Source organism: Bacillus sp. FSL K6-0069 (genome assembly GCF_038007785.1).
GTDB lineage: Bacteria > Bacillota > Bacilli > Bacillales > Bacillaceae_G > Bacillus_A > Bacillus_A mobilis.
This window is the reverse complement of sequence record NZ_JBBOXN010000002.1, coordinates 1-230686: the sequence shown is the minus strand read 5'-3', so window position 1 is coordinate 230686 and position 230686 is coordinate 1. Positions and strand designations below refer to the sequence as shown.

Genomic DNA, 230686 nt, shown 5'->3' with positions numbered 1-230686 from the left:
TCCTTGTGCAATTGATATTTTACTCAAATGTAAGTAACGAGATACAATACCATTTCCATGGTCTACATAAACACCTAGACCTCCACCATTTACATTACCTGCTTGGACTACAATACCTGCTTCCATTGACCACACGGGGTCTCCAGCTTTTCCAGCGGTCATAGCTCCAATATCTACAGCATTATGTTGCTTTCCACCACGAACTGCATCAAATGTATCTGTAATACGCCCTGATTTCGTTGGCCATTTCCAACCTTTATCGGAAATCCATTCTCCATCTCCAGATTCTACACAACCTAAATCTTTATAATATTTCAAAACTTTGGAAACGTAAGTGTAATCTCCATAACACGCTCCAACTTTGGTTCGGAAGTTATTAGGATCAGAACAACCTGCTGGATTTTCACCAGCATGCTCCCTAGAAAACGCAATAGCTGTTTCTTCTGAATATCCACCTTTTGCTAATGCATAACTAATGAATCCAGGACCGTAATTATAACTCTGTAAGGCAAGTGCTATATCTCCATTTGCCTTCGCTAAAACATCTTTAAATTCTTGTACGCCTGCTTCAATAGAAATATTGGGGTCTTTAATACACCCTATACGAGCACTTCCTTTTAGACCTATACAAGATGAACTTAAGTCTCCATAATGCCCTTCTGCAGCTTGCATCGGGTCACTTCCCTCTCCTTGTGATTCCTGCATCATTTGGGCAGCCAAAACACCAACATATTGAGCTACACCATGTTTTTCTGCCATTTCTTTAATTTTAGGAAGGTATCCTGTAACTTTTGCATTAAGGTTAACAGGTTCTCCGCCAGGGCTCACATTACCTACACACATACCACCAACAAAATTACTAGAAGGTGCCAGATGTCCATACATTCCTTCTAACATTCCTGCTGCTAATATCTCACGCGCACGATCTTTTTGACTCTCACTAAATTTTGCAAGCTCCATCGCTTTTTCTAATCCATGAGAAGAAACTGTTACTTTTTTACTACCACTTGCATTAATTTCATCTATTTTTTTCTTAAAATCTGTATCTCCCAATATCTTTTTTACATCTGGTCCGGAATAACTTTCAGATTTGGTTTTTTGCATCTCCTTTTTCTTTTTTTCACAAGGACCATTCGGCCCTGCCTCACATACCTCTTTTTCCGTATATTCTTCATATTGGATATCCAAGAAATATGATATAGCATCATGCGGATCTTTTCCAGTCAAATCATTATCATACCGAGCCATGTCAAAAGCGACGACCTCTTTCCAGTCTACGTTTAGTGCCATTGAAATTTCCATATACTTTTTGACTTGCTCTTCTGTTTTACTCTCATCATCGGTAAATGGTACAAAAGATGCTAGAATCACACATACAGTAATAATAAGAGCCATAATGAGAGCAACAGGCAATCCTACTGCTCCCACGATAGCTCCGACAATTTTCACTATACCAGCTCTTAGCAGTTTGGCAGCAGCTTTCGCTGCCGCTCTTCCTGCTTTTCCTGCCATTTTTGCCATTTTCCCGCTTGCCTGCATCCCTTTTTTCTTAATAAAGTGAGATGTCGCATCTTTTAAAGGGTTACTTTTCTTCTGGTTATTTGGATCGTTAGGATTTTGACTCATAGACTTGTCACTCCATACTTTCCATTTTCATTATTTCTACTTCTTCGCTGTGCTAAGCGAGGGTTTGGCGCAAATGGAATCAGGTTTTGTGGGTCATGTTCTGATAAATTCAAATGTGTCTCTGTACGTACAACTTCGTCCTGTGTATGAGTTACTAGGATTTCTTCTCTCGGTTTAATACTGCTATCTTTCACTTCACAAACCCTTTCAATTCTTTGGTTTGCTTGTAATCGTGTATCTCCTTTTCCGAACGGAGAAATACGTGACACTGTACCGTCTGTAGTTGTCGCAACCATATAACTACGATCTCTTTCTACCACCATTTGCACATTCTGGTATCCCCCCTGGTCTAAATCAGACATATAGAAGTGACCATTGTCTACCTTATGACTTACTGTAAGTGGCGGTTCACTAAATACTGGTTTTTGTTGTAAAGGTCTTTGATTTTGATTTCCTACTAATTGGTTTGGATTAATATTGATAGAACGATTGATACTAATTTTCCCACCACTAGAATCTTGAATATATGCTGGTGTTGCTTTCATACCATTACGGTACTGCGTTAATTGTCCATCCGAAATATTTAAGTCTTGATATACAACTTGTCCCGAACGAATGCTACTATCACCACTACCATAACGAGATACAACTTGTGTCATTCCACTGGAATCTTTCGCTTCAATCCATGATTTATTATTTGTCGTAACAAGACGTACTGCACCTTGAGCAACTGATTGTCTTCCAGTCGCATCTGTTATTGTTGGTACCATTCCCTTAATCTCTTGAATTTCTTTTGCTTCTGTTTGAACTGCTTTATTATATGGATTATGTTTACTTACCATACGTGCAGTAGCTTGGTAAGCACCTGCACCACCAATTACACCTGCTGCATAGCTTAATCCTTTTGTCACATTGTAATGGCGTTCTGCTGCATTACCTCCTAATGAAGTATGAACGGCAGCTGCAGTTCCACTCATCACTCTTTGTACTGCATTTCCACCAGCCTGCTGAACAGCACTAGATGCATTAAAGTATGCTTGTGATATATTTTCCATACCTTTTGTATGCACGAGATGTTTGGCACCTTCCATCATACTTACACCAATCATCTTACTTTGCTGTGTCATACGTCCCACTGCTGAAGTTGGAATCGTCATTTTCCCAGCACTTTGCGAAATATTTGCTACACTAGCTGATGCATCCGCATACGAGCGCTCAATTTCAGAAACAGACAGATTTCCAGCACGTGCCATACTCGCTTGCGTTTGCGTAGCTGCAAACACAGCTTTATTGATTGCACCACCTGTCGCAACACCGTGTGAACGAACACTTTGAATCGCACTAGTAATTCCAGAACCTACTTGTTGACTCACTGTTCCAAGACTAGCATGACTTTGTAAACCTTTCGTCAATTGCGAAGCAAAGGCATCTTTATTAATATACGATTGATTATGTAGACTCTTACCACTCGTATCTTTTGCCTGTACGGGCATCGCACCCGCTTGTACCGCTGCTTGCTGAGCGACTGCTTTAAATTCATTCCCTTTATCATTCAAGTGAGACTGCCAAGCTTCTACTTTTTGCGCTTGAGACATAGTTGGAGACAAGTTTTTCATAAAGTTTGCTTTGTTCTCTGCTGCATATCCTTGTTTAAAGGATTCTGTAGATGCTTGTACTAAATTCCCAACATTACTTACACCTTTTTGTTTCTGGTTTCCATATCCATTTGCTAAACTATGTGTTTTTACACCATTTACCGCTTTTTGAATGCCAGATACACTAGATACACCCATTGCATTTATATTTGGATTGTTTTGTAATTGTTGCGATAGCTGAGAAGCAAAAGCTTCCTTATTAGCATAGCTAGTCCCATCTTTTTGTTGCACAATCCCTGCTTGTTCTGCAGCTTTCTGTGCATGATTTTTAAATCCTTGCACTTTTTGACTCAAGTGTTTGTTCCATGCAGCCTCTTTTTCTTGTTGTGGTACATCTGCAGGGAATTGCTTCATGAATCCAGCCTTATGATCTGCTGTATATGCCTTTTTAAATGCAGCAGTGGACGCACCCACAAGTGAGTCTACTTGTCCCATATTTTGATGGCCACTCTCTAGTGTTTCTCCCTTTACTCCTTCAACCGCTTTCCCAACTTTTCCAAGTGCAAGTTGAGAAGCAAAGGCATCTTTATTTACATAAGACTTATCAAACAGGTTGTTGCCTTGCTTATCTTTCGCATCAACTGGCATTGCTCCAGCTTTTATTGCCGCTTGTTCTGCATGATTTCTAAATCCCTGAACTTTTGAGTTTAGATGGTCATTCCATTTTTTCTCTTTCTCTTCCGCTGACATGTTTTCTGGTAATTGACTCATAAACGCATCTTTATGGTCTGCCTCATATCCTTTTTGGAATGCGTTAGTTGCAGCGTTAACTAAATCTCTAGCGTTTCCATATGGTGTAGCATTTTTCTTCATATTTTGTAAATCTTGTTTTCGCTGATTTTTGAAATGAGACATTTGATCACTATTTGTTTTTGCTACTTTTTTTGCAATCTCTGCATCAGATGCACCAGGGAATGCTTGTTTTAAACGGCTCGCAACTGCAGAATCAGGATTATCAGCTTTCCAATTTTCAAAATCTTTCGTAGCTAAGTCTTGTGCAATATCTTCATCTGTTAACTCTGGATATTGTTCTCCATTTAACCCTTTATACGTATCTAGACCTTTCTTCACACTAGAACCAATATGCTTCCCAGCACTAGTAACTCCTTCAAGTCCAGCTGCCAATGTTCTTCCTGTTACTGCACCAGGAACTCCACCTGCTTTACTTCCAGCAAATGTTCCTACTGCCATTCCTTCTGGTCCAAGTCCTGCACCCATTGCTAACCCCGCGAGTCCGCCCGTTGCTTTTCCAACCATGCTTCCAATTTGACCTGCTTTTAACATACGAGCTGCACGAGATGTTGTACCTACATCTGTCCCTAAATTGGCTCCCAACGCGTTTTTAGGGTTATCAGCATCTTCTTTTTTATCTTCCTCACCTTCTTTTCTAGCTTTTGTCTTCTCTTTATTACTACGATGGTCATCACGTATCCCTTTAACGATACCTGCCATACTTGCTAAGGCTCCCATTCCAAGCATCGTACCTGCTCTATTTACCGCTCCCGCCGTATTTGTACTTAAACCAATGAACCCTTTTACAATTTCACCTATAGGAATAAACATAGCAAATAAGATTAATTTAATAATGGTATTATCTGATTTGCCTACTAGTACAAAAATCAACCATATAGTAATCGCATGGATACCTTGGATGAGTACTGTACCAACAAATTCACGCATCCAATATAGAGTTTGTTGTTTCTTTTGAGGAAATAACCACATACCAACCATAATCGGTCCCATTAACATCAAAATATATAGAGATACCGCTCGCATTAAATAGAAGAAGTTTGCCCAAAGTGACAATCCAACTTCAATCAACATCGCAAAAATTTGAAATAAATAATCATCCTTATTTTTATCCATAGACAATTCGGCAATTGTCTGACCTGGTTTAAAAACATCTAGCGATTGTTCTCCTATTGCTCTTTTAAACTCCGATGCTACCCAAGTATTCATATCAAATATAATGTTATAGAAGAAATCTAGATGCCATATACAAATAGAAACGATCATTAAATCCTTCGCATATTCAATGATATATGTTCGATTTGTTGGATTAATAGCAGCAGCTGAATACTTTGCACCAGCAATTACAGCACTGACTAAGACTAAAAAGGCTGCAAATTTAAACATGACTGGTAATCCCGTATTTAATACACTCCCAGCTGTGTCGTCTTTAAATAAAAAATTTAATTTTGCACTATCCCCACCAAAAATTAAATCGGGGATAGTATCAATTAATTTATAGATTGGAGAAAGAAAGGTCTTGACCATAGAAACAATTAAGCCGCCGACCCATCCTATTATCTTATCAAGCATAATTTCACCTTCCTTTTCAAAGGTACGCTATTATCCTGCGTACCCTTGTACTTTCTTCATGTTATTTAAAAGCTCTTGCAGTACGGCTTCATTGGATTCAATGAACATCATTTCTTTATCTGATGGATCTGTTTGAATCCAAACTGAACTATCTCCTATGCGGAAAATCCCTTCACCTTTCCCTGGATTGTTGAGAATAATGTCAAGCTCCCCAGCAGTTAAGTTAAAGTTCTCTTGGATTTTTTTCTTATCAATCTTATTTTGCTCTAAGAAGAAATAAGAGAAAGTAGATTGCAAGATACCACGCGCTTTCACATTTTCCAAAATACGAACAAAGTCCTGACTTGCCCAACACATACCGGCATTTCTTTTACGTGAACGACGTGCTACTTTTTCTAAGAAGTTAACAGTTTGTTCATAATCGATAAACTGCCACATCTCATCCACATATAACACTTTTCGTTTGATAGCGTGTTCTGGACTCTTAATCCAATGCTCCCAAATATAGTTCAAGATAACGTGGAAGGCGATCGGTTTTAAGAAGCCCTCTTCTAAATGACTAATATTAAAGTTAACAACACGTGATTCATTTAACTGTGTTTCTACACCGCGTCCAAAATTACTTTGTCCATCAAATAATGGTTTTGAGCCATCACGTAAAAACGGACGAATCGCAGCAATTAACTCTTCTGCTTTCACATCGTCTCCATGGTTTTCTACTATTACATCATAAATTTCTTTTAACTCTGGCTCCGGCTTTCTCACTTGAGACTGAATTAATTGTCCATCCACCTTCTTCACTTCATCTGTATATAAAGATGAGGGATGAGAAGTAATACCATGTTTATCGAATACTTCACGAATTGCATCTTCTAACATTGTGCGCTGGAATACATTTAATCCTGGTTGATCAAAATCTTGTCCGCGAATAATAATGTCAAAGAATCCTAGTATTTCATTGATTTTCTCTAAAATAGGCACAAATCTTACATACTTCACGCCATCACGCTCTACGAGTTCTTTCTTGTCATATTGTTCAAGCGCTTCTAGCTCTTCATCTTTATCCGTAATCTGAAGTTCTGTTACTGCAATTGCACAAGGATTAATAATGATATTACTTTCTGGTGAAATATTTAAGTTAATACCACCTAATCGTTTGGTGATTTTTACGAATTATGATGATAGGTAAGGCTTTGATGTAATCTCCACCTTTTCCCCCACCTCACACCGTACGTGCTAGTTTCCTAGCATACGGCGTTCCATCGTTTCCAACTGACTTTAAAATCAAATTATGTTACTATCGGTTCATTTCCAGCTTTAGTTCTTAGCACATTCAGTTTATCCATTTGTTTCTTGTTAAGTTTAAAAGACCGAAGGTAATGTGTAATCTTATTAAGATTCGTCATGTGAATCAGTTTGTGTATAAACCAATCTACAATTACCAAGTTGTTGTACTTGTCATCCCCACCTTGTTTAATGGGAACAATGTGATGACAATGAACACGTTCAATACCAATTTCCTCACCAGTTACATAACACTTACCATATTGAGCAACGTATTTTGATATCCTATTATCGTTGTACTCAATACTTTTATTCTTCGAATAAGTCCTCATAACTTGGTTGAGAACATCCTTAGGTATTGCCTTAAGATTACTATGTACTTTATTACGCCCCGTTTCCGTATAGTTACAGATAACCTGCGAAAAATTCCACGGGTTTTTATGATGTATTCCTGTAACTGGTAAGAGTGGAGTGTTCTGTACAACGTAAATCTTAGTGTTAGGTTGTATTCCTTTGGTCTTCCTTTTAAAATTCACAGATGTTTCACAGAACTTCATGTGCTTCATATTGTTTCTAAGTCTGGTTCTTATGACTCTTCGCAGAGAGTAATTTACCTCCGTTAAATCCATGTAAATTGTAACCGCATATTTAAAGTAATTTTGTATACCAAGAAGGGTTGAATTAAATTGAGTAACTTTCTCTGAAGTGGGCTCCTTTTGAATTCCTTTGATTCGTTCTTTTAGTTGTCTTTTAGCTTTTGTAATAGCTTTGTCGGACATACTGGTTTTTGCAATATATCCAAATTTAGCTTTACCTTGTTTAACCACTTTGATTTTGAATCCAAGGAAAACTGACGAGTTTTTCTTGAGATTAACCACTTTGGACTTTTTGGGGTTAATTTCTAATCCCAAGCGGGATTTGAGAAAATCAACTGTCGCATGATAAAAGCGTTGTGCTTCATCATAAGTCCGACACATTATTTTGAAGTCATCCGCGTATCTCACTACATAACCACATTTTAGATTCGTGTACTTCCTAGCATATTGTCGAAACCCTAAATGCCGAGTAGAGATTCTGTGAGGTTTGTAGGTTTCCCATTGGCTACTTATCCACCAATCAAGTTCATTTAGAACAATGTTGGAAAGTAAAGGAGAAATAATTCCTCCTTGCGGAGTACCCTTATTGGGAATACCCTCTCCTTCTATCTCAGATTTAAGGATTTTTGAAATAACACATAGAAGTGATTTGTCTCTTATTCCCAGAGTCCACATTTGCCTTAATAGCTTTTTGTGGCATACATTATCAAAGAACCCCTTAATGTCAATATCAACACAGTAGTGTTGGTGACCTATGTTAATAAGACTTACAACTCTACTTAGTGCATGGTGTGTACTTCTGTTCGGTCTAAATCCATAACTATGGTTATGAAACTTAGCTTCACAAATAGGTTCCAATACTTGGAGGATAGATTGTTGTACTAATCTGTCCCAAATTGTTGGAATCCCCAGGGGTCGCTTCTTATCACTGCCCTCTTTTGGGATAAGGACTCTTTTAACTGCTTGTGGTTGATAGTTATTTAATCGTTTCCTAACTTCATGAATAATCTTTGTATCGTTTAGGTGCCAAATATCTTTAATGGTTAAATTGTCAACTCCAGCCGTGTTACTCCCCTTATTAGTTTTGATGTTGCGGTATGCTAATCTAATATTTTCTTCCGAACCGATAATATCAATTAATTTATAGAAATTGTTACCATTAAGGCTATTAGAATATAACTCATCATACTTTCTTTGCATGTCGTAATATTCACTGTGCCTTAGTTTAGTTTTCTTTAACATGGGCTGTAACCTCCCCTTATTTACTGGAGGTTTACATCTCTTTAGTCTTACTCGAAACCATGTCAACCATAAGTAACAGTCAGTTTTCAATCGACTAGTGGCTATCCCTCCACGTTCATTACACGTTTCATAGGTACTGTGCCACCACTTTCACTGTCATAAACCTAGGTTATACAATTTACAATTGTTTTCCCTAGAACCACTTCATCGGAAGCAAGCCCTCAGTGTTGACAGCTTACCACGTTCCGTCATTCCTATCTGTGCATATACCGTTAGGTTTCTCCTATGAGCCTGCTACCTTGATATTGCCTGTAACAATATATGGACTTTCATAAAGGCGAGTTTTACTCATCCACAGTAGCGACACTAATTGTGTCAGTAAGCCTTTCGACTTACTTCCGATATAGACCCGTACCATCAGAGATTCGTCCGCACATACCATACTCTATTGGTTCATAGTGCATACTAACCATAGGTAATTTATAGACTTCCGGTTTATAGGTTACACCACCCACCTCTGAGTGACTTTCGTATCCTATAGGATTACGGTAACTCTCAACCGACTTCACCGAGCTTCATACAGTTCAGTTCTTGCTAACTTCACTGCATGTCGGAGTATTAAAGGAAGCCCTTCAAGGCGTTACCCTATCATTTGACTTCTTGGAATGACAGTTCACTGTTGAACTGTAAGTTCGACAATGCCTAAGCTTTTCACTTAGGAACGTGTCGCACCACCCTCGGGATCTATGATCATCGCATGTGTATCTGCAAGTGATGTTTCACGAGCTAGCTTCATTTTTAAGAGTAAACTTTTACCGGAACCTGAAATCCCTGTCACACCAATGTTATAGTTTGGTGGACGATAATCTGCGTTACCAAATGAATTTAAAAATTCTACTTGGCCAGTAATTTTGTTCTTTCCTATTGGTATACCACCGTTAAATCTTCCGGAACCTGATACAAAGGGAGCAAATGTACATAGAGCACGTCTATCGATATTGCGATATGTATCTTGCAGAGTATTTGGTGCACCTAGTGGCATAACTGCTTTCAAGCCACTCTTCACACGATTCCAAGTACTCGCTATTTTAAAGTGAGATGCTTGCATTTCATCTTCGATATACTCACATAAAACATCTAATTCTTTCTTTGAGTCAGCATACGCAACCGCCATGGTACTTACCATATAAGAGTCATTCTCATTAAATTGAATTTCATCCATTAAATTGTTTGTATCCTGAATTTTTGCATCTAAATCTTTTTCTTGGTCAATATTTCCACGTGTACGTTGGAAAGAAAGGTTCGAACGTAACATCGTCAGCTGCATATCTAACGAACGCATCGCTTTTGCTTTTGGCTCTTTATGAATATCAATCATGACATCAACCTCTCCAGCTGAAGTTAACATGTTCAGCCAATTGGTCTGCATCATACGAGGGTATCCATCACGTGGAATATAAAATGGACGGAAGAAAGTATTACTTCCCAAAGACTGCTTAATTACCCCATAGTCTTCTGAATCAATTTTCATTCCTTCTGGGGCAATGACATCAAACACAGTTGTTTGATTTTCTAATTGAGGCGGAACTTCTTCTTGTTCGTACGCTTCCTCCTCTAGTTCCAATTCGTCATTCTTTTCAGCTTCTAACTTCTTTTTTTCTTTTTTCTTCTTTCCAAACAATTTCATACTTATGCCACCCCATTATTTGATTTTTCAGCTTTTTCTTCCGCTAGCACTTTCTTCATTAACTCTAGTTTTCTCTCATTTGTTTCACCAGTTGAATAGAGAGAGAAGTTCTCATTTTCAATTAAATCTTGGAAACGTGCTTTCACCGCTTTACGACGGTTAAACGCTACATATTGGAGTTCTATTAATTTATCTTTTGTTAACATTTCTACACTAATTTTTGCTTTCGATAGTAGATTTCGGGAAGCATTATAGCGACGATATAATTCGTTAAACGCTTTATCTACAATCTTTTCTTCCAATTCATCCTCTGTATCAGCTGTAATCGTACTAATATCCACTTTGTATGGATAAATTAAATATCGCTTTTGTTCATATCGAGGCTGCGAACGTTGCCAGTACTCTAAGTTGTCGATAACTTCTTGCCCATAAAGTACTGTCTCTGGTGTAAGGTCCTTCGCACCTTTCATTGTTTCTGTCATTTTTCGTACAGGATCTGTTAAATCTACAAACTTACTTTGGATATATACCTTCGTATTAAACTCTAATGTGGTTAACCATGATTCAATTTTGATATCAATCGCTTCTTGTTCCGCATTGGAAAGTAAATAATAGTTTACTGGGTGTGCCTCCGCGATTAGGATAAACGTGTCATCATGATAACGAATCATATGATTTTCAACTTCCTTAATGTCTTCTATAAAAGCACGAAAGAAATCAACATTATCCTCATCAATTTCCGATTCAGCAGGCGTATTCTTTTTATTTTTCTTTCCATTTTTTTCAGCAGTACGTTTCTCTAACCCGCCCTGGCTTTTCCCCTTTTTCTTAGAACCAAACATCGGTTTTCCATTCATTTTCCGATAAAAGAAAAACCCTACAATGGCTACCAACGCAAAATATATCATTTCTAACATCTATAAATTCTCCTTTACCCATGTAATTGGCTCGTATCCTTTTCTCCACTTGCCTTTTTCAGAACGGCTACGCATTTTGATAAGTAAATATTTATCTAGATACATGTGTTGTTTTTCTTTATAAATAAAAGCAAACGTTATTACAACTACTACTGTTGGTATTGCTAAAATTAAGCAAATAAAAAATGCTACCGCCGCATTAAAAGGTGCAAATAACCGCCATAAGAATGGCACATATAAATAAAGGGATGCTCCGCCACCCAATAGATAAATCAATTGGCGTTTGCTCAGCACACCTAACAGTGTTTTTTGTTCCGAAGTCATATCAACAGGAACGGTTACTTTTCTCATTTTGTTTCCTCCCTTATATAAGAGAAGCTCTCCCCAAATAGAGGAGAGCTTTTACAAACTCTTATGTTAAATTTTTGTAACCCAAGAAGCGATGTCGTATGCTTTGATCATGACAAAGCCTCCAATTGCTGCACACGCTAAACCAATCATGGCTTGTGTACGGTTTTCAGGGTTTTTACCTTGTGCACCAGATAGTTTAATAGCTGCAAATACAACGCAAGCTGCTACCCAAATACCACCAAAACCAATTAGTGTTGTTACAAGGGTATTCATGCTTTTTTGTACAGTGGTAGCATCTGCACCACTGGTGTGCCCAGTAAGCCCCCCCTCAAAACTTTTTTTTGCCAGTAGAAAATCTCCTACTGATGTTGTCATAAGTTTTGCAGACAACCAATTCAACATAATTCCTGCACCTCCGGGTGTTTTTGCTCGCAAAACGCAAAAAGACCCCAATACACGCACACGTCCCCTAAGGACATGGCGCATATTGAGGTCTTCTCTTATATGCGAACTGATTAATTTTTTATTTTATTGTTAAATCTTATTACGTTTATATTATAGCAATACGATTTTAAAAAAACAAGCCTTATTTACGCCTAAAAAGTAAAATTGGACTTTTCGTGTTCCGTTTTATTTCATTTCTTTTTATCCTCTTTGTTTGGATCGTACCATACCATTTGAATTTGAAAAATATCACTGTCCTTAAGACCCAAAACATTCATTTCCTCTTTCAATGAGCGCCATGGTTCTATTTTTATAGATTTTATACTTTTGTCTCTAAGCGTATACACATGTACATAATATGCTTCTTTTTTCTTTTTCATAATACAAATAACTTCCCCTTATATTCTTTATATTTTTTTAATAACAGAATAATTGAGTATGTAAAAATTACACACTTCAAATAGCATTTCCTCTTGTTACTTTCATAACTATTCCCCCTTCCTTCACATCTATTCACTTACTTTCATTAAATCAAAAAAACAGGTAATCGTGTGTACCCACAATTACCTGTTTTTTTATCATTTATATCTACCTTTTATTTCTTATAATTTCATTAACCTCTTCAACACTTAATTCTGCAACTTTTGCAATTTTTTCTATAGGTAATCCTATTTTAAACATATTTTCAATCATCTCTATCTTAGTTGCAATTTTAGTTTCTTCTGTAGCTATTTCTGCAGCTTTTTTCGCAGCTCTTTCTTCTGCTGTCTCTATTTCTGATATTCTATCTTTTATTGCTTTTTCTCTAGCCTCATATAAGCGTAAAAAATCCTTATCGCTACTTAAACGCTCCCAATCCTCTATTGCTTTTTTCAAAACTGGATCTTTTTCCATTGCTATCGCCTCCAGGATTGTTGTTAATCTCTCATCCTCATGCGCAGGAAATAATAGTAACCAACGCGCTAAAGAATCTTCCCACGGATCCATTCGTTTTCCTTGCCATTCTTGAATCACTTTTGGAATTTCAAGAAAATGCAACTGCATATTTTCGGTAATGATACGTTTAGATTTTTTGTTCATCACTGTATTAATACTATGAAACTCCTGCTCTTCTGGAAATAGAATGAAATCCACTATATTAATACAAATGGTTGGTCTTAATTCTGTATATTTCATCCCTTGAGTCATTTGAGAATAATACATACCTGACCAATAGAACAAAGAACGTTCTATCATATCTTTTTTGTCTCGAACTTGAATCTCTATATTAATTTTTATACCACTATTTAGCGTAGCTCGCAAATCTAAAATAGACAATTTATCATCCTTCTGCTCTCTTGGAAGATGCGGATCATCTAAGTGCAAAGATGTAATTTCTTCATCAATAGATGATTGTAGTACCGCGTTAAGAAACCCAATTAATATATCTTCATTTCCTTCTACTCCAAACAAACGCTTAAAAGCATAATCAACTCGTAAATTTACTAGATTCTTTTTTACATATACACTCATGTTTTCCCTCTACCTTTCTCGTTTTAAAATTGTATTTAAGAGCATAAAAAAAGATAGAATTATATTCTATCTTTTTCTCCTCTATTCATCTCATCAAATATGGCTACTAGTTACTTACTATATAAGAAATATCCTCTTCACACATATTTGTCGCATTTGCAATTGTCGTGATAGAAACTCCCTCATTATAAAATCGTTGAATGAGTTCCATTCTTTCTTGTTCCCTAGCTTTTTTATCTACGTCCATTAATTGTTGCATAATATCCATAATACTTAATACACACCTTTCTTTTATATAAAGTCCTCTAGCTAAACTGTTAAGTGTTTTGTTAAAAGAAAGTTTTACACTAATACTTCTACTTTGTTGTAAAATGTACGACTTTCTTTTAACGTGTACAATTTTGTTTTAACTTCACAATTATGTGTTTAATTACAACAAACCCTTTTACTAATATGCTTTTAAACCATTATATTTAAGGCCCTTAAGAGAAAATAATTACAAGAAAGTTGAACACTAATGTATTTCCTTTAGGAATGCATACTATCTTAATTATTACAAGAAAGTTATGGACTATCCTACTAAAATAAATTATTAAAAATTTATACACTCCCACTCAATACTTGAGCATAAATAAAGAGTGTGTTCTGAAAAGGATCAAAACACACTCTTTATATTTTTTCTTGTAAAACAAAAGTTCAGAACAAAATGGGTTAACTTTCTATCTATATCCCCTTGTTTGTTTATACATTCGATATTAATTTTCTTCTTCTCTTATTTATTCATCATACTCACTATATCTCAATAAAAAAACCGAAATCATAGAAAGATTTCGGTTTATCCTTTTTATAAAAGAGTTATATTTATTTTAAACTCACGAATGAATTTTTTTGTTTTAAAAACGATGATTTATAATCCTTAGCCCATACTATCTTTTAGTTTGTTTGATTATGAGCTTTGATCAATTTTTCAACGTATTCTTTTATATCCCCTTCGCCTTCCCTTACAGCCACCTTTATACTTGCAGCCTCTTTTATTTTAGATAAAGTAACTACTTTATCTTTGAATTTTGTATTTAATAAATATCGAACTCTTCTTTTTTGAAAATCTTGTAAAGATTCTTCAACTGTGACAATGTAACTTTGTAATAAAGAATGATTTTTCTTTTTTTGACATTTCTGGTATACACCTAATATTTTCGTAACAGCTGCATACGTTTTTCTAATTAACTTACCTCTGTTTTTTTCATATTCATCCCAGTTATCAACTATTTTTTTTGCTTCTTCGATTAATATTAAATCTTCTCTATTGTAGCTTTCTACACTCTTTTTTTTTGAATGCTTCCCCAAAACCTTAAGTGGTGAATGTTCCTCTAACCACGCTCTCTCATAATTGCTTAGCCACGCATATGCAGCTCTATTTAAACCACTTAATTTCGCTCTCGTATACGCTGGATATTTATTTCGTAATTGTATCCATTTATGCTTGTACTGAGCTGTTTTCTTTTCTCGAGCGACCTTCAAACTGTCTTCTCTCGATTTTTTAATTGGGACATTTTTACGATCCTTCAATATTTTTCGTATAGTCGGTGGTGTAAAACCCGTTTTCATAGCTATTTCTTTTTGTGTTAATCCACTAGATAAAAGTTTGCTAAACTCCACTTCCCATACGTGGCCTTTTTGAATAATCCTATTATTAAAGAATGCAACTTCTAGGGGGTTTTGCTCCCATTCCCTAAGTCTATATATATAACCACAATCACACTCAAAATCCCCTTGAATTTCTCGATTCAATCCGTGAACACTGATTTCCACCTTATCTACACATTTTTGTAAATAATGATTCGATAGGGAATTCATGCATAACCATGGACCTTTTCCAAAGGGTTCATACAAATATTCATTTTCAAAAAAATTTTTTACTGAGCCACACAAACATCGCATAATCAATATATGCCTAATGGGATGACAAAATTGTATACTACCTTTCCCCAGAATATAATTTACCCATGATAATCTTTCATCTATTTTAAATGAGGATTCTAACATCCTTAATAGGGTTTGCGAATAATGATCTTGAAGTAACTCCCTTAAGCGCTGATGTCTTTTTAAAGTGGGGTATCCAATCCCTTTAACCTTCAAAAGTGTCTCATATTTCTCAACATAATAATCTTTTGAAAAAGACGAAAAATTTTTATCTAGCAAATATTTTACATCTTCTGCAATTCCTATTAATTCATCCACAAGTTCACTTTCCATGAATATCTCATTGCTGTTACTATCCTTTAGATTTGGATAGATAAAATTATGAGACCGAAAAGTCATAATATTAACCGGATGTTTCTTTAGAGGTAATTGATGTTTAATGCATACAAAAACTCCTGGAACCTGATGTACTCTATTCCAATACCCTTCACCATAAAGTTGATATTGTTCCTTTACGCATACAGAGCAATAATATAAATGCTCTTTTGACTTTATATTCCCTTTTTTCAAACTAAATAAACTCTGATAAACTTTTGAAGAGATTCCTATGCTTAATTGTTCGTACCATTCTTTTGTTTTAAATGGTCTTATAAGTGGAATCAGTGAATGCCTTTCTATAAAATACTTTTCAGTAAACACATCTGAAAACACTTGTAAATTATCAACTAAATATTTTAATTCACCAATGGATTCAATCCCGAAGAAACAGCCACTTTTATTAAACAACTTCTTCATAGTATGCTTTTTTGATAAATCTGGACTTCGAATATGATATCTAGAGACTATACTATAAAACAATTCATCCTCATACGGTACAGGAAAATAATCAAGCATTTTACATCACCTTGATTCTTTATAATTAAATTCTTTTAAAGGGTCCTTAATATATCCTTCACCATTGAGAGCCTCATACGCAGACTGTCTATTCTTTTTACCTTCATCAATGATACACTTTAATTTATTTTTATCCTCTACTACAACTTTTTTCTTTTTGCTTCCTTTGTCCTTAATATATTGTAAAGCTTCTTTCATCAACTCACTAATTTTAGAGTTAGGTGATTTATTTAATACATATTTTGTTGCTCTTTCTGCATCCTTTTCGTTTATATCTAAGTTTATAAGGGAAATAATCAATTTCTCTACCTTTGTTGGTTCTATTTTCTGACGCTCTTGTGCGATTTTTTCTTTTTTATCTTGGAGTTTGGCTCTCATATCAATTACTGGAAGTTTATTAAATATATAATCTTGTATATCTAACGATACAAGATCTTCATACTTTGCAATTTCTGTTTCACAACCAGATTTAAGAGCTTGAAGCATAGGTTGAACAAGTCTTAAATCTTCTTTACCCACTTTTCTGATTAATTCTGATGAAATTTTTTCTATGCCCGTTTCAATCGCTCGCCCCTGTGCTAGTAAAAACAACTTTATAGCTATATCAGTAATACCCTCGCTTTCCTCGTAAATAACATCTAATAAATCTTGATTTAGTTCCACATGTTGCTTTGTCCACTGATAATCCCACATACTTGTAATTAAAACTTCCCAATCTTCTTTATTGCTCATTTGTTGCCAGACCATATCACCTTGTCCACTACCACGACGTGCTTGTCTAAAATCTTTTTGTAAAAGGCTCCTAGCCCTCATGGTTCCAATTATCATTACCGGAATACCAATTTCATTAATAAGGGTAACAAAAAAATTCATCATTTTCTCAGAGGCATCCCCTGTCGCTGCCAACAGATGTTGAATTTCATCTATGATCAATGCACCAACACAATGTAGTCTAGAAATTTGCCCCATCCTAGTTACCATTGAACTTATAGAATTAGAGGATTTCCCATAACTTTCGAGATAGTTTGTGCCAATTAATTGATCTATCTTTTCAAAGAAGTTTTGACATAATGACTTTAACGACCCATCATGTGGGCAATTTAATTTTAACCAAACAATTTGAAGCGTATTGAGGGGATCTCTATGAATAATAAGTTGAGGATATAATGAAAGTATTCGTTCTATAGCTGTTGATTTTCCAATGCCAGAGAAACCCATTAATGTAAAACTAGATGCAGTAGCCCGTATATCCGCCGGCAGACTTAAATTATTTCTTTCTACTAATTGATGATGTAATTCATTTAATACTTGAACGTGTTGCTTTTGAAGAGGATTCCGATTCACATATCCATAGCGTAAAAATCTTGAAAAACGTCTTTCCAAGTCTAATGTTTGAGAAATTGGTTGAAAAAAACGAGTTAAACGTAATAAGGCATGAAATCGATGATGATCTGATAAATTTCTTTCTTTTTCATGATAATTGGGTAGGAAGCTAAGTTGATCAAAAGCTTCTTCATATGACAATATGCCAGGTAAAGCTTCTATCAGCGGATTCCCCTGATAATCAACTAATTGCTGTTGCTGATATTGAGCTAGAAAAGCGTATGTCCCATTATCTAACTGTATTTCTCTTAGAGTGTCACTCATGCTTATGCCTCCTCCTTTTATTAAATAATTCTTTAACTGAGCGACGCTTGAATTCATCTTCTTGTTGTTTATCCAAATGAATAACCTCTGGTAGAGCCTCTTCTTCATTGTTATCAAGTTGAAATACTTCCTCAGTTCTTCGCATTTTCCTCTCCAATTGGGTATGATGCTTGATGTCTTTAATTTTCTTTCTCTTTATTACATGCTTTGTTTGTTTTTTGCTTGCTTCCTTAACAGCTTCTTTAACAATCGATTGAATATTATCAAAAAAGTTAATTTCATTTTGTAGTAATATATGTTCTTCTTCTTTGTAACCTTTACTTTCTAAGCTATTTAACTGTCTAACCTCCTCTAAGGCTTTATCTTGATATCGCTCTTGATGTTTTAATAAATAGCAGTTTTCAAATATCTTTTCATCCTTTGTATGAATATAAATATTATTCATATTTCGAGGATCATAAGAAGCATCCACTTTCCAACTTTTCTTTGTTCTTGCTGTAGCAAACCATGATTGTTGTATTGCCGTGTCACAGCTATACAACATTTTTTCAAATCTGATTCCTTTTGCAGTGATTCTAGCAACACCTCTCGGCATTAAATAAAATTTCATGATATCAGGATGAACGACTCGTAATTTCCCAGAGCGATTTTTTATTCCCCATTTCCACAATTCAATTGGTGTTGGTTTTACATTATCAACTATCATATCTTTGTCCCGTATATAATTCTTCATATAGAAATTTTTATTGTAATGCAGAATAAAATTGATAATAATTTTTGTATATTGTTCTATATTGAGTTTCGCCTCTAAACGTGGATCTTTTGCCCCTCTTTCACCCCAATCTTTTAAAACATATCCAGGTAAAAAGGGGCGTATTGTTTCTTGAGATGTATCAAATAATTTTTCTACAATGCCTTTCCAGTCTGGACGAAAGGATGGATTATTTTCCACTGTAATATTAAGCCCTTGTATCAAATGATTTACATTATATCCTTCTAACTCTCCGCGATCTCCTAAAATAATCTCTGGTAGATGTGCTGCTGGCCAACAATTATCTGTAATATTAATACCATAATCCGCACAAAAGTCCTTTTTATAAACTGTAGAATTCAAAAGTGCCATCATCATTCCAGTCCATGAGGGGCCTTCAAGCCCAATATAAAAACCAGTAATTAAATGGGTAAAGACATCCGTTACATAGTATATAGTTGGTCTCTTCAATACCCAATCAGAATTATAACGAGAAACTATATATACGTTAGCGATTGTCGCATCAATTTGATATCTGGATCCCGGTCCAAAAACTTCAAAAGAAGACGAACCTAAAACAGCCCTATGATCTCTTTCGAATTTCTTTCTCCCATGCTTAGCTGACGTAATTTCTTCAACTCCATATTCTTTATGAAACCAATAATAGAACTGTCGAAAAGTAGGAATGGTATCTGCGTCTTCAATCACAATATACTTTGTTCCATCTTGATAACGAATGCTTGCCTGAAAAGCATCCCTAATCATCATTTTGTATGTATATGTCAGTGTATTTTCTGGACTTGTAAAATAATAATTTTGTATAGCTTTCTTGAATATTCCTTTTAATTCCGATGTAATATTGATTCCCGTGCTATTAGTCATTCTCGGTCTACCCGTCTTATTTCCGCTCCAATTCTTCGACTTCCCCTTATTACCGCAATTTTTAAAATCAGGAAGTAGGCTATCTCTGACCTTTCCTCTTTGCCAATACCGCTTTAAATATTTGTAAATCGTTTGTTTTGAGCACCCAAAATTCCCTCTCGTTTGTCTAATTAACGTACCTCTTTTATCTCTTTTATAAATGTTAGGTTCTTGAATTATTAAATCTTGTATAATATTCCATGCCTTATCTCTCATAAGTATATCTTTTTCTGTCAATTCTTGATGATTTACAACTGGAAATACTTCATCATTGCTTACTTTCATATACTGTCCATTCGAAAAGCCTTCTTGAAGACTTTTCAGTGTATCTACAAAAGGCATAGCTTTTTCATCATATACATCGATTAAATATGTAATAACATTACTTTCATCTATCCAGAGTAATCTGTATATCTTTGAATCATCAATTGACTTAAATATTTCATTAACTGATAGCGTAATCAAAATTCTCATCGCCCCTTTCACTAAAAGCTAGTTCGCTTATATGTAAACCTCGCATATTTAATTTTTGCGTATTGATATCTACAGAAATTAACTTTCTAGCTACTAAATATTTAAAATAATTAATTGACGAACCTTGTTCCAAATTATACTGTTCTTCAAACTCATTGCAGATTTCTATAAAGCTCTTATCCACATTTTGAAACGTCATTAAGTAACTAAAAAAGAATTTCACAAAAGTTTCATCCTCAATTTCTTCGAGATAATAATGGTTATGAATCCACGAAATATTCTGACTCATCGTATCGGGAATATCCTTTTCTGTTACAACTCCCCAATCGATTCCTTTCCTTTCCCAATATTCTCTTTCTATCTCAAACTTTTCAATTACCCTTTCATTTTCTAATTCACTACTAGGCTTTATAGTCCTAGCAATATATTTAATTTCTTTTCCGTCTCGAACCGTCAGGAAAAAATCTGTTGTCAGAACTATTAACGTTTCAGTTCCTTTACAAATAGGATGATGTATCCCTTTTTCTTCAGCAATTTTATATGTCAATTCTCGATTTAATGGAAATTGTTCACGAATATCAATAACTTCTTCTATCCATTCTAATATAAAAAAGTAATCCCTCTCTAAATCCGACAGAAACTCATGTCTCCTATTAGTTTTCCACCCCATTATACGAGAGCTATTCCCCGTTGAAGATACATTTTGTATCGTTAACCAGGGTTTATAGTTATTTAACTCCCCTTGTCCTCTGCCTTCTTTTATATACTTCTCTATTTTCTTTTCCGTCCAATCATTTTTACGCTTTGCCATTTACATATCCCCTCTTAAAAAATTTTTATCATTTCCATTATCGGATATTTTTATGCGTACAATACATATTCTTGTTTATAAAAAAACGGATATTTTATAAAAAATATCCGTTTCACTCTTAGTGTTGATATAGGTTTTGTAATACTTGTTTTAACTCTGGTTTAATTGCAATAATAGAACGAACTGTTTTTACTTGTTGTTCTGCATCTTCTACATTAGAAGCATGACCTAATTCTAATAATAATCCTGTAGCAACCGTACCAGTACGATTTCGTCCACCAGAGCAATGGAAAAATACTTTTTCTCCTCGTTCTACAGCTTCTTTAACGGCTCCAATTGCACTTTTAACAGATTCATCTTGCCCTTCTACACCCTCTACAATTGGATAAGCATGTCGCTTAGCTTCACCTGGAAATCCTTCTGGCTCTTCTCCTCCAGCACGTAAATCAAACACCTCTGTAATCCCATGCTTTTTTACTGCGTCTTGTATAGCGTCTACTCCACCAATATATACTTTTCCTTTTACAAGTTCGTGATAGTTCGTCATGTTTGTTAGTCTCCTTTTATTTATACTTTAGCAGCAGTTAGATCCGCCACTAATAACAAGGCCTGCACCTTGTTGATCTTCTACATAGTCTAGTGTCAATGTATTTACAATTTCAACAACCTTTGGATCCATTGCAACTTGAATACCGTTTACTGTTTCTGTGACATCATTTTCTTGTGCTTCGCCTAGATTAATACCGTAGCTAGGACCACAGCAGCCAGCACCATCAAATGTAAAACGTAATGTTGTAACACCATTTTCTTTCATAGCAGTTTCAATAAACTCTTTTGCTTTATCTGTAATATTCATTTTAACTTCCCCCGTTTTATAAAGATTGACTCCAATCATGCACAGCATGATTTTCTAAGAAGCGTTCGGAATCCAATGCAGCCATACAACCAGTTCCTGCAGCCGTAATTGCTTGACGATACTTATGGTCTTGCACATCTCCACATGCAAATACTCCTGGTATATTTGTCTCTGTCGTTCCTGGTTTTACAACAATATAACCAGCTTCATCTATCTTAACTTGACCATTTAAAAACTCTGTATTTGGACGATGGCCAATCGCAATGAAAATACCGTCAGTTTCAATAATTTCTTCCTCACCAGTTTCGTTATCTTTCACTTTTAGACCTGTAACTTTTCCATCTGCTATTACTTCTATCGGTGTTTTATTTAATCCCCAAGTAATTTTCTCGTTTGCTTTTGCACGATCTTGCATGATTTTAGATGCACGTAGTTCATCTCTACGATGTACAATATGAACTTCTGTTGCAAACTTTGTTAGGAAGTTTGCTTCTTCCATTGCAGAGTCTCCACCACCAACTACAATGACTTTTTTACCACGATAGAAGAATCCATCACATGTTGCACAAGTTCCTACTCCACGACCCATATTTTCCTTCTCTCCTGGAATCCCGAGTAATTTAGCAGAAGCACCTGTAGAAACAATAATGGATTCAGCTTCTATCTCTTCCATTCCAGTTACAGTGATTTTAAATGGTCGCTTAGATACATCCACTTTTTCTACCCAACCATTTTTAAACTCTGCACCAAATCGTTCTGCTTGTTTCCTCATATTGTCCATTAGCTCTGGTCCCATAATACCATCAGGGAAACCTGGAAAGTTCTCTACATCCGTTGTCGTAGTTAATTGTCCACCCGGCTGAGTTCCTTCAATAATAAGTGGATTCATATTCGCACGTGCTAAGTAGATAGCTGCTGTTAATCCGGCTGGTCCTGTTCCTAAAATAACGACTTTATGCATTGTGAATGCCTCCTAATGAACAATTATTGAACTGTCAATTCTTTTAGTTTTTCATATCCAATAACATCTTCTGATTGCCAAGGAATAATCACACTATTATGTTTTGATTCTTTTTGAACTTCTTGAATCCATTGCACTTCAGATTGTGATCGTCCCTTTAATACTGGGTCTATTGTATGCGTTGCATAAAAGCTTTGATTAATTACCCACCATTTCGGATAAATTTCTGCACGTTTTAAATCCTCTTGTAGACGACTTGCTTCATGAACTGGTGTCGCTTCTGCTAACGTTACAATTACAACACTTGTTTCCTCTGGATTACGAAGACGTGGTAGTAAGTTTTTCACAGACTGCGGTACTTCACCTGAAGATCTTGCGATTTCTTTATGATACGTTTGCGCCGCATCTAGTAACAATAATGTGTGACCTGTTGGTGCGGTATCAATTACCACGATTTCATCATTTGCTTTTTCAACAATATCAGCTAAAGCACGGAATACCGCAATCTCCTCTGTACAAGGAGAACGTAAATCTTCTTCTAAATACGCTAACCCTTCTTCATCTACTGTATCTTTCGCCTGCTCAATAACTTCCTTACGGTAATTTTCTACTTCTAGTTTTGGATCAATACGGCTTATCGTAATATTCCCTTGTTCGCCATGCATAACATAATCAATATGTGCCGCTGGATCCGTTGTAGTTAAATGTACATGATGTCCTTTTTCAGCAAGCCCAACTGCAATTGCTGAAGCTACAGTTGTTTTTCCTACTCCACCTTTTCCCATTGTAAAAATAACTCTTTTTCCTGTCTTAGATAGGTCTGTAATCAAGTTTTGAAGAGGTGGTATAGAAACATTGTGTTGTTCTTCATCTGAAATTGAAAGATTTTCTATTGGTTGAACCAACTTTCTCATATTCTCTATGCCAGTAACATTAAACGGCACTAATGGAATTTCATAAGCTGGAAGATCTTTCAGTTCTTCTGTCATGTTTTCTAACGCACGTACTTGTCTTGTAAACAATGCTTTAGAAACACTATCATTTTGCACATAGTTCGTTAAAACACCATTTACTAGCAAATATTGATTACTAACTCCAATTTCTTTTAACTCTTTGGCTGCACGTTCTGCTTCTTGCAACGGGGAACTATCAGGACGTGTCACAAGCATTAACGATGTTTGCTTTGGATTAGATAACGCTTCAACAGTTTGACTATATAATTCTTTTTTATCTCCAAGTCCCGCTAACGGTCCTAGACAAGAAGCTCCATGTGTACTTTCTTCTAGGAATCCGCTCCAAGCTGTTGGAAGTTGAAGAAGACGGAGCGTATGTCCTGTTGGCGCTGTATCGAAAATAATGTGATCGAATTTCGATGTTAATTCTTTATTTGTAAGTAACGTAGAAAACTCATCAAAAGCTGCAATTTCTACTGTACACGCTCCGGATAATTGCTCTTCCATTGTCGCAATAACCGTATCAGGTAGCTTTCCACGATATGGACCAACAACACGCTCTTTATATTCATGAGCAGCTGTTTCAGGATCTAAGTTAGCTACATGTAGATTCGGAACATTAGGAATGACTTTTGGTTTATTGGTTAGTTCGATTTCAAATACGTCTTGCAAATTTGAAGCGGGATCAGTACTAATTAACAAAACACGTTTCCCCATATCAGCTAACGTTATGGCTGTTGCACATGCGGTTGATGTTTTACCTACGCCACCTTTACCAGTAAAGAATAGAAATGGTGTAAATGTCATTGTGCTTGGATTAAATAGGTTTGTCATTGCCTTTCACTTCTTTCTCTATTTTTTTACGTTTACATTTAAACGTATCTTTGGCTTCTGACTTAACTCTTCTTCCGTCATATTCGTTAATTGTGCTAATTCTTCATTTGTTAAATGAACTCTTTCTTTTACTATCTTTCCATCTACTATAGTTACAGGTAACACATCTGGTCCTTTATCCATTAATAACTGACTAATAACACTGTTATTAGCAAAAGCATCTGGTTCACTCGCAAGATTATAACGAGTTACATCAATTCCTTTATTTTTCAAATTGTTAACAGCAACTGATATACGAATTAATTCTGAATCAACACTTGGGCCGCAAACTCCGGTAGAGCAACACATTGCAGGATCAAAAATTTCAATCTTTTTCATCTCTGATTTCTCCCCTTCTTTATAAAATAAGCCGAGAAAAAATTCTCGGCTTATTTTGTTTTCAATTATTCTCCTGTTTCAGCAAACTTTTTAATACGTTCACCAATTTCATCACGAACTTTTTGGAATACAGACCACTCTTGACCAGCTGGATCATCAAAGCCCCAGTGAACTCGTTTTACATGTGGTGGCGTTGTTGGACATACATCATTTGCATGGCCACAAAGCGTTACAACAAGATCCGCTTTGTCTAAAATGTCGCGATCAATAATATCAGATGTTTGATCCGTGATATCGATGTCTACTTCATTCAGTGCTTTAATCGCATTTGGATTTACTCCGTGTGCCTCAATACCAGCAGAAAGTACATTCCATTTGTCACCTAAATATTTTTTGCCCCAAGCTTCTGCCATTTGGCTACGACAAGAGTTTCCTGTGCATAAGAAGTAAATTGTTTTTTTGTTTTCCATGATAATTCCACCTTTATTATAATTAGTTATTTTGGTTGTGTTTGAAAGTATTTACGTTGGAACCAAAGTGCTACATTTACAAGCGCTATCATAACTGGCACCTCGACTAAAGGTCCGATAACTGCCGCAAACGCTGCACCAGACTGGATTCCAAATACACCTACAGCTACAGCGATTGCTAATTCAAAGTTGTTACTTCCAGCTGTAAATGCTAATGTTGTTGATACTCCATAACTTGCACCAATTTTCTTACCCATATAGAAAGAGATAAAGAACATTAATACAAAATAAATCAGTAATGGGATTGCAATACGTACAACATCGAATGGTACGCTAATAATAGCTTCACCTTGTAATGAGAACATCACAATAATTGTAAATAATAATGCGATTAATGTAATTGGGCTGATTTTGGGAATGAATACTTTTTCGTACCACTCTCGCCCTTTTGTTTTTACAAAAATAAAACGTGTTAACATTCCTGCGATGAACGGAATTCCTAAATAAATAAAGACTGATTTTGCAACCTCTGCCATTGTAATATCTACAACAGCTCCTTCAATTCCTAACCATTCTGGAATGACTGTTACAAACACATAAGCGTATACTGAGAAAAATAACATTTGGAATACAGAGTTAAAAGCAACTAATCCTGCCGCATACTCCGTATCACCTTTCGCTAAGTCATTCCATACGATAACCATCGCAATACAACGAGCTAAACCAATCATGATTAAGCCCACCATGTATTCTGGCTTATCCTGTAAAAATATAATTGCCAAGGCAAACATAAGAATAGGACCAATAATCCAGTTTTGTACAAGTGATAATACCAATACTTTTACATCTTTAAAAACGCGCCCCATCTCTTCATAACGAACTTTTGCTAATGGAGGATACATCATTAAAATTAACCCAATCGCAAGTGGTATAGAGGTTGTTCCTACTTGTAAGCTATTCATGCCCTCAACAAATCCAGGGGATATATAGCCAACTCCAATTCCTACTGCCATTGCAAGAAAAATCCAAAGGGTTAGATATCGATCTAGGAAAGACAGACGTTTTTTCCCCGTGTTGCTCATCCTTCTCACTTCCCTTTCTAACTATTTATTAACAACCACACTGGAGTGTAGGATTGCTCTTCTCAATTTGTTTAATTTTCTCTGTTTGGTCTGGTACATGCGCTAAAATATCTTCTAAAAGTGCGTATAAATCACTTGTTTGATTTAAAGAATAATAAATCCACTGACCTCTACGCTCTTCTTGCACCAAGCCTAAATCCTTTAACTTTCGAAGATGTTGACTGATTGAAGGTTGACTCATGTCAAACACTTCAAGAAGTTCACAGACACAACATTCACGTTGTTTGAGAATTGATACTATTGTTAGTCTTGTTTTGTCTCCTAGTAGCTTTAGTAACTGTGACACTCTTGTTAATTCTATAACCGTTTTTTCCATATCCACACCTCCTATTTATAAATACATAAGCATACACTTATATATTGAGCGAAAATTAAACATAATATTCATTAAATAGATTCTTTTTTAATTTTCTCTCCTTCTTGAAATAAGTATATAATTAACTACTTATATAATCAACCGAAAAGCTCATTCTTTACAAAACCTTTACAATACTTCTTTACAACGTATTCTTACAGACCTTTGTATCTCTTGCCACATAACAGATATAAAAGAAAACCGAATGGACCTGTTAAAAAAACAGCAACTAACCATACTACAAAATACTGTTTACTCATTTTATGCTGTCGATACTCTAATGTGATATATGTACACATAAAAATGATTAGTAGGTAAATCCCCACAATAAATAATTGATCAATCAAATAGATCTCCCCTTTTAATAAATTTTTCATCCCTTTTGTAAAGATTTGTTAGAAATTCTTTTCTATAACAATAACATAAGTATATAGTTATATACTTAATAATTCACTTTTTTCTATTTTTTAGTTGTTACTACATACTGTAAACATACTGTACCTAGATAAAATAAAAAGAGCCTTTTACAAAGGCCCTTAATGTGATTTAATTTTCTAAATATCTATATAAAGTAGATTTACTGATTCCAGTTTCTTCTCGTATTTCAGCTAAACTATAGTTACCACTTTGATACATTACAATAGCACGCTTTACATTCTCATCAGGTTTTCTTGGGCGTCCTGCTGTAACTCCCTTTTGTTTCCCTTCATACAAGCCTTTCTTCGTTTTTTCACTAATTACATCACTTTGAAAATCAACAAGATGTTTTATAATATCTCCAAAATGATACCCATTTGCATGACTCGTATCAATATCTTCTTGAACAAAGTAAATGTAAGCACCTTTATTATCAATGACTTGTAATAACTCAACAAGATGACGTGTTGAATCAGCTAATGTGAACAGTTTTGTAACAACAATTTTATCATCTTGCTTTAGGTTATCTATCATATTTTTAAGTTGTACTCTTTTTTTGCCGATGAATGTTCCTCTGAGATAATCATCGTACAATTACATTTCTCTAAGCTTTTGAGTTGTTCTTCACATTTCAAGTCATCTTGGGGTTCAGCCGGGATACGTGTAAAAATGGGTCATAGACTGGATTTCATTTCCATGACATAACCTTTTTCTACTTTTATAGATACATGACGGGGTCCCGCCAACCAAATGACATAAAAACCACTCTAAGACTCTAATTTCCAATTTAAAAACTGTTTTTCTATATATTAAGTAATTTCGGTTATTATACTTCCAACATACTCATGCATCGTTTTCCCCAAAAACACAGGTATGGTTGAAATAAGTTCAAAAAAACAGAAAGACCTCGTTCAAGAATATTTATCATGAATGAGGTCTTTTTATTATAAAAGTTGTTTCATTTCTACCTTAAAAATGTTGTATATTCATTGACTTTAAACAATTAAACTAGTTCTGTTGCATGAAAATCGCATTTATATCTTTTTAACAAATTCAGATTTTAATTTCATCGCTCCAAAACCATCAATTTTGCAATCAATATCATGGTCTCCATCCACTAAACGAATACTTTTTACTTTTGTACCGATTTTTACAACAGATGAAGTTCCTTTTACTTTAAGATCTTTAATGACTGTTACAGAATCACCATCGTTTAGTACATTTCCATTTGCATCTTTAATTACCTTTGTATCTTCACTATTTTCAGTTTCTGATTCTAAAGTCCACTCATGGGCACATTCTGGGCAAACAAAAAGATTTCCATCTTCGTAAGTGTACTCTGAATTACATTTTGGGCAATTAGGTAAATTAGACATATTTTTATTTCCTCCACTTGTAGTCATTCATTATATATAGCTTTTTAAAACTTCCCTTTTATAATTTCATAAGACTAACAATTCTAAAGTTGAAATTTAAGAAGTTGCCCTTATCTATGTTTCAAGAACCTATTTTTATCGCAGATCCTTCAGTTTCTTAATGATCATGTTCGGTGTTGCCCATTCATCACGGTCAAAGTCAGAAATAGACACTTCAATGTTTAAACGTTCTTGAAATTCTACTAATAAAGATACTGTAGCAAAAGAATCTAGAATTCCTTCTTCGAATAATTGCACATCTGGGTTCTCTTTTACGATATCATTTTCACATACGTCTTCTAACACATTTAATACTTGCTCTTTAAATTGAGACATTATTTATTCTCCTCTATATCCATGATTTATAATGAATTTCTTCATAGTATTCTATTTTTTAACACATCATTTAAAAGAATTTGCCCCATCATCATTACAAAGTTATCCCTGGTCTTTGTATAATAGTTATTAAGGCTTAACAGATAGTTGTTCCCTGGAACATATGTGATTACAAATCCATTGTTTGTTTCTTTAGGAAAAGGAATATATATGTTTTTAACATCCGGGTTTATGGCAGAAAAATCTTTTGGAAATAAACAATTTAGATTACTTAAGAACTCTTTTCCATTAGAGATAGGTTGGATTTTTTTAGCTATGTTCACACCATCTTTATTTTTACTCGAAGCTACTCCCCATATAATTACACCACCAGAAACATGAGAAAAAAACGAGACATTTTTTTCATAATTATTTTTATCCTCTTTTGAAAAGATACTGTTTGTATAATCCGTTTTTCGTTTAAATGTAAGGAAGATATTCTCTTCTTGCTGTTTCATGATCATATGTTGGATGTATGAAAAACCTTCTTGTTCACACCTTGCAAAAATCTTTTCCGCATTCTCCAAAGCAAACTTTCTCCTTCTCTATTTTTTAATAAAAGGATTAAAAGAGTAGATCTAATCAAACAAACTTTGTATGTGAAGTAAATTTTTTAAAAATCTAATGCATTTGCCTTATTCTTTATTGTATTCACTTCCTGAGATTGTTGAGAAAGCTCGGTACATTCATGAAAAGCGAAATGCTTACACCCTATACATTTCTTTGTATTCAAATGTCCTAAAGCACAGTTAATGGCTTCCCCGGTATGATCAAAAAAGTTTTCTTCCCCAATCTCAGCATACAATCCATTCTTATCTAGAGTTGCTTTTAGCTCTGATTGAATTCCTGAAATGAGAAGTACGCCACCTTGTTTTTTAAAATGCTGAACAATATTCCTAAAGTAAGACTCTCCTGTTGTATCAATAAAAGGAACTTTTCCCATACGTAAAATTAAAACTTTGGGTTTATAATGAATGGTTGCTAAAATATTTTGTTCAAATGTTTGAGCAGCCCCAAAGAATAATGGCCCTTCTATTGTGTAAATACCAATTTGCGGGCAATCATGAGCTTTATTTACCACATGGGGTAACAATTTTTCATTCTTTTTTGTATGATCAGGAAGCACTTTAGATATGACAAGCATATTACTCATACGTTTTGTAAACAAAATAACCGCTAAAATAAGACCGATTTCTACAGCTGTTGTCAAACTTGTAAATACAGTAAGCAAAAATGTTACAAGCAAGACAAGGGAATCCCCCGTCTTCATTTTAAGTATGTGAACAAAATGTTTTTGTTCACTCATATTCCAAGCTACCACCATTAAAATGGGAGCCATACTGGCAAGTGGAATATGTGAAGCATATGGAGCCAATAGTAGAAGTGTGAATAACACAAATACCCCGTGAAAAACACCTGACATCGCAGATGTAGCTCCGCTCTTAATATTAGTTGCTGTTCGAGCGATCGCTCCAGTTGCTGGAATTCCTCCAAATAACGGTGTAACAATATTGGCAATTCCTTGACCAATCAGTTCTTTGTTACTGTTGTGTTTACTATTTGTCATACCATCTGCCACGACAGCGGATAAAAGAGATTCAATACCACCCAACATAGCAATAACAAATGCAGGACCGATTAACTGTTTTATACGCTCTAATGTGATTTCGGGTATACCAAATTGAGGAAGTGTGTTTGGAATCGTACCATATGCTGTACCAATAGTAGGTACATGACCTGAGAAAAATATAGTTGCAATTAAAGTTGATATAACAACACCTACTAATGAACCTGGCACTTTTGGCAAAATCTTTGGTGTTATGAGTATAACAAAAAGGCAAATCAAAGCAGTTATAACACTGTAAAAATTGATCGTACCGATATGAGTGAAGATTTCCTTCAGGTTTGCTATAAATTCCTCATGCTTTTTTATACCTGTTAGACCTAAAAAACTAGCAATTTGTCCCGTAAAGATAATGACAGCAATACCTGATGTAAAGCCAATTGTTACAGGTCGTGGAATAAACTTAATTAAAGAGCCTAGTTTAAAAATTCCCATAAGACATAAGATAATTCCAGCTAATAAACCAGCAAGTAGTAAATTTTCATACCCATAGGTAATAACAATTCCTAAAAGAATCGGAACAAAAGCACCTGTAGGTCCTCCAATTTGATACTTTGAACCACCAAATAGCGAAATGAGTATCCCGGCAATACATGTTGTATAAATCCCATACTCTGGCTTAACACCAGAGGCTATAGCAAAAGACATAGCAAGTGGAATCGCAACAACTCCAACAATTATTCCTGAAAGAAGATCCTTTTGAAAATGTCCCAATGAATATCCTGCAAACCTTCCCGTAAATAACCCTCTCATTACAAACCCTTCTTTTCTATTTTTAATAAATCTTACTTCCTCCGAAAGAATATTATCTTTTATTGAATTTGAATTGCAAATTCATTTCTTATACTCTTACACTTTTTCCTTATTTAAAAGAGAGCATCATCCTAATATTGGTTATATGTTTTGCTTAAATGACGCTCTAGTTTGCTGATATCTCCACCTTGTTGTACGTAGAATTTCAATCTTTCCGCTAGAAGCTCTCCGGCTCGACTATCTAGCTTCTTCGTATCTATAAACGAGGTAATTCTTACCTTATCTGGAGTAATATCTCTACGAAACATTTGTCCTGGAATTTCAATCCAGAAACGATTCCATTCATCCAATAACCCTATTTGGTCAAATAAAAAGCTCTGAATCCCGCATAACCAAGCTGTACAAGCAGTATTTCTTTTTTGACATCCAACTCCATCCTGTAAATGTTGACATGAAAAACAACAAGAATTTCCACTTTTAATACAAACATTACAAACGTGATGAGCTCCTATTGAGCGAAATATGTCCATTCCATGTTGAATGATATCTTCTTTCTTAACTTCAATGCTCAACCTAACCCTCCTTACCTATCGTTTCAAGTTCTGTTTCATCTAGTTCTTCTAACATTGAAATCGTATCGATTAAATGGTTGTTAAAAATTTTTCGTGCAACTACCAGTAAATCCACAATCATAGGGTCTCGTAGAGAATATAAAACTCGTTTTCCATCTTTAGTACCAACAACAATGTTTTTTGAACGTAGTACACTTAATTGTTGAGAAACAGCTGAACCTTCCTTGTTAAGGATGGTTTGAATTTCATTTACACTTCTTTCACCCTCTGACAATAGTTCTAGAATACCTATTCGCAAAGGATGTGATAAGGCTTTAAAAAAATCAGCTTTAAATTGTTGCATTTCGGTTCCCATTAAAACACCTCTAGTATTTATTTTTAATTATAACCCCAAAAGTATCATATACATCTTCAAATGTTTGAATATGTATATGATACTTCTAGAACTTAAAATTTTCAATATAAACATTTAAACCAACATGATGAAATTTTTAACATGATTTATATAAAATAAAAAAACAAACGATTCTTTAGAGAAAGAATCGTTTGTTTTTTATTAGTGAGTAACTACTTTTCTACACAATTTTTGTAGGTTAAATTAGGTTCTATGCCAAGTATAATTACTATTTAATTTTCTAGATACCTGTATAGCGTGGATTTGCTAATCCCTGTTTCATCTTTTATTTGAACGAGACTATACTCTCCACTTTGATACATGACTATCGCACGTTTTACATTTTTGTCAGGTTTTCTGGGTCGTCCAGGAGTGATTCCTTTTTGTTTTGCTTCATATAAACCTTTTTTTGTTTTTTCACTTATCACGTCACTTTGAAAATTAACAAGATGATTTACAATATAGCCGAATGGATATCCAGCTGTATTGCTTGTATCAATTCCCTCAGTAAGAGATTGAAAATAAGCACCTTTCCTATCAATGTTTTCTATTAACTCCACTAGATGGCGTGTTGAATCAGCTAATGTAAAAAGTTTTGTAACGACTATTTTATCACCTGGGTTCAGGTTACTTATCATACTTTTAAGTTGTGTTCTTTTTTTGGCTGATGAATGTTCCTCTGAAACGATTGTTGTACAATTTACTTTTTCTAATTTTTTTAGTTGTTCTTCGCATTTCAGATCATCTTGATACGGTCTCATATATCCGATTAACATACATGCTCTCCTAACAGTTAAGACGTTTCTTTTATCATACCATAACTTGGACGAGTAAAATAAGTATCAAAAAGGTTCCTTTTTGGGACGATAAGTGTTAGACTGTTTTTATCGTAATGTGAACACGGCTTTTATGAGACTTAAAAGCCAAAAAATAAATGATATGAGGTGTATAAAACAGTGGTAGAAAAATTAAAAACAGAATGGTTTTCAAATGTTAGAGCGGATATCCTTGCGGGGATTGTTGTTGCACTAGCATTAATTCCAGAGGCAATTGCATTTTCAATTATTGCAGGTGTAGATCCGATGGTGGGATTATATGCATCCTTTTGTATTGCAGTTATTATTGCCTTTGTAGGTGGTCGTCCTGGAATGATTTCAGCGGCAACAGGTGCAATGGCATTACTTATGGTTCCTTTAGTAAAAGAGCACGGGCTAAATTATTTATTAGCCGCAACAATTTTAACAGGTGTTATACAAATTATTTTTGGTGTATGTAAAGTAGCACGATTAATGAAATTTATCCCACGTGCTGTCATGATTGGGTTTGTTAATGCTTTAGCAATTTTAATTTTTATGGCTCAAGTACCACATTTTATTGGTATTTCCAATCTGACATATGTATTTGTTGCAATTACATTAGCAATTGTCTATATTGTACCGCGATTTATTAAATCAATTCCAGCTCCATTAATAGCGATTGTATTATTAACAGCGATTGCGATTTATATGCATTTGGACTTACGAACTGTCGGTGATTTAGGAGCGATTACAAAATCATTACCATCGTTCTTTATTCCAGACGTTCCATTCACATTTGAAACATTAAGCATTATTTTTCCATATTCCATTGCTTTAGCGATTGTTGGACTATTGGAATCTTTACTAACAGCGTCTATTGTAGATGACATGACTGGAACAGAAAGTAATAAAAATCAAGAGTCCCGAGGTCAAGGAATCGCTAATATTGTTACGGGTTTCTTTGGTGGTATGGCAGGTTGTGCAATGATTGGGCAATCTGTAATCAACGTAAAATCAGGCGGACGTGGTAGACTGTCTACTCTAATCGCAGGACTATTTTTAATGTTTCTCATCATTGTATTAGGAGATTTAGTTGTACAAATTCCAATGCCTGTTCTAGTAGGTATTATGATTATGGTTTCCATTGGTACATTTGATTGGTCTTCGTTCTCATATTTAGTAAAAGCGCCAAGAAGTGATGCAGCAGTTATGTTAGTGACAGTTATTATCGTAGTTGCAACGCATGATTTATCTAAAGGTGTAATTGCTGGTGTATTACTAAGTGCTATATTCTTTGTTGCTAAAATTTCAAAGATAAAAGTTACAAAACGACAAGATGGTTCAAATATGATATTTGATGTAGATGGTCAATTGTTCTTTGCATCTGTAGAAGGATTCGTAGAATCATTTGATTTTAATGTTAAAAATAGAAGCATTGTCATTGATTTCTCAAACACGCATGTTTGGGATGATTCGGCAGTTGGAGCTATCGACAAAGTTGTTATTAAGTACCAAGAAAATCAAAATATTGTTACCATTACAAACTTAAATTCTTCTAGTAAGAAACTCGTAGAAAAATTAGCTGTATATAATAACCCAAATAGAAAAGCTTCTTCACATTAATTCATGATTAGGAGTGAAAATTATGTATAAAAAAATCCTATTGGCTGTAGATGGTTCTGAACATTCCTTACGTGCTACACAAGAAGCAATAAAAATTGCATCCTTAGCTAACGAATGTACAGTTGAGATTGTATTTGTAGTTGATTATGCAAAAGCAAAGAATGAAGTTATTCACGCACAAGGGAAAGAAGAATTAGAGTTATCCCGTCGTAAGAGACTTTTACCTATTGAAGAAAAATTAAAAGAAAATCGTATTTCTTATGAAGTTAAAATATTACATGGTGAACCAGGGCTAACCATTGTAGAGCATGCGAATAAAGGTCATTTTGAATTAGTGGTACTTGGTAGTCGTGGACTCAATGCGTTGCAAGAAATGGTACTAGGAAGTGTGAGCCATAAAGTAGCTAAAAGGGTTCAATGTCCAGTACTGATTGTAAAATAATATATTTTTTGTATGATTCCTGATTTTGAAAATTCTTATTCAAAATCAGGAATTTTTATAATAAAGGAAACTTGAAATATTTTAATATGTAAGGAGTTGGCACATGAAAACACTACAAAGTGGAAAAACAAAGATTTTTGCTTTAGGTGGCCTTGGAGAAATTGGAAAGAATATGTATGTCATTGAGTATGAAGATGAAATCATCATTGTAGATGCCGGATTTAAATTTCCTGACTCTGAACTATTAGGTATTGATTATGTTATACCCGATTATACGTATCTAGAAAGAAATAAAGATAAAATAAAAGGATTATTCATCACACACGGACATGAAGATCATATTGGCGGGGTTCCCTTTCTATTTAAATGCATACAAGTACCGATATATGCTGGGAAGCTAGCTGCAGCATTAATTAAAAGTAAATTTGAAGAACATAATATCCGCCATGTTGAAATAAGAAATATATTGGATGAAACAGAAGTTAAATTTCAACACACGAAAGTACGTTTTTACCGAACAACACATAGTATTCCTGACGCATTTGGTATAGTAGTCACCACTCCAAATGGAAATGTTGTACATACTGGTGATTTCAAATTCGATTTTACACCCGCTGGTACTGAGGCGAACCTACACAAAATTGCTGAAATCGGAAAAGAAGGTGTATTGTGTTTACTATCCGACAGTACAAATAGTGAAGTTCCTGGCTTTTCAATGTCAGAAAAAAAGGTTGGGCAGTCTGTAAAGGAAATCTTTTCAGAGGCTCAGGGACGTATCTTATTTGCCACTTTTGCATCTAACGTTCACAGATTGCAACAGGTTGTAGAGGCTTCTATTTTGTATAATCGTAAAGTTGTAGTTGTAGGAAGAAGTATGGAAAAAACAATTCAAATCGGAAGAGACTTAGGATACATCCAAGCTCCAAAGGACATATTCGTTGGCGTACATGAAATCAATCATATTCCAAGTCACCAAGTAACTATTATATGTACGGGAAGTCAAGGGGAACCAATGGCAGCTTTATCAAGAATTGCATATAATAATCACCGACAAATTCAAATTATTCCTGGAGATACAGTTGTTCTTTCTTCCTCCCCGATTCCAGGGAATGTGTTAAGTGTTAACAGAACGATTAATCAACTATATCGAGTAGGTGCAAATGTAATTCATCATAAAATAAGTGATATTCATACATCTGGTCATGGAGCACAAGAAGAACAAAAATTGATGCTCTCCCTTTTAAAGCCGAAATATTTCATGCCTATTCACGGAGAATATCGTATGTTAAAAAAGCATGTAGAATTAGCTGTAGAATGTGGTGTCCCTTTAGAAAATTGTTTTGTTATGGATAATGGGCAAGTATTAGAAATCTCCAAAGGAGAGGCTAGAATTAGTAGTAAAACCATATCTTCTCAGGCTGTGTATGTTGACGGGAGTGGTATAGGTGATATTGGAAACATTGTTTTACGTGACCGTAGAATTTTATCTGAAGAAGGAATCATTATTATAAGCCTAAATTTAGATTGTAAACAAAAGCGATTAGTATCTCAGCCGGCGATTGTTACAAGAGGCTTTGTATATATGCGTGGATCAGAAGAACTCATGAAGAAAATAGAAGATATTGTAGAAGATTGTATATGTAATTTACTAAATGAAGGGATCATAAATTGGGCACAAATAAAACAAACACTTGTAGAAGTATTAAGTCCATTCTTATATTCCAAAACCGGACGTCGGCCAATGCTTCTTCCAATCATTATGGAAGTTTAAAAAGAAAAACATTCATAATATTTATACCTTATTTTATGTATTCCAATACGTCAGGTTCCAAACTATTAAGGTACTAGATTAATAAAAAGCAAAAACCAGTGATGCCACCAATCACTGGTTTTTGCTTTTGGATTTGAAATCATTACAATATTAGCCTAATAATTTTTCCATAATCATAACATCGACATGCTCGCCGTCCATGATTCCCTGTTTTTCAAATACCCCTACTTCTCGATAGCCCATTTTACGATATAACCCTTGGCCAAGATTATTAAAAGAAAAAGTGAATAAAACAAATTTATAGAATTCATTTTGTTGTCCATTTTTTTCTAGTGCTAAAAGTAAATTCTGTCCCAAACCTTTTCCTCTATATTCTCTTTTTATGTATATAGATAATTCTCCTACTCCACGATAGGCGCATCGATGACTGTATGGATTAATGGAAGCCCAGCCAACGATATGAGAATTTTCTTCCATGACAATTACTGAATATCTTTTTTCTCGTTGAAATAGCCATTCCATTACATATTTATCTGTTCTTATTTCTGTCTCTAAAGTTGCAATACGATCTTCGATACCCTCATTATAAATAGTCGTAATTTCTTGTACATCTTGTTCAGTTGCTTTTCTAATCTCCATACTTATTTCCCCCTAATCTCCCTTACCTTTACATTACTTTTGATTTTTGACTTAAGTTGTGCAATTTAAGGACGTAACCAAATCCCCACCAAGTCATAGGGTTAATATCATTATCTAAAATATTCATTTTTCAAATAGCTTATTAGCTTTCTCACAACAAATTTAGCATCCGATCCAACTCCCCTTAATGTCGCAGAAGAAAACGAACGTTGACCTTCCAAGCCAACATAATACACCCCTTGGACCTCTGTACTTACACCAGCTATTTGTAAAGGTCTTCCTTCTGAGTCCAGTGCTCCAATAGCATTGAAGTAAGAGAGATTAGGGTGATAGCCCGTTGCAAAAATGACCGTATCGATTGGCTCCTTCTTCCCATCAGGCCAAACTACACCATCAGTGTAAAAAGATGTAAACATAGACCTTTGATCTGGATTCCCCCTAGCTAATCGTTCCTTGTAATCACCTAAATCGATGACTCCTCCTGAACTCGGTGCTGTTTTTCCAAATCGCCAAAACGGAAAGGTATCTACACCTAATACCTTAAGCCAAAAATGTAAATCCTTCCCCCACACTTTTTGTTTCATGAGTTGAACAGGCTTTCGTACAGCTAAAGATACTTTACTTACATCGGCCAGTTCAAGTGCAATTTGGACAGCTGAATTTCTCCGCCCCACCACCACTACTCTTTGATTAATATACTGATTCGGACTCCGATACATAGCGGAATGTATAATATTCCCCTTGAATTCCTCTTGATCCTTTATTATCGGATTAAACGGACTGTGGAAAGAACCAGTTGCATTTATAATAGTTCTAGTCAAAAATGTCTTTCCAGAGACTGTTTGAACTTTAAATATTCCATCTTCTTTTTCTATAGATTCTACTCGCTGATTTAACATAACTGGTAGCTGAAAATTGTCCACATAATTTTGCAAGTAATCAATCACTTCGTTCCTCGTGGGATAATCATCAGGATGCCCTGGGAATTGCATTCCAGGTAACGATGAAAAACGTGCGGGAGAAAACAATTTCAGACTTTCATAATAGTAAGGCCAAGACCCAGCTGTTCGCTCACTCGCTTCTAATATTAAAAACTGTAATCCTTTTTTTTGAAGGTGATAACCAGACGCAAGACCAGCTTGCCCTCCTCCAATTACAATGGAATCTAATATTTCTTTCATCATTATCCCACCTTTGATTTACTTATTTAATTAGATTCTTTTAATTCTCGATACGCTTCAAGGAAACTCTGATAAGTTTTCTTTCCTAAACTGTTTTTTTCGAGTCTGAACATACTTTGAAAAACATAATCCTTTGCATTTTCAACATTACATTGGTGGGCATTCATTATTAATCTTATATAGGATACAAAATAGTCTTTCTTTAAATTACCCGCATGATTAATAACCATTTCATTGTGTTCTCCTTTCAAACTTAATTCTTCTGTAAGGAGGCGTAATATAAATTACTACTCCTTACAGTCAGTCTCCTTAACAACAAGATTCTGTACCACAACATGAATCATCTACTTTATTAGGCTTTACATTCACACTACAAACACCAGTCTCTGGCAAATCAAGTTCTACTTTTTCAGCTGCCTCATAATCACCAGTAAGGTAAGCAACTATAGATCTAACTTGTTCATATCCTGTCGCCATAAGGAAAGTAGGCGCTCTTCCATAACTTTTTGAACCTACAATATAGAAACCTTTCTCTGGGTGTCGAAGCTCTTTTTCACCATGGGGGCGAACAGTGCCACAACTATGAAGGTTAGGATCGATTAGTGGTGCTAAAGCCCCTACACTTTCAGTAGCAGTATCAATAGAAGTACGTATTTCACTTATCATAGATAAATTAGGACGATTCCCTGTATTTACAATCATCTCTTGGATATCAGTAATTTTTATTTCTTTCTCATCTTGATGACCTACAATGTCCATTCCATTTTTTGTACTAACTACGTATTGAATTTTATATGGTGTCATTACTTCCACGATTCCTTCATCAACCAATTGATGAATGTGGCTACCTAAGGTTCCGCGCGCTTCAAGAGCATCTTTTTCCTCTCCCCCGTATGCTTCTTCCACACGTTGCTTTCTCATAATCCATACAATCTTAGTCCCTGGATAGGACTCCTTTAATTTTGCCAACTCCAATAAAGCATTGATTGCAGAATGACCACTTCCAACGACAGCTACATGCTTATTGGCATATCGCTTTTGTTCGTTTCCTAATATATCTGGAATACCATAAAAAATATGCTCGTTAAGGGATTGCTCTTCTTTCAACCAGATACCATTAGAATTTGCCGGATTTGGATTTCCCCACGTACCGGAAGCATCTAATATCGCTCTAGCTTCATAAACTTGAAGTACACCTTCTTTTTCTGTATAGATCATAAATGGCATTTTTTCACGATTCGTTGTTTTCATTTTATCTGTATCCTTCTTACCTATAGATAGTACTTTAGTATTCAAATGGATAAATGGTTTAATTTCCGGAAGATTCGCAAGCGGTTGTAAGTATTGTTCTACAATTTCTCTTCCTGTTGGTAATGCTTTTATGTCTGGTGATTCCCAGCCATGTTGTTCAAGAAGAGCTAGAGCTGCTTTATCTATGTTATATTGCCAAGGTGAGAATAACCGCACATGGCCCCATGTAAGGATGTTTGAACCTATATTTGCCCCAGCTTCTAATAAGATAAATGATTCACCATGTTTTGCTAAATGTGCAGCTGCAGCTAAACCTACAGGACCTCCCCCAATAATGGCAACTGGTAACTGTTTTAATCCTTGCATATCGATATTGCTTTGTAATGTTTGATTGTCTGTTCCACAACAATCTTGTACTTTGAATGAAAGTTGAATAGGTTTCATAAAAAAACCTCCTAATTTTCTTTAAATTTGTAAGTGTAAAATATAAATTTAATTATTTAAATCAAAAAAAGTTGATTTAAATACCAGAATGATTATTCGAGTTTAATCATTTATAAAAAGCTGTATTGATCAAAAAAAATTGATTAATAATATATTAAAATGCTATTTCGCCCCAACCAAAATTATGACATAGGACGAAATATACAGCATAATTGCTCAGATAATAGTGCATCTACTTCTTCTTTATTAATGTTATAGTAACTCCATGTCCCTTTTGTTTCTTTTGTAATAAGATTTGCATCAAGTAAAAGTTTTAAATGATACGAAAGTTTTGATTGTGGTAATTCAAGAACACCCGTTAAATCGCATACACAAGTTTCTCCACGTTGGCACAATTCATACAAGATGTGTAACCTTTTTTGATCTGCCAATGCTTTGAACTTTTTTTCATATTTTTCAAAGGATTGAGGAGTTGATTGATTGTATAATTTTATTTCTTTCATGGTAATTTCCTTTCATCAATTTTTTTTGATATTTATAATATATATGCCTTTCATTACTTTTGCAACTAATAAATCAAAAAAAATTGATTTATTAGTTGCAAAAGTAATTATTAATTAAAAAGACATTTACTAATATCATCCGTAAATGTCTTTTTAATATTAACGTAAACCACTGACTTTTTAAGAAATCCAACTGCTCACTAGATTTACAAATTGACCAATCTTAATAGCAAGTTGAGATCCCCCTTCCACCGTTGAATTAATTTCCGTCAAAGCATTTGTTGTTCTTCTAAGAAGAGACGGCTTCGGTTCATGACCTTCCTCGATATTTTGTACTACCTCTCCAACAAAATCTATAGCATCTTCTTGAACATCTTTATTTTCCATAGATGCCCCTCTTAGGAGTTCCATTAGTTCTTGAGCTATTTTTTTAAGCTCCTTCCCCTCATCTTGGTTATTTATTTGATTAGCTTCAATATTCCCTTGTTCTGCATAATTAAATTGTCCTACATTACCTTGAATTAATACTTTTGCATTCGGTTTTTCATCAATTCCCAATTCAATTGCCATCTCCTCTAAATAATCTGTAATATGATTTACTAAAAGTCTTACAACTTGATAATTAAATTCTCGTACTTGATCTGAAAATTTTGCTCCTTTATAGAAAGCATATCCAAATGTTAATTCATGATAATCATTTAAGTGCACTGTTGCATATTTTAAAAGTTGATAAATAAAGCTGATTTCTTCATTATTATCAATAGGAATATCATACTTTGAACCATATGTCTTTAGTCCTATCATTTCCTCTAAATTATAGTCTTGTGTATGACATTTACGTATAAAGTCATAAATAATAGGTTCACTTTCAATATATGTAACAAACTTTTTAGCCAATCTCATGGTCTCATGTATATCACTTGAATTCAACAAATCTCCAGAGACTCTCCTAAAATTTTTAGAGAGAATTTTAAATTTTTTAATAGGAATAAGAACTGAAGCTTCCAACTAATTCACCCCACAGTATGGACAAAATGGAGAATGACCTGCTTTAGTTAATATAGTTAATTTAGCTTTTCTATCACAACATAAAAACATCACTTCATCTAAATCATCTTTTTCATATAATACTCTTGGTTGTTTTGTTGTCATAAGTTTCCCAGCTTTAAATTTCATGCCCTTACTTCTTTTCAAAGACTTTTCTAATCCTTTAAATAGATCATTTACCGCTTTTGCCATTTCATTCTCTGCTAATATCATAGCATTTTCCTTAATATCCTCAGTGTAGTATGTAGAAACTGGACAAGGAATACCACAACTAGGACAAAATAACTCCATAACATCATCTTCTTGTACTTCATCGGCTCTTAATTTAAATTCTTCTCCACAAAATGAGCACTTAAAAGATGAAAATCCAGCCATGTCGCTTTGTTTAGAAATTATAAATTTTTTTGGCATTACTATAGCTCCCTTTATTATGTCTTAACTAAAAAGTTAGATATATATATGCATGTATGTAAAACCGACTTCTTAAATTAATAATTAGTATAATTCTTCAAATTTCTATTTAATATATACCTCAATAAAAACAATAATTTTGTCAATACAGAATCCTAACCATTATTAATTCTTTAAAACCTCCTAAAATTCCTTTTTTGACCTATAAAAAAAAGCATGACGTACAATTGTCATGCTTTTCCTCATATAATCTAATAATATTTTAAGTCTACATCTTTCATGTATCATGTATAACTTTGTTGTAGAATAAACAACTTTCTTGTATAATCCACGACTTTGTTGTAATTACACATTATGATTTTTTATATTGTGCGAAAAACTGGTTTGAAAGCAGCTTGCATTGCATCATCCAGACCTTTCCCTTGTGCTGGGTTCCATGCCGCAATAATTACGTTATAGCCCTCTTTCTTTAACTCTGTCGCAAAAGCAATTAAGGCAGCTCTTACTTTTTCATTCTCTACTAAGTCAGCATCAAATGCTAAGTATACATTTTCTACTCCCATATCTTTTAATACTGGCATAACGATTCTCCATGCATTTACACCTGGAATCGCAAGAACTGTTGTCCCTACTTTAGCTATTTCTTCTTTATTTAGTCTTTGAGGAAGTAAATCGGCAATCAAATCCGCCTTCATCGGCCCTTCTGTAATCATTACTGATTTTGTTTTGTGCAGCATACCAGACTTCCAATGTTTCAAATGTGAGCTTGGTACCGCTACATGTACAGGAAGTGGATTTTCACTACCTCCCGCACCGGTTCCTTCATTTTTATTTGCTGAAGAGATCCATAAGTATTTTTGACCTTTATGTATCTTTACAACAACCTTTTCCCCGTCGATTAATAATTCTTTATTTTTCCCTATTTCTAGTTTTCCTTCATAGATACAATCCTCGTTTTTCGTTATTTTCACAACATTAGGCTGTTGGACTAGTTCGGCTTGTATACCTGTAGGCCCAGATTTCACATGAACAGAGTTCTTTACTTCATCTACACGTACTTGCCAACCAACAATTTGATTATATTGGTTTCGGAATGGAATCATAATTCCTGGAAAACCTGCCATTAAACGAAGAGAAGTTTGTCCTTTCTTCATTTCATAAAATCCAGGTATTCCCTTCCAACAATCTTTTTTGCCAATTTGTTTAAATAACTTTTCCCAAATAGTTGTGTACGTATTATCATCTTCCAACACAATTTGTTGCTTTAAAAACGAACGATATTGACGTACCTGTACTTCTTCTTCAGTCATTTTTCTATCTTGCAGTAAATGTATATGATGCTTCTCCTCTAACGGCAAAAATCCGATTAAATTACGATTAAATACATCTAATTCTTCCTTACTTCGCTTACTATGCCCCTTTACTACATCTACCTCTGGTAATTGGTATTGCTTCTTACCATTTAGATAATGGATATAACTTGGATTACTTGAATTTTTACCGTATACCCACTTACTTTCCACACGGGTACATGCTACTTTCTCCTGTGAAACATGCAGCATACAGTTTCCAATACCATTACAGATTGGGCATGGAACACGATAAAATTCCCACCAACTTCCTCTTGGATGTGCAGTTGTTAAACGAAATTGTCCTTTTTGTATGTTATAATTCATCATTTCCCACTCCTTGTATACTATTTATTATATATGGAACAGCTACTTCCATTAAACTCTTTATACTTCTATTTAGATGTTCTCTTTGTTCTCCTAACGGATAGACAAAAGAATATGTATCACAAACTAAATAATCGTTTCTATGTTCTTGATCTAGCAAAGCTGATTCTACATATGCTTCAAATGCTCTAGCAAACATCTCATGATTTGTAGACCAATACTTTTTGGTTCTCTTCTTATCTAACTTAATGGCTGTATCAAAGTATATAGACCCTTTCACTTGATAGGATATTTCAACAAGTTTTTCGCCAGTTTTTTTATAATGATATGCAGCTAACATTTGTGCGGTTTTCTCGAATTCTTTTTCAATTTTACGCTCCATACGCGTTTTTGTAGCTCCTGATAAAGTATCAAGCTTCCTACACAAACTAGCATGATGTGATTCTAAAATATTTGAAAGATTTCCTTTAAACACATCATAACTATCGATAACACCACCATAGAAATACCACTTTCTACTGTAGGCATTTTCCACGTTGATTACTCTGGCAACTTTTCCTTGTTTACAAGCCTCTAACACAGCTTGCATCTTTTCCTTGATAATAGCAGGCAAGATATTCCCAATACTCTTCCCGCTTGATAAGAAAGCAAGACTACCATTTTGAAAATCGTGACTACAATCATATAAGAAATGATCCAATGCATGTCCCCATTCATGACACAATGCCCCGACTCCATTATCACGAGTTAAATTAATGACTTTGGTAGAAGGTTCATAATGTGCTAATGCATTGCCGCTTCCTCTCGCACCAATAGCAAGTCCTAAGCGTCCTCCTAACCCTATATACTCAGGTGGAATTCCCAATATACGAGCTAAATCCTGCAATGCTTCGGATACATGCCCGATATGTTCTTTTGCATATTGTTCGGTGCAATAATGACCAAATTGCATCCCCTTCAACCCAAACATAGCAACTACGTCTTCAGGTTTGGTAGCAATTTCTACTTCTGGTCCTTTTCTTTGCAGAGTATCTGGCAGTTTCCTACTCCAAGCAGCTGCGGATTTCTTACGAGTCGTAACCTTTTTCGTAAGTAAATCCTTCCATGTTAGTTCATGTGATACACGAAGATACGTAGAATTAATACTTTTTGAATTTGTGCAAAGTGATATGAATTTCTTTCCTAATATTAATAACTCCATACCATCTGCATCAATAAACTCATCAAAATATTCCTCTACCATTCTTTTAAATGTGAATGTTACATTCTTATTTTTTCTAAATGCAGACCAACTATTGTTCATTTCCATTCCATAAGAGACCACAAGATCTACCCATTGTTCTGAGGTATGTACCGACTGTATATCATGCCATATTCTTCTACATGCTTGAACATATAGTTTCCTTGCAGTCGGTGTATCTACAATTGGCTTCTTATTAATTCTGCCCACTAGCAGTTGCTTTAACTTTGCAACACGTGGTGGGACATCATTTTCTTTTTCATGTTCAAAAGAGAATGGAATCAATGTATTTCGATCCAATGCATTTAGCGCCTCTACTGGAGATTCTTTTTCAATTTCAGCTAAAATTTCTAAAGAAAATGATACTAAAAATGATTCTTTTAAAGCTCGTATCTCTTTCTTTGCTCCCACTAATTTCTCACCTACATCATAACTGTATCGATTGCGAACTTGTTTATCTGTTCTCACATCTTGTACCATTACGTCTTCTCCAACCTCTAAACCAAACAGTTCAAATAAATTCATACTAAAATCCTCCTGAATAAAATAAAAGACAGAAATTCATAGTCATTTTGCACTACGGATTTCTGTCATTCCCTCTGTCTGTACACTTCCATATAGTTATGTAAATTACTCATTACGATACACTCACACCTGTTAAAGAGAATAGATCCTCTTTTGTCGGATTTAGTGCTTGTAACCAGCTATCTACCTCTAAGAAGTTTACTTTTTTTAATTGTTCGCCTTTTTCCGCACGCTTAACCACCTCTAAACCTCCATGATGATGCACAATCATTACAAGATCATCTTTCTTGAAAATACAATCTACATCTGCAGAGTTTATGTGGTGGTTACGTAGAATTGGTTTCCATTTCTTAAGTGAATACCCTTCTACATTTAAAAAACCACGGATAGCAGTAAAGCGAAAACTCGTTCCTCTAAAACATCTTTCCAATAAAAAAAGGAAATCCCGTACACATCCATTAAAATGAACATGATACAAATAGATTTCCCCTGCTTGTTTTGCTGCTCGCTGTGACAAGTTTGATGGTTTAATGGAAAACTGATAACAATCTCGTTCCCAAAATGCTCCTTCTTTTGTAACTCTCATTCGTAATGCACGTAAACTTGGAATAAGTTCATCTGGATGTGCAGAACAAAATAAAGATACTTCATAACTGATATTCATAAATAAATCCCCCTAAATAATAATTTTGCCCAGTGTAATAATGGGTTCTAACAATCAAACAGACTTGAAAACAACACAAAAAGGGCTTCTTCAAGTCGATTAAAAATGTGCATAGCAAAATAAGCTATATATACACTAATCGGCTCAAAGAAGCCCTTTCATAAGTGAAACAAGACGCAACTTGCTTCTACAACTCAACCACAACACAATAAGGTGTGGGAATAAACGGAATCAATTAAACAATAAATATAGTTATATATTATTAAATTTATTAAGTATTATCAAGTGTCGTTATATATTTATAGTATTTAGCGGTATAATACAAATATATAAAGGAGGTAGAATATTTTGCAAATAGGGTATGATTCAAATAATCCAAGATTAATTCCTTCAGTTGTATCTTTTATCGATGTATTAGGATTTTCGCAATTGGGCATGAAAGCGATTAATTCCGACGAAGGAGATGTATTTTTAAATCAGATACATACATCATTAAACAAAGCTCGACACGCTATCACCAATCAATTGTCGCTAGCAAAGGTTAAGGTTTTTACTGACAACGTGGTAATTGGATGGCCTATTTATGGAGATGGCGAGGGAGAATTAGGAACCACTTTCCTTAACCTAGCACAATATCAATTCTCTTTAGCGCTTGATGGATTCTTTATACGTGGTGGAGTAAGTGTTGGTCCTCACTTCATGGATGAAGAAACTGTTTTCGGCCCTGAATTGATTACAGCATATAAACTAGAATCTCAAGTAGCTGTTTATCCTAGAATTATTCTAGGTGAAAAAAGTATAGAACAAGTACATAAATATATGGCTTATTACCCATCACAATATGATAACCCTTTTTATTTTGAACTGCTTGAGGATATGGACGGAGAGTGGTTTTTAAATTACCTATATGTTTTATTTGAATTGTACGAGGAAGAAGCGTTTAATGGGGATTTCACACCATTCTTCCCCCATTTAGAAACACATCGTAATCAGATTTTAAGTGCATTACATACCTATGCAAATAATCATAAATTACTAAAAAAATATTCATGGATAGCAAATTATCATAATTATTTTTGTGATGAATTTGTACCTGATGCACCTGATGATCTTAAAATCGATTCTCCAATAAAAATGTCACAACCAAGAAGAATAATTACATAAATCATAAAAGCATACTATTTTTAACAATTTAGCATTTCAAATATTTTATAGTTATATCGTGCATATTCTTTTTCACTTTCTTGAAATCATGTATAATTAAAGTATCCTACACGAGATATTGAGTCATATCTCATCGTCATTTTAAAAGACCTCCATTTTATATGGAGATCTTTTTTTAGGGGATAAATAAATAACTACTAATTTTACACGGCAGGAAATTCCCCCTACACATTCTCTATTAATATCCACCCATCTTAATTACTAACATAGTCATAAACATACTAAACATGAGGCTTTTTAAGTACTTATTTTCATCTTTTGCTCTAAAAAGAGCTAAACAGCAGAATAAAGCCCATCCTAACCAAAATAGCATTCCTAAAATCATTGGTAAATCAGTCAATTAAATCTACTCCTTCGAATATTTTATCTATTACACTATTTAATATATTCATTTTGACTTCATATTTTATTTATCTTAAAGTAATCCATTCATAACTTGCCCACTCTTTTGGTTTTTTATCGTACTTAATACGACCAGTCGTACAGAAGGAAGCAATCATCCATTGTATAATGTTCATCTTGGCATATGGATCAATACAATCCTCTATTTTTTTTAATTGATAGCCTGTACTATTTTTCTGCCAAATTGTATATAAACGAAAATGTGTTGTAGTAACAAGCCTAGCTTTTGTTGTAACTTGCCATTTTGCAATTTTCGTTAAATCCTCTTTGACTTTTCTCTCATACTCTTGTTTTATCACTTTATAAGTCTTGTCTTTATTAATTAATCCATTAGAGAATGTAAAAGGCATTTGATGCACCTCATAAACTGTTCCTTCTTCATCTCCTAAAATATTTGATTCTACTAGGAATATGTTTTTTAGTTTTAACTGTTCCGTTAATTCTTTTCCGCTCCGATAAAACGGTTTTTTTATCTTCTGAAGCAAGACAACCTGTACAATTAATCCGATAAGTAACGGATACGCTAGTATAAACACCATATTAATAAACATATTGGTAATAAGTACCCCTACTAATGCGAATATCGTGAAGTAAATATACGTTTCTCTTTGATGAATGATTCTACTATTCAAGCTAAAATACCTCCGTTTTGATAAAAAGTGAAAGCAACATATACAATTGCTCCTAATAAAATAGAACAAGCCCCCGGAAAGCTCTGTATCAGCTGTATTTCTTTCTTTGGTAGCTTTGCCCCAAATATAGAAGCAGCATGCTCCAATTGGTCTTTAAACGCCCCCACAAACCCCAAAATTTTAATTAATCGATACACACTAGCAATCCAAAAGAATAGTAAATGGAAAGCTGTTAATGTAATAGCAGTAAGGATTGCTGATTCTTCCACTAAATTACTAACATATATAGCTACCACCACAAGCATTTTTGTATCACCGGGTGAAGAAAATTTAAATGTCTCTAACAACAAACCACACGCTAATGCCATAGCTAGTACAATCACAATCTCTTTCCCTGTTCTTATTCCAGCAAAATACGTGATTCCTATACCTACAATTAAGAATAGCAAATGCCATATATTTTTCGTTTTTCTATATTTCAAATCAGTAAATACATTCAGGGCCATATATCCTAGTAGTATTCCTATTACATATATACTCATAATTTTTTCTCCTTATTTTTTCCTATTTTAATGAATTATTACGGTCCACTCACTAGAGACCAGGTGACCGTAGAAGTATAAGTAGCTTGCCGATTCTTCCCTACATAAGTTGTCCCTGGATCTAACTGCAGTTGTAATCCATTTTGTCCAAAATCGACTTGATATTCTCCAATTGCTACATCTTTTGAAGCCCGTATAATAGTGTGTGCCGCCCCAGTATCAATAGGTGTACTTGGAATTTGTATGATAGGTTTCCCTGTCTCTGGACCTTTTACTTTAGTTATACTTACCTGATTTTTTAAGGATAAAGAACCCTTTGGCAATTGTTTTGCAATATTCGGCTCTGTAAATGGAGAAATTGTCATATTCAATCTCCATCCATCCGCTTGATTTCGACTATCATGTATCATGAGTTTCCCTAATGTACCAAATGAATTTTGCTTTTCTCCATTTAGTTGAATAGGAGTAAACTCTACACTTTTAGGAACAGTAAGCATGTCTACTCGTCCTTTTTGTGTTGTAGATATATGCTTCGTCGTACTTTTATTCCCAGCTTTATCTACTGTACGGATATGTACATATTGTGGTTTCGCATAATCAGTTGGAAACTGAATGCTAGTCTGATTTGTAAACTGAACACCACCCACTTTATCAAGTGAAGTGTCGGATTTATCATTCACTACATATTCATATCCCTTTACACCACTTGTTACAGTTGCAGGAACTTCCTTAGAAAAATCCGAAACGCCATTCCTGCCAACTCCACGAATTTTATAATGATAGGTACTCCCTTCATCTTTAGCAGGGGCAAACGTTACTTTAGTTTCTTTCAGTTCTCTATTTTCAAATTGGAAGCTTTCAGGTGTTGTTGGCACTGCCTGATCTTTTGCTTCTTTATCTACATAGTCAGAGAGTCTACCCTTATATATTTGCTGATTTCCCCTGTATACTTCCGCTTCCGATGCATATCCCACTTTTAACTCATCCACATAGGTAATCCCTTCTGAATAAGCAAGCATATAAAAAGTTACACCTCGTTGCTCGGTAATATAAAACGGATTATTTGCAACTTGAGTATTCATACTAAACGTAGACCATCCATTTATATCTTTATTAGAATCATTCTTTGTGATCGTACGATTATTTGGTAATTGGATAGGTGCTGCCCATTTTCTTGTTTTTAGGCGATCACCTTGTTTCATCGGGGTCACAATAGGACTATTTAATATTATCTTTCCCTTTCCAGAACCATCCTGATACGGTATTACCTTTTCAATCATAGGGGAATCTTGATACACATCTTTGTTTATATCCGAAGTTATATGTCTTCTATCCCTTGGTATGTTGGTACCCGGTTCCTTCTCTGGAAACAAAGAGATATTACTAATTTCTATTTCTTTTGAACCGCCTGGAACATCTTTCAAAACAGTAGCATTATAATAGTCAAATTCTCTCCCTGTTTCCCAGCCTCCATCACCATAGAAACTAATTCTTCCTAATCCTTGTGACTTTGCTTTAAACGTTGCTGAAATATAAGCATTATTAGGTACGTTTAATCGCTTAAAAACAGCAATGGAACTCTCTCTTACTGTATAAGGATATAAGACACGATTCCCTCCCGATTTTGTATCAAATACTTTGTATCCACTAGTATCTGTACCATTTGGATAAAAGACTTCAGATTGTAAACTTTGATTCCCGTTTCCGTAAAACTCTCCCCAACCACTCATCAAATTAACGTCTTTGGGGTTATTAAAATCAATTTTCCATAAGACGTCCTGCTCTAAGATATCAATCGCCCATTCTAGCTTCACTTCATTTTCTTTTCCACTTGCAGTGAGTGTTGGAATACCACTTTGCTGTTTTACTATTTGATCAGCTAATACAGAGTTATCTTTTGAATCACTAATTACGCACGATACACCTAAAAGTATGATCGAAGTAAGAATCTTCCCCCATTTCACTGTTTCCTCCCCCATTCCATTTTTACGCTATCTAAGCTGCCTTATTTTGCTCCTTCTGACTTGCATGTTTTTTTCTCCACCATACAAATACAAACATTGAAATAATTAATATAAAAACACCAGCGGCTATTATATATATTTGATTAGAATATCCAGGCAACACTTTTATTGCACCTGTTTGTTCCGCATACTCTGTTACATTAGAAGCAGTTATGCGTATCTGTTCTGTAAATATTTTTGGTATACCATTCTCTTTTATAGTGACTTTTAGTGTATACTTTCCATCTTTGTATTCTTTCGCTTTCCATGGGATTGCTAATCCTACCTTAGATTTTGGCGCTACATTGAACGCTGGAATATTACCATGAAATAGAACGTTATCCTGTGATAAAACTTCATAGTAAACTGCTACATCCCTTACAATATTTGCATTTGTATTTTGAATAAGTGCATGGACTTGTGGTTGTGTTGGATAAGATTCTACAGTTGTGCCATTTAGTTTAAGATGTTCTTTACTAACTGAATTTTCAGTCTCTTCATTATTCAATTGTATTGCTACCGCATATTCAATGCGATTATGTACAGAAAAGTTCAATCCGTCCTTTTCAAGCTTCTGTGCTTTAGTATCGTGGGCTAACTCAAATAATAATCCTCCTAAAAACACTCCATCTTGATTTGGTGTCGTTAAATGTACCTCTATAGTTTTCGTTTGATTCCCCTCTAAGTTAACAGCGTCAGGAGCTTGTACATACTGATCCATATAGAAATCTGTATCTGTTAATATACTTTGTGAGACTTCACGATTTGGTACATACATAATACCTCCATTTGTAGAGGTGAGAGCGTTAGCAACTTTTACATTGACTTTGATTGGAGTATTAGCTTTATTGTGTACATCCATTTTTACTGTTTGATTCTGTTTCTTTTTCACCTGTAAATTAAAATAATTTTTTATATCGCCTAGTTGATTATCCGGGACATGAATGCTTACATCAAATGGTAAACTATCTTGTTTTTCTTCTGCATAAACTACTTTAAAAGGTTTTAAGCTTATACTTAAAATGAATATAATCACAACCAAAATACTAATTAAAATTTTATATACATAGCTTTTCATTCTGCCCCTTCTTTCTATGTACAGAAGAGAATCATACATACGTGATTCCCTTCTATATAATAAATTTCTTTTAAGGTCCTGTTACAATAGAATATGTCAGTTTTGACTCATATGAGGTAGCACCAGCCTTATTCTCAACATACGTACTATGTGGATTTAACGTTAAAGCTAGAGACTTATCATTGAAACTAACATTATATTTCCCCATACCTTCATCTTTTTTCGCACTTAAAATCGTAACTTGATTATCAGTATCTATAATAAAGTTAGTCGTTTTAAACTCTGGATTGGGTGAACTTGTCCCTCCTACTTTCGTTATAGCAGCACCACCACTATTCAAAACTAAGGAACCCTTTGGAAGTGTCCGATTTGACTTTGCATCTCCACTCACTTTAAATTGATCTGCTTTCACATTGATTCTCCAACCATTCCCTGAACCAGTTGCATCTGTCACTGTTAGCACACCAGGATTTGCATGTGTCACTTGCGTTTCTCCACTTAGTGTTACCGCGTTAAAGTTACTAACTGGTGTAACAGCAATATTATGTTCCCCACCTGTTATACTTTGATTTAGTTTTGTATCAGCTGTTGTTGCTGCACTTGCAGGTGTACTAATTAATGACATGCCAAGGGCTAATGTTGCTAATGTAGGAATCATTACTTTACTGAATTTCATCATAGTACCTCCTTATATTTTAAAAGGAGGGAGCTATATAAAACACGCCCCCTCTTATTTTCAATTAAAATTTATTTTTTGTTCCAAGAATCTACATCCGCATTGCTTGATGCTTTTGTGAATCGAGCTAGAATTGTATCATAACCGCCTTGGATTGCTTTCCATACAAATGGCCCAATTACTAATACAATAATGACCGCTAAAGCAATTAACATACCGTTTTCTGATGATAGTTGTGAATCCTCATTTTTTAACCAATTCTTCATTTTTGCTAACATTACATTTCGTCTCCTTTATATATCGATTTTAAGAATTTACTAAAATAAGAACTTAATTATTTAAATCTTTTATTACTTATTCCAAGAATTTACGTCTGCATTGCTTGATGCTTTTGTGAATCGTGCCAGGATCGTATCATAACCACCTTGGATTGCTTTCCATACAAACGGCCCAATTACTAATACGATAATGACCGCCAAGGCAATTAACATACCGTTTTCTGATGATAGTTGTGAATCCTCATTTTTTAACCAATTTTTCATTTTTGCTAACATGATTGAATCTCCCTTATTCATTTATTTGAACTATATACATAATAAACATCATGAACCTAAAACTTTTATTACTTGTTCCAAGTATTCACATCTGCATTGCTTGATGCTTTTGTGAATCGAGCTAGAATTGTATCATAGCCGCCTTGGATTGCTTTCCATACAAATGGTCCAATTACTAGCACAATAATTACCGCCAAGGCGATTAACATACCATTTTCTGATGATAATTGTGAGTCTTCATTTTTTACCCAATTCTTCATTTTCGTTAGCATATATTTTGCTCCTTTACCTATTCCATTTTGAATAATGTTTTTCTATATACTTGCAAATCCTTGCATTAAGGATTGAATAAGAATGACCATCGGAGAAGTAAGCATACATCCAATAAGCGCAACGTTAAATTTATTCATTTCCATTGGCTTATTTTGAATGAGACGATTATAGTTCTCATGTTTTAACTCACGCATCATTTTAATCTGTGCATCCATAATACGTAGACTCTGTACCTTGTCCGTTTTTTGTGCTTGTTGCAATGCAATTGTAAAGGTATTTACCTCTGGACTATTTAAGGCAGCTGCAAAGTTTCTAAATGGTTGATCCGAACCCGCATACATTTCTAATTCCGCTGTAAGTGTAGATACATACGGTCGAAGATGTCTTCCAGCATATATCTGCGCCTTTTTTACTGCTTCTAATGTTGTATGTGTTTTTAACAACTGCAGCATAGGAATTAAATACTCCGGTAATTCGAACTTCCTTGCTTCTATCGCCTGCTTGATTCTTATCTTTAATAGATAATCTGGATAGAAATAAAGCAGTGGTGAAATCAAAACGCCCACTTTAAATAAGTAGTAATCGTGAAACACTGTACATATCAAGAAAACAGAGGTGAAAATGATGGGATATGCTACCTTCATTTTCAAATATTCTTCTGGTTTCGTATCCAAACCAGCTTCTTCTAATTTTTTCTGGATCAGCTCTTTCTTTTCTTCTGTCAGATACTTATGTGATAGCGACTGGAAGGGAGCGAGCATCATTTGATTTAAATTCTTTTTTTCAATTCGTTTTGCATTTTCTACATAGTTTGTAAGTAGGCTACCGCTGTCTTTTTTACTTTGTAGAAAGGTAGAGAATACCCAGTACATGACAACGAATACCACTAAAGCTAGAATCGTAGCCAATTTATTCCCCTCTTTCTGTTGGATTATAATTTGCAATCTTTTCTACACGGGTCGCTAAGAAAAATACAATGAACATATTTACCGCTAATGCAATTTTCCCCATCATAGAGCCTGCTACAAATCCATATGCTTCTTTTGACATCAACATAATCACAATCGGCATGGCAATCACGATTAAGCAATTCTGTACAAACGCACGTTGTGCTTGTGACAAACTAGAACGTAATCTTGCCAAATATAACTTTTGTTTTTCGAAATCTTCTGCAATATCTAATAAGACTTGTACTGAATTCGATCCGCCTTCTCGACTACACACTTCCAACATTTCATGGAAGAAAACCAATTCTCTAAAATTAAAAGTTTCATTGAATCCTTTAAATGCACGGTGCATTGTAGTTCCACCTTCTAATAAAAGAGAAACTTTTTCTATTTCTTCTTGAATGCTCTCATGCATCATTGGCTTTACTTGTACTAACACGCGTTTAGCGTTATTACTAATTTGAAGCGCATTCGCTACTGCCTTCATATAAATAGAAAGACGGTCAATGACAACTAAGTAGTAACGTTTTTTTCTTCGATAGAGAAGAAATTTCGGAACTAAAAATCCACATAAAGCAGAAATCAGTGTAAAAGGATCTCTTCCAAAGGAGAAGTAGAATATTGCTGCTATACTCATTCCCGAAAGAATCGTATATACCCAGTACATGCTTTTCGTCAATTTCCACTCGTACTTTTGGGCTTCTTGGATAACAGATTGTGGAAGATACATTCGTATGCCTTTAATATTCCTTAATTCCAAGCGCCTTTCTTCTTTCTCATTTTCTTGTACAAATTGGGAAAGTGCAGAACCTTTAGATTTTGCAAAAAGTAAAACAAGTAATACTACACTAATAAAGATTAATAATATACATCCATAGGCGAACAAACTATGCATACTGCACCTCCTGTTGTGATAGGAACGGTGCATAAAGAGCTGGATTTACAGAAGTAGCAGAACGGAATTTTTTCTCCATTTTAGCTGACATTTTCCCTGTAATAATGTGCTGTCCATGAATTTTTCCTATGCTTTCATTTATCTCATCCTGTTCCTGGTATGTCGGGATAAACTGAGAAAGTTCATTAAACTGTATATCACCTCGATAATCTAATAATTCAATCATCTCTGTAATATAACGATTCCCATCATCTTTCTTTTCTAAAAAGACAATCACATCGAATGTCTGTGAAATTAATTCATATAAATACTGGGCATCAATATTCGCACCACTTTGCAGACACATGAGCATTAAACGTCTGACTGCTTCTATGGCACTTCTTGCATGGACAGAGGTAAAGCCAGGGTGGCCTGTTTGGAAAAAGTTAATCATTTTTAATGCTTCTTTACCCCTCGATTCCCCTACAATTAATCGCTTTGGTCCTTGACGTAGTGCATTCGTTAACAATCTATCAAAATCAATTGCATTTTCTTCTACTTCCGATGCCCTACATTGCATCGGAACAAAGTGATGTTCTGGAAAAATTCGATGCAAATATAATTCAGGGTTATCTTCTACTACAAGAGTACGTTCTTTTTTCTTTCCTTTCGGAATATGAGAAGCAAGAAATTTCATAAACTCTGATTTCCCTGTCCCTGTTGCTCCAGCGACTAGAATATTCATTTTGGCTTTCACGGCTGCAGCCAAAAAGTCCAACATCTCTTTTGACGCTTGATTAGTAGATAACATTCGCTCTTCAGAAGCACGAAGATGATCTGCATTCTTACGAATCGTTATTGTTGTCCCGAGTCCCCCAAGTTCATCTAAAGCAATATTGATACGGATATAGGGAAACACGCAGTCCACATATGGTTTTGCTGTATTTAATGACTCTGACGTACTATTTACCATCTTATAGGCTAAAGCCTTTACCTCTTCTTCCGTCTCAAATCGGTAAGGGAATGTTAACTCTCCCTCTCCAATTTTTTCGTAAATAATTTCTTTTGTACCATTGATATAAATATCGGTTACATCCTGATCTTCTTTTAAAGGTTCTATAATTCCAAATCCCACAATATCATCACATACCATATTTAATAATTGTTCAGAAGGTACATCTGAAATGACGACTTGATTACTTAATAGAAAACTTTTAATGATTTGTTCTACAGCTGCTCTCTTTTCTTTATTCATAAAAGATTCGCTTAAAATATCACGATGGTCTTTTACTAAAAATGCACGAATTTCATCCGTGATATCTTTAATTTGTTGAGCTGTAGTTGTTCCTAACTTTCGAGCTGATTTGGAACGAATCATATAACCAAAATGATATAAATCAACTCGATTTCGCTTTAAGGCGACTTGTTTTCCCTGTAAATAGCCCCACATACTACTGCCTCCCTTTTAATTTCGTAAACCAAAGAGACCCTTTTTCATAGAGGATGTATGCTGGGTTGGAATATCAAGACCAGCTGCTTCCATAATGTGATGGACCTTTGTATTAATTTGCGGGGAACCAAACTGCATCCCCCATTCATAACTCGTACGATCCCTGTCATACGGAATTGTCACCGCAATTTTTTGGGAAGATAGCTTTTCAATATCTTCTACATAATCCTCATCTGCCATATTTAAAACATGAATCATACGAGGCAATGTTAGCTTTGCTTCTTCTAGTAGTTGTAATTCTCTTTTAATTGCTATTGCACCACGAGGGTTGCCGTTTAACACATGAATTACAAGGTCTGATTGGTATAGGATTGGATAACTCAGAACCTCAGATAATTCAGTTGGTACTGATAGAATGATAGAATCGTATTCTGTATCTACAAGTGATTCTATAAATGTCGTTACAAACAGTTCTTTGTTTTGAATCTCTGGGAATTGAGCTAAGTTATAACCTGATGGAAACACTAGAAAATCCATCTTATCGTGCAATTTTTGCATCAACCTTGGATTCATTTTTCTCTCTAATAAATCTTGCTTGGTACAAATATATTGCGAGAGATTGTATTCATTTTCTTTTCTTACAAGTTCTAAGATGTTTTTACTATCGTGGCTAAGACCAGTTCCAACCGCAAAGCTAGGTCTTACTTGGTCTGCTTCAACATAAAGCACCTTTTTCCCTAAATGAGCTAATTCATTTGCCATCGCAATACTTAATGTGCTTTTCCCTACATTTTCGTTTGTTGCATAAAAGGCAATGATTCTTGCTTGCCGCTCCATCTTAATAACCCCTTTCTTACTTAGATTCATTCAGATACTGTGCTACATACTCTTTTACATTTTTAGAAATTGGATTAGTCGAATGCTTCTCTACATAGTCTAAAATGTTCTTTTGATCAGATATTTGTGAGAATCCTTCAGCTGGTTCTAATTCTTTCCCTGTTTGCTCCACCTTTTGTCCAACTGCAACAGGAATGACATCTCCAAGTGTTTTTGCACGATTTAAGTATTGAAGTTGTTCAGGGGAAACAGCCAGTGTGTATAATCGCGTTACTTTAGGCTTTTGTTTTCCTTCTTGTTCCTCTTTTGATTCTTTCTTTTCTAGCACAAATGCATCTTCTGTATTGCTATCTTTTGCAGCCGTCACACGTACACGTTGGAACAGACCACCAAAGACAACCTTCTCATTGTCTCCTTCTTTCACAACTTGTTTGAAATACAAGTCCACATACGTGTTTGGGATAATACTATTCCCTGAACTTGTTTCTAAATCAACGAGTAACGGGAAAGCAACTTCTCCATCTTTCAAATTTAAAATAGCAGAGTCCGGTAACTCCTCTTTCTTTACTACTTTGTTTTTAAAGAGATAGCTATTTTCTGTAATGGGTTGCCCATCATTTGTCCACTTACCTACAACCTCTTTTTTATTTACACGTAATGCATTTGGGGGAATCGCATCACCAGGTAAAGTTCGTTCCACTAGCATGTCTTCTTTAATTTCTGTATGTGCAGGTATATCCTTTGCGGCTACAACAATCTTTGTTGGTTTTACAGCATTTTCTACTGCGAAATGATTGTATCCATAGATACCCGCTACTGTTGCAGCAGCTAGACCTACCGCAACAATCTGCTTCTTTTGAAACTTAGATGGCTTCAATGTTTGTATTCCTCCTTATGTAGCCTTTAAACGCAAAAAAAGGACACACCTATGGCATAATGCGCCTTAGGTGTGTCCTTTTAGCTAATCTAAAGTCTATATGAAAATGTTGGATTTGGTTTCTTTAATATTACAATTTCAATATTATGATATATAGAGTTATATGTCAATCATTTCTAAAAAAAATATTATTTTTACCATTTCAAATCTCTGATTCCAAAACTCAAAAACCCTTAAAAACATTGTCATATCAAGGTTTTTAAGCTATTAACCCACCCGTAAATATGGTATAATTAATATAACGTAACTGAATATTTCAGGGTGGTTGGTTGCTATCCTTTCTCTTTCATTTTATGGAGAAAGGAGGTGATCGCATGGAAATACTTTTCATAATAGCAATTGAAATTTTAAAAGTAATTGCTAGAGAAGTCGCTGTGTTTTTTGCAAAACGAGTAGGTAAATACCTATCAACGTCTTGGAAGAAAGCACAAAAAAAGCGACGAAAAACGAAAAGAACCACCCACAATGTGAACTGGACCCGAAAAGTTAGACATATATTTAAGCAGCTAATAAGGATTGAATTCTGTATTTTACAGGAGGCAATCCTTTTAATTTTGCCTTAATCCTTTTATTATTGTAATAATAAATATAATTCTCTAGTTCTTCCCTAAAGTGTTCCATACTTTCAAAATCTTTAAGATAAAGTAATTCAGATTTTAATAAGCCAAAGAAATTTTCAATGACTGCATTATCTAAGCAATTTCCCTTACGGGACATACTTTGAGTTATATTATTTTCTCTTAAAATATATTGATATCTATCCATTTGATAGTGCCAACCTTGATCTGAATGAAGGATAGGAGTATCTTCTTTATCCAAGCATTTTAAAGCCTTATCTAACATCCTTTCGACTAGAAGGAATGTAGGGCGTTTCTCAATATTATAGGAAATAATCTCACCATTAAACAAGTCTAGAATAGGAGATAGGTAGAGTTTTTCACCAAACAAATGAACTTCAGTAACATCTGTAACCCACTTTTCATTAGGCTTAGAGGCCTTGAAATCACGCTTCAAGACATTTGGCGCTACCTTCCCAACCTTCCCGCGATAAGAGCGGTATTTAGTGATTCTTACCAACGATTTTAACCCTAATTGATTCATTAAGCGAAGGACGGTTTTGTGGTTAATGGTATAGCCCTGATTACGTAATTCAAGTGTGATACGCCTATAGCCATATCGCCCTTGGTGTTCCTGAAAAATCTGCTTAATACTTTCTTTAACCTCGTTATATTTATCTTCACGACTCATTTGTTTCACCCAGTAATAATATGTACTACGAGCCATTTCAGCCGCTTTAATCAAGTCGATAATTTTATATTCATGCCTTAACTCATATATTATGTGTGCTTTGTCTTTTTCAGAGATTGTTGTTTTTGTTGAATTAAGGCGTGTAACTTTTTTAAATAAGCATTTTCCATGCGTAAGTATTCAATTTCTTTTTGTAAATCATTTTGAGAGTTAATATTTTGTTTTTTCTTAGGTGCAATAGCCTGTTTCTTCTTCACAGTGGAGTACCCCTTACTTGTTTTACGAAGAGCATCTATCCCCTGTGATTCTAGCATTGATCGCCACTTCCTAACGGTACGAGGAGATGGAACGTTGAACATAGCGGCCGCTTGTAGGGGCGAAGCTCCTGTATTGTTCATAAAATTCAATACTTCCATTTTAAACTGAATGTCATACCTTGTACATTTAGAGTTTAAGGACTCTATTCCTTGTTCTCTAGTACGTGCCACCCACTCTTTTAATAACGATATACTGACTTGATATTTTTTGGCAGTCACTTTAAAAGAATCATTTGTATTTAAATAATGTTCAACGGCATTTCTTTTTAATTCGAATTTATATTTTCTAGACATAATAAAACCGCACCTCCAATTGTTAGTTATTTGTCTAACAAATTGGGTGCGGTTCAAATGCCTGCAAGCGTGTGAAGGGCGGTTCTAAGAAAAAATAAACTTTTTAGCAACTAGCCACCTTGCGGTAACAGTTACATAAGGCGAGATGTTGGAGCATCTCGTCTTCTTTAGTTTATGCAAAAACTATTGTTATAATACTTCTACACTTATTATAACATCAACTATTGTACATGTCATGCAGATTTATCCGCGATAGTTGATAAAAAAGACATTATTATTAAAACGAAATCAATTTTGTTCCTGTTTCAAAATACTTTGCAGGAGCATAACTTGTCCCATTTCGATCTTGAAATTCATTTCCAACATATATTGATACTATCATTGCGATTACTCCAATAAAAATCACTCGTCTCACACGCTGCTTTTTCTTTTTATCCACTCAAAATTCCCCTTTCTATGAAAAAAGGCACACCCCATTAAGGGGTGTGCCTTTGGTTTATCCATTCAGCTACTAGTTCAAGAAGGATTATATACTTTTGTCGATTCAAGTCATTATACAATACTATTTATCTAATTTCTATTCTTCATATAGTACCAATTTGATAAATCAGTAATAATATTTTCCTTTCCAACCCAATTCCAACCTGGTGTTTGCACAGGGAATGGAAGATCCGCAAGCACCCTTCTCTTTTTAAAATCATCGTACGCAACACCTTTAATTTCCACTTCATCTGTCAGGCACAAACTCATTTCATTCACACCTGCTGGGTTTGTTTCAACATTGAACGAATATTTTCCATCTTTTGTTTTTAATGGCGCATACCATTTTCGTTGGCCATCAATAATTTTTTCCTTACCATCCCAATATAAAGACTTAGTTGGTCTTTTACTATCAAAGACATGTCCTGTTACTTCAGACAAATACATATTTTTAGGTAGGAATTTAGATGTTAAGCCATTATTAGAAACACTCTCTAAATCATAAGCTGTTTTTAGTCCTTCATCTGCAAATGGATACTGTGCCGTTGCTTTTGTAAATACACCTGGATAATTGGTATTCCAATCATTTTTGTATTTCCCATTAACTTCATAAGAAAAACCATACCCCGCATGGAGCTTAGATGGTTCTAAATTATCAATACTTCCACTTAATGTTTCATAGAACATTTCTCCCACTGTGTCCTCTTTTGACACACGTTCACTTACTGTTTCTACCACACCTTTTACACTCGTTACTCCGCACATTCCTTTTTCATGAGATGGTGAATAGATAGCTGTTTTAATAGGATTATTTTTGTATGTGGTTTCTTCTATATCTAATCGGTTACCAGCAGGGTTAATTTCTGCCTGAATTGTTCCTTTCCCCTTATGTTGCCAGCCAAGGTTCAAGGTTTTCTTTTCTCCCTCAGTTAACCTTACCTTTTGTGTTGCTACTTGTTGTCCGTTATGCTTGAGCACGACTACCGTTTCAGGATTTGCATACTTCGCTTCTAGCGCATCTAACTTTTTAATTTTATTTTTCTCTTTTTCTAACTTCTGCCTTGCTGTATCTAACCTACTTGCTGCACTATCCAATCTATTTTCTTCCCAAGAGCAGTCTCTATCGTAATAGTGATGGTTTCCTTCTGCATCTACCTCATGAATTGGATTACGACGGCAATAACTAAGACTAGATTGCGCACTATCTCTATCGGATTCAGAACTATTTACCGCTTGCTCGGACTTATTAATATTGTTATTTACCTTTGCTCTATATTGGTCACGTTCGGGTTTAAAATTATCACGTGATACATCTATTCTTGTTTTTATATTCTTTCCTTCTCTTGCTGTTTCTCCTTCAATTCGGTCAGCAGAGAAATCGATTTTATATTTAAAATCATCTTCATCACCTGGATCTGGATTAGGGGTTACTTCTGTACCACAGTTACCATTTATGGTGAAATCAACAGTTTTCTCATTTGATTCCCTTTGAACAGCATCAATGGCTTTAATTTTCGCAGTATATCGGCCACACATTTGTGGCTGCCACTTTAGTTCTTCTGACTTAAATTGCCCTGCATCACCTTCATTTGGTTTTTGATTATCTTTTTGCGGAGTTGAACGCAGATAATTTTCTTGATGATACACGGTTTCGCCATCTTTTGTAATATCTAACATCCATTTAACTCGGTTCCGTTCTCCGGCAGCTTTTTGATAAGGGTTTATTGTTGTTCCATTAGGATCTCGGTCATTGTATCCTTTATTTTTACTTACATATTCAAAACCGTTAAATGTAAATTTTACGGGTATATCTTTTTTCCCACTCGTAGCTTTAAAATCTTTTATTTGAGGTTTACTTGTGCGTACATACCACAAGCTATACCTATTCACGTCATTTACACCACCAGCCCCTGCATATCCGCCAGAAAGATAAGCAATGTCTCTAATCCAATAGAACTCTCCATAAGATTTATCTGAAAACCCATTTTTAATCCTATGTGGAATTAAGTTTCTTAAAACGAATTCAGGGTTACCCCAATATTTACTTGCAATTATATCGTTTGTAATTCTCTCTATTTCGGTTACCATTCTATCTCCCACTACAACTGAAGGGTTAATGTAGCCTTCATTTGATATACGCACATAAGGTTCTGAATGGTCTTCATTTTGGATAAGGTTTTCCCTTGAATTCCCCCAATTAAAAGAACCATTATAAACAGCAGGAAAATGTAAATCCGCTTTATAATCGAACTCTTTTGTTTTATAACCACTTCCTGGTCTAAGTAGCTTCCCATTCAATTGTAATTCAGGTGATTTTAAAGACGTGTCTTCATTCCCATTATAAAATGGAATATCCCCATTATTTGCACTTGCTACTGATGGCCATACCAACATCACTGAAACACACGTTAATAGTATATTTTTTCGCAGTCTCATAACCTCACTCCTTTTAACATAAAAAAAGGACACACCCGTACCTTGGTAGGTACGTAAGGTGTGTCCTTTACGTAAATAAATTGTATATTAGTTAATTATTATATTACATCTTTAAATGTATCAAATGTAGCTTTAAAATGCAATAATATTATACACGCACTTGAATGTACATCATATGATCAGCTGTAGAGTGCCCTACACGAACTTTATAATTTCCTTTTTCATAGTTATTAATTTCTTGAGCATCTACAGTTTCCTGAATTTCTTTATCTAGAACTAAATCTGAATTTAACATAGTAGTCCACTTTTTAGCTAACTCAATAGTTGCTTCGTTATTATCTAGGAAAATAATTTTAAAATCATTTTCACTTACCGCATCAATATAAACTTGTGCACCAATTGTACCTGCTGGTAAGTACATATTTTTATCAACCAGTCTAATTGTTCCATTTATATCTGCATACTTAAGGTTAGTACCATATTTACTATTCACACTCTTAATAAGATTTTGCGCTTCTGTAGAAATGGATTTTTGAGCAATCGGGTTTTTCATAGCGTTTGGATTATACGTAACTTCCTCTGTAACTAAACCTTTATCTATACTTGATGGTAAATTTGTATCTGGTTTTTCTTCTGGTTTTGTTTCAGGTTTTGGGTCTGGCTTCACTTCTGGTTTTTCTTCTGGTTTCGTTTCAGGTTTTGGATCTGGCTTCACTTCTGGTTTTTCTTCTGGTTTTGTTTCAGGTTTTGGGTCTGGCTTCACTTCTGGTTTTTCTTCTAGTTTCGTTTCAGGTTTTGGATCTGGCTTCACTTCTGGCTTTTCTTCTGGTTTTGTTTCAGGTTTTGGGTCTGGCTTCACTTCTGGTTTTTCTTCTGGTTTCGTTTCAGGTTTTGGATCTGGCTTCACTTCTGGCTTTTCTTCTGGTTTTGTTTCAGATTTTGGATCTGGCTTCACTTCTGGTTTAGTCTCTTTTTCTACTGCATTAATAGAGTTATATAAGAACTGGCTATATTGTTCACGAGTTACATGTGCATATGGTGAATACATTTTACCTCCTGTACCAATAGTAACGCCATTTTCTTCTAATGCACTAATTGCTTTTAATGCCCATGAGTTTTTATCAACATCAGTAAAGGAAGTTGTCTTAGTAGCTTTGAACTTGAAAGCATTTGTAAGTACTTGCGCCATTTGTTCACGAGTTAAGACATCATCTGGACCGAATTTCCCTTCACCATAACCATTTACTAGACCTGCTTTAGCAAGTGCTCTAATTTCTTTTTCAAACATGTGTCCTCTAATATCTGTAAATGGATTTTTGAAGCTAGCATCTGCATCTGCTGGTTTAACGTACATATAAATCATACGAGCAACTTGCCCACGAGTTACATTGTCACCAAAACCAAAGATATTATTTCCGTATCCTTGTACTACTTTACGATTTGTTAAATCATAAATTGCTTTTGTAGACCAGTGATTTGCTGGAACATCACTGAATTTTAATGAGTCTGTGTTATCAGCCTTAGCAGTAAATGCTCCTGCTCCTAGTAATGATGTACCCATAATTGTTAATGCTGTTGCTGTTTTTAAAAATTTGTTAGCCATTGTTTGTTCCTCCAAGTATATTAGTTTTTTAATAGATTCCTTTATTGTATCGAATTTAAATATAAAATCCAGATACTTTAACATATAAATTTATAAATTAGCGTTTTTTTATAACCGCTGTTCTATATGGAAAATATCACCATATAAAAATAGGCTTGTAAAGTATTTTTATATATTTATTTATAAATATTTATTTCTAGTAAAAAAACTACACTTTTCAGTATAGTTTTTAACTCTTTATATATATTGATATTCTCAACGGAAATAGATTTGTCCCATTCCATCTTTGTTAGCCCATATTGGTGCTTTCACACTATCAATCCCTATCATTTTAAAAATAAAGAAGTGATGTTCAGCTTTTATCTTAAAATTTAACGGCTGATTATGATCCACGCGCCCTTTAGTATATTCATATTTCCATCCATCCATATTCTGCTCTTTCATTTTCTTCTCTATATCAGGAATTAGATTTACGTTTTTTCCTTCATATGTGTACTGAAAACCACCTGTTTGTTCTGCTAACTCTACTGTACTAGAAGCAAAATCATGTGCTTTTACTAACTGCATTCCATACAGTACACCTTCTGGTATAAGAGTTATCAATAATAAAGAAAGCGTTAGAAAAAGCGCTGTTGTTACTGTATTTTGCATTTCTTACACACCTACTTTTTCTTATTTATTTCACGTTTCCTCCAGCTTTCTTGTTGTCAGAATCTGCTTCATAAATAAATATGTGTCTTGCGTTACTCTTAATGTTACCTTTCTTTTCATCAAATTGTTTCGTATAACTAGCAGCTTCCGCTTCTCCTTCAACCGCAATCATTGCAGGTTGCTCTTGTACAGCATGTACAGAAAACTCTCGTTTTGATGCAGGATCCTTAAATGTTGCATTTTGTTTATAAGACTTTTCAAATTCTTTCTTTGCGATACCTGGTTCAATAGCAATTTCTTCTTGCGCTCGTAAAACACCTACTTTTACGGCTTTATCCATTGCTGTACTTCCAGCGCGTTCTGATGCAGACTTATTATCTGTGTGTGTTGTATCTCCAATAATCATATCTGTCATTAAGAATAAACAGCCAACAAATAATAATATTGAGGCGGCCCCTATAATAAATTTTTGCATCTTTCTTCACCCCTCCTTAATTTTCAGACTTCCGAAATCGAAATCCACTTAAAATGGAACTTTTCTTTTGATTCAACAATTGGTTTGGCAGTAATAACTCTGCTATTTCCTTCATTATTCCTTCAAGCTCTTTATAATAGTTCCGACTAGATAGTAACGTACTACTTTTTAATTGAGATTCAAATACATCCTCTATCTCATATGGTGCTAAAGCAGTTAATACCTTATCGCCAAAACATTCTTCTACTACTTCATGCTTTAAAAGTGCAGTAGAAAACTTATTCCCAATAATTCTCGTTTTCTCTAAAACTAAGTAAGAAACAAGTTTTCTCTCCTTTTGTGTAAGAGGATGCGCTATCTTTAACAATTGATGCAGATCTGGTTCTGCTACAAAGAAAATAAAATCTGCCATTTCACATATTTCATGGTATAAATCTTTATCCCAATCGTACCCCGCATCAATAATAGATATAGGCGCTTCTTGGTTAGCCAATAATACCTTAATAAAATGGTCAAAGTCCTGCTCTGTTTCGTTTTTCAGCTCTTGGTCCACTATAGGATTCTTTACGATATAATTTATTCTTCCTTGCTTCCATTTTGGAATTGATAATATATCAGATTCCTTCTGTAGCATCTCCTTATATCGCTGTAACATAAATTCACTACGATAGTTTTCTGGTGCTTCTGTATATCCCTTTAATAAAGGATACGTATATCCATCATCATATAGATTCTCTATATAGTTCACATCAATCTGTAGTTCATTTAAGTAAGCAGCTAAAAGATGTGAAACAAAAGTTGCACCACTTCTTTTGTTCATGCTGGCCACAACAATTGTTCTTCTCGGAATAGCAATACCTATTTGTTTTTCATATACCGGCTCAAAAGCCAATTTATATTGTTTTTTTATAATAGGTGCTTTTTGTGACTCACCTGGAACAGACTTACGCTTTTGATTGTTTTTAAATAGTTTCTTGGAGTTAGAGGAAGCTTCATTGTTGCCACCTTCCTCTAATTCACTTGATACTTCCTCTTCTTCCTCATCAACAGGAACTTCGGGTAACTTTGTTTGTTGTGGTGCCTGACTTGCGCCTACAATTTCTGCTACATTTTTAATATCCGACTCCTGTAGCAGCTGCGGGATAACTTTATTATCAATATCAATTCTACGAGAGTTAAAAATGTCATAGATACCTAGATAAATCAGTTTCGCCAAAAACTCATCATCATTTTCACGCTCTGTAAATACCACAATACGAATATCTCGATTAAAGCGAATATCTCTTAGTTTCTGTAAGATAATCAATTCACGTTTCTCTTCATGTCCCGCATCAATATTTAATCGTTTGTCATTAATACATAGAATATCGGGCTGTTCTGTATCTAGAATTTCATCTAGATACTTGATATGCATCACATCACTATCAGCTACTTCAAATCCCGCACCAATAAAATCCTCACGTAAATATGCCGTATATACAGTATCACTAATAGCTAAAACGATTTTTTTCACCATAGTTAACCTCCTACAAAATCTAACGTTGGATTAAAATCATGTTTTCAATTGGAATTTGTGCCTCAAGATGAACCTTCCCAATAATCTCATTCAAAATATACTCAATTTCAACTTGTTCCATTGTACGTGGAGCTCCAAAATCAGAATTTAGCTTTACTCGTATTTCTAATCGATCTTGTATCTCATGTAAAGGTGTACCAAGATAAAGAATGCTGTAGTATAAAACACCATCTTCAATATTTTTTTGAATCATATCTTTTGTTTGATGAATAAACGTAACCTCAGCAAGCTCAATAAAAGGATCATTAATTGTTACTTTGCTATTCCAATTTAAATTCCAAATCTCGCAATGTTCTTCCGCATGTACAACAACTCCATTAACAGAAGGCGTAATCGCGAAAAGACGATCTACAGGAACTTTGGTTAACGAGGTACTATTACCTTTCTTTAATTCAATTCCTTTTTCCATTCGCTCATGTTCAAAAGCATATTCAGCACCAGTGAATGCAACTTCGCAAAATACTTGTTCTAACAATGGACGAATCCCTTCATATGTTCGTATAGCAAATACACTAAATTCCTGTGTTTCATCTGTACGAATGATTTCGTACAATTCATATTCAGATGCATTTGCTAAGGCAAAAGGAATATCTTTTATAAAATTCGGATCAGTATATAGATTCTCAGGAATTTGCGTTTCAGGATGATTTATAAACTCAAGGCATAATTGATATCCTTTTAAAAATGCATTTTTAACAGCTGCAGGGAATAGAGTTTCAAAACGTTTCACATTATTTTTAAACGTTTTTTCTTCAATTTCGTTATTAAATTCTCTTTCCTGTAAGATATTTGCCTTATTCCCTAGTAATAAAAAGTAGTGATTAATAATGCGACTAATATCCTCTTCAAATGCTGCATTCTCCTCACAATACTTTGTAAATCGTTCTTTACTCATGTTCACAATTTCGTTCATAGCTTCAAATTCTCCCTTTTTATTGTTATTTATACAAAAAAAAGACACACCGATGGCAGGTTATGTGCCTTCGGTGTGTCCGTTTAGCTAGAAATTAAATCTATTAATTTGTATATTTCTCTTAGTTAATTGTAGTTCACGTATAAGAATACCTCTATGAATTTTAAAAGTCAATAGATTAATTACCTCCTTGTAAACTTATATTTATTCCTTCTTTCTATTTTTCTATGTATTTAATTTAAAAAAATACAAGTAATTAAATATAAATAATCCAAGTATTTTATATAAAAACAACAAGAAATATATATAACTAAACTCAATCATTAATTATAAAGAGATTCAGCAAACACCTCTAAAGCCTTGTATTACATACGTTCCTGGATATTAAGCTAAATTCACTATCGTAATATCCCCATTACATACAAGCTCTACATCATAGAAATCACAAATTAAGAAGTTAAATACCATATTACTAAGAATTCACAAGGTTAGAATCATATTACTAAGATAACCACAAGTATTGAATCGAATTATGAACATACCGAGTCGTAACCAAACATAACGTAAATCAATTATATGCTTCCGTAAAAATGCTAATAGATATATTTTCCTAAATAAAAAAGCATGTCTTCAAATTAAAGAACATGCCAAATAACCCTTGCTTTTAAGTAACTTTTTAACAAGGGTTTCCATATATATTTTTTTAAAATCACATAAATTCCGGATAAACACCATTCTTCTTATGATAATTTATCATTGCATCGTGTTTTTTCCCTGTAGACAAGTTTTTTTCCTTAAAACCTATCCAGGACTCTCTAAACTTTACACGCATAAATGCTGGAATAGAGAATATTTCTTGCTCTTTCAAACAACTTTCCACTTGATCTAATGCATAAGTCATTGCGTAAATTAATAATTCACTTTGTTTTTGTTTCGTCGGTAAATAGATTGCGATATCAACAATTTCTTGTCTAAATGCAGTCATTATATTTTCTTTATCTTTTTTACGTAACGCCTGTCCCATATGTTTCAAACGAGACACCGCTTCTTTTCTGCACTTCGCTACTGGTCTATGTAATTCTTTTTTATCATTCTCAATTACGCAGTTTGAAGAAAATACAACGTTGAACTTCTCAATGATGATTTGTTTTACCTGTTTCCTTGCACTAGTAATTCTTGTTTCATTAGATTTCTTCTCTTTAGAATCGATTGCAGTAAATTGCACGATGGGGTTAATAATTTCTATGTAGTGTCTTACTTTCTTTGCATTACGATTTAATCTCCTTTTTAAGGAAGACATCTTTCTTGTAATCTGAAACTCCTCAATTTTATGTTTATAATGTTCCATACCTACTTTTCTTGAAAAAGTATTGATTAAATCTAAAAGGAATATAATCCCTCTATTATCACGAGCCTTTACTAGACTACTCATTATCGTTGTTTGAATTAGGTGAAATGGAATACGGAAATACGATAGCGATATGCCTGTCATCTTTGCAGTTTCTGCAGTAGTGTGGTTATACAACGCATAATCTACAATTTCATATACAGTACGATTTCCAACAGGTGTTTCTTTTACGAGTCTACGCTCCAAACAAACTTGAAACCCTGTATAAATTGTTGTGTAGGGAATCCCACTTTTCTTAGCAAGATCCATTATTTGAAATTCACGTGGTAGCATTCCTATATCATTGCATTCAAAGTGAAGCAAGATGTAAGTAGCTAAAGCTGAAGATGGTAACTCTTTTCTTTCATTTTCTAGTTTTACGATGTTTAATAGTCCATCAAAAAATTTAACCCCATGAACTTTAAAGTTCTGTTGGGAAAAAGCCATTTGCGTATGCATAATGTTGCTAACTCCTTTCGAAAGAGCAGAAAAAGGCACTGTCATACCACGGATACAAAAATACTACTCTCTTAAAAGAGTAATACTTGTATAACAACGGTAAACAATGCCTAAAATTACGCAAGAAATCCCCTTTTTAAGTTGCACAAATACATAAGATACAGTAAAATTATCTTATAATTTCATGCAAAATAAAAAGGTTTATTGGCTTTGTTTACCGCGGTCGATTGAAAATTTCTTTTGGGATTTTTGTGCGGTGTACCACAATGAAGTAGTTGGCGCTATTTCATTGGGCTGATGAACCTTTTTTTGCTTTTTTATATTTTATTTTTTATTATATAAATATTTTATTATTAATAAATTTGTATCTAAAAAAATACAAAAATATAAAGTAACTACATCATATATAGTTTTTCCCATGGTTGCAAGGTGATTTTTTCAAAAGTATGACCTTTGCTAAATGACTATGTATAAATAACCACCACTCAAACACCTCGTTGAGCGCCGCTCAATCAAAAGTCAATTCACAATAAGTAAGAACAACTTAAACAGCCTCTGATCAACCGCCTGATTGTCGCTCAATTAACAAATATCATCGATAAAGCGCATTAATGGCACATTTTTCATTATCCACACCTTAAATCACCCAACTAATCACCAGTCACTCGTGTGTAAATACTGTTATTTTCGTATGTAGGTTGAGTGGTGATTGAACGGTTGATTTCATTGCATTAAACCTAATTGTAATCAGTCAATTAATCACCGGTCAATCATATTACTATTTTAGAATGAATGATTAGCGAATGGTTGAGTGATCGAGTGAAGGTGTAAGTTTTGAATAAGAATAAACTGTTTTTTTTATGATTAATATAAAAATAGTTTCATACTACTAATTAAGTAGTATGAAACTATTGAAAGAGATGTTTTGGTCAAGAGGTTTTTGCTTACTAACTACTGGTGGTTCATCAATAGACGTAGTAAAAAAATATATTGAAAATCAAAGTGAAAAGTGAGGTGAAATGATATGACAAAGCAGAATAAAGCATATAAATTCCGTTTGTATCCAACAGGAGACCAAGCACATCTTATGCGTAAAACCTTCGGTTGTGTACGTTTCGTGTATAACAGAATGTTAGCCGAACGGAAAGAAGCGTATGAAAATCACAAAGATGATAAGGAACAACTAAAGAAACAAAAGCTTCCCACTCCTGCGAAATACAAAGCAGAATTTGAGTGGTTAAAAGAAGTTGATTCATTAGCACTGGCAAATGCTCAACTAAACTTGCAAACTGCCTATAAGAATTTCTTTCGTGGTCAAAATGACTTCCCAACATTCAAAAGCAAAAAAGACAGAAAGTCTTATACAACGAATGTAGTGAACGGAAATATTATGTTGCTTAACGGTCATATTAAATTGCCAAAACTGAAAATGGTACGTATCAAGCAGCATAGAGAAATACCACAAGACCATGTAATCAAGTCATGTACGATTTCTATGACACCTACTGGTAAATACTATGTGTCTATCTTGACTGAATACGAAAAAGAGATTGTACAAAATGAAGTAGAAACAGTTGTTGGATTAGACTTTGCGATGGATCGATTATACGTTAGTTCTGAGGATGAGAGAGCCAATTATCCTAAGTTCTATCGTGAAATGTTAGACCGATTAGCAAAGGCACAACGAGTATTATCAAGAAGAACAAAAGGTTCTATTCGTTGGAATAAACAACGTATCCGTGTAGCTAAGTTACATGAAAAAGTAGCGAACCAACGTAAGAACTTCCTTCATCATAAGTCTAAAGAGTTAGCTACTCATTTTGATGTTGTAGCTATTGAAGATCTAAATATGAAAGGCATGTCGCAAGCACTTCATTTTGGAAAAAGCGTCGCTGATAATGCTTGGGGTATGTTCACTTCTTTTTTAGCTTATAAACTACACGAACAAGGCAAACAACTTATGAAAATAGACAAATGGTTTCCTTCCACAAAAACATGTAGCAGTTGTGGAAATGTGAAAAACATGTCATTGTCTGAGCGAGTATATTCTTGTATATGTGGTGTAAATCTTGATAGAGATTATAACGCAGCTATCAATATCAAAAATGAAGCAATACGCCTATTAGCGTTGGCATAGATAGCAATAAAATAACCCTTGGAACGAGGGGGTTAGCTCGGTTGTCTTAGGACAAATTCGTTAGCTATCAAAAGTAACGACTAACCGAGAAGCCACCACTTCAAACAGTCCATTAGGACGTTAAGTGGCGGGTAGTTCACAGATTGGAAGAAATAGAATTAGAAAACTCTTTGTATAGCAAAATAAACCTAAGTTCTATGATTATTATAAGTTTAAAACAATAGCTGTGAATGAATCATATTGATAATCAATGAACTAAGCTTTTGAAATGATATTAAGAATAAGCAAAATAAAAAGGCTATCAAATGATAGCCTTTTTATTTTTTTCCAAAAAGCTTAGAGAAAAAGCCGCCTTTTTGTTCAGTATTCTCTTGTCGCTGAGCATTAGCACTTTTTTGTTCTTGAATTAATCGTATAGTACTCATTAACTTTTCGTCACGTTCCTCTAATCGCTTATTGATTCTATCGAAATTATCCTGACTTTGTTTAGCCACCGCAGCGAAAAATTCCATATTTTGTTTTGTTAATTCTTCAGTCACTTTAGCTGTAACTTCCTCAGTAATTTTTTCCGTCAAAGCTTCTATAAAGTCTGGATTGACCTGTTGTGCTTTAACTAGTGATGTTTCTTTTGGTTCACCATCACCGTCAACATCTTCAGCATAAACATTGCGAATAACCGTCGGATCCATATCTAAAAGCCCAACAATTTCGTGCTTTTTCTTTGACTCAGAATAATAATGTTTAATCTTTTTTACTGTATCAATACTATCCTCATGAACATATTTAAGTTGGCGTTCTTTTTTTATGTTCAAGTACTCATCGAAATCATTCAACCATCTACGAAGAGTACTTTCAGGAATATCAAGCATGGTTGCTACTTCAGATACGCGATAATAACCATCGCTTAACTGTTCATCAATCATTTGCTCACCACCTAACTATATGATGCCTGTCCTATAATACATTATATAAAAATTCTATAGAAACTAAAAGAACCCCTTTGTAGATTACATAAAATATCATGGACTTTTATACCTGATCACTCAATCATTCACTGCTCATTTATTTAGCTGCATACCAATAATACCTATGTTATCGAGCGGTGATTAGTCGGGTGAGCGTGATTAACACTTGATTATGTACAAAATCACCTTAAAATTCTGTGAACTGAACTAAAAATTTTACATGGATTTTCACTTATTAAAATGCATCTTTTATAATCATTACGTATTCATTACAGTGTTTATTACCGTAATAAATGCGTAACAATTAAAATATTAATTACGGTAATTATTACGGAAGTATTTAAAGTATTGATTTAATAAGATTCTTGATTATCATCCGTAGATGTATTATAGTTAGTACATACAATACTTCGGAAATATATACCGAAGTATTTACGGCTTTTATAACGGTATTAAATTCCGTATAATTATCTTGTCTTTTTGTACCTATAGATAAAATTTATTATTTATTAAAGGTGGTGTGAAATTATTGTCTAATATATCAATGAGTAGTAGTGAAATTATTGATGTGCTTTGTGAGAATTTAAATGATGGGATTTGGGCTTTACGTGTGCTATACGCCGAGGGCGCAATGAACAAAGAAAAGTTATGGGATTATATCAACCAATATCATAAAGACTATCAAATTGAGAATGAAAAAGATTATGAGGGTAAAAAAATACTTCCATCGCGATATGCTTTAGATATTATGACTGCAAGACTTGAAGGAGCAGGGTTAATATCTTTCAAAGCAATAGGACGTGTTCGAATTTATGACGTAACAGATCTAGGAAATGTTTTAATTAAGGAACTGGAAAAACGAGTTGAGAAAAACAACTAAAATATATATTTGAGGAGGATATACATATGGCAGGCAATTTTTCAGAAATCGAAAGCCAAGGAAATATTAGTTTGAAATTTGGATTCTTAGGACTAGGTATGGGTGGATGTGCAATCGCAGCAGAGTGCGCAAATAAAGAAACACAAATTAAAAATAACAAATACCCATATCGTGCGATTCTTGTTAATACAAATAGTCAAGATTTTAATAAAATTGAGATTAAAAACACAGGGAACGTCCGTAAAATACAGTTAGAAGGATATGAACAAGGTGCAGCTCGTAATCCACAGGTTGGAGAGGAAGCATTTGTAAAGCATGAAACAAAGATTTTCGAAGCGGTAAAACAGGAATTTGAAGATCGTGATTTTATTTGGATTACGTGTGGTCTAGGTGGAGGAACAGGAACTGGTGCTCTATTAAAGGCTATTGAAATGCTCTATGAACATGATTACAATTTTGGATTGTTACTGACTTTACCACGTGATGCTGAGGCTTTAAAAGTATTAGAAAACGCAACTTCACGCATTCGTAGTATTGCTATGAACCAAGAAGCTTTTGGCTCAATTGTATTAATAGATAACGCTAAACTATATAGAAAATTTGAAGAGGAAAATCCAAGTGCTTTAGCAAACGAATATACTAGCTATAGTAACAAATATATTGCTGATGCATTACATGAGATTAACCTAGTTACTTCATCATTTACACCGTTTTCAGATACACATTTTGATGCGAGTGAATTTGCTCAAGTAATTAATACACCAGGCGTTTTATCATTAGCAAAATTAGAACTAAAATCAAATCAATTAGACACTGAAAACCCGCTAGGTTACTTGACTCAATTAGGTAACGCACTAGAAAAAGGCGTTTTATACGATACAGAAAGAGAAGAGCTAGAAAGTGCTAAAAAAAGCGCGCTATCTATCGTTACATCACCGCTGCGAGCAGGGCGATTATACAACTTCTCATTCCTTAATCAAATGGAAAACTTCTTAAAAGAAAGAACTCCATATGTAGATGAACGTCCTATAGCTCCATACGTTAATAAACATACAACAAAAAAAGAAGAGGATATAGTAAAATTCTATTCAGTTGTTGCAGGACTTCCATTACCAAAACGTGTTAGTGATATTATTGATGAGATTACGAGAATTAAAGAAGAACGTGAGCAAGCTAATTCAAAGAAATCCAATGCTGTTTTAAATAAACTTTTTGCATTTGATGATTCAGTACAAGAAGAAAAACCTAAAAAGAAAAAATTAAATTTTGGTGCTGAACCTGAAGTAGAAGTTGCTGACGATTCACAACCAGCAAAGAAGAAATTATCATTCTAAACAATAGACCGACAAATATAATTTTGTCGGTCTTTTTCTATTTCAATAGCAAAAAGAAACTACAATGCACAAGTGATTAATCTATTATATTTTCTGTATGTGTAACATGTCTTTATATAATGTAATTGTTTAAATAAATTGTTAGGCCGTCCTAACGATTTTATTCCAATACTTGAACCTTTAAAAAATTGTTCGGTTAAAACATGTCTTCCGTCCGAACAATTTTAAAAGAACTGAAAGACTATATAAATCAATGTTTCTAGCTAATTTTTAGGAAGAGAAGTAATCCAAACTTCAGCGTACAAGTTTTAGTATCTAGATTAAAGCAAATTCAGCTTAAACTTTTAATAATTTACAACTAAATTTTGCTGTAATAAGATATATAGAAATGGTTGTTATTTATTGAAAATACATTCGAGTTATGGAGTTGCATATAATGAAAAGTAAAACGTATAAATATACAAGCAAAGGTACACAGAAATCTTTTCGTTTAAAAGAGGCCGATATATTTGTATTTACATTTTTATATTACAAAAGGTATCTTACTACACGACAAATTACTCAGCTTTATAGTGCATTTGAGGGTAGAGATTTTTCTGAGGATAGTGTGTTTACGAAACTTAATCGTTTTTCAAAATACGGTGCTATCCTGACTAAAAAAATTGATAAAAGAGATGATAGTATAACCAGACGTGCGACATTCTCCTTAAAAGATAGAATGGTTGATTACCTTCAAGAATTAGGAAGGATTCCTGCAGGATCTTCAAAACGTAGATATTCTTCTTCAATCTCACTACATACACTCTGCTCAAGAGAAATATTAGTACGCACACTTTTGGAAGTGTCGAAAAAGACCAATACGAATAAATTATTATGCGAGTTAGATATTCGCTCATATCATCAAAAACAAAAGAAAACAGAAATTGAAGATGCAGGGTTACTTCTAATTCCTGATGAACACATTTCATATAAAGACAAAAATATTTACATTGAAATGGATATGTGCAAAGAAACCAATGCTACCTTAGTTGAAAAGGTGGGGAAGTATATTGAATATGCACAAAAAAACACTAAAAATATAACTGTTGTTTTTGTTATGTATGACAAGTCGATGTTCCTTGCAGAAGATGCAGAACCTCCATACGTACGTATGAAGAATCTCTTATTTTCTATGCGAGAATATCATGAACATTTAATGAATCTACCAAACCTAAATATGCACATCTGCTCTTTGAAAGAAGCTGGAGATGTTATTTCAGATATTCTTCTAGGAATAGATGATAATCAAAACTTTGAACAAGATATTCTCTTACCTTTATCTAAACGTACAGTAGGAGATGCTGATTGGCGCTATGCATTTGTTGAAACAGTTCAAACATTTAAAGAGAAAATAGATGGTGGTCTTAGACGAACGTATAAGAGAGATAAAGATGTAATGCAAGATTTCTTCTTTATTTTTGGGAATGAAAATGATTACCGAATGATTGCTAGATTAGACGATGTTGTGTTTTCAAGAAGAGAAGGTGATGAAGGGGTGCCGCTTGTTGTGATTTATCCAAAGCGCAAAAAGGCTAGAGATATACTTTTAATGGACACGTATGACAACGTATTACTGCTATCCCTCCAAAATGAAGGTGTTACTATCGATGCGGATGAACAGATCATGGCACGTACTGCAAATAACATACATCCGAAAAGACGCAAGCTTGTTGAATTATATTAATCGTTAATTTTTTATATACTTTTATACAATTTTATTGATTTTTATTATTTAAGGTGATAGAATTACGTTTGAACTAAACACAAAAAACTACAATCAAATCAGAACATATGAAATTAAGGCAAGCGACACACGCTGTTTTTACAGTGGGTGTCGCTTGCCTTTTTTTATATGGAGAAAGGTGGAAAATCAAAATGGATTTACAATATGCAACTACTACTACTGGGGGAGTGCTCTCTGCTAGAGAAGCATTTAAAAACCCGGAACTAGTCCTTAATCATATTACAGAAGAGGGGGCAACGTTTAGTGTTTCTCTACAAGATATCCAAATTCCAGGGAAACCAAATTTCTATTGGTACGATGTCATAATTGAAACGGCAACGGATAAAAAGATTGAGGTAAATATCGCGGTACTTTCTCAAGAAGAATACAATCAACTCTGTGAAAGAGAGAGTATTGATTTATATTTAAAACAAACTGAAGATGCAGCAAAATTCTTTCTCGAAAAATCAAAGGAACTATTCCAACCAGAATTCAATAATCGATTCCAGTTTAAACATAAAGCTCAACTATATCTGTAAGAAGTAGGTGAGCCTATATGGAGACATTTAAACAACGATTACCGTTATTTACTACAATCGGCTTAATTAGCGGATTTATTCTTTCATTTGGATTCGGTTTAGTAAACTACATCAAGTTACTCTACTATGCATTTGAACCACCGTCTTATCCTATAGAAATTACATATGTACCGCTTATTTTAATGTTCTTTTCTTTACTATTAGGAGAGTTTAGCTTTAGGTTTTACAGCCGTATTCCAGCTTTACATATAAATAATGGGAAACTAATAATCTTGGTTGCTTCCCACTTTGCGGTTGATATTCAATTTTTATGGTTTGCAACTGCTCCGATCCATGCAAAGGTTATTCCTTATCTAGCGGATAAATCAAAACATCTTAATTTTGGTGAGTATGAAGCCTTAGGTCATGTCTTAACAGGTAATTTTCACACACTCACTATGATTTTTGTATTTTTACCAACAGTATTTATGATTTTGTTTACACTTTGGTATAGTGGGCATATTGTTCGCTACCGAGAAGAGATATTAAAGTGGGTACAAAAATACGAATATAAAAATCACAAATTACAAAAATGGTTTAATAGCCAAGAAGAACAAATATATCCTGATGTAGAAATTGGACCGCATATTGAGCATAAAGAGATGGTTCGTATTAAGGGGAAAGATAGAACGTTAAATTGTATTATTATTGGTCCTATTGGTTCTGGTAAAACATCTAGTTTAATTATTCCCATGATTAATCAAGATTTACATTGGATGGCGCGTTTTATCAATAAGTTCATAAATGTCTTTAAAAAGAAGGATTATCATACAGAAGAAGTAAAAGGAACATTTTTAAATGGTGTGACTGTTATCGAACCGAGTAATGATTTATGCCAAAAGGTTTTTAAGTTAGTGCAAGCACATAAAATACCTGAAAGTGCAGTTTACTACATTGATCCAACTAATCCTGATACCAAAAATATAAACATTCTGCGAGGACCAGTAGATAAAGTAGCAGAAGTTTTCGCAATGGTTATTCAAGGTTTGTCTGAATCTAACAATGCATTCTTTGAACAAGCGCAGCGTAACCACCTTAAACAACATATCTATTTATTAAAGCTTCACAACCCACAAAAAGATGTTACCTTCGACGATTTGATTGAGATGTATGACGATGTAGAACGTGTTCACCGAATGCATAAGCTATTAAAGGTACAGGTCGAAAAGTTATATGATTTTGTTCAAAGTGGAGCAGCTTCACGTGACCAAAAAAATGAATATAAAATTATAAAAGGTATAGACGAATGGTTTGATAATACCATTCGTGAAAAGCTGGATTTTCAAGGTGAACCAGCCGTTTATAAATCGGGAAAATACCGCGGACAACCGATGCATTATGACAGAGAAGAAGAATATGTAAAAGGTTTACGCAACATATTAAAAGATTTAGCTTCAAACGTTTTAATACGACGTGTTTTATTTGGAAAATCCGATTTTGATTTCGATGTTCATTTAGAGCAGGGTGGGATTTTGTTAGTCAATACGGCAAAAGGAGAATTAGCAGACCTTTCAAACGTATTAGGAAAATTTGTATTGTTAAGTATGCAAAATGCAGTATTCCGTAGAGATCCAAACGTCTCACCTTACCATCATATTATTGTCGATGAGTTTCCGGATTACGTTGTGCGGCCGTTTAAAGAATTCCCTGCACAATCTCGTAAATATAAAGTAATTTTAACAATCGCTAGCCAAACACTATCGCAATTAGCTCTCGACTTCACAGAGCAATACATGTTTACTTTACTAGGTTCATTCCGTAACAAAATGATATTTGGAGATGTAACACCATATGATGCAAAAATTTTCTCTGACATGTTTGGTGAGAAAGAGGAATTTAAAGAGGCAGAATCCGAACAGGGCATTTCTCCTATGCAAGAGAATCCAGTTAGTCGACTAGGATCAACCTATCAAAAAACGAAAGAAGTTGTTATGTCACCAGGAGATATCATGGCACAAGGGGCATTCATCTGTGCTGCTCGTATCGTACAAGATAATCATGTGCAACCTGTACAACAAATCACAAGTAACTTTGTACCAAAAGAAGAATTTGCCCAAGCAATTATTCAAGTAGATACAAAAACAGGTGAATATTGGGAAAATGAGCGTCTTCGCCTTATTAATGAATCTATAGAAAAAGCTAATCCTATGAAGCATGTAGATGCAGAAAACATGAAGAAAATACAACCATTACCACCTATACAAGAAGGTGAGATTGAACAGAATAACTCCATAGAAACAAACGAGGAGCATCAACACATTGTATCATTGGAGGATTATAAGGGACAAAAGTCTCAAAATGAAACCTTATCTAATGATCCTGCAGCAATGAACCAGCAGGGGAATGTTGATGATGAAGTTGAAAATAAGTTGTATGAAGATATTAAGGAATTTATTATCGAATCACAACAAGTCTCGCCATCTCTTCTGCAAAGAAAATTCAAGATTAGCTATATGAAATCTATGCAATATATTGAGAAGTTAGAACAAAATCTAGTTGTAAGTTCTTACACAGGGGATGGTCCTCGTAAAGTATTAATTTCAAATAATAGTAGTACATCAGAAGAAACAAGTGTTATTACTACTCATTCACCTGACAATACTATTTCACCGGAAGTAGCAATTCCAATTGAAGGCGAAGAAATCGAACAAGAGGAAACTAGCTCCTTTAAGGATATTCTATACGAAGATGTTTTAAGTTTTGTGAAGGAATCGGGAAGTATCTCTATATCTGTACTACAAGACACGTTTAAAATTAGTTATACACGTGCATCGAGATTAATAGATGCCTTACAACGAAATGGTGAACTGCCTGTTATAGCAGAAGAAACACATGTAGAAAGTATAAGCTCTGAAATAAAAGAACCGGCCGTGAAAGAAGATATTAAAGAAACCATAGATATAGCATTACCTCCTATGGAAGAATGCTATGAAATAAACATGGAGGTAGCAGAACTAAACAAAGAATTATCTATTACTATGTTAGAGCAAGATTGGAATAAAGATTCCATTATTCATTCCGTGATTCCTGTTGAGACCGAACCATTGTTTGAAGAATTCCCATCTGATGGACTTCCCGTTACAATGATAGGAACTGCAGAAACAAGTATAGAATCTACTTCACTTCCCGTTACAATAACAGAGCTAGAAGAAACACATGTAGAAATCAACACGGTTCCAATTGAAGAAACGCTTAATCATATCGAAGAAAACAAGCTAGATGAAGATGTAGCAAAAGTTTACGAATCTATTAGTATTACGGTACAAGAAAACTTAGAAAAAAATAGAGAAGAGCATTCGAAAAATGATGAGAAGCAACCAGAATATAAACCTATGAGTTATAAAGAACGCCAAGAGCACTTAAAATCTCATCAAAAAAATAAGAATAATACTACGCAGTCGCTGCTTAATAAAAATGAGAAACCAAAGCCCAAAACATCGAACGTAATGAGTAAGGAATTGAATAATTTCTTTGATTAATAGTTTGTAAATCTTAAATTAAATCTAGTATTGGTATAGCCAGCATTTCGGAAAAAACCACGCTAAGCCAAAAATAAAATAAGCTGCCCATATAGGCCATAGCCATCAAGTTAAGAAAATGAATAAAATTTAACTAAATGGGTCATCCTTCCATGCATACCGCATGGAAGGATGACCCATTTTATGTCTAAAATTAATGATGTTACACAAGAAGAGTTACGTTTACTAGGTGAAGAATTTAAAAGTAAATTTTCGATTCACCACTTACAACTACTAGCAGTTAAAACTGGAATGATTCGACGAAAACGAAAGTGTAGAGCACAAGACCTCGTTTCATTATGCGTGTTTCTCAGCCAAGCAATTGGGACAGAATCCCTAGTTAGTTTATGTGCGAAACTAACTAGAGCTACGGGAATCCAATTATCTAGTCAAGGTCTGAACGAACGATTTAATGCACAGACTGTACAATTCTTAAAGGAATTGTTTTTACAAGTATTTCGAAAGAAGTTTTCTCCAATGACTCCTTTATCTAACCGTTTTACACGTATCCGTATACTAGATTCAACAGCCTTTCAGCTTCCAGCTCAATATGCATCTTCTTACAAAGGGATAGGGGGTGGTGGTTCAGAAGCTGGTGTGAAAATTCAATTAGAGTATGAACTGATTTCTGGAGAATTTTTAGAAACAGCTGTAAGCGATGGAACAAGTAGCGATTGCCGTTATGGACAGGAACGTACGCAAACATTAGAGCCAGGGGAACTTTCTCTTCGTGATCTTGGTTATTTTTCTATTTATGATTTAGAAAAAATTGCGGATCGAAAAGCATTTTATGTGTCACGTATTCGCTGGAATACACAAGTCTATCAAAAAGAGAAAGGTGGAAAATGGACTCTTCTCGATTTAGAAAAATTGACGAAAGATCTATCTGAAGGACAAATACTAGAATTACCGGAAATCTATATAGGACTTCACCAAAAACATAAAACACGCCTTGTCATATATCGTCTAACACAAACTGAGTGGACGAAACGTTTGGAACATCACAAGAAAGCGAAAAAGAAGATGCCGAAATATGCAAGCCGTATCAACCTTCTTATTACGAACGTATCTAGTAAACACCTTCCGCACAATGAAGTATATGAACTGTATTCTTTACGGTGGCAAATTGAAATTATATTTAAAACATGGAAGTCTATTTTTAAAATTCATGAAGTGAAACCTGTGAAACTGGAACGATTTCAATGTCATTTATATGGGCAATTAATTGGTTTGTGTTTGGTAGCTAGCATTACATATCGAATGAGAAGACTTATATGGGAGAAAAAACAAAAAGAGGTGAGTGAGTATAAGTGTACATATATCGTCAAAATTTACTTCTCTAGTATACACGACGTGCTTTTCACAACCTTTCAACATCCTGTATCAGTGCTAACCAGGCTCTTTCAAGATCTTGTCAAAAACGGACGAAAAGCACGAAGGTATAAGTGTCGTACACCGTTCGATATCCTTAGTATCACTCAAGAATGTACGAAAAGACTTCACAAAGCCGTATAAAAAATACGAAATTCAGAGAGTCTTATTTGAGTATGTCCAAAACCGCACTCTTCTACTCTCAAGTTTTAAAAAATAAGTCCGATGCCAAAAGGCATCGGACTTATTTTTTAAACTTGATGGCTATGGCCCATATAGGCAGCTTATTTAGTCGGGTAAGCGGGGGGCATCGCTGCCCCCAACTCCCCTCAGAACCGTACGTGACAGTTTCCCATCATACGGCTCAAGCCTTCTTTTTATCCGATTTCAGTCCCTTTAGTATAGGCAAGGTAAGTGAACTAATTTTAAGTTTAAATTAGACAATATGAGGTGTTGCGGAACAGGCATGTCTTTTACGACTACCTTTTCCCCGTTTTGTAGTGGAGTTTTGCAGATAGCGCAGCGGTAACCTTGTTTTCTAGCCAGCTTCATTCTATCCATCGTGTTTTCCGTATCAAATACCTTACGGTCTCTTTTTTCCCAGTATTCTTTCAATGTTGGGTCATCAGGACTATTTTTGAATTTCACCATGTTGTGTCTCTCAATCTTAATCCATGACATATGTAAGAGTTGGATATTTGTTTTCGGGCAGGTTGGTGTCCAAGCATTTCCACCATGATGTGGATGCCTGTAATATCTTGCATATATCCATTTCCACGACTTCTTTGGATGGAGCTGTCGAAGATGTTTGCCGATTCTCCAATAGATATAGCTATCCATTGTACCAAAGATTTTCTTAGAAACGACATGTTTCCAGTATTGCCCGTATCCTCTGATAATAGGATTAAGCACTCGGATGATTTCTCCGATGGGTTGACCCCTCATGACACGTAAAGTATCTCCAATTTTCTTCTTCGCTTTCTGTCTACTGCCCTTACTTGGTTTGATGAACAGTTTATTCCCCTGTTCAGTTTGGTACTGCCGAATCAAGAATCCTAGGAACTCAAATCCTTCCTCAATATGTGTAACCTTCGTCTTTTCAGGGCTTAATTCCAATCCCCTGTCCTTTAAGTAGGGACGAAGTCTCATATATACAGAGAGTGCTTGTTCTTTTGTCTCCGTTAAGACCACAAAATCATCTGCGTAACGGATAAGGGTAAATTTGCAAGCAGGATTCATAATATAACTATCATTAGCTTTATAGTTTTTCTTGTAAGTAATTCCCAAGGTTTCTTCCATTCCATGAAGGGCAATGTTAGCGAGAAGTGGCGAGATAATTCCTCCTTGCGGAGTACCTTCTTGCGTTTCCGCGAAAAAGCTTTGCTCCATGTATCCCATCTTGAGCCATCGCTTCAATAGTTTTCTTCCTGGGAAGTAAGAAGTTTGTTTGAGTATCCACTCATGGTTGAGATGATCAAAACAGCCCTGAAAATCTCCTTCAAATATCCATTTCTTCTTTGTGCCCCCGTTGATTCTATTGAAAATGCTTCGTATGGCATCATGGGTACTTCGCTTAGGACGAAACCCGTAAGAAATAGCTTCAAATCTGGCTTCCCACTGTGGTTCAAGGGCATTTCGCACTATATTTTGATATACCCTATCCTTTATAGTTGGGATGCCCAACGGTCGCAATTTTCCGTTTTTCTTCACAATGTATATACGTTTTGCTGGTTTTGGTCGGTGTTGTAGCGTATTTAACTTTTTGAGTTGCTCATAGAGAAGATTTCTTTCTCTGCGACTCAAGGCTGTATGTTCATCAACACCTGCTGTTCGCTTTCCTTTATTCTGCTGTGTTACTCGTCTAATTGATAACAGTAAGTTTGCTTCGCTTCTCATGAGTAAGCGTTGAAGTTTTCTTACCTTTCTTTGTTGCTGTAACTGTTCGGCACGGTAAATTCTTTGTCGTAACTTCGTCACATACATCTGAACTGCTTTCCAGTTTGTATACGAGACGTGCGCCGACGCTCGTTCTGAGGTGTTCATAACTGCACGCTCCTATTCGTCAGAAGATAACTTACAAATGTATTTCCATGTTGAAGACCTATAAGAAGTGGGCTCCCTTTCAGGCTTGTCATGGGTTTGTCCGTAAGGACGACAATATCCGCTCAGTTATACATATTTCTATGCTTTCCTGTTTCCTTTCGGCTAGCGGCTTTTGCTTTCTCTTATATCCTTTACCCTCTGCCACATCGTTTGACTTTACAGTCATCCTACTGCTTGCGCAGATGACATAGGGCTTACCAAGTTTCACATTCCACAGATACGACAGGGTTAGGTGGACTCTTTACTCCGGATAAGTTGCGGGATGCAACGCGGCAGTATTATGAGAATGCCTTTCCTCTTATCAAGACCTGGGTAGAGCTGTACATTATCCCAAGCTAACGATTACGAAGCTTACGAGCCTTCACTCTCGTTCACCGTACCTGTCTTCTCCTAGCGGTATTCCGAGTCATGTACAGACTCTCTGTTTCCACATTTCCTCATGCAACCCACGAGCCCGTTACCAAGTCCGCAGTTTCGGATGGAGATAGACTTTGCATCTAATCTAGTAGCAGAAGCTACCCTGTGGGAATGCGACTTCTTGTCGCACCATAATTCTCGATATAGGAAGTTCTATTTTAGTAAACTCATAGCAACTACAATACATCCAACTATAAATAATTCTTTTTTAAATATGTATTTTTATCTTTACTTAGGATATGCTATAGTCTTTTCCTTAAAAATGTTTCCATAATATCTCTCTTAAATCTTTCATAATTGAACTGAAAAGCGATATTATGTGTTTTATAACCTGGATTTGTCACAAAACGAAAGTCTGCGATACTTTGACCAAATCCTTCTCCTAGATCGGGAATTACTTTGATGGGCACTTTTGACAGACGAACTGCATCTGGATTCAACAAATACCATATTGTTAAAAAATCATGCATAGGGCTTCCTCCTATGCCAGGATTCGATTTAGAGTAGAAATTATAGTAGTAGTCTAACATAGGTTTGATGATGAGTCCTGCAAGGTCTTGTGTATTCCGGTGAAATGCATCAATTTGTTGAACCATTTCAGGTGTAACAATCGCGTGTTGGGTGACGTTTAATGGAATAATTGTCAAATTCTTCGCATGCTGCAGAATTAAGTTTGCTGCATAAGGGTCTGCGTAAAAGTTAGCTTCAGCCACAGCAGTCACGTTTCCGGGGTAAAAAAAGGCTCCACCCATGCAAATGTATTCTTTCACATTCCGCATTGCTTCTAAATTCAAAATAAATGACGTAGCCAATGATGAAAGTCTTCCCAAATTGATAATTGTAAGATCGTCTAAATTTGAGTTTATAATTTTGTAAATATCATTTATGGGATAAATTGGATAAGGGATTTCAGGTGGAATGATAGGTCCTAGTCCTACTTTTCCATGTACTTCAGGAAAATATTGAACCAATATACCTGTTAAAGGTACAGAAGCACCGAGAAATACGGGTATCTCTTTTCTTCCCGAAATATACTTCAAATAGTTAATATTTTTTATAGCATTCTCTCTCGATACATTTCCATAATCCGCTACAATCCCCACAAGTTGGATATCCTTACGAAAAAAGGTGTACAGAATAGCAAACACATCATCAATTCCCAAATCTGTAAACAAGAGAACTTTTTTGGGCATATGTTTTCCTCCAAAAGCCATAAAATTTTATTTTTACTAAGGATGTAATGAATAGGCTTGTACTATATTTGATATATATTTTATATATTCTTCAATAGTACATTTTGTTCATCTATAACTTTAGATATCTTATATGTGTTTGCATCTAAAAAAGTATTTTTGTTTTGTATATTGTATACAAGTACAGTTAACATAACGCATCATTATTGGTAGAGAGGAAAAAAGCGGGCCCTTACTCTCACAGGGAGTCCGCTTTTTTTTGTTCTATGGATCTATTCAATTTTTTATACATTCCTATCTTGGCGCGGTTTTAGGGTTCTCGTTTGTTACTGAATTACTCGAAAAATTGTATAAAATTATGCATACTCTTAGCGTGTTTTTTCCGAAATACTAGCGGTCCCCCTAGTAAGGCTGCATTCTAGATTTTGATTTAACCTATAGCAAACTTATGATTTTAAAATTATTCTTGCATTTGAGTAGAAATACCATTATATTTGTATTAACAACTATATAAATAAACCATAATTTACGTGAAGGACACACCTTACGTACCATCCCAACGGTACAGGTGTGTCCTTTTTTACGTTCTAGGAGGAAAATATAATGGCAGAAGATAAGACAAACACTCAAACTGTAGAAGAACTTGGAATGGCTTTTGAAGCAGAGAACCTACAAGGTGACACAGTGCTAGAAACAAACTTTAATCAATTTGAGCGAGTACGTGATCATGAACTAGAGGAATTAGCCCGTATGAAACGTGAGCGTACTGTAGGAAAAGGCTTGATTACAGTCGTATCTGAAAAGCTATTCCCAACTAAAAACGGAAAGTCTGAGCGTATACAAGTACTTACAATGCAAATTGGTACTCATACAACAGCATATTGCCCCATTACAGAGGCAGGTATAAATGTTCCTAAAAATCCTCAATGGCTAGTTGGTAGAACCAAGCCTTTAATCATTGAACACTTCCAAAAAACGGAGGAAGGCAACTTTGCTGTTGTATCTATCACTGCAGGAGAATTGGCACTTCAAAAAAGATTATATGAAGAAGTGACAGCGCAAGAGGGCAACAAGGTATACACAGGAACCGTTTCAGGACATATCCCATCTGCACAAACAGTCTTAGTTGAAGTACACGGTGTAACAATAGGTGTACGGTACTCACACTGGTCCTATACATTCGTCCGTCCGGAGGATATTGTCATTGGTGATGTTGTAGAACTTATCATCGATAAAGTAGGGGAAAAGAATGGCCGTTATGAATTTAGAGGAAATAAAAAGAAACTAGAAACAGATCCAATTGAAAAGTTGTTAGAACTAAAGAAACGCCGTGACCGATTTGTAGGTAAAATTGTAGGGGTAGACGCTATTGCGGGTATTTTCGTAGAGGTTGCACCAGGAATTCAGTTTAAAGGACTTAAGAGCCGTAATCTTGCTAATCCAACTGTAGAAGATGCGAAAAATCAAACGATTGTTACATGTGAGCTGCTTAATATCGACGCGAAAAATAGAAAAGGTACAGTGCGTATCCTAAATTATCCGCAGGGACAAAGTAAAAAAACTAATTCGTCAATTTTCCAATTTTAATGGATGACTATGCGTACAATAGAGAAACAATTGCCCACTTATGTCCCTTCTATTCCTCATTTATCAAGTGAGGATGTACAGGGACTTCAAATATATCGGATACATGAACTGGATAAAACCTATGTATTCCATTCTTTTGACGAATTGGTTAAGTTTAAGCAGCGTTTAACAGAAGAACAGTATGCCTTACTTGCTTTCATTGGTGTTCATACATCTGTTCGATTTAATCATTTATTATATTTATTTAAGGATAAATATTCTCGTAAGAAAATAAATGATGCACTTCAAGGATTACTTTACTACCGTCTAATTGAAAAATGGCAAGTGGAGAGTTTTGAAATGGAGATCTTTGAAGAAACATATACGTTATCCGACAATGGTTACAAATTTTTAAAATACTGGCAAGGAAATATGTTCTTCTTTGCCCCAGAACGAATTGATAATCATGGTAAATATGTTCACTTACGTTATTGGCACGATATAGAATTAATCTGCCACCTGCGTTATGCTCCATCGTTTTTAGGTCATATTATGCATCCATCTATTAGTAAAGGGGTTTTTACCCCTCCTTTAAGTTTTGCAGTGCAAGGCGGAGTAAATCACATATTTAATTTCGTTGTATACTCCACTCTACTAACAGATAAAAAGGATCGTTTAAAACGAATTATTGCTCGATGGAAAGATTTCGTAGAATCAGGAAAAGATGTTATTATGCAAGATTTAGGAAACAATCCTACAGTGTTAGTTATCTATGTTTCTACTGAAAACCAAGCAAAGCAAATTAATAATGAACTATTACTCGACCTGCTCCCTGGTAAAGTATTGTTATGTATAGGAGAAACCTTGCATATACAAGGATTACAACATGCATTTTACCAGCCCCTTGCAGAAGGAGAGATTAAACAATTAAATACAAAGCTATTCGCAACAAACTAAGCCGCCCTTACAAGCTATTGATTCATTTTAAAGGGTGGCTTGTTTGTTATATAAAAAAGCGTGGAATATTTAAAAAAAATTTAAGAAAACGAATTATCCTGTATCTCCCTCTATACAAATTACGGATTTTACGAAATAATATTCTTTGACACCTTTATACAGAAAAACAATATATACAAATATAAACATTCGTGTAAAGGAATATATTTAAAAGGAGTAACAAATTGCTACGTATACAACGAGGGTACATGTATGATCCAGATGATAATGAGGTCATTGTGAACGAAATTTTCTACAACGCTGCATCCGAACAAAAGTTAGGAAGCAAAATGGGTGTGTTTTCTGCAGACAAACTACCTACTTCCATTTTTAAAAAAGTTCAAGAAAACGAAAGTATGTCTTATATGGAAAGTATGGAAGTAGAAGAACAAACCATTCCAGAAATACTATGTCATTTAGACCAAAATCAAAAACCAGAAAAACTTTATTTTGAAATGCAGTACATGGTGTAACAACAAGAACTGAAATAAGAGGGGATTTATAAACGTTGAAACAGGGGCATTATTATATGGTACATAAAACAACTATATATAAATTCCCTTCTTATTTTTGTTTCCTTAAAACAATTGAATATGATATAAAAATAGATTAATATATAACTATATTTATTGTTTAATTGATTCCGTTTATTCCCACACCTTTTTTGTGTTGTGGTTGAGTTGTAGAAGCAAGTTGCGTCTTGTTTCATTTGTGAAAGGGCTTCTTTGAGCCGATTAGTGTATATATAGCTTATTTTGCTATACACATTTTTAATCGACTTAAAGAAGCCCTTTTTGTGTTGTCTTTAAGTTAGGAAATACATGTATTAGACCATTTAGGCTAAACGAATAATAAAAGTGATTAAAGCACAATTTTAAGGTGCTTTTTTCTATTTCAAGGGGGAAGTACAAATGAAATTTTATAAGGTTAGTTATGGAGAAGAACTTGCTATAAAAATTATTGCAGCCAATAGTCCATATGAGGCAGTAGGGTTTTATTTAATGGAAGCGCAGAGTGATTATGGAGAAGTGGAGTACGTTAATATTAATCGATTAGGTTTGCGTGAGCGAGTAAAGGTAGATTATGGGCATATAGCAATCTATGACACAGTAGAAGAAATTTATCATCGTCAAAAGATTGTAGATTTACCATGTGTTATAGCAAATTTACTACCAAAAATTTAATAAAGTAGGTGTATATATATGAATGTTGAAAAAGAATTAAAAGAGATTTTACATTGTAAACAACTTATGAGGGATATGTTCTCTTTGTCAATTGAGAGAATTGAATATTTAGGTAAAGGGACAGTTTATATGTATTTTGCAGTAGTTTCAGAGTATGAACTGAATGTTTTCTATCGTATAGATAAAGATCTTGATACATTCAGGCTTGAAAAAGGCTCCTGGGTCTATGCAATTACACTGTAAAAAAGCAAATTTAAAGAATCTCAAATATTAAAAGCGGTAAGAAATTATAACCAAATCCAGGGCTTTATCATATCCTACTTTTGTTAAGAATTTCTGAACTCTCCGTTTTTAAGAACAATTTATAAAAGAGACATAGTACAGTAGTTATAGAATGGAATGCAACTATAGAAAATATGGGATTTATATATAAGTAAGGTACTTGTTGCAATGCTAAAAGCACAAGGAATTAGAAAATGTAAACCTGAGAGGAGCACTACAATATGATTACAGTTAACCGAGGATATATGTATGATCCAGATGATAATGAGGTCATAATTACCGAAATTTATTATGAAGCTGCTACAGATACTAAATTAGGAAGTAAAATGAATAGCTTATCTTATTCAGCCATTCCTAATGAGATTAAAGAAAAAATAGAAGCAGCTGCTTCATTATCCTATATGGAAAGCATTGAGATGCCTCAGCCATTAGCTGTCGTATATCAAAATGAAATTAGCATGTATGGAAAACCAGAAAAATTATACTTTGAGTTAACTAGTATATAAGAGGGAAAAAGACATTGGACGTATTTGTTCAATGTCTTTTTTATTAATTTATAGAGGAGAATATAAAATGAATAATGTAACTGAAATAGAAACAAGTCTTTGGACAATTTGTGTAGGGGATATTTTTAGTAATGGTCGTATGCCGTACCATCTAAAAGTTGTAAAAATTGAAGTAGAAGATATGATGAAACCAGACGATGCGAAGATATATAGTATACCTGTTCACCCTAAAATCATAGAAGACGTATGAAAATAATGGATGTATCAGAACATATTTCTTATCGAGCTTGGTATTATAATGAATTTTGGAGCAAATAATATACTATGGATGAAAGAGTGATACGGTTGTTTCACTCTTTTTTACTTGCATTAAAAATAAAGATAATTTAATATACAGATATATTTATTGTTTAATTGATTCCGTTTATTCCCACACCTTTTTTTGTGTTGTGGTTGAGTTGTAGAAGCAAGTTGCGTCTTGTTTCATTTATGAAAGGGCTTCTTTGAGCCGATTAGTGTATATATAGCTTATTTTGCTATACACATTTTTAATCGACTTGAAGAAGCCCTTTTTGTGTTGTCTTCAAGTTTGGAGTTATTGTATAGCCAGCACTTTAGGCAATTATTTTATTAATTAGGGGGAAACATCATGAATTTAGTCATGGAAAAATCACAAAGGAAATTACAAAATGATGCTCATTTACATGACATTATTAAAGAAATTAAAGAACTAGCTAATCCTTTATGGATCAGTTCTGTATCAATGTTGCAAGCGCACAATCAAAACTTCAATACGAAAGCTACGACATTTAAGGATATTACCATTTCTTATTTAAGAGATTTAAAAGTAAGTTTAAGTCTCATTTATGCAGCAAGGAATATCAGTTGTAAAAGTATAGAGGATTTGAATAAGCGTCTATCCATTCAATCAGGGAAAGATATTACTTCCCATGAGGATTGGCTGCTTCATGAAAACAGAGGAATTATATGTGAAATGATTGATGAATTTCGAAAGAAAGAGTGGAAACACCCAGATTCGAAATAACAAGTAATACAGGAGGATTATTATGACAAATATAATGGAAAGTTTACAAGCTGAATTTCCTGTCGAACAATTAGGATGGAAAATTATAAATACATTTGAAAGCCAAGGTCGTTTTTTTGCGTTTGTAGCTCCATTTGTTGACGCACGCGCCATTCAGGACCGATTTGATGAAGTCTTTGGTATTGATAACTGGCAGGTGTCGTATGAAAAATGGGGTGAGAAAGCAACGAAATGTACCATATCAGTGTTTTTGAATGAACGTTGGATATCAAAAGAGGATGGAAGTGAAGAATCTGACTATAGTTCTGTAAAAGGTGGCTTTTCAAATAGTTTAAAAAGAGCTGCTGTGCTTTGGGGCGTAGGAAGATACCTTGTGTGAACTGTTCTCGCACAAAAAGTTGTGGAAACACACTATATAAAAGCGAGGGAACTATAAAATGTTCTAACTGCATGTTTGACTATCAAGACTCGGAAGTAAGTCTTGCAAGAACATCGTAAACTCTTGAAAAGGTCTAATACTACGGATAGCAATAATAGAGAACCCTATCATTGTTATGAGCCCGTTGAAGGCGGTGAAAATCGAACCTAAATTCCTCAGGGAACATGGTAAGAAAAGTAATCGGGACGCCATAAAATAGCTATGGATAGAATGAATCATAGATTCTGGCGAATCACTGAATGTACGTGTCGATACTATCCGTTCCTTAGAAATATGGAGGAGGTAAAACCATACCTTTTCAGTTGTGGAAATGATAATAAGGTATATCAAATCTGCGGATAGGGACTATACCCTATTCATCTAATGAATCAAATTACGATTAGTTCATTAGTAACTGACGGCATAAAGGTGAGTCCTAAGGCTATATGTAAGGCTAAAACATGTGGAACAGTTGAAGTTGGTGAGAACGTCATACGATGGTTAATTATCGGTTCGTGGATATAAGGTATTACACATACAATACTGAAGTTCCTTAACACCAATGGCAGTAGGGTCATAGTACCAAAGAAGGTTATGTAATATAACTAGAGGGAAGGGCCCAAGTCTAATAATCATGCAAAGGCAAAATTATTCTAGGAATGTGTAACAGTAACCGACTAAACCTTAGAGCAAAATCTCAGCAAAAGAGGTGATGCAATTTGGTGCGAAAACTAGAAAATACTCTTGAATCAGAAACAGAATTAAAGAGAACATTAGACAAGCTGTACTCAAAAACAAAAGAGCATATGGAAAAAAGACGAGAATCAAACACACATCTCTCCTTGAAATTGCGATGTCAAAACCTAATATTGTCACTGCGATACACTCGCTAAAAAGCAATAAAGGCTCCATGACTCCAGGGGTAGACGGAAAAACAATCCAAGACTACCTCAGACTATCCGAAGAAAAACTTATCGAGTTAATTCGTGGTAGACTCACAAATTTCAAGGCGCACCTAATAAAACGTGTGTTTATTCCAAAGGCTAATGGCGGACAACGACCTCTCGGTATTCCAACCATAGAAGACCGGATAATTCAACAAATGATGAAGCAAGTCTTAGAGCCTGTACTCGAAGCACAATTCTTCAAATACAGCTTTGGGTTTCGACCAGAAAGAACTACCTATCATGCGTTGGAAAGAGTAAAAGTCCTTGTTCATAACACTGGGTATCACTGGATCGTAGAAGGTGATATTCGTCAATTCTTCGACAAAGTAAACCATAGGATTCTTATAAAAAAACTATGGAGCATGGGAATCAAAGATAGACGAATATTGTGCCTAATAACGGAATTCCTCAAAGCTGGAATCTTCAAAAATATCATTAGAAATGACAATGGTACACCCCAAGGTGGCATATTAAGCCCCCTCTTAGCAAATGTATACTTACATTCCTTCGACAAATGGGTTGCCAAGCAATTTGAAGAATTTACAACCAGACATGAGTATTCGAAACACGATCATAAATTACGAGGTTTAAAATCTTCTAACCTTAAGCCAGGCTATCTAATCAGATATGCTGATGACTGGGTTCTAGTCACTAATAACAAATCCCATGCTTATAGATGGAAGACTGTTATCAAGAATTTTCTTCAGAAAGAACTTAAACTTGAACTATCCGAAGAGAAAACAAGAATAACCAACATCAGGCATAAGCCAATAGAATTTCTTGGCTTCAAATACAAGGTAGTCTTAAAAGGTGTAAAAGGAAAAAAGAAGAAGGATAAAAAGACAAGATATATCAGCCAAATAACTCCTTCTGATAAGAAGATTAAAAGAAAAGTAAAAGAACTCAGAGCCACACTCACTTCTCTCGGCAAAAGATTAAGCCACGATAAACTGAGTAATGCACAGCTAATCTTAGCCTATAACTCAAAGGTTAGAGGATTAATAAATTATTATTCATATGCCACCGAATCTCCCATAATGGATAGAGAAGGTTATAAGTTAAGAAAAAAGACTTTTAATCTTCTATCTAGGCGTGGTGGGGTCTTACATCCTATCAACAAGTGTATTAACCTTGCGGACAAATACCCTAAACGGACACAAAAGACTTTAGCTATTAAAACCGAAGTTGGCTACATTGGCATTATGCATTTAAACCTAACCAAGATGAACGAAAACCTATATAAACAAAAGGTTCAAAATGAAACTCCATACTCTCCTTCGGGACGTAAATTAATCGAGCGAAGAAAGGGAACAAAGGAGTTCAGTGTCAGACTAGATGAAATTACAAGCCTCTCTCTCCTTGAGAAAGTCAGGAAAAAACTTGTGAATTCACCCCGATACAATTTTGAGTACTTTATGAATAGAGGATATGCGTTCAACAGAGATAGAGGAAAATGTAGAATTACAGGAGTCCCACTTGGGAAGCACAACCTGCATGTTCATCACATTAATCCTAATCTCCCGTTAGAAGAAGTCAATAAGCTGCCAAATCTAGCCTGTGTAGATAAGGAAATTCACAAGGCAATACACAATGAAGTTGATATGAGCAGCATCTTGAATAATAAGGAAATTAATAAACTGAAACGATTCAGGAACAAAATTCATGCTATTTGATTATTAGATGGAGCGCCGTATGAGGTGAAAGTCTCACGTACGGTGTGGACCGGGGGAAAAGCCACTCTTAACAGGTAATGCTGAAGAATTGGCTTACCTATCGGTATTATAATGTAAAACCTACTAAAGTAGAACTTTCTACATGTAGTAATGGCCCAAATAGTATCTATATTTCTTATCAAAAGAAAGGATATTATTTTATACCACCTACTATGTTACAGCAAAAACATAAACAAGGAAGTTCAAAGAAGGAACCATCGAATGGCCAAGTAAGTCTAGGTGTACTAATTCAAAACATACAAGAGCTTGCAAAACCATTAAGTATTACATCCAAGGAAATTCTACTTGCCTATAATCACAATTATAATGCGCAAGCAAGAACATTTGAGGATACGACGATTGGTGGTTTAGAAGGAATTCTAACTAGTTTACAGTTGATTCACGAAGCGAAGAATATCCGTCCTGGAAATGAGAAACAGCTTAACCGGTGGTTATCAGCTCTTATTCCTGGTGATGTTACATCCTTTAGAGAATGGTTACTTCATGATCATACAGAAGCCATTCATCAACTCATACAACAGTTAAAAAAACAACAAAGCGCGTAAAGCTTTGTTTTATAGCAGGAAAACGAATGAACAGGATATGAGGTCTGTTCTTTTTTTATTACTTTTTGGAGGGATTTATTATGAAATTTACTATTAACCGTACATTATTTATTGAAAAATTAGAGAAAGCAAGTGCTACTGTAGACGTTAAAAACCCAATGCCGGCATTACAAGGTGTTTTATTGGATTGTAATTCAAAGGGAATGATTCTAATGGGTTCAGACGGTACAGAAACAGTAACATTAGTAACTCGCTTTAATGTAAACAGTGGGGATTGTACTGAACCGGGGAAGGTGCTTTTTGCAGCTGCTCCGGTACTTAAAACGATTAAGAAATTCAAAAGTGAATTCATCGGTCTTGAACATAAAAACAATGAGCTAAAGATTGTAGAAAGTAAGAAGAAACAATTTAGCTTTTGTACCATGGATCACGAAGAATATCCTGAAATTAAAATCGAAGCAGGGGAAGATTGGATTTCACTTTCACAAGAACAATTTGTATCAATGGCCAACGGAACGTTACATGCTATTCCTGCAATGGATACACGTAAGATTCTAACAGGTGTGAACTTAAAATCAGTTGATGATAAGTTCTTTAGTATAGCAACTGATGCTCACCGTTTAGCCCGTTTACATTTTGATTGTACAAAGATCACTATCGCAAAAGATGGTGAAGTCGTGTTACCAATTAAGTCTCTTAAAACAGCTCTTAAGCTCTTTAATCGTGAAACAAATTTACAATTAAAGCTCATTAGTGATACACAGCTGTTGATCCGTGGCGAAAGTATTATCTATCAGTCTAGATTACTAGCTGGTACATATCCCGATACGGCACGTATGGTACCCGACGAATTTAAAAGTGAAATACAACTATCACGTGAAGAATTTAAAAATACGTTGGAGCAGCTTTCAGCATTTTCTTCCTTAATCGTACTTACGTCAGAAGGAAAAGAAAGCATCCATCTTAAACCACAAAATTCTCAAGTAGGTACTGCAAGTGTAGAAATTCCATGTAATCAAGTAGAAGCATTTACATTGGCTTGTAATGTGGAATATCTGCTACAAGCACTACAAACGATAACTTCTGAAACAATCGCGATAAAAATGATTAGTAATCAGAGACCTATCGTGGTAGTGGGAGCAGAGGATACAACTCACTCTAATCTGCAGTTAATTCTACCGGTTCGCGTGTAAGGGGGCATCCAAATGAGTATGAATCACAGTGACTTCTTTGACTTTTTACAGTCAAAAGAAGTCCTTCCTAATAATCAAGAACTTCGTCAATCCTTTGAATTGATTATAAATGGATTTATTGCGAACGAAATGCCTGATTTAGAAAACATACCATTAGAACATATAGATGAATTTGAAAAGCAATTTGAGCAGCTACGACATTATGTCACGTTTTATAGTGATAATTCATTTCGTATAAATGGTCCAGATTGTGAATTAAAAGAAATGCTACATTTACATCTTTTCACTGAACAACTAGAAGATGTGGAAAAGCAGGGGCTAGAAGATGAGATATTTATTTAATCAAGGAAATGAGATGAAAGTATACATACGGATACTACGCATACAAAAATTAATTCGTAAATATAACATCCCATTCTTAATCAATATCAATGATTTTCACAGGGACAAGTTGCATATCACAAGTGAACTATTATTCGAGTCGTTTGCGCGTTTTAACGAGCAAACAAGTATATTTTGTCACTTTGCCTTTGGAACTGAAGAAGACCTGTTAGATGGGACGTTATTTAGCTCAGAAGACATGTATTCGAATTTCGCTTCGGATATTAGTTCTATGGCTGCGGAAGGATGTTACTTCGATACAGCTGGTTACTATTTATGTATAGGCTCGGAACATATAACACAATCTGATTTTCAATTCGTGTTACATGAATTTTCGTTTAACACCTATCAAAGTGAAGCGTATCCCAGTCATATTTTGATTGAATTTCTAGAGGATGGTTATGAACAGTACTCATTTGATGAATGGGTACTTTCTTATTATGAAATTATAATCCGTCTTGCGGCAATGATTCGAGAAAAGACGAAGGGGAACCAGGTATGAAATTATTATTTACATACAATCACCAGAAAGTAAGAAAGTATCTACTTTCGTTAAAAATGCAAAAGAATGCTCACTTACTGCATGAATTACTTGCAGATAAGAAGCATGAAGAAGAAATCTATATATTAGATTGTTTAGAGCACTCAAGAGAAATAGACTTCAGTAAGATTTCAGAACGATCCATTCAACAAGTAATGGCTACTGTTTCTTATTTAGAGGAAGACTCGAATTTCCCAATTGGTTTAATTGATTCGAAAACCTTACTTGAAATAATTATGATTGCGGAAACATCTTTAGATACTGATCTTTCCTGCTTCTATACATCGCAATTCTATCTTATGGAGATATTTATACGTATGTATAAATTGGGGATTCCTGTAAAAGATTATTACCCAACTTATTTAGAACAAGATAATTTCGAAGAATACGATTGTGAGGATTCATTTAAAAGCTGGGGTGATGACTTACTTCAAGATATGAAATTACATCACGAAGAGGTAGATAGCGACGATAAAGATACCTTAATCCAATATTCGAATTTATTTCATATATCTATGGATGAGATAAACCTTATTGTTGAGAATGCATGGAGTCCAATTGGTGAAATGCTCTCTAATATCAAGATAGAGAATCAAAGTTTCTTTCAGTCAATCCAGAATCAGTTTGATATACGTATGCTTTACCAAGCTGATGAGGAAAAACTTTACCTTTTCTATGATGATGATACATATTTTCCAGCAATTAAACGAATTGAGATGTTACTTCGTATCTTTGAAGAGATACAGTTAACAAAAAATATAGCAAATTAGTACAGAGGGCCAAAAAATGAAGAAATTATTTAGCTATTCATCTAATGTAGCGATGTCAAACTACTTACTATCACTTAAGTTAAACAAAACTTATAGCATCGTTAGTTGGGAACAAATTAAACAAAGATATCAAGAGGAAATATATATATTAGAAAGCCTTTCTAAAGATATAGAAATAGATTTCAACAAAATCTCTCATGGAACAATTAGTAAAATCCAAACTTGTGTGGACTTTCTAGATGAAAACCAAACAATAAGGTGGGAGGACATAGAATCAACAGATACGATTGTCATCTTCTTACTTTCCATGAACCTATTAAACATAAATCTATCTAAATTTTATTCATGTCAATTTCATATCTTACGTTACTTTAAAAGCATGCATGAGCTTTCGATTGATGTAACACAGTATTCTCCCTCGTATTTAGACCGAGAGAATATCTATGAATTAGACCATGAAGAAGGATTTATAGAATTGGGTACGGACATGATCGAAGATATGGGCTTAGAAGCTTTTCCAATTGATGAAGAAGAGTATGAAAAGCTCTCTACACTATTCGACATACCATTAAAGGAAATAAAGGAAGCAGCAGAGGACACATGGGGTGCTATAGCTGAAACAATAGACGGCATATCACCGAAGCATAAAGAAAAAATTTCTAAATTACTAGATTGTTATCCAGTGCAGCATTCTTATCAAATTGATGAAGAATCTCTGTATCTCTATTATGGCCAGGAACCATTATACGGACCATATAAATTTGAGATGTTACTAGATTTAGTGGAAACAATCTATACGCAGGGGGACATAACAAATGAAGACAGTAGCAATATTTGATGCTTTAGAGCCAAAAGGAATTGTAACCATTCAGCAATTTAACAACGAATTATCACGTGGAGAAACTGCCGTTACTTTTAAGGACTTTTATTTAGCTTTAAAAGAAGTTATGGAGCAGGGTACACAAGATAATACTCATTACTCTAGTGGCGTACTCCCAAAAGGTTGTATAAAACACGAGGTGTTATCTAAGAGTGGAGATAAACAAGCTGTTTGGATTGAAGTACCAAAGGCTCAGTGGGATATTCATTTTTTTGAACGACCGTTTCAACAAGTAGGATTTCCACGTCTATTATTTCGTTATACGGTGTACCAAAAACGAGTTACGAATATCTCTGTCTTTGCTGTAAAAGAAGATATGGAGTTAGAAGAAGGAATGAAATTATATCAATTTCCATATTCTAATGTTCATCCTAGTGGATCTGTATGTACAGGTAGAGTTGTGATACCTGAATTCCGGACTTTAAAAGATTTAGAAACATTTCATGTTTTATTTTTTGCAAGTTCTTTTAATCACGACCTTACACATACTCATACGGAACCAGTTGGAGAGCTATTTAAACGATTTGAAAACCAAAGTTTTGATGATTCTATTTTAATGGAATCGGAAATGACTTTTTAATACACGCTCTTTAGAGTGATTGTTTATTAGAAGCAGGGGAGTATTTATTAAGAATAATAATTTTGTTGGAGTTTAGATTATAAACATTGGATCCAACATGCTTAGGAGGAAATACGGTGTATTTAGATTATGAAACACGAATGAGAATTGAGAGAGAAAGACAACGAATTATTAAGTTTTTAAACGAGAAGGGTATTACACAAAATTCAGATGGCAAAAGAGTCAATGATTTACCACTTTGGCCATTAACTTTAATGGAAAATAAGTTACTGGCAGACAGTAATTGAGTACATCGAATTTCTGAAAATAGCAGAACTATATATAAGCAAAGATACTAGGAGGATTTTTTATTATGACAAACTTATTCGATTTTTTTGATATGGAAACACAAGTAGAGGAAACAACAGTACCAGTGAAAAAAGCTGCTTCAGAGCAAGCCACTGCTAAAAAGGAAGAAAAAAAGGAAAAAGCAAAAGGTAAGACAAAAAGTAGTAAGAAAGCTAAGGCTACAAAATCTACAGATTGTCTAGATAAAATCAATACAACAACGGTTGTTCGCCACGTAGTATTTGGGGATATACCATTAGTAGATTGGTTTACAGAAGAAGAAATTATACATGGAATCGCTGTTCAAAATGGGGATTCAACAGATGTAAGAAAAATAGAAGCAGAGGATATCCGCGTAAAATTAGAGCATCGTTATCCCTCATTTGTTAAAGGCTTAACTGTCATTAAATATGATGAGGATACAAATGCACTACTTCCGATTTTAACTGTCGGCGCAAAAGGAGCAAGTATTGTAGAGGGACAATCCATTTCAGATTGTCCTTTTTCTTTTCTTAGTACTTGGCTGAATCACTTTTTACCTGGGGATTTTATTCCGAGAACACTATTAATGGACTTTATTATTATTGCACAAGCCATTTCTCGTAAATGTGATTGCGAATTGCATGCTGATATCTATTTCAATAAAGAGCGTGGTTATTTTATGGATTTTCCACCTCAGCAGGTAGCAACTGAAATTGTAATCCCAGAAACGAATATAGAGATGCAGTCTATCGCTATGAAAGTTATGGAGATACACAGTCATCATCGTTTCTCTGCTGAACCAAGTGATTTAGATGATCAAAGTGAACGTGCTCCTATTCTTTATGCAATTGTTGGCAGAATAGAGGATGTTTTCCCTGAACTACGAGTACGGACTTGTATAGATGGAAAATTTTATTCTATTAATCCTAACTTTATATTTGCAGGAGAGTATGCAACGAAAGGGATAAGCCAAGATTACGATTTAAGTAGGATCACACTTTTAAAATAAACACACAAGGGGGCGTAAAAGAGACATATTTTTATGTCTCTTTCTTTATTATGACAACATTAAAAACAATTCACGTTTCAATGTTTACAAAGATAAAGCACTACATGTTAGTTCTTACAAAGAATAAACAAGCAATAGAGGAATCGCATGATGACTATAAGCTATTTCAATTTATGTGCAAGTTAGAGATGAATCACATATATGAAGCATTAGAAGGACAGAGGAAGAATACTCATATTGATTTAGACACACATCAAGAATATATAGACACGCTTGTTGTGCAGTTGAATTTACTTCAATATGTTGTAGGCATTGTGCAAGAGGAAGGAGTTATTTATGCTGCATCGATACTAGTGATGCATTCATTTGACTTGTATACCGTGCATAGGCTTACAAATTTATCGATTCCATTTCTACGAAATTTAGAGAATACACTATCAAAAGAAAATAGGGGGCTATAAAAATGAGTATTGTTATTGATATTGCAGAAGGAAAGAAGATTGTACCACATATTGTATTAGTAGGTGCTGGAGGAAACGGAGGATTAATTTTACAACATATTGCTCAAATGATGAGTATTTTTCAATTGGATGGCGAAATTGTAGTTGCAGATCCAGACACGGTTGAAGAAAAAGTGCGCCCATAAGGGCCTTGTAAACTCTGATTTAGTAAATCAGCGGGTGAAGTGAAACAAGATAACAACCCGACACCGGTAGCCTTATCCGTAATCGAAAGTGAACGGGGAGTGTAGCATGGCTGCAACGGGATAAGTCACTCTAATGTCATGAGTGCGACTGAATTTCTAGGTGTACCGTGGTAAACAAGGTTGAATGCTAAACTGCGTGAAGGATAAATCAAGGGGTCTTATCAACGACCATATCGAAATAGACATTGAAACGATATGTCTCTAGTTCATCTCATCTATTTTTTTTGGAGAGAGGTGTGTTTCACACTAGAGAACCGACTAAAGTACATTAGTAAAGATTGAAAGTCCCAACCGATATTACTACAAACTATTTACAAGGTACTAAATGGGGATTACCTAAGTGGAAGCGCCATTTATGGCTATAGAGGATGATTTCAAGGTGAAAACCAAGAAATGTGGCTCTTGAATATTCCATATGGTAACGGAGCCTTCGTAGTAGTCAGAGATAGGGAAAGCCTATCACACTAACGTATTACAAACTGCGTTAGGTCATGGTTGTGAAATCAAGATGGCGAAGGAAGGCAGTCAATTAGTTCATGATGATAATAAACAGGAAGGAAGCGAGATGCTAATGAGAAATCCAGTTTATGTATTGAACACCTTGTCAAAGAATACTATTAAAGAAAACTATAAGTTCAAAAGATTATATAGAAACCTTTATAATCCGGAATTCTACTATAAAGCTTATCAAGAAATATATGCCAATCCAGGTAATATGACTAGAGGAACCATAAATAACACTGTTGATGGTTTCTCAAAAAATAGAGTATCTAAAATCATCAACAATATTAAAAATGGTAACTATAAACCTACCCCTGTTAAGCGAGTTTATACTGATAAAAAAGGGAGTAAGAAAAAACGTCCTCTTGGGGTACCGACATTTGACGATAAACTTGTCCAATTAGTAATAAAGTACATCTTAGAAGCTATTTATGAACCAAACTTCTCTGAGAACTCACATGGATTCAGAAAAAATAGGGGTTGTCATACTGCTCTGAAACAAATTAAAAAGAGTGGTAGTGGAACTAAATGGTTTATTGAAGGTGATATTCAAGGTTTCTTTGACAATATTGATCACCATATCCTAATTAACCTACTAAGAAAACGTATCAATGACGAAACACTTATCGGGTTAATATGGAAGTTCCTTAGAGCTGGGTACATGGAGGATTGGCAATTCCACAAAACATTCAGCGGAACACCACAAGGAGGTATTCTTAGTCCTCTTCTTGCCAACATATATCTAAACGAACTAGATATATACATGGAAAAATATGCTGAAAGATTCGGAAAAGGTCAACCAAAAGACAGAGAAGTTGATAAAAGATATCAATACTTACACCTCAAAATAAAAAGAGGTCGTAAGAAAGCTGACTTACTAAGAGAACAAGGTAAACTCAATGAAGCTCAAGAATTAATCGAGCAAGTCAACGAATGGGTTAAGGAAAGAGGGAAACGTCCCTACTACAATCCAATATCGGATAAATTCAAGTCTCTAAAATATGTTAGATATGCTGACGACTTCATTATAATGATAATCGGCAGTAAAGATGATGCCAAAGCCATTAAATCTGATATAGCTCAATTTATCAATGAAGAATTGAAATTAACTTTATCAGAAGAAAAGACACTTATCACCCACTCTAGCAAGAAAGCAAAATTTCTTGGATACAACGTCAATATCACTAGAAATGAGCTATTTACCAAATACTCAGTGAAAGGTGCTAAAAGAAGACATCACAATCTAAAAGTAAGACTTGAAATACCCCATGAAGCATGGCGAAATAAATTACTTGCCATGAATGTTTTAGAAATGAAGTATGTGAATGGGAAAGAAATTTGGAAACCAAAGCATAGACCAGAAATGGCACACTTAGATGATCTGGAAATACTACATAATTATGTATTACAGATTAGAGGGATGTACAACTACTACAAATATGCAGTTAATTCAACGGTACTCCAAAAATTCAGTTACGTTCTAGAATACAGCATGTATAAAACATTCGCCAATAAATATAAAAGCTCAATTAGCAAAATCAAGGGGAAATATTGCAAAAACGGTGTATTCGTGGTCAAGTACAAAGATAAAAAAGGCAAACAACACTCTCATTCTTTCTACAGGGAAGGGTTTAGAACGGTTGATATAACTAAGATGAAAACACAAGAAAATAACATCGACAACATGGTAGCCTCAAGAGCTCACATGTCAACAACTAGTCTTATGGATAGATTATCAGCCAACAAATGTGAACATTGTGGTAAAACCGATTCTAACTTAGTAATGCACCATGTTCGAAAAATGAAAGATGTTGAGAAAGGCAAAGCCAAATGGCAAAAATTAATGATTGCCCGTAGACGCAAAACATTAGCCGTGTGTGAGGATTGCCATAATGAAATTCACTATGACATGAGAGTAGAACTTATAGCGAAAAACAGAAAAAAGTAACTTTGACAAGCAATTGATGGAGAGCCGTATACTCTGAGAGGAGTACGTACGGTTCGGTGAGGGGTTTTGAGAAACCTATCATAGCAATATGACAAGGCGCTCGCTTCCTACTCTACAACCTTGGAAATCAACTCTTTATTCGACCTGATGTTGGTAAATACAAAGCAGAAGTACTGGCTCGTCGATATAAAGCTGGCTATAACGTTCCTATCTCTTCCTTTACGTCGCAGTATATAGAAGACATAGAAACAATGCAGCAGTTGTTTGGTAACAAATATGATTTATTAAAAAAACAACATAAAGACGATTACTTGTATCTGCCAATTGTAATTGGGGCAGTAGATAATATGTTTTCTCGCGAGGTCTTTCATCAATTCTTCCATCAATCAGATAATCTTCTTTACATCGATGTAGGGAATACAGCTGTAACAGTTCCTGATAATTGGAGAGAAGTAAATAAAAGACATTGGACACCTCAACAAATAGCTGATTATAAAAACAGTGGTTATAACGGACAAGCAGTATGTGGAGTTAAATTGAATGGCGAGGTCATTCTTTCACCGCTTGGTGATTTATTTCCGGATGCTTTTACGAAAAAAGAAACAGCTCCAAGTCAATTAAGTTGTTCCGAATTAGCTGCTTCAGAACCACAGCGCGTTATTACCAATAAGTTCGCTGCCATGACTGTTGCTCAATTCGTCAACGAACTCTTTGATGAAGGTACCGTATCGAATCACTATATCATTTTCCAAGCTCAAAAGGCTTTTATGAAAGCTGCACCAATTGAGGGGTAATGATATAGGAGGGGACAAGATGAGAGTGTATCAATTAGATTCCACTCAATTACAACACAGTTTAACACCAACAAACATGTGTAATGGTGTTCTACAATACTACCAATATAAACAGTATACCGTTGTATCTGTACTTGATTTATCAAAGCAAGATTCCGGAATGATACCATTGCTTCTGGCTTGTTTAGCAGAGGCTTTGATTCATTTCAATCCGGATTCTTTTTTAGCGAAGGATGAATCTAGCATTTTATATTGGTGTAGAAAGAACTTTAAAGGCTTTCATAGTATCTCTGACGATGGATTTTTACAAGATTTCAAGCAGATATACGAATGTTATCAAGCATTGCAGAACGTTGGGAAACAAGAGAAAAATATAAAAATAAATATGTAATAGCAAGGAGAAGGGAAACGTATGTATAATATACTTAAACGTCAATATAATTACTTTATCCGAGGAGTGATTCGGATTAACGAAGAAGTACAAAGGGAATTGGACCTATTAGTGCAAAAGATTCGTGAAACTGTATCTTCTGTCCAAAAAATCATCCTTTTTGGCTCTCATGCATATGGCACACCAAATGAAGACAGTGATTTTGATCTCTGTATTGTTGTGGAAGGTGTCGGAGAAAGAAAAAGGGAAGTCATTAATCGTATCAATTGGGGTATTTATGATGTTATGGAAACACCAGTTGATATTTTAGTGTACGGACCAGAAGAGTTTCAAGAACGTGCTAGCCGTACCGTTACTATGGAACATAAGATTGCACTAGAAGGGAAGGTCCTATATGAGAAATATTGAGGATCTAAAAGAGTGGGTATTTATTGCAAAATCTGATTTAGATTCTGCTAGTTACTTAACTCACATGAAACCTTTCCCAACTGCAATTATTTGTTATCATAGTCAACAATGTGTGGAAAAACTTCTAAAAGGATTTCTTGCACTAAACGGTAGGACAGTCCCAAAAACTCATAACCTTTTAATGCTGCACAAATCATGTCGGAAATTAGATGAGGAATTCTCATTGATTTTAGAACAGTGCGTGCAGCTAAATGGTTATGCTACAGACATTCGTTATCCGTATTTTGAAGCACTTACTGTTCAAGATGGATTAATCGCTATACAACATGCTCAAAAAGTAATGAGCTTTTATATGGAAAAGTTAAACAAGTTGAATATACATGAAATCACAGTTGATTAAAAATAGAGGATATACACAAAAGAGAGTGCCTATTAAATAGGGACTCTCTTTTTCTATCTAAAAACAGAGGAGGTATGCTCCATAGTAGTATGAAATGATACTTTGCTATGGGGATAACAATATAATGATGGATATATATAAAGAAATTAAAGAGGAAATGAAAAAAGTCTATTTATCTCGCGATTGTTGTTTTGTAGGTTACAGTGGGGGGAAAGATAGTTCTGCCATGTTGACGTTACTATGGGATGCAATTGCTGAGCTACCACTAGAGGAACGTACAAATCCAATTCATATCTTAACTTCCGAAGTTGGAGTAGAAACACCTGCTATGACGGCTTATATCTCAAGGACATTACAAAAGATCCAGGAGAAAGCAAATGAGCAAAACCTACCATTTGTCGTTCATGGTGTGAAACCACTTATGAAAGAATCATATTGGTATAAAGTAATAGGCAGAGGCGTTTTACCACCGAGCGGAAACAGTAGATTGAGATGGTGTACTGACTCTCTCAAGGTCAAACCGATGCAGCGAAAGATGAAAGAAATCTTAATAGCTTCTCAAACTACTACTGCAGTAGAATGCTTTGATGAATATGATGGTGTGCTTATGCTGGCCGTTCGTAATGAAGAGAGCGCTCGAAGAAGACATAGTATTCAAAAGCATGAGATAAGTAATGATTCCTTATTTTCACGTCATAATGATATGAAGAATATCCTCTGCTTTAATCCAGTTAAATTTTTAACCGGTGATGAAGTATGGATGTTACTTTTAGATAGAGGGATACTGCCCTTTGGTGTGGATGTGGAAGAAATGAGCATACAGTATGGACAAGCTATGTTTGAATGTGGCATAAAAACAGGTGGGAAGCAGCAGGGAAATGCTTGTGGAGCTGCAAACTCACGTAGTGGATGTTGGACTTGCCTAATGATGAATGGTGAGGATAAAATGTTGACCCAGCTAATTAGTGAGGGGTATACGGACTATGCTTATCTACAATCCTGGAAAAGCTTCTTACGTTCGATTAGAAACGATATTCGGTATCGGAATGTAATGAATAGACGAAGCCTGCAAACGCTCCTTAGAAACGAAAATAAAAGGGATTCAGACTTGTTTTCCATATGTAATCATGTTGAATATGATTATATTATGTTTGATCGTACAGAAAAGGGAGACTATGCACCTGGAGGACTAACAGTAGAAGGTAGAAGAATGCTTTTAGAATATCTACTTTATATTCAACAAGAAATGAATACGAGTCTTATATCTGAAGAAGAAATTGAGGCAGTACTACAAGGCTGGTATGACACAGATGGTATTCGTGTATATCGAGATGAATTGGAGCCAATACATCACGCATGTCTTGGTGAATTGGTGTTCAAACCTGATTGTACAATAAATGAAGAAAAAACGACGTCTCCATTCCCTGTGTTTTTCGTGGAAATTGATGTTCATTTAGGGAAGCAGGAGATATTTCGTTGGATGAAGGAACGACAGAAAGTTACGCAGCAGAGTTTTTTCTTTTTTCCTTCAAATTATTCTAATGATTCTGCAAAGCTTACATGGAACAAACTAACCTTTGTTGTATCTAGATTTGATATAACAGAAGCAAGAGATGCTGAACGCATTATACGTCAATGGTTAGGTATGACGATGTACCATGAAAAGGCAGAAGCACAACATAAGAAGATGCTTGTACAGCTGTTCATTCATTCTATGAAGAATGAACAATTATTTAATCCGGATGAATTAGAAAATACGAAGATCCTATATACTACAGAGTTTATAAGTAGGCTCTCTCGATTGCTAGAAACAGAGGAGTTGCTATCCGAGGAGACTAATCACCTCTTTGCAAAAATACTTAAAGAAATGGCTAACGAAACATTTCTTATAGCGTGATATATAAATAATAGATATATTTAGAGAGTACCTATTCAATAGGTGCTTTCTATATTACAAAGGCAAGAGGAGATTATAATGGAATTCAAAAAACTTATGAAGTATATAGAAGAGAATAAGGAAGAACACTTTGATGAATTAATTAAAGAAAATGAAAACGCAATTAAAGAAATCGATAAAAAAATGAGAAGGAAACAGATTTTTAAAAAATAGTTACGATATTTACCAAAGAACTATTAGGAACGTATAAATATAGGATTCAAGGAGGATACTTATGACTGAAATTAGTTTCAAAGACAGATGTATTCAAATTCTAACCACAATTCCAACAATAGTATTTTTTATTTGGAGCATGTACTACTGCTTTCAGCTATTTGTAGGAAATGAAATACCCGGAGTAACTCCTATTACAAAGTTTATGCTTGGGTTGATTACACTGTTTATGGGAATTGGCGGACTTATTAATTTAACTAAGCCTAATGTAGATGCTGTTGAGTTCTCCGTAAAGACACTTTGCGGGTTACTTGCAATTGTCTTTATATTATTTGCAGAGAAATTTGTCGACATCGCAAAATTAATTAGTGAGTCATTGTAAACAAAAGACAGCAACACAAGCGTTGCTGTCTTTTATTTATGTATTGATTTTAAAAAGAACATTTAACTGTTTCAGAGTGATGAAGTTTTGAAAATCTTAATTACTTAAAAATTTTTGAATAACTTTTTCTTGTTCCAAATCCCAATCTTTTCCGCTTTTTATATAACATTCGTGCTTAATGGTTAGTTGAGTGTATTCATGCGAAGTAATTTCTTTATTAATTACAACACCACCACATTTTTTAGCAATTCGTTCGGCTATATCTTTATCTATAAAGAGAAATGCCACTTCTTCATCTTTTACAAACTCATAACTAAATGAAGTTTCATCGTATGGTATTCTGTGCAATCCACCTGCATAAAACAATTCTCCTAATTTTACTAAACATAAAGTTAAAGTGTTTTGCATAACATATATTCCTTTCTCGTGCATTTTTCTCATTCCTTTAAATACCTTTTGTGATGGACTTGTTCATCTAGAGCATTATTAACAGCTTAATCTTAAATATTGAAAATATCTTTTCAATGATATTTTAGTCTTAAAACCAATTCTATCAATTAATTCACTTTCAGAAAGTCCTTGCTTAATAAGGCGAAGAATAAATGTGTTCCTCATCTGCTGTGCAGAAATACGCCTATCTAATTCTGCTCGTTTCACTTCAAGTCGAATCATCTTTTGTATAGCAACCTCAGACAAAGCTTTTGGTGCATCATTTTCGTAAACCCATCGATAAGTACCTCGATTAAAATCAAATGCCACAAATAGAGGATTATCTGTGTGCTGTCGAGGTCTTACAGGTTCAGGGATAGTCGAATAATATTTGTAAAGCTGTTGTGTAGCTTCGGCTGTTAAGAAGATGGATCTAGTATCTCCGTTTTCTCCTGGAACAATTAAAGTGTTCCTAGCAAACTGTATATGGTTCATATTAAGCGATACAAGCTCTTGCAAAGACAAACCATAGTTTACTATTAAATTAATTATACAAGCGTTTCTATCCATGATTAGAGGACGGTATTTAGCTTGTCTTTCTGTTAATCCCTTAGTTGATAGAACAGTTTGTTTTAAAAGCGCCTCTTCCAATTCGGTAATAAAATCATTGTCATTTAGTGATTGATCCGGAATTAAAGAGAGATGAATATCATCTAATGGACTAACTATACCTAAAAACATGTGTAACCTCTTTAAAACCACCCATATCCTGTGCCTTGTTTTAAGAGAATATTCTCGTTTATTTTCTAACACTGAGAAATAAGATTGATAATCATCTACGGATATTTCATTCCATGATTTTATATGTAAAAGCAACTCATTTTCATTCAACCATCTATAAAAATCTTTAATATCGTATGCATAGCGTTGGATTGTAGAATGTTTTCGGCCTTTTTCACTTAAATATGTAGAGAACGCTTCTAAAGTTTTTTCTAAGTTAATTGTCTCATTCAATATAGTCACCTAATTTCTTTGGATATATTATAACAGAAAATAAGTGAAAGACCTGCTACCGCCCTTTGCTACGCACGGTTGCTGGCATATCCAAAAAGCAAACGGACAAACAACCCTTTGCTTTTTGGATATGTTGTTTATTAGTTATAAAGCCAGATAAATAGAGTTATCATAATACTCCAAAAAGGCACTACAAAAACTAATCCCCAAACAATCCCTTTAAAAAATCCAATCTCGTTATAGGTATTCATTTCTATGTAAGTTGTTTCTTTTAGTGTAGCCATGTGTAATCCTCCAATATAAATTGTTTATTAAAATGAAAAAAGGACAAACCTAGTCCTGGTAGGGATACGTAGGTTTGTCCTTTTGTATGAGGGTAATGATCTGTTTAATTACCATTATTATAACGCAATTTACAAATATTTTCAATTAGGTCGGACATCTTATTAACAATTATACTAGCTATATTAAAAATCTATTATAAATATATACCTTATATAAAAAAAGAAATAAAGATAAAACTATTATAGGTTATCAAAAACAGGGGAAATATCTACTCCCACAAGGGAAAATTTCATGTTAGAACCTAAAAAATCATAAATAGCAGAAAATGTATTCGTAAATTCAATGATTATTAGACGTTTAATTCTACAAAAAAACAGAAAGGAATTACTATATTTCTACATGAAATCAGAAAGAATTTGATACTAATCGCATTATATATATTCAACCCCGTAAATAAGAACTTTTTTACTTATTTTAGTAATCAGGTTAATTCTAACCGTCTAATTATCCACATTTTATTCAGATTAGGCTGCTATTTTTGAACATAACTCACTATTTACACATAACTCACATTTTTGTTGATGATTTTTATTAGATAAATACAACAACATTAGTAATAACAATGATTTTAGAAGGATTATATCCACATTGGATCATATTTGTCCTCATATCCACTATTTTTATAATTTTCCTTTTGATTTTTTGTAGGTATTATGGGATAGGTTTTAATACAGTAGAGGAATACACTCTAGTATTATGTGGAGAGTTATGCATTGATAGAATCAAAATTGTATAGAAGTGCATAAAAAAAGACTCCATTTTACATGAAGTTCTTTCGATTTAGTATTTATAAATAGAGTAGTAGGAAGGTGTTACTACTCAAATAAACACGAATAGCCCTCTACTTTTGTTTTTTTCAAAAATAGAGAGCTAGTTGCTATTATTTTATTTTCATTGCGGTTAGCACCTGATCAGGAGTGGTTATTGTTACACCAGCACGTACTAAACGTTCAAAGGTACGCATAAACTCTAGTAAATTAAACTGTTTTGGTAGCTCAATCACACGCAGCTGCTCTTGCGGTAGCTTATCAATTTCTTCAATAAACCATTCACGTACATCACTTGGAATTGTGCGTTCTTTATGGCCGCGTACTTTTAATTTTTCGCGCATTTCAATTTCTAAAGCAATATATGCATGGAGATTCACACCTTGATCATATGCATATTTTCTAAATAACGTTTCTTCCTGATATTTTAAATAATTACGGTGATAAGATTCTTCCGTCACAGGTACCGCAAATTTCTGCTTCAGTAGTGTATGCACATTCTTAAACATCTTCTTAATGTTGTGAAGAGAGTACATAGAATAATGTAAACCGAAATTAAAGACAGCTTGCTCACGGTCACTATTTCTCTCTTTTGGTATATGTTGCGCAATAAGAGGGTAGATACCTTCTTTCGCTGCAGCATCAAGGATTTGATATTGAGATGTTTGATGCAATAGTTTTTTCAATGTATATACAATTTTCGTTGGATATCCTTCTTTTCGATCAATCATGTCACGGAGTCCGCGAATTACACTGCGGATTTGACGATGACAAGTATGCTTTAATACATGAATGAACTTATTCATGTCTGCAGACAGTTCATCGATATTCATCTCCTGTAGAACTGCTTCTATAAACTTTGCCTTGCGAGCATAGGTGGTTTTTGGTGTAAATGGATCCCTGTGTTGCTCTTCTCCAGATTCTTTTGTACATAAAAAGTCTGAATGAATAGATAGATATAAGGTTGTATATCGTTTTGTATGCTTTACCCCTTTTTGCATTTTGCAAATTTTGAATAGGGGATTCCCCGTACATGGTAATGCCGTTGTTAATTCATCGATAACGGAACGGATTTGATGCGGATATTTTTTATGTAAGAAACGATACATCCCACCGAAGTGAGTTTTGTTTCCTCTTTCATCCTGCTTGTCCAATGAACGCTTTAATGTTGTTTCTGTATGTTGTTGCATGGCAATGTCTAAGAATAGTTTCTTAGCCGCTACAGATAGCTTAAAGAAAGCCTTAGTAAATACAACAGGACTAATATATACGTATGGATTTGCTTTTTCTGTTTCCTCATTCATAAAATGAGTCAGCTTGATTGTATATCGGCCATCTACTCCGTTTTCAATGGAGATAATGTTATGTAAGTTTAATTTCTTTAATGCAATATAGAATTGAGAATGTTGGATATAAGCAAATTCTTCTTTATATTGCTTGTAATCTTCCCACATCATATGTATTGTTACATTTGGAATGACACCATTAGTAAAGCATTTCTTATGTAGATATAAGAAAACTTCAAGATCAGCATTCGTAATGCCGTATAATTTATGTTTTCTTCCTGTTTTTTCAGCAAGTGCAGACAATGCGCGACGTGAAAAAGATGGCTTGGCTTTTTCGACAAAACCTTCTTCGTCAGCAATACGTTCTTCGTATGTCATGTGCTGCAGAATATCTTCTAAATATGTATCTTTATAGCTGTAGTACTTATCTTCAAATGCTTCTACAAGTTTTTGCCAAGACTTTAGTGTTACTAACACGGCATTGGTTGTTTTCCCATTTAAGCTACGTTGATTTCGTATTACAAATGATTTCCCCATCTTTTTCACCTCCGTTCTACAAATTCAGAAATATATGCCAAAAGACTATAAAATATACCAATTTTGATTATAGCAAAACGAATTTTGTAAAAATGTGCCCTTTAAGAGAGAATTTTAAAAAAGGCAACACCTTACGAGCCTTAGAGCCACAAGGGATAGAAAAAAAGTTTGATTTTTTTTTTGGTACGCAACTTGGGAAGGAGTGTTGCTTTTTTCTTGTATGATGCTATTTATTGAGAATAGGAGAAATCCTTTAATATCAATACTCTATAGATATTCCAATTGATTTTTGGTACGCAACTTGGGAAAGATGTTGCTTCTTTTTCGCGAAAATGGGTACGCGACTTGGGAAAGGATTTCTGTGAAATATATAGTTTGTTTTAGATTAAATGTTTTAAATCACCTGATATAACAGCATTTGTAGCTGGTTTTATTAGTAGTATAGGTACGCGACTTGGGAAAAATGTTGCTTATTTTTAATGTGAAATTAAATAATTTAAATATTAGGTGTTGCTTGTTGCGAAAAATAAGTACGCAACATGGGAAGAATGTTGCTTGTTTTAGTAAAAGAGTACGTAACATTGGAAAAGCGTTGCTCATTTTATATTAAAAGTACGCAAGATGGGAAAGATGTTGCATGTTTTACAGGAAAGGTACGCAAGATGGGAAAGGCGTTGCATGTTTTATAGGAAAGGTACGCAAGATGGGAAAGGCGTTGCATGTTTTATAGGAAAGGTACACAAGGTGGGAAAGATGTTGCACGTTTTGTAGAAAGGGTATGCAAGATGGGAAAGATGTTGCATGTTTTGCAGGAAAGGTACGCAAGATGGGAAAGGTGTTGCATGTTTTGCAGGAAAAGTACACAAGTTGAGAAAGATGTCGCATGTTTAACTTATAATTAGTGTAAAACGAATTTTGTAAACTTATAAAAATTAAATGTATTGTTGCTATTACAAATACGAAAGGGAAGAAGATAGAGAATTTATTATTTTGTACTATTTATACTAATTTAATTCTATTACCTTATTGTATTAATGAAAATATAATATATAATTTTATGAATATAAAAAGGTGATAGGAGAAAGATATATGCTGGAAAAATTGAATAGATTTATGTTTGATTTACCTATAATTTGGTTTGTATTACTTATGGTATTGGGATCATTTTTACTTGTGATGCCATTAGATTTATTTTTACCGGCAATAAAACAACATCCAATAAAGGAAGAACCCGCTATTATACAGATTTTAGTAGGAGTATTTGCGGCACCTGTATATGAAACAGTAATTTTTCAGGTGTTTTTATTTTGGGTATTAAGTTGTATTTCTCTTATTAAAGATCGTGATTTTCTTATCATTTTAATAGCATCGATTATATTCGGATTAATTCATTCAGATGGTATTACTTATATAGTCGCTACAGCAATAATTGGAGTATTATATAACTATGCTTATTGGGTATATCAAAAAAAGAATGAAAAAGTAGAAGTTACATTATCTGCTTTTTGGATTGTTGTTTTGATTCACTCACTACATAACTCTATTGCTGTTATAGCATCACAGTTATAAATGTTTTAAAGAATACTTTATACTATTAGTAATGGATTTTAAGTTAATAATTAATGGGAATTGAGTTGTTTATAAAAAAAGAGGCATAGAATGTTTTTCTATGCTTCTTTTTTATGTGAACTTATATTTATTTGTTTACTTTTATTCCACCTTAAATAATGAATTTATTTCAAATCTACTGAACCCTCAAAGCAAACCTTTATAAAAAGGTTTGTTAAATATTATTCCCACTACTCATGATCAATTGCATTTTAATTTTCTTTAATAAGTGTTCATAAAAGTTTCCTGCTTCTGGATAGATACCTTTCTCATGGGCACTTCAGTTTACAAAAAGATATTAATTGTTCATCATATTTTCGTTAGCTAAACAATAGGAATATTCATTGGAATGCTCAATAATAATATATCCTATCGAAACTCTAATTAGAATGGTATGAATGATAAGTAGCAATTGATATAATTGTATTAGAAGCAATTAGGAGGATTATTAGTGGAAAAGTTAAAAGTACTATTTCAAAACACCTTATATATAGCATACCCTCTACTAACTGGAGTTGAGGGAAGTGAAAGAGTGTTAAATAAATGGCAACAATTCTATCAAGATGTAGAAAGAGATCTACAGAGGATATACAACTCAACTTATTCGTCACAGACTTTCGAAAGACTAGTGAAATGGGTTTCTAAAAAGGAAGCTTTAGGATTATCGGCGATAGACATTCTTCCAAAATTAGATAATTATAAGGGAGAAATTTTTGAATGTCTAAAAGATGATTTATATATGGAATTTGGGATTAAATTGCCTGTTGTCGCAAAAGAATTACCTTTAGATACAGAGGCTAAGAGTGATTACATAGAGCGAAGTAATGCAGGGTTTATGTACCATTTATCAGACACTATTGCTAAGAATAAGTTTACAGATGACCAAGATAAGAATGTACGTATTGCTCAATTGCAGGATAAACAAAATAGTCTAGTCGTAGTATCGTCACATGACGATGGTGATATGAAGTTACAAAGGGAAGAGTTAAAAAGATGGAATACCTTGATTGACTCTACTTTTTTAACACGAGTAATGGATGATTTGACGGCAGATTGCCTTGATATTGTAACAGAACTGTGGGTAAAGAGTGCGGAAAATGATAAGACTATTGTGCCTGTACATTATGAACAAATATTAGATATGTGTAATATGAAACAAATCAAAAATGGTAAGGCTTATTATCGAAAAGAAGACAGATTAAAGATTATGGAGCGTTTAGCTGCTCTTGCTAGTATTTTTATTTATGTAAATGAAGATAATGAGATCGTGATATTAAATGAAGAGGATCCAAATGAAACCTTGGCTTATAAAAAGCAAAGAATTAGAAGGTTATTTGTAATGGATGAAATTATCATTGCAAAAGATATTGATACGGATAAAACATTGGGAATAGAGAGTATGAACGTTACACCAGGTAGTTTTTTATCGAAATATCTATATGGTTCTGAAAAACTAACAGGTTTATTATCTAAGAAAGCATTGGAGTATAACAGCAAGCAACAAAGATATCACAAACGATTAACCAGATATCTAAGTTGGCGTTGGCGTATTCAACAATCATATCAACATCTAACACATTCATATAGTATTGGTGGTCCTAAAGGGTTATTACAAGTAATGGAAATCAGTATGAATAGAAAACCAAGCCTTACAAGACAAGTTTTTGAAAAGACGTTAGATGATCTTATGAGGGACCAAGTTATTAAGGAATGGAAGTACTCTCCTGAAATTGATGAAGAGAAATGCAAGGGGAAAAACTGGTTTGAGAATTACTGGCTAAAATTAAAAGTAATTATTTCTCCGACAAATGAACTTGTTAAATTACAACAAGAGTTGATTACTAAGAAAAGTAAGCAGCAGTCACCATTAATTATCGAGATTGAAGAAAAGCCACCTGTAATTGAAGAGAAGCCAATAAGTATACCAAATCAAGAAATACCTAATAGTATTGAGTTCTATATTGAAAAAATGAACACGTATAAAGAGAAGAATAATAAAAGTATTCGTGAGCTAGCGAAAGAAATTGATATTTCGTATTCAACGCTTTCAAGGATGCTATCAGGTAAAAGAAAACGATTAAATGATGACACGAAAAATAAACTGGATAAGTGGATAGAGAGACAAGAGGTAATGAACTTATTATAAAAAGCCTATAAATGGGAAGGGATAAAAGGTGCAAAGAAAATGCTAGAAAGTATAAAGGATATAGGAGTTAGCAATTGGATTGGTTTAGTCTCAATTGTGGTAGCGATTTTTATTGGTGTTAAATCAATAAAGTTTGCTAAAGGTGCACTAGAACATAGTCAAAGGTCACTTATTGTTAATGAGAGCTATAAACCGATAATTAATGATATCAATAATTATCGTAATCTAAAACCATTTTCTTCTCAACCTTTGGATTTTAGTGGGATAAAGGCAGTTAAAAATGGATATATATTTGATGCACTTGAGGAAGATTGGAAACAGAAAATAAATAAAATATTAGAAAAAGAAAATAATATAAATAAAATAAAAAAAAGTTTAGATGGAATAGCATCTAATGCTATATGTGAAGTCATTAATAAATATATAGAAAAAACTGATTACGAGGAAGAAGTAGGAAATATAGAATTTAAGATGAATGGTTCAAAACTTTACGATGTATTAATGAGCAATAATTTGTATTATCTACTAGTACGTTCTCATGTAAAACCTGAAATTTATTGTGAGATTTTGGTTGAACATATTGAATATGATCCAGAGGCTGGTGAAATACCTGTTAAACGCTCAGAGTGTTTACTGCCTATTGAAAAAGCTTTTGAAAAATATATGAATATAGGGTTAGATCCTAATAATGAACTCCCACAATTTGATATCGACAATATAGAAAAACAAATAATGCGAGTTATTAACAATAACCCTAAACATATAGTGATGGAGAATGAGCGTACAGAACTTATTAAAATCTTTAATATATTACAAGATGAAATAAATGAGCGAATTAGAGAGTTGATTATTCCAGGTCATAAAAAGAAAAGAAAGACTTCTATATAACAATTATTGAAAAGATATTAATAATTTAAGACAGAATATATAGCCCTTAGTATAAAAAGGAATCTGGTATCTATTAAGATATCAGATTCTTTTTTATGAAGGTATATACGAGTGGATATAAATTCCAATATAAAATATAATTCAAAATATGATGATATATCATCTGCAATAACGCAAGGTTTACCTCTAGAAGGGGAAATTTAAAGTAGGGAGTAATTAAAATGAATGAAAAAACAAAAGAGACTATTTATGCAATGGCTAAGGGGGCTGCAGGTACTGTACCGGTAGCAGGACCGATGCTTTCAGAACTATTTGGAGTTGCATTTGCAGATCCTGCAAGTAAGAGAAGAACTGAAATTTTGGAAGAAATGGATCGTAGGTTACATGCTCTTGAGCAAAAAGGTTTTAATATAAGTGAACTAGCTGATAATCAAGAGTTCTTAACAGTTGCTATGCAAGCATATTCAATAGCTTTAAAAACACATCAAAAGGATAAAAGAGTAGCATTAATGAATTCAATTTCCAATACGCCTAAATTGGGGATAGAAGAAAATGAAAAGTTAATGTTTTTAAATTATATAGACCAATTTAATGAATGGCATTTGAAAATATTATCATTCCTAAATTCTCCAGAATCTTATTTTACAGCTGAAACAAGACCTAGCCTTTTCTCGGGAGGAAAATCTACAATTTTAGTTTCAGCATTCCCCGAATTAGGAGACAGACGTGACTTTTATGACCAAATCGTCAGAGATTTGAAAAATAGAGATTTAATTGCCTATGACACACTTCATAATACAATGAGTGAAACAGGATTGTGGCAATCAGGTACTACAGAGGTTGGAAAAAGATTTTTAGAGTTCATTTCAGAATAATCTAAGCAAAAGTCTATAACTTAGAAGAATCTGTTTTAATTTTTAGAGCGGATTTTTCTAAGTTTATCCGTGAAAGACTGCTTATTTCATAGATTAGCATTATGCTAGATGGTAATCAAATTATACAAAAGGAGAGATTTGATGAGTAAGTTATTTTTAACTTTGAATATAAATTATTATTTCTTTAAATTACTAATAACTTACTTAAGTTATTAAAACTTGTAAAACACCTTGCTACTATAATCCTAATTGTGTAATATATAGGTATATTGTTAGTTTATTTGATTCCGTTTATTCCCACACCTTTTTTTTGTGTTGTGGTTGAGTTGTAGAAGCAAGTTGCGTCTTGTTTCATTTATGAAAGGGCTTCTTTGAGCCGATTAGTGTATATATAGCTTATTTTGCTATGCACATTTTTAATCGACTTGAAGAAGCCCTTTTTGTGTTGTTTTCAAGTTTGCAGGCGGGGTTATTTATGATTCATAAAATAACAAATTAAACAGTAGAGGAGATAATAAAATGAAAAAAGATTGTAGTCACTTACAACCAGTACCAACAGTAGAGGAACATAAAGCACGAATGGAAAAAAATCAGAAATCATATGCTGCACCAGCAATGTCATCTGAATCAAGAGCAAGAGTGAATCAAATGAGAGGATGTTTTGAAGCTGAAATTATATTACCAGATGGGAAATTTCAATACTTTAAACCAGATACTCTTAATGAAAAGGTTGCTATTCAAGAAATCGCTTTATATATTGAAGGCATACAAGAAGCAAAAGAAGGCTATGTAATCTTATGGCGCTTTGTCGGGCAACAAAGTTTTTACCATGGTACAAAGATCGTAGCTGAACCGAAGATTCGTTCAATCCTACGTAAATTGAAAGATTATTTTTTTGATTACGAAGAAGTTGTATACGAACCTGAAAAATAAGAGAGATAGAGGGAAATGTAAATGAAAAAAGATAACACTTGGACAGAATTAGATAATCCAAAAGAGCAGGAAACAAGAAAGCCATCCCAAGAGCCGGATGATATATTTGCTGGTATGGATGAGTTACCGGAGATTACAGATGAAGAACTACCATTTTAATAAGGTCGAGGTAGTTTATAGAGGGTAAAAGGAAGAACTAAGTGATGTATTTACTTGGATCTTCCTTTTTTTAATGTAAAAAAGAACTTGGAGGGAACGATTATGCGGTGCGAGACGTTCTCGAGTAAGTAATGCGGGAGCATAGGCGACAACGAGGACTATTCTTAATTGTAGAAACATCGAAAACAATAAAGAGTAGGATAACTGTTCAGGCGAGTGAGAGGAATGAAGGAGTAACGCCCCGAAACTCTCCCAGTGAGATTCCCAACTGCATACACTCGGCAGAGTGAGATGTTGGAAGCAGGGTAAAACATGCGGTTACGGTTCGTAGTGTCTATATGGATAACCGAAAGCCAGCAGGAATAATAAACCGGCTGGAACTAACTAAGTACCGTATGCTGTCAACCGACAAGGTGAGAATGTGTAAACACTGACGAACTTGCGAATGTACACCTCGATAGGTTTACGGGTCAGAAATGATTCGGAGTCTGAAAATAAGACTTGTCTAATGGATTGGAAACATCGCATAGTGACCAATCCTAACGTTGTTACAGGCAACGGAGCTAGACACGGGGTAAAGCAAGCACCTAAATCGGAGATTGAAAGATCTTTAAAACAACGATAGTCTGAACGGAACGTCGAAAGCCACTAACGTTGGGTCTATGACTCTATCGGCGGATATAGTTGAATACGAAACGGGTAACCGAGGGAAGTATTCTTAATAGTGGTGAGAGTAGTGGCACGACCGTTGAAGATTCTGTAATGGAATTGGAGGAACAGCCATAAGCCTATTTGTAGGAACTGAAATTTCATCTAATCTTGCATGGATTCTGGTAAGACTCAAAAGGTCACCAAATCAATATGAGAGTAGGTGATAGACCATGAATGATAGAACTAAGTCCACGCCAAAGAATAAGAAACTAAGACACAACGAATACTACGGTATCCAAACTTTCTTAGATAACTTATACCAGAAGGCAACAAAGAAAAATTCTTTTAAAAATTTAATGCCTATCATTATATCAGATGAAAATATACTCCTCGCGTTTCGTAATATTAAAGGAAACAAAGGGAGTAAAACAGCAGCTTGTGACAATGTAAACATTAAGGATATTGAGAGAATGGAACAAAGCTATTTCTTGAACGAAGTAAAAAGACGCTTTCAAAACTACCAACCGCAGAAAGTAAGGCGCAAGGAAATACCGAAACCCAATGGGAAAACCAGACCTCTGGGAATACCAAGTATGTGGGATAGGATTATCCAACAATGCATCTTACAAGTAATGGAGCCTATCTGTGAAGCACACTTCTGTAACCGAAGTCATGGATTTCGCCCAAACAGAAGTGCTGAAAATGCTATAGCAGACGCAACAAAACGGGTAAATCAGCAAAACCTTACATATGTGGTGGATATAGACATTCAGGGATTCTTTGACGAAGTAAGTCACGTCAAACTCATGCGCCAACTATGGACACTGGGTATTCGTGACAAACAACTACTAGTCATTATCCGGAAAATATTGAAAGCGCCAGTGCAACTGCCTAACGGCAAAACGATATTTCCGACCAAAGGTACCCCGCAAGGTGGTATCCTTAGTCCACTACTCGCCAATGTTAACCTTAACGAATTTGACTGGTGGATTAGTAATCAATGGGAAACTTTCAAAGCCAAGAAGGTAAAGCCGAGATTGAAAGATGGGATTTGGAGTAATGACACTGTAACATATTGTCTATCCAAAACATCCAAGATGAAACCAATGTATATCGTAAGATACGCAGATGATTTTAAAATCTTTACAAATACACGTAGGAATGCGGAGAAAATTTTCGAAGCAACTCAAATGTGGTTAGAAGAACGTCTAAAACTGCCTATCTCAACCGAAAAGTCTAAAGTAACCAATCTGAAAAAGCAACAGAGTGAATTCTTAGGTTTCACTCTTAAGGCTGTAAAGAAAGGTAAGAAGAACGGTAACACACGATACATTGCAGTAACACACATCTCTCCAAAAGCACTGGAAAAAACAAAACAAGATTTAGCAAAACAAGTGAAAAGGATACAGAGAACCCCAAACTCTAATGAAACAATTAAGAGAATCAGTATATACAACAGCATGGTCATTGGTAAGCACAACTATTATAAAATAGCAACGCATGCTTCCCTGGATTTCAGTAAAATGAACCATAGTCTTGGTCACATGATGTATAACAGATTCCCAAAGTCAAAAATTAGAGGAAAAAGCAACACAAACGGATACACGAATATAGGGAAATATAAAGGGAAAGACAGAGGTATTAAACCATACCTAAAGTCAAAAGCGATGAGATTTCTCATGAAATGTCCTATTTTACCAATCTCCTATATTCAACACAAAAAACCGATGATGAAAAAGCAATCTATTAACAGATACACCGCAGAAGGACGAGCCCTTATACACAAAAACTTGGCAGAAATAACCGAAGCGGAACTGAAATGGTTAAGAGAAAACCCAGTTATAAATGAACGGGCAACCATAGAATACAATGATAATCGAATTTCTCTTTATATTGCACAAAAAGGAAGATGCAGTGTAACAGGTGAGAAACTCTCGCCTTGGGACATCCACTGTCACCATAAGCGATTATGGAGTGAAACAAGGGATGACAGCTACAAAAATCTTACCATCATCAAGCCAAGTGTCCATACACTAATACACGCGACCAATATAGAAACCATAAACCAATTCCTCAATAAATTAAAACTCAACGAGGAACAGTTAGGCAAACTTAATAAATTGCGGAAATTAGTCAAAAATGAGGAAATCTGTATGTAATCACAAAATGAAGTGGATATGGAACATGAACAACTAGCGTTGTTTGCTTAGAGCTTATCATTATTAGATGAAAAGAAAACTACAATATAGGTGGACCGCGGTATGCCGTGAAAGTGGCACGTACCGTGCGGATCGGGGGAAAAGTTGGAGATAACCTCAAAGACTTACCTATCGACAATTTTAGGAAATGATTTAGCGGCGGGATTTTATCCAACACCACTAACAGAAGGGAATCATTTAATACAGTTATTACAAATGGAATCAGAGCGAGCTTATGCTTGCTTTGATCCATGTTGTGGAGAAGGTACAATTTTACGAAGTTTTGCAGATGCGGTGAAACAAGTTGGTATACAACTTGATACATATGGTGTGGAATTAGATGCAAATCGATATAACAAAGCAAAAGAGCAATTAGACGTAGTAATACGCTCTAGCTTTGAAAGTATGATGATTAGTCATGACTATTTTCCACTTATCTTTTTAAACCCACCGTATAATACAGAGCTTCGGACAGAAAAAAAGAAATCAGAGAAAATGGAGTTTAACTTCTTAAAGCGTGCACACCATTATTTACAAGACGGTGGCATTATGGTGTATGTCATTCCATACGATCGTTTTGCTCGAGATGAAATTAGCTACTTTTTAGCTAAGAATTACGAGGAAATCGGGTTAATGCGTTTTGGTGATGAAAATGAAGAATTTGAGCAATTTAAACAATGTGTCTTTATTGGCCGTAAGCGTGCAGCTACGAAAAATGATACATATTTTAACGATCGATTCGCTAATTTTTGTGAGAATATGTCAGAACTAGATTTTGTTAGAGAACATGTAAATACATTAGCGCAAATGGTGAATCGTAAAAGTTGGACTATACCTACATTACGAAATCAAAATAAATTAATTTTCACATCTCGCGTAGATTATAAAGATGCTTATGAAGGTGTAGGTAAATCAGAGGGGATCTTAACATTAAAGAAACGCTTAAATAGAGGAAATGGTTACTCACTTCAAGCTGAGAAAACAGCTGCAGAGAGAGCAAAGATGCCAATTGCTTCTGGACAATTAGGACTATTGCTGATAACGGGTGTGGCAGATGGATTGCTTGGTGAAGGTGATACACTCCATGCTGTTCGTGGTTCTGAAAATGTGTTTTTTGAAACTTCATTCGAGAAACTGGAAACAACAACGAAAGAAGTTGTATTACAAAAACGCCGCGCGAAATTTATCATCGCAACACCAACTGGTGAAGTCAAAGAACTTGTCTAGGAAAGGAAGAGAGATATGTCTGTACTGTTAGGGATAGGAGCACTATACATTGTATGGGAGTTTAGCAATCGTATATTTCGTATTGCTATTGTACTTACAGTTATTTGTTTATGTGCTTCTCAATTAGGTGCAGGTACATCTTTGGAAGTATTAGAGCAATTCTCTGTTTTTCAAGGTGCCAGTGATATGCTCCATGCGGCTGAACAATCATTACCAGAGTGGAAACAGTTTATAGATTTTTAACCAATAAATTGAATGAGTAGGACATGAAACGTATCGAATAAGATGCGTTTTTTATTTTAGGAGGGAAACTTATGTTACAAGAAATAATTCAACAAGATACATTTGACCAGGAACAAACACCAGCGATGTTGCAATTGGAGACAGGCACTGCTTCACATTCAGCTTTCTGCTTTGCTATGGCAGTTAATCATAACAACCAAATGCAATTTGCAGTGTTAGGTGCGAATGACAGTACATTAAAGTCATTCAGAGCAGCCATATCAATGGGTACTAGTCGTTTGTATTTTGGAGAGGGGCAAAAAGAAGAATTACATTATGTATTAGGCAAAAAAATGAATGTAAATTCGAAAGGGCAATTTGAGTTTATAAATACACAAACAGTAAATAGAAAAAAGGCAATTATTGCGTTTTCTAAAGAATTAGAAGAAAAGTATATTGTGGCAATTGATGAAGCACCAGAAATGCAAGTAAGAGATTTCTTAATGGCTCCTCCATATGGTCTCCCAATTTTAGAAGAATGGGCGAAACCAATTTATGAAGAGATGTTAACAAGAAATTTGTTACAACCATTAAATGTGTATTTTGATAGAAATGAATTTACTTCTCTATCTATTGCGCAGGTAGCGTTAAAAGAGGAGGATTGTAAAGAGTTTTTATCAGAAATGATACGTACTGGAAAATGTCAATTCCCGCAAGAGGGTACAGGTGAAAAGATCAATGAAATTAATGATTTAAATGAATATCTATTGGAATATTCGCCTGTCATGCTTGATAAAGTAACAAAATTAGATGAGCCTTTACATCAACCGATGAAAGAACAGGCATTATCTCATTTTGATACATACCAAAGACCATTATTCCCTGTACAGGCACATGTAGCAACAGGTGCAGCAAAAGCATTACAAGTACAAAAAGGGATCATTATACAGGGGGAAATGTCGAGCGGAAAAAGTGCAATTATGACAGCGACAGTAGATGGATATTTCCATTTGACAGGACAAAAAGGATATCGTACCTGCGTATTTGTGCCACCGACTCTAACTGAGAAGTGGGCAAAAGAAGAAATACGACACTTAATACCAGACGCAGATGTACATCTGATTAAACGTACAGAGGATTTAATTCGCATTCATCAATCTTGGATCCAGGCAGGAAGACCAAAACCAGAAAAGCCAACCTTCTTTGTCATTAGTTTTACTACAATGCGAGGGGATTCTATTAAACAGATGCCATTACCTTATAAGCAAATTGCACTTTCCAAGAAATCGGAGGAAGAGGTGCAAAGATATTATAAGAATGGATACTATTGTCCAGATTGTGGTGCTAAGTTACGTAAAAAAACGTCTTCTATTATAGTTCAACAAGCTAATGGTGAACAGAAAGAAGTCTGCCAGTATAAAGATTTTACAGCAAGTGACTTAGATTCGAAAACAAATAAAAATAGTGTATGTGCTGATTGTAATTCAAACATTTGGAGTCCAAAAGTAAAAACGAAATATGCGAGTTTTAAAGATTGGACCAAATATGAAAATAAATTAGTACAAGCAATAAAAGAGGGAAATAAACCGCTGCAAAAACAACTAGAGCTAGAGAATCGTGTGAAGCCATATGATGCGAAACAATCAGGAAGAGCATATCGAAAGGTAGCTACTGTTGAGTATATTCGTAGAAAAATGAAACACTTCTTTGATGCTCTTATCGTTGATGAAGTTCACGAATTAAAGAGTGAAACAGCACAAGGAACTGCTTTAGGAAGTTTAGCAAGGGTTTGTAAGAAAGTCGTAGCTGGAACAGGTACATTATTTGGTGGGCGCGCAAGCGACGTATTCTATACGTTATGGCGTCTGTTCCCTCAAAAAATGGTGAAAAGTGGGTTTGAATATAGTTCTTTAATGGAATGGAATGAAACCTACGGAAATATCGAGAGAACATATTACCATGATGGTGAGGTCACATCTAATATAGCTTCACGTGGAGCACAAGGTAATTTAGATAAAACCAAGGTCGTACCTGGTATTTCACCTTATGTGTTTACCCAATTTTTAATGGATACAACCATTAATGTGCGCTTAAAAGATGTGTGGCCAAATCCTGTGGAGTTAATTAATGTACCTACGATTCTTGTCGATATGTCGGAAGAACAAAAACAGGCTTATGAGCATATGAAAGAATCTTTTGAGAAGGCGATTGAAGGGGCGAAAGGTACACCAGATGTTGGGAAACTATGGCTCTCTTATATTCGTACAGGAAATTCGTATCCAGACAATATGAATCACTACCCAAACTATCACTTAGATAATGCGGAAAGAGAATTAGTTTGGTCCAACGAAGAATTCAGATTTGATGAGGATTGTATACAGCCGAAGGAGAAGAAGCTGCAAGAAATATTGCATACTGAAATCTCTGAAGGCCGTCCAACCATCATTTATGTATCTGATACAGGATCTACAGTGAAAGAACGAGACATTCAGCCTCGTTTACAAAAGGTTGCAGAGCAAGTGCCTGGGGCAAAAGTAGCTATACTTCGTACGAATACAGTTACTCCGCCAAAGCGCAGTGCATGGTTAAAAGAGCAAGTAAATAGCGGTGTGAATGTTATCATCTGTTCACAAGAATTAGTTAAGGTAGGATTGGACTTGCTGGCGACGCCAACATTAATTTTCTACCAATTATCATTCAGCTTATTTACATTAAATCAGGCTGCAAGAAGACATTGGCGCATTGGTCAAACAAAGCAATGCAGAACTTTCTATCTTGGATATCGAGAAACATTCCAAGAACAGATGGCGCAATTAATTGCCCAAAAGAATAAAGCTGCTGAAGCAATGAATGGTGATGCAACAAGTGATGGACTGAATGCAATGCTTGGTGATACAGGAGATCTTCAGACGTTATTAATCCAAAATATTAAAAGCGGGAATCAATTAAAAGGTTCAACAGAAGAGTGGACACAGGCAGCATCGGAAGAATCTAAGCGAGTACTTGCAAATATCGGTAAAGTAATTACACCAGTGTTTGAATCAATTGAGATCCAATTTACAAACTGGGTGAAAACATTACCGAGTACATTTGACGTATCGTATATGGAAGATGCGAAATTTGTGCAAAAAGCCGTTGAATATATCCAAGAAGAAAAAGTTCCTGGCGTTGTAGTAAAGCAACGTAAACTTGAAATTGACGGGAATGTAGAAGATATCATACGTACTTTAACAACATTGAATGCCGATAAGCGTATGCTTGTACAAAAACAAGACATTACACTCTGGGATGAATTGATTGTGGAAGTAGATGGTTCTCAAAAGAAAGGAAAAGGAAAACAAAAAAATAAAGTAATTGAAGGACAATTTGAGTTTGATTTATTTGGTTAAACGAGAGGGGAAAGTCATGTTTACGAAACTTCTTATCGCACTAATTTGCTATATGGTTTATGTAGTTTGCAAAACCAAAAGAAACATGTTGATAGAAGAGAAGAAAAAAGAAAAAGGGCCAGAACCGGTGGAACGACCTGTTTATTGGTGTCCGAGAGAAAATAGACCTATTGGTAGGGAACAAGAACGTGTTACTGTTCCAACGAAAGAGATTACCTTAGAAAAGGATGTAGCCAATATATACGATTTAGTTGCTACATCTATTCGAATAAATGTAGGCGAAGAAGAAAAAGCGTTTGAGCAGGACAAGGAAGTTGCAAAAGAAGTGGAGTATGCTGAAGAATTTCATCATACTCCTGCTTCTGAAGCAGAATATGGAATTCCTTTTCCGAGCGATGAGGATATACCAGAGGAAGTATTTAAATATGAGGAGACGTTTTCGGAACTAAAACAGTTGCCAATCCCACTAGAAACAGAACAGAATCTACCTTTTCCACAAGGAGTATCAGAGGTAGAAGATATGAATCGGGTTGGGTGGACTGCAAAAGTAATAAGACGAGAACAAGGACTGACACGCGTACTGAATATGTCGGATAACAAGCGTTATTGGATTCATACAGAGGGAGAAATCTTACCAGAAAATCAACCGTTGTATTTAGAATTACAAATTGATTCACCGTATTCTTATACATTAGTTGAATGGAGTGATAGACAACTAGGGAATATATAAATTAATTTCCTAGTTGTATTTTTATAGACAGATAGTATGAATGCAGCATTTTTCCACTCATTTGTACAAGGATAAAACATTTTTTTATTTTTGTACAAATGAGTGGGACAGAATGATTCACCATATAAGAATATTCGACTATAATGAGACATTGTACGTCATTGTAATATTAAAATGTTTAAGATTAAGTGATTATAATCTTAAAACAGGAGAACTGAGAACTCTCCGCAATATTACAATGCTTAAAATAGATTAAATCCAAACATGAGGATTATATGAAGTAAAAAATATTTATGAGTTAAAAAAATAACAATTTTGAAAGGTGAATGTAAATGATTATTAATTCCCTAAGTAACAATGTAGTAGAAAAATTAGAACAAACGGTGCGCTATGAAAAGAAACAAGTTCAGGTATTACGTGTAAGTAAAAGTAGCTCAAATGTACATGCTTATATGATTTTTCCGGAATTCTCAGAGGTTAAAATTTCAAATACCGAACTGGATGAATATATAGAAAACCTGTCAACAAGCGTGAAGTATGTCATTGATCGTAAGTTGAGTCAACAAGAAATCGAAAAGCAAAATCATTCTTTCATTATGACGTGTGAAGTTGAGGAAGATGGTGTGATAGATGATGAAACTCTTCATTTTAATACGACTTATGTTAAACCACCAACAATTGCAAATAAAGTATTTAAATTAGTATGTGGATTAGGAAATCGTCTAGATAGCCTAAAAGAGTTACATATCACAGTACTAAATAATAATATTAATCGAATTGAAATTGAATTTTACAATGAAAATGAAACATACATTGCAGTAGAGAAGGAAGAAATTGCGAATGCTATTATGGGAGCATATACGAAAGCAAATATCTATTATGCAGCAGATCTTTATTATGTTGCGGAAGGAAATCAAATCAAATTAAAAAGCGTTAAACCGAAATTAGCGGGTGATGTGTGATGAAACAAGAAAAAGGGATGATTGGAGTCCTATGTACGCTTATTTTAATGATTTTACTACTTATACCCTTACAAGCGGCTCAAGCTTCTGTAAAACCAAGTTTTAATGAAGGAAAAGGGAGCGAACTTTCGTCGTCCTTTCAAAAGGGATTAAACAATCGAGCAAAAGCAACAGAGAAAGATGATTCATTTGGCTCATCAATCATACAAAAGATTGAAGGTATGTATGCACCGGCTTTTAAAGTAGGAGTAAATATCTTTTCTATTTCATTCGTATTAGGCGTTATTGTCATGGTTATGGCATTAATTACAAAGAATGGTCAATGGATGAAGTGGGCGACTGGGAGTATGATTTTCTCATTTATTAGCATGATGTCCATGAGACTAAGTGTGTACTTCTTATTTAGTTCCGATGTATTTTCGTTTATGAACATCTTTACGGATTTTTTAGACCTGTTTAAAGCAACAGCACTTATTTTCACACCATTTATGTTAATTGCAGGTATTCGTTTAAGAAAGATTCATGAAAGTACGAAACAGCCTGAGTATTATCGTTGGTCTAACCGTGTCATAACAGGATCTTGTTTGCTGTGTATGTTAGCCGTACTCGCTCCATGGCTATTTGCTAATATGTAAAGAACCATATATAAAGATGGAAAAGGTACTGAATCTAAATTCAGTACCTTTTATCTACCCATTAGGTTACTTCTTTCATATTCCGCAAATGTTTCCTTAGTTATAGGAGATAATATGCCACTTAGATACACTGCTCTATATAAAAAATATTGTTCATCTTTAGTTTGAATGGTAAGAGTTCCGTGTTCCTCATTATAGGGAATAATTCGATCAATTTTTAGTTGTTTTTTGTCGCAAATGATTTCTTGTATTGTATAGAGATTATGTATTGTCAATCTTTCGATATACAGACAACTACGCTCTAACAGATAGAAAGTGAGTGCCATTTGTAGAATGAACACAACTTGTAGTAGAGCTGGTATGCCTGCAAAACTGACAAGGAAAATGGAAACTAAAATAATATTTAACTCGGAAAACCATTTCTCGTATTGTTTCATAGAAAGAATACTTGTCTTTGTTTGAAAGACTAGGAACCTCGTTATAAGGAACAGAATTGTAAATATCCCTTCATAACTAAGCAAAATATGCCACTCCGAATTAGAAAGTTCCATGGCTAAATATATGATGCTGGTTGAAATAAGAATTGGTACGAGGTGTACCAGGGTAAATACTATTGTATGTTCTAACATTCTTTTCTTATAGATGTGATTAGTCATTGAATCCAAGTTTTCTAACTCCTTCTGCAATTTTCATGATGACACCGCCAATAAGTAGATGGTATTCGCCTATGCCCTTTTCGTTCACATACCAGCACATATAGTGTCTGATGCCTTCTTTTGCTCCGTGATCATGTAAAGGGAAAGGAGAAGCATATTTTTCTGGGCAGTTATTATTAAAAGGAACTTGTTCTGCAAGAGTAAAGCGTTTTTTTGAGTCATTTACAATCCAACAACCAAAATCTATTGTTCCATACCACATTGCATCTTTATGAATCGGATCAATAGAAGGTTGTGCTGGATAATTTTCAGCTAACATTTGCGCTTTTTCTTCACGAAGTCGTTGATGTATATGTGAATTCAATGGATCTTCCGTTCCAATTTCATAGGTTTCTTCAAAGTTCCCACATTCATAAGGGATAAGGGGATTATTTGAATCAGCTGCTAATTGTAGACTGCAAGAATCTGATTTTGAAAGATAATATACGCAGTCTTTGCAGGTGAAAAAGTTAGAAAAAGCTGAATCTGTTTTTGGTTCTGGTTCTGTTTCTGTTACGGTATTATCTACTACAAGTTTTAACATATCTATCACAATCCTTTATAGGCTATTTCAAAATTTAATATAGACGTATCATATCATGCTTATTTTTAAATGTAAATATTTTCCATTTAAAAATACCCTAATTTATTTTGAAAGGAATGTTTGTTTTGAGAAGAAATCGGGAATATATTGCTTTGCGAAATTCTATTTTAATAGGTTGGCTGCTTACAATTATCGTTATAAGTCTATCTATCTATTTTTCATCTATCGTATATTTACTAATTGGATGTTTCATTTTATCGCTAAAATACGGATTAACGGGCACTGTAAAGAATGTGGAAAAGCGTTTGCCTACCTGGGCAAATTTTGGGGTTATTGAAAAACCAGTAAATCGAAGAGTGACAAGACCGTTTCCGTTTAGGGGCGGGCTCCTTCTTTCATTAGCCTTAGGATTTGTAGAGATGGTGATAAAGGGCTTATGTATCTCATATTTTATTTTAGGATTAGAAACGTATATCTATCGTCTAATGCGCAAAAACGTAAGAGTGTGAAAAGGAGGATTTTACAATGAAAGTATTGATATTCGAATTAATTCTCATTGCAATTCTAATTCCATTGAATATTGTTGTGAAAAAACATGTACCAAAATGGAAAGCGAAAGTTGGAGAAAAATTAGTGAAGCGTACATTGAGCAAATTGGATTCAGAAAAGTATTGCGTGTTACATGATGTTACGATTCATACTGAGTATGGTGATACAACGCAAATTGACCATATTGTTATCGCGGAAACCGGTGTATTTGTTATAGAGACGAAAAACTACGAAGGTTGGATCTGTGGAAATGAGAAATCTGCAAGGTGGACACAGAGTATTTTTAGAAAGAAATCTTCTTTTCAAAATCCATTTCGACAAAATTATAAACATATAAAAGCTATTGAATGGGTAATGGAACAACAACTGCCGACCATCTCTATTGCAGCGTTCCATCCAAAATGCAGTCTAAAAAGAGTAAATGTTCAATCTAATGATAAACATGTCCTGTATTATAACGAACTACAAAAATGTATTGAATTATATACTGAAGCGCAACTAACAAATGATGAGGTCCAGCACATCTACCAAACAATATTGCGAGCGAACATTATGGATAAGGATATTGAAAAGAAACATGTGAAATATTTACATAATAAGTTCGCTAAACAATAAGAAATGGGGAAAGAGAGACATGTTATATGTAATAGGGTTCATAGTAATCTCCATAGTATCTATTCGTCTTAACATGAAGTATTATAAGCTAAAAGGAAACCAAAAAGATTTTGAGATGAAAAAGAATGATTAAAAATATATTTTAGAAATAAAGGGTGTATTTTGAGATGTCTGATGGAGTAAATATTATCTGTGATTATATAAATTAAATTGAGTAAGAATATAAAAAGTGTTATAATTAATGTAAGTTAATATATTGATATTACGTTGCAAAAGGACACACCTACGCAGACCACTGCCATAGGTGTGTCCTTTTTTAATGAAATATTAAATAAGGAGGGAGATACGGTGGAAAGATTTAATATTATGCTTAATGGTTGTCTCTTTCTGATCGTGTTTTTGGTTTTAATAATTACAATATATCATTTTACCTTATTTATAGTAAAAAGGAATATGAATAAGATGAAAAAAGAAATTAAAGTTGAAGTAACAAAAGACTCCTATATTTATAATAATAAAGGTGAAGTTATACAGGGTTTAAAAGAAGGTGAGCAATTTGTTGTAAAGTTGAATAATGATACATGGAAGTTCATTTGTGGTGAGATAGTAGTAGCGGAATATAATTACTTTGGAAAAATAAAGATGCATGATGGATTTAAATTAATTTAGGGGAAATTGTTAATTGGTTTTAAATTTGAAATTTGTAGAAAAGGAGCGAATCAAAATGAAAAAAATCAAAAAACGTCAAAATAATTCTCTTGTTCTCGGGAAACCCGGGAAAGGTACAAAGGTCCATTTTTTTGAAGAAAGTAACTTTAAACCGGAGCTTGCACCAAAAGGAGCTAATTTAAAACATATTCAAATTAACGGTAATAATATAGTAGTTATGTCCTATTAAAAATCCGATAATATTCCAATCACCCTGAAAAGGAATAAGTGAGGTGTAACCAATTGATGAATCGTAGTTTGATATATTGGAATGTTGAAGAAATCGATAGAAATATAGTTTTAATTACTTTGAAGAAAAATATTACTGTAACTAAAAAAAGTGTCTTACAACTCTATCAAAGATGCTTAACAATAGGTGAGAGTAGTATACAAATACCTATTACACCACTAAAAGCAAAATTTCACCGGGATTTTTATTCTTTTTATAAAGAGTATGCTCGTAAGAGCGAGGTAGATAACTATATATATTATGAAGAAACAAAGGTTGATTTTAACGAATTAATTATTTTTTTACCTTTCCTCGGTGTTATAGATTGTGATTTTACCAAGGGAGTAATGTTTGGTTACCGAAATGAAAAGGATTTAACGAAACTGCTTAATTTGTTAGATAAATCCTATGCAACTTTTCTTAATGGAAAATTACATAATTAACTTTCGCATAAATCATAATTAATCCAATAGGAGGCAATAGAATGGATGCGCTACAAGAATTAATATCAAAACATAATTGGAATTTACAATGTTGGGAAGATAGATATAGTAGAGGCATATGGGCAGTGGTTGCACCTCATCCGAATCACACATATGAAGTAAGAGAGATTACAGATGGTGAAGGAAAATTGAGTACGGAATTAGGGTTTTATTTCTATAATGAAGGCTCTTGGCTCCCTGTTGCTAATGGAGATAACCTAAAGGATGTATTAATGAAGCTAGATGACAAAATTAAACCGATGATTGATAACACTATATGGAGAAGAAGTGTATATGACACTTTTCAACACTTCCTTGAAGAAAACTATAGTTATTATGAATTGGAAGGTGCTCTTAAAAATAAAGTAAAGGTTTTACTAAAACCAGAGGGACTATAAATAGATGTTAAATTGCGAGGAAAGTGAGGATGAAGAGTTAATGGCAACTGGGAAACATTTTTATAAACATTTAGATAAGGAACAATATTGTAATGTAAATATCGAATTAAATATGGAGCAATTGGCTCAAATGGTTTGTAAAACAAACTATGGACTACATCGTTTTATCTCTGAAGTAATCGATATAAAGAGAACAAGTAAATGGCAAGAAGATAAAGAGTTTGCGGACGGTTTAGAGAGTTTATTGAATAAAGGTTATTTTTAAAGCTAATTGTTATTGTAATTGAGGTTAAATAATATTTTTAAAAATCCATTCGAATGTAGTAGCAAATAATTAAAAGCTTTAAATATAGGAGATGTTTATAGTGGGATTACTTTTTCAATGTGAAGATTGCGGTAAGGAAAACAATATTTCCGATATTAAGGGCACATGTGGAAATTGTGATAATAACAAAATGAAAAATTTTAAAGTTATCATAACTAGTGGAGAGTTAAGAGGAATGAGTGGAATGTATACTCTATCTAAAGCAAAAGAAATATTAGAATCGGCATTGAATAAAGAAAAAATTTTAATAATAGATCCTAAGAGTAATATTAATATGATTTTTATACAGAAATGAGATGATATTTATTGAGTCACGGAACTTTTAAAAGAGTGATTGTATTTATGACAGTTGTTTTTATTATTACTATGGGAATTTCATTTATTCTTAAAATGTTTGGTTGGCTTTAGATTCGAATAAAAATTATTACTTTAATTTAAATATGAGTTGATAACATGGGGACGTTTACAGCATTTCGTGGAAAAGTAATCACTGATGATAGAAAGGTGTGATTTTTAGATGAATTGGAAAGTGAATGCAGGAGCAGTTTTGTTTGGGATCTGCTTGGTATTTGGTTTTGTTTGGTACAGTGAATACCAAGGTAATAAATTGGTGGATCATATGTTGCAGGAACAAAAGGAACACTTAAGTGGCGAAGATAAACAAGGAGTAGTATTAGGGAAAGAGGAAAAGGAAGAAGATCTTGAAATGGATACAACCTTTGATACGTCTTCTATGTTTGTACCGGGTATTAACATGAGTGTACCGATGACAACGACAAGTACAAGCGTTTCTGATGGTGAGAAAAGGTATTATCTAAAAGTAAATGTAGAGGAGAAAGAATATAAAGTGTCAGTTGAGAAAAGCTTGTATGAACATATAAATATTGGAGATAACATCGATGTTGTGGTCGGTGATAATATGATTAGAACAAAATAAGGATATTTTAATTCAATTAAAAAAACAAGAACGATACTTAGTTTGAACAAGGTGAACTTAATAATTACCCTATTGGAGCAATAATATTAATAAGTTTATTATTTGCTAGCAATCTTAGTCTTAATTTCTTTTATTTTATATATATATATAAATACTATGTACGAAACATACAAACATAGATAATGTGCTATAATAGAAATAATCCAATACTAAAAAATCATATTGCAAAAGGACACACCTACGCATAACCATAGCGTAGGTGTGTCCTTTTTTTGTTTAAGGAGGAAAAGTTATGGGGAAAACGCTATTTATTGCAGAAAAATCAAAAGTGGCCAATGAAATTATGAAATCGCCACGATTCCGTCACTCACAAAAGTACATTGGTAGCAAGCCTTATTATGGTTATTATGAAAATGATCATTATATTGTCAGTTGGTGCCGTGGACATTTGCTGGAACTAAAAAATCCGGAAGAGATGGATCCAGAGTATAAAATGTTTAAGTTAGAACATTTACCTTTAATTTATCAGCCAGCTTATAAAGTGATACAAGAAAATGCTGAACAATTACAAATCCTTGTTAAACTACTGCAACGTCCTGATGTTGACCATGCGGTGAACGTATGTGACGCGGACCGAGAGGGAGAGTTAATCTATAGGGAAGTGTACGAATATGCAGGTGTGAATAAAAAGCAATCTCGCGTATTTAAATCCTCTTTTGAAGCTGCAGAACTTGAAGCAGCTCTCAATCGATTAGAAAGCGCATCTAAATACGATGGACTGGCGTATTCTGCTAAAGCAAGGCAGTATCTGGATTATCTATTAGGGATGAATATAACCAGGGGATGTACCACAAAATTAGCACAAAATAAATTCTTATTGTCATCTGGCCGTGTACAAATGTGTTTATTAAATGAGATACGCCAACGCGAATTAGCAATTGAAAACTATAGAGAGCAATCTTATTATCATCTGCAGCTAATAACAGATTTAGGACTTACACCGGTTATGAAAACAGAAGATCAAGTGTTAAACCCATCGCCATTAAGAAGTTTGGGAGAAAATTTGAAAGGGCAATATCTTGTAGTAGAAGAATTTAAAGAGGGAACCAGGAAGAAAAATCCTAAATTGCTATATAACTTAACAGATCTGTATAAAGATGCCCATGCGCAATTGCAAATTAATGCTGAAACTGCAAAAAAACATATTCAGAACTTGTATGAAGAAGGGTTTATTACATATCCTCGTTCATCTTCTAGGCATTTGCCTACAGAGCAAGTAGAGCGTGTAAAAGGTGTTATGCAGGCACTAGCTAAGAGTCAGTATTCTTTACTGGTACAATCCGTAGATATTGAAGCAATTGATGTGAAACATAAAACATTCAACGATGAGCTTGTATCAAGTCATTTTGCTATTATACCTACGACTAAACAATATCAAGAGGAAGGTCGTCCAGAGATTGAAAAACAACTATATAGCCTCGTAGTAAAACGTTTTGTGGGTAATTTCATGCGTCCTGCAGTATACCTGGTAAGAGAAGTATTACTTATTGACGCGATGGGAAATATCTATCAAACAAAAGAAAGTGTACTTCGAGAAAAAGGATTTCTAGAAGTGTTTCAAGAGGAAGTAGAGGAAGAAAGTGTGGAAGTATTTAAAATTCCTATTATGCAGAAAGGACAGGAACTTCAAATCTGCGATTTTGAATTACTAGAATCCAAAACAAAGAAACCTGCTCTACACACAGAAAGCTCCATTCTGACCTTTATGGAAACAGCAGGACGTAAAATAGACGATGAACATTTAAAGGAATTAATGAAGGGGAAAAGAATTGGAACCGTTGCAACCGAAGCAACCTTTATTCCAGCTTTACATGAGAAGAACTATATAGCCATTGAAAAAGGGAAAATTACTACGACTCCAATTGGACGTGCCTTTATTGAACAATTTCCTGTTCAACAAATTAAAGATCCACTATACACAGCTGAAATGGAAGGAATGATACACCGTATTGAAAAGAATGAAATGAGTTATGAAGACTTCATTGCCCAAACAAATACATTTGTACAAAAAATAGCACAAGAGATTATAAGAATACCTGACACGGTTTCGCACAATCTAATAGAGACCTGGAAGCAACAAATAGAAGTATGCCAATGTCCTTGTGGAAATGGAATAATTTTAGATAGAGGGAAATTTTTCGGGTGTAGCAATCATCCAAACTGTAACATTGGATTACCCAAAAGAATAAAAGAAAAAACGATTCCTGCAGCACAAATTAAAAAACTGTTTGAAGAAAATAAAACGGACATTATAAAAGGATTTAAATCTAATGGCAAAGAATTTTCTGCTTATTTAGCATTCGTTAACGGTGAAGTCAGCTTTAATTTGCCTTCAGTTGAAGAATTATCGCTAGGTCAGTGTCCAAAGTGTCAAAAAGGACAAATCCTAAACCGTAAAACGTTTTTTGGGTGCTCAGAATATCAAAACGGATGCGATTTTATGTTGCCGGCTAAAATTAAAGGAAAGAAATTATCCGATAGCCAGATTAAAAAACTAGTGAATAACAATGTAACAGACTTCATTAGTGGTTTTAGTGGAGAAAAAGGAGAATTCACAGCTGCGATTCGATTAAACCCGGACCTTAGTATTTGTTTTGAATTTCCAACTGCAGAGGATCGTACAGTAGGTAAATGCCCATTATGCCAGAGTAGAGTCATAATAGGGAAAACAAACTATCTATGCGAACAGTACAAGAAGGGCTGTGATTTCATTGTTTCAGGAATGATACTTGAAAAAAGAATTACAGCTAGTCAAATCAAGAAATTATTAGAAAAGAATATGACGGATACAATAAAAGGATTCATATCGAAAAAAACAGGAAAATCATTCGATGCGAAATTAACATATGACTCTACACAGAAGAGAGTCACGTTTATATATGAGAAGAAGAAATAATATCGCAAAATCTTAAATTTCATATATAAAATTAATAAGAAATATGATATGATGAAAGTAACAAAATACTTCTAAAACTATCTTGCAAAAGGACACACCTACGCATATATATGCCATAGGTGTGTCCTTTTTTATTTGTTTTTGAGATGCAGCTATTTACGAATTTTGATTAGGAGGAAGAAATTTCGATATGAAAATATGGATTAAGGCTATTTGTTTAACATCATTCGTACTTCAAATGGCAGCATGTAGCAATTCGACACAAATAAATAATGAATCAAGACCTGCCCAAGCAGTACAAAACGGGATACAACAGCACATGGAAGGGAAAGGTATTGTTGATGTTCCAGAAGCTTATAAGGGAAAAATAAAAGACTTAGAGACTGTTAAAGGGAAGGTATTACATATAAAGGACGGAGATACGATAGACGTGAACGTAAAGAGGCAGAAACAGACGGTACGGTTACTGTTATTGGATACTCCTGAGTCTGTATCTCAAAAAATCCCACCACAAAAGATGGGAAAAGAAGCCTCTTCCTTTTTAAAGAAACAACTAGAAGGGAAAAGTGTAACTTTGGTTTATGATCGGGGACAAAAAGAAGACAAATACGGTAGGAAATTGGCTTATGTATTTTGTAACGGAATACATATTAATGAATTAATGGTCAAGTCTGGTTATGGGATTATAGCCTATATCTCTAGACTTAATACTACATTTCTACCTGAAATGCTAGAAGCAGAAAAAGAAGCAAAAGAATTAAAGGCTGGTGTGTGGGGCATTAAAGGATTTGTAGATGAAAAGAATCGGCATTATAACCGTAATGATGCAGCTTAATATCAATACTTATTCCAAAAGGAGGTTTCTTGAATGAATGGGAACAAAAGAAACATGCTCTTATCTTTTTTTATTTCTACTTTTTTTATTTTTTTGAGTCTATTTCCATTTAGCGGTAATGAATTTGTATATGTTATTGCAAAAATTGGAGCTGCAGCCGGTGTAATAAATATTGTGATGATGAGTGTGGTCTTGTATTTTCAAAGCAAAAAAATGAGACACCTCTTAAATTAATACGGCAAAAACGCTTGTTTTCCTTACTCGTATACAAAAGAAAGGGGTAAGGAAAACCGAAAGGGGCATTTTTTAGATGAGTCAAATTCCAGGGTTTTTGAAGTTCGTTTTAGCAAAGGAAAGACGATATGTATATTTGGCTGTAGCAGAAAAGAAAAACAAACGAGTGAAAACACATATTGTATATAGATTCGGTCCACTAGAAACAGCATTAGAAACTATGTACGGAATGCGTGATGATTTTGAGAATTGCTTTCCACCAGAGTTGAAAGATAAGGGGTATGACTGGGAAGATCTAAATGATTGGATACTATCCATTGAAACCGGTTATTCCAAATACGGAAATAAATTAGTGACATTCTAAATAGATAATTGAGATAATATTGCATCCTTATTATAAAACCTTCAATACAATTAAAATCGTGTGAGGAGAACATAAAATGGAATGGATTCGTAAGTACCACATTGCAATTGCTTGGATGATAGCTACTAGTGCAATGCTAATTAGTTTATTTTTTAGTGAATGGATGAAGCTGCCGCCATGTGATTTATGCTGGTACCAAAGAATGGCCATGTATCCATTAGTATTAATATTGGGGATAGGAATGTATAGAAAAGATCCGCGCGTCAGCATGTATGCATTTCCATTTACGTGTATCGGTTTAATATTATCTGTATATCAAATTACAATACAAGCATTTCCTATTAATGAGATGAAGATTTGTTCAGTAGGAGTTTCATGTACAGAAGATTACTTAAATTTATTCGGTTTCATTTCGATACCTATGCTATCTTTTATTGGATTTTTAGTCATCATAATACTTATATATATTGAATCTGATAGAGAGACAAAAGAATAAACATTATAGTGGTTATGAACAATGTACTCAAGTAAACACAACATACTTAAAAATAGATAATTAAAATAAAACAAAATTATAAAAGGAGAAATTAAAATGACAACTATTCAAGCAAGTAATGAAATGTACAAAATCCCAGAGGCGGATGTAGAATTATTAAAGATTATGGCCCATCCAGTTAGGTTACAAATTGTGAAGGAGCTAGAACACCGCAAAATTTGTAATGTAACACAATTAACAGAGCTATTAGATGTCCCTCAATCAACTGTATCTCAGCACTTATCTAAGATGCGTGGCAAGATTCTCCGCTCGGAAAGAAGAGGGTTAGAGATGTACTATCATATTGCAAATTCCAAAGCATGTCAGATTGTTAGTGTACTAGGTTTATAAATACCTCAAATTAAATAGCGGATTATGAAATTAAAAATAAAATAAGGGCAGCCTAGCATAGCTGCCCTTATTTTATTTGTGATTTTGCATATATTTGTGCGCATTTAGTATAGCAAACATTATTCTTTGCTTTCAACCTTCAATATTTTTTGTTTCTCAATATGTTTAGTATGCTTTTATTTTATAATAAACTTAATTCTTTTTATTTATCTATATTTCCTGGGGTGAATCCTTTTATTAAGGATTCCTTTTTTGTTTTTACCACTTTTTAAATTAAAAAAATTCAATTTTAAGCAGATTTATATTTATAAAGAAACCGTTGAAATAGCTTGTTTATAAAGGAATTGTTGCTTTCCGTTACTGGAGACTAGCACTGAAAATTTATCAACAGCAATAATAATGCCAGGTACTCTTACTCCGTTTATTAAAAATATTGTTACTAGTCTTTGTTCCTCTATTAATTTTTTATAGAAATCTTCTTGTGTATGCATTAATAGTTAATTCCTCTCTTAAAATTTTAAGCTCCCTTTTATGGATGCAAAAGGAACCAGTTACTTTTAATTTCTATATTAAGATTCTGAAATGATTGTATTTTGTAATTTTATAATAGGGATCCCCATATAAAAATAAAAGTCCTCACAATGAAGTGAAGACCCTTGTTTTTTATCATCCGCCAGTATGGCCGTGAGCATATTGTACAATTTTTTCCTCACTAAGCGCTTTCTGTGTATCAGTTGCATGGCTAGAATTCAAAATAAATGTGAATGCAGCTGTAATCCCGATTAAGCTAAAAATTACTTTTCTCATTTTAAAGCCTCCTTCTCAAAGTTTTTTTCTTCGGCTTGATGGCTAAGGTAAAAATAATCACTTGCTTTTGAACGGTTATTCTCTTGATGGAATAAAACTGCTAATTTTTTAGCGTATTCTTGTACGTACTCATGTAGGTTTTCTCTCTCAAAATAAGAGATTCCTGTTTTAATTGTCTTTTCTAATTCGTCAGCGGTTACTTTTTGATTTAACTTTTCTAAAATCCAAAAGTGATGTTCGTACTCTTCATTTTTAAGCTCTTTACAAACTTCTAATCCTTTATCTATAAGGTTAGAAGTTTCCTCTGAATCTCCCATTTCCATATGCTCTCTAGCCTTAATAAAGATTGCTTTATAGTCTTTAGGGAGTTCTTGTATTACTTCAGATAAGTATCGTATTGCTAGTTCAGATAAATTTTGGCCAGCATACATTAATCCTAAGTTGTGACGAACAAACGTAATAAATTTTTCTTCACCTGATTTTTTAAATGTATTAATAGCTGTAATAAAGTGTTCTTCAGCTTCTTCAAATTGTTTTAAGTGTGTACAAGCTAAACCAATTAAATTATCACATAACGCAATAGTAGCCTCATATCCTGCATGCTTTTTAAAAATCTCTTTTGCCTTAGTTGCTTCTTTGATAGCCGCCAATGGCTTATAGATATGATAATGGAAAGTGGATAGTTTGAAATAAAATTCTCCATGTTCAACTTCATCCGGGATATGGTTTAATAGTTCTTCAGCTTTGTTGTAATGTTCTTTCGCACTTGTAAAGTTACCTGTAATATTTGAATGAATAGCTTTAAAGAAATGGTAGTAGTACGATAAAAACTGATCTGCAGGCACCTCTAATGATTCAACCTTATCAAAACTGTCTTTTCCAATGCTTAAACTATCAACCATATATTGATGACGAAAATCTAAAAGAGAATAGTATAAAAGCAGGTTTTGGTCCTCTTCAATATTGTGTATTTTTTGATCAATTTCAACTTTTAATTTATGCGCCTTTCCAATATGTCTGGCACGAATCTCTATATACCAGTCATTTAACATTTTTGTGATTTGCTCATTACCCTTTATCGAAGCAATCATTATATATTCCCCCATCCTATAGAGTATCCTATTTATTACCATCATAGCAGAAAAGCAGGATATATTATGTAATTTTAATTTATTTATCAATAAAATTCTGAAAAAAAAGTTAATTCACTCATCGCTCAAAAAACAACAATAAACTTCATTAAGTTTATTGTTGTTTTTCGTATATATAAAATATATAATTTATATATATATTATTCTAAAATTAATACTCTGAAAGGGGGAGTGCCGAGATGAATATTAATAAGCTATAAGTGAAGAAGAAGGAATTCAACTCAGTAAAGAAAGAATTGTAGAAGTAAGAGAGAAGTGATTTTCATAACTGGGAAGGGATAAATATAATGCATAAATCTAATGAAAAAACCAATGCAAATGTTATAGTGTGTTTTTTTATAACTATTATTACGATTATAATTGTGTGGTTTATTTTTCCGGCAATACAGTCAGCTATGACAGAATATGAAATTGAAGAAGAGACAGTAAAAAAAGGAAGGTTAGTACAGGCGAAGGTTATCGATAAAAAATTTATTGAAGGCGATCCTGGAAATCCTCTTATGGGTGATACAGGTTCTCCAGACAAACATCTTATTACATTATATACGAATGAAAAGATGCGAATTATAGACGTGAAAAGTGATGTTTTTAACCAAATTGATGTAGGTAATGAAATAAAGGCTTATGAATATAAAGAACGCATAACAATAGAACAAGAAAAGAGAAAAAGTGGTTGGGATTAAGGGCAACTGCTCCAAGTGAATATGAAAATTTCACCTTTATTTAGTTAAGGGGGGATAGAAAAATTGAACGGTGATTTTTCGTGATTACATATATAATACATAATATAATGATATAATGTATTATATAAAAACCTAATACGTTTAGTTTACATAAATTGAAATGGGGTTGAACAAGAATGAAAAAGAGTTTACTTGAAAAGATTTTAAGTGCATTATCAAATAATATACCCGCTAAGGGGCTTTCAAATTACTTATACCAACAAATTCAACAGTTAACATCACAAAAGGATATTGAAGCCTTTTCAGCTAATTTACAAGAACGAGTCAAGAATATTGAGTCAGCATCTCAATTCGAATTAGTGAATTTAGGCACAGCACTATATGCAGCGTTCTCAGCTGATAGAGAGTATAAAAAAGGTTGGATCGTAGATGCTTATTGGGAAGTGTATAATAAATGTAATTCAGCCAATCAAGCTGTATTAACTGGTGTTTCAGGCTGGTAAGTTTTTTTATCACTGAGTAATAAATTCAACAGTATAAAAACAGGATACTTCTTTAAGGAAGTATCCTGTTTTTATTCAAATTGTCTTTTTTCTAATCGATCAATGGCTTCGCGTTTCTTCTCGTTATTAATATTAGTATAAATACTAGTAACTTCAACAGAGGTATGGCCAAGTTGATCGCGTAATAATACTAGATCCTTATTTTCTTTATAATGATTTGTAGCATAGGTATGTCGTAGTTTATGAGGACTGCGTTTTTCATCAAATGCACTTGTATATTTATCTACTAAATTTTGTATGGCACGGACAGAAAGCTGGGTGTATTTTCCTTGGTACCTTGTTACAAACATAATTTCTTCTTCTGGAGGACAACCATACCTTTCTTGGCGTACTTTCAAATACTCTTGTACATCATCTAGACTGGATTGAGTAGCAAGTATGGATGATTTTTTATTCCCTTTACGAATCACTTTGATAGTTTTTTGGCGGAAATTAACGCTAGATAGGCTAAGACTTGCTAATTCTGATACACGTAGCCCTGTACCTAAAATAAGGCTAATTAAGGCAATATCACGTTCTTTGTCACGTAAAAAGTAATTGTATTTACGAGTAGAAGTTTCTTTCAGAATAAATTCATAATCGTTTGCTAGAAAGCGCAGGAATGCAGCATCATCATTATTATTAAATATCATATTCGCTACATCATCTGCTCTTGCTGCAGCATCTATTTTTTCTTTATGTAATTCTATTTTATCCATTACATTTCGTGAAAGATAGCTATTCCCATATTCATCTTCAGTTTTTTGTGAAAGGTATTTAAAAAGAGATTTTAAAGCCGAAAAGGTCCTGTTAATTGCTTTGATTTCAATACCTTCACTCTTAAGGTACATATGAAATCGATTCACTTCATTTAAAGGTAGGCTTTCTAACAATTCAATTGGAATTTCATGTATTTCAGTTGCGACATTTCCATTTATGACCGCTATTCGTTTCTCAATCATCCATTTAAAAAACTTTTCAAATTCTGTTATATATCCATATAAAGTAGCAGGGGAGAGCATTGCTTTCATTTCTATATATTCTACTACATACCAGGGCATATTTTTTTTGTGCTTTTCGACAAGTGATTTAAAGCGTTCTTTTTCTTTGTTACTCATTTTATACACCTCTAATACTTTGGAGTATTATACTGATTTACTTTTGGGAAATTCCCAATTAGATTTTTTTAATTCGGGATGAATTTTTTGAATAATTAATTCTGCTTTCATCATTATCTCTTCAAAACTCTCCGTTAAAAAGTCAAACTTCCATTTATATAGGGAGTTATATACTCTAGGTATTGATTGCCTACGAGCAATATTTCCCTTAATTTGGGGATTTTTAGATACTATTGAAATAATATTTGATTTTAATTGATGTAATTCTTGACTTGAAAGATACCCTTCCGTTGGTAATTTAACTTTTAAAATAAGATCTTGATAATTAAATTCCCAATAGAATGTTATTTTTTTATTAGAAATGGTTTTATCTAACCATCCTGGTTCCCAATTCATAATTGGATTATTATTACCACTGTAAATATTCCAGGCTATTTCGTTTTTTGAATTGGATTTTAGATGTTTGTAAAGGTAATAAAAAGCAGTGAAATGCGTACGATACCCGTTCTTGCGCCAAGAATCTTTATCTTTAATATTAGTTAAAGTAGGAAGTAAGTTCTTAATGGTTTTACCTTTTTTTAACTCGACTTGCAAAGAGTCCATCCAATCCCTGTATATATAGTGCTCACTATCAATGTTATTAAAGGCAGACATGATATCATTTAAGCAAAAAGTATTAAAGTGCTTATGTTTTGGAATCTGACAAATTTGAGAAGATCCAAACAGGAAAAGAATAAATATAGCATCTTCGCTGCTGTGAAAACCATCGTAGGTTGCAGTAAGTTGGTCTTTTTTGGCTATAGTGTCAACTTTCATTTCGATTACTATATATTTTAGGTCACCATTATTTAGTGTTATTTCAATAACAAGATCCACTCTTTTTCCACTTCCGATAGAAAATTCGGGTTTACACTCTATAAAATCAATATCCGAACTTTTGAAAGGGGGGAGGATGCCACACATTTTATATAAATTGCGAAGCACATTTGATTTTTCGTTGTGATCAATCAATTCATTGCTTGAGTCTAACAACCATTTTATAGCACCTGTATGAACTTTTTCAAACTGATACCCTACAATATCTACAAAATTAGATCTCACAGTAAAAAACATCCTTTCATAGTGGGAAATTTGATTATATACGAAGAATAAAAAAACAGCTATCTATTCTTCACGTTAAATACAATTTTAACGAACAAATGTTCTTGTCGTTTTGAAATCATATTCTATTTACTAATTCGCTTGAAAATTTCATTATGGATGATTCATACGTCATTCATACTATAACATTTACAAACTATTATTTAGTGTTGGGAAAGTAGGACTCTGTACTATAAGGCACTCTTGTATTCATTACCTGATAAATGGTTAACTGATCAGCTAATATTTGTTTTTCACTGGCATGGTATTCTTTAAATACTTGTAGTAAATTGAAGTAGACGGGTGTTTCTTCATAATATAATTCATTGTATGCTTCAATAAGATCTTCGAAATTATACTTCAAACCTTTACTGAAACATACTTTTTCATGTTTAAAACGAGGTTCCTCAAAGTAATCTTTTATTTCATTCCAAGCTGTCTCAATGTCTTTTCCGTCTCGTATTCTAGGAATCATTAAACCACAGAATAGTTGTACAAATGTTTCTGCTTGCAAATATCTTTTTTCTACTTTTTTTGTTTTTTCTTTCATAAAAGGAATTTTCATATTAATTCTCCTCAACTTATAATAAATGACAATAACATCATAACATATAAATAAGACAATACCAACTGTTCGTTAAATCGGAATTTAACGAACAGTTGGTATTTTGTTCATCCTCCCTCCCCTTTCTTAAATTATTGTACAAAGACATGAAACTCTAAACTAATTAGACAAGAAAGTCTAAACTATCATTTGGGGAACTTAGTTGGGACAAGAAAGTCTAAACTAAAATTTTTTAGATTTATATAATATCCATTAAACATAATGTTAAACCAAATTAATTTGAAAGAATATAATTTATTAAAGAAAAATCCCCAAAAATATGAATTTTTAGGGATTAGATATATTATACGTATAAACGGTTTAACACTTGTTTCATTTCTGGCTTGATACTAATGCTTGAACGGATTTCTTTTGCTTTTTGTTCAGCTTCTTCCACATTAGATGCATGCCCTAATTCTACTAACAACCCTGTAGCAACTGTACCTGTACGATTACGTCCACCAGAACAATGGAAAAATACTTTTTTATCTTGTTCAACAGCTTCCTTGACCGCCGCAATTGCATTTCTTACTGATTCATCTTGCCCTTCAACACCTTCTACGATTGGATAAGCATGACGTTTAGTCCCAGACGGAAACCCTTCTGGTTCTTCTCCACCAGCACGTAAATCAAACACCTCTGTAATCCCGTGCTTGTTTACTGCGTCTTGTATAGCGTCTACTCCACCAATATATACTTTTCCTTTTACTAATTCGTGATAGTTAGTCATGTTTGTTAATCTCCTTCAATTATTAGTTAGCAGCAGTTAGATCCGCCACTGATAACCAGTCCTGCGCCTTGTTGATCCTCTACATAGTCTAAAGTTAAAGTATTAACAATTTCAGCTACTTTTGGATCCATAGCGACTTGAACACCATTTACTGTTTCTGTGATATCACTTTCTTCTGCTTCGCCTAAATTAATACCGTAACTAGGGCCACAGCATCCAGCACCCTCAAATGTAAAACGTAATGTTGAAACACCGTTTTCTTTCATGGCATTTTCAATAAATTCTTTTGCTTTATCTGTAATATTCATTATTATTTCTCCCCTTCACAGTAACTAATTAAAATGTTTTATTTTACTAACTCTTTAAGTTTCTCATATCCTACAATATCTTCCGATTGCCAAGGGATAATAACACAGTTATTTTGTGATTCCTTTTGCACTTCTTGAATCCACTGTATTTCGGACTGTGCTCTTCCTCTTAACACAAAGTCACTTGTATGTGTTGCGTAAAAACTTTGATTGATAACCCACCATTTCGGAGTAATATCCGCACGTTTTAAATCTTCTTGTAGACGGCTTGCTTCATGAACTGGTGTTGCTTCTGCAAGTGTTACAATTACAACGCTTGTTTCTTCTGGATTACGCAAACGTGGTAATAAGTTTTTCACAGACTGTGGTACTTCACCCGTAGAACGTGCAATTTCCTTATGATACGTTTGTGCTGCATCTAGTAACAATAATGTATGACCTGTTGGTGCTGTATCAATTACTACAATTTCATCATTAGCTCTTTCAACAATATCGGCCAAAGCACGAAAGACTGCAATTTCTTCCGTACAAGGAGAACGTAAGTCCTCTTCGAGATACGCTAAACCTTCTTCATCAACTGTATCTTTTGCTTGCTCTATGACTTCCTTACGATAGTTTTCAACTTCTACTTTTGGATCAATTCGGCTTACCGTAATATTCCCTTGTTCTCCATGCATGACATAATCAATATGTGCTGCGGGGTCAGTTGTAGTTAGGTGTACATGGTGCCCTTTTTCAGCCAGACCAACTGCAATTGCTGAAGCTACTGTAGTCTTTCCGACACCACCTTTTCCCATTGTAAAAATTACTCGTTTTCCTGATTCTGAAAGATTAGTAATCAATGTCTGAAGTGAAGGGATAGAGACGGTATTTGCTTCCTCATCTGAAATCAAGAGATTTTCCATTGGTTGAACCAGTTTTCTCATATTCTCTATTCCAGTAACATTAAACGGTACTAATGGAATTTCATAAGTAGGAAGATTTTTTAATTCTTCTGCCATGTTTTCTAACGCGCGTGATTGTCTCTTAAACAGTGCATTTGAGACATTATCATTTTGCATATAGTCTTTCAAAATCCCATTTACAAGTAGAAATTGATTACTAACACCAATTTCTTTTAATTCATGAGCTGCTCGTTCTGCTTCTTGTAATGGAGAACTATCCGGTCGTGTAACAAGCATTAACATCGTTTGGTTTGGATTAGATAGTGCCTGAACCGTTTGATTATACAACTCTTTTTTATCACCAAGTCCTGCTAATGGCCCTAAACAAGAAGCCCCATGAGTACTTTCTTCCAGGAAACCACTCCAAGCCGTAGGAAGTTGAAGAAGACGTAACGTATGACCTGTTGGTGCTGTATCAAATATAATGTGATCGAATTTTGATGTTAATTCTTTATTTGTAAGTAACGTAGAGAATTCATCAAATGCAGCCATTTCTACTGTGCAAGCACCAGATAACTGCTCTTCCATCGTTGCAATAACAGCATCAGGAAGCTTTCCACGATATGGACCAACAACACGTTCTTTATATTCATGAGCAGCAGTTTCAGGATCTAAGTTTGCTACTTGTAGATTTGGAACACTTGGAATTTCTTTCGGTTTATTCGTAAGTTCTATTTCGAACACATCTTGTAAATTAGAAGCTGGGTCAGTACTTATTAATAAAACTTTCTTCCCCATATCAGCTAACGTAATAGCTGTTGCACATGCAGTAGATGTTTTTCCTACCCCGCCTTTACCAGTAAAGAACAAAAATGGTGTGAATGCTATTGTGTTTGGGTTATATAAGTTTGTCATTGCCTTTCACTTCTTTCTCTATTTTTTCACGTTTAGCTTTAAACGTACGACTGGCTTTTGACTCAACTCTTCTTCTGTTATATCTGTTAATTGTGTAAGTTCTTCATTTGTCAGGTGACTTTTTTCTTTTACTACTTTTCCATCCACCAAAGTTACAGGTAACACGTCTGGTCCTTTATCTGTTAATAGTTGACTGATAACACCATTATTGGCAAATGCGTCTGGTTCACTTGCTAAATTATAACGAGTCACATCAATTCCTTTATTCTTCAAGTTGTTCACAGCAACTGAAATACGAATTAACTCTGGATCAACACTTGGACCGCAAACTCCAGTAGAACAACACATTGCAGGATCAAAAATTTCAATTTTTTTCATCTCTGATTTCTCCCCTTCTTTATAAAAAAGCCGAGAAAGAATTCTCGGCCTATTTTGTTTTCAATTATTCTCCTGTTTCAGCATACTTTTTAATGCGTGCGCCAATTTCATCACGAACTCTTTGGAATACAGACCATTCTTGACCCGCTGGATCATCAAATCCCCAGTGAACTCGTTTTACATGAGGTGGTGTTGTTGGACATACGTCATTTGCATGACCACAAAGTGTTACAACTAAATCTGCTTTATCTAAAATGTCACGATCGATGATATCCGATGTTTGATCCGTAATATCAATGTCTACTTCTTTCATTGCTTTAATTGCATTCGGATTTACTCCGTGTGCCTCAATGCCAGCAGAAAGTACATTCCATTTGTCACCTAAGTATTTTTTACCCCAAGCTTCTGCCATTTGGCTACGACATGAGTTTCCTGTGCATAAGAAGTAAATTGTTTTTTTGTTTTCCATGATAATTCCACCTTTATTATGAATAATTATTTTGGTTGTGTTTGAAAGTATTTACGCTGAAACCAAAGTGCTACATTTACAAGCGCTATCATAACTGGAACCTCGACTAAAGGTCCGATAACTGCTGCAAATGCTGCACCTGACTGAATTCCAAATACACCTACAGCTACCGCAATTGCTAATTCAAAATTATTACTTCCAGCTGTAAACGCTAATGTTGTTGATACACCGTAACTTGCACCGATTTTTTTGCCCATAAAGAAAGAGACAAAGAACATGATTACAAAATAAATGAGTAATGGAATTGCAATGCGTACAACATCAAATGGTACGCTAACAATCACTTCTCCTTTTAGAGAGAACATCACAATGATTGTAAATAGTAATGCGATTAAAGTGATTGGACTAATCTTTGGAATGAATACTTTTTCATACCATTCTCGCCCTTTCGTTTTTACAAAAATCAAGCGTGTTAGCATTCCTGCGATGAATGGAATTCCTAGATATATAAACACTGATTTTGCAACCTCTGCCATAGTTATATCTACAACAGCACCTTCAATTCCTAACCATTCTGGAATAACTGTTACAAATACATAAGCATATACTGAGAAAAATAACATTTGGAATACAGAGTTAAATGCTACTAATCCTGCCGCATATTCTGTATCACCTTTTGCTAAGTCATTCCAAACGATTACCATCGCTATACAACGAGCCAAACCTATCATAATTAAGCCCACCATATATTCTGGTTTATCCGGTAAGAATATAACAGCTAAAGCAAACATCAGAACAGGACCAATAATCCAGTTTTGTACCAACGATAATACTAATACTTTTACATCTTTAAAAACTCGCCCCATCTCTTCGTAGCGAACTTTCGCGAGTGGAGGATACATCATTAAAATTAATCCAATGGCAAGTGGAATAGAAGTAGTTCCTACCTGTAAGCTATTCATTCCCTCAACAAAACCAGGGGATAGATATCCAACTCCAATTCCAACAGCCATTGCAAGGAAAATCCAAAGAGTTAAATACCTATCTAAAAATGACAGTCGCTTTTTCCCCGTGTTGCTCATTCTTCTCACTTCCCTTTCCTATTGTCACACTAACATTTACATCGAAGGGTTGGATTACACTTTTCAATTTGTTGAATGTTTTCTTTCTGATCAGGTACATGCTGCAAAATATCTTTAATAATTGGATAAAAACTACTTTCCTCATTTAAAGAATAGTAAATCCATTGTCCCTGCCGTTCTTCCTTTAATAATCCAATATCTTTTAATTTTCGAAGATGTTGGCTTATAGATGGTTGGCTCATATCAAATACTACTTGAAGTTCACATACACAACATTTACGCTCATTTAAAATTGCAATGGTTGTTAGTCTTGTTTTATCTCCAAGTAGCTTCAAAACACCTGATACTTGAGCTAACTCTACAACTGTTTGTTGCATCGCAATCCCTCCTTTCAAATAATTATATAAGCATACACTTATATGTTAGGTAAAAAAATAAATCCTTATGCAGTTATTCAAAATAAATATTAAATCATGACTGAATTCGATATAAGTATATAACTAATTACTTATATGTTTCAAGTAATATAACTGATTTCTAGAAAAAATTATTGCTTCTAGGGATTTAATGCGAATGTTTTATTTAAACAACACCTATAAAGAAAAATATGAGGTTTCTCTTATTTTGTAATCAATTCATCAATCTTACTTATTTCTTTATATGCATGCTCGAAGTTTTGAAATGTATAATTCCCATATGCAGTATGATCTCCTCTAAAAATCCTATTAAAAATAATCTCCTTGGCCTCAATAACAGTACACTGCTGAGAATTCATAACTAATCTAAAATAGGATTTAAAGTATTCGACACTAAGCTGGCTTCCATTATTAATAATCATATAATCACCTTATTTCATTTATTTAACGACCTATCTTACCACTTCTTCTCTCCATCAAAATGTTATCTTTCCAAATTCCATTTACCTGCCCTATTTTCTCTCTTACCCCTACAATTCTAAATCCATTCTTTTCATGAATTTTTATGCTTGAAATATTTTCTGCAAAAATATTTGCCTGCAGTGTCCAATAACTATTTTCCTCTGATAAATCTACAAGCTCTTTGAGTAATCTGAATCCAACATTATTCCCTATATAGTTTGGATGAACATATACACTCGTTTCTCCTACACCCACATATGCACATCTTGATGATATTTTACTAACAGAAGCCCATCCAATAATAATTTGATCCACTTTAGCTACAATACATGTCTTAAGATCACGGTTCATTTTCCATTTATACCAATCCGGACATTCTGTCTCAAAAGTAGCTGTTTTAGTTAAAATACCCTTCAAGTAAATATCACTAACCTGAGGCCAATCCTTTTCTGTTAGCTGAACAATACTATACTCCATAACTTTCATCCCTTCTACTATTTTGCTTTGAAATATTATAACTACGTTTTAAGGCCCTTAGTCAATATGCTAAGGACCTTAAAGTAATTATTTATTCAAAACTTTCAAAACGGATTCCATTTGAGGCTTTGTAGCAAAACTCACTAATGTTCCATTCACCACTACCGCCGGTGTAACGTAACGCAATACAGAATCTTCACTAATATTCCCAAAGCCACGCTCTTGGATTAACTGACTTAATTTCTTTTGAGCTAATACGCGATCCATTGACAATTCATAGTTATACAAATGAACATTAACCAGTTTATCGAAGTGTTCTTTTAATTGTTCCTTTAATTCTAAACTTTCTTCAAAAAATTGATTGCTCTCTTCGCAGCAACCCTCTTCTGAATTATTATCACTGTCACAACAGTCAGTTTGGTTAGTAACAACGCTAGGAAAAATCTCTATTAAATCATTTTTATTCATAGTCATATCCCCCTTAAACTGTCTCATATAAACGATGTACTGGCTTAGGTGGTAATGGACTAAAACATTCATTGTATGTTTCACTCCAATTACTACCTAACTCTTTATTAATAGCACCGATAGAATCTGCTACAACTAAGTTAAGGATAGCAGGAGTTGCCTCAATACGAATATTTAATACGATTCTAAATTCTTTTCCTTCTTTTACATTTTCAACTGTAAATGTAGGTGCATCACCTGTTTGAACCATACTAGCTTTTACATAGCCACCTTCAAATCCTACATGTACTTTTAAATGAGCGATAGCCATTTTTTCACGGATAAAGTGCTTATTAAGATTATCCAACAATTTTTCAGCCCATTCACGAGGGTTTATATCTTGCTCTGCTTTGATATCTCCTAAAATATTCATCCAAGCTAACTGCGCTTCACCCTCAGCATACAGTTCATAGTCAATATCTAAAACCTTATCTCCGCCTAAATCAGTCGTCAGCCATGTATGAGTTAAAGCTTCTAAGTTATCTCCTCTTTCAGCAGAAAAAGTTTGAATGATAGTTTGCGGGTACCTCTGTTGTAAATATGCTTTCAGTTTAGCAATCTCCTCTTCAGAATAGCGGTCTACTTTATTTAAGGCAATAATATCAGCTTCAGCTAATTGCTTTTCAAAAATATAACTAACTGATTGAGAGAAGAACGGTTTCGTATTTTCATCAAGATTAAGCTCATGTAGCAACCTTGCTGGCTCTACTACAATAGTTAATGGTGCTGTCTTAAACTTATCTGCATAATACTGTTTTAACGGTTGAATAACAGTGGCAGCAAGATCCGTACAGCTTCCAACAGCCTCTGCAATAATTACATCTGGTTGTTTTTCTTTCATTAAAGTATTTAAGTTATTGTATAAGTCATCGAATTGACAGCAAAAGCAGCCTCCTGTCACCTCTTTAGACTCTAATCCATTTGCACGAGCTAATTCAGTATCGATTAACTCTTTCCCTTGGTCATTTGTTACAATTGCAACTCTATAACCTTCCTTTTCTAACTTTAACGCTGATTTAATCATAGTCGTAGTCTTACCCGCTCCTAAAAATCCTCCTAATAAAACAAGTCTTGCTGTAGACATTTATCGTTCCCCCTATTTTCTATTGTTCATGTATAAATTTATAGACTATTGCTGCTAATAACGCTCCTAACGTTGTTGCAACTAGGTATATCCATAAGTACTCAAACGTACCAGAGATTAAAGCAGGTCCAAAAGATCTTGCTGGATTCATTGATGCACCGCTAATTGGTCCACCAAACATTGCTTCAAGTGCTACAGTTGAACCTATGGCAACCCCAGCAAAGGATTTTGTTGCTTTTCCATGTGTAGCTGAAGCAAAAATAACCATCATTAATATAAATGTTAATACAAATTCAAGAATGAAACTTTGTGTCCAGGATTGACTTGGCAATGTTGCACCCAAATTCGCAATGTCCCCAAATATGGAAAGTAAAAATAAACTAGCGAATGAAGCACCAATCATTTGAATTAAAATATATAAGATAGCTTCTCTTCTAGAAATTTCTTTAGCCGATAATAACGCAATTGTCACAGCTGGGTTAAAATGAGCACCTGATATATGACCAAACGAATAGATTAATGCAAGAACTACTAACCCGAAAGTGATTGCTACACCTATGTGCGTTAAACTTTGAGTTATAGAATTAACAATAATTGCGCCCGTTCCCGCAAAAACTAGTGTGAATGTTCCGATAAATTCAGCTAATAATTTCCTTTTTAATTCCTTTGAATACGCAATTTCACGAAAAGAGTCTAATTTGACAGTGGTAACATAAGAACTCGCGACTGATTTATCTCTCATACAAGTTCACATCTCACTAACATTTTAAACAACATCTTTTAAAGATTCCTTCCTCCGGTGGAGTCAACATTTCAAAATATAACTCGTCAATCTTTGAATCTGGATGTTTCCAGTCGTAATGGAACTCATATTCTGTTAACTCTAAGTCTTGAATAGATTGTTTACGCAATAACGGAGACCCTTTATATAGATAAAGTCTTGTTTCATATTGAATTGGATCAATAATATTCCCTAACTCATTGTCTTCTACAAATGATCTAAATGTTGTTAAATCCTCAAAAGTTGTCCAAGGATTGAACATAATAAAAGTAGGATTTAATTTAATATCTATTTCTCTTAAATATGCAATTCCTTGTTCAATATCAGCGACAGAAGTATCTTTTGCTACCGCATCTAAAACCTCTTCTGAAGGGAATTCTAGAGCTGAAGTAATAAATTTAACTCCTAGTTCTTTCATTTCAGCAAGTGTCTTCTTGTTCTCAAGAATGTGATCTACACGAGTTGTAAAATCGTAAGTTAATTCTGGAAATTCTTCGTGTAGCTTTCTTAAAATCTTAATGCCATGATATTTAGCATTAAAGAAATCGGCATCAATAAAAGTTAAATGCGTCATGCCGCCCTCTACTAAGTTTCGAACATCTTGCAAAACAATTTCTTCTGGAACTAAAATAACTTTTCCATCATAAGCGGCAAATACTGAGCAGTATAAACATTTATGATGACACCCTCTTGCAATTTCAGTAGATCCAACCACTTGATCAGATCCAAGTAAACGATTGATTTGTTTTTGTGGATATTTATGTAATGCTGGAAGTAAATGTCTTGAAGGAATATCTAGATGATTGCGTGCCATATATGGATGAACTGATTCTCCTTTAATCGCTTGTTCTGCACTTAAAACTCCAGGTAGGCTCTCTTGCGTTTCTCCTGATAAATGTTTAGCTAACAAAGTTAGAGGATGTTCCCATTCCCCACTTATACAAGAATCACTGTAACGACCCGCAAGTCGATTTGCATTTATAGTTGCATGCTGCCCAAAGAAAGTTATATGAGCATCAGGATTTATCTCAGCTACTTTTTTCGCCACTTCAATTCCTGCTGTAACAGCATCAAATAATGGAACAGAAATAGCAACCAATTGTTTGTCTTTAAATTTCTCTTCAACTAAACCTTCTACATATGTATCTAGGATTTCTACATTAAAGCCCGCTTTAACCAGTGGTGTAGCAGCTGTTGCAATTGTGTTGGGCTGAAATCCTCCTTCAAAATTAGAAACCAATAAGATATTCAACTTCTTTCCCCCTATTTCATACTTCAACAATTTCAATATCATTTGTTATACATAATCAACCAATAACACAGTACGTAAGTTTCTTGTAACGTTAACTTACGGCCATACTGGATCAATTAAAAACACTACAGTTGCTGCAAAAAGAACTACTTTCATCCCAAATAATTGAACTTTTGTTTTCATAAATTATTTCCCCCTGTTATTAACCTTTTTAACATTTTTATAAAATTAGTTTTTTGTTACTAACTTTAACTAAATCATAATTCAACAGGTAATCATTGTCAATACATTATTAACATTTATTTTACATTTACTTTTTGTTCAAAATTGTTAATAATAGTGAGTAAGTAGTAAAACACAATATGATTGGAGTTATAATATGTTAGGTCAACGTATCAAAGAGCTAAGAAAACAAAAAAAACTAACTCAAGAGAAGTTAGCCGATGGTATTATTACACGTAGTTATTTAAGTCAAATAGAAAAGGGATTAATTCAACCTTCTTATGAAGTATTAGAGGCTTTAAGCAATAAATTAAACTGTTCTGTAGAGGATTTCTTCGATGTTGTGGAAAACAAAGAATTAACACTCTCTCAAATAAAAAAAGATATTAAGGCAGCAGAAAACCACACTACAGCAAATCTATGGGATAAAGTTAAGAACTTTATTGAGCAAAAGAACTATTTTAATCACCCAGATGTGAATAAGTATGACGAAGGAATTTTGAATTGGATACACGGTAAATATTACGAGCATATTCATGATTTCAATCACGCTATTCCATACTTTACAAAAAGCATTTCCTTATTAAAAGAGGGTAACTATGTAAATGAACTTGTTAGATCGTTAGATTCTCTAGGATACTTATATAGTAGAATTAACAATCACGAAACAGCTCTCTCTACACTGAATAGAGCTTATAAAATAATAATTCATGAACAAATTAGTGGAATTCTACGTGTTTCTTTACTTGCTAATTTAGGTATTGTTCATGGTCGGTTAAGCGAATATTATTCAGCAATTAACTTCTTAGAAGAAGCAATTGAACAAAACGAACAAACACGAACTCATTATAAAGCAGGCGAAATCTATATGGCACTTGGTATTTGTAATATGGAACTCCAACGCTTCGATCAAGCTAAAAAAGCAAATGAAAAAGCTCTTAAATTTTTCAAGCTAAATGAAAACAAACTTTATGAAGCAGGAACATACACGAATCTTGGTATTCTTTCTTCTTATAAAAAAGAGTTTCATCAAGCTCAGTTATCATTTAAAACAGCTCTTAATCTTTATACTCAAAACAATGCAAAACCTAATGAAATTATGAACGTACAGGTCGAATTAGCTAAAAGTTATTTCGCTCAAAAAGATTATGAATCAGCAAAATCAATTTGCTTCGACACGATTGAAACTAAATCGAAGAATAAACATAAAGCACAAGCTTATGAATTGCTGGGCGACATTTATCTTGAAGAATCTAATGAAGAATTAGCACTAAAGTATTATATGGAGGCAAAAGAAATTGCCGAGTTTATATCGCCAAATAATAAACAAGTTTGTAGACAAATTTGCAAAAAAATTGGAGATTGTTATGTTGTATTGAAAGACTTCGAGAAATCTGCCTATTACTACCAAGAGTGTTTCTAAGTAAAAAAAGAACAGTGAATTCATATTGAATTCACTGTTTTTTATTTAAATGCTAACTAATAAAAAATATAAATTTATATAACTTTATAGATAAATTAAATGATTGCTTTTAAAAGATAATATACAATTACCGCTATAATACCAGCCCCTGGCAGAGTCACTATCCACGACAAAATAATATCTCTAATTACAGACCAATTAATCGTTTTTGCTCCTTGCTTCATACCTGCTCCAATGATAGCAGAAGTACTTACATGTGTTGTTGATACTGGTAACCCTAATTGACTAGAAGACATTACTAAGCAAGTTGTCGTTATTACAGAAGATAAAGAACTATTTTCATCAAGTTTTGTTACTTTACGTGCTAATAAATTTGTTACAGCTAGTCCCTTCACAAGACTACCAATACTCATTGCAACAGTAACTAAAAGGAATAAGGATAGGTGTGATTCATCTCCACCCTCTTGAAATCCATTTAATGTTGCTACGAGTAACGCGATTGCTACTATTTTAGGAGTATCATTAACAGATCGTACAAAACAAATAAGTCCACTAGATAACCAAGCAATACCCTTTCCAGCTTGAGGATTAATATGAATTTTATTAACAAATAGATTAAGTATCCAGGCTACTCCAAGACCTAATACAGGACTCAAAAGTAAAGGCAATACAATTTTGCTCACTAAATTCCCCCATAAAACACTGGATACACCATGAGATATACAAGCTACCAAAATTACTGCTCCTATAATTGCGTGGGTTGTTGATACTGGTAATGAAAATTTAGTAGCTAGTGCCACCCATAAAGTTGCCCCAATAGCCATGGCCAATGCCATAGTAGCTGAAAGTTGATAAGAAGAGTTCATTAATCCCTCTGTAAATAGCTTTAATATTTTTGACGCGAAGAAAACCGAAAGTCCTCCTCCTATTGCAGTCATTATAGAACCATATAATAGTGCTGTCTTTTCCGTAGCAATTTCAGCAGCTACAAGAGGTGCAACACCTTTCGAAACATCATTACCACCGTTCTCTACGGCTAACCACGCTACAATACTTAAACCAATAAAACTCATAAATGAATAACTTGGAAAAATACCCAAAGCATAAAATGCCATTGTAATTACACACGCCAGTACCAATCCTGTCAAAGGATTGGATGTAAAATTAAACTTCTTATTTATTACCGTTTCCTGTCCAGAACTAACTTCAATAGGTTGTTGATACACACTTTCTTTCATAAACCCCATCATCCTTAATATATATTTAGTTTTAATATCCCTTCTATCCATCACCCAAGTTCCAATATGCTATATATTTTCATGTTGTCTCCCCTTACAAACATAAAACTTTCTCTTGATCAACATATTGGAGGAAAAGAACAATGAAATTCATTTTGATTCCACTGCTCTTTTAATTAACATTTCATAAACCGCTGGAGAAACTAACTTCTTGATTTCTTCATGATTTACTTCATAAAAAGACCATTGCGCTTGATTATGTTTTGTTATGATTTTGCTACTCAACAACAGCTTTAAATGATAAGACATCTTAGATTGAGGCATCTTAAAAATTTCTTGTAAATCGGAAACACACAATCGATTATTTTGTGAAATTTCATAAAGAATCTTGAGTCTGGTTTCATCCGCCAGTGCCTTGAATTTTATTACATTGTCATTAAGCATCCTAAACTACATCTCCACTAATTCACTAATAGCTAATTCAAAGCACTCATTCAACGAATCAGCTATCTTTTTTGAACTTTCTTTTTTATTACCATCAACAATATAATAACCGATACGATCAAAGTTACTAGTTGTTTTATTTACTCTTTCCCCTTTATTTACATACCAGTGTATTTCTTTAATAGATTCTGCTCTAAAGTTTTCATTGAAAGATATGTAACCTTCTTTATCAGCAATTAAAAAGCGAATTGAAGAAGAAGGAACTAATTCTTTGTTGCAACAACTATTTTTAATAGGTAAACCTAGGTTAATTCTTAATGCTATTCTACGTAAATCTATTCCTGTCACATACTCTACAAGATCAGTTATTCTATCTCCTCCAGGTCTAGCATTAACCTCAATAACCTTAGGTCCGTCACTTGTCACTTTTACTTCAGTATGAGTTACCCCAAAGTCAACACCTATAACATCTAAAGCATTTATTACAGTCTCGTGAATAGATGTTTCTATATCTTCCTCAAGAACTGCTGGGAAGTTATGTCCCACCTCCACAGACAGGGGAAAAGGAGTTACTACCTTTTCAGTAACACCTACTATAGTAGTTTTTCCATCTATAGTATAAGATTCAATGCTATATTCTGGCCCATCTAAATATTCTTCTACAATTGCTTCAGGATCTAGAGTTTGTCCCACTAGATTTAATTTTGAGTTACTAATTACATCCACAGCTTGTTTAACTTCATTGTAATCTTTACAAAGATATACGTTCTTACTTCCCGAATCATTAGAAGGTTTGACAATTACCGGGAAAGAAAAGCCTTCTAATTTTTCATTCAAGTTATCAAGTTTCCTAATAAGAATAAATTTCACAGAACTTACATTTGAATTATTTAACTTTTTACGAGCTAATTTCTTATTCCGACAAGTAATTGCCGTTTCATAGGATAAGAATGAATTAATCTCTAAAATTTCACCAACTTTTGCGGCAAGTGGAATACGATATTCGTTTAATGTGTAAACGCCTACTACATTGTATTTCTCACTTAACTCCTTACATTTTCCCACAACAATTTCTTCATCATTTAGATCAATTTCTACTGGTACTTCAACACTGAACATTTCATCAAAGGAAATATTCTTTCTTATCAAAATAACGCCATAACCTAATTCTTTTACTAAATCAACTTCATTATCTCGAGGACTAATAACAAGAACATACTGGTTATTCATATTGCTCCTCCTTATTCACAGCAAGTCGATGTTGGTTTTGTTTCTACTTTGATATCAAGTAGGCTTCTTGTTTTTTCTGCACTTACTGCAATAGCAATCGCATTTACATGACCAAGTTCTTCTTTTGTAAATCCAATTTGTCTCGCTTGTAACACAGCACTTTTCAGTAACTTTTCATTACCTGTTACAGTAGCTGCTGTAAGAATAGCTACAACTTTTTCTTTATCAGTCAGAACTCCCCCCTCAATAACCTCATTGAAAAACCCTTCAAATTTCTCATTTAATTTTTCGTTTAATGCTAACATTATATTTCTCCTTTTCATTAACATTTTTAACTTTTTTTAAAAATGTATTATTTTGTTAACTAAATAATACCTATATTATTAACATCAGTCAACAAAAATTCAGAAAAATAAAAATGATAAAAAAGTAAATACGTGTTGACAATGTGATTAGTTGTATTTTACAATCAATTTAGAAACAGTTGCAGAATACAACTAATTGATAACTTTAGAAAAGTGGTGGAAGTATGACTGATATCTTAGGTTATAAAAAAGAAGCTTATCAACTTCGTCAAATGCTTCAAATTTTAATTAGAAGGTTTGGTTTATTAGAAAAAGAAGGCGCACAATGTTGTGGGGTTTCTCTTATACAAAGTCATATCTTATTTGAAGTACAACGTCAGAAAAATCCTTCTTTAAATGAATTAGCTTCTTCATTAGGATTAGATAATAGTACATTAAGTCGTCACATTCAGGGGCTTGTAAATAAGGATCTTGTAGAAAGAACACAATCTCCTACAGATCGAAGATATTTATCTATTACCTTAACTCCTGAAGGTGAGAAATACGAAAATGAAATTGGAAAGCAAATGAACACATATATCGAAGAAATACTATCAAATGTTCCAAAAGAAAAACGTATGCAGGTATTAGAAAGTATTGATTTAATATTGGAGGCTATGCAAAGAAGTAGTTGCTGCTAAAGCCTCCTTCTTCTAAAATCTATAGTTGCAAAATACAACTATTGAAAATAACAATTATATATTAAGGAGGGATTTATATGTCAGAAACATTGACAAGAATATTTTTTGAATTTTTATCATTAAGTAAGAACTTATTAGTTTTATTTATCGGTATTACACTTTTTATTAACTTCATTCAAGCTTATGTACCTTTTGACAAACTTGAAAAATTAATGGGCAGCAAAAATCCATTTATCGGGAATCTATCCGGAGCCATCCTTGGCTTTGTTACCCCTTTTTGCTCTTGCTCTACAGTCCCATTACTTGTCACAATGATAAATCGAAACATTCCGTTTCAAACAGTAATGACATTCTTATTTACTTCTCCACTACTTGATCCTTGGATTTTAGGATTGATGGCTTACATATATGGAGTAAAAATAACAGCAATCTACACAGTAGCTACCTTCTTCTTCTCAATGATTATTGGCTGGATCTTAGATAAACGTGATTATAAGAAATATGTAAAAAAAGTTATGGTTAAAGGGAATCTTGCTGAACAAGATTTAGCAAGAAGAAAGAGTTTAGCCTTAAACATAAAAGAATCTGTTAGAGAAACTGTTGAATTAATGCGTTCTGTAATCCTTTATGTTCTAATCGGAGCATTAATTGGAGCAATTATTAAAGAAGCTGTTCCAATGAATTTCCTAATGTTCATTTCAGATCAAAATCAATGGTGGGTTGTTCCGGTTGCAGCTATCGTGGGGGTGCCATTATATATTCGTCTCTCAACAATGCTACCTATCGCACAAGCGTTACTTATTAAAGGATTTCCGATTGCGCCAACTATGGCTTTACTAATTGGAGGAGCTGGAGCAAGTCTTCCAGAAATTATTATGCTGAAGAGTATCTTCCACAAGAAATTACTTGGTGCATTCATTGTCTCTGTGTTTACAATGGCCACTTTCTCTGGCTATTTATTCTTAATACTAAATTTATAATGGAGGATGATAACTATGGGTTTACTATCAATTTTTAAAAGGGACAAAAAAGAAAAGGATTGCTGTAACATTGAAATTATTGAAATAAAAGATGAGCAAAGTGAGAAAGAAAGTTGCTGCTCTAAGAATACTGAAAAAGAAGATAAAAATTCATAATATCTATTATTACCCTAAATCGGCTAAATCTTCATACGAAGGGATGGGATCAAATTGATCAATGAATATGAGTTTTTAATGTTCGCTAAACAGAAGCAAGAAAAAGAAAGAACTCAGTCAAAAACTTTGGAGTCTAGTTCAACTAGTTCTTATAAAAATAAGGTTATTAATCTATTTGAGAGACGAAGAAATAGCCGAAAATTAAAACCTTGTTGTGTAGAATGTTGCTAAGTAGTAAGTATTAACTATTCACATGAGATACTAACAAAATAGGTATAACAAAGCACCCTGACATTTGAGTTAGGGTGTTTTGTTTTATTTAGGGGATACTGACAGTAACAAACGGGAGGATTGCAGTAGCTAAATCCCAAGAACGATATTTAGGACGGCCACAACTAAATTGATCCATTTTAATACCAAAACAAAATATACATTGATGAAATCCATTCAAAATGGAGTGGCACCTTTATATAAAAAATACATCACTATTTAATATTACTGATTAGTTCAAATAATGATCTTTAGTTATTAATGCCTTTATCGCTAGATTAAGGGTAACAGGTTAGTTTTTTGTCTATATCCATTACAAGACTCTCCATATAATTAGAACGGCCGCTCGGAAAATAGAAGTGGATGCTTTCGTTCTTCTCTAAAGGGATTTTTATAAGATACACAGGAATATCTGCATTTGGATATAAGAGCTCAAACTCCTTTGGATGATGCATTACTTCTAACCATTTAATGTAACGCTCAATTAATAGATATGATGTAATTCTGTTAACAACATAGCTTATAGTACTAAGATTATATTTTAATAAATTAAATCCCCCTTCTCCATTAATAGCAGGTTCTTGCTGAAAAGTGTTTAATATTTCTTTTAAATGAATCATAAAAGGGCCTTTTGGAAAAATACTAAATTTATCATTAAGAAATCTAAAATCAGACAAGCTTGGAATTTGAGCTTGGTTTAAAATTCTTGGATATATTCTTCTTCCTTCACATTCAGATTTCCATAATATAAATGCATAAGCATGTAGGCAGATAGGGCCATCTTGATATGTATCATCAAAATTTCTTATACACTTTTTATGTATATTAATTATTTTATTTTGGATATATCTACTGATTGATTTATATATAATTCTGGTTTGTTTGTAAATTTCAAAGAAGATGCTTTCAGTGGGACATTTTTCTTTTAATTTAAAGTTATGTGTACGATAAGGGAAAATTTGATTATAACTTGCGCTTAAATGATGATAATTATCTTTGATTTGAAAAATATTTTCATTAGAGTAGATATTCATTACTTGAGAGTTATCTATTTTGTTTTCTGTAAAAGCACTGATTAGCAGTTGAGGAATCTCTTTTAAATGCTGAGTCGTATTTTTCTTATCAAATTTAGAATTGTTTTTGTAGTTATAAAAAGGGTAACTTAAATGGTACATATTAATTATATGTTTAGGTAATGCTTTCCATGTATTAACCAAATTACTTTGAACGATTAATTCTTTTTTCCATGAAGAAAAAATGCCCCTTATATTCTTTGAACTTAAAAAATAGTGACCGCAAATACAATTGTATGCATCTATATTTTCTTTGTTTATGGAGTATTCTGGCATTGATCGTTTACATTTTGGGCATGTACTTATTAAATTTTGAAGGGGATGAAATAAACAATGATCAAAAAACTTAATTTGATGAAATATACTATGGTAACCCGTATTTAGACAGGCTGGACAATAATTTAAATGCCGATGAAAATTGTAATCCATGTTACTCCTATTGATAGCAAACGGGTAAAGTGATTTATCTAATAAATAATCATGATATTGTTTTAAATTAACCCCTAGAATTTTTCTACTTAATTTGCAATCAACACCGTGGAAATAAATTAAATCCCGGTGATGCCTACCAGCGTTTGAAATCTCTTTGAAGTTCCTAACTTTTTCATTTCCTATTAACTTTAATACGATATTACCGTTAATAGCATTAGCATACTTGAATTTTTCTATTATCCCCCATGGAGACTCGTATTTTTGAATCCACTCAGTAGACCATGCGAATTGAAAGTTCATAACTTATCCTCCATATTAAATTAACGCTACAGTGTGTCTTAATATGTTGTCTGATATAGTTCGGATTGAATATAACCAGAATTCTTAATAGACTCTTCCCAATGAGTTTTTTCTATTGTTGTTAAATCAAGATTATCAATCCCAAAATTTTTCAATGCATATTCTACCGTTAAAGTTATATGCTGCATTGGAATTTCTACTTTTTGAGATAATCCATGTTCCCTTCTTAAATCAACAAAGACTTGAAACAATTCTTCTGCAGAATTTTGTAATCTAAGACCTCTTATGAAAGAATCGGCAAAAAAGTATTTAGTAAAGGACCAATTACTATTAATAGGATATTCACAATATTCATCGTACCCTGTTAAACAAATTTTTAAATCTCTAGGAGTTTTTATTCCTTTAAATTGATATTCTTGACTCATAAAACGACCAACTATTTGAAATTTCTCTCCACTTATAAATGCTGATCTTTGATGAACTAATTCTTTTTGACCTACTAAAATTGTTGTTAAAGTTATGCCATATTGTTCTAATTCATTGAACAAATCCATTAACCAGTCGTAATGTATTTCAACTAACCTTTGAGCATCATCAATGAAAAAAACAACTTTATTTGTACCAGAAAAATCAGATCGTTCTACAAGAAATTTCAAAAGTCTATTTCTCTTTACATTTGCTTTACCTTGTATAGCAATTGAATGACCAACGGCAAGTAATAAATCTTCAAAAAAGGAATTTTCATTAGGCCGTTTATACGTACGACAACGCACATGATAAATCGGCATATTGTTTCCAAAGTCCTGTGGCAAACAATTCATCAAGTAAGTAATAGCCCTTGTTTTACCTAATCTTGGGCGACCATATATAATAGCACCAGGTATTCGGTTTCCTATCCATTGAAGTACTGTTTGATACATTCTATCTATCTCATTTGTTGAAATTAAATATTTACCTGTTTCAACTGGATGTGTACCTTTAGGAATATAGGGGCGTATGCTATTACTAGTAAGTTGCTCTAACTCTAATTCTTCCGTCATGTTGAGGCCTCCAAATTAAAGAATGATAGTATTTTTTAAAATTCTTTGATCTACTTGTTGGTTGTCATTTGCCTTTTTCTTCGATTGTTCCATTTGGTTTTGTTGTAAATTCCCGCTATTTTTAATAGTATTTTCTTCAATGTGGGTCTCTCTAGGATATCGGCTTTCTCTATTTTTTTTACTTTGATTGAGGCTGGCTAGTTTATTCCTACTAGATTTATTTTTTATGGATTCTTTTTCGAGGTAATTTTGATAAACATTAATGGGATCTTCATATTGATTGAAATGTATCATTTTATTATTTTTAAGTTTATTTATAGCCTTCCTAGTTCTTAGATTATGTGGATTTACACCCCATTTCCCAATAGCAGTTAAATTCCCTAATTCGCTGCCATCTGTTAAAAATGCTTTTATAACCCTTAAATCATCTGTATTGATAAGTAATTCAAGTGATTTATTAATTAGTTGGGGTGAACGAAGTAATACTTCATTGGAGTATTTTACACCTTCGTAATAAACATAAGGTCTTCTTCCTTCTTTGTTATGACCTTTAACTTTCCTTGTTACCTTTAAAGAAAAAAAGTTCATTTCATTTCTCCTTTCTTGAGATAATTGAGTTATTGTCATGCCTCGGTTTATTCTTTGTTGAAAAACTTCTAACGGACTTAGATTATTATTTCCTTCATGGGGTGTTCCGTTATATTCAGCAATTAATACATCTGTTAATTCTTCTAGATGCTCCGCTGATATACGGTATTTAACAGCATTTTCTTCTGGTTTTTTCCTCTTAGTATCTTTTGGATGACTTCCAGTGGTCGAAGGTAGTCGATGAAAACCGTTCTGTTCCAAAGTGCGGAAAAAACGTTCAATTATTGGTCTACGAATAGGTACTGCAACAGGTCCAGTGTTAATAGAACAACCTATTAAATTTACAAGTTTATTTTGTACAATTTTTGCTAGATTTGCTTTTGCATTGTCATAACAGAATTCATCCCATATACCATAGCTTGCTTCTGGTATAGCATTAGATATGAAGTTTGCTGATGAAGAGTATTTTAATCCATTAATAGTTAATTTTCTTTGTTTCCAAGGTATGATTGCATTGCGAATACACATTAGAACATCATCCGAGGAATATTCTTTATTTAGACAAAGATGGTATCCCAATACAGCTCTCGTGGCGACATCGATAACAGAAAGAATCCAAATACGATTCATTACTTCTACTATCTCATCCCCTTCCGGTGTTTTAAAAATTATAGCAATAGATGTATCAATTCTATGACCATCAAATTCAACACGTTCAAGGGGTCTTATGATCATAGGGTTGTTTTTATTGCCCTTTCCTGTATTTTTTGCAATCATAAATGCTTGATCACCATTTCGTTTTGCAACATCAACAAAATGAGATTTAGATAAAGATCTAACAAAGCGTTCGATTGATTTCTTGGCTAAAGTTTTTGTGTTAAATGGATACTCAGTTATTTTTATTCCCAAATGCCGACACTCATCTATAAACTTTTTATGAAGATTTTTGATGTTAATAATAGGTTCAGTAACTTGAAGCTCCTTTGTTTTCTTGCTGAAATACGAATTAATAATTAATTCTTTTAGAGTTGGATAAGTATCAAGTAGTAAGTTGAAAGCACCTGAAAAATTTTTAGAGTCTGCTTTAGTCATTGGAAAATCATTCCGATTGTAATCTTTTAGTCTTTTGTAGGGAACTAGTCCTCTATAGCCCATTATTTGCTCAAATTCGTCCTTTTCTAAACATCTTCTAATAAGCCTATATATTTCACTTCTATGTATCCCTACTTGCTGTTCTATCTCATATATTTTTGTATTTGTTGTCATAAACAAATCAATTGCTTTCTTTCTAATTAAAAATTTATTCAATTCCTCTTCGGTGAGATTTTCAATTAATACTTGGGGCCAATTTGCCATAACTAAATCACTATCTTCAATTTTTAAACCTTCTAAGACCCGTTTAGACATTAACCCATACCTCCGTATTTGTTCCAAAATACTCTTTAGATATGTTTGAGCATATTTCACCTGTTAAAATCATTTGTCCAATGGATATTAATAATCTATTTGAGGGGATTTGAGTTGCTGTAATTATTGAATTAAGTGTGGTTTTTTGTGTTTTATTATGTTTTAGCATCTTCATAACTTGATATCTATCTGTTTCGATTTGTTGTGTTTGTTGTTTATTTCCCTTAACAAGCACCTTTAAATTAGAGAGTAAAATTCGATTTACACATATATCTTCTTCTGTTCTTACACGATGCTGGAACCCATTTTCTGCACACCAATATTTTTGTGTGAAAATCTGATTTATTACTCTTTGTTTGATTAAATCTGTGGAATATTTAATTTCTATAAATTCTTCATTTCCATCTTCATATTTTACCCACATATCGACAATAGAGGTCACTGATTTTCCATTTATACATGCAGTCATAACTAGAGGTTGTTCACAAAAATTTATAACTTTAGGGTTTGATTCTACCATTAACCAATGTTCGTATTCTAAATCACTAAATAAAAAAACTTCTCTTTTTAATTTAAAGCTATACGTTACCCATCTGTTATTCCCGTACTTTTTACTAACATTAGTAACTAGTGGTTTATACATTAACTGCCCCCTTCTTTTGTTAATTCATCTACAAGTATATTTTTGGGAATTTTATACTTTCATGTCTATAGTTTAAAAATTTTTTCTATTCTTGTCCACTGAAAAAGACAAAAAAATACCTACAAACCAGGTTATAAGTAAAGATTAGTCAATATTTTATGTTGTAAATTTAGTTTAGAATTTCAAGTCTTTTTACAACACTCATGCTTGAAATTTTCTAATCAAGTATCTCAAATGTTTGCTATTGCATTGTTTTGGACAATTGATTCTAAAATAATTTTGACAGCATGACGTATATAGTGAAAACAGCAAGATAGAATCCTTACTTCACAGTATTTTTTTGCTATTTTCACTATATACTTACTGAAAATATACAACGATACAAATGTACAAACTCTACGTAAAAAAATGATTTTATAGCATTTTTTAATACCCATGTCCTCCTGGCCAGCCACCGTGTCCGCCTGGCCAACCACGGTGTCCTCCTTGCCACCATCCTTCATAGCCTTGTCTCTGTGAGTTCATTCCTTCGCATCCTTTCTTATTAAAAATTCAAATACTGAAACTGGGTATTCTCTAAATATAATTATGTATCCCAAAAATAAATGTATTCGCAAACATCTCGATTATTGGTAAAGTAATTATCTAATGAAAAACATTTATCTTTATAAATTTAAAAGGCCACTTTTACTAAAGTGACCTTTTCTTGTAGGACCTTAAACTTATCTTTATATCACATCATATCCTTGATCTTCAATAACTTCTTTCATTTTTTCTACATCTACTTTTGTATCATCATATTCTACATTTACAGTTCCCTCTTGTAAATGTACTTCAACATTTTGTACTCCTTCTAACTCTGTAAGTGCATTTGTTACTGACATTTTACAATGATTACATGTCATTCCTTGTACGTTTAATGTGATAGTCATAATAAATCCCTCCATTTAATTTATATTTTGACACGTTTCAAACGAAGCGCGTTAGTAACAACAGATACTGAGCTAAATGCCATCGCTGCCCCTGCTACCCAAGGCTCTAATAGTCCAGCCGCAGCTACAGGAATTCCAATTGCATTATAAAATAATGCCCAGAATAAATTTTGTCGAATATTTTTCATTGTCTTACGGCTTAATTCAATTGCTTTTGGTATGTGTGACAAATCACCACCAACTAAAGTAACATCTGCAGTCTCAATTGCAACATCTGCACCAGTTCCAATAGCCATACCAATATCAGCTTTCGCAAGAGCTGGTGCATCATTAATGCCGTCTCCCACCATCGCTACTCGTTTTCCTTGTTTTTGTAAATCTTCTACAATTTTAGCCTTATCTTCTGGTAATACCTCTGCATATACATGGTCAAGATCAACAAGCTTCGCAATTGCGTCAGCTGTACGTTTATTATCCCCCGTTACCATGTATACTTCGATTCCTATCTCTTTTAATGTTTGAATCGCAGCCTTAGAGCTTTCTTTTACTGTATCAGCTACAGCGATAATTCCAGCAAGTTTTCCATCAATCGCGACAAGCATTGCTGTTTTACCTTGATACTCTAAGTCTTTCATAACTTCTTCATGCTGTGATATCTCAATTGACTGTTCATTCATTAATTTACGTGTTCCAACAAGAACTTTTTTATCTTCAATGTTTGCTTCAATACCATGGCCTGGGATTGCTGAAAACTGCGCTAAATCTTTTAAGTTAATTCCCTGTTGCTTTCCGTATTCAACAATGGCATGTGCCAATGGATGTTCAGAAGCACTTTCAGCTGAAATGGCATAATCCAACATACCTTCTTCAAATTCTAAGACATCAGTAACTTCCGGTTTCCCTTTTGTTACAGTTCCTGTTTTATCAAGTAATACAGCATTAATTTTATGCGTTCCTTCTAGGAATTCACCTCCTTTAAAGAGAATTCCTTTCTCTGCTCCCTTTCCTGTACCAACCATAATAGAAGTTGGTGTAGCCAGACCTAACGCACACGGACAAGCAATTACAAGGATTGCAATCCCAACTTCTAATGCATTTGGTAAATCTCCTGGTGTGATAAAGAAATACCATACAATAAAAGCAACTACAGCAATCGCTACAACAATAGGAACAAAAATACCTGAAATGATGTCCGCTAATCTCTGAATAGGTGCTTTTGACCCTTGTGCTTCCTCAACAATTTTAATAATACCTGCTAAAGCTGTATCTTTCCCAACCTTTTCAGCCTTAATTGTTAGAACTCCATTTGCATTTATAGTAGCGCCAATAACAGCGTCTCCCTCTTTTTTATCAACTGGAATAGATTCTCCAGTAATCATAGATTCATCAACAGAAGATACCCCTGAGGTTACAATACCATCTACTGGTATTTTTTCACCTGGTTTTACAATAATCGTATCTCCGATAACTACTTCCTCGAGTGGTACTCGTATTTCTTGACCATCACGCACAACAAGTGCATCTTTGGCTTGTAAACTCAATAATTTAGAAATTGCTTCCGTTGTACGTCCTTTTGCTAATGTCTCAAAATATTTTCCAACTAGTATTAATGTAATTAAAACTGCGCTTGTTTCAAAATAAAGATCCGGACTGTAGTTTGCGTTTCCTAGTGTTTTCAATGCCTCATATAAGCTATAAAAGTACGCTGCCGATGTTCCTAAGGCAACTAAAACATCCATATTAGCACTTTTATTTCGAAGCGCACGGTAAGCACCTACATAGAAATGTCCACCAATATAAAATTGAACAGGTGTTGCTAATAAAAGTTGAAACCACGGATTCATTAAAATATGTGGCATTGGTATCCCTGTATCAAATGGCATATGTCCAATCATTGTATAGAGTAAGGGCAAGGATAAAATAATTGAAATGATAAGTTGACGTTTTTTTGCCTTAATCACTTCTTCTTTTCGTTCTGAACGATCTACATCTTCACTGCGTATTTGTCCTTTATATCCTGTTTTCTTTATCTTTTCTAAAATATTTTCTGTAGAAATTAAACCTTCATTATATTCAACAACCGCGCTGTTTGTAGCTAAATTAACAGTAGCATTTGAAACACCTTCCATTTTATTTAGTACCTTTTCAATTCGAGTTGCACATGCTGCACATGTCATTCCTTCAATATCTAAAGTGATTTTTTCCTCTGCTACGTTATAGCCTAGGTTTTCAATTTTATTTTTTATATTAGAGATTTCTTGCTGTGATGGATCATATTTAATACTTGCTTTTTCCATAGCCAAGTTTACATTAGCGTCTACCCCATCCATTTTATTTAGCACTTTTTCAATTCGGGTTGCACATGCTGCACATGTCATTCCTGTAACGCCGAGCGTCACATGCTTTTGTTTATCCATTTTATACCCCTCCTATTTTGAAAATTGTCTTATTACACTCATTAATTCTTGAATAGATTCATCTCCATCCCCTTTGTTAATTGCTTTTGCTACGCAATGTTTTGTATGACGTTCTAATAAAGAAAAACCTACCTTATTTAAAGCAGCATTAATCGCTGAAATTTGGATTAAAATATCTACACAGTAACGATTATCTTCAACCATTTTTTGGACACCACGTACTTGCCCCTCAATACGTTTTAAACGTTTTATAACATTTTGAATTTCTTCTTCTGTTCGAGGAACCATTTTAGGATTTATCTCACTGCCTTCACAATGCCCCATCAATATCACCTCATTTATAATATTTATTGTTCTTTTAATACATTATACGGGTAGGGGGTATAAAACGCAACTGTATGTAAACCTATTTTTAAAATTTTTTTTAGAACGTATATGCCAATAAACTAATCTGTATGTATTTTCAACAGAATAACTTCACTCTATACACTCCATAATCTTTATTAAATTCAGGGGAGCTATTACTTTTAATAAAAGCCATTCCATAAAAAAGAACCTACCATGATCAGTAGGTTCTTACATACTCATTTATCAATCATACTTATTGTAATGCTTTTTGAAGTGATAGTATGTTTGATTTCATAACACTTAAATAATCATCTTTATTTTGTATCTCATGCGCTGTTAAACTCTCTAAATTATGAAGTGTTAACGAATCTGCTCCAACTTCTCTTTTTACAACTGATGCAACCTTGTTACTAAGATTAGGCTCAAATAATACATAAGAAATATTATTTTCTTTAGCTAATTCAATAATCTCCTTTAACTTTTGAGAAGATGGCTCATTAGTAGGAGATAGTCCACTAATCCCAATTTGTTTCAGTCCATATACATCCTCCCAATATCCGTATGCAGAATGGGAGACAACAAAGGTTTTTTTTGGAGCCTTTGTAACTATATCTCTGAATTCTTGATCTAGACTTTCTAATTTTAGTTTTAATGCATTGAAGTTTTTTTCAAAATCGTCTTTCGCATCAGGTTTCAGTTGGATTAGAGCCTCTTTTATATTTTCAGCCATTTTAATGGCTCGTATAGGATCCAACCAAACATGTGGGTCTACATCTAGCTCTTTCTCTTGTTTTCCCTCTTGTACTTCAGTATTTTTTGCATTAATCAGCTTAATACCTTCTGCTGCTTTTACAATTGAAACCTTCTCATTTTTTACTGTTTGTTTAATTTTGTCTGCAAAACCCTCCATTCCCGTACCACTATAAATAAACATGTCACTTTGAGCGATTTTCACCACTGTCTTTTGAGTAGGATCGAACGAATGTGCTTCCGTTCCTGGAGGAGTAATATTTTCTACCTCTACATAACCATTTCCAATCTGCTCTGCTAAAAATTGAAGTGGATAAATGGTAGTATATATTTGTAATTTATCGGATTTCACCCTGTTTTGTTGCCCTTTTTCCGTATTCTCTTTTTTAACACCACATGCACTAAAAAGACTAATTACCAATAATAAAGAAATACATACTTTTATTAACTTTCGCATAAAGTTCTTCCTTCCTAATCATATATATGAATTCAATCTCATTATAAATCGTTATCATTACGGTTTATAATGAAGTTATCATATTTGTTTTACACAATAAAGTAAATACTTTTCATAGATTATGCAGATAATTTGCAGATACATATAGGCATAAGTACTCCACATTTAAACATATGATGAAATGAATAAAAGGACAGGGAGGTATCATTATGTCCACCTATACGCTAACTATCCTAACGCTTTGTTGTATATCAGTTATTGTTACAACATACATTTCTAAATCTAAAGGTACCCTAATGGAGTATATGGTATTTATTATGTCTTTTAGTATGTGTATCGGTTTAAGTATAGGATTTTATTTAGGTATTATCTTTAAAGGTGAATTACTATATTCTACTTTGCTTGCTATTTTGATTAGTAGTATTATCGGTCTTTTAGTCGGCCTACGTTTTCATCTATATTCTGCTTTAGAAGGCATGTTTTCTGGATTAATGGCAGGTATGATGGGAGCAATGATTACAGAAATGTTGAATGCTCAACAAGCACACAGTATACTCCTGATTAGTCTCTTGCTTACCATAGCCATTACAACTTCATGTATCATTCAATTCTTGTCAGAAACTTTTTCTTCCTATATTCACCGTAGGTTCCTATTACTACTTTCAATTAGCGTAGTAGTTGTTCTTACTGTATTCATTACATTCCCAGAACTTACTCCTCCATCCTCATCCAAACATGAGCAACATATGCATGAACATTAGCAGTTTATGTCAATAAAAACACCCCAAACTTTTCATATAATCAGGGGTGTTTTTATAGATTTCATTTATTTTATTCTTGAACAGATTTGAATAAAAAATTCTAGTGACCACCATGACCTTTTCCACTTGCTGATACAATTTCCAATTGTTCATCCAAAATACCTTGTGTTTTATTAGAAAGTTCCTTCTCTGTACCTAACAAAAAAGCATGATTATATGGGCCTTCAGTTGGTGATTCTTTAAACATAGGTTTGATAGTTGCTAAGAAATCATAAACCGGTTGAGTAGGTTCTCCTTTATCCAAAAGAATAATTGGTGCATGTTTTCCTAAATGTGAAATAGGTGCCCCCACAACAGCTAGATCTGGAGAATCTGTAGACACAAATGATACTCCATGTCCTGGTTGTGTTATCCCCCAACCAAATTTCGTTTTTGTGTCTCTAAACTTTGCAAATGCTATAGAATTTTCCACAGGGTCTTTACCACTTATCCGAGTAACCGTTCCATGTTCTCCTAACTTCTTCTCTACATCAGCTGAGATAATCGATTCCGGTCCTACCACGTAAATATTTGCTTTTCCTTTACGTTCTTTTAAAGCTTCAATTGTAGCTTGAGGAACTTCATTTTTGGTTACATATAGTAAGGGCTCTGGCATATGAGCAATCCAATTTACAATAGGTGTCGTGTATAGACGCGCTTCTTCATCTGAAGAACCAATAATAACACTTGATGGATATCCATCGGTGTCATTCGCATACAATTTATCTACATCTTTTGCAAACGTCGCACTATCTGTCCCTTTTACTTGCTTAATCTTATAATCCTTTAGAGAATTAATAACAGAATTACTCACATCTCCCATTACCATCACTTGTATCCCATCTTTTGTTCCGACTGGGTTTAACCGCTTAATTTCGTTTAACGTGCTAGTTGGAACATTATCCTTATCAATGTACAAAACCGGTCCGTTATTTGGATGATGAATTAAGTCCGCGCTCGCAATATCTATTTGCCATGATCCAAGTGGTACAAGAATCACTGCTCCGGGCTGATTTTCCTTGTGCGTCGCTGGCCAAATTGTTTGAGAGACCTGTATAGCTAACTGAATTGGATCACTCGTGTTAAGGCGCGTAACATTCTTTGTATTCGTAACCAAAAGTCCATTTGTTGCGTTAGCATTAAAATCAGTTGGAATCATAACTTTATGTTTCATATTTCCTTTATCTTTCATATCATTATTTTCATCTTTATCCATGGAGCCATGATCCAAATCTTTCATATTCTCATGATTCATATTGTTTTCATTACTTTTCCCACATGCAACCACTCCTAAAGACAAGAGCAATATCAGTCCTATTACTCCTAAATTGAATGATTTAAATATCTTTTTCATTTATATTCCTCCTTCGTTTTGAATCATGTATAAATATATCAACACTTTGACTTATACATTTTTCTCTCTTAACATTCCCCACTTTTAAATATTTTTACGAATAAAATGATATTCTGCTTTAAAACATTTTTACTTGTTTTACAGCATACTTATCTAAACAAAGAAAAACACTAGCAGAGCTTTTGCTAGTGTTTTTCTCAGTAATACGAACAAGTGATATGTAACTAAACCTATTCATAATAAATAATATATTCCATCTTTGATAGGCTAAATAGGCTGAATAAGTTATAAGAAATACTTTTTTAGATAAATTTTAAAAAAAGTTCGGATCGTTATTTTTTTTCGTCTTTTTTCATAGACCCATGGTCCATTTTATCCATATCTTTTTGATCCATATTCTTCATATCCTTTTGATCCACTTTTTTCTCCCCATTGTTACTGCATGCAGCTAATCCTAAGGATAAAGTAAATACTAATCCTACCAATCTAATTTTTGCAATACGAGACCTTTTTTTCATATCTCCCTTCCCTTCATTGTAAGGAATAACATTCTGTCTTTCAATAGCTGAAGTAACTTATACCCTTTTAGAAAAGCGGTTCCAAAAATAATGTGTCTAAAAAACTTTGGAATGTACCTTTCATTTTTCAAATGTTATCACAAAATTATGAAGAAATTATGAAGGTTATATTTAATTTTCCTTTTGTCTTGCCTCTCCATAAGAAATGCACAATTTTATTTTAAAGTAAAGGAACCATGTACAAAGGAGGTATTTTATTGAAAATCAGAATTGTTGCTATCCTTGCAGTGGTACTGATATTGGGGTTTAAGTTCCTAAGCCCTACATCTGAAACTCCTAAAGCTCAAGCACCTCAGTCGATCAATACAGACAAAAAAAGTGTTTCTACATTTTCTGTTGGTTTAGAAAAAGATCAACAAGCACCTGAATTTACTTTGTCAACACTGACTGGAGAATCAGTAAAGTTATCATCATTACGTGGAAAAACGGTAATACTCAATTTTTGGACTACATGGTGTCCACCTTGTAAATCTGAGATGCCAGATATGCAACAATTTTATTCGGATTATAAGAAGAACAATATTATTATCATTGGAGTAAACTTAACAGATAACGAATCTAATACAAAGCAAGTAAAGGATTTTACTAAACAATATAAGATTTCGTTTCCTATTCTACTTGATACTAAGGGAGAAATCAGGAAACAATACAAAATTATTACTATTCCTACAACATATATTATTGATTCAAATGGAATAATTGCAGAGAATGTTATTGGTCCTATTACTTATGACAAAATAAAAAAATTAACTTTAAATAGCGCAAACATAAAGAAAGGATGAAACTATACAATGAATCTTTTATCTATTCAACCTTTAAATCGCATAGCAATTCAGTTTGGTCCTTTAACCGTTTACTGGTATGGAATTATTATTGGAATTGGGATTTTACTCGGATTAATCTTAGCCACTCGTGAAGGCAAAAAACTACAAGTTCCTTCTAATACATTTACAGACTTAGTATTATACGCATTACCGATTTCCATTCTGTCAGCACGTATTTATTATGTACTTTTCGAATGGGCTTATTATAAAAATCACCTCAACGAAATTTTTGCTATTTGGAATGGTGGGATTGCAATTCATGGTGGACTCATTGGTGCTATTGTAACCACTATAGTGTTTACAAAGAAACGAAATATTTCTTTTTGGAAGCTAGCCGACATAGCAGCTCCAAGTTTGATTTTAGGTCAAGCAATTGGCCGCTGGGGTAATTTTATGAATCAGGAAGCTCATGGTGGTCCAGTCTCTCGTACATTTTTAGAGTCTTTACGATTACCTGATATTATAATTAATCAAATGTATATCAATGGTTCCTACTACCATCCTACGTTCTTATATGAATCCATTTGGAATATAATTGGATTTGTTACTTTGTTAATACTTCGAAAAGGAAGCCTAAAACGAGGTGAAATATTTTTAAGCTATCTAATTTGGTATTCTATAGGTCGATTTTTCGTTGAAGGACTGCGAACTGACAGTCTAATGCTTACATCTTCCTTACGTATGGCTCAAGTTATGTCAATATCCCTTATCATCATTTCGCTTCTTCTTATGATTTATCGTAGACGAAAAGGTTTAGCAACTACACGTTATAATGAACTAAACAATAATGCATTAGAATAATGGACATAATCATAATATCACCCTATCCTTTGTTATCTTTTATATCAAAAGATTTAGCTACTCTCTCTTCATGAGAAATCTCATAAAAAATAGCAATATAAATAACAGCCCAACACAATAAATGTTGGGCTATTATTACTCGTTGTCAAATAATACCAATAAATAAACTAATAAAAAATCCCGCATAATTATTGGAGATAAACGCACTTTAATAGAGGCATGGATAATCCATTTTCAACAACTATAAATAAACTATTAGAAGGAGAAAAAAACAATGCAAAATATGTATCAAGCTTGTATCGAGGAATGTTTAAAATGTATGGAAATTTGCAATTCATGTTATAGTGCATGTTTGCAAGAATCAGACGTTAAAATGATGGTAGAATGTATTCGATTAGATCGAGAATGTGCTGATATTTGTGCACTTGCTGCTAAATCAATGAGCAGTAATAGCCCTTTCGCGAAAGAAATTTGTCAGCTGTGCGCTAAAATTTGCGAAGCATGTGGAAATGAGTGTAAAAAACATGAACATCAGCATTGTAAAGAATGTGCCGATGCTTGTTTCCGATGCGCAGAAGCTTGCAAGCTAATGGCGAGTTAATCTCAAATCATTAACTGCTTAAAATCTCCTAGAAATATTAGCCATTCAATCAACACGAAAACTAATAATTTTGTACTCAAAAAGCTGTTTACTATATCTTGAAGTAAACAGCTTTTTATAGTAAAGTCTCGCTCGCTACAAATTGAACACCTGAGTTTTGTCTTCATAATTATCCTCTAAATATTCTTTTCGAATTTATTAGGTTATTAACTATAAAATTTTTATTTTAGTTATGATTTTCATGATTATTTGCAAATGGATCATATACACCCTTCAACAATGAAATAGATAAGAGTATACTTAGCACAATCAATCTGAAAAAAGTGAATCATTTTTTGTTTCGTACAATGAATGCAAGTATCCCTAATAAGATTGTAATACCTAAACCAATATTTATTTTTTCACTCCTTTTATTATCGATACGTAGTTATTACATTCCTGAAAGAAGCAATGCAAACACAAAAAAAGTAGTCATCACAAAGGACAGAAGAATTATTAGTATAGGCAATTCTTTTTTACTTTCTTTTAGCAGCGATACAAAACCAAATATATATCCAATCACTGTAACTACCATCCATAAAATATCCGCGATGAATTCAGGCAATCTAGCTAGTGCTGTGCTGAAAAATAAAATAATACAGAACATTTGTAATAACAATACAAATAATAAATATTTATTAAACTTTATATACGCCACCCCCTACGTAATATTTAGAATTATGCTACCATGCATTAAAAATATATCAACCTTTTTTTGTTAAAGCGTTTTAATCTAATGAAGTATAGTTATATAGATTCCAAGTTGCTAGAACTAAACATCTTAATAATTTTTTCTGGTTATCTTTAAATTAATAATAAACTGTTTTAGAAGTATGCAAAGGATTTATTATGTTCTGGTAAACACATAAAACTCTTTAATGTATAAATCATTAGAAAGAGTATAAAAATCGTCATTTTCTCCATAATTTCTTGATAATAGTTTTTTATACTTAATTTATCAAGTTGCTGGCACAGCATTAAAAATTGACTATTGCCTCCACGCAATCTTTACTTTACTTTCCGTGTACCCTTCCTATTAAAATTTATATACAGGTATTCGATTCTAAATCAATCGAATACCTGCTTTTTTATTGCAATTATATTTTTCTTTCCCAACGTATTTTGGGATTCACACTATCCTCAGCTTCATAATTTCTCGACAATTTTTCATTATACTTAGAGCATTAATTGTATATTAGAAAGGAGACGCAACATTGAAAAAAATATTAATCAGTAGTTTAGCTATTACATCTATCTTTATAGTCACAGCTTGTTCTAATGGACAAGAACCATCCCAAAAGAAAGAAGAGGTTTCCCAAGCTAGACGGGATACAAATAAAGAAAATAATGTAACATCAAATGTTATTGCTCAAAACTTGTATAAAGAAATTTCATCAGGAAAAATTGAACATATACATGGGATTGGATACCCTGGAAACCTAACCGGAGTTTCAATTGCAACTCACAGTGGAATAAAAATATATCAAAATGGAAAATGGTTAGAATCAAAAGAGCAAAAACATGATTATATGGGCTTTCAAGCTACAAAAAATGGATTCTTTGCAAGTGGTCATCCTGAACCAAGTTCGGATTTAAAAAACCCATTAGGATTAATTAAAAGTAATGATGGAGGAGCAAGTTTTAAAAAACTAGCTTTTTATGGTGAATCGGATTTCCATAACCTTGCTGCAGGATACAATAACGAAACTGTATATGTATATAATGAACGCCCAAATTCTAAACTGAAAAATGGATTTTATTACAGTACAGATAACGGAAATGCGTGGAAGCAGGGTAAATTAGATGGCATCTCAAGTGCAGTTAGCTCATTTGCTGTACATCCTGATAAATCCAGTGTTGTTGCAATGAGTACCAAAAATGGAATCTACTTATCTACAGACAATGGTAATACATTTAAATTGTTCTCTAAATCACAAGAAACAACTGCACTAACATTGGGAAGTGAGGATGTTATTTACTCTTACATAACTGAACAACAACAACAACAATTGATGAAGCAACCCCTTGCTACGAGTCAGGGAGCAGATTTAAACATTCCAGCTTTAGATTCTAAAGATCAAATCATGTATATATCTCAAAATCCTCAAAATCCTGCTGAAATAGTTTTTGCCACCATAAAAGCAAATGTATTTCTTACTACTGATGACGGAAATACATGGAAACAAATCGTTAAGAATGGGAATTTAGAATATAACTAATCATTAATATAAAAAATAAATAGAGTGATACTTATATATCCCAAATATAATTCAGAAAGGTGAATACAACTTGTTTTCAACAATTAGTCAATGGAGTTATCAACTCATGTCACCCTTTATAGACATCGCTAACTCCACTAAATCAATACCTATTCTTTTTTCGTTTTTATTAGGTGTAGTAGGTACTCTTGCACCATGTCAATTGACAGGAAACATTAGTGCAATGACTCTCTATGGAAATCAGTCTCTACAGAAAGGTATCTCTTGGAAGCATATTTTGTTATTTACTTTAGGGAAAATAGTAGCTTTTACGTCCCTTGGATTATTAGTATGGTTTCTAGGGAAAGAAGTACAACAATCATTAACTTCATACTTTCCATGGTTTCGTAGATTTATAGGTCCGTTGCTAATATTTATCGGACTCATATTAGTAAGAATAATAAAAATAAGAAGTTCTTTCTCTTTACATGTTCCTATTCTTGCTTTTAAGAGGAAAAAAGAAGTTGGTTCATTTTTTATGGGATTTATCTTTTCTTTAGCATTCTGCCCTACCATGTTTGTTTTATTTTTTGGAACACTAATTCCTCTATCTTTATCATCTAACAATGGATATTGGTTTCCAATGTTTTTTGCAGCAGGAACTGCTATCCCAGTTATCCTTTTACTTTTAATTATTGCATATCTTGGCCTAAGTGGCTCTTTACTTAAAAAGAGTCGAAGAGTTGGAAAAATAATTCAATTTACAGCGGGTCTCTTTATGATTCTTATAGGGATTTACGATACTCTTCTTTACTGGATATAAAAATTAACAGTTAAAATACTTTACCGAATTGATCGTATACATAAAATGTAATTGTTGTAATAGTGCAGCAATCTGTTGTTATGGTATTAGAACTGGAATTGGACCATGACAACGCTTCTAGAAAACTGGATATTTCCCGTATCTCCACTGTAGTAGAAGATATAATTGCTATGAAGGGAAACTTCGGAATATTAAAATAGATTTTCATTGGTCAGTATAAACTCATCTAGCAAAAAGAAGTAAATATAAAACCAAACCCCATCCCTTCAGCTTTGAACGGCTGGGGTTTGGTTTTTACTTATAAATACAAGAACTCCTAATAATAATTTATATTAATTTTGTAGAAGACATTAAGCTACTTTTCGATTTATCTTAGCTTTATCCTTTAAGCCTGAACCTATATCCAAAAACACTGCTAAAAATACTGTTAAAGTAACCTCATTTATTCACTCAAAGTATGTGTACCATGAGATGAAATATCTGGTTCTACCAAAAAAGGAACGCTGCTTGGATCAAACACTATCCAGATTCCTAATACTATTAGCCCTATACCAATTATTTTTGAAAAATATTCACCTGAGGGGAGTATCTTCTCAAGAAAAGTAAGCAGAGTTATAATCCCCATCCAGAACAAATTCATAATACCGACTGCAAATAAAATAACCATCAGCCCCCAGCAACAACCTACACAATGAAATCCATGTTCGACGCCCATACGTATTGCCCCAAGCCGGCCGCTACGCCAACCGTTTAATACATAATGAAGAGGATTTCGACAATGTCGTAAACAAGCTTGTTTGAGTGGTGTAAGCTGGTAGAGTCCTCCTAAAGCTACGGTGAGACCGGCAACGATAGGCCCTTGTTGATTCCATGCAAGGAAACCAAGATTCAATAAGTCAATGATCAAATAAAGACCATATGCAATTAGGCCATATGTAGTCCAAGCTATCAGATATCCAATAAGGAAAACCCATGTGGATACAAGTGGAATCTTCAGATTTCGGGTACGCTCTGCTGACACGCGAGCAAAGGTAATGACCATGGGTGTGACGGATGGCAGCATCATAGCTGCCGTCATCGTTACCCACATACCCACATACCAGCCAAATGTACCTAGAACCATGCCATTACTACTAGTCATATTATAGTGATCCAGCATAATCATCCAAGCAATAATTGTTATCGTTAAGAGAATTGCTGTCAAAGGAATATTACCTATCGTTCGTGATCGAATTAATCGAATAATTAGTGGCTGTTTTTCTTGGGTATTCATCAAGAGCCTACTTTCCAATCAAAAGGAATATGTTTACTGGATTTTCCTTTATATTCATGAGAGAAATCAAATCCAATGGCTTTATCCTCTTTTACAACACCCCAAGTGGCAATTTGTCCTGGACCCGTTTCAGAACCCGGCGGATTGTGTAGTTGAACTCGACGCTTTGGATCAGCTGTTGGACCTGTAAGAGCTTCAGCACCAACGGATACCTTATTTGGAATTTCTGCTCGCCAATAGGCTAAATCATCTGCAGCATCAAACTTGATGGGGGCATACTCAATTCCACGTAGTTCGCTAATGAGGCTGCCAAATTCCCCCGCCCAACCTCCAACCTTTCCGGTGAAAATTTGTTCAAGAGCCTTACGCTGATCTTGATCAGCACGTTCATCAATATAGAACATCAACTTCATCGTCGCATCGGGATCGCCAATCCACATATTCCCTGCAAATTCACCAAGGGCTACTACTCCGAAACCATCTAATCGTATGTCATTGTAATACCCTTCGTGGACTTGCCATACCAGTGTAAAGAGACAATCCCCGTTCGTAGGCTCTTGAGCAAATGTACAGGGACAAGGAAGTTTGCAACTGCAGACATCGAACCACTCACCTTTTAAATGCCACTTCGTTTTAGACATATCAATCCCTCCATCCGTTTTAATAAAATCACTTTTTCTCTTCCTTCAACATGACAAATATATTCTCACTGATAGCCATATAGTACAGAAGTTATTGTGGAATTATCTACTGAAAGCAAGAAAAATGTTAATGAAGTTGCAGTTTGATTTTTCTATTTAGTTGAAAAATTCCCTATAGAAAATGATAGCCTTTTAGAAGAGGAGGAATAAAATTGAATATCAAAAATTCGACTTTAGGTATGATAAATTGGAATAATATTTTACCACCAACCAATCAACTTCACAGATTCCAATATATGATGAAAGGACATACTAAGTTACTGTCAGCTATCAATTCTTTTACTTATTCGCTCCCTTTAGCGAACACACTTCGTACGATAGCAATCCTTCCATCTAGTTTGAATATGCTATCTACTATTCCTCAAATGATTATTGATACTATTAATAATTGATCTACAAAAATATTAGAATTTCCAATCAATATAAAGCAGAACGCATCAGCTATCTTTCTATTTTTGATTTTCATTTTGCTCTTTATCTATCAACTTTGTATAGCACCAGCTATACAAAATATATATAAGAGGAAAGTTCTTTGTATTTCTGAATTTACAGAAAATAAACCTTGAGAAAATGCAAAACAAATAAAGACTTCTTTAGAACAAGATTTCGGGATTGTCCTCGATATTATAAATAAAATTCGAGTTATCAATCGAGAAACACCAGTTTTCCGATCATACCACCGTATTTTTGATACAATTTATACCCTTATAATAAACCTGTAATAATAATAGAAAAAATGAAATAGGTCATTCGTAATATATATGAATTCAATAGGTGAAGAAATGAGTGGATGAGTTTTCACAGGAAACTTAGCAAAATAAAGTGGTAACCAAAGGTGTTTTTACATTCAGAAAACACCTTTTCAGTTTATAATTCTATTTCTATTTCTAAAGTCTAAGCATTATTGAGCAAAGTAATAATCAGCATTAGGAAAAATTCTCTTGAAATCTATTTAGTATCGTAAAGATATATTTTCTCGAATATATCTTTTGTTCTTAGTTTTTGAAAACCTTAGCAATAATAAATAATAATATTAACTGAAGTGAAAAACAAAAGACATTGTAAACGATGCACCTATATTAACAAACACTACTTTAGGCGAAGCAACTTGTGCAATGCCGATATAACTATGAAAACAGTAGATGTTGTAGGTCATGTTGAATTGGAAAACTCATACAAAAGCACTATTTCTCCATAATTCCACAGAAAAATAGCGCTTTTGTAAATTGGAAATAATACCTTTTTTTAACTTGATGAGTGACTGTTAGTTTCGTTATTTAAATTAAAAAGCATTTTACTTAATATATAGTTTTGGATTTACAGCATTACTCTTTTGAGCATTCCACTCACCTTTATGAACTTCAAAATGCAAATGTTGTCCCTCGGATTGACCGGTATTCCCCATAAACCCAATTTGTTGTCCTTGTTTTACGCTTTGCCCAGCTGAAACAGAACGACTATTTAAATGAGCATATACAGTTGTGTATGTTTGTCCATTCATATTATGAGAAATAAACACGACATTCCCATAACTTTCCGAATAGTAAGAACGTGTAACCACTCCATCTGCTGCTGCTGAAACGGATACCGTGCCAGAGGCAGCAATATCTAATCCATAATGCATTTGTCCACCGCGTTTTTCAAATCCAGAAGTATAACTTCCAGCAGCTGGCTTAATGAAACCACTTGCTGTATTTTCATTTGTTGTACCTACCTCTGAAGGTGGTTGTTCCTCCACGGTAGCTACCTTTGTTTTTGAAAGATAGTTCATACCTACAAATCCTGTTTTTCCATTGTAATTGATTTTATACCATCCAGCCTGCTGTCCAACAACTTGAATTTTTTGATTAGGCTCAACAACTCCAATTACTTCATAATTCATACCTGCTCCACTTCTGACATTTAGAGAACTAGACTTAACATAGTAGTTTTGAGCAGGTTCTTGTTTCTCTTGCTCACGAGTTGGTTGTTGAACTACTTCTTGTTTCTCTTGCTCACGAGTTGGTTGTTGAGCTACTTCTTGTTTCTCTTGCTCACGAGTTGATTGTTGAGCTACTTCTTGTTTCTCTTGCTCATGATTTGGTTGCTGTGCTTGTTCTAGTTTCTCTTTTGTTTGAGTTTGCTCTTGAGTAGAAGAACCTTTTAAAAATTTTACAAATTCACCACTCACATACCCTGTACGGTTGTTATACTTAATTTTATACCAACCGTTTTCTATATCCACTACTTGTAAACTTTGTCCTTTTAGGACTCCTCCGATAACAGGATGATAGTTTGCGGGACCTGTTCTAACACGTAGAACAGCAGCATCTACTATGTATGTACCGTTCTGTTGAACAGATTCTGTCTGTATCGATTGTGGAAGGTTAGCGGTATTATTTGTTCCGCGGGATACATAATCTTTGTTTATATAAGCAAATCCCTCATTCAATTTTACTCTATACCAATCTTGGACTTCTCCTACCACTTGCACAACCTGACCTTTGTTCATTACACTCACTACTGGATGAGACATACTTGGACCTGTTCTAACTCTAAGAGAAGATACGTTCACTGTATAACTTCTACTTGCTTGCACCTTTTGTTTTTTGGATTTTACTAATGATTTATTAATTGATACATAGTCTTTACTAACATAAGCATTCCTATTATTATATTTAATTTTATACCAACCATCAGCTTCCCCAGTGACCTGTAATATTTCTCCTTCACCTACAAGTCCTAAGATAGAGTTGGATGTACTTGGACCTGTTCTAACACGTAAAGTTGTAGTACTTACTTTTATATGATTAGGAGTTGCATACTCCTTATTTACATAGGCTTCCGTGTTATTATATTTAATTTTATACCAATCTTCAGTTTCATCTACTACTGGTACAGATTGTTCTTTTGATACCAGTCCTAGAATTGTATTAGATGTACTTGGGCCTGTTCGGACACGTAATGCGTCTACATTTACTGTTACTCGATTTTCATGCGTTACTACATCAGAAGCTTGCTTGGATTGCGTGTCTTCTGGTGCTATAGATGTTTGTGCTTGAGCAGTACCAATAACTGTGCCTCCTGCAACAGAAGCTACTGCCATACTAGCTAGGATTTTTTTCATAAGTGTAAGGCACCTTCCCGTAAATATATTTTACATTTCTTTAAGTAAAAGAGTTTAAATACATGTTGATCTCTATCAAGTTATATAGCTATTGATGTTGATCCTAGAAATCCATTTAATTTTACTTATAACATCAAAAAAGAATAAGTCTTATACTGATTTGAAAAAATATTGTATCCTTAAAACAACACTTCATAAGCGTTTTATTTAGTTATTACCTTCTCTCTTATATCATTTCACCTACTCCCGTATATGCCATTTTAAATAGAGGTATCATTTTCTGTTTATACAAAGTCATCCTTTGTAAGCTAATATAAGTTAGAGAAACATGCACATTTTGAGTAGTGTTCATATTTCTTACTATTCTCCTGCTGCTCCCAACAGTAGATAAACAAAGTACAATGGTAATTTTCATTTTAACAGCTTATCTATATACCCCTTAGTTATTATACAAAGCAACTTTGCAGAACCTGTGCAAAGTTTCTATATTAGAAAAGAATAAAATTTCCCCTTTAACTTTTAGTAACCTAATTAATAAGGGATTTTCTGTTATGTGCTCTTAAATAAATATATCCTTATATAATATTAATTCAATTGAGTAATACTTACGCTACTTAATTAAAGTAAGAAGAGAAGGGGGCTCTCTCCCTTCTCTTCTTACATAGATACATATTTACAAATAAAAATTCATTCGAATTTTTAATCTGGTTGATTTAATTGTATTCAATAGACTTTTACAAAAAACAAAAATCAATTCATAACTCTTTTTATTTATGCATTATAATTATTTTTGATAAAACTTACAATTACATCTTCATTGGGAGCAGGAGCAGTGACACGATCAACTTCTTTTCCGTTTTTCAATAATACCAGTGTCGGTATACTCATCACACCAAACTTTTTTGCTAAATCGATTTCTTTGTCAACGTTAACGTCAAAAAATACAATTTGATTACCAAATTGCTCAGAAACACTTTCAACTACTGGCGCTAATTGTCTACATCCAGGACACCATTCTGCAGTAAACTTTAATAATATCGGTTTACTTATTACTGAAATTTGCTGTTCAAGCTCAGTTAGATTAATTTCCTTTAGCATGCATAATACCTCCTAAAAATTTTAAAGGTCTGACTAAAAACAATCATCCGACAATTTGACTTCTAAGATTCTCTAATCCAAATCGATTAATAAACCTTGAAAAAGGCTCTCTCTTTTTACCATGTTCAGAATAGATATCAATTATCTTTTCAACTGCCTCATAAAGCTGTTTAGGTAATAATTGCTCCATAAATAAAACCCCCATTTGAGCATCCTTTCCTTTTGCTTTACCACCAATATATAAATCATATCCATTTCTTATTTTCATTACTCCAATGTCATTTACAAGAGGTTCACCACAGCCAACCGGACAACCAGTATAGGCAGGACGGAGTGTAAAAGGTACTGGTTTCCCAGCAATTCGTTTATTTAATTCAATTGCAACCGGCATACCTTCTTCTTCTTCTCCTTTACAGAAATTACAGGTTCTTAGACTTTTGGTAAAGTTGCCCACTGGATAACAAGATAAACCAACTTCCCTAAAACTTTCTTTCACTTGTTCTACATTACTTTCAGGTACTTCAATGTAAAGTTGTTGGAAAGTGGTTAGCTCCAGTTCATCACCATCATTCAAATATTCAGCAATTGCTAGCAATTGTTTTCCGTTCAACATTGCACCGAATGATATACCACCATTAACAGCTATTTTAACCATTTTTTCATTTGATTTCATTTGGATTCACAACCTTAATTTTTATATTAATTTATAAACATTCATTACCTATTCTCGACTGAAGAGGGAATATTTTTCTTAGTTAAACTTTTTGGTAGTCTTAAAAGTCATTGATGAATATGGTATTTCCAATTTTGAATAAAACTCATAGGACCTCACTCAAATACATTCCCGATTTTTCACTATCTTGATCATCTATATTAGGACCACATTTGCACATGTAATACAGGTTCCTTTATCAACAATTAAAAAATTCAATAATAAATAACCTCCTTTCTTTTGTTAAAAGTATAATACCATACCCTAGATAGGTATAAAATAGGTTTTTGTTTCATTTTAATGAATCAATTCCATTTCTCATTGAATTTTATATCTCCATATTTGCTTGTTCATACTTACTCAACATTTAAATAGCCCTTGCACATTCTCTACTCTCGCTATAGTACTTTAGAAATTAATTCTCCCTTACATTATTCTTCAAGACAATAAAATCCCATTAAAATCTTTAATCATATATATGTATTTTTATAAAAAATTATATTTTTCTTTTCAATTAAAAAAACATGTAGTATACTAACTTCAAAATCAGAGGAGAAAGGGAGCAAACAACTATGCTTACAAATACAACTTTAGTTACATTTGCACAAAAACAACATCATCATCACACTTAACCCTTGAAACCTAGCGGAAAAATTACGCGTAGGTACAAGGGTTATTCCCGTTGTACCTACGTCAGGCAAAGAGCCATGTAGGTATTTTTTATCTACATGGCTCTTTTTTATTTTCAAAAAAGCTAGAAAAAATGATAAGTGAACAAAACTAATACAAAGGAGTTATACAGCTATGGAAATGAAAAGTAGACTTTATGGATTTTAATAACATTTGTTTGTTGTAAGAAATGCCTAAAATTCGGTATTTACTAAGGCTCAAATACTGTATCTACAAAATTCATAAAATGTCAGGGGAATTCCTAAACTAAAGAAAAATAAAACTCAGTTAAAGGTGGTATTTTATAAAATGAAACGTCTAATAACTATAATTTTAATAATAGCGGCGGTATTTTCGGTTATTACAGGCTGCTCTAAACCGAAAGAAAAAGAGGATAACACATTAGTAATTGGTATCGACGATAAATTTGCACCTATGGGGTTCAGAGATGAGAGTAATAAAATTGTTGGTTTTGACATTGACTATGCTAAAGCAGCTGCAGAAAAAATGGGAACAAAGGTTAAGTTTCAACCCATCGATTGGAAAACAAAGGAGTCTGAGTTAAGTAGTGGTCGAATTGATCTCATTTGGAACGGCTACACAATTACAGATGACCGTAAAAATAAGGTTCTTTTTACAAAGCCTTATTTAAAGAATGCACAGGTGGTTGTCACTTTGGCTGATTCACCTATTACTAAACTAAATAATTTAGAAGGAAAAGTTGTAGGTCTTCAATCCCTTTCTTCTGCATCAGATGCTTTGAATTCTAATCCTATCAAATCTAAAATTAAGACCGTTACAGAGTTTGCCGACAATGTTTCTGCCTTAAATGATTTAAAGAGTGGTCGTTTAGATGCAGTAATTATTGATGAAGTCGTTATTAATTATTATATGACTAAAGAGAAAGATACTTTTAAGATATTGGACGAGTTTCTTTCTCCAGAAGAATATGGAATAGGTGTTAAGAAAGGTAATGATGCCCTACTTAAGAAACTTCAAAAAGCACTTGATGAGATGAATGAGGATGGTACTGCTACAGAGATCTCTAAAAAGTGGTTTGGAGAAAATAAAATACTAAAATAATTAAGAATATAGAGCAAAACAGGATTTCCCTATGGTACCCTGTTTTGCTTTTGGGGGAATCCTTTTATGTCTTTTGATTATATTAATTCAATTCTTATGCCAATGCTGGAAGGAGCACAAATGACAGTCCTCTTATTTTTGATTGCCATTGTGGTGTCAATTCCAATGGGTTTTTTATTAACACTGGCTGTAAGAAGTAATTTAAAGCCACTGTCTTGGCTTGCTCAAGGTTATATTTACGTATTGCGTGGAACTCCACTATTACTTCAATTACTATTTATATGCTTCGGATTGCCGTTGCTACCTGTGATTGGTGAATATTTGGTTATGGATCGATTTGTCGCTGCCTGTTTAGGGTTTATTTTGAACTATGCTGCATATTTTGCAGAAATCTTTCGTGGCGGTCTTTTAGCGATTGATAAAGGCCAATATGAGGCATCTCAAGTTCTCGGTTTGAGTAAATGGCAGACGATGAGAAGAGTTATACTTCCTCAAATGTTTCGTATAGCACTTCCCGCTGTAGCTAACGAATCTGTAACACTCATTAAGGATACCGCCCTGCTCTATGCGGTTGCTGTACCAGAATTGTTACATTTTGCTCAAACTGCTGTCAATCGGGACTTTACAATCACACCATTTTTCGTGGCAGGTCTCATTTATTTAATCATGACGCTCGTATTAACTATGTTCTTTAAATGGTTGGAACGTCGATTCAAATTTGAATAGGAAGGAGTGGTAAGTATGGGGATTATTGAAATATCCAATTTAAAAAAATCATATGGCAATCTAGATGTGCTAAAACGAATTTCTTTTGATATAAATAAAAATGATGTAATAGCAGTAATCGGTCCTTCTGGCTCTGGAAAAAGCACGATGCTTCGCAGTCTCGTCTATCTCGAAGAGTTAGACAACGGTAGCATCTGTGTATCTGGCGATTATCTAGTGAAAGATGGAGTATACGCAATACCTCAAGAAATTAGACAGATTACTGGTAAAATGGGGATGGTCTTTCAGCATTTTAACCTTTTTCCACATCTTACGGTCAAAGAGAACTTGGAGCTAGCTCCTAAAATGTTAAAAAAGGAACTATCCGCTGACATTCATCAGCGAAGTGGTGAACTCCTAGAGAGAATTGGACTCTCTGATCGGGCAAATGCATACCCCGCTAACCTTTCAGGTGGACAAAAACAAAGAGTCGCAATTGCTAGAGCGTTAATGATGAATCCAGAATTCATGTTATTTGATGAACCGACTTCTGCCTTGGATCCAGAATTAACTGGTGAAGTATTACAAGTCATGAAGGATCTAGCTCAAGAGCAAATGACAATGATTGTGGTTACGCATGAGATGGGGTTCGCTAAAGAAGTGGCAAACAAGGTTATTTTCATGGACAATGGAGAGATTGTTGAATCGGGTAATCCTACGGACTTATTTATGAACCCAAAGTTTGAACGAACGAAAGCTTTTTTAAATCGTAGTTTGAAATAAATATTTAAACGCTTCAGCATTTGTTCTGGAGCGTTTTTTGATTCATAGTTTGGTTTGAACCTTATATTAGAAGCTATGCCCAAAAACATACTATAAGGGGTAACGCCCCACCTATTTAGTAAATGCACACGGTCTTTTCACAACTCAAAAAATAATATATTCTTTAATTAAACTTGTTGTATTCTAAAAAGTTATAAATGAATAAACTGTTGTCACCTTTTAATAAAACTTTTAAGACCTCGCTTTAATACATTACGATTTTTCCAATATCATAATCATTTATATTAGAATCACACCTTCACGTGTAATATAGGTTTCTTTATTACACTTATATAATCTGGTAATAAAATAAACTTCTTTCTTTTTCGATAAACCAATAAACTATCCCCCCGATATGTATTAAATAGGGTCTTGTCTTGTTTTATTTTAATTCATCTCCTCAAAAAAACTGCTGAATTAAATTCAACAGTCTACTGGATCTAACGAATAGTTATCATATTGATATCCAAGAGATGTATGATCTAGTACGTCTTTCGGAGTTAATGTATTTTTTTCTCCTTCTCTAAATTCATGCATTGGATCATCTAGTCCCAATTCATCTGCACCTGTTGTACCACTAGTTGGTAAATAAGGTTCATTAAGATGTTCTCTTTGCCATATAGCCCAAAGACGATCAATATTGCTATGATGCAACCAAAAAACTGGATCTTCGGGTGATCCTGCTCCTGCCATAACTCCTCCAACCCAATTATGAGGACCATTATGCAACTCTTCTAATGCACTTCTAAAACCACTTGTTACCTGCCTCCAGGGAGCTGTATCATAGGGCGTTGTATCTATAGCTTCCTTAACTTGAGTACGAGTTGGCAAAAAAGGATTTGCACCTAATTGACGATTCAGCCCTGTAAATGCTCCCATAAAGTTTCCTCGCCATATTGAAGATGTTATTGAATTATCAACCGTCCAATCCCAATATGGAATTGTCACATTTCGATTAACTTTTTGTAATTCAATTTCGAATTTATGAAGAAATTCACGATGCCATGGGAGAAACATTGCACTTTGATGTATAGGATGAAAAAAATGTTTACGATGTACATCAACATAGGGTTGATATTCTCCATTTCTTTTTAGTTCCTGAATTGCATCTACAAAAGCTGCCTTCTCTTCATCTGTCAAACATGCTTGATTTTTTCTTATTCCCATTTTTTCACCTCAAACGATAGTTTTTATATCGTTTGTTAGTTATTTCCTATTACATATTAATCTATTCTAAATATTTTACAGTTTAAACGAGCTATATTTTATTCTGCTATCCCAAAATTACATTCTTTTATTAAACTATTCAATAAAGCAGCTATCTTAGAGATAGCTGCTTTAGATTAGTATATAGTAAGTTATGTGATTTTAAAATTACTCTGGCATATTAGGAATATTAGGGTTTGGAACATAATCAGATTTGTAATCTTTATATTTCACTTCTGTTACCATCCCCGCTGAAGCATGATGTAAATCGTGACAGTGGAACATCCATTCACCTGGATTATCTGCTACAAAGGCTACTTCATATTCTTCTCCTGGTTTCAAGTTAAGGGTATCTTTTATAATTGGAGAACCTTCTATTGGCTTTCCATCTTTACTTAATACTTGGAAGAAATGACCGTGTAAATGCATTGGATGATCATCTGTTTTAGATTTGTTTACTAATTTTACTTTTACTAAATCTCCTTTTTTCACCTGAATTGGATCAATATCAGGGAATGTTTTTCCATTAATTGTGTATACCATTTCATTTCCATTCATTTGAGTGTTTAAATCCATTGTATATGTGGCAGTATACTGTTGGTCTAATGTAAAACCTCCTAATTTCTTTGCACCGTATTTTGTCATATCTAATTTTGGAAGTTTTTCTTTTTCATTTGCTTTATCTTTCATCTCTTTGCTGCCATCATATTCAATAACAGCTTTCATTCCTTTTGCCCCTTTATCTTTTGCATGATCCTCAACATACCATTTTCCAGGGTTGTTAGCTGTAAACTCAACGTCGTACCGTTCACCTGGTGCAATTGAAATTACTTGGTCTTTTATAACCTTTGGATCATTAATTGGTTGGCCATCTGTCGCAATCACTTTAATATCATGACCATGAACATGGATATCATGTGATAGATAACCAGCATTAACGAATCGAAGTCGAACCTTGTCACCTTTTTTCACTTTCAATGGCTCTATTAAATCCCCACTTTTACCATTGATTGTGAATAAATCATACATACTCATATCATGGCCTTCCATTTGCATTCCATTCGACTCTTTATTTTTATCCATCTTCATATTTCCATGGTCCATGCCTTCCATACTACCAGAGTCTTTTTTGTCACTTCCCATGTCCATACCCGAATGATCCATGCCTTTCATATCATCATTCTTTTTCGCATCACCGTCTGTTTTTTCTACTTTACCTTTTGTCATTTCTTTTATTTGCTTATCAATTTCTTTTTTATCTGTTACCCATTCATCTAACATTAATGTGTAATCTTTATCATACTTTTCATTTGTATCTTCTACAACAAGAGCGCCATACAATCCTCTATCTAGTTGATTAACAGAGTCTTGATGTGAATGATACCAATACGTTCCTGGTACGTTTGCTTCAAATTCATAGGTAAAACTTTTTCCAGGTTCAACCGCATCTTGTGTAACTCCCGGGATGCCGTCCATATTATTTGGAACCGGATACCCATGCCAGTGAATAGACGCAGGTGCAGATAGTTCATTCTTTAATGTAACTTTAACCTTGTCACCTTTTTTTACACGGATTTCTGGTCCAGGAGATGATCCATTAAATGTCCATACCGGAACAACAACACCGTTGCTTAGTTTTTGTTTCTCTTCTTTCGCCACTAGAGTAACTTCTGGCCCTTTTACAACTTGTAACGGCTTTGTTGCCGTTTCAGTTTGTGTTACCTTTTTATCATTCATATTTTTTTGATCACTTGTTGTATTTGTAGTCGCAGAACATGCGGCAATTAAAGATATTGCGGAGACTGTAACTGCTGTTAATACAAATCTCTTCATGAAAAACTCCTCCTTCTGTTTGTTCAAGGTTATTATATAAAACGATTATCGAGAAATTATGGAGATGGAAAATGGGCAAATTAAAAAAGACCTGCACAATTTTTTCAATATTTTTTAGTAAAATATCTTTTGCTTAGGTATTATCTTATTTAAGGAGGATTTTTATGATAGACATTCTATTGGTGGATGATGAACCACGTATGTTAGATTTACTTTCATTATATTTAACCCCACGGGGATATCACTGTATAAAAGCAACTTCTGGTAAAGAAGCAATTTCTTTAGTGGAAGCAAAAGAATTTCGCTTACTATTGTTAGATATTATGATGCCTGAAATGAACGGATGGGAAACTTGCAACAAAATCCGTGAATTCAGTAGCGTACCAATTATTATGTTAACTGCTCGTGATGATACACAAGATGTTATACAAGGATTAAAAAAAGGTGCTGATGACTATGTTACAAAACCATTTCATGAAGAAGAGTTATTAGCCCGCATAGAAGCTGTTCTTCGTAGGACAAAGCGTCACCATAAAATTGAATATAAAGGATTAATTTGGGATGAAGCCAGACACACTGCGGCTATGAATGGAAATGAACTTTTATTTACCCCAATTGAATTTTCACTACTTGGTTTATTTTTAAATAATTTAAATTACGTATTTACTCGTGAACAACTGATTGAACGTATTTGGGGGCATGCGTCAGAAACTGAGGATCGAACTGTAGATTCCCACATTCGAAACTTACGTGAAAAATTAAGAAAAGCATCATTTCCAATTAATGAGCACCTTAAGACTATATACGGAATTGGATATCGCTGGGCACATGAAGAGAAAGATATATGATATGATCTTATCAAACAACAAGGATAGTGGATTTTTATGAAGCGTATTTCAGTTAAATTTGGATTTTATTTTTTTATTTGCACCTTTCTAATTGAAAGCATATTATTTCTCTTATTGTATTACAGTTTAGTCGATACAAGAGTTCAAGAAGAAGTGAAATCGCTCCTTGCCAGAGGAAATAGTCACCGTGATGTTTTGGAGAAATACTTTGATAATCCAACGATATCCCATGTAGCTCTCATGGAGTCTGAAGCTGAAACAAAAGTTGTAATCACTTCTAAAACTGGTAAAATACTTGCAAAATCAAGCGATGTAGATGCTTCCATGGAAAAACATCTATATACAAAAATGCCTGATGTTAATACAAACGGTAGTGTTGCAGAGGACCACTGGAAAACATCTAATTATATTTGTACCATTAGTCCCATTCAAATCGATAATGAAATTAAAGGCTATGTATACATGTTTTTAGGTACTGACTCCATTAAACAAATGATTCAGCGCTTAACGTATCAATTTATATTTGTTGGAGCTATTACTTTCATCATTACGGTTATAACTATGTTCTTATTATCAAGATTTCTAACAAAGCCTCTAATTAGAATGAAAAAAGCAACAGAAACAATGAGTAAGGGTGACTTATCAGTGTCTTTAAATATTAATGGAAAAGATGAAGTGGGAGAATTAGCACACTCTATTCAAAAGCTAGCAGACGATTTAAATTATATGAAAAAAGAACGAGGTGAATTTCTAGCAAGTGTTGCACACGAACTTCGAACACCTTTAACATATATTAGAGGGTATGCTGATATTATTTTAAAAACAAAGATGTCTACACAAGATCAGAAGCATTATCTTTCTATTATTAAAGAAGAAGCTGATCATGTAACAGGCCTTGTTCAAGATTTATTTGAATTAGCTAAAATGGAAAAGCATAACTTTATTATCAATACAAAGCAAACTAATCTATATGATTTGTTAAAACATATAGTAGCAAAAATTCAACCAGCTTATACTGAAAAAAATATTCATATCATTTTCTCATGTCCAGAAGATCTTGTTCTTCTACTTGATGAACAGCGCTTTGAACAAGTTATACTCAATCTGTTAAACAATGCATATTCCCACTCTGAAGTAAATTCTAAAATATTTGTTATGGTTACAGATAAAAAGGAAAGTATCCAAATTATAGTGAAAGATGAAGGAGAAGGTATCCCTGAAAAAGATCTTCCTCATATTTTCGAACGATTTTACAGAGTTGATAAATCTCGTACTCGCGCTACAGGTGGTAGTGGTCTAGGTCTAGCAATTGTAAAAGAAATTATTGAATTGCATAGAGGGAGTATTTCTGTAAAAAGTGAATTGGGTCACGGGACTATCTTTACTATTCTTCTTAAAAAGTAAAGTATTTTCCTAATGAAAGGCTCGTCAATAATTTGACGGGTCTTTCATTATAGGGTTTAATAACAATTTATAATAAATAAACTGAGGTGAATTATGTGCAATGGTTAAGCCTTTTCATCATTATTCTATTCCCTATTTTAATATTTTCCATTATAAGATTAACAAATAAAAATGGTTGTTGTCATACAAACAAAAGAAAAATTAAGAAATGGTATACCAATAAAGAAGAATCTTAATTCATTATTTTCCATACTTTTTCTGCATAAGTTCTTTAAACTTCTTTTTTATAATGTAACTACAGGAACTTCATCCTGTAATTAACACGGCATAAACACTACTTATCAGATGGAGGTTGAAAATATGCAATGGTTAAACCTTCTCCTTATCTTACTATGCCCTCTCATGATGTTATTTTGTATGAAAGGTATGCGTAAAGGAAACCATCACTCAAAAGGAGGAAACCACAATAACCAAACAGATACGGATCAAAAATTATTAGCTGAAAACAAGCAACTTCGACATGAAATCCAGCAGCTAAAACACGCAACAAATCATAATGACATAGCATAATTTAATTATTAATATCAAAGTCAATTCCCCCAGACACAAAAACGTACATCCCAAAAAGAGATGTACGTTTTTTGGTGAAAAACTCTACTAATTTTTTAAAATCTATCTCTTTTTCATAGTCTGATATAAAGAGCTTGTACATATAATTTAGAGAGAGGAGGGGTATATTGGCACTTAACTATACCTATAAGAAAAAAATAAGTATTAAAAAAGGAATCTTAACGTTTATCTTTTGTATTCAACTATTATTTCTCCTATCTGCTATTAGTGTTTCTCTCTTATCTCATTTAAAAGCTTCCTTTTTACAAAACTGGTCACAAACTCAATCATTGACTAGTTTTTTATATGCACTTGAAACAGAGAACCATTATTTCACACAAGAATTTAAGAAACAAACAAATTCATTGAACCTTTCCTCTACCATTTTTTCTTTAGTAACCAATATAAAATTAAACGATATACCAACTCTCATAAAGAATGAACTTCCTGGATTCTCAACATATTATTCAGAAATTGCTGTAGCTGGAGAAGGAACTAATGAAAGTAATATTCCTAAAGAACCAAATGTTTCATTAGAAGAACTTACAAAACAAAGAAACGCTAATTTAGATGCTACACAAAAAAAACAATCCGAAAATTCAACAAATAATATTCAGCAAAAATCCATTTTCATTTACCATTCTCATAGTCGAGAATCCTTTCTTCCCTTACTCCCTGGTACTACTGATCCTAATGCAGCATCTAGCGATAAAGTGAATGTGTCCTTGTTGGGAGACAGGTTAAAAATCAAACTTGAAGAAAAAGGAATTGGTGCTATAAATAATAAGAAAGACATAGTAGATATGTTATTAAAACGAGGATTAAGTTATCCTAGTTCATATAACGTTTCCAGAGAAGTTGTCCAAGAAACTCTTGCACAAAATAGGGATATCCAGTACCTCGTTGATATTCATCGAGATTCTTCTCGAAAACCGTTAACGACAAAAATGATAAACGGGAAATCGTATGGTCGACTCTATTTTGTTGTTGGTAAAGAAAATAAACATTTTCAGCAGAGTTTACAATTTGCTAAAGCCATCAATTCTTATCTAGACAAAAATTATTATGGTATTAGTCGAGGTATATTCGTAAAAGATCGAAGAGAAGGAAATGGTGTCTATAATCAAGACTTATCTCCACATGCTATGCTAGTAGAGATTGGCGGTGTAGATAATAATTTGGATGAACTAAATCGGACTGTAGATATATTAGCTGAAGCCATTAACGATTACTATCAAAAAGCAAAAAAGTAAATAAGTAATAAGAAATTACAAGTGAATTGTAGAAGGTACTCATGGCACACAAATCATAATCGATAACGCGGTTGTTAGCTACTTTCATTTTATTGTATTATTACTGACTAAGTAGTTTAGAGTTTCTTGTCCTTTGTTCAAAAAGTTTAGACTTTCATGTCCCAGCACTGAGACATGAAAGTACCTACAAATTTTATGATAATGGCTGTTTATCAACGATTGCTCATGATATTTTAGTTTAGAGTTTTATGTCTTTTTACAATTATGCATTTACAGAAGCAAATCCATGTGATCTTATGGGTACGTGTAGGTTTAAATGTAGGTTACTTTTCTACTCTGTAACAAGTTTAAATATATAGTATATAAAAAATAAACAAGATAGATATGCTAGTCTATAGCTACTAGAGATTGGGTGTGTAGTAGGTATATATAAAGAACCCGACATTTGTGCCAGGCTCTTTTGGGTTATATTTGAGATTAGAGTTTGTTAAATTTAGTCTTTATTTCTTCTTTTTCTTTTCGCTCATCTTTTGGTGTACGCGTGAAGCATACGGAAATATTCCTTGTACCAATAAGCTTATGAGCATCGGGTAAAAGTTTTTCCGTTTTCGCTTTATTTTCTAAACTCCGTTTTTTTCCATTTAAATCATTATTAAGGAAACTGCGAAAATATATTTTGTCTTGTTCATTATCTTTACTGGTAGGATATGAATATGAACAAGCCAATCTATCCTTAAGCAGAATATTAGCTTTTGTTGGAATAGCGTTATGTAGAGCCTTGAAAAAATATAGTGGTTTAAAAGGACCGTTTTTATTATAATCAATTTCCAGGAACTCACAAAGTTTTTTGTATAAAATCTTATTTAGATCTGCTAATGGTAAGTGAAATGATTTGTAATTTTCTTCATTTTTGTATATTAACGGTAATTCCAAAAATTCGTTAGTGCCTCTTTTAAATAGGCCCAATGTGTATACTTTATTTGCTGTATCATCATAACTTTTTTTATCATCTATATCCTCATAATCATATTTGAAAATAGCACTGATTTCTAAATTATTTTGATAGCGTATTCCATTTACAACTTGGTAATCAATATCTTTTAGTAACATATTTTCTGACAAAGAAAACAAATTTCTTAGTTCAAATGTTTCTCCCATGTTAATTCTCCTTTCTATAAATTAAATAAACTTGTTTTTAGTGTTTATTTCTCCCTTTTATTGTATCGAGCAGTTAGGAGGTATTTCAACGCTTACGCTGCAGCGTCCAGTATATGATCTATATCCCTTCCAGCGGCGTATTAGTGTTGATGGGGCATTTTCTTTTACAGGTTCATTATGACATATTTTAGTTATTGATATCATTAGAATAAAGAGATTATTTTTTAATGAATTACCAAATAAAAACCCTCCTGATAATGGAGGGTTTTGTTTTCTAAATAATTTACTTTTAAATTGTAGTCCTAATATTTTATTGTAACGGTCCTAATAACCCCATAATTTCTTTGGCTTTTTGGTTTTCAATGCTATAGTAAATTTCTAATCCTTGACGATTACCTCTTATAACCTTCCCTTTCATTTTAGATAAATGTTGGGAAACTGTTGATTGTGGAATGTTTAAAATTTCGGTCATTTGGGTTACATTTAGTGTTTTATGTTTAGAAAGCTCACTGATCAGTTTTAAGCGCATTGGGTGTGCCATAACCTTTAAAAGCTCTACATCCTCTTCTAAAATCGTATTTTCTACGTGTTGATTCGCAAAACTTGTCATAGTATCTTCTCCCCTTATTTGTTCTCTTCTCTTCTCTTCTCTTCTAATGTCATATAAATTCTGTAATACCGAATATCATCATATTCGAATGTACTTTGTGGATTATAATAACTAAATTATACAATATCAATTTGTGTTAGTAGTGTAGTTAATGTGTGGTTTGTATGAAGTTTTAAGTTGTAATGGTCTGCATGTAGCCTATTTATTAGGTAAAAATACTTAAGTCATTAAGTATACAGGTGAGATTAGACTTGAATCAATACTTTACATAATCTATAACTAATTAAGGTGCCAAACTCCTTTGCTTATTGCAAACTTCACGTTATTTTCCGTTTATTACTAAGTTTAGCATTCCATAGATATTATAAATTTTCGAACTTATATTTAGGTATTTTAATTTTTGTATATTTAAAAGTTAAAGGTTACGTGTTATTATTTATATTGCAGGAATCATAGCTACCCTGCTTTTTTAAGTAACTAAGGAGGAGTGCAATGATGAGAGTGGTAATCGAATTTTTGTTATTTATGTGTTGCCTTGCTTCTATTTTTCAGCTTGCATTGGTAATTAGACGCTATATGGCCATAAAAAAAGATTGGTTATTATGTAAAACAAAAGAAAAGGTTCAAACTAAAACAAAAGTCTTTAGTCAATCATGTGTGACTGGTTGTTATATTCTAGCTTTTTTTGTATTGAGATTTTATTAAGAACCTTCTATATAAGAATTGATACTAATGAATTTTAATTGATTGAGAACAAAAAAAGAGCTTAGAAACCATAATGTATAAGGGTTCTAAGCTCTTTTTTTGCTATTGAGACATTAAGTTACTAGCAGGTTTATTACCGATTTTAGCAAAAAATACAATTTACAATTTCCGTATTACACCCTCATTAATTCCAGTCATATAATCTCCATACATATTCCTTGCGAAAAACTCGTTTTGTACTCCTAATTCCCACTTTTCGTTTGTAGTAGCTGCAAGATAAATAAACATATCTTTAACATGTAATTCAGTCTTCTTTTTATCATAATTGTCATAATTACTAAAGGAACTTATATACCTACAATACATCTCGAACAAGTGAGTTTCATCAAAATAAGTATCTCCTATGACACTGTAAACATGATCATTTCCAAAAAGGAACTCTGTCATTTTCGATATTAGGTCAAATTGATGCTCCTTTAGTACAAACCATTCTGCACCAAGGTGCTTAGTTTTTTCTGGTTCTGATTTATCATAACGAACTGCAGATGCAAGTTTAGAAATGTAGCTTCCTGTTATCACCACTAGCATATCTGCTAATTGTAATCCAACAAATTCTTTAGAATCCTTCTCTTCCATTATATTGCCAAACCCAATATTCTCAAATGGCTTAGAAGGTATTCCCTGATCAAGAATTAGTGTTGATTGCTCAGGTTCCCATATACCGTGTAACTTATTCTCGCTTAACCATAAATCAACATCCGAGCTTACCTTTTCCCAGTCAAATGATACTTTTTCAAATACCGCATCATTAGCTAATTTCTTCCCATTCCCAATGTCCTTTATCATTTTTTTGTAATATGCTATTTGGTTCCTCATTCTAGCAACATTCTTATGTTTTGCCACGAATTCTTTCAAATCTTTTTGAATAGAGTATAGTATTTCATTGATTGTTTTTTCTGGATCAAAAAGATTTCTAATAACCTCTTCAGATGCTTCTAATTCACAATATTTTGTGAGACTGTATTTAAATAAAATAGCAGAATCGATAAATCTTTTTGCTTCCAGTTGGAGAATCCACTGTGTAAGCCTAGCATCAATAACCATCGACATTTTATTTACTGAAAATAGTAAGTTAGAGACATTTGCATCTAGTAGCATGTTAAATAAATTTAAATAAAATCTACTATTTACTTCTTTCATACTTGCAACACCGAAATTGAAATTTCCTTTTAGAATATCAATTCCTTTTAGCTCTTTCTCAACCTTATTTTTTTGTCCGTTTCTATAGTTTTCAACCAGTTCCAGATATTTTTTGTTAACATTTTCTAGGGAATCTTCTGGAATATAAAGTACATCAGCTACATAAGAACGCATTAAATCATCACCTAGATTTATTCTTCTATCGTCACGGTATGTATTTGGAATTCTGATTGTTTCTTGTGGTCCTTTTTCATCAATAAAGACTTGTCCCATTGTTAATCATCCTCTCTTCTACTTAGTTCATTTAATTTTTACTACATTGCAAATAGATAAATAGTACACTCTAAAATCTCTATTTAACGCATTTTCTTAATGTTAGTATCTATAAATATATTATATATACGATATATGTGTTTTGTATGGAGATACTGTAAATTTTTTGGGAAGTTTTCACAAAAGTAACCTATATAAAGAAAGCCTTAACTCTAATCTTTATGAATATGCTTATAGTTCAAAAAAGATAAAAGCTCTCCTGTGAATAGGAGAGCTTTTATCTTTCATATAAGTGAATCCGATTTTATGATTTTAAAAATGAATGTCGTCTGTTATACCCCTATAACGCTGACTTCATTATTATACTAATGTATAGAACGGAAATCAATATTCTAGTAATAGGTAGATTCCCCCTGCTACCCTTCTTTTTAATAATAAAAACATCATAAAAATTGTATTTAGATATATATAGTTTTATGGTTTTAGTTATTATATACTTATACAAGTGATTTAGCTCTTTCTAAGAGTTGAAATTACGTTATATATAAGGAGTGGTTTAAATGAAGAACAAATTTACGCGTATGGTCATGTTAATAGTGGTAATGGCTTTATCAGTTACAGCACTTGCAGCATGTGGAAATAATCGTAATCCGGAAGAAGTTGCTACAGCGTATTTCGAAGATGCAAAAGAAGGAAATGTTAAAGATTTTGGCGAGTTATTCACTCCTGAAGCGAAGAAAATCGTTGCTTTTGTGGGCGGAAATGCAGACCTAATGAAATCAGTTAGCAAGGATCTTAAAAGCTATAAAATCCGAAAAGTCGAAGAGAAAAATGAAATTGCTACAGTAACTGTTGATGCTGTATATAAAGATAATCCTAATAAGGTAATCGTAATTGAACTAGAGAAAACGGATGATGGTTGGAAAATTAGTAAATCATAAAAAAACGGTCTAGAATTCTAGACCGTTTTTTTAGTTCCCTCAATCTTCTTCTTCAAAATCACGTAGACTAGCAAGCAATTCTGTAAATGTTGAGCAAACAGGATATATTGCTTTTTCCATGTCCTCTTCTTCATGGTCCCAAAATACGATTGTTGGTAATGCGGAATTATTACGATAGTCAAAGCATAAGAAATTCCCAAAAGGATCATTTGCGAAAGGATATATATTGTCTAATAATTCTTCTTTTATATCTTCATAATTTTTTACAATTGAATACTCATCTTCTATATGGAAGGTCAATAAATCATTGAATACATTTTCATCTTGTCCTGGTACATCAAATATTTTAGGACGTGGGTAACCTCCATCGTATTTCTTCACACATTCAATAAAATCATTAGGTAGTTTAATGTTAAAATATTTTTCTACTTGTTCGATTTCATGATCTGTTACTTTTTCATTACTTACACCAACCCATACAATGTTATGCATTAATAAACCTCCCTATTTTTCTCCGTCTTTCCCCCAGATGTTATACCCACCCGTGTGACCAGTTTGCTTATGTAATTTCGCGTCTACAAGCTGCATTCTTCCTGTGTCCTGATGGTGATGCCATGTATATGTTTTGGGTTTCTGACCATTTTTAAATAATTCAATTTCTTCTGCTGTAAATTTAGCTGCTAGTTTTGGATCTTCTAATATCTGTTCATATAACAGCTTATTACATATTCTATCATGAGTAGGTCTTGATTTTTTAAAGTCAACTTCTTTTAATTTTACTTCAGCAAAAGCATCGAAAATAGGGAATCCATTTAAGTCATATGGTATACCTGAAACTGGATGTTTATTTCCAGCTAACTCACCCATTCTTAAACTAATTGTCTTTGGACCATTTTTACCTTCATAAGTATATGGAGCTGCTTTCTGCAAGTACTGTTTAATACTACCGACTCCCGCATATGAAAGATGATTTCCAGCTTTGAATTCATAATTGTTTAATATATGTAATGCATTTCTATATGTCGGAGAATTAATTACAAGTGATTTTCCTTTAGTAAAACCTGTAATAGCAGCTACCTTCCCAACTTGTCCTGCTTTACTAAGACCCTTATCCCCCAGAAGCCCGAGCCCTAACGTTGCTATACCATAAGCTACATAATGCTCTCTACTTTCCAGATCCCCATTCCAAAATTTATTCATAAACGTATCTGATACGGTGTTCCATGCAGCAGGAATAGTCTCCCTATAGTTTACAATTGCATCTTTCATATTCAGCCAGGTTTCTTTATCACCTAAGGATATCAGTCCTTCCCACGCATCCACTGCACCATCTACAAACCCAGTAGAAATACCAGTCCATGCAGCATTTAAATCTTTTTTATTGAAAAATGACTCTTCTGATTTTGGAGGGAGTTTTCCACACATGGCACCTTCTTGAATATCATGGTCAGCTAAATTTCCACCATACAATTCATCTGCATCTCGGAATTTAACAGCTGCACGTTCTAATTCTACTGCTATTTTATCTAATTCTTGCAAGATGTTAAACATCATTGGCTTTGCTTCATTAAACATCTGATAAAAACGATCACTGCTTGCTCCGCTCCACTGAGAAGCTATATATTCAGTTTGAGAGTATAAATCTTTATGTATATATTCTAATGATGATCTCGTATTTCTTACTGTTTTAGCAGCTTGTTCTAATTGTTCCGGTGTTACCTTAATTTGTGTGCTCATTCCATCCCTTCTTTGCATATATATTATGAAAATTATAACATATCATTCTTTCGTTAATGGTTATCATTTGAAAATATCCGTTCCAAAAGGCGAAAGTATGTCCCATCATAAAAACAGCCCAAATTCCTAATGAGAAATTTGAGCTGTTTCTGTTATAAATATGTTTTATTTTATATTTTTTCATAGACTTATTTCTTTCATTGCTAACAAGGAATCTTAATTATTTCAAAATTTCTAAATGGGGTCTTACCAACAAAACGCGGAAAACATACGCTAAGAGAATTTTGGGAGGAAAAAAGCCGATTTTCCCTACCTAAGGAATCATCGGCCTTTAGTATTATTGAATAAGAGGGCGTAGTGAATATAAACTTGCTACTTTCTTCATATCAAATGTGTATTCGCCAAGAAAATTAATATGTTCCCATCCCAATGGAGAAATATGTTTTAGCAGGTCTTCTCGTAAACTTATATTTGTACACAGCTGCCCTATCTTTTTCAATCCCTAGTCGTACGAGGGAACATCCGCAAGCAGGACAGATTAATGTTTGCATATTTTTCCCTCCTAGAATGATGAATTTTTTTATTCAATACCTCCATGATTTATGGATTTTAACTGTATTTTTGTACTGTTTTTCCGTCTTTAAAGCCTTCAATCGTAGCATCGAATAAATACTCCGGTACCATGGCATATACGGATCGGCTCCTTAGTACAGAAATACCGGGTATTTTTGTAGGTTTTACCACCTTTGCATACTTCGCGTAGTTAGCGGTCAGAGATATAAGAAATCAGGTATAAAAGAGGGAAACCTGTCCTGAGCTGGCCCTGGGTTTCATCTTTCAGACCTGTGGCTCCTTCTGGTATCGTGGTTACTTGCGACTAAATGTCACAGCATGACCCATTGGCAGGTCTAGATTCCTCGTAACGCGTCCCCATTAGGCGACCCAGTTCAAAGGCATCTTCTACAGATAACACTTTTCCCCCTGGATGTTGGTCAAGCCAGTCTTCGGCTGCATTCGGTGAGCTGAAGAAATGGACTTCGTTGCAGAATGCCGTACGAATCGAGGACATATCATCTGGCGTCACGATTGAGACAACGGCAGTGGAAGGTTCCACGCTTACAATGTGGTCCGGTTCCACATTCAACCGTATAGGTTCTCCGGTGCTGTGACAGGGTGACTCGATGTTGACCGAACGACCGATGAGTGCTGGAAATATAAGTGTGTCAAGGGCGCACCAGGCATATAGTTGCTTCCCATCAACCGTAAAGTGGTGAGGGGTAGGGATAAGGGTAAGACCTAAACCAACGACACGGCCTTGTTCGTCGATTTCCACGCTTGGCAGAGACTGGAGAACTTTCTTCACCTCTTCAACAGGTTTTCCGGTCGTTGTCGCCATATCTTCAATGGTGACAGACTCCCCCCCTGCTAGCATTTGTAACAACGGGCGAAACAGCCACTTCATGGATTCTCCTCCCTCTCCCTTGTTCGACTGTTGGTCAAGTCGGGTTACGATTTCCTGAATTTCAGTTTTCATGTCTTTTTCCTCCTTTGTTATTTTTTGTTCCTATTATTATTTTCGATATTACTTTTCATTACCTAAAAACTCCATTTGTTGGACTAATTGACCGATAAAAGCATCCTTTTCATAGCTTGTCTGATTTTTGAAACTTCATGGGCTCTACCCTATGATAAAAATTTTTTCAATTCGTTTCCAAAAGAGAGAGCTTGTTCCAAAGTCATAATTTCCCCTTGCAATTTTGGATGTTCTTCTTTCCACTTGTTTGCATGCTCAACTGAGCTAAAATAGTGAATTTGTTTACATGTTCCTCCGGCCCATGGAGCCTCAGAATCAAACGGCACTGTCCAGATTACTGTTGAATCAGGAGTTGTTTTTGCTAATTTTCCATTTCGGACAGTTACCTCAATCGGTTCACCTGTGTACGCACAACGGGAATGTATATCGACATCAGCAACCAGAGCAGTTGACAGCTCCAATGTCGATATTGCACACCAGGCAAATAAAGTTCGTCCTCCTAAATGAATCTGGTTAGTAGTCGGTATAATCGATAAGCCCAATGCCCCTACTATTTTTTGATCCGCCTCCCGAACGATCATCTGCCGTTGGGCTAATATCTTCACTACTGACTGAACTGTTTTTGTATTAATTCCCGTTTGATTTATTAAAGAACTTTCTGTAACTGCCTGCCCATCACGAATGGAGAAAAAAATTGTCCGAAGAATAGGCACTGATTCTTTAGGCAGCTTAGCTAACAATAGTTCATAAAATTTTTTGAGTTCTGTTTTATTCTTCATTGTTTAAATCCCTCCATTTGATTGAATGCCTCTTTCGGGGAATCAAGGTACGATTCAATGTGTTTACGCAACTTTTGTAGTTCGTTGATTTGTTCGTCTATCTTGGTCAGTTTATCTTTTAACAAATGTTGTAGATGCGGTTCTATCTCCACCGTATTTTTTTCGAAAATCACTATTAAATCTTTCATTTCCTCCAGTGATACGCCTAATGATCGGAGTTGTTTAATACCATTGATACAAAACACATGCTCTTGGTTATAAACGCGGTAATTACCTTCGCTACGCTTTATAGAAGGCAGTATCAATTCCTTTTCTTCATACAGTCGAATGGCTTTTCGACTGACTCCTGTTTGTTGGGCTAGTTGACCAATCGTTAAATCCTCCATTATCTCCCCCCTTTTCGTTAACTGGAAGACCATCACTGAATTAACTAGAGTTTACAACGTTCACCTTAGGGGAAGGTCAAGTGCAATTTTATAATTTAAATACAAAGTTTAATCAGGAGATAGAAGTAACATCATCTTTAAAATGGTGTTATTGCAACATTTCTATAATAAACTCGACATGAAAACCGTTTCCTTGATACTAGCGAGTATTATATGGTAACCCAAGGCTACCTTCGCGAATGGGTTTGCTTGGGGTAATGTAATTTATACATTCAGATTTTAAAGAATCCTCAATTAAAACAACTTATGGAAATCTATCGTCGGGATGTATGCGAACCCAATCTAACAGAGTTATATCAAATTTTAATTCGTCTTGGTTACACTGTTCCAGCTCCATATAATGCTATTTCGGAATCAAAAACAGTTAAGGAACTAGGAGATATTCAAACGCCTGTTTATAGATGACCAGAAGATACTCATTGGACATTATTTCGCCGTACAGGGATTTATGGACTTTGGAATACTGGGGCAATTTCGAGCCATCGAGCAGACGTAAGTGATGCATTTATTCGTAATTATCATCGTGCAAATCGTTGCACCTAGCCACTGACTCAATGGCTGTTAAAAAGGGATTTATTCCTCTGCCACCATTAGTCATTCCTCGATAATTTGTAGAGAAACTCAATCCTTTTTATTAAGTAAGTTTTATAGATTTCAATAGCAAGAAGACTTAACCAAAGTGCACAGATTGTTGACATAATAAACCGTGTAAAACAAATATGCTATATAAATATTTCATTTCCTTAAACAGTTTAAAGTTAATTTGGCAAAGTACGGAAAACCTTATTCATAAAACAGAAAAAAGATTCCTGAGCAATAATCAGGAATCTTTTTTCTAACTTATCCAGCACAGCAAGATAATTTCGAAACATCTTTATCAAAAGTTAGGACAGCCAGCTTCAATCCTTCTGCCATTGTTAGATATGGAGCCATCGTTTCTCTCAGATCTCCAACAGTTAAACCGAATTTCACAGCTAATGTTGCTGCATAAATTACGTCTCCTGCGTTTTCTGCCACTACATGCGCCCCTAACACTTTCAATGTTTTCGCGTCTGCCACTAATTTGAAAACACCTGTTGTTTCCCGATTAACGAGCGCTCTTGGAACAGCATCCAACGGCAATACCGATGTTTTCACTTCATATCCTTTTTCTTTTGCCTGTTGCTCCGTTAAACCAACCGTTGCAATCGATGGAGAAGTAAACGTAACGCCTGGAACCACTTCTAAATTGACCTTTTGATTTAGTCCTCCGATTGCATTACGAGCAGCAAGTCCACCTTCATAAGCAGCTACATAAACAAATTGGGGACCGGGAGTGACATCTCCAGCTGAATAAATTCGGGAATTGGTCGTTTTAAGATAATCATCAATGACAATTTCACCACGGGAACCAACTTCAACGCCTGCTGCATGTAAGTTTAATGATTCTGTATTTGGTTTTCTTCCAGTGGCAATTAGCAATTGTTCTGCTTCAATAATTCGCTTTTTACCATTTATCTCAACATGAACTTTTTTAATGTCTCCATCTTGCTCAACTCGTTCATAGGTTGCACCTGTTACTAAATTAATTCCCTGTTCTGTTAAGGCCTTAGTAATGGCTTCTGAAATTTCAGGATCGTATTCTTTTAATAGACGCTCGCTTCTTTGAATCAAAGTGACTTCTGACCCGAGGTTATGAAATAGTTGTCCTAATTCCATGCCGATATATCCTGAACCAATTACGGTAAGACGATTTGGAACCTTCTTTAATTCCAATAAGCTAGTGCTTGTTAAATAATCTACTTCATCTAATCCGGGAATATTAGGTGCAGTTGAAGAAGCACCTGTAGCTATTAAAAATCTTTTGGCTGTGATTTGATTGCCATTTACTTCAACTGTATTTTCATTTACGAATTTTGCTTCACCTTTTATTAATTCAAAACCATAATCATCAATTAAATTCACATATTTTTCATTTCGCATCTCGGTTACTAAATCATTCTTTTGTTTTACTAATGGCGCTAAATCAACATTTGAAGCCGAAGTGTGTAATCCCACAAATGGATTATTTTTTGCTAGATGATTGATTTCCCCTGCTCTTAATAAGGTCTTAGAAGGAACGCATCCGACATTAACGCAAGTTCCACCCACCGTTCCACGCTCAATCATAGCCACTTTTGCGTTCAAAGCAACGGCTTCAATGGCAGATGAAAAGGCAGCTCCACCAGAACCGATGATGATGTAATCATAATCATAGTTACCTTCATCATTTAAACTTACATCTGTCCTTTTTTCCGATTGCACTTGTATTTCTTCTGCTTCGCCCGGTTGATATTGTGCGTCAGTAATCGCTGTTTTCGCGATATCAATGTCTACATCATACGGTAGTTCAAACAGTGCTTCTCCGCGACGAAAGTCTACTTCAATCCCTTTTGCACCTGCATTTTCAAGAGCAACCGCAATATGTTCTTCACAACCAGTGCAGGTCATTCCTTCAACGTTTAGCCGATATTTTTTCAATAAATTCGTCTTTTGTTCCGATTGAAATTCTTCTGCTTCGCCCGGGTGATAGTTTGCGTCAGCAATCGCATTTTTCGCGTCTTCAACTTTCACGTCATCAGGAAGCTCAAATACAGCTTCTCCACGGCGAAAATCTACTTCAATCGCTTTTGCACCCATGTTTTCAAGAGCGACAGCTACATGCTGTTCACAACCCGAACATGTCATTCCTTGCACGTTCACTCGATATTTTTTCATGGTAAAAATATCCTCCTTTTATTCGACGGGGAGACCCAAGTCTGAAACCTCCGTCTTAATTGCATCTAAATTGGTTTTCGTATCATCAAAAGAAACCGTTACTTCCGCGGTGCTTCCATTAACTTTAATGGCTGTTTTGCCAGCACCTTCAACCTGTGCAATGGCATCTTCCACAACTGATGGCGGGCAGCAATCCATCCCTGCTATAACCATGAATGTCCCCGTCTTCTCAGCTTCAGTAATAGCTTTTACATCCTTCTCTGAATTCATAGCAGTTGTTTTCACTTCACTCTTAGATACTTCAGTTTTTTGGACTTCTTGTTCGTTACTGCATGCACTAACCACTAGCATAAGGGATAGCAACATCATAATCCTGATTATTTGTACTTTCACATAATACACCCCATTTTTTATAGTCAACTTTCAACTGAAAATAAGAAAAGAAACATGGTAAAAACAAGGAACGTTGTAATCCATAAGCCAATGACAGAACTTTTCCTTTTACCCTTTCTTCCATAAACCATATAAAAGGAGTACGCAAGAAGGACAATGGTAACGATGCTGAACAATAACCGATACTTCAACGAGTAGAATGCGATTGCGCCTGCAAACCCAGTGAGTCCAAGGGGAATCAAGATTAGTGGACCCAGGCAACAACCCGCCATAACAAAAGCTGAAAATACAGTGGCTACTTGTGAAACTTTTTCTTTCATGACTTGAACTTCTCCATGCTGCAACAATCATGTGTGGTTGTATCTTTCTTTGTTTCCTCTTTTGTTTCTGGATCAAGTTTTCTCCAGCCCTTGAAAAGAGCGAAAACGAATAACAGACCCATCATGATGAAAATAACATTTTTAAATTCCGTGAAGTATGATCCCAGTGCTGTTCCTGCAATCAACGGAAGTAGTAAAAACAGATGACACGGGCATGTGATGAGTGCGACAAGAAACCAACCTGAACTTTTTATTATGTTTTTCATTTCTGTTTCACCTCTTATTTCTTCATCAGTGTTTCAATAATGGGGCATTCGTAAATATCTTTGTTTTCGGGACATCTTTCTTTAAGATCCATCAGCATTCGTTCAATCCTTTTAAGATCTTCAATTTTACGTTGAATGTCCTCTATCTTCAAAATAGTGAAATCATACATATCACGACACTTCGCTTCATCGCGATCGACAACCCCTAGCAATTTATCAATTTCATTTAAGGTAAATCCTAATTCCTGCATTCGTTTTATGAAATGCAATCGATCGACCGTTTGTTGGGAATACATTCGGTATCCTTTTTCCGTACGTTCAGGCTCTGGAATTAAGCCTAAACGCTCATAATATCGAATGGTCTCCTTGTTAACACCGCACTTGTCAGCCAGTTCTCCGATACGAAATTTCATACGTCTCACCTCACTTACAGCATAAACCACGTACCTTAGTACAGGGTAAATATATAGTTTACTTCATTCATGAGATTTTACTTACCCTTAGAGCCAGATAACGTGCCGCCAAAAACAGCAGCCCCAACCTCAAAGGCTTCCGCAAGAGTCAGCTTGTCCTTCGCCGTTGTTGAATTCTTTTCATTCGCTTTTTGCCAATGTTCCTCAGAACAATAAAATTGAATGGCTGGGCAACAGCTGGTAGAAATGGACGTTGGCTCATTCGATTCGCAAGAAGAATCGCAGCATGCGTTGGTATCGGCAGCATCCGTTGTTCCCAAGCCTACAACCACGGTATCAGGATTGGCAACGGGCATGTTGTTTTTCACATCGATGGTAATCTTTTCACCGCAAAATGCACATTCCGATTCAATAACGGCATCTGTAAACATCGATGGAATGCCAAGGGCATCAATCGCACACATGGAATAAGCTGGCAACATTCCAGCCAATGTAACACGGTGTGGAGTCGGAACTCCTGAAAAAGGATACGCCACGTTCACATCCCCAGAGTTTTGGTCCCAGTGAATTAAATCCAATTCCCTTAAACGTTGAAGAGCAGATTGGACATCAATTTGTTCCTCTGTTGCAGTTAAATCATTGATGTTGACGATTTTTCCCTCAGCCATGAAAAGAAGAATGTCTAAACGGATACTATTTTCTGAAGGAGACAATAAACGGATTTTTCCCTCAAATCCTTCTTCTGGCAAACCAAGTGATTGTAACACCTTGTCCTTTAACGAAGTATTCAAATGATTTTGATTCATGTTGCTGCCTCCTCTATTTGATCTGCAATTATTTACAGGAATTTTTCTTCCTAGTACAGAATAAACCCTGTACCATAGTACAGGGTCAAGTATGATTTATTATTTTATCTTCTAAAACTAAACTATCCCATTAGTTAAGTATAACCTTACCATCTATTCTGAAATTTAACATAGATATCCAATTTTCTTTAAAAGTGTTGTTCCACAATCTGGCCCGATTATTGAACAAAATTAAAAAAGCCATTTAATTCATTAGTTCATGGACAAATCACCATAAACGACCGTTTTTGGTTATGAATAGAGAACTTCTCTAAAAACCTTAAAAACTACTTAAATACATAACCAAAAATATAACCAAAATCAAAAGACCAATATATCTATCTCTACCCCCTTTTTGGTATAGTTAAGGCATTAATAAGGGGGGATTCTTGTTGAAATTTGGATATGCACGTGTCAGTACACAAGATCAGTCATTATCGTTACAACTTGATGCATTGGCTCACTACGGAGTGGACCAGACTTTTGAAGAAAAAGAATCAGGTAAGAAAAAAAACCGACCACAGTTAGATGACCTTCTTAAAGTTTTACGTAAAGGCGACACGGTGGTTGTCTATAAATTAGATCGTATCAGTCGTAGTACCAAACATTTAATTGAGCTTATGGAACATTTTGAAGCAAAGGGAATTCATTTTGTCTCCATTCAAGACAAGATTGACACAACAACTGCTATGGGACGTTTCTTTTTCAGAATGTTGGCCAGCATAGCAGAATTAGAACGTGATATTATCAGTGAACGAACGAAAGATGGATTGACGGCTGCTAGAGCTAGGGGAAGAAACGGAGGAAGACCGAAAGTTGATTTAAAGAAAATAGAACTTGCTATAAAAATGTATGAAAGCAAAGATTACTCTTTATCTCAAATTAAGACGGCAACAGGGATTGGAGCAACAACCTTATACCGTTATCTAGATAAGAAAAAGATATCTGGCAAGGAGTTGTAGCATGAGAGGGAAAGAATTACTAACAGAAGATCAAAGAACGGAATTTGTACGAATTCCAGCTGATATGAGCGAAAGTGAACTAGAAACTTATTATACTTTTTCACAATATGACCTTGAAATTATTAAACGACACAGAAGAGATCATAATCGATTAGGCTTTGCTGTTCAATTATGTGTTCTACGCTATCCTGGATGGTCCCTTTCAGATGTTGGACCTATTCCAGATTACATAATCGAATACATAGCTAGCCAAATAGATGTTAATCCTAATTCATTTTCTTTATATGCCCAACGAGAGCCAACTAAACATGAGCATATGGAAGAAATCCGTCAAGTTTATGGTTATCAAAATTTTTCCTTAGGGAACTATCGCAAGGCAGCTCAGTTTCTTTTGAATCATGCCCTTCAAAATGGAAATTCAATGTATCTTCTTCGTACAGCACAAGAAGAACTACGTAATCAGAAAATTATTCTCCCTGGCATGACTACTATAGAAAGGCTTGTTTGGGAAACTCGTCAACGAGCAGAGGAAAGGATTTTTAAATCATTAACTTGTACTCTTTCCAAATGGCAAAAACAAAAGTTAGATAAACTTATAGATCCATTTGTAGACAATAGAAAAACCCCTTTAGCATGGCTGAGGGAGCTTCCCGGCCAATCTTCACCTGAAGCCTTTTTAAAAGTCATAAAGCGCTTAGAATATATTCGAGAATTAAAATTAGAAATAAATACAGAACAAATCCATCCCAATCGGTTACTTCAATTATCTCGTATTGGAGCACGGTATGAACCACACTCATTTCGAAGATTTAAAGAAATGAAGAAATATGCAATTCTTGTTGCCTATCTAGTAACACTAAGCCAAGATCTAATTGACCAAGCAATTGAAATTCATGATAGACAAATGATGATTTTACAATCAAAGGGTCGTAAAACACAAGAGGAAATGCAAAAAGAAAATGGAAAAGCAGTGAATGAAAAAGTCGTGCATTTTGCAGATATTGGTGCTGCACTTATTCAAGCACGAAATGAAGGGCTTGATCCATTTAATGCTATTGAAATGATTATGCCGTGGGATAAAATTGTTTCTTCCGTTGAAGAAGCCCAAAAATTAGCCCGACCGATGGATTACGATTATCTAGATTTGTTAGAAAATCGGTTTTCTTATCTAAGAAAATATACTCCTACTTTTCTTAAATCTCTTGAATTTCGTTCTACACAAGGTACAGAGCCATTATTGCAAGCCCTAAAAACGCTAAATGAAATAAATGAATCTGGTAAAAGAAAAATTCCAAATGATGCCCCGGTAGATTTTATTCCTAAACGTTGGAAGAAGCATGTTTATGGTGATGATGGAATAATTAACCGGCACTATTATGAGATGGCTGCACTAACAGAGTTGAAAAATCATATTCGTTCAGGCGACATATCCGTAGTCGGTAGTAGACTTCATAAAGATTTTGAAGAGTATCTTGTTCCTAAAAAAGATTGGACAACAACTCGTCTTACGGAAACTAAACTAGCCGTTCGTTCATCGGCAGATGAATATATTGAGGAAAGAAGAAAGTCACTAGCTCAACGCCTTACATGGGTTTCAAATAATCTTGATTCTCTAGAAGGAGTAAATATCGAAAAGGCTAAGATCCGAGTGGACCGTTTGGAGAAGAATACACCCGAAGAAGCGAGAGCTTTTAGCCTGTCTTTATATAATATGTTGCCAAGAATAAAGCTCACTGATCTTTTAATGGAGGTAGCACACTGGACAGGATTTGATGAAATGTTGATACATGCCTCAACCAATCGCCCACCAAAGGGAGAGGAAAAAGTAGTTCTCATGGCTGCTCTCATGGCGATGGGAACTAACATAGGTCTTACTAAAATGGCAGAAGCGACACCAGGAGTTACCTATCATCAAATGGCTAATGCAGCGCAATGGCGTTTATTCGATGATGCTATAAGTCGTGCACAAGCGACATTAGTAAATTTTCAACATAAGCTTAAACTAGCTTCCTATTGGGGAGATGGAAGTACCTCTTCCTCTGATGGAATGCGCGTACAGGTTGGTGTTTCATCGTTACATGCCGATGCCAATCCACACTACGGGTCTGGAAAAGGGGCAACCATTTATCGATTTACTAGTGATCAATTTTCAAGCTTTTATACGAAAGTCATTAATACCAATGCTCGTGATGCTGTACACGTTATCGATGGATTACTTCATCATGAGACAGATTTAAATATTGAAGAGCATTTTACAGATACAGCTGGCTACGCCGACTCAGTATTTGGATTGAGTCATTTACTAGGATTTCGCTTTGCACCAAGGCTACGTGATTTAGCTGACTCTAAGCTATTCACCATCCAAATGCCTAATGAATTCCCAAAACTAGAAAATATACTCCGTGGTCGTATTAATACTAAAATTATTCAAGAGAATTTTGATGACGTATTGCGCGTAGCTCATTCTATTCGAGAAGGAAAAGTGTCTGGTTCACTTATTATGGGGAAATTAGGGTCATATGCGAGACAAAATAAACTTGCAACTACTTTGCGAGAAATGGGGAGAATCGAAAAGACCATTTTTATTTTGGATTACATATCTAACGAAACACTACGCCGTCGAATTCAGCGAGGACTAAATAAAGGGGAAGCCATGAATGGGTTAGCAAGAGCCTTATTCTTTGGAAAACGAGGTGAGTTACGAGAACGAGGAATACAAGACCAACTACAACGTGCAAGTGCTTTAAATATTCTAATAAATGCTATTAGCGTATGGAATACCGTTTATCTTACAGAAGCAACAAAATTATTGAAGGAAAAGGGGAATTTGAGAGAAGATTTACTTAAACATGTTTCTCCGTTAGGATGGGAACACATTAATTTTCTTGGTGAATACAACTTTGATGCAAGTAAAGTAGCAAGTCTACATTCACTACGCCCTCTTATTCAATAATACTAAAAGCCGATGATTCCTTAGCGTAGGAAAAATCGGCTTTCTTTATGTCGAAATTTGCTTAGCGTATGTTTTCCGCGTTTTGTTGGTAGGACCCCTAAATAAAAATAACGGCATAAACCCCTTAAATAACCGATTTTTCCTAACTAGCACTATATTAAAATTGTTAGTAAAATATTCCATTTATCTAATAATTTGTTATAATCGTATTTAATAAGAATTATTGTTAGTATTTTACAAATTTATGATGTATTCTCCTATCCAAAAAATAAAACATAATGCTACAAAGCCAACAAGATTTATCATTACTTCCTTTTTTGTAGGTCTGTCTCTAAATATAAAAGCGGATAAAAACAATAAAAACGCCATTCCATACAACCACCAAACTGTACGAGATATGCTAAACAACCCTATAGACAGTGCAACTACAATAATTACGTAAATACGTTCATTTTTTGAAGTAATCTTACCAAACATATTGACTCCTACCTCCTATTTTTAGAAAATAATTACTTTTCAGAGAATGACTGTATAATATATTGTATTAAATTTCTTATACAAATGAAAGGGGATTATTATGAAAAAAACATTATTAGCAGGAAGTTCATTGGTTTTATTACTAAGCTCAGGGTTTGCATTTAGTTCAACAACGCAAGCAGCAGAGAACAAGGAAGGAAATTCACCTGCAGTTTCTTACAACCAGGATGTATCAAAAGAAAATAGAGCAATTGATATTAGTTCATTACCTCAACAAGATTTAGACTCTTTATTCCTAAATGGACAAGCTCCCTTTAATCCAATAACACCTAAAGATTCGGATCAAATTCAATATGTTCACCCCACAGCTGGTACATTCAACTGGAAATATGTAACGACAACTTATGGAAACAATGTATTTTATAATGCCTCATATCGTTTTATGGTTAACGCAGCTATAGCAGGTTTAGGTGCTGGGGTTATAGCGAAAATCGGAAATACGTTTGCTTCTGGTGTAGCTGGGTATGTAATAGGTGGACTATCTCTTCCTAAAAGTAAAAACTATTGGTGGACTGTACAAAAATGGCAGGATCAAGATGCATACAATGTTTATATTAAATACAACATTAAAGTTTATTCTGATTCTGGACGTACAAAATTAGTTGATTCTTATACCGAGCAATTTGCACAAAGATATAGATAAAACCATTGCCGTAAAATATATTAAAGACTAACTATTAAATGGGTTTGCTTGTTTTCAAAATAAGCAAACCCTTCCCTATAAAACTACTTTTATTTTTTATATCACTTAAATTAGGAATCACAGTATAAACCACTTAATTTAGTCCCTCATATTTCCAAACGTTGACCAAAAAATGAAAATATGGTATGTTTACTTTAGATTAGTTATATATTGAATGCATATTCAGTATATATAAAGTATAGTACTTAACTGAATTGCATAAACTAAAAAAGACGAGATGCTGTCAACATCCCGTCTCATAACTGCTACTGTCAAGGTGGCTGTTATTATGCATTATCTTTTTCTTTTAGACCCACGCTTGTACTTTGGTCGGTGAAGCGCGGGTTTTTTGTTGTCTTTTTTTTCGAATTGCTTTTTCAGTGCGTATGCTGAAACCTCACGCACAACTGCTCTTGCAATTTCTTTTAAAAGTTCGAACAAAAATTCCATGTTATATCACCCCCTTTCCTTCCAAATGGAAAGAAGGGATAATAACAAGCCCACCTTCACACGATATACAGTTATACTTCTATTTTACCATACTTCAACAATCTAAAATAGAAAATCTGTCCAATTTTAGTCTGTATATAATCTTTTAGTTAAGGAGTTTTATAAGAATTTAGTTTACTATAATCTGAATATGTATACTGTATTTCTTGGATTTTTCATAATTGACCTTAGTTTCATATGCTATTTTTTGAGAATATAATTTCAAATAAAACGCCCTTGTAATTATCCACTTTATTTTCCTTTATTTTCTAACTTATATATATTAACCCTTTTCTTGAAATTACAGTGATTTTTTTAGGAATGCACCCGAAAAGTGACCTCTCAAAATCGTCTGTAATCGTTTTTTGTGTTTAGGGTAATGTAATTGCACTCGGAAGAGAGAAAGTTTCTTAAAAATGAAAATAGAACCCTTTTAATGTTTTTTCATTTTTCAGGGATCTATTCTCTCTGGGATTTCTATTCTTCTATGTCTTCTTTTACTTCTGCAGATAAAATGTCTTCAGCAAACTTCTTGTAGCCATTATACCCTTTCTTTGCAGCCTTTTTCTTTATTGCTTCTACTACCTTTTCATCAAGATAGAGACTTAAATGCTGCTTTTTCTCTTTCGATTCTTCTTTTGATCTGTTTTCAATTCTTTCTTTGAAAATTTCCAAATCCTTTTTTAAGTACAATCGTTCAGTTGATTTCCCTTTAGCAATCTCTTTAAAGGGCAATATCCCATCTTTAGCTGCATTATGAACGTAAGTCTTAGACTTACTTAGAAATTCAGCTGCTTCTTTTAATGTTAAAGAGTCTTTGTATAATTCCTCTAACTTTTCTACATCTCCTTGCTCAAAGCGATATCCGCCATCTGCTTTCCAAGTGGCCATATTGATAGGTTCGATGTGTTTATACTTAATTAAATAGCCTAATTGATTTTTTGTTAAACCTACCCTATCGCATACCTCTTCTAAAGATAAATAGTCCATTTCTCACCTCATCCGAAACTTTCATTCTAGCTGTTGTTTAAATTTTCTTAGTTGATACTTTGTTAAACCGGTTTCTTTTACTACATCTGTGATTGAGTACTCTTTATACTGAAGATACTTAAAAGGATTTTCCATATAACGTTCCCGTACCTTATTAAATGTACTCTTTTTCGATAAAGAATTCAATTGCTCTCCTTTCTCTCGGATGGAATCGAAAATGGGACAACCTTTACAATGTTTGTAGTTTCTCTGTTTTGCCTGTTCTTGCTCATCTGTACAATTCACTGATAGGTTGTTCAGAGGGCAAATTGAACAATGGGTATCTTCTAAGTTATGGATTTCTTGTAAAATTTTCAGACGAAGACTAGTCAAAAAAATCTCCTCCTACCGCATTTGGATTGAAATGTACAAAAAAATCAATTAAACATTTCCATTATACATTACCTAAATAGAAACGTTAAATAATAAGCCAAAAATATATATTTAAACATTTCATTTTATACCACAATAAATTATGTATTTATTGTGGTATAATTAGAATTATAAAATTTTATATAAAAATATTTGTTTAATATTTAATTCTATAAAAGGTTGTGTTTAAATTTGAATATTATAAATTACGAACATAATAACCAAATTGTAAAATCAAAATCAGATTTTTTTGATAGCAGTCATTTTGAAAAAATTATGGGTTTGGGTATCCGTAATATTGACTACTCCCAATTAAGTGAAGAATCATTAGTTTATTTATTTTTACACGATGAGCCTTCTTTAACGAAAAAAAGAAGTGAGCGAACAAAACAACAGTATCTGCACGATCTTTCTCATTTTCTTCGCTACATAAAAGAAGCAATCGGAACCATCCAGGAGTTATCCCATAATGACGTGGAAATCTACTTCTATGAATTAAGTAAGAAATATGCTGCCACTACATTACGTAAAAAGAAAACAGTAGTTCAGCAGTTTTTAAAATATGTGTATGATAATAACGGACTCTCAGACAACTTTAGTAGTCGCCTTAAAAAAGTATCCGTAAAAAAAGAAGAGCTAGTCAATCGTGACCTTTATCCAGAAGAAGTTACCCAGATATTAGATGAACTGAAAAAATCCAACTATTTTGTTTACACTGCATTTTTCCTGTTAACTACAACAGGACTACGAATCGAAGAAATCGCAACTGCTAAATGGGCAGATTTGGTCTTTCATTCATCTTTAAATGCCTATCTACTTCGTGTAGTTGGTAAAGGGAATAAAAGTAGGGAAGTTCGTATCTTTGAAGATACATTGGATGCTTTATGCCATGTTCGAAGTTTACGTAAACAAACAACAAAACTAGATGCATCGAATACCTCCGCTTTTCTCCCTAAAGCTGATGGATCAAATTATAGAGCAGACTATCTATCTTCTCTTGTGGCAAAAAAAATTGAAGAAACAAATTTAACTTTTCTGCGCTATCGACAGGATAGAATTACTCCTCACACTTGTAGGCACTTCATGGCTAATTACTTAATGGAAAAGGGTATTGAATTAAAAAAAATCAGGGACTATTTAGGACATGAGTCTATTATGACGACGGAACGTTATTTAAGAGAACGTACAAGACGTCAAAACTTGGCCACAATAGATATTGGAAATTCATTATTTTAGTAAGTATATATAATAGGAAGATTCTCGATTCGATGTGTCGATTTTAGGAGTTAAAATTTCAATTCAATTCGGTTCTCGTTTTCAGTTTGTGAATTCTTCACATACATTTCACGAATTTCAAAATCGATATTTAGGAAATATCCCTAAAAACAACAAATGCGATTGCCTCTACTGAGACAATCGCATTCGAATTATTTAAGGCTCAACCCATTCCACTTCCAGGATCAGCCATTCTAGCTAATAATTGTTCTGAATCTTTTTTCACTAATTTGTTTGGTTGCTCTTTACTACCAGCAGCGGTGTAAACAATTCCTGCCGCTAAAACGATACTTGTTAATATAAATAATATTTTCTTCATATAGCACCACCTTCGTACATTATACCATTTCCATTAAATTCTACCACTATTTTTTTAGGGAATCTACAATAGAAGCGATTCCCAGCGCACTCTAGTAGCATAATTGACTTTTCAATTAAAGAAATATCATTCTTTGCTATCCCTAAATAGCAATATTGCATCGGTGTGAGCATACCATTTTTCTTTTCTATATCATTCAGGATTTCAACTGCTTTCTTGTGATTCCCTCTAATAATTTCTAAAAAAGATTTTTCTGCAGAATGATATATATCAATATTCTCCAATTCTTGCTTATTCACTAACTTAATAAAAGCATAGGTGTTAAGAATTGATTGCTTTCTTTGTTTTTCCCTTTCAAAATTACATGGTCCTAACTGCTTTAGTGCCTTCTTCATATACCAAGATGCACTATCATAACAATCAAAGGTATATGATTCTGCTATATAAGCAAGTGCTGATGCTCTTAAAAGGTGGAAACAATTTTTAGGATCATCTATCGCTAAAATTTCCTTACATAATTTCCTAGACATTTTAAGGTTATCTTGTACTAAATAGGCATAAGCTAATCCTTCTTTAATCCTACCTAAATAAGATGACTTAATAAAACTATCGGTAATTGCATTAATATCTGGAAGCAACATCTCGGCATACTCGAACAGAGAATTGTATTTTTCTAAATCATACATAGTGTAGTAAGTTAATATACCACATAAGACCTTCATCTCGATTGTCTTAATTATCTTACTCCCCTTATGGTCTTCAAGCCTGGATAACAATTCCTGCTTTTTAATCGTCCCGTTACTTCTAAGTAATACCATTTCATATACATAAGCCCACTCTCTATTCATTGCGAGTGAAGATTTTCTCTCTCGATCTACTAATAACTTGAGAAGTGATAAGTCACCTTTTGCATTCGCATATTCCATGGCAATCCTCAAGTTTTTCTTACTTGTTGTGACAGAACAGAAAGTGTGTAACATCTTTCTCTGTTTATGAAAATCACTCGGATATAATATATTCAGTAACTTGATTAAATTCCAAAATCCAAATTGGTTTTTTCCAGTTAAATTTTTAGAAAGAGTTCCAGGAGAAATACCAACTATTTTTGCAATATCTTCTTGATTTTTTCTTTGGAAATCAATTTCATCAATAATTCTATCCAAGAATTTCTTCAATGTTTGTTCCAAAGTTTTATCTTCTTTCTTAAGCATTTCGTTCATATTATTTCCCCTTCTAAATCTAAAAAAGAATGCTGCAATATCTCTTATTATATTATTCCAACCTAATGTTAGTATATGGTATTTTACCATAAGCATATCAAAAAATGTGTTATTTGTAGTTGTTATAATAGTATAACTGCATATGCAATTATGCATAAGTGTATCAAATGGCAAACTAAAAGGAGTCGAAGATGTTCGACTCCTTTTTTTACTTATTTTTTAATTTCAGCAAACTTATAGTTAAATTCTCCACCAAAGTCGTTTGTTATAATTCCGTTAATAGAAGAACGCTGTAAGTATGATCTGCCTGATTGATAAAATGGTGCGACCGCTCCATCTTCTAATAATATTTTTTCTGCTTGTTTCATTGCCTCCCAACGAGCAGTTTCATTACCAGCTAAATCTGTTTTCACTTGATGAATTAGTTCATCATATGCCTGATTTGAATACTTATCAAAGTTATAGCTACTATCTGTCGCGAATATATCTAAAAATGTGATTGGATCAGGAATATCGGGAGCCCATACATCAACACCTAAATCATAATTACTATTTAGTAGCAATTGAATTTGTTGTTTGCGCGGCTGCGGCTTCACATTGACCGTTAATCCCTCTAAATTCTTTTCTAATTCACCTTTTAAGTACTCCGCATTCTTTTTAGCAAACACATTATCACTTGTAAGCAATTCTAATGTTACCTGTTCTTTCCCAAGTTCTTGCTTTGCTTTCTTCCAGTTTTCCTTCGCTGCTTTCACATCATCTTTTACTAATTTTCCATTTTCCTTTCGGAAGTCTTTTCCGTCCGAACTTGTAGCAAAATCGACTGGTATAAAACCGTCTGCAGGAAGAGAACCATTATTCAAAACTGTATCTACAAAGGCTTTCTTATTCATTGCTTGACTGATTGCCAAACGAACATTTTTATTTTTTAATACTTCATTCTTTTGATTCATACGTAGGAATTGCACTGTAACTTCAGAACGTTCCTTGAAGTCGGGATTCTTTCTATATTTATCTACAAACTCACCTGTTAGTCCTACACGGTCAAGCTGACCTGATTCATATAGATTTATTTCTGTTGATTTATCTTTCACAATATCAAAGTTAATCTCATCTAATTTCACTGTTTTAGAATCCCAATAGTTAGGATTCTTTTTCAACTGAAAACCTTGTTCATGCTTCCAATTATCCAATGTAAACGCTCCGTTATAAACCAATTTGCTTGCTTCTAAGCCATACTGCTTTGCTTGTGATTCAAAATACTTTTCGTTAATGGGTAAAAACGTTGCGAACGTTGTCAATTCGATAAAATAAGGGACAGGCTTCTCTAATTGCACCTCTAATGTTTTATCATCTATTGCTTTTACCCCTAACTGATCTACAGGTAGCTCTTTACTATTAATTCTCTTTGCATTCTTTATATCAAAGAATAGAAATGCATATTCTGCTGCTGTATCAGGATTCACAGCACGTTTCCAAGAAAACGCGAAGTCAGCAGCTGTTACAGGCGTTCCGTTTGACCATTTCGATTCTCTCAAATGAAACGTGTACGTTTTTTTATCCTCACTTACGTCATAAGATTGTGCCACTCCAGGAATCAATTTATTATCTTCTCCTAGTGTGTACAGACCTTCAAAAACATTACGCATTACATTCATTGATTCACTATCAGTTGCCTTTGTTACATCCATTGTTGGGATCTCCGCTATATACGGTAAATTAATGGATTGTTTTGTTTCATTCTTGTCAGTTGCCTTTGCTGTATTTTTAGTCTCTTTCTCTCCACTACAAGCAGTTAATAGAAAACTAGTACATAAAACAGAAGCAACAACCGATGTAACCTTTTTAAACATCTTACTTTCTTCCTCTCTACATGTATGGTTTATATAATTAAATTATCCGTATATGGAATTTTACAGAATATCAGAAGAGAGTTTTCCATTCTCTAAACTTATTTCAGCATCTATTCTCATATATGTTGCATCTAATTAATAAACCACTTATCACTTTAATATTAAAAACGTAGCACTCTAAAGATTGTTGTGTCAATCACTAATTAATAATTTAAACGTGGTATGTGAAATTATGTTGGTAAAATAGACAGAATTATTCTCAACAAATACGAATACCCAAGTTATATTTAAAAACTACACATTAACTAGTATATTTAAATACCTGAATGTATTTCTTATTCATTGTTACTTGTTGGTATTTTCTTTAATTTAGGTGTTTCAGACCAAATTATCTTATGTGCCATGAATACTACGAAGGAAAAATAAACTACATATCCAATAGAAAAAATCATGAAATTAAAAACCGTTCCTCCAATATCATCTGGGAAAGTATTCAAAAGAAATCTAAAAGGAACATTATTAGGGTTAAGTATTACAGGAAAGAAATATAGCCAAAAACCTATTGTAACGATTACTTTTAACAACAAACCAACTTTATTCATCTTAATTCCCCATCCTTTCTCGCCTCTTTTTATTTAATAAAATATTTAGTTCCCTCTAATTTACCTACTAAATTCAGCCTTTCTCTTTGAATAAGGGAAAGGCTAGCAACTCGACCGCCCTCAAAATATACAATTACTTATTTAAGTTTACCATTTTTATCCCCTTATCATCTACTAACATAGAGGAATACAGTAGGAAAGAACTAGTAAAACTAAATGAAGATGTATTGTGTTATTTTCTCCACGGCACTCATCCTTAAAATTCCCAACAGGATTTCTTTTTGTCTGATGCATAGATTATATTCCTATGTTACCTTTAAAATAAATATATATTTCTCTATGGTTTTTTTGATTGGAGATTACCTCCCAACAAAGTAACTTCTGGTAACAATTTTGCACCCGTCATATAATGTAAATATTAATCTCTAAAACTAAGATATGTGAAATTACAAACTCAAATGGAGGATTCTTATGGATATATCCTTGAAAATAAGCAAGTCTCAAGATCCGCATAATACAGCTGTTAAAAACATTTCTTCCGTATTTAAAAAAGGATGGCTTACAAGTTATGATTACAAAAAACAAAAACCCACTCACTATCAAAGTCAACGAGCACCGGGGAATCTTTTCACAGCACAGACTATAAAACCGATTCTATATCTAACAAAATTGACTCACGCTGCTTTATATGAGGATCATAACCTAGTATCCTCTTTTCTAAAAAAAGAGGATACAGCCTGGAAAGAAGTTTTAAAACACAATGAAAACGGTGGTTTATGCATTTATGCAAGTGTTTTACTTTACTGTTTATTATTAGAATCAAATGAAATATCCAGAAATAAATTATCCTTTATGCAAGGCTATTATCACCATGAATTCCACGATCAACATATACTTAAAAATATGTATCAAAACGGTGCATTCGGACTTCATTCTTATATTCTCTATGAAGGGTACGTAGTTGACACTACAATCCATCAAATTGCCTTTAATTATTATCCTGGTGAACACAAAGAATTTAATTTTATCGGTGAAATCACCGGTGGTATTAACCTATATGGATTTAAAGAAACAAATAAAACTGTACATAAATATGCGAAAAAGTTTGCTAGAGATGCCGATATGACTATTGAAACTTGGATTAACTATCACCAATCAATAATGAATGAATACATTTCAAATCAAATTTCACTTCTAAATGATAAAAAGGACTCATGATTCATTCAAAGAGTCCTTTTCTTTCCCGATTTCTTTTATTCTTATTTTTCATTATGTACCATGTACCTCCTTTATTATATAAGCAGCTCTCCTATAATAAGAATCTAGTGAATTATATGCGGTACTTTAAATTTTTTTCAACTCTTAATAGTATCTCTTTTTTATCTACCACTAACGGTAGTGAAAACACAGCTGTATTTTCTAAATCTTCTCTTCTATATCTTATTAGCGATTGAATCATTTTTTCACATTACGTTTCATACTGTTAAAATCGACTTATATCATATAGAAGCAGATAAGACCAATTCAACTTAGGTATAGCAATCAAACATTCGCTACGGCTCACCTCTTCCATATACACATCATATGTGTTTTCTCGTACCTTAAAAGTATGTCTCTTCATGCGAAATTCTCCTTTTCAGTTATAATATCTTTCAAGTTAAAGATTGGACACCATTTTCCCAGGATACAATTCCTCCATTGCTTCGACAGTAAATATCCATTCTCCCCTTTGCTTCCCTTCGGGTTTATAATATTTCGCTTTCCCGTCTTTAATTAATCTATTTAACATATCACTATTTTTCAATCTATTTAATTTCATATGTAAGCTGTCAAGTGAAACTCCCAAACGATCACACGCTTCTCTTGGTGTCATAATTTCATCTAAAGTAAATAACATTCTCTCATCTCCTATTTCTGTTATTTATAAGTAACTCTACTTCTTATTTTATGTTATTTACAACTAACATTCCAGTTTTTTACATATAATTTTACAAAGTTTTTACAAGGGATATGCTATAACATGGCGAAAACAAAAAATATAATCATATCGTTTTACTTCTATTTATAAAGGAGATGGAGAAATGTATTTTTCAAGCGAAGAACACGAACGGAATTACATTAAATTATTAGATGCTAAAAAAATTGAACCTGGTGATGATCCTGAATACGAGGCAGCTTTCTACATAACTGCACATCCTGAAATTCACAATTGTTTTGATTGGAATTTATTTAAGACAGAATACTCCCCATTAGGTGCATTGATTTCTCCTGAAGAGGATATAAAAGGAGTAAATCCTGGCGCGCTTACTGGAACAACACTACCACTTGTTAAAGCTGGACAATCATTATTTAACGGATATAAAGTAAATTTATCGGATTTACCTTTATATAATGAAGAACTTTTCCAAGTGTTTTTTCAGGCATGTAAAATAAGATGGCGTGTAACTTTATAAAAAATTCTATTTAATAAAAACTTAGATCGAGTTTTTTCTATTTTTGTTGCATACGATACAACAGCTTATTTAAAAACCTGTTGTATCCATTAATCAGTTGTGCAATTTCTTGTTTTGAAATAAACTTTTCTAATTTATTTCAAATACCCTTTATAAAAGAACGTAGGTTCGTGTATAATAAAAAAACGAACCTACGTTCTTATTATATTTAAGGGGGAATCAGGGTGTATGACTATTCAATCCTACCAAATAGAATCATCTTATGTGTTGATTTACGAAGTTTTTACGCTTCAGTAAGCTGCATCAAAATGGGATTAAATCCTATGCATACCAAATTGGCTGTAGTAGGTGATGTGAATAGAAATGGTTCAATCGTTCTAGCTGCAACACCCCCATTAAAAGCGTTGGGTGTAAAGAAGATGGCAAGGCTCTACGAGATTCCTCGTCGCAAAGATATTCTAGTTGTAAATCCAATTATGGGGACTTATATTAAATGCTCCAACTACATAACAAAGTTAGCTTTGCAATACGTTCCTTATGAGGATTTTCACCAATATAGCATAGATGAATTTCTGATGGACGTTACTGACAGCATTCATTTATTCGCTAACGATCCCTATGAATTTGCTATGAAATTCAAACGTGAAATATATGAACATACACGCATTGAATGTACCATCGGAATAGCTCCGAACCCTTTAATGAGCAAGGTTGCTTTAGATATTGAAGCAAAGAAGAACAAAGAAGGAATCGCTCATTGGAAGTATGAAGATGTCCCAACTAAATTATGGAGCATACGGCCACTTAATAAGTTTTGGGGTATTTCGTACAAAACAGAAGAAAAGTTGAATCGAAAAGGGATATACTCAATTGGAGATTTAGCAAATTATCCACTTAAATATTTAAAGCAGAGTTTTGGCAAGATTGGTGAGGAATTGCACTTACATAGTAACGGCATTGACTTCAGCCGTATTTCAGAGAAATATGTCCCTGCTACAACTTCAATTGGAAAAAGCCAAATTCTAATGCGTGACTATACAATAGAAGAGTTTCCGATTGTCCTACTGGAACACATTGAAGAAGTCTGTTATCGCCTTAGAAGACAAAACAAACTTGCTCAAACCGTTCATTTTTCTGTTGGTTATAGCAAGAGTTATAACGGTGGTATTAGAAAAACACATACTTTAAGTCGTCCGACTAACTTAACAATGGATATTTATAAGATTTGTACATACTTTTTACATGAACAATATACTGGAGAACCTATCCGCAGCATAAGCATCTCTTTAACGAATCTAATTCAAGAAGGGGAGGAACAAATTTCTCTTTTCGATAATGTCACGCAACGAGAAAAAGAAGTAAAACTAACAAAAGTAATGGATGAAATACGCACAAGGTTTGGGAAGAACAGTATTTTGCGGGGGATTTCCTACACGCATAGCGCCACAGCTAGATACAGAAACACACTAATAGGGGGCCACAAATCGTGAACAATGCTAATATGCCAAAAGGAAGAAAAATGGTCAAATGGACTCAAACG

At 34.0% G+C, this 230686-nt stretch carries 225 protein-coding genes and 10 pseudogenes (1 of these 235 cut by a window edge); 97 read left to right on the top strand and 138 right to left on the bottom strand.

Features of this window, described 5'->3' with window-relative positions; translation table 11 throughout:
• The 31 genes and pseudogenes from MHB74_RS28320 to MHB74_RS28170 form a co-directional block, all read right to left on the bottom strand.
• Positions 1–1626: the 5' portion of a lysozyme family protein gene (locus tag MHB74_RS28320; RefSeq protein WP_000081398.1), read on the bottom strand. It extends 582 nt beyond the left edge of the window; the window shows 1626 of its 2208 coding nt (coding positions 1–1626); it begins with the start codon at positions 1624–1626; the stop codon falls past the left edge of the window.
• Positions 1623–5603 carry a hypothetical protein gene (locus MHB74_RS28315; protein WP_000884607.1) on the bottom strand — a complete coding sequence of 1327 codons (3981 nt, stop codon included), beginning with the start codon at positions 5601–5603 and terminating at the stop codon, positions 1623–1625. The genes MHB74_RS28320 and MHB74_RS28315 overlap by 4 nt, the downstream gene beginning before the upstream one ends.
• Positions 5604–5633: 30 nt before the next feature.
• Positions 5634–6776, bottom strand: a pseudogene (locus MHB74_RS28310) (VirB4 family type IV secretion system protein); the annotation flags it as partial.
• A 116-nt stretch (positions 6777–6892) separates the two neighbouring features.
• Entirely contained in the window at positions 6893–8725 is a 1833-nt protein-coding gene (gene ltrA / locus MHB74_RS28305) for a group II intron reverse transcriptase/maturase (RefSeq protein ID WP_000914978.1), read from the bottom strand.
• Positions 8726–9458: 733 nt separating this feature from the next.
• A pseudogene (locus MHB74_RS28300) lies at positions 9459–10412 on the bottom strand (VirB4 family type IV secretion system protein); the annotation flags it as partial.
• Positions 10413–10414: 2 nt separating this feature from the next.
• Entirely contained in the window at positions 10415–11329 is a 915-nt protein-coding gene (locus MHB74_RS28295; protein ID WP_000892011.1) for a hypothetical protein, read from the bottom strand.
• Positions 11330–11680 (bottom strand): PrgI family protein, encoded by a 351-nt coding sequence (locus tag MHB74_RS28290; RefSeq protein ID WP_001233525.1) that lies wholly within the window; start codon positions 11678–11680, stop codon positions 11330–11332.
• Positions 11681–11746: 66 nt separating this feature from the next.
• Positions 11747–12166 (bottom strand): hypothetical protein, encoded by a 420-nt coding sequence (locus tag MHB74_RS28285; RefSeq protein ID WP_001216648.1) that lies wholly within the window; start codon positions 12164–12166, stop codon positions 11747–11749.
• A 149-nt stretch (positions 12167–12315) separates the two neighbouring features.
• A complete protein-coding gene (locus MHB74_RS28280; RefSeq protein ID WP_000727316.1) occupies positions 12316–12504 on the bottom strand; it encodes a hypothetical protein in 189 nt (62 codons plus the stop codon).
• Between the two features lie 208 nt (positions 12505–12712).
• A complete protein-coding gene (locus MHB74_RS28275) occupies positions 12713–13636 on the bottom strand; it encodes an Rpn family recombination-promoting nuclease/putative transposase (RefSeq protein ID WP_000118205.1) in 924 nt (307 codons plus the stop codon).
• A 106-nt stretch (positions 13637–13742) separates the two neighbouring features.
• Positions 13743–13904 (bottom strand): hypothetical protein, encoded by a 162-nt coding sequence (locus MHB74_RS28270; protein WP_000353863.1) that lies wholly within the window; start codon positions 13902–13904, stop codon positions 13743–13745.
• A gap of 665 nt (positions 13905–14569) precedes the next feature.
• A complete protein-coding gene (locus MHB74_RS28265; RefSeq protein ID WP_000888139.1) occupies positions 14570–16453 on the bottom strand; it encodes a TnsD family Tn7-like transposition protein in 1884 nt (627 codons plus the stop codon).
• A 6-nt stretch (positions 16454–16459) separates the two neighbouring features.
• Entirely contained in the window at positions 16460–18100 is a 1641-nt protein-coding gene (locus MHB74_RS28260) for an ATP-binding protein (protein WP_001285624.1), read from the bottom strand.
• Positions 18093–20237 (bottom strand): Mu transposase C-terminal domain-containing protein, encoded by a 2145-nt coding sequence (locus MHB74_RS28255; RefSeq protein WP_000631828.1) that lies wholly within the window; start codon positions 20235–20237, stop codon positions 18093–18095. The genes MHB74_RS28260 and MHB74_RS28255 overlap by 8 nt, the downstream gene beginning before the upstream one ends.
• Positions 20218–21057 carry a heteromeric transposase endonuclease subunit TnsA gene (locus MHB74_RS28250; RefSeq protein WP_001129155.1) on the bottom strand — a complete coding sequence of 280 codons (840 nt, stop codon included), beginning with the start codon at positions 21055–21057 and terminating at the stop codon, positions 20218–20220. Before MHB74_RS28250 ends, MHB74_RS28255 begins: the two co-directional genes overlap by 20 nt.
• 118 nt (positions 21058–21175) lie before the next feature.
• A complete protein-coding gene (locus MHB74_RS28245) occupies positions 21176–21604 on the bottom strand; it encodes a protein-tyrosine phosphatase family protein (RefSeq protein WP_033695785.1) in 429 nt (142 codons plus the stop codon).
• A 27-nt stretch (positions 21605–21631) separates the two neighbouring features.
• Positions 21632–21913, bottom strand: coding sequence for a HesB/IscA family protein (locus tag MHB74_RS28240; protein WP_001027747.1), 282 nt, complete (start codon positions 21911–21913; stop codon positions 21632–21634).
• Positions 21914–21929: 16 nt separating this feature from the next.
• The gene (gene trxB / locus MHB74_RS28235) at positions 21930–22874 is read right to left on the bottom strand and encodes a thioredoxin-disulfide reductase (RefSeq protein ID WP_000549739.1); all 945 of its coding nucleotides are present in this window, start codon (positions 22872–22874) and stop codon (positions 21930–21932) included.
• A 23-nt stretch (positions 22875–22897) separates the two neighbouring features.
• Complete coding sequence (gene arsA, locus MHB74_RS28230) at positions 22898–24661, bottom strand: arsenical pump-driving ATPase (RefSeq protein ID WP_000182869.1); 1764 nt, start codon at positions 24659–24661, stop codon at positions 22898–22900.
• An 18-nt stretch (positions 24662–24679) separates the two neighbouring features.
• Entirely contained in the window at positions 24680–25039 is a 360-nt protein-coding gene (gene arsD, locus MHB74_RS28225) for an arsenite efflux transporter metallochaperone ArsD (RefSeq protein WP_000717840.1), read from the bottom strand.
• A 65-nt stretch (positions 25040–25104) separates the two neighbouring features.
• On the bottom strand, positions 25105–25509 hold the full coding sequence (gene arsC / locus MHB74_RS28220; protein WP_000428325.1) for an arsenate reductase (thioredoxin): 405 nt from the start codon (positions 25507–25509) through the stop codon (positions 25105–25107).
• Positions 25510–25535: 26 nt separating this feature from the next.
• Complete coding sequence (gene arsB / locus MHB74_RS28215; protein ID WP_000072354.1) at positions 25536–26591, bottom strand: ACR3 family arsenite efflux transporter; 1056 nt, start codon at positions 26589–26591, stop codon at positions 25536–25538.
• 28 nt (positions 26592–26619) lie between these two features.
• Positions 26620–26967 (bottom strand): ArsR/SmtB family transcription factor, encoded by a 348-nt coding sequence (locus tag MHB74_RS28210; RefSeq protein WP_000416301.1) that lies wholly within the window; start codon positions 26965–26967, stop codon positions 26620–26622.
• A gap of 585 nt (positions 26968–27552) precedes the next feature.
• A pseudogene (locus tag MHB74_RS28205) lies at positions 27553–28094 on the bottom strand (recombinase family protein).
• Positions 28095–28457: 363 nt separating this feature from the next.
• Positions 28458–28799, bottom strand: a complete 342-nt coding sequence (locus tag MHB74_RS28200; RefSeq protein WP_000067663.1) for a zinc ribbon domain-containing protein YjdM — start codon at positions 28797–28799, stop codon at positions 28458–28460.
• A 135-nt stretch (positions 28800–28934) separates the two neighbouring features.
• A complete protein-coding gene (gene dltC / locus MHB74_RS28195) occupies positions 28935–29174 on the bottom strand; it encodes a D-alanine--poly(phosphoribitol) ligase subunit DltC (protein ID WP_000077294.1) in 240 nt (79 codons plus the stop codon).
• A gap of 41 nt (positions 29175–29215) precedes the next feature.
• Positions 29216–29740, bottom strand: a complete 525-nt coding sequence (locus MHB74_RS28190; RefSeq protein ID WP_000426344.1) for a hypothetical protein — start codon at positions 29738–29740, stop codon at positions 29216–29218.
• 86 nt (positions 29741–29826) lie between these two features.
• Positions 29827–31590, bottom strand: a complete 1764-nt coding sequence (locus MHB74_RS28185) for a SulP family inorganic anion transporter (RefSeq protein WP_001214613.1) — start codon at positions 31588–31590, stop codon at positions 29827–29829.
• Between the two features lie 131 nt (positions 31591–31721).
• Complete coding sequence (locus MHB74_RS28180) at positions 31722–32162, bottom strand: hypothetical protein (protein ID WP_000021465.1); 441 nt, start codon at positions 32160–32162, stop codon at positions 31722–31724.
• A gap of 1 nt (position 32163) precedes the next feature.
• Positions 32164–32517, bottom strand: coding sequence for an ArsR/SmtB family transcription factor (locus tag MHB74_RS28175; RefSeq protein WP_000536398.1), 354 nt, complete (start codon positions 32515–32517; stop codon positions 32164–32166).
• Between the two features lie 272 nt (positions 32518–32789).
• Positions 32790–33332 (bottom strand): recombinase family protein, encoded by a 543-nt coding sequence (locus MHB74_RS28170; protein ID WP_000904931.1) that lies wholly within the window; start codon positions 33330–33332, stop codon positions 32790–32792.
• 180 nt (positions 33333–33512) lie between these two features.
• Here MHB74_RS28170 and MHB74_RS28165 point away from each other — a divergent pair, with 180 nt between their 5' ends.
• The 3 genes from MHB74_RS28165 (at position 33513) to rnjA (ending at position 37189) form a co-directional block, all read left to right on the top strand.
• Positions 33513–34976 carry a SulP family inorganic anion transporter gene (locus MHB74_RS28165; RefSeq protein ID WP_000229539.1) on the top strand — a complete coding sequence of 488 codons (1464 nt, stop codon included), beginning with the start codon at positions 33513–33515 and terminating at the stop codon, positions 34974–34976.
• Positions 34977–34998: 22 nt separating this feature from the next.
• Entirely contained in the window at positions 34999–35418 is a 420-nt protein-coding gene (locus tag MHB74_RS28160; protein WP_000277007.1) for a universal stress protein, read from the top strand.
• Between the two features lie 103 nt (positions 35419–35521).
• Positions 35522–37189 carry a ribonuclease J1 gene (gene rnjA / locus MHB74_RS28155; protein ID WP_000854867.1) on the top strand — a complete coding sequence of 556 codons (1668 nt, stop codon included), beginning with the start codon at positions 35522–35524 and terminating at the stop codon, positions 37187–37189.
• A 150-nt stretch (positions 37190–37339) separates the two neighbouring features.
• Here the strand turns inward: rnjA and MHB74_RS28150 are convergent, their stop codons facing one another.
• The 10 genes from MHB74_RS28150 to MHB74_RS28105 form a co-directional block, all read right to left on the bottom strand.
• Positions 37340–37828: an arsinothricin resistance N-acetyltransferase ArsN1 family A gene (locus MHB74_RS28150; RefSeq protein WP_000405749.1), complete on the bottom strand. Its 489-nt coding sequence runs from the start codon at positions 37826–37828 to the stop codon at positions 37340–37342.
• Between the two features lie 110 nt (positions 37829–37938).
• Positions 37939–39009, bottom strand: a complete 1071-nt coding sequence (locus MHB74_RS28145; protein ID WP_000658827.1) for a flavin-containing monooxygenase — start codon at positions 39007–39009, stop codon at positions 37939–37941.
• Positions 39010–39035: 26 nt separating this feature from the next.
• Entirely contained in the window at positions 39036–39239 is a 204-nt protein-coding gene (locus MHB74_RS28140) for a hypothetical protein (RefSeq protein WP_000236376.1), read from the bottom strand.
• A 79-nt stretch (positions 39240–39318) separates the two neighbouring features.
• Positions 39319–40704 (bottom strand): FAD-dependent oxidoreductase, encoded by a 1386-nt coding sequence (locus tag MHB74_RS28135; RefSeq protein WP_000802654.1) that lies wholly within the window; start codon positions 40702–40704, stop codon positions 39319–39321.
• A 182-nt stretch (positions 40705–40886) separates the two neighbouring features.
• Entirely contained in the window at positions 40887–41207 is a 321-nt protein-coding gene (locus tag MHB74_RS28130; RefSeq protein WP_000658768.1) for an ArsR/SmtB family transcription factor, read from the bottom strand.
• Positions 41208–41387: 180 nt separating this feature from the next.
• Positions 41388–42110: a hypothetical protein gene (locus tag MHB74_RS28125; protein WP_002019908.1), complete on the bottom strand. Its 723-nt coding sequence runs from the start codon at positions 42108–42110 to the stop codon at positions 41388–41390.
• A 105-nt stretch (positions 42111–42215) separates the two neighbouring features.
• Complete coding sequence (locus tag MHB74_RS28120) at positions 42216–42665, bottom strand: hypothetical protein (RefSeq protein ID WP_001124741.1); 450 nt, start codon at positions 42663–42665, stop codon at positions 42216–42218.
• A 362-nt stretch (positions 42666–43027) separates the two neighbouring features.
• Positions 43028–44341 (bottom strand): DUF3854 domain-containing protein, encoded by a 1314-nt coding sequence (locus tag MHB74_RS28115; protein WP_001108764.1) that lies wholly within the window; start codon positions 44339–44341, stop codon positions 43028–43030.
• Positions 44331–46106 carry an LPD1 domain-containing protein gene (locus MHB74_RS28110; RefSeq protein WP_001048059.1) on the bottom strand — a complete coding sequence of 592 codons (1776 nt, stop codon included), beginning with the start codon at positions 46104–46106 and terminating at the stop codon, positions 44331–44333. The genes MHB74_RS28115 and MHB74_RS28110 overlap by 11 nt, the downstream gene beginning before the upstream one ends.
• 112 nt (positions 46107–46218) lie before the next feature.
• A complete protein-coding gene (locus MHB74_RS28105) occupies positions 46219–46770 on the bottom strand; it encodes a hypothetical protein (protein ID WP_001027668.1) in 552 nt (183 codons plus the stop codon).
• A gap of 348 nt (positions 46771–47118) precedes the next feature.
• Between MHB74_RS28105 and MHB74_RS28100 the strand changes: the two genes are divergently transcribed.
• A complete protein-coding gene (locus MHB74_RS28100; RefSeq protein ID WP_001165543.1) occupies positions 47119–47934 on the top strand; it encodes a hypothetical protein in 816 nt (271 codons plus the stop codon).
• Between the two features lie 238 nt (positions 47935–48172).
• Here MHB74_RS28100 and MHB74_RS28095 read toward each other — a convergent pair whose 3' ends face one another.
• The 23 genes from MHB74_RS28095 to MHB74_RS27985 form a co-directional block, all read right to left on the bottom strand.
• Complete coding sequence (locus MHB74_RS28095) at positions 48173–48334, bottom strand: hypothetical protein (protein WP_000130911.1); 162 nt, start codon at positions 48332–48334, stop codon at positions 48173–48175.
• Between the two features lie 70 nt (positions 48335–48404).
• A complete protein-coding gene (locus tag MHB74_RS28090; protein ID WP_001088469.1) occupies positions 48405–49028 on the bottom strand; it encodes a hypothetical protein in 624 nt (207 codons plus the stop codon).
• A complete protein-coding gene (locus MHB74_RS28085) occupies positions 49025–49570 on the bottom strand; it encodes a hypothetical protein (RefSeq protein ID WP_000029929.1) in 546 nt (181 codons plus the stop codon). Before MHB74_RS28085 ends, MHB74_RS28090 begins: the two co-directional genes overlap by 4 nt.
• A 38-nt stretch (positions 49571–49608) precedes the next feature.
• A complete protein-coding gene (locus tag MHB74_RS28080) occupies positions 49609–51534 on the bottom strand; it encodes a WxL domain-containing protein (protein ID WP_000871008.1) in 1926 nt (641 codons plus the stop codon).
• Positions 51535–51565: 31 nt separating this feature from the next.
• On the bottom strand, positions 51566–52651 hold the full coding sequence (locus tag MHB74_RS28075) for a DUF916 domain-containing protein (protein WP_000844610.1): 1086 nt from the start codon (positions 52649–52651) through the stop codon (positions 51566–51568).
• Between the two features lie 70 nt (positions 52652–52721).
• On the bottom strand, positions 52722–53327 hold the full coding sequence (locus MHB74_RS28070) for a WxL domain-containing protein (protein ID WP_000672678.1): 606 nt from the start codon (positions 53325–53327) through the stop codon (positions 52722–52724).
• 71 nt (positions 53328–53398) lie between these two features.
• Positions 53399–53605 (bottom strand): hypothetical protein, encoded by a 207-nt coding sequence (locus tag MHB74_RS28065; RefSeq protein WP_000879954.1) that lies wholly within the window; start codon positions 53603–53605, stop codon positions 53399–53401.
• 72 nt (positions 53606–53677) lie between these two features.
• Positions 53678–53881, bottom strand: coding sequence for a hypothetical protein (locus tag MHB74_RS28060; RefSeq protein WP_000879955.1), 204 nt, complete (start codon positions 53879–53881; stop codon positions 53678–53680).
• A gap of 68 nt (positions 53882–53949) precedes the next feature.
• A complete protein-coding gene (locus tag MHB74_RS28055) occupies positions 53950–54153 on the bottom strand; it encodes a hypothetical protein (protein WP_000956364.1) in 204 nt (67 codons plus the stop codon).
• A 42-nt stretch (positions 54154–54195) separates the two neighbouring features.
• Positions 54196–55062, bottom strand: a complete 867-nt coding sequence (locus tag MHB74_RS28050; RefSeq protein WP_000201160.1) for a hypothetical protein — start codon at positions 55060–55062, stop codon at positions 54196–54198.
• Between the two features lies 1 nt (position 55063).
• A complete protein-coding gene (locus tag MHB74_RS28045; RefSeq protein ID WP_000555803.1) occupies positions 55064–55996 on the bottom strand; it encodes a hypothetical protein in 933 nt (310 codons plus the stop codon).
• Positions 55989–57425 (bottom strand): CpaF family protein, encoded by a 1437-nt coding sequence (locus MHB74_RS28040; RefSeq protein ID WP_061680257.1) that lies wholly within the window; start codon positions 57423–57425, stop codon positions 55989–55991. The genes MHB74_RS28045 and MHB74_RS28040 overlap by 8 nt, the downstream gene beginning before the upstream one ends.
• A 15-nt stretch (positions 57426–57440) precedes the next feature.
• Complete coding sequence (locus MHB74_RS28035; protein WP_000441033.1) at positions 57441–58262, bottom strand: AAA family ATPase; 822 nt, start codon at positions 58260–58262, stop codon at positions 57441–57443.
• 16 nt (positions 58263–58278) lie between these two features.
• Positions 58279–59139 carry a Flp pilus assembly protein CpaB gene (cpaB, locus tag MHB74_RS28030; protein WP_000804792.1) on the bottom strand — a complete coding sequence of 287 codons (861 nt, stop codon included), beginning with the start codon at positions 59137–59139 and terminating at the stop codon, positions 58279–58281.
• A 558-nt stretch (positions 59140–59697) separates the two neighbouring features.
• Positions 59698–61058, bottom strand: a protein-coding gene (locus MHB74_RS28025) for an IS3-like element ISBce15 family transposase (protein WP_085963576.1) whose coding sequence is annotated in 2 segments (ribosomal slippage) — positions 59698–60602 and positions 60602–61058 — 1362 coding nt in all. Because the reading frame shifts where the segments join, the coding sequence is not laid out codon by codon here.
• 277 nt (positions 61059–61335) lie between these two features.
• On the bottom strand, positions 61336–61497 hold the full coding sequence (locus tag MHB74_RS28020; protein ID WP_000358423.1) for a hypothetical protein: 162 nt from the start codon (positions 61495–61497) through the stop codon (positions 61336–61338).
• Positions 61498–61628: 131 nt separating this feature from the next.
• On the bottom strand, positions 61629–63974 hold the full coding sequence (locus MHB74_RS28015; RefSeq protein ID WP_048519919.1) for a hypothetical protein: 2346 nt from the start codon (positions 63972–63974) through the stop codon (positions 61629–61631).
• Positions 63975–64122: 148 nt separating this feature from the next.
• Positions 64123–65577 carry an S-layer homology domain-containing protein gene (locus tag MHB74_RS28010; RefSeq protein WP_001284474.1) on the bottom strand — a complete coding sequence of 485 codons (1455 nt, stop codon included), beginning with the start codon at positions 65575–65577 and terminating at the stop codon, positions 64123–64125.
• Between the two features lie 255 nt (positions 65578–65832).
• On the bottom strand, positions 65833–66228 hold the full coding sequence (locus tag MHB74_RS28005) for a DUF4320 family protein (RefSeq protein ID WP_001181745.1): 396 nt from the start codon (positions 66226–66228) through the stop codon (positions 65833–65835).
• 25 nt (positions 66229–66253) lie between these two features.
• The gene (locus tag MHB74_RS28000) at positions 66254–66703 is read right to left on the bottom strand and encodes a hypothetical protein (RefSeq protein WP_001168864.1); all 450 of its coding nucleotides are present in this window, start codon (positions 66701–66703) and stop codon (positions 66254–66256) included.
• A gap of 16 nt (positions 66704–66719) precedes the next feature.
• Positions 66720–68219: a hypothetical protein gene (locus MHB74_RS27995; RefSeq protein WP_000239320.1), complete on the bottom strand. Its 1500-nt coding sequence runs from the start codon at positions 68217–68219 to the stop codon at positions 66720–66722.
• Between the two features lie 19 nt (positions 68220–68238).
• Positions 68239–69192 carry a hypothetical protein gene (locus MHB74_RS27990; RefSeq protein WP_001002940.1) on the bottom strand — a complete coding sequence of 318 codons (954 nt, stop codon included), beginning with the start codon at positions 69190–69192 and terminating at the stop codon, positions 68239–68241.
• Between the two features lie 709 nt (positions 69193–69901).
• Positions 69902–71038, bottom strand: a complete 1137-nt coding sequence (locus MHB74_RS27985) for a hypothetical protein (protein WP_000557422.1) — start codon at positions 71036–71038, stop codon at positions 69902–69904.
• A 905-nt stretch (positions 71039–71943) separates the two neighbouring features.
• Here MHB74_RS27985 and MHB74_RS27980 point away from each other — a divergent pair.
• Together MHB74_RS27980 and MHB74_RS27975 are read left to right on the top strand one after the other, a co-directional pair.
• A pseudogene (locus MHB74_RS27980) lies at positions 71944–72051 on the top strand (transposase); the annotation flags it as partial.
• Positions 72052–72062: 11 nt separating this feature from the next.
• Positions 72063–73175 (top strand): RNA-guided endonuclease TnpB family protein, encoded by a 1113-nt coding sequence (locus MHB74_RS27975; protein WP_042512128.1) that lies wholly within the window; start codon positions 72063–72065, stop codon positions 73173–73175.
• Positions 73176–73492: 317 nt separating this feature from the next.
• Here the strand turns inward: MHB74_RS27975 and MHB74_RS27970 are convergent, their stop codons facing one another.
• Positions 73493–74098, bottom strand: coding sequence for a DUF3967 domain-containing protein (locus MHB74_RS27970; protein WP_000564666.1), 606 nt, complete (start codon positions 74096–74098; stop codon positions 73493–73495).
• 586 nt (positions 74099–74684) lie between these two features.
• Between MHB74_RS27970 and MHB74_RS27965 the strand changes: the two genes are divergently transcribed.
• The 6 genes and pseudogenes from MHB74_RS27965 to MHB74_RS27940 all read left to right on the top strand — a co-directional run bounded on the left by MHB74_RS27965 (position 74685) and on the right by MHB74_RS27940 (position 83657).
• Positions 74685–75020, top strand: a complete 336-nt coding sequence (locus MHB74_RS27965) for a hypothetical protein (RefSeq protein ID WP_000098927.1) — start codon at positions 74685–74687, stop codon at positions 75018–75020.
• Between the two features lie 26 nt (positions 75021–75046).
• Entirely contained in the window at positions 75047–76354 is a 1308-nt protein-coding gene (repX, locus tag MHB74_RS27960) for a plasmid replication protein RepX (protein ID WP_000918313.1), read from the top strand.
• A gap of 436 nt (positions 76355–76790) precedes the next feature.
• Positions 76791–78077 carry a replication-relaxation family protein gene (locus MHB74_RS27955; protein ID WP_000837871.1) on the top strand — a complete coding sequence of 429 codons (1287 nt, stop codon included), beginning with the start codon at positions 76791–76793 and terminating at the stop codon, positions 78075–78077.
• A gap of 191 nt (positions 78078–78268) precedes the next feature.
• Positions 78269–78655 (top strand): hypothetical protein, encoded by a 387-nt coding sequence (locus MHB74_RS27950; protein ID WP_000365750.1) that lies wholly within the window; start codon positions 78269–78271, stop codon positions 78653–78655.
• Positions 78656–78672: 17 nt separating this feature from the next.
• On the top strand, positions 78673–82173 hold the full coding sequence (locus tag MHB74_RS27945; protein ID WP_000447304.1) for a DNA translocase FtsK: 3501 nt from the start codon (positions 78673–78675) through the stop codon (positions 82171–82173).
• A gap of 183 nt (positions 82174–82356) precedes the next feature.
• Positions 82357–83657, top strand: a pseudogene (locus MHB74_RS27940) (IS4 family transposase).
• Between the two features lie 322 nt (positions 83658–83979).
• On the opposite strand, the gene ltrA (MHB74_RS27935) reads toward MHB74_RS27940, so the two are convergent.
• On the bottom strand, positions 83980–85626 hold the full coding sequence (ltrA, locus tag MHB74_RS27935; protein WP_001097732.1) for a group II intron reverse transcriptase/maturase: 1647 nt from the start codon (positions 85624–85626) through the stop codon (positions 83980–83982).
• 719 nt (positions 85627–86345) lie between these two features.
• Positions 86346–87296, bottom strand: coding sequence for a nucleoside hydrolase (locus MHB74_RS27930; protein ID WP_061679444.1), 951 nt, complete (start codon positions 87294–87296; stop codon positions 86346–86348).
• Positions 87297–87899: 603 nt separating this feature from the next.
• On the opposite strand from MHB74_RS27930, the gene MHB74_RS27925 reads away from it, so the two are divergent.
• The 29 genes and pseudogenes from MHB74_RS27925 to MHB74_RS27785 all read left to right on the top strand — a co-directional run bounded on the left by MHB74_RS27925 (position 87900) and on the right by MHB74_RS27785 (position 109821).
• A complete protein-coding gene (locus MHB74_RS27925) occupies positions 87900–88883 on the top strand; it encodes a hypothetical protein (RefSeq protein ID WP_000796697.1) in 984 nt (327 codons plus the stop codon).
• Between the two features lie 9 nt (positions 88884–88892).
• A complete protein-coding gene (locus MHB74_RS27920; protein WP_001259100.1) occupies positions 88893–89819 on the top strand; it encodes a hypothetical protein in 927 nt (308 codons plus the stop codon).
• 248 nt (positions 89820–90067) lie between these two features.
• A complete protein-coding gene (locus MHB74_RS27915; protein WP_002020034.1) occupies positions 90068–90331 on the top strand; it encodes a hypothetical protein in 264 nt (87 codons plus the stop codon).
• Positions 90332–90769: 438 nt separating this feature from the next.
• On the top strand, positions 90770–91042 hold the full coding sequence (locus tag MHB74_RS27910; protein WP_000675279.1) for a hypothetical protein: 273 nt from the start codon (positions 90770–90772) through the stop codon (positions 91040–91042).
• An 18-nt stretch (positions 91043–91060) separates the two neighbouring features.
• Positions 91061–91285 (top strand): hypothetical protein, encoded by a 225-nt coding sequence (locus tag MHB74_RS27905; protein WP_001100171.1) that lies wholly within the window; start codon positions 91061–91063, stop codon positions 91283–91285.
• A 260-nt stretch (positions 91286–91545) separates the two neighbouring features.
• Positions 91546–91830 (top strand): hypothetical protein, encoded by a 285-nt coding sequence (locus MHB74_RS27900; protein ID WP_000633806.1) that lies wholly within the window; start codon positions 91546–91548, stop codon positions 91828–91830.
• Positions 91831–91897: 67 nt separating this feature from the next.
• Positions 91898–92148, top strand: a pseudogene (locus MHB74_RS27895) (hypothetical protein).
• Positions 92149–92479: 331 nt separating this feature from the next.
• Complete coding sequence (locus tag MHB74_RS27890) at positions 92480–92875, top strand: hypothetical protein (RefSeq protein ID WP_001055070.1); 396 nt, start codon at positions 92480–92482, stop codon at positions 92873–92875.
• Positions 92876–92897: 22 nt separating this feature from the next.
• Positions 92898–93248, top strand: a pseudogene (locus MHB74_RS27885) (Rad52/Rad22 family DNA repair protein); the annotation flags it as partial.
• An 898-nt stretch (positions 93249–94146) separates the two neighbouring features.
• Entirely contained in the window at positions 94147–95913 is a 1767-nt protein-coding gene (ltrA, locus tag MHB74_RS27880) for a group II intron reverse transcriptase/maturase (protein ID WP_234823506.1), read from the top strand.
• A gap of 77 nt (positions 95914–95990) precedes the next feature.
• On the top strand, positions 95991–96518 hold the full coding sequence (locus MHB74_RS27875; RefSeq protein WP_000917103.1) for a hypothetical protein: 528 nt from the start codon (positions 95991–95993) through the stop codon (positions 96516–96518).
• 80 nt (positions 96519–96598) lie between these two features.
• Positions 96599–97711, top strand: a complete 1113-nt coding sequence (dnaN, locus tag MHB74_RS27870; protein ID WP_000673198.1) for a DNA polymerase III subunit beta — start codon at positions 96599–96601, stop codon at positions 97709–97711.
• A gap of 12 nt (positions 97712–97723) precedes the next feature.
• Positions 97724–98053, top strand: a complete 330-nt coding sequence (locus MHB74_RS27865; RefSeq protein WP_000062335.1) for a hypothetical protein — start codon at positions 97724–97726, stop codon at positions 98051–98053.
• On the top strand, positions 98037–98594 hold the full coding sequence (locus tag MHB74_RS27860; protein ID WP_001269722.1) for a hypothetical protein: 558 nt from the start codon (positions 98037–98039) through the stop codon (positions 98592–98594). Before MHB74_RS27865 ends, MHB74_RS27860 begins: the two co-directional genes overlap by 17 nt.
• Positions 98591–99403 (top strand): hypothetical protein, encoded by an 813-nt coding sequence (locus tag MHB74_RS27855; RefSeq protein WP_000770659.1) that lies wholly within the window; start codon positions 98591–98593, stop codon positions 99401–99403. The genes MHB74_RS27860 and MHB74_RS27855 overlap by 4 nt, the downstream gene beginning before the upstream one ends.
• 16 nt (positions 99404–99419) lie before the next feature.
• Positions 99420–100241 (top strand): hypothetical protein, encoded by an 822-nt coding sequence (locus MHB74_RS27850; RefSeq protein ID WP_000732880.1) that lies wholly within the window; start codon positions 99420–99422, stop codon positions 100239–100241.
• Positions 100219–100863 (top strand): hypothetical protein, encoded by a 645-nt coding sequence (locus MHB74_RS27845; protein WP_000859312.1) that lies wholly within the window; start codon positions 100219–100221, stop codon positions 100861–100863. The genes MHB74_RS27850 and MHB74_RS27845 overlap by 23 nt, the downstream gene beginning before the upstream one ends.
• 116 nt (positions 100864–100979) lie before the next feature.
• A complete protein-coding gene (locus tag MHB74_RS27840) occupies positions 100980–101150 on the top strand; it encodes a hypothetical protein (RefSeq protein WP_000280379.1) in 171 nt (56 codons plus the stop codon).
• A gap of 65 nt (positions 101151–101215) precedes the next feature.
• Positions 101216–102181, top strand: coding sequence for a hypothetical protein (locus tag MHB74_RS27835; protein WP_000182855.1), 966 nt, complete (start codon positions 101216–101218; stop codon positions 102179–102181).
• Between the two features lie 50 nt (positions 102182–102231).
• Entirely contained in the window at positions 102232–102642 is a 411-nt protein-coding gene (locus MHB74_RS27830; protein ID WP_000209415.1) for a hypothetical protein, read from the top strand.
• Between the two features lie 2 nt (positions 102643–102644).
• The gene (locus MHB74_RS27825; RefSeq protein WP_000029266.1) at positions 102645–102827 is read left to right on the top strand and encodes a hypothetical protein; all 183 of its coding nucleotides are present in this window, start codon (positions 102645–102647) and stop codon (positions 102825–102827) included.
• Between the two features lie 631 nt (positions 102828–103458).
• Positions 103459–105336: a reverse transcriptase domain-containing protein gene (locus MHB74_RS27820; RefSeq protein ID WP_308125547.1), complete on the top strand. Its 1878-nt coding sequence runs from the start codon at positions 103459–103461 to the stop codon at positions 105334–105336.
• 116 nt (positions 105337–105452) lie between these two features.
• A pseudogene (locus MHB74_RS27815) lies at positions 105453–106130 on the top strand (ThiF family adenylyltransferase); the annotation flags it as partial.
• A gap of 19 nt (positions 106131–106149) precedes the next feature.
• The gene (locus MHB74_RS27810) at positions 106150–106521 is read left to right on the top strand and encodes a hypothetical protein (protein ID WP_001267129.1); all 372 of its coding nucleotides are present in this window, start codon (positions 106150–106152) and stop codon (positions 106519–106521) included.
• Positions 106522–106542: 21 nt separating this feature from the next.
• Positions 106543–106929: a nucleotidyltransferase domain-containing protein gene (locus MHB74_RS27805; RefSeq protein ID WP_000282368.1), complete on the top strand. Its 387-nt coding sequence runs from the start codon at positions 106543–106545 to the stop codon at positions 106927–106929.
• Positions 106916–107329, top strand: coding sequence for a HEPN domain-containing protein (locus MHB74_RS27800; RefSeq protein ID WP_001244160.1), 414 nt, complete (start codon positions 106916–106918; stop codon positions 107327–107329). Before MHB74_RS27805 ends, MHB74_RS27800 begins: the two co-directional genes overlap by 14 nt.
• 124 nt (positions 107330–107453) lie before the next feature.
• The gene (locus tag MHB74_RS27795) at positions 107454–109226 is read left to right on the top strand and encodes a phosphoadenosine phosphosulfate reductase domain-containing protein (protein ID WP_002073830.1); all 1773 of its coding nucleotides are present in this window, start codon (positions 107454–107456) and stop codon (positions 109224–109226) included.
• A 78-nt stretch (positions 109227–109304) separates the two neighbouring features.
• Complete coding sequence (locus MHB74_RS27790) at positions 109305–109439, top strand: hypothetical protein (RefSeq protein ID WP_000394598.1); 135 nt, start codon at positions 109305–109307, stop codon at positions 109437–109439.
• 61 nt (positions 109440–109500) lie between these two features.
• Complete coding sequence (locus MHB74_RS27785) at positions 109501–109821, top strand: hypothetical protein (protein ID WP_000136244.1); 321 nt, start codon at positions 109501–109503, stop codon at positions 109819–109821.
• 96 nt (positions 109822–109917) lie between these two features.
• Here MHB74_RS27785 and MHB74_RS27780 read toward each other — a convergent pair whose 3' ends face one another.
• The 4 genes from MHB74_RS27780 to MHB74_RS27765 all read right to left on the bottom strand — a co-directional run bounded on the left by MHB74_RS27780 (position 109918) and on the right by MHB74_RS27765 (position 114199).
• Positions 109918–110229, bottom strand: a complete 312-nt coding sequence (locus MHB74_RS27780) for a hypothetical protein (protein ID WP_033696043.1) — start codon at positions 110227–110229, stop codon at positions 109918–109920.
• A gap of 78 nt (positions 110230–110307) precedes the next feature.
• Positions 110308–111273, bottom strand: a complete 966-nt coding sequence (locus MHB74_RS27775) for a tyrosine-type recombinase/integrase (RefSeq protein ID WP_002029030.1) — start codon at positions 111271–111273, stop codon at positions 110308–110310.
• A 131-nt stretch (positions 111274–111404) separates the two neighbouring features.
• Positions 111405–111548 carry a hypothetical protein gene (locus MHB74_RS27770; protein ID WP_000212568.1) on the bottom strand — a complete coding sequence of 48 codons (144 nt, stop codon included), beginning with the start codon at positions 111546–111548 and terminating at the stop codon, positions 111405–111407.
• 941 nt (positions 111549–112489) lie between these two features.
• Positions 112490–114199: a hypothetical protein gene (locus MHB74_RS27765; RefSeq protein ID WP_061679442.1), complete on the bottom strand. Its 1710-nt coding sequence runs from the start codon at positions 114197–114199 to the stop codon at positions 112490–112492.
• A 1089-nt stretch (positions 114200–115288) separates the two neighbouring features.
• Here MHB74_RS27765 and MHB74_RS27760 point away from each other — a divergent pair.
• From MHB74_RS27760 to MHB74_RS27700, 13 genes are all read left to right on the top strand, one after another.
• Positions 115289–115768, top strand: coding sequence for a CPBP family intramembrane glutamic endopeptidase (locus MHB74_RS27760; RefSeq protein WP_000890576.1), 480 nt, complete (start codon positions 115289–115291; stop codon positions 115766–115768).
• A gap of 490 nt (positions 115769–116258) precedes the next feature.
• On the top strand, positions 116259–117953 hold the full coding sequence (locus MHB74_RS27755) for a helix-turn-helix domain-containing protein (protein WP_048568097.1): 1695 nt from the start codon (positions 116259–116261) through the stop codon (positions 117951–117953).
• 39 nt (positions 117954–117992) lie between these two features.
• Positions 117993–118841 carry a hypothetical protein gene (locus MHB74_RS27750; protein WP_048568096.1) on the top strand — a complete coding sequence of 283 codons (849 nt, stop codon included), beginning with the start codon at positions 117993–117995 and terminating at the stop codon, positions 118839–118841.
• A 221-nt stretch (positions 118842–119062) separates the two neighbouring features.
• Positions 119063–119716, top strand: a complete 654-nt coding sequence (locus MHB74_RS27745) for a hypothetical protein (protein ID WP_001003375.1) — start codon at positions 119063–119065, stop codon at positions 119714–119716.
• Positions 119717–120235: 519 nt separating this feature from the next.
• Positions 120236–120649, top strand: a complete 414-nt coding sequence (locus MHB74_RS27740; protein ID WP_000710699.1) for a DUF6018 family natural product bioysynthesis protein — start codon at positions 120236–120238, stop codon at positions 120647–120649.
• A 21-nt stretch (positions 120650–120670) separates the two neighbouring features.
• On the top strand, positions 120671–120808 hold the full coding sequence (locus MHB74_RS27735; RefSeq protein WP_000711015.1) for a hypothetical protein: 138 nt from the start codon (positions 120671–120673) through the stop codon (positions 120806–120808).
• Between the two features lie 881 nt (positions 120809–121689).
• On the top strand, positions 121690–123618 hold the full coding sequence (gene ltrA / locus MHB74_RS27730; RefSeq protein ID WP_000999901.1) for a group II intron reverse transcriptase/maturase: 1929 nt from the start codon (positions 121690–121692) through the stop codon (positions 123616–123618).
• Positions 123619–123762: 144 nt separating this feature from the next.
• Positions 123763–124884: a DUF6094 domain-containing protein gene (locus tag MHB74_RS27725; RefSeq protein ID WP_000406895.1), complete on the top strand. Its 1122-nt coding sequence runs from the start codon at positions 123763–123765 to the stop codon at positions 124882–124884.
• Between the two features lie 15 nt (positions 124885–124899).
• Complete coding sequence (locus MHB74_RS27720; protein ID WP_000114818.1) at positions 124900–125127, top strand: hypothetical protein; 228 nt, start codon at positions 124900–124902, stop codon at positions 125125–125127.
• Between the two features lie 71 nt (positions 125128–125198).
• Entirely contained in the window at positions 125199–128495 is a 3297-nt protein-coding gene (locus tag MHB74_RS27715) for a DEAD/DEAH box helicase (protein WP_000938774.1), read from the top strand.
• A gap of 16 nt (positions 128496–128511) precedes the next feature.
• Positions 128512–129225 (top strand): hypothetical protein, encoded by a 714-nt coding sequence (locus MHB74_RS27710; protein WP_000494457.1) that lies wholly within the window; start codon positions 128512–128514, stop codon positions 129223–129225.
• A 332-nt stretch (positions 129226–129557) separates the two neighbouring features.
• A complete protein-coding gene (locus MHB74_RS27705) occupies positions 129558–130187 on the top strand; it encodes a hypothetical protein (RefSeq protein WP_000586356.1) in 630 nt (209 codons plus the stop codon).
• Entirely contained in the window at positions 130187–130822 is a 636-nt protein-coding gene (locus tag MHB74_RS27700) for a hypothetical protein (RefSeq protein ID WP_000806908.1), read from the top strand. Before MHB74_RS27705 ends, MHB74_RS27700 begins: the two co-directional genes overlap by 1 nt.
• 50 nt (positions 130823–130872) lie before the next feature.
• Here MHB74_RS27700 and MHB74_RS27695 read toward each other — a convergent pair whose 3' ends face one another.
• Both MHB74_RS27695 and MHB74_RS27690 read right to left on the bottom strand, forming a co-directional pair.
• Positions 130873–131487, bottom strand: a complete 615-nt coding sequence (locus tag MHB74_RS27695) for a hypothetical protein (RefSeq protein WP_000377937.1) — start codon at positions 131485–131487, stop codon at positions 130873–130875.
• The gene (locus MHB74_RS27690) at positions 131471–132061 is read right to left on the bottom strand and encodes a hypothetical protein (RefSeq protein ID WP_000916415.1); all 591 of its coding nucleotides are present in this window, start codon (positions 132059–132061) and stop codon (positions 131471–131473) included. Before MHB74_RS27690 ends, MHB74_RS27695 begins: the two co-directional genes overlap by 17 nt.
• Positions 132062–132186: 125 nt before the next feature.
• Here MHB74_RS27690 and MHB74_RS27685 point away from each other — a divergent pair, with 125 nt between their 5' ends.
• The 15 genes from MHB74_RS27685 (at position 132187) to MHB74_RS27615 (ending at position 141579) form a co-directional block, all read left to right on the top strand.
• A complete protein-coding gene (locus MHB74_RS27685) occupies positions 132187–132570 on the top strand; it encodes a hypothetical protein (protein ID WP_002163370.1) in 384 nt (127 codons plus the stop codon).
• Between the two features lie 16 nt (positions 132571–132586).
• Positions 132587–133225 (top strand): nuclease-related domain-containing protein, encoded by a 639-nt coding sequence (locus MHB74_RS27680; RefSeq protein ID WP_000865998.1) that lies wholly within the window; start codon positions 132587–132589, stop codon positions 133223–133225.
• A 348-nt stretch (positions 133226–133573) separates the two neighbouring features.
• Positions 133574–133894, top strand: coding sequence for a hypothetical protein (locus MHB74_RS27675; RefSeq protein ID WP_000439354.1), 321 nt, complete (start codon positions 133574–133576; stop codon positions 133892–133894).
• A 55-nt stretch (positions 133895–133949) separates the two neighbouring features.
• The gene (locus tag MHB74_RS27670) at positions 133950–134123 is read left to right on the top strand and encodes a hypothetical protein (RefSeq protein WP_002163368.1); all 174 of its coding nucleotides are present in this window, start codon (positions 133950–133952) and stop codon (positions 134121–134123) included.
• 56 nt (positions 134124–134179) lie between these two features.
• Positions 134180–134605, top strand: a complete 426-nt coding sequence (locus MHB74_RS27665) for a hypothetical protein (RefSeq protein WP_001082099.1) — start codon at positions 134180–134182, stop codon at positions 134603–134605.
• 41 nt (positions 134606–134646) lie between these two features.
• On the top strand, positions 134647–135042 hold the full coding sequence (locus tag MHB74_RS27660) for a hypothetical protein (RefSeq protein ID WP_000339405.1): 396 nt from the start codon (positions 134647–134649) through the stop codon (positions 135040–135042).
• Between the two features lie 4 nt (positions 135043–135046).
• A complete protein-coding gene (locus MHB74_RS27655) occupies positions 135047–135307 on the top strand; it encodes a hypothetical protein (RefSeq protein WP_000930819.1) in 261 nt (86 codons plus the stop codon).
• 91 nt (positions 135308–135398) lie between these two features.
• On the top strand, positions 135399–135662 hold the full coding sequence (locus tag MHB74_RS27650; RefSeq protein ID WP_011167263.1) for a hypothetical protein: 264 nt from the start codon (positions 135399–135401) through the stop codon (positions 135660–135662).
• Positions 135663–135884: 222 nt separating this feature from the next.
• Positions 135885–136304, top strand: a complete 420-nt coding sequence (locus tag MHB74_RS27645; RefSeq protein WP_001104249.1) for a hypothetical protein — start codon at positions 135885–135887, stop codon at positions 136302–136304.
• Positions 136305–136596: 292 nt separating this feature from the next.
• Complete coding sequence (locus MHB74_RS27640) at positions 136597–139260, top strand: type IA DNA topoisomerase (RefSeq protein ID WP_000520746.1); 2664 nt, start codon at positions 136597–136599, stop codon at positions 139258–139260.
• A 190-nt stretch (positions 139261–139450) separates the two neighbouring features.
• Positions 139451–140095, top strand: coding sequence for a thermonuclease family protein (locus tag MHB74_RS27635; protein ID WP_000708141.1), 645 nt, complete (start codon positions 139451–139453; stop codon positions 140093–140095).
• Between the two features lie 33 nt (positions 140096–140128).
• Entirely contained in the window at positions 140129–140329 is a 201-nt protein-coding gene (locus MHB74_RS27630; protein WP_001014120.1) for a hypothetical protein, read from the top strand.
• A gap of 76 nt (positions 140330–140405) precedes the next feature.
• Positions 140406–140693, top strand: coding sequence for a hypothetical protein (locus tag MHB74_RS27625; protein ID WP_000078380.1), 288 nt, complete (start codon positions 140406–140408; stop codon positions 140691–140693).
• Between the two features lie 76 nt (positions 140694–140769).
• Positions 140770–141189 carry a disulfide oxidoreductase gene (locus tag MHB74_RS27620; protein ID WP_000454806.1) on the top strand — a complete coding sequence of 140 codons (420 nt, stop codon included), beginning with the start codon at positions 140770–140772 and terminating at the stop codon, positions 141187–141189.
• A 96-nt stretch (positions 141190–141285) separates the two neighbouring features.
• Positions 141286–141579, top strand: coding sequence for an ArsR/SmtB family transcription factor (locus tag MHB74_RS27615; RefSeq protein ID WP_000207870.1), 294 nt, complete (start codon positions 141286–141288; stop codon positions 141577–141579).
• A 305-nt stretch (positions 141580–141884) separates the two neighbouring features.
• Here MHB74_RS27615 and hfq read toward each other — a convergent pair whose 3' ends face one another.
• From hfq to MHB74_RS27600, 3 genes are all read right to left on the bottom strand, one after another.
• Positions 141885–142070, bottom strand: a complete 186-nt coding sequence (gene hfq / locus MHB74_RS27610) for an RNA chaperone Hfq (RefSeq protein ID WP_000557400.1) — start codon at positions 142068–142070, stop codon at positions 141885–141887.
• Positions 142071–142245: 175 nt separating this feature from the next.
• Positions 142246–142386 carry a hypothetical protein gene (locus MHB74_RS27605; RefSeq protein ID WP_001233271.1) on the bottom strand — a complete coding sequence of 47 codons (141 nt, stop codon included), beginning with the start codon at positions 142384–142386 and terminating at the stop codon, positions 142246–142248.
• A complete protein-coding gene (locus tag MHB74_RS27600) occupies positions 142383–143477 on the bottom strand; it encodes a Rap family tetratricopeptide repeat protein (protein WP_000561969.1) in 1095 nt (364 codons plus the stop codon). The genes MHB74_RS27605 and MHB74_RS27600 overlap by 4 nt, the downstream gene beginning before the upstream one ends.
• A gap of 347 nt (positions 143478–143824) precedes the next feature.
• Here MHB74_RS27600 and MHB74_RS27595 point away from each other — a divergent pair, with 347 nt between their 5' ends.
• Positions 143825–144220 (top strand): hypothetical protein, encoded by a 396-nt coding sequence (locus tag MHB74_RS27595; RefSeq protein ID WP_000549611.1) that lies wholly within the window; start codon positions 143825–143827, stop codon positions 144218–144220.
• 176 nt (positions 144221–144396) lie between these two features.
• Positions 144397–144723, top strand: coding sequence for a hypothetical protein (locus MHB74_RS27590; RefSeq protein ID WP_000749219.1), 327 nt, complete (start codon positions 144397–144399; stop codon positions 144721–144723).
• A gap of 71 nt (positions 144724–144794) precedes the next feature.
• On the opposite strand, the gene xerS is transcribed toward MHB74_RS27590, so the two are convergent.
• The 15 genes from xerS to arsL all read right to left on the bottom strand — a co-directional run bounded on the left by xerS (position 144795) and on the right by arsL (position 157369).
• On the bottom strand, positions 144795–145880 hold the full coding sequence (gene xerS, locus MHB74_RS27585; RefSeq protein WP_000066152.1) for a tyrosine recombinase XerS: 1086 nt from the start codon (positions 145878–145880) through the stop codon (positions 144795–144797).
• A 27-nt stretch (positions 145881–145907) separates the two neighbouring features.
• Positions 145908–146993 (bottom strand): PD-(D/E)XK nuclease family protein, encoded by a 1086-nt coding sequence (locus MHB74_RS27580; RefSeq protein WP_002073815.1) that lies wholly within the window; start codon positions 146991–146993, stop codon positions 145908–145910.
• A 187-nt stretch (positions 146994–147180) separates the two neighbouring features.
• Positions 147181–147585, bottom strand: a complete 405-nt coding sequence (locus MHB74_RS27575) for a hypothetical protein (protein ID WP_000701128.1) — start codon at positions 147583–147585, stop codon at positions 147181–147183.
• 343 nt (positions 147586–147928) lie between these two features.
• Positions 147929–148354 carry a protein-tyrosine phosphatase family protein gene (locus MHB74_RS27570; RefSeq protein ID WP_000186246.1) on the bottom strand — a complete coding sequence of 142 codons (426 nt, stop codon included), beginning with the start codon at positions 148352–148354 and terminating at the stop codon, positions 147929–147931.
• Positions 148355–148380: 26 nt separating this feature from the next.
• Positions 148381–148662, bottom strand: a complete 282-nt coding sequence (locus tag MHB74_RS27565) for a HesB/IscA family protein (RefSeq protein WP_001027741.1) — start codon at positions 148660–148662, stop codon at positions 148381–148383.
• Between the two features lie 38 nt (positions 148663–148700).
• On the bottom strand, positions 148701–150461 hold the full coding sequence (gene arsA, locus MHB74_RS27560; protein WP_000183539.1) for an arsenical pump-driving ATPase: 1761 nt from the start codon (positions 150459–150461) through the stop codon (positions 148701–148703).
• Positions 150462–150479: 18 nt separating this feature from the next.
• Positions 150480–150839, bottom strand: coding sequence for an arsenite efflux transporter metallochaperone ArsD (gene arsD / locus MHB74_RS27555; protein ID WP_000717835.1), 360 nt, complete (start codon positions 150837–150839; stop codon positions 150480–150482).
• A gap of 64 nt (positions 150840–150903) precedes the next feature.
• A complete protein-coding gene (arsC, locus tag MHB74_RS27550; RefSeq protein ID WP_000428327.1) occupies positions 150904–151308 on the bottom strand; it encodes an arsenate reductase (thioredoxin) in 405 nt (134 codons plus the stop codon).
• 26 nt (positions 151309–151334) lie between these two features.
• Entirely contained in the window at positions 151335–152390 is a 1056-nt protein-coding gene (gene arsB, locus MHB74_RS27545) for an ACR3 family arsenite efflux transporter (protein WP_000072358.1), read from the bottom strand.
• A gap of 29 nt (positions 152391–152419) precedes the next feature.
• Positions 152420–152767, bottom strand: a complete 348-nt coding sequence (locus tag MHB74_RS27540; RefSeq protein WP_001188007.1) for an ArsR/SmtB family transcription factor — start codon at positions 152765–152767, stop codon at positions 152420–152422.
• A gap of 483 nt (positions 152768–153250) precedes the next feature.
• Positions 153251–153745, bottom strand: coding sequence for a GNAT family N-acetyltransferase (locus MHB74_RS27535; protein WP_000456785.1), 495 nt, complete (start codon positions 153743–153745; stop codon positions 153251–153253).
• 87 nt (positions 153746–153832) lie between these two features.
• On the bottom strand, positions 153833–154213 hold the full coding sequence (vcpD, locus tag MHB74_RS27530) for an ArsD-related vicinal cysteine protein VcpD (RefSeq protein WP_001038621.1): 381 nt from the start codon (positions 154211–154213) through the stop codon (positions 153833–153835).
• 13 nt (positions 154214–154226) lie between these two features.
• Positions 154227–155336: a GTP-binding protein gene (locus tag MHB74_RS27525; protein ID WP_000100984.1), complete on the bottom strand. Its 1110-nt coding sequence runs from the start codon at positions 155334–155336 to the stop codon at positions 154227–154229.
• Positions 155337–155355: 19 nt separating this feature from the next.
• The gene (locus tag MHB74_RS27520; RefSeq protein WP_001205149.1) at positions 155356–156078 is read right to left on the bottom strand and encodes an MIP/aquaporin family protein; all 723 of its coding nucleotides are present in this window, start codon (positions 156076–156078) and stop codon (positions 155356–155358) included.
• 16 nt (positions 156079–156094) lie between these two features.
• The gene (gene arsL / locus MHB74_RS27515) at positions 156095–157369 is read right to left on the bottom strand and encodes an arsinothricin biosynthesis radical SAM protein ArsL (RefSeq protein ID WP_001023736.1); all 1275 of its coding nucleotides are present in this window, start codon (positions 157367–157369) and stop codon (positions 156095–156097) included.
• Between the two features lie 379 nt (positions 157370–157748).
• Here arsL and MHB74_RS27510 point away from each other — a divergent pair, with 379 nt between their 5' ends.
• Positions 157749–159014: a tetratricopeptide repeat protein gene (locus tag MHB74_RS27510; protein ID WP_000901453.1), complete on the top strand. Its 1266-nt coding sequence runs from the start codon at positions 157749–157751 to the stop codon at positions 159012–159014.
• Positions 159015–159109: 95 nt separating this feature from the next.
• Here MHB74_RS27510 and MHB74_RS27505 read toward each other — a convergent pair whose 3' ends face one another.
• From MHB74_RS27505 to MHB74_RS27490, 4 genes are all read right to left on the bottom strand, one after another.
• Positions 159110–160252: an inorganic phosphate transporter gene (locus MHB74_RS27505; protein ID WP_000665209.1), complete on the bottom strand. Its 1143-nt coding sequence runs from the start codon at positions 160250–160252 to the stop codon at positions 159110–159112.
• 150 nt (positions 160253–160402) lie between these two features.
• The gene (locus tag MHB74_RS27500; RefSeq protein WP_000930885.1) at positions 160403–160696 is read right to left on the bottom strand and encodes an ArsR/SmtB family transcription factor; all 294 of its coding nucleotides are present in this window, start codon (positions 160694–160696) and stop codon (positions 160403–160405) included.
• 6 nt (positions 160697–160702) lie between these two features.
• Entirely contained in the window at positions 160703–161926 is a 1224-nt protein-coding gene (locus tag MHB74_RS27495; protein ID WP_001064922.1) for an ATP-grasp domain-containing protein, read from the bottom strand.
• 11 nt (positions 161927–161937) lie between these two features.
• Positions 161938–162231, bottom strand: a complete 294-nt coding sequence (locus MHB74_RS27490; RefSeq protein ID WP_000880520.1) for a carboxymuconolactone decarboxylase family protein — start codon at positions 162229–162231, stop codon at positions 161938–161940.
• Positions 162232–162455: 224 nt separating this feature from the next.
• Between MHB74_RS27490 and MHB74_RS27485 the strand changes: the two genes are divergently transcribed.
• From MHB74_RS27485 to MHB74_RS27475, 3 genes are all read left to right on the top strand, one after another.
• On the top strand, positions 162456–162911 hold the full coding sequence (locus MHB74_RS27485) for a MarR family winged helix-turn-helix transcriptional regulator (RefSeq protein ID WP_000129743.1): 456 nt from the start codon (positions 162456–162458) through the stop codon (positions 162909–162911).
• Positions 162912–162988: 77 nt separating this feature from the next.
• Positions 162989–163891 carry a permease gene (locus MHB74_RS27480; protein WP_000005252.1) on the top strand — a complete coding sequence of 301 codons (903 nt, stop codon included), beginning with the start codon at positions 162989–162991 and terminating at the stop codon, positions 163889–163891.
• 15 nt (positions 163892–163906) lie between these two features.
• The gene (locus MHB74_RS27475) at positions 163907–164047 is read left to right on the top strand and encodes a hypothetical protein (RefSeq protein WP_000523765.1); all 141 of its coding nucleotides are present in this window, start codon (positions 163907–163909) and stop codon (positions 164045–164047) included.
• A 548-nt stretch (positions 164048–164595) separates the two neighbouring features.
• Here MHB74_RS27475 and MHB74_RS27470 read toward each other — a convergent pair.
• From MHB74_RS27470 to MHB74_RS27435, 8 genes are all read right to left on the bottom strand, one after another.
• Positions 164596–166122 carry a hypothetical protein gene (locus MHB74_RS27470; RefSeq protein WP_001010919.1) on the bottom strand — a complete coding sequence of 509 codons (1527 nt, stop codon included), beginning with the start codon at positions 166120–166122 and terminating at the stop codon, positions 164596–164598.
• A gap of 38 nt (positions 166123–166160) precedes the next feature.
• The gene (locus MHB74_RS27465; RefSeq protein WP_000134102.1) at positions 166161–167162 is read right to left on the bottom strand and encodes an ATP-binding protein; all 1002 of its coding nucleotides are present in this window, start codon (positions 167160–167162) and stop codon (positions 166161–166163) included.
• Between the two features lie 15 nt (positions 167163–167177).
• Positions 167178–169157, bottom strand: coding sequence for a hypothetical protein (locus tag MHB74_RS27460; RefSeq protein WP_000044817.1), 1980 nt, complete (start codon positions 169155–169157; stop codon positions 167178–167180).
• Complete coding sequence (locus MHB74_RS27455; protein WP_000277808.1) at positions 169150–169800, bottom strand: TnsA endonuclease N-terminal domain-containing protein; 651 nt, start codon at positions 169798–169800, stop codon at positions 169150–169152. Before MHB74_RS27455 ends, MHB74_RS27460 begins: the two co-directional genes overlap by 8 nt.
• 728 nt (positions 169801–170528) lie before the next feature.
• Positions 170529–170732 (bottom strand): copper chaperone CopZ, encoded by a 204-nt coding sequence (gene copZ, locus MHB74_RS27450; RefSeq protein WP_000156565.1) that lies wholly within the window; start codon positions 170730–170732, stop codon positions 170529–170531.
• A gap of 20 nt (positions 170733–170752) precedes the next feature.
• Positions 170753–173149 (bottom strand): heavy metal translocating P-type ATPase, encoded by a 2397-nt coding sequence (locus tag MHB74_RS27445; RefSeq protein ID WP_000360777.1) that lies wholly within the window; start codon positions 173147–173149, stop codon positions 170753–170755.
• A 12-nt stretch (positions 173150–173161) separates the two neighbouring features.
• On the bottom strand, positions 173162–173473 hold the full coding sequence (locus tag MHB74_RS27440; protein ID WP_000509716.1) for a metal-sensing transcriptional repressor: 312 nt from the start codon (positions 173471–173473) through the stop codon (positions 173162–173164).
• 277 nt (positions 173474–173750) lie between these two features.
• Entirely contained in the window at positions 173751–174704 is a 954-nt protein-coding gene (locus tag MHB74_RS27435) for a metal ABC transporter substrate-binding protein (RefSeq protein WP_001228573.1), read from the bottom strand.
• Positions 174705–174913: 209 nt separating this feature from the next.
• Between MHB74_RS27435 and MHB74_RS27430 the strand changes: the two genes are divergently transcribed.
• Positions 174914–175465 carry a hypothetical protein gene (locus MHB74_RS27430; RefSeq protein ID WP_000109258.1) on the top strand — a complete coding sequence of 184 codons (552 nt, stop codon included), beginning with the start codon at positions 174914–174916 and terminating at the stop codon, positions 175463–175465.
• Between the two features lie 100 nt (positions 175466–175565).
• On the opposite strand, the gene MHB74_RS27425 is transcribed toward MHB74_RS27430, so the two are convergent.
• The gene (locus MHB74_RS27425) at positions 175566–176858 is read right to left on the bottom strand and encodes a cell wall-binding repeat-containing protein (protein ID WP_000718096.1); all 1293 of its coding nucleotides are present in this window, start codon (positions 176856–176858) and stop codon (positions 175566–175568) included.
• Positions 176859–177190: 332 nt separating this feature from the next.
• The gene (locus MHB74_RS27420; RefSeq protein WP_000747418.1) at positions 177191–177376 is read right to left on the bottom strand and encodes a hypothetical protein; all 186 of its coding nucleotides are present in this window, start codon (positions 177374–177376) and stop codon (positions 177191–177193) included.
• A gap of 257 nt (positions 177377–177633) precedes the next feature.
• On the opposite strand from MHB74_RS27420, the gene MHB74_RS27415 reads away from it, so the two are divergent.
• The 5 genes from MHB74_RS27415 (at position 177634) to MHB74_RS27395 (ending at position 182722) form a co-directional block, all read left to right on the top strand.
• Positions 177634–178218 (top strand): peroxiredoxin family protein, encoded by a 585-nt coding sequence (locus tag MHB74_RS27415; protein ID WP_000702218.1) that lies wholly within the window; start codon positions 177634–177636, stop codon positions 178216–178218.
• Between the two features lie 9 nt (positions 178219–178227).
• A complete protein-coding gene (lgt, locus tag MHB74_RS27410) occupies positions 178228–179061 on the top strand; it encodes a prolipoprotein diacylglyceryl transferase (RefSeq protein WP_001050886.1) in 834 nt (277 codons plus the stop codon).
• 274 nt (positions 179062–179335) lie between these two features.
• Positions 179336–179662, top strand: a complete 327-nt coding sequence (locus tag MHB74_RS27405; protein ID WP_001180616.1) for a four-helix bundle copper-binding protein — start codon at positions 179336–179338, stop codon at positions 179660–179662.
• Positions 179663–180915: 1253 nt separating this feature from the next.
• A complete protein-coding gene (locus MHB74_RS27400) occupies positions 180916–181920 on the top strand; it encodes a F510_1955 family glycosylhydrolase (protein WP_000721963.1) in 1005 nt (334 codons plus the stop codon).
• A 70-nt stretch (positions 181921–181990) separates the two neighbouring features.
• Positions 181991–182722, top strand: a complete 732-nt coding sequence (locus MHB74_RS27395; RefSeq protein ID WP_000493107.1) for an urease accessory protein UreH domain-containing protein — start codon at positions 181991–181993, stop codon at positions 182720–182722.
• Positions 182723–183164: 442 nt separating this feature from the next.
• Here MHB74_RS27395 and MHB74_RS27390 read toward each other — a convergent pair whose 3' ends face one another.
• The 5 genes from MHB74_RS27390 to MHB74_RS27370 form a co-directional block, all read right to left on the bottom strand.
• Positions 183165–183995 (bottom strand): DUF2182 domain-containing protein, encoded by an 831-nt coding sequence (locus tag MHB74_RS27390; protein ID WP_001095946.1) that lies wholly within the window; start codon positions 183993–183995, stop codon positions 183165–183167.
• Complete coding sequence (locus tag MHB74_RS27385) at positions 183995–184636, bottom strand: DUF1326 domain-containing protein (RefSeq protein ID WP_000047658.1); 642 nt, start codon at positions 184634–184636, stop codon at positions 183995–183997. Before MHB74_RS27385 ends, MHB74_RS27390 begins: the two co-directional genes overlap by 1 nt.
• A gap of 1354 nt (positions 184637–185990) precedes the next feature.
• A complete protein-coding gene (locus MHB74_RS27380) occupies positions 185991–187802 on the bottom strand; it encodes an SH3 domain-containing protein (RefSeq protein ID WP_061676397.1) in 1812 nt (603 codons plus the stop codon).
• Between the two features lie 771 nt (positions 187803–188573).
• Positions 188574–188900 (bottom strand): thioredoxin family protein, encoded by a 327-nt coding sequence (locus MHB74_RS27375; RefSeq protein ID WP_000910569.1) that lies wholly within the window; start codon positions 188898–188900, stop codon positions 188574–188576.
• A 43-nt stretch (positions 188901–188943) separates the two neighbouring features.
• Complete coding sequence (locus MHB74_RS27370; RefSeq protein ID WP_000839996.1) at positions 188944–189573, bottom strand: hypothetical protein; 630 nt, start codon at positions 189571–189573, stop codon at positions 188944–188946.
• A gap of 1017 nt (positions 189574–190590) precedes the next feature.
• Between MHB74_RS27370 and MHB74_RS27365 the strand changes: the two genes are divergently transcribed.
• The 3 genes from MHB74_RS27365 to MHB74_RS27355 all read left to right on the top strand — a co-directional run bounded on the left by MHB74_RS27365 (position 190591) and on the right by MHB74_RS27355 (position 192852).
• Positions 190591–191364 carry an amino acid ABC transporter substrate-binding protein gene (locus MHB74_RS27365; RefSeq protein WP_000825672.1) on the top strand — a complete coding sequence of 258 codons (774 nt, stop codon included), beginning with the start codon at positions 190591–190593 and terminating at the stop codon, positions 191362–191364.
• A gap of 66 nt (positions 191365–191430) precedes the next feature.
• Positions 191431–192090 (top strand): amino acid ABC transporter permease, encoded by a 660-nt coding sequence (locus tag MHB74_RS27360; protein ID WP_000007171.1) that lies wholly within the window; start codon positions 191431–191433, stop codon positions 192088–192090.
• Between the two features lie 15 nt (positions 192091–192105).
• Positions 192106–192852, top strand: a complete 747-nt coding sequence (locus MHB74_RS27355) for an amino acid ABC transporter ATP-binding protein (RefSeq protein WP_000511339.1) — start codon at positions 192106–192108, stop codon at positions 192850–192852.
• 462 nt (positions 192853–193314) lie between these two features.
• On the opposite strand, the gene MHB74_RS27350 is transcribed toward MHB74_RS27355, so the two are convergent.
• Positions 193315–194058: a tyrosinase family protein gene (locus MHB74_RS27350; protein WP_000512863.1), complete on the bottom strand. Its 744-nt coding sequence runs from the start codon at positions 194056–194058 to the stop codon at positions 193315–193317.
• Between the two features lie 207 nt (positions 194059–194265).
• Positions 194266–195930 carry a multicopper oxidase family protein gene (locus tag MHB74_RS27345; RefSeq protein WP_000820021.1) on the bottom strand — a complete coding sequence of 555 codons (1665 nt, stop codon included), beginning with the start codon at positions 195928–195930 and terminating at the stop codon, positions 194266–194268.
• A 164-nt stretch (positions 195931–196094) separates the two neighbouring features.
• On the opposite strand from MHB74_RS27345, the gene MHB74_RS27340 reads away from it, so the two are divergent.
• From MHB74_RS27340 to MHB74_RS27325, 4 genes are all read left to right on the top strand, one after another.
• Positions 196095–196778 carry a response regulator transcription factor gene (locus MHB74_RS27340; protein ID WP_000565448.1) on the top strand — a complete coding sequence of 228 codons (684 nt, stop codon included), beginning with the start codon at positions 196095–196097 and terminating at the stop codon, positions 196776–196778.
• A 36-nt stretch (positions 196779–196814) separates the two neighbouring features.
• Positions 196815–198182 carry a sensor histidine kinase gene (locus MHB74_RS27335; protein ID WP_000822722.1) on the top strand — a complete coding sequence of 456 codons (1368 nt, stop codon included), beginning with the start codon at positions 196815–196817 and terminating at the stop codon, positions 198180–198182.
• A gap of 360 nt (positions 198183–198542) precedes the next feature.
• Complete coding sequence (locus MHB74_RS27330) at positions 198543–198752, top strand: DUF2933 domain-containing protein (RefSeq protein WP_001198645.1); 210 nt, start codon at positions 198543–198545, stop codon at positions 198750–198752.
• Between the two features lie 167 nt (positions 198753–198919).
• Positions 198920–200044: a stage II sporulation protein P gene (locus MHB74_RS27325; RefSeq protein WP_001207347.1), complete on the top strand. Its 1125-nt coding sequence runs from the start codon at positions 198920–198922 to the stop codon at positions 200042–200044.
• A gap of 477 nt (positions 200045–200521) precedes the next feature.
• On the opposite strand, the gene MHB74_RS27320 is transcribed toward MHB74_RS27325, so the two are convergent.
• Positions 200522–201202 (bottom strand): DUF6037 family protein, encoded by a 681-nt coding sequence (locus tag MHB74_RS27320; RefSeq protein ID WP_000504798.1) that lies wholly within the window; start codon positions 201200–201202, stop codon positions 200522–200524.
• 310 nt (positions 201203–201512) lie between these two features.
• Complete coding sequence (locus tag MHB74_RS27315) at positions 201513–201812, bottom strand: ArsR/SmtB family transcription factor (RefSeq protein WP_000200275.1); 300 nt, start codon at positions 201810–201812, stop codon at positions 201513–201515.
• A gap of 492 nt (positions 201813–202304) precedes the next feature.
• Here MHB74_RS27315 and MHB74_RS27310 point away from each other — a divergent pair, with 492 nt between their 5' ends.
• Positions 202305–202517 (top strand): hypothetical protein, encoded by a 213-nt coding sequence (locus MHB74_RS27310; RefSeq protein ID WP_011167276.1) that lies wholly within the window; start codon positions 202305–202307, stop codon positions 202515–202517.
• 159 nt (positions 202518–202676) lie between these two features.
• On the opposite strand, the gene MHB74_RS27305 is transcribed toward MHB74_RS27310, so the two are convergent.
• Entirely contained in the window at positions 202677–203990 is a 1314-nt protein-coding gene (locus MHB74_RS27305; RefSeq protein ID WP_000531857.1) for a hypothetical protein, read from the bottom strand.
• Positions 203991–204550: 560 nt separating this feature from the next.
• Here MHB74_RS27305 and MHB74_RS27300 point away from each other — a divergent pair.
• On the top strand, positions 204551–204931 hold the full coding sequence (locus MHB74_RS27300; protein WP_060757349.1) for a DUF4878 domain-containing protein: 381 nt from the start codon (positions 204551–204553) through the stop codon (positions 204929–204931).
• A 39-nt stretch (positions 204932–204970) separates the two neighbouring features.
• Here the strand turns inward: MHB74_RS27300 and MHB74_RS27295 are convergent, their stop codons facing one another.
• The 14 genes and pseudogenes from MHB74_RS27295 to MHB74_RS27240 all read right to left on the bottom strand — a co-directional run bounded on the left by MHB74_RS27295 (position 204971) and on the right by MHB74_RS27240 (position 214361).
• A complete protein-coding gene (locus MHB74_RS27295) occupies positions 204971–205423 on the bottom strand; it encodes an SMI1/KNR4 family protein (RefSeq protein ID WP_000551585.1) in 453 nt (150 codons plus the stop codon).
• A 12-nt stretch (positions 205424–205435) separates the two neighbouring features.
• On the bottom strand, positions 205436–206668 hold the full coding sequence (locus MHB74_RS27290) for a WXG100 family type VII secretion target (RefSeq protein WP_048558673.1): 1233 nt from the start codon (positions 206666–206668) through the stop codon (positions 205436–205438).
• Positions 206669–207005: 337 nt separating this feature from the next.
• Positions 207006–207131 (bottom strand): annotated as a pseudogene (locus tag MHB74_RS27285) (Tn3 family transposase); the annotation flags it as partial.
• Positions 207079–207219: a hypothetical protein gene (locus MHB74_RS27280; RefSeq protein WP_162493026.1), complete on the bottom strand. Its 141-nt coding sequence runs from the start codon at positions 207217–207219 to the stop codon at positions 207079–207081. The gene MHB74_RS27280 and the pseudogene MHB74_RS27285, both read right to left, overlap by 53 nt.
• A gap of 326 nt (positions 207220–207545) precedes the next feature.
• A complete protein-coding gene (locus MHB74_RS27275) occupies positions 207546–208202 on the bottom strand; it encodes an organomercurial lyase MerB1 (protein WP_000845541.1) in 657 nt (218 codons plus the stop codon).
• A gap of 149 nt (positions 208203–208351) precedes the next feature.
• Positions 208352–208981 (bottom strand): organomercurial lyase MerB2, encoded by a 630-nt coding sequence (gene merB2, locus MHB74_RS27270; protein ID WP_000792368.1) that lies wholly within the window; start codon positions 208979–208981, stop codon positions 208352–208354.
• Positions 208978–209367: a mercury resistance transcriptional regulator MerR2 gene (merR2, locus tag MHB74_RS27265; RefSeq protein ID WP_000389892.1), complete on the bottom strand. Its 390-nt coding sequence runs from the start codon at positions 209365–209367 to the stop codon at positions 208978–208980. Before merR2 ends, merB2 begins: the two co-directional genes overlap by 4 nt.
• 900 nt (positions 209368–210267) lie before the next feature.
• The gene (gene merA, locus MHB74_RS27260) at positions 210268–211926 is read right to left on the bottom strand and encodes a mercury(II) reductase (RefSeq protein WP_033665599.1); all 1659 of its coding nucleotides are present in this window, start codon (positions 211924–211926) and stop codon (positions 210268–210270) included.
• A gap of 57 nt (positions 211927–211983) precedes the next feature.
• Positions 211984–212163 (bottom strand): annotated as a pseudogene (locus MHB74_RS29275) (heavy-metal-associated domain-containing protein); the annotation flags it as partial.
• 18 nt (positions 212164–212181) lie between these two features.
• Complete coding sequence (gene merP / locus MHB74_RS27255) at positions 212182–212556, bottom strand: mercury resistance system substrate-binding protein MerP (RefSeq protein ID WP_000867937.1); 375 nt, start codon at positions 212554–212556, stop codon at positions 212182–212184.
• A gap of 23 nt (positions 212557–212579) precedes the next feature.
• Positions 212580–212876 carry a mercuric transport protein MerT gene (gene merT, locus MHB74_RS29270; RefSeq protein WP_000660891.1) on the bottom strand — a complete coding sequence of 99 codons (297 nt, stop codon included), beginning with the start codon at positions 212874–212876 and terminating at the stop codon, positions 212580–212582.
• Positions 212873–213160: a mercury resistance MerE gene (merE, locus tag MHB74_RS27250; protein WP_254912385.1), complete on the bottom strand. Its 288-nt coding sequence runs from the start codon at positions 213158–213160 to the stop codon at positions 212873–212875. The genes merT and merE overlap by 4 nt, the downstream gene beginning before the upstream one ends.
• A complete protein-coding gene (gene merR1 / locus MHB74_RS27245) occupies positions 213157–213555 on the bottom strand; it encodes a mercury resistance transcriptional regulator MerR1 (protein WP_000672080.1) in 399 nt (132 codons plus the stop codon). Before merR1 ends, merE begins: the two co-directional genes overlap by 4 nt.
• Positions 213556–213632: 77 nt before the next feature.
• Entirely contained in the window at positions 213633–214361 is a 729-nt protein-coding gene (locus tag MHB74_RS27240; RefSeq protein ID WP_001073002.1) for an organomercurial lyase MerB3, read from the bottom strand.
• A gap of 431 nt (positions 214362–214792) precedes the next feature.
• Between MHB74_RS27240 and MHB74_RS27235 the strand changes: the two genes are divergently transcribed.
• Positions 214793–215362, top strand: a complete 570-nt coding sequence (locus MHB74_RS27235; protein ID WP_000668443.1) for a recombinase family protein — start codon at positions 214793–214795, stop codon at positions 215360–215362.
• 1 nt (position 215363) lies between these two features.
• Entirely contained in the window at positions 215364–218315 is a 2952-nt protein-coding gene (locus MHB74_RS27230) for a Tn3 family transposase (protein WP_046199625.1), read from the top strand.
• A 234-nt stretch (positions 218316–218549) separates the two neighbouring features.
• Here MHB74_RS27230 and MHB74_RS27225 read toward each other — a convergent pair whose 3' ends face one another.
• Positions 218550–218792 carry a hypothetical protein gene (locus MHB74_RS27225; protein ID WP_000467112.1) on the bottom strand — a complete coding sequence of 81 codons (243 nt, stop codon included), beginning with the start codon at positions 218790–218792 and terminating at the stop codon, positions 218550–218552.
• A 100-nt stretch (positions 218793–218892) separates the two neighbouring features.
• Here MHB74_RS27225 and MHB74_RS27220 point away from each other — a divergent pair, with 100 nt between their 5' ends.
• A complete protein-coding gene (locus MHB74_RS27220; RefSeq protein ID WP_000751948.1) occupies positions 218893–219495 on the top strand; it encodes a hypothetical protein in 603 nt (200 codons plus the stop codon).
• A 333-nt stretch (positions 219496–219828) separates the two neighbouring features.
• On the opposite strand, the gene MHB74_RS27215 is transcribed toward MHB74_RS27220, so the two are convergent.
• The 3 genes from MHB74_RS27215 to MHB74_RS27205 form a co-directional block, all read right to left on the bottom strand.
• Positions 219829–219984, bottom strand: coding sequence for a hypothetical protein (locus MHB74_RS27215; protein WP_000394773.1), 156 nt, complete (start codon positions 219982–219984; stop codon positions 219829–219831).
• 516 nt (positions 219985–220500) lie between these two features.
• Positions 220501–221013 carry a helix-turn-helix domain-containing protein gene (locus MHB74_RS27210; RefSeq protein WP_000385108.1) on the bottom strand — a complete coding sequence of 171 codons (513 nt, stop codon included), beginning with the start codon at positions 221011–221013 and terminating at the stop codon, positions 220501–220503.
• A gap of 21 nt (positions 221014–221034) precedes the next feature.
• Positions 221035–221385 (bottom strand): zinc-finger domain-containing protein, encoded by a 351-nt coding sequence (locus MHB74_RS27205; RefSeq protein WP_000202840.1) that lies wholly within the window; start codon positions 221383–221385, stop codon positions 221035–221037.
• Between the two features lie 231 nt (positions 221386–221616).
• On the opposite strand from MHB74_RS27205, the gene MHB74_RS27200 reads away from it, so the two are divergent.
• A complete protein-coding gene (locus tag MHB74_RS27200; RefSeq protein ID WP_001021532.1) occupies positions 221617–222660 on the top strand; it encodes a tyrosine-type recombinase/integrase in 1044 nt (347 codons plus the stop codon).
• Positions 222661–222862: 202 nt separating this feature from the next.
• Here MHB74_RS27200 and MHB74_RS27195 read toward each other — a convergent pair whose 3' ends face one another.
• The 4 genes from MHB74_RS27195 to MHB74_RS27180 form a co-directional block, all read right to left on the bottom strand.
• Entirely contained in the window at positions 222863–223018 is a 156-nt protein-coding gene (locus tag MHB74_RS27195; RefSeq protein WP_000721800.1) for a hypothetical protein, read from the bottom strand.
• Entirely contained in the window at positions 223015–224238 is a 1224-nt protein-coding gene (locus MHB74_RS27190; RefSeq protein WP_001004561.1) for an AimR family lysis-lysogeny pheromone receptor, read from the bottom strand. Before MHB74_RS27190 ends, MHB74_RS27195 begins: the two co-directional genes overlap by 4 nt.
• 212 nt (positions 224239–224450) lie before the next feature.
• Positions 224451–226091: a peptide ABC transporter substrate-binding protein gene (locus MHB74_RS27185; RefSeq protein WP_000475303.1), complete on the bottom strand. Its 1641-nt coding sequence runs from the start codon at positions 226089–226091 to the stop codon at positions 224451–224453.
• Positions 226092–226426: 335 nt separating this feature from the next.
• Complete coding sequence (locus MHB74_RS27180) at positions 226427–226693, bottom strand: hypothetical protein (RefSeq protein ID WP_001045035.1); 267 nt, start codon at positions 226691–226693, stop codon at positions 226427–226429.
• Positions 226694–227164: 471 nt separating this feature from the next.
• On the opposite strand from MHB74_RS27180, the gene MHB74_RS27175 reads away from it, so the two are divergent.
• A complete protein-coding gene (locus tag MHB74_RS27175; RefSeq protein ID WP_000355316.1) occupies positions 227165–227911 on the top strand; it encodes a hypothetical protein in 747 nt (248 codons plus the stop codon).
• Positions 227912–228350: 439 nt separating this feature from the next.
• Here MHB74_RS27175 and MHB74_RS27170 read toward each other — a convergent pair whose 3' ends face one another.
• Entirely contained in the window at positions 228351–228590 is a 240-nt protein-coding gene (locus tag MHB74_RS27170; RefSeq protein ID WP_000899536.1) for a hypothetical protein, read from the bottom strand.
• Between the two features lie 184 nt (positions 228591–228774).
• Here MHB74_RS27170 and MHB74_RS27165 point away from each other — a divergent pair, with 184 nt between their 5' ends.
• Both MHB74_RS27165 and MHB74_RS27160 read left to right on the top strand, forming a co-directional pair.
• Positions 228775–229146 (top strand): hypothetical protein, encoded by a 372-nt coding sequence (locus MHB74_RS27165; protein WP_000273950.1) that lies wholly within the window; start codon positions 228775–228777, stop codon positions 229144–229146.
• A gap of 224 nt (positions 229147–229370) precedes the next feature.
• Positions 229371–230636 carry a Y-family DNA polymerase gene (locus tag MHB74_RS27160; protein ID WP_000272590.1) on the top strand — a complete coding sequence of 422 codons (1266 nt, stop codon included), beginning with the start codon at positions 229371–229373 and terminating at the stop codon, positions 230634–230636.
• Positions 230637–230686: the final 50 nt, after the last annotated feature.

Excerpts from the sequence above, each read along its gene's own strand:
- MHB74_RS28240 (WP_001027747.1), bottom strand. The coding sequence starts at position 21,913 with ATGAATATTACAGATAAAGCAAAAGAGTTTATTGAAACTGCTATGAAA.
- arsA (WP_000183539.1), bottom strand. The coding sequence starts at position 150,461 with ATGACAAACTTATATAACCCAAACACAATAGCATTCACACCATTTTTG.
- MHB74_RS27170 (WP_000899536.1), bottom strand. The coding sequence starts at position 228,590 with ATGTTATTTACTTTAGATGAAATTATGACACCAAGAGAAGCGTGTGAT.
- MHB74_RS27735 (WP_000711015.1), top strand. The coding sequence starts at position 120,671 with ATGAAAAAAGATAACACTTGGACAGAATTAGATAATCCAAAAGAGCAG.
- MHB74_RS27995 (WP_000239320.1), bottom strand. The coding sequence starts at position 68,219 with ATGGTGAAAAAAATCGTTTTAGCTATTAGTGATACTGTATATACGGCA.
- MHB74_RS27830 (WP_000209415.1), top strand. The coding sequence starts at position 102,232 with ATGACAACATTAAAAACAATTCACGTTTCAATGTTTACAAAGATAAAG.
- MHB74_RS27890 (WP_001055070.1), top strand. The coding sequence starts at position 92,480 with ATGAATTTAGTCATGGAAAAATCACAAAGGAAATTACAAAATGATGCT.
- MHB74_RS27440 (WP_000509716.1), bottom strand. The coding sequence starts at position 173,473 with ATGGGGCATTGTGAAGGCAGTGAGATAAATCCTAAAATGGTTCCTCGA.
- MHB74_RS28290 (WP_001233525.1), bottom strand. The coding sequence starts at position 11,680 with ATGAGAAAAGTAACCGTTCCTGTTGATATGACTTCGGAACAAAAAACA.
- MHB74_RS27765 (WP_061679442.1), bottom strand. The coding sequence starts at position 114,199 with ATGGGGAAATCATTTGTAATACGAAATCAACGTAGCTTAAATGGGAAA.
- MHB74_RS27615 (WP_000207870.1), top strand. The coding sequence starts at position 141,286 with ATGACAACTATTCAAGCAAGTAATGAAATGTACAAAATCCCAGAGGCG.
- MHB74_RS27475 (WP_000523765.1), top strand. The coding sequence starts at position 163,907 with ATGGGTTTACTATCAATTTTTAAAAGGGACAAAAAAGAAAAGGATTGC.
- MHB74_RS27930 (WP_061679444.1), bottom strand. The coding sequence starts at position 87,296 with ATGCCCAAAAAAGTTCTCTTGTTTACAGATTTGGGAATTGATGATGTG.
- MHB74_RS28280 (WP_000727316.1), bottom strand. The coding sequence starts at position 12,504 with ATGAAAAAGAAAAAAGAAGCATATTATGTACATGTGTATACGCTTAGA.
- ltrA (WP_234823506.1), top strand. The coding sequence starts at position 94,147 with ATGTCAAAACCTAATATTGTCACTGCGATACACTCGCTAAAAAGCAAT.
- MHB74_RS27860 (WP_001269722.1), top strand. The coding sequence starts at position 98,037 with ATGAGATATTTATTTAATCAAGGAAATGAGATGAAAGTATACATACGG.
- MHB74_RS28295 (WP_000892011.1), bottom strand. The coding sequence starts at position 11,329 with ATGTTAGAAATGATATATTTTGCGTTGGTAGCCATTGTAGGGTTTTTC.
- MHB74_RS27310 (WP_011167276.1), top strand. The coding sequence starts at position 202,305 with ATGATGAGAGTGGTAATCGAATTTTTGTTATTTATGTGTTGCCTTGCT.
- MHB74_RS27565 (WP_001027741.1), bottom strand. The coding sequence starts at position 148,662 with ATGAATATTACAGATAAAGCAAAAGAATTTATTGAAAATGCCATGAAA.
- MHB74_RS27460 (WP_000044817.1), bottom strand. The coding sequence starts at position 169,157 with ATGTCTAAACGGGTCTTAGAAGGTTTAAAAATTGAAGATAGTGATTTA.
- MHB74_RS27435 (WP_001228573.1), bottom strand. The coding sequence starts at position 174,704 with ATGCGAAAGTTAATAAAAGTATGTATTTCTTTATTATTGGTAATTAGT.
- MHB74_RS27280 (WP_162493026.1), bottom strand. The coding sequence starts at position 207,219 with ATGCAAACATTAATCTGTCCTGCTTGCGGATGTTCCCTCGTACGACTA.
- merR1 (WP_000672080.1), bottom strand. The coding sequence starts at position 213,555 with ATGAAATTTCGTATCGGAGAACTGGCTGACAAGTGCGGTGTTAACAAG.
- arsD (WP_000717835.1), bottom strand. The coding sequence starts at position 150,839 with ATGAAAAAAATTGAAATTTTTGATCCTGCAATGTGTTGTTCTACTGGA.
- MHB74_RS27705 (WP_000586356.1), top strand. The coding sequence starts at position 129,558 with ATGATTATTAATTCCCTAAGTAACAATGTAGTAGAAAAATTAGAACAA.
- MHB74_RS28110 (WP_001048059.1), bottom strand. The coding sequence starts at position 46,106 with ATGAATTTATTTGAACTGTTTGGTTTAGAGGTTGGAGAAGACGTAATG.
- hfq (WP_000557400.1), bottom strand. The coding sequence starts at position 142,070 with ATGCATACACAAGAAGATTTCTATAAAAAATTAATAGAGGAACAAAGA.
- MHB74_RS27420 (WP_000747418.1), bottom strand. The coding sequence starts at position 177,376 with ATGAAAAAAAGGTCTCGTATTGCAAAAATTAGATTGGTAGGATTAGTA.
- MHB74_RS27350 (WP_000512863.1), bottom strand. The coding sequence starts at position 194,058 with ATGGGAATAAGAAAAAATCAAGCATGTTTGACAGATGAAGAGAAGGCA.
- MHB74_RS27635 (WP_000708141.1), top strand. The coding sequence starts at position 139,451 with ATGAAAATATGGATTAAGGCTATTTGTTTAACATCATTCGTACTTCAA.
- MHB74_RS27955 (WP_000837871.1), top strand. The coding sequence starts at position 76,791 with ATGAAAAGTAAAACGTATAAATATACAAGCAAAGGTACACAGAAATCT.
- MHB74_RS27570 (WP_000186246.1), bottom strand. The coding sequence starts at position 148,354 with ATGACTAACTATCACGAATTAGTAAAAGGAAAAGTATATATTGGTGGA.
- MHB74_RS27915 (WP_002020034.1), top strand. The coding sequence starts at position 90,068 with ATGTATGATCCAGATGATAATGAGGTCATTGTGAACGAAATTTTCTAC.
- MHB74_RS27690 (WP_000916415.1), bottom strand. The coding sequence starts at position 132,061 with ATGTTAAAACTTGTAGTAGATAATACCGTAACAGAAACAGAACCAGAA.
- MHB74_RS27820 (WP_308125547.1), top strand. The coding sequence starts at position 103,459 with ATGAGAAATCCAGTTTATGTATTGAACACCTTGTCAAAGAATACTATT.
- MHB74_RS27380 (WP_061676397.1), bottom strand. The coding sequence starts at position 187,802 with ATGAAAAAAATCCTAGCTAGTATGGCAGTAGCTTCTGTTGCAGGAGGC.
- MHB74_RS28035 (WP_000441033.1), bottom strand. The coding sequence starts at position 58,262 with ATGGAGCGGCAAGCAAGAATCATTGCCTTTTATGCAACAAACGAAAAT.
- MHB74_RS27920 (WP_001259100.1), top strand. The coding sequence starts at position 88,893 with ATGCGTACAATAGAGAAACAATTGCCCACTTATGTCCCTTCTATTCCT.
- vcpD (WP_001038621.1), bottom strand. The coding sequence starts at position 154,213 with ATGAATAAAAATGATTTAATAGAGATTTTTCCTAGCGTTGTTACTAAC.
- arsC (WP_000428327.1), bottom strand. The coding sequence starts at position 151,308 with ATGGAAAACAAAAAAACAATTTACTTCTTATGCACAGGAAACTCATGT.
- MHB74_RS28250 (WP_001129155.1), bottom strand. The coding sequence starts at position 21,057 with ATGGCAAAGCGTAAAAATGATTGGACGGAAAAGAAAATAGAGAAGTAT.
- MHB74_RS27290 (WP_048558673.1), bottom strand. The coding sequence starts at position 206,668 with ATGAGCACACAAATTAAGGTAACACCGGAACAATTAGAACAAGCTGCT.
- MHB74_RS27185 (WP_000475303.1), bottom strand. The coding sequence starts at position 226,091 with ATGTTTAAAAAGGTTACATCGGTTGTTGCTTCTGTTTTATGTACTAGT.
- arsB (WP_000072354.1), bottom strand. The coding sequence starts at position 26,591 with ATGAGCAACACGGGGAAAAAACGTCTGTCTTTCCTAGATCGATATCTA.
- arsC (WP_000428325.1), bottom strand. The coding sequence starts at position 25,509 with ATGGAAAACAAAAAAACAATTTACTTCTTATGCACAGGAAACTCTTGT.
- MHB74_RS27625 (WP_000078380.1), top strand. The coding sequence starts at position 140,406 with ATGAGTCAAATTCCAGGGTTTTTGAAGTTCGTTTTAGCAAAGGAAAGA.
- MHB74_RS28015 (WP_048519919.1), bottom strand. The coding sequence starts at position 63,974 with ATGAGACTGCGAAAAAATATACTATTAACGTGTGTTTCAGTGATGTTG.
- MHB74_RS27320 (WP_000504798.1), bottom strand. The coding sequence starts at position 201,202 with ATGGGAGAAACATTTGAACTAAGAAATTTGTTTTCTTTGTCAGAAAAT.
- MHB74_RS27715 (WP_000938774.1), top strand. The coding sequence starts at position 125,199 with ATGTTACAAGAAATAATTCAACAAGATACATTTGACCAGGAACAAACA.
- dltC (WP_000077294.1), bottom strand. The coding sequence starts at position 29,174 with ATGTCTCAATTTAAAGAGCAAGTATTAAATGTGTTAGAAGACGTATGT.
- MHB74_RS27800 (WP_001244160.1), top strand. The coding sequence starts at position 106,916 with ATGAGAAATATTGAGGATCTAAAAGAGTGGGTATTTATTGCAAAATCT.
- MHB74_RS27855 (WP_000770659.1), top strand. The coding sequence starts at position 98,591 with ATGAAATTATTATTTACATACAATCACCAGAAAGTAAGAAAGTATCTA.
- MHB74_RS27375 (WP_000910569.1), bottom strand. The coding sequence starts at position 188,900 with ATGCTAAAGGAAATTAATCTAACTGAGCTTGAACAGCAAATTTCAGTA.
- MHB74_RS27990 (WP_001002940.1), bottom strand. The coding sequence starts at position 69,192 with ATGAACGAAATTGTGAACATGAGTAAAGAACGATTTACAAAGTATTGT.
- MHB74_RS27330 (WP_001198645.1), top strand. The coding sequence starts at position 198,543 with ATGCAATGGTTAAACCTTCTCCTTATCTTACTATGCCCTCTCATGATG.
- MHB74_RS28045 (WP_000555803.1), bottom strand. The coding sequence starts at position 55,996 with ATGCATAGTTTGTTCGCCTATGGATGTATATTATTAATCTTTATTAGT.
- MHB74_RS27455 (WP_000277808.1), bottom strand. The coding sequence starts at position 169,800 with ATGTATAAACCACTAGTTACTAATGTTAGTAAAAAGTACGGGAATAAC.
- MHB74_RS27720 (WP_000114818.1), top strand. The coding sequence starts at position 124,900 with ATGTCTGTACTGTTAGGGATAGGAGCACTATACATTGTATGGGAGTTT.
- MHB74_RS27825 (WP_000029266.1), top strand. The coding sequence starts at position 102,645 with ATGAGTATTGTTATTGATATTGCAGAAGGAAAGAAGATTGTACCACAT.
- MHB74_RS28115 (WP_001108764.1), bottom strand. The coding sequence starts at position 44,341 with ATGAATTATAACATACAAAAAGGACAATTTCGTTTAACAACTGCACAT.
- MHB74_RS28125 (WP_002019908.1), bottom strand. The coding sequence starts at position 42,110 with ATGAGATTGGCTAAAAAGTTTGTTACATATATTGAAAGTGAACCTATT.
- MHB74_RS27805 (WP_000282368.1), top strand. The coding sequence starts at position 106,543 with ATGTATAATATACTTAAACGTCAATATAATTACTTTATCCGAGGAGTG.
- MHB74_RS27700 (WP_000806908.1), top strand. The coding sequence starts at position 130,187 with ATGAAACAAGAAAAAGGGATGATTGGAGTCCTATGTACGCTTATTTTA.
- MHB74_RS27470 (WP_001010919.1), bottom strand. The coding sequence starts at position 166,122 with ATGAACTTTCAATTCGCATGGTCTACTGAGTGGATTCAAAAATACGAG.
- MHB74_RS27535 (WP_000456785.1), bottom strand. The coding sequence starts at position 153,745 with ATGGAGTATAGTATTGTTCAGCTAACAGAAAAGGATTGGCCTCAGGTT.
- MHB74_RS27910 (WP_000675279.1), top strand. The coding sequence starts at position 90,770 with ATGAAATTTTATAAGGTTAGTTATGGAGAAGAACTTGCTATAAAAATT.
- MHB74_RS27405 (WP_001180616.1), top strand. The coding sequence starts at position 179,336 with ATGCAAAATATGTATCAAGCTTGTATCGAGGAATGTTTAAAATGTATG.
- MHB74_RS27770 (WP_000212568.1), bottom strand. The coding sequence starts at position 111,548 with ATGGCTACACTAAAAGAAACAACTTACATAGAAATGAATACCTATAAC.
- MHB74_RS28185 (WP_001214613.1), bottom strand. The coding sequence starts at position 31,590 with ATGAGAGGGTTATTTACGGGAAGGTTTGCAGGATATTCATTGGGACAT.
- MHB74_RS27425 (WP_000718096.1), bottom strand. The coding sequence starts at position 176,858 with ATGAAAAAGATATTTAAATCATTCAATTTAGGAGTAATAGGACTGATA.
- MHB74_RS27305 (WP_000531857.1), bottom strand. The coding sequence starts at position 203,990 with ATGGGACAAGTCTTTATTGATGAAAAAGGACCACAAGAAACAATCAGA.
- MHB74_RS27480 (WP_000005252.1), top strand. The coding sequence starts at position 162,989 with ATGTCAGAAACATTGACAAGAATATTTTTTGAATTTTTATCATTAAGT.
- MHB74_RS27300 (WP_060757349.1), top strand. The coding sequence starts at position 204,551 with ATGAAGAACAAATTTACGCGTATGGTCATGTTAATAGTGGTAATGGCT.
- MHB74_RS27670 (WP_002163368.1), top strand. The coding sequence starts at position 133,950 with ATGAAAAAAATCAAAAAACGTCAAAATAATTCTCTTGTTCTCGGGAAA.
- MHB74_RS27850 (WP_000732880.1), top strand. The coding sequence starts at position 99,420 with ATGAAGAAATTATTTAGCTATTCATCTAATGTAGCGATGTCAAACTAC.
- merB2 (WP_000792368.1), bottom strand. The coding sequence starts at position 208,981 with ATGAAGAATAAAACAGAACTCAAAAAATTTTATGAACTATTGTTAGCT.
- MHB74_RS27655 (WP_000930819.1), top strand. The coding sequence starts at position 135,047 with ATGTTAAATTGCGAGGAAAGTGAGGATGAAGAGTTAATGGCAACTGGG.
- MHB74_RS27665 (WP_001082099.1), top strand. The coding sequence starts at position 134,180 with ATGAATCGTAGTTTGATATATTGGAATGTTGAAGAAATCGATAGAAAT.
- lgt (WP_001050886.1), top strand. The coding sequence starts at position 178,228 with ATGAATCTTTTATCTATTCAACCTTTAAATCGCATAGCAATTCAGTTT.
- MHB74_RS27760 (WP_000890576.1), top strand. The coding sequence starts at position 115,289 with ATGCTGGAAAAATTGAATAGATTTATGTTTGATTTACCTATAATTTGG.
- MHB74_RS28270 (WP_000353863.1), bottom strand. The coding sequence starts at position 13,904 with ATGGATATTATGCAACAATTAATGGACGTAGATAAAAAAGCTAGGGAA.
- ltrA (WP_000914978.1), bottom strand. The coding sequence starts at position 8,725 with ATGTTAAAGAAAACTAAACTAAGGCACAGTGAATATTACGACATGCAA.
- MHB74_RS27430 (WP_000109258.1), top strand. The coding sequence starts at position 174,914 with ATGTCCACCTATACGCTAACTATCCTAACGCTTTGTTGTATATCAGTT.
- MHB74_RS27835 (WP_000182855.1), top strand. The coding sequence starts at position 101,216 with ATGACAAACTTATTCGATTTTTTTGATATGGAAACACAAGTAGAGGAA.
- merR2 (WP_000389892.1), bottom strand. The coding sequence starts at position 209,367 with ATGGAGGATTTAACGATTGGTCAACTAGCCCAACAAACAGGAGTCAGT.
- MHB74_RS27525 (WP_000100984.1), bottom strand. The coding sequence starts at position 155,336 with ATGTCTACAGCAAGACTTGTTTTATTAGGAGGATTTTTAGGAGCGGGT.
- MHB74_RS28040 (WP_061680257.1), bottom strand. The coding sequence starts at position 57,425 with ATGTGGGGCTATTTACAGGGAAAACAAGTCGCCTTAAAGCGAAATCGA.
- MHB74_RS27865 (WP_000062335.1), top strand. The coding sequence starts at position 97,724 with ATGAGTATGAATCACAGTGACTTCTTTGACTTTTTACAGTCAAAAGAA.
- MHB74_RS27795 (WP_002073830.1), top strand. The coding sequence starts at position 107,454 with ATGATGGATATATATAAAGAAATTAAAGAGGAAATGAAAAAAGTCTAT.
- repX (WP_000918313.1), top strand. The coding sequence starts at position 75,047 with ATGGCAGGCAATTTTTCAGAAATCGAAAGCCAAGGAAATATTAGTTTG.
- MHB74_RS27520 (WP_001205149.1), bottom strand. The coding sequence starts at position 156,078 with ATGAGAGATAAATCAGTCGCGAGTTCTTATGTTACCACTGTCAAATTA.
- MHB74_RS27370 (WP_000839996.1), bottom strand. The coding sequence starts at position 189,573 with ATGAAATCAAATGAAAAAATGGTTAAAATAGCTGTTAATGGTGGTATA.
- MHB74_RS28135 (WP_000802654.1), bottom strand. The coding sequence starts at position 40,704 with ATGAAACCTATTCAACTTTCATTCAAAGTACAAGATTGTTGTGGAACA.
- MHB74_RS28210 (WP_000416301.1), bottom strand. The coding sequence starts at position 26,967 with ATGGAAAAAACGGTTATAGAATTAACAAGAGTGTCACAGTTACTAAAG.
- MHB74_RS27740 (WP_000710699.1), top strand. The coding sequence starts at position 120,236 with ATGAAAAAAGATTGTAGTCACTTACAACCAGTACCAACAGTAGAGGAA.
- MHB74_RS28285 (WP_001216648.1), bottom strand. The coding sequence starts at position 12,166 with ATGCGCCATGTCCTTAGGGGACGTGTGCGTGTATTGGGGTCTTTTTGC.
- MHB74_RS27600 (WP_000561969.1), bottom strand. The coding sequence starts at position 143,477 with ATGATTGCTTCGATAAAGGGTAATGAGCAAATCACAAAAATGTTAAAT.
- MHB74_RS28060 (WP_000879955.1), bottom strand. The coding sequence starts at position 53,881 with ATGTTAGCAAAAATGAAAAATTGGTTAAAAAATGAGGATTCACAACTA.
- MHB74_RS27580 (WP_002073815.1), bottom strand. The coding sequence starts at position 146,993 with ATGTTTTTTACTGTGAGATCTAATTTTGTAGATATTGTAGGGTATCAG.
- MHB74_RS28065 (WP_000879954.1), bottom strand. The coding sequence starts at position 53,605 with ATGTTAGCAAAAATGAAGAATTGGTTAAAAAATGAGGATTCACAACTA.
- MHB74_RS28120 (WP_001124741.1), bottom strand. The coding sequence starts at position 42,665 with ATGCCAAAAAAATTTATAATTTCTAAACAAAGCGACATGGCTGGATTT.
- merT (WP_000660891.1), bottom strand. The coding sequence starts at position 212,876 with ATGAAAGAAAAAGTTTCACAAGTAGCCACTGTATTTTCAGCTTTTGTT.
- MHB74_RS27680 (WP_000865998.1), top strand. The coding sequence starts at position 132,587 with ATGAAAGTATTGATATTCGAATTAATTCTCATTGCAATTCTAATTCCA.
- MHB74_RS27340 (WP_000565448.1), top strand. The coding sequence starts at position 196,095 with ATGATAGACATTCTATTGGTGGATGATGAACCACGTATGTTAGATTTA.
- MHB74_RS27390 (WP_001095946.1), bottom strand. The coding sequence starts at position 183,995 with ATGAATACCCAAGAAAAACAGCCACTAATTATTCGATTAATTCGATCA.
- MHB74_RS27240 (WP_001073002.1), bottom strand. The coding sequence starts at position 214,361 with ATGAATCAAAATCATTTGAATACTTCGTTAAAGGACAAGGTGTTACAA.
- MHB74_RS27945 (WP_000447304.1), top strand. The coding sequence starts at position 78,673 with ATGGAGACATTTAAACAACGATTACCGTTATTTACTACAATCGGCTTA.
- MHB74_RS28260 (WP_001285624.1), bottom strand. The coding sequence starts at position 18,100 with ATGAGTGACACTCTAAGAGAAATACAGTTAGATAATGGGACATACGCT.
- MHB74_RS27500 (WP_000930885.1), bottom strand. The coding sequence starts at position 160,696 with ATGCTTAATGACAATGTAATAAAATTCAAGGCACTGGCGGATGAAACC.
- MHB74_RS27505 (WP_000665209.1), bottom strand. The coding sequence starts at position 160,252 with ATGAAAGAAAGTGTGTATCAACAACCTATTGAAGTTAGTTCTGGACAG.
- ltrA (WP_000999901.1), top strand. The coding sequence starts at position 121,690 with ATGAATGATAGAACTAAGTCCACGCCAAAGAATAAGAAACTAAGACAC.
- MHB74_RS27385 (WP_000047658.1), bottom strand. The coding sequence starts at position 184,636 with ATGTCTAAAACGAAGTGGCATTTAAAAGGTGAGTGGTTCGATGTCTGC.
- rnjA (WP_000854867.1), top strand. The coding sequence starts at position 35,522 with ATGAAAACACTACAAAGTGGAAAAACAAAGATTTTTGCTTTAGGTGGC.
- MHB74_RS28000 (WP_001168864.1), bottom strand. The coding sequence starts at position 66,703 with ATGCAAAAATTTATTATAGGGGCCGCCTCAATATTATTATTTGTTGGC.
- MHB74_RS27335 (WP_000822722.1), top strand. The coding sequence starts at position 196,815 with ATGAAGCGTATTTCAGTTAAATTTGGATTTTATTTTTTTATTTGCACC.
- MHB74_RS28055 (WP_000956364.1), bottom strand. The coding sequence starts at position 54,153 with ATGCTAACGAAAATGAAGAATTGGGTAAAAAATGAAGACTCACAATTA.
- MHB74_RS28265 (WP_000888139.1), bottom strand. The coding sequence starts at position 16,453 with ATGCTTGATTATTTTCCTGTACCGTATGAGGATGAATTGTTTTATAGT.
- MHB74_RS27590 (WP_000749219.1), top strand. The coding sequence starts at position 144,397 with ATGAAAAAGAGTTTACTTGAAAAGATTTTAAGTGCATTATCAAATAAT.
- xerS (WP_000066152.1), bottom strand. The coding sequence starts at position 145,880 with ATGAGTAACAAAGAAAAAGAACGCTTTAAATCACTTGTCGAAAAGCAC.
- MHB74_RS27315 (WP_000200275.1), bottom strand. The coding sequence starts at position 201,812 with ATGACAAGTTTTGCGAATCAACACGTAGAAAATACGATTTTAGAAGAG.
- MHB74_RS28200 (WP_000067663.1), bottom strand. The coding sequence starts at position 28,799 with ATGTCTAATTTACCTAATTGCCCAAAATGTAATTCAGAGTACACTTAC.
- MHB74_RS27180 (WP_001045035.1), bottom strand. The coding sequence starts at position 226,693 with ATGAATAAAGTTGGTTTGTTGTTAAAAGTAATCGTTACAATAGGTTTT.
- MHB74_RS27650 (WP_011167263.1), top strand. The coding sequence starts at position 135,399 with ATGTTTATAGTGGGATTACTTTTTCAATGTGAAGATTGCGGTAAGGAA.
- MHB74_RS28130 (WP_000658768.1), bottom strand. The coding sequence starts at position 41,207 with ATGAAAGAAATAAAATTATACAATCAATCAACTCCTCAATCCTTTGAA.
- MHB74_RS27345 (WP_000820021.1), bottom strand. The coding sequence starts at position 195,930 with ATGAAGAGATTTGTATTAACAGCAGTTACAGTCTCCGCAATATCTTTA.
- MHB74_RS27790 (WP_000394598.1), top strand. The coding sequence starts at position 109,305 with ATGGAATTCAAAAAACTTATGAAGTATATAGAAGAGAATAAGGAAGAA.
- MHB74_RS28075 (WP_000844610.1), bottom strand. The coding sequence starts at position 52,651 with ATGAAAAGCTATGTATATAAAATTTTAATTAGTATTTTGGTTGTGATT.
- MHB74_RS27275 (WP_000845541.1), bottom strand. The coding sequence starts at position 208,202 with ATGAAAACTGAAATTCAGGAAATCGTAACCCGACTTGACCAACAGTCG.
- MHB74_RS27810 (WP_001267129.1), top strand. The coding sequence starts at position 106,150 with ATGAGAGTGTATCAATTAGATTCCACTCAATTACAACACAGTTTAACA.
- MHB74_RS27905 (WP_001100171.1), top strand. The coding sequence starts at position 91,061 with ATGAATGTTGAAAAAGAATTAAAAGAGATTTTACATTGTAAACAACTT.
- dnaN (WP_000673198.1), top strand. The coding sequence starts at position 96,599 with ATGAAATTTACTATTAACCGTACATTATTTATTGAAAAATTAGAGAAA.
- MHB74_RS27630 (WP_001014120.1), top strand. The coding sequence starts at position 140,129 with ATGAATGGGAACAAAAGAAACATGCTCTTATCTTTTTTTATTTCTACT.
- MHB74_RS27210 (WP_000385108.1), bottom strand. The coding sequence starts at position 221,013 with ATGGACTATTTATCTTTAGAAGAGGTATGCGATAGGGTAGGTTTAACA.
- MHB74_RS28315 (WP_000884607.1), bottom strand. The coding sequence starts at position 5,603 with ATGCTTGATAAGATAATAGGATGGGTCGGCGGCTTAATTGTTTCTATG.
- MHB74_RS27750 (WP_048568096.1), top strand. The coding sequence starts at position 117,993 with ATGCTAGAAAGTATAAAGGATATAGGAGTTAGCAATTGGATTGGTTTA.
- MHB74_RS27215 (WP_000394773.1), bottom strand. The coding sequence starts at position 219,984 with ATGGAATTTTTGTTCGAACTTTTAAAAGAAATTGCAAGAGCAGTTGTG.
- MHB74_RS27485 (WP_000129743.1), top strand. The coding sequence starts at position 162,456 with ATGACTGATATCTTAGGTTATAAAAAAGAAGCTTATCAACTTCGTCAA.
- MHB74_RS27445 (WP_000360777.1), bottom strand. The coding sequence starts at position 173,149 with ATGGATAAACAAAAGCATGTGACGCTCGGCGTTACAGGAATGACATGT.
- MHB74_RS27975 (WP_042512128.1), top strand. The coding sequence starts at position 72,063 with ATGACAAAGCAGAATAAAGCATATAAATTCCGTTTGTATCCAACAGGA.
- MHB74_RS27745 (WP_001003375.1), top strand. The coding sequence starts at position 119,063 with ATGAATGAAAAAACAAAAGAGACTATTTATGCAATGGCTAAGGGGGCT.
- arsD (WP_000717840.1), bottom strand. The coding sequence starts at position 25,039 with ATGAAAAAGATTGAAATTTTTGATCCTGCAATGTGTTGCTCTACCGGA.
- MHB74_RS27925 (WP_000796697.1), top strand. The coding sequence starts at position 87,900 with ATGGCAGAAGATAAGACAAACACTCAAACTGTAGAAGAACTTGGAATG.
- MHB74_RS27950 (WP_000365750.1), top strand. The coding sequence starts at position 78,269 with ATGGATTTACAATATGCAACTACTACTACTGGGGGAGTGCTCTCTGCT.
- MHB74_RS27540 (WP_001188007.1), bottom strand. The coding sequence starts at position 152,767 with ATGCAACAAACAGTTGTAGAGTTAGCTCAAGTATCAGGTGTTTTGAAG.
- MHB74_RS28085 (WP_000029929.1), bottom strand. The coding sequence starts at position 49,570 with ATGAGTATATATGTAATAGGAATACTACTAGGATATATGGCCCTGAAT.
- MHB74_RS28245 (WP_033695785.1), bottom strand. The coding sequence starts at position 21,604 with ATGACGAACTATCACGAACTTGTAAAAGGAAAAGTATATATTGGTGGA.
- MHB74_RS28275 (WP_000118205.1), bottom strand. The coding sequence starts at position 13,636 with ATGAGTGTATATGTAAAAAAGAATCTAGTAAATTTACGAGTTGATTAT.
- arsA (WP_000182869.1), bottom strand. The coding sequence starts at position 24,661 with ATGACAAACCTATTTAATCCAAGCACAATGACATTTACACCATTTCTA.
- MHB74_RS27620 (WP_000454806.1), top strand. The coding sequence starts at position 140,770 with ATGGAATGGATTCGTAAGTACCACATTGCAATTGCTTGGATGATAGCT.
- MHB74_RS27360 (WP_000007171.1), top strand. The coding sequence starts at position 191,431 with ATGTCTTTTGATTATATTAATTCAATTCTTATGCCAATGCTGGAAGGA.
- MHB74_RS27355 (WP_000511339.1), top strand. The coding sequence starts at position 192,106 with ATGGGGATTATTGAAATATCCAATTTAAAAAAATCATATGGCAATCTA.
- MHB74_RS27220 (WP_000751948.1), top strand. The coding sequence starts at position 218,893 with ATGAAAAAAACATTATTAGCAGGAAGTTCATTGGTTTTATTACTAAGC.
- MHB74_RS27970 (WP_000564666.1), bottom strand. The coding sequence starts at position 74,098 with ATGATTGATGAACAGTTAAGCGATGGTTATTATCGCGTATCTGAAGTA.
- MHB74_RS27490 (WP_000880520.1), bottom strand. The coding sequence starts at position 162,231 with ATGTTAGCATTAAACGAAAAATTAAATGAGAAATTTGAAGGGTTTTTC.
- MHB74_RS27595 (WP_000549611.1), top strand. The coding sequence starts at position 143,825 with ATGCATAAATCTAATGAAAAAACCAATGCAAATGTTATAGTGTGTTTT.
- MHB74_RS27495 (WP_001064922.1), bottom strand. The coding sequence starts at position 161,926 with ATGAATAACCAGTATGTTCTTGTTATTAGTCCTCGAGATAATGAAGTT.
- MHB74_RS27295 (WP_000551585.1), bottom strand. The coding sequence starts at position 205,423 with ATGCATAACATTGTATGGGTTGGTGTAAGTAATGAAAAAGTAACAGAT.
- MHB74_RS28010 (WP_001284474.1), bottom strand. The coding sequence starts at position 65,577 with ATGGCTAACAAATTTTTAAAAACAGCAACAGCATTAACAATTATGGGT.
- MHB74_RS27605 (WP_001233271.1), bottom strand. The coding sequence starts at position 142,386 with ATGAGAAAAGTAATTTTTAGCTTAATCGGGATTACAGCTGCATTCACA.
- MHB74_RS27965 (WP_000098927.1), top strand. The coding sequence starts at position 74,685 with ATGAGTAGTAGTGAAATTATTGATGTGCTTTGTGAGAATTTAAATGAT.
- MHB74_RS27660 (WP_000339405.1), top strand. The coding sequence starts at position 134,647 with ATGGATGCGCTACAAGAATTAATATCAAAACATAATTGGAATTTACAA.
- arsB (WP_000072358.1), bottom strand. The coding sequence starts at position 152,390 with ATGAGCAACACGGGGAAAAAGCGACTGTCATTTTTAGATAGGTATTTA.
- MHB74_RS28140 (WP_000236376.1), bottom strand. The coding sequence starts at position 39,239 with ATGGTTATTAATCATGCGGGTAATTTAAAGAAAGACTATTTTGTATCC.
- MHB74_RS27780 (WP_033696043.1), bottom strand. The coding sequence starts at position 110,229 with ATGCAAAACACTTTAACTTTATGTTTAGTAAAATTAGGAGAATTGTTT.
- MHB74_RS27190 (WP_001004561.1), bottom strand. The coding sequence starts at position 224,238 with ATGAACGAAATGCTTAAGAAAGAAGATAAAACTTTGGAACAAACATTG.
- MHB74_RS28105 (WP_001027668.1), bottom strand. The coding sequence starts at position 46,770 with ATGAATATCAGTTATGAAGTATCTTTATTTTGTTCTGCACATCCAGAT.
- MHB74_RS27785 (WP_000136244.1), top strand. The coding sequence starts at position 109,501 with ATGACTGAAATTAGTTTCAAAGACAGATGTATTCAAATTCTAACCACA.
- MHB74_RS27165 (WP_000273950.1), top strand. The coding sequence starts at position 228,775 with ATGTATTTTTCAAGCGAAGAACACGAACGGAATTACATTAAATTATTA.
- MHB74_RS27510 (WP_000901453.1), top strand. The coding sequence starts at position 157,749 with ATGTTAGGTCAACGTATCAAAGAGCTAAGAAAACAAAAAAAACTAACT.
- MHB74_RS27845 (WP_000859312.1), top strand. The coding sequence starts at position 100,219 with ATGAAGACAGTAGCAATATTTGATGCTTTAGAGCCAAAAGGAATTGTA.
- MHB74_RS27985 (WP_000557422.1), bottom strand. The coding sequence starts at position 71,038 with ATGCATACGCAAATGGCTTTTTCCCAACAGAACTTTAAAGTTCATGGG.
- MHB74_RS27875 (WP_000917103.1), top strand. The coding sequence starts at position 95,991 with ATGCTGAAGAATTGGCTTACCTATCGGTATTATAATGTAAAACCTACT.
- MHB74_RS28145 (WP_000658827.1), bottom strand. The coding sequence starts at position 39,009 with ATGAAAGAAATATTAGATTCCATTGTAATTGGAGGAGGGCAAGCTGGT.
- MHB74_RS27645 (WP_001104249.1), top strand. The coding sequence starts at position 135,885 with ATGAATTGGAAAGTGAATGCAGGAGCAGTTTTGTTTGGGATCTGCTTG.
- MHB74_RS27900 (WP_000633806.1), top strand. The coding sequence starts at position 91,546 with ATGATTACAGTTAACCGAGGATATATGTATGATCCAGATGATAATGAG.
- MHB74_RS28175 (WP_000536398.1), bottom strand. The coding sequence starts at position 32,517 with ATGGGAACCGAAATGCAACAATTTAAAGCTGATTTTTTTAAAGCCTTA.
- MHB74_RS27465 (WP_000134102.1), bottom strand. The coding sequence starts at position 167,162 with ATGACGGAAGAATTAGAGTTAGAGCAACTTACTAGTAATAGCATACGC.
- MHB74_RS27175 (WP_000355316.1), top strand. The coding sequence starts at position 227,165 with ATGGATATATCCTTGAAAATAAGCAAGTCTCAAGATCCGCATAATACA.
- MHB74_RS27195 (WP_000721800.1), bottom strand. The coding sequence starts at position 223,018 with ATGAAGAAAATATTATTTATATTAACAAGTATCGTTTTAGCGGCAGGA.
- MHB74_RS28170 (WP_000904931.1), bottom strand. The coding sequence starts at position 33,332 with ATGTTAATCGGATATATGAGACCGTATCAAGATGATCTGAAATGCGAA.
- MHB74_RS28160 (WP_000277007.1), top strand. The coding sequence starts at position 34,999 with ATGTATAAAAAAATCCTATTGGCTGTAGATGGTTCTGAACATTCCTTA.
- trxB (WP_000549739.1), bottom strand. The coding sequence starts at position 22,874 with ATGCATAAAGTCGTTATTTTAGGAACAGGACCAGCCGGATTAACAGCA.
- MHB74_RS28005 (WP_001181745.1), bottom strand. The coding sequence starts at position 66,228 with ATGCAAAATACAGTAACAACAGCGCTTTTTCTAACGCTTTCTTTATTA.
- MHB74_RS27365 (WP_000825672.1), top strand. The coding sequence starts at position 190,591 with ATGAAACGTCTAATAACTATAATTTTAATAATAGCGGCGGTATTTTCG.
- MHB74_RS28150 (WP_000405749.1), bottom strand. The coding sequence starts at position 37,828 with ATGGAGATTAGAAAAGCAACTGAACAAGATGTACAAGAAATTACGACT.
- MHB74_RS27640 (WP_000520746.1), top strand. The coding sequence starts at position 136,597 with ATGGGGAAAACGCTATTTATTGCAGAAAAATCAAAAGTGGCCAATGAA.
- MHB74_RS28070 (WP_000672678.1), bottom strand. The coding sequence starts at position 53,327 with ATGAAATTCAGTAAAGTAATGATTCCTACATTAGCAACATTAGCCCTT.
- MHB74_RS27710 (WP_000494457.1), top strand. The coding sequence starts at position 128,512 with ATGTTTACGAAACTTCTTATCGCACTAATTTGCTATATGGTTTATGTA.
- copZ (WP_000156565.1), bottom strand. The coding sequence starts at position 170,732 with ATGACTATCACATTAAACGTACAAGGAATGACATGTAATCATTGTAAA.
- ltrA (WP_001097732.1), bottom strand. The coding sequence starts at position 85,626 with ATGAACACCTCAGAACGAGCGTCGGCGCACGTCTCGTATACAAACTGG.
- MHB74_RS27230 (WP_046199625.1), top strand. The coding sequence starts at position 215,364 with ATGAGAGGGAAAGAATTACTAACAGAAGATCAAAGAACGGAATTTGTA.
- MHB74_RS27225 (WP_000467112.1), bottom strand. The coding sequence starts at position 218,792 with ATGTTTGGTAAGATTACTTCAAAAAATGAACGTATTTACGTAATTATT.
- MHB74_RS27575 (WP_000701128.1), bottom strand. The coding sequence starts at position 147,585 with ATGAAAATTCCTTTTATGAAAGAAAAAACAAAAAAAGTAGAAAAAAGA.